Annotated in this window: 174 protein-coding genes and 2 pseudogenes; 71 read left to right on the top strand and 105 right to left on the bottom strand. The window is 68.7% G+C overall.

Annotation, left to right across the window (positions count from 1 at the left end):
* Positions 1-149 (top strand): annotated as a pseudogene (locus tag M8859_RS26845) (TetR/AcrR family transcriptional regulator); the annotation flags it as partial.
* 10 nt (positions 150-159) lie between these two features.
* On the opposite strand, the gene M8859_RS26840 reads toward M8859_RS26845, so the two are convergent.
* The 5 genes from M8859_RS26840 to M8859_RS26820 all read right to left on the bottom strand — a co-directional run bounded on the left by M8859_RS26840 (position 160) and on the right by M8859_RS26820 (position 3,751).
* Positions 160-570: a DUF5994 family protein gene (locus M8859_RS26840; protein WP_159925920.1), complete on the bottom strand. Its 411-nt coding sequence runs from the start codon at positions 568-570 to the stop codon at positions 160-162.
* The gene (locus M8859_RS26835) at positions 567-1,322 is read right to left on the bottom strand and encodes a TetR/AcrR family transcriptional regulator C-terminal domain-containing protein (protein ID WP_321209963.1); all 756 of its coding nucleotides are present in this window, start codon (positions 1,320-1,322) and stop codon (positions 567-569) included. Before M8859_RS26835 ends, M8859_RS26840 begins: the two co-directional genes overlap by 4 nt.
* Positions 1,323-1,672: 350 nt before the next feature.
* Positions 1,673-2,077: a hypothetical protein gene (locus tag M8859_RS26830; RefSeq protein ID WP_159925922.1), complete on the bottom strand. Its 405-nt coding sequence runs from the start codon at positions 2,075-2,077 to the stop codon at positions 1,673-1,675.
* A 454-nt stretch (positions 2,078-2,531) separates the two neighbouring features.
* On the bottom strand, positions 2,532-3,350 hold the full coding sequence (locus tag M8859_RS26825) for an RNA polymerase sigma factor SigF (protein ID WP_159925924.1): 819 nt from the start codon (positions 3,348-3,350) through the stop codon (positions 2,532-2,534).
* A gap of 197 nt (positions 3,351-3,547) precedes the next feature.
* A complete protein-coding gene (locus M8859_RS26820) occupies positions 3,548-3,751 on the bottom strand; it encodes a hypothetical protein (RefSeq protein ID WP_159926217.1) in 204 nt (67 codons plus the stop codon).
* 925 nt (positions 3,752-4,676) lie between these two features.
* Here M8859_RS26820 and M8859_RS26815 point away from each other — a divergent pair.
* Positions 4,677-5,015: an STAS domain-containing protein gene (locus M8859_RS26815; RefSeq protein WP_159926218.1), complete on the top strand. Its 339-nt coding sequence runs from the start codon at positions 4,677-4,679 to the stop codon at positions 5,013-5,015.
* 49 nt (positions 5,016-5,064) lie between these two features.
* On the opposite strand, the gene M8859_RS26810 is transcribed toward M8859_RS26815, so the two are convergent.
* On the bottom strand, positions 5,065-6,102 hold the full coding sequence (locus M8859_RS26810; protein WP_159925926.1) for an LLM class F420-dependent oxidoreductase: 1,038 nt from the start codon (positions 6,100-6,102) through the stop codon (positions 5,065-5,067).
* A 149-nt stretch (positions 6,103-6,251) separates the two neighbouring features.
* Here M8859_RS26810 and M8859_RS26805 point away from each other — a divergent pair, with 149 nt between their 5' ends.
* Positions 6,252-6,911: a cyclodeaminase/cyclohydrolase family protein gene (locus tag M8859_RS26805; RefSeq protein WP_159925928.1), complete on the top strand. Its 660-nt coding sequence runs from the start codon at positions 6,252-6,254 to the stop codon at positions 6,909-6,911.
* Between the two features lie 40 nt (positions 6,912-6,951).
* On the opposite strand, the gene M8859_RS26800 is transcribed toward M8859_RS26805, so the two are convergent.
* Positions 6,952-7,854, bottom strand: coding sequence for an NADP-dependent oxidoreductase (locus M8859_RS26800; protein ID WP_249644968.1), 903 nt, complete (start codon positions 7,852-7,854; stop codon positions 6,952-6,954).
* 65 nt (positions 7,855-7,919) lie between these two features.
* Here M8859_RS26800 and M8859_RS26795 point away from each other — a divergent pair, with 65 nt between their 5' ends.
* The 4 genes from M8859_RS26795 to M8859_RS26780 all read left to right on the top strand — a co-directional run bounded on the left by M8859_RS26795 (position 7,920) and on the right by M8859_RS26780 (position 11,035).
* Positions 7,920-8,351: a winged helix-turn-helix transcriptional regulator gene (locus M8859_RS26795; protein ID WP_159925932.1), complete on the top strand. Its 432-nt coding sequence runs from the start codon at positions 7,920-7,922 to the stop codon at positions 8,349-8,351.
* Between the two features lie 188 nt (positions 8,352-8,539).
* Entirely contained in the window at positions 8,540-9,292 is a 753-nt protein-coding gene (locus M8859_RS26790; RefSeq protein ID WP_159925934.1) for a L,D-transpeptidase, read from the top strand.
* A gap of 54 nt (positions 9,293-9,346) precedes the next feature.
* The gene (locus tag M8859_RS26785) at positions 9,347-9,994 is read left to right on the top strand and encodes a nucleotidyltransferase domain-containing protein (protein ID WP_249644967.1); all 648 of its coding nucleotides are present in this window, start codon (positions 9,347-9,349) and stop codon (positions 9,992-9,994) included.
* A gap of 300 nt (positions 9,995-10,294) precedes the next feature.
* Complete coding sequence (locus tag M8859_RS26780) at positions 10,295-11,035, top strand: DUF8176 domain-containing protein (protein WP_159925940.1); 741 nt, start codon at positions 10,295-10,297, stop codon at positions 11,033-11,035.
* A 66-nt stretch (positions 11,036-11,101) separates the two neighbouring features.
* Here M8859_RS26780 and M8859_RS26775 read toward each other — a convergent pair whose 3' ends face one another.
* A complete protein-coding gene (locus M8859_RS26775) occupies positions 11,102-11,947 on the bottom strand; it encodes a bifunctional 5,10-methylenetetrahydrofolate dehydrogenase/5,10-methenyltetrahydrofolate cyclohydrolase (RefSeq protein ID WP_195071372.1) in 846 nt (281 codons plus the stop codon).
* Positions 11,948-12,128: 181 nt separating this feature from the next.
* Here M8859_RS26775 and M8859_RS26770 point away from each other — a divergent pair, with 181 nt between their 5' ends.
* Both M8859_RS26770 and M8859_RS26765 read left to right on the top strand, forming a co-directional pair.
* A complete protein-coding gene (locus M8859_RS26770) occupies positions 12,129-12,998 on the top strand; it encodes a YdcF family protein (protein ID WP_159925944.1) in 870 nt (289 codons plus the stop codon).
* 96 nt (positions 12,999-13,094) lie between these two features.
* On the top strand, positions 13,095-13,898 hold the full coding sequence (locus M8859_RS26765) for a putative protein N(5)-glutamine methyltransferase (RefSeq protein WP_159925946.1): 804 nt from the start codon (positions 13,095-13,097) through the stop codon (positions 13,896-13,898).
* 6 nt (positions 13,899-13,904) lie between these two features.
* On the opposite strand, the gene M8859_RS26760 is transcribed toward M8859_RS26765, so the two are convergent.
* Both M8859_RS26760 and M8859_RS26755 read right to left on the bottom strand, forming a co-directional pair.
* Positions 13,905-14,735, bottom strand: a complete 831-nt coding sequence (locus tag M8859_RS26760; RefSeq protein ID WP_159925948.1) for an SDR family NAD(P)-dependent oxidoreductase — start codon at positions 14,733-14,735, stop codon at positions 13,905-13,907.
* Between the two features lie 33 nt (positions 14,736-14,768).
* A complete protein-coding gene (locus M8859_RS26755) occupies positions 14,769-16,340 on the bottom strand; it encodes a succinic semialdehyde dehydrogenase (RefSeq protein ID WP_159925950.1) in 1,572 nt (523 codons plus the stop codon).
* A 149-nt stretch (positions 16,341-16,489) separates the two neighbouring features.
* On the opposite strand from M8859_RS26755, the gene M8859_RS26750 reads away from it, so the two are divergent.
* Positions 16,490-17,173: a TetR/AcrR family transcriptional regulator gene (locus M8859_RS26750; protein WP_195140102.1), complete on the top strand. Its 684-nt coding sequence runs from the start codon at positions 16,490-16,492 to the stop codon at positions 17,171-17,173.
* Between the two features lie 15 nt (positions 17,174-17,188).
* Here M8859_RS26750 and M8859_RS26745 read toward each other — a convergent pair whose 3' ends face one another.
* The 4 genes from M8859_RS26745 to M8859_RS26730 are packed head-to-tail and all read right to left on the bottom strand — an operon-like array spanning position 17,189 to position 21,553.
* Positions 17,189-18,100, bottom strand: coding sequence for a short-chain dehydrogenase/reductase (locus M8859_RS26745; protein ID WP_223521966.1), 912 nt, complete (start codon positions 18,098-18,100; stop codon positions 17,189-17,191).
* A 5-nt stretch (positions 18,101-18,105) separates the two neighbouring features.
* Positions 18,106-19,572 carry a flavin-containing monooxygenase gene (locus tag M8859_RS26740; protein WP_249644966.1) on the bottom strand — a complete coding sequence of 489 codons (1,467 nt, stop codon included), beginning with the start codon at positions 19,570-19,572 and terminating at the stop codon, positions 18,106-18,108.
* 38 nt (positions 19,573-19,610) lie between these two features.
* Positions 19,611-20,681, bottom strand: a complete 1,071-nt coding sequence (locus M8859_RS26735; RefSeq protein WP_159925958.1) for a PDR/VanB family oxidoreductase — start codon at positions 20,679-20,681, stop codon at positions 19,611-19,613.
* Positions 20,678-21,553: a metal-dependent hydrolase gene (locus M8859_RS26730; protein ID WP_159925960.1), complete on the bottom strand. Its 876-nt coding sequence runs from the start codon at positions 21,551-21,553 to the stop codon at positions 20,678-20,680. Before M8859_RS26730 ends, M8859_RS26735 begins: the two co-directional genes overlap by 4 nt.
* 104 nt (positions 21,554-21,657) lie before the next feature.
* Between M8859_RS26730 and M8859_RS26725 the strand changes: the two genes are divergently transcribed.
* The 8 genes from M8859_RS26725 to M8859_RS26690 all read left to right on the top strand — a co-directional run bounded on the left by M8859_RS26725 (position 21,658) and on the right by M8859_RS26690 (position 31,224).
* Positions 21,658-22,320: a TetR/AcrR family transcriptional regulator gene (locus tag M8859_RS26725; RefSeq protein ID WP_195071368.1), complete on the top strand. Its 663-nt coding sequence runs from the start codon at positions 21,658-21,660 to the stop codon at positions 22,318-22,320.
* 565 nt (positions 22,321-22,885) lie between these two features.
* Entirely contained in the window at positions 22,886-23,962 is a 1,077-nt protein-coding gene (locus M8859_RS26720) for a 3-oxoacyl-ACP synthase III family protein (protein WP_195140113.1), read from the top strand.
* An 8-nt stretch (positions 23,963-23,970) separates the two neighbouring features.
* Positions 23,971-24,885 (top strand): beta-ketoacyl-[acyl-carrier-protein] synthase family protein, encoded by a 915-nt coding sequence (locus tag M8859_RS26715; protein ID WP_159925964.1) that lies wholly within the window; start codon positions 23,971-23,973, stop codon positions 24,883-24,885.
* On the top strand, positions 24,882-26,555 hold the full coding sequence (locus M8859_RS26710; RefSeq protein ID WP_159925966.1) for a fatty acid CoA ligase family protein: 1,674 nt from the start codon (positions 24,882-24,884) through the stop codon (positions 26,553-26,555). Before M8859_RS26715 ends, M8859_RS26710 begins: the two co-directional genes overlap by 4 nt.
* A complete protein-coding gene (locus M8859_RS26705; RefSeq protein ID WP_223513770.1) occupies positions 26,555-26,839 on the top strand; it encodes a hypothetical protein in 285 nt (94 codons plus the stop codon). The genes M8859_RS26710 and M8859_RS26705 overlap by 1 nt, the downstream gene beginning before the upstream one ends.
* Positions 26,836-27,882 (top strand): NAD-dependent epimerase/dehydratase family protein, encoded by a 1,047-nt coding sequence (locus tag M8859_RS26700; protein ID WP_195140098.1) that lies wholly within the window; start codon positions 26,836-26,838, stop codon positions 27,880-27,882. The genes M8859_RS26705 and M8859_RS26700 overlap by 4 nt, the downstream gene beginning before the upstream one ends.
* A 26-nt stretch (positions 27,883-27,908) precedes the next feature.
* On the top strand, positions 27,909-29,108 hold the full coding sequence (locus M8859_RS26695) for a peptide synthetase (RefSeq protein WP_195071365.1): 1,200 nt from the start codon (positions 27,909-27,911) through the stop codon (positions 29,106-29,108).
* Positions 29,109-29,175: 67 nt separating this feature from the next.
* On the top strand, positions 29,176-31,224 hold the full coding sequence (locus tag M8859_RS26690) for an MMPL family transporter (protein WP_249644973.1): 2,049 nt from the start codon (positions 29,176-29,178) through the stop codon (positions 31,222-31,224).
* A 142-nt stretch (positions 31,225-31,366) separates the two neighbouring features.
* On the opposite strand, the gene M8859_RS26685 is transcribed toward M8859_RS26690, so the two are convergent.
* From M8859_RS26685 to M8859_RS26675, 3 genes are read right to left on the bottom strand one after another with little or no spacing between them, the layout of a single operon-like run.
* Positions 31,367-32,050 carry a hypothetical protein gene (locus M8859_RS26685; protein ID WP_159925974.1) on the bottom strand — a complete coding sequence of 228 codons (684 nt, stop codon included), beginning with the start codon at positions 32,048-32,050 and terminating at the stop codon, positions 31,367-31,369.
* A 10-nt stretch (positions 32,051-32,060) separates the two neighbouring features.
* A complete protein-coding gene (locus M8859_RS26680; protein WP_159925976.1) occupies positions 32,061-33,458 on the bottom strand; it encodes a condensation domain-containing protein in 1,398 nt (465 codons plus the stop codon).
* Between the two features lie 31 nt (positions 33,459-33,489).
* The gene (locus M8859_RS26675; protein ID WP_249644965.1) at positions 33,490-39,906 is read right to left on the bottom strand and encodes a type I polyketide synthase; all 6,417 of its coding nucleotides are present in this window, start codon (positions 39,904-39,906) and stop codon (positions 33,490-33,492) included.
* Between the two features lie 268 nt (positions 39,907-40,174).
* Here M8859_RS26675 and M8859_RS26670 point away from each other — a divergent pair, with 268 nt between their 5' ends.
* Both M8859_RS26670 and M8859_RS26665 read left to right on the top strand, forming a co-directional pair.
* Entirely contained in the window at positions 40,175-42,373 is a 2,199-nt protein-coding gene (locus M8859_RS26670; protein WP_249644964.1) for an MMPL family transporter, read from the top strand.
* A gap of 175 nt (positions 42,374-42,548) precedes the next feature.
* Positions 42,549-43,070, top strand: a complete 522-nt coding sequence (locus M8859_RS26665) for a hypothetical protein (RefSeq protein WP_195071362.1) — start codon at positions 42,549-42,551, stop codon at positions 43,068-43,070.
* Between the two features lie 63 nt (positions 43,071-43,133).
* Here the strand turns inward: M8859_RS26665 and M8859_RS26660 are convergent, their stop codons facing one another.
* Together M8859_RS26660 and M8859_RS26655 are read right to left on the bottom strand one after the other, a co-directional pair.
* Positions 43,134-44,552: an MFS transporter gene (locus M8859_RS26660; RefSeq protein WP_159925984.1), complete on the bottom strand. Its 1,419-nt coding sequence runs from the start codon at positions 44,550-44,552 to the stop codon at positions 43,134-43,136.
* A gap of 357 nt (positions 44,553-44,909) precedes the next feature.
* Positions 44,910-47,522, bottom strand: coding sequence for an ATP-binding protein (locus tag M8859_RS26655; RefSeq protein ID WP_159925986.1), 2,613 nt, complete (start codon positions 47,520-47,522; stop codon positions 44,910-44,912).
* Between the two features lie 203 nt (positions 47,523-47,725).
* On the opposite strand from M8859_RS26655, the gene M8859_RS26650 reads away from it, so the two are divergent.
* Positions 47,726-48,262 carry a hypothetical protein gene (locus M8859_RS26650; RefSeq protein ID WP_195071360.1) on the top strand — a complete coding sequence of 179 codons (537 nt, stop codon included), beginning with the start codon at positions 47,726-47,728 and terminating at the stop codon, positions 48,260-48,262.
* Between the two features lie 332 nt (positions 48,263-48,594).
* Here M8859_RS26650 and M8859_RS26645 read toward each other — a convergent pair whose 3' ends face one another.
* From M8859_RS26645 to recC, 7 genes and pseudogenes are all read right to left on the bottom strand, one after another.
* Complete coding sequence (locus M8859_RS26645; RefSeq protein WP_159925990.1) at positions 48,595-49,368, bottom strand: hypothetical protein; 774 nt, start codon at positions 49,366-49,368, stop codon at positions 48,595-48,597.
* Positions 49,369-49,883: 515 nt separating this feature from the next.
* A pseudogene (locus M8859_RS26640) lies at positions 49,884-50,078 on the bottom strand (2OG-Fe(II) oxygenase); the annotation flags it as partial.
* A 100-nt stretch (positions 50,079-50,178) separates the two neighbouring features.
* Positions 50,179-50,796: a methylated-DNA--[protein]-cysteine S-methyltransferase gene (locus tag M8859_RS26635; RefSeq protein ID WP_159926223.1), complete on the bottom strand. Its 618-nt coding sequence runs from the start codon at positions 50,794-50,796 to the stop codon at positions 50,179-50,181.
* Positions 50,796-51,269: an RNA polymerase sigma factor gene (locus M8859_RS26630; protein WP_159926225.1), complete on the bottom strand. Its 474-nt coding sequence runs from the start codon at positions 51,267-51,269 to the stop codon at positions 50,796-50,798. Before M8859_RS26630 ends, M8859_RS26635 begins: the two co-directional genes overlap by 1 nt.
* Before the next feature lie 46 nt (positions 51,270-51,315).
* Complete coding sequence (gene recD / locus M8859_RS26625; RefSeq protein WP_249644963.1) at positions 51,316-53,214, bottom strand: exodeoxyribonuclease V subunit alpha; 1,899 nt, start codon at positions 53,212-53,214, stop codon at positions 51,316-51,318.
* Positions 53,211-56,609, bottom strand: coding sequence for a UvrD-helicase domain-containing protein (locus tag M8859_RS26620; RefSeq protein WP_372492943.1), 3,399 nt, complete (start codon positions 56,607-56,609; stop codon positions 53,211-53,213). The genes recD and M8859_RS26620 overlap by 4 nt, the downstream gene beginning before the upstream one ends.
* Before the next feature lie 226 nt (positions 56,610-56,835).
* Positions 56,836-60,204: an exodeoxyribonuclease V subunit gamma gene (gene recC, locus M8859_RS26615; RefSeq protein WP_249644962.1), complete on the bottom strand. Its 3,369-nt coding sequence runs from the start codon at positions 60,202-60,204 to the stop codon at positions 56,836-56,838.
* A 248-nt stretch (positions 60,205-60,452) separates the two neighbouring features.
* Here recC and M8859_RS26610 point away from each other — a divergent pair, with 248 nt between their 5' ends.
* Positions 60,453-60,659, top strand: a complete 207-nt coding sequence (locus M8859_RS26610; protein WP_159925998.1) for a hypothetical protein — start codon at positions 60,453-60,455, stop codon at positions 60,657-60,659.
* Positions 60,660-60,823: 164 nt separating this feature from the next.
* A complete protein-coding gene (locus M8859_RS26605) occupies positions 60,824-61,669 on the top strand; it encodes a serine hydrolase (RefSeq protein WP_159926227.1) in 846 nt (281 codons plus the stop codon).
* Between the two features lie 29 nt (positions 61,670-61,698).
* On the opposite strand, the gene M8859_RS26600 is transcribed toward M8859_RS26605, so the two are convergent.
* Positions 61,699-63,195 (bottom strand): cytochrome P450, encoded by a 1,497-nt coding sequence (locus M8859_RS26600; RefSeq protein WP_159926006.1) that lies wholly within the window; start codon positions 63,193-63,195, stop codon positions 61,699-61,701.
* A 231-nt stretch (positions 63,196-63,426) separates the two neighbouring features.
* Here M8859_RS26600 and M8859_RS26595 point away from each other — a divergent pair, with 231 nt between their 5' ends.
* Together M8859_RS26595 and M8859_RS26590 are read left to right on the top strand one after the other, a co-directional pair.
* Positions 63,427-64,860: an NAD(P)/FAD-dependent oxidoreductase gene (locus M8859_RS26595; protein ID WP_159926008.1), complete on the top strand. Its 1,434-nt coding sequence runs from the start codon at positions 63,427-63,429 to the stop codon at positions 64,858-64,860.
* Between the two features lie 91 nt (positions 64,861-64,951).
* A complete protein-coding gene (locus M8859_RS26590; protein WP_249644961.1) occupies positions 64,952-65,842 on the top strand; it encodes a hypothetical protein in 891 nt (296 codons plus the stop codon).
* Positions 65,843-66,020: 178 nt separating this feature from the next.
* Here M8859_RS26590 and M8859_RS26585 read toward each other — a convergent pair whose 3' ends face one another.
* Genes M8859_RS26585 through M8859_RS26565 form a run of 5 tightly spaced genes read right to left on the bottom strand, consistent with a single transcriptional unit; the run spans position 66,021 to position 69,205 of the window.
* Positions 66,021-66,677 (bottom strand): urease accessory protein UreD, encoded by a 657-nt coding sequence (locus M8859_RS26585; RefSeq protein WP_249644960.1) that lies wholly within the window; start codon positions 66,675-66,677, stop codon positions 66,021-66,023.
* Positions 66,678-66,685: 8 nt separating this feature from the next.
* Positions 66,686-67,405 (bottom strand): urease accessory protein UreG, encoded by a 720-nt coding sequence (gene ureG / locus M8859_RS26580; RefSeq protein WP_159926012.1) that lies wholly within the window; start codon positions 67,403-67,405, stop codon positions 66,686-66,688.
* A 22-nt stretch (positions 67,406-67,427) separates the two neighbouring features.
* Entirely contained in the window at positions 67,428-68,093 is a 666-nt protein-coding gene (locus M8859_RS26575; RefSeq protein ID WP_195071355.1) for an urease accessory protein UreF, read from the bottom strand.
* Positions 68,094-68,144: 51 nt separating this feature from the next.
* On the bottom strand, positions 68,145-69,014 hold the full coding sequence (locus M8859_RS26570) for an SDR family NAD(P)-dependent oxidoreductase (protein ID WP_321212598.1): 870 nt from the start codon (positions 69,012-69,014) through the stop codon (positions 68,145-68,147).
* Positions 69,015-69,055: 41 nt separating this feature from the next.
* The gene (locus M8859_RS26565) at positions 69,056-69,205 is read right to left on the bottom strand and encodes a hypothetical protein (RefSeq protein WP_159926016.1); all 150 of its coding nucleotides are present in this window, start codon (positions 69,203-69,205) and stop codon (positions 69,056-69,058) included.
* Between the two features lie 297 nt (positions 69,206-69,502).
* Here M8859_RS26565 and M8859_RS26560 point away from each other — a divergent pair, with 297 nt between their 5' ends.
* The gene (locus tag M8859_RS26560) at positions 69,503-70,231 is read left to right on the top strand and encodes a hypothetical protein (RefSeq protein ID WP_159926018.1); all 729 of its coding nucleotides are present in this window, start codon (positions 69,503-69,505) and stop codon (positions 70,229-70,231) included.
* 12 nt (positions 70,232-70,243) lie between these two features.
* On the opposite strand, the gene M8859_RS26555 is transcribed toward M8859_RS26560, so the two are convergent.
* Entirely contained in the window at positions 70,244-71,716 is a 1,473-nt protein-coding gene (locus M8859_RS26555; RefSeq protein ID WP_159926020.1) for an MFS transporter, read from the bottom strand.
* A 60-nt stretch (positions 71,717-71,776) separates the two neighbouring features.
* On the opposite strand from M8859_RS26555, the gene M8859_RS26550 reads away from it, so the two are divergent.
* Together M8859_RS26550 and M8859_RS26545 are read left to right on the top strand one after the other, a co-directional pair.
* The gene (locus M8859_RS26550; RefSeq protein WP_159926022.1) at positions 71,777-72,451 is read left to right on the top strand and encodes a TetR/AcrR family transcriptional regulator; all 675 of its coding nucleotides are present in this window, start codon (positions 71,777-71,779) and stop codon (positions 72,449-72,451) included.
* Between the two features lie 47 nt (positions 72,452-72,498).
* Complete coding sequence (locus M8859_RS26545) at positions 72,499-73,491, top strand: zinc-binding dehydrogenase (RefSeq protein WP_195071353.1); 993 nt, start codon at positions 72,499-72,501, stop codon at positions 73,489-73,491.
* 10 nt (positions 73,492-73,501) lie between these two features.
* On the opposite strand, the gene M8859_RS26540 is transcribed toward M8859_RS26545, so the two are convergent.
* Complete coding sequence (locus M8859_RS26540; protein ID WP_159926026.1) at positions 73,502-74,179, bottom strand: O-methyltransferase; 678 nt, start codon at positions 74,177-74,179, stop codon at positions 73,502-73,504.
* Between the two features lie 112 nt (positions 74,180-74,291).
* On the opposite strand from M8859_RS26540, the gene M8859_RS26535 reads away from it, so the two are divergent.
* Positions 74,292-75,134: an SGNH/GDSL hydrolase family protein gene (locus M8859_RS26535; protein WP_159926028.1), complete on the top strand. Its 843-nt coding sequence runs from the start codon at positions 74,292-74,294 to the stop codon at positions 75,132-75,134.
* 65 nt (positions 75,135-75,199) lie between these two features.
* On the opposite strand, the gene M8859_RS26530 is transcribed toward M8859_RS26535, so the two are convergent.
* Both M8859_RS26530 and M8859_RS26525 read right to left on the bottom strand, forming a co-directional pair.
* Complete coding sequence (locus M8859_RS26530) at positions 75,200-76,483, bottom strand: SPFH domain-containing protein (RefSeq protein WP_159926030.1); 1,284 nt, start codon at positions 76,481-76,483, stop codon at positions 75,200-75,202.
* Positions 76,483-76,914 carry an NfeD family protein gene (locus tag M8859_RS26525; RefSeq protein ID WP_249644959.1) on the bottom strand — a complete coding sequence of 144 codons (432 nt, stop codon included), beginning with the start codon at positions 76,912-76,914 and terminating at the stop codon, positions 76,483-76,485. Before M8859_RS26525 ends, M8859_RS26530 begins: the two co-directional genes overlap by 1 nt.
* Before the next feature lie 130 nt (positions 76,915-77,044).
* Between M8859_RS26525 and M8859_RS26520 the strand changes: the two genes are divergently transcribed.
* The 3 genes from M8859_RS26520 (at position 77,045) to M8859_RS26510 (ending at position 79,610) form a co-directional block, all read left to right on the top strand.
* Positions 77,045-77,869, top strand: a complete 825-nt coding sequence (locus M8859_RS26520; protein ID WP_249644958.1) for a DUF3097 domain-containing protein — start codon at positions 77,045-77,047, stop codon at positions 77,867-77,869.
* Positions 77,870-78,028: 159 nt separating this feature from the next.
* A complete protein-coding gene (locus M8859_RS26515; protein WP_249644957.1) occupies positions 78,029-78,844 on the top strand; it encodes an Rv1486c family protein in 816 nt (271 codons plus the stop codon).
* Between the two features lie 22 nt (positions 78,845-78,866).
* On the top strand, positions 78,867-79,610 hold the full coding sequence (locus M8859_RS26510; protein WP_223513704.1) for a S1 family peptidase: 744 nt from the start codon (positions 78,867-78,869) through the stop codon (positions 79,608-79,610).
* 19 nt (positions 79,611-79,629) lie between these two features.
* On the opposite strand, the gene M8859_RS26505 is transcribed toward M8859_RS26510, so the two are convergent.
* The 9 genes from M8859_RS26505 to M8859_RS26465 all read right to left on the bottom strand — a co-directional run bounded on the left by M8859_RS26505 (position 79,630) and on the right by M8859_RS26465 (position 88,805).
* The gene (locus M8859_RS26505; protein WP_195071351.1) at positions 79,630-80,079 is read right to left on the bottom strand and encodes a hypothetical protein; all 450 of its coding nucleotides are present in this window, start codon (positions 80,077-80,079) and stop codon (positions 79,630-79,632) included.
* 73 nt (positions 80,080-80,152) lie between these two features.
* Positions 80,153-81,214: a ferrochelatase gene (locus M8859_RS26500; protein ID WP_223513701.1), complete on the bottom strand. Its 1,062-nt coding sequence runs from the start codon at positions 81,212-81,214 to the stop codon at positions 80,153-80,155.
* Positions 81,215-81,236: 22 nt separating this feature from the next.
* Positions 81,237-82,073, bottom strand: coding sequence for an NADH-dependent enoyl-ACP reductase InhA (gene inhA / locus M8859_RS26495; RefSeq protein WP_159926042.1), 837 nt, complete (start codon positions 82,071-82,073; stop codon positions 81,237-81,239).
* Positions 82,074-82,153: 80 nt separating this feature from the next.
* Positions 82,154-82,870, bottom strand: a complete 717-nt coding sequence (fabG1, locus tag M8859_RS26490) for a 3-oxoacyl-ACP reductase FabG1 (protein WP_159926044.1) — start codon at positions 82,868-82,870, stop codon at positions 82,154-82,156.
* Between the two features lie 182 nt (positions 82,871-83,052).
* A complete protein-coding gene (locus M8859_RS26485) occupies positions 83,053-84,054 on the bottom strand; it encodes a VWA domain-containing protein (protein WP_159926046.1) in 1,002 nt (333 codons plus the stop codon).
* Positions 84,051-85,004, bottom strand: coding sequence for a DUF58 domain-containing protein (locus M8859_RS26480; RefSeq protein WP_195071349.1), 954 nt, complete (start codon positions 85,002-85,004; stop codon positions 84,051-84,053). The genes M8859_RS26485 and M8859_RS26480 overlap by 4 nt, the downstream gene beginning before the upstream one ends.
* A gap of 32 nt (positions 85,005-85,036) precedes the next feature.
* Complete coding sequence (gene moxR1, locus M8859_RS26475) at positions 85,037-86,224, bottom strand: chaperone MoxR1 (RefSeq protein WP_159926050.1); 1,188 nt, start codon at positions 86,222-86,224, stop codon at positions 85,037-85,039.
* Positions 86,225-86,360: 136 nt separating this feature from the next.
* Entirely contained in the window at positions 86,361-87,779 is a 1,419-nt protein-coding gene (locus M8859_RS26470) for an NlpC/P60 family protein (RefSeq protein WP_159926052.1), read from the bottom strand.
* A 450-nt stretch (positions 87,780-88,229) separates the two neighbouring features.
* On the bottom strand, positions 88,230-88,805 hold the full coding sequence (locus M8859_RS26465) for an Rv1476 family membrane protein (protein WP_195071347.1): 576 nt from the start codon (positions 88,803-88,805) through the stop codon (positions 88,230-88,232).
* Between the two features lie 286 nt (positions 88,806-89,091).
* On the opposite strand from M8859_RS26465, the gene M8859_RS26460 reads away from it, so the two are divergent.
* Together M8859_RS26460 and M8859_RS26455 are read left to right on the top strand one after the other, a co-directional pair.
* The gene (locus tag M8859_RS26460) at positions 89,092-91,911 is read left to right on the top strand and encodes an aconitate hydratase (protein ID WP_159926056.1); all 2,820 of its coding nucleotides are present in this window, start codon (positions 89,092-89,094) and stop codon (positions 91,909-91,911) included.
* Positions 91,912-92,082: 171 nt separating this feature from the next.
* The gene (locus M8859_RS26455) at positions 92,083-92,649 is read left to right on the top strand and encodes a TetR/AcrR family transcriptional regulator (protein WP_159926058.1); all 567 of its coding nucleotides are present in this window, start codon (positions 92,083-92,085) and stop codon (positions 92,647-92,649) included.
* Positions 92,650-92,691: 42 nt separating this feature from the next.
* Here M8859_RS26455 and M8859_RS26450 read toward each other — a convergent pair whose 3' ends face one another.
* Together M8859_RS26450 and M8859_RS26445 are read right to left on the bottom strand one after the other, a co-directional pair.
* Entirely contained in the window at positions 92,692-93,486 is a 795-nt protein-coding gene (locus M8859_RS26450) for a hypothetical protein (RefSeq protein ID WP_159926060.1), read from the bottom strand.
* Positions 93,487-93,646: 160 nt separating this feature from the next.
* Positions 93,647-94,153 (bottom strand): MarR family winged helix-turn-helix transcriptional regulator, encoded by a 507-nt coding sequence (locus M8859_RS26445; RefSeq protein WP_159926062.1) that lies wholly within the window; start codon positions 94,151-94,153, stop codon positions 93,647-93,649.
* A gap of 70 nt (positions 94,154-94,223) precedes the next feature.
* Between M8859_RS26445 and M8859_RS26440 the strand changes: the two genes are divergently transcribed.
* The 3 genes from M8859_RS26440 (at position 94,224) to M8859_RS26430 (ending at position 96,572) form a co-directional block, all read left to right on the top strand.
* A complete protein-coding gene (locus M8859_RS26440) occupies positions 94,224-94,727 on the top strand; it encodes a cupin domain-containing protein (RefSeq protein WP_159926064.1) in 504 nt (167 codons plus the stop codon).
* A 415-nt stretch (positions 94,728-95,142) separates the two neighbouring features.
* Complete coding sequence (locus M8859_RS26435; RefSeq protein WP_195071346.1) at positions 95,143-95,598, top strand: hypothetical protein; 456 nt, start codon at positions 95,143-95,145, stop codon at positions 95,596-95,598.
* A 44-nt stretch (positions 95,599-95,642) separates the two neighbouring features.
* Positions 95,643-96,572, top strand: a complete 930-nt coding sequence (locus tag M8859_RS26430; protein WP_236565518.1) for an MvdC/MvdD family ATP grasp protein — start codon at positions 95,643-95,645, stop codon at positions 96,570-96,572.
* On the opposite strand, the gene M8859_RS26425 is transcribed toward M8859_RS26430, so the two are convergent.
* From M8859_RS26425 to M8859_RS26415, 3 genes are all read right to left on the bottom strand, one after another.
* Positions 96,566-97,138: a dihydrofolate reductase family protein gene (locus M8859_RS26425; RefSeq protein ID WP_195071408.1), complete on the bottom strand. Its 573-nt coding sequence runs from the start codon at positions 97,136-97,138 to the stop codon at positions 96,566-96,568. The genes M8859_RS26430 and M8859_RS26425 overlap by 7 nt on opposite strands.
* An 83-nt stretch (positions 97,139-97,221) precedes the next feature.
* Positions 97,222-97,452: a helix-turn-helix domain-containing protein gene (locus tag M8859_RS26420; RefSeq protein WP_223513684.1), complete on the bottom strand. Its 231-nt coding sequence runs from the start codon at positions 97,450-97,452 to the stop codon at positions 97,222-97,224.
* A gap of 81 nt (positions 97,453-97,533) precedes the next feature.
* Positions 97,534-99,165, bottom strand: coding sequence for an ABC-F family ATP-binding cassette domain-containing protein (locus tag M8859_RS26415; RefSeq protein WP_249644956.1), 1,632 nt, complete (start codon positions 99,163-99,165; stop codon positions 97,534-97,536).
* 166 nt (positions 99,166-99,331) lie between these two features.
* Here M8859_RS26415 and M8859_RS26410 point away from each other — a divergent pair, with 166 nt between their 5' ends.
* Positions 99,332-100,096 (top strand): SDR family oxidoreductase, encoded by a 765-nt coding sequence (locus M8859_RS26410; protein WP_159926074.1) that lies wholly within the window; start codon positions 99,332-99,334, stop codon positions 100,094-100,096.
* Positions 100,097-100,126: 30 nt separating this feature from the next.
* On the opposite strand, the gene M8859_RS26405 is transcribed toward M8859_RS26410, so the two are convergent.
* Positions 100,127-100,924 (bottom strand): hypothetical protein, encoded by a 798-nt coding sequence (locus tag M8859_RS26405; RefSeq protein ID WP_159926076.1) that lies wholly within the window; start codon positions 100,922-100,924, stop codon positions 100,127-100,129.
* Positions 100,925-101,022: 98 nt separating this feature from the next.
* Positions 101,023-103,233, bottom strand: coding sequence for an MMPL family transporter (locus M8859_RS26400; RefSeq protein ID WP_159926078.1), 2,211 nt, complete (start codon positions 103,231-103,233; stop codon positions 101,023-101,025).
* A gap of 498 nt (positions 103,234-103,731) precedes the next feature.
* Between M8859_RS26400 and M8859_RS26395 the strand changes: the two genes are divergently transcribed.
* Together M8859_RS26395 and ku are read left to right on the top strand one after the other, a co-directional pair.
* On the top strand, positions 103,732-104,844 hold the full coding sequence (locus M8859_RS26395) for a lycopene cyclase family protein (RefSeq protein ID WP_236565519.1): 1,113 nt from the start codon (positions 103,732-103,734) through the stop codon (positions 104,842-104,844).
* A complete protein-coding gene (ku, locus tag M8859_RS26390; protein WP_249644955.1) occupies positions 104,841-105,842 on the top strand; it encodes a non-homologous end joining protein Ku in 1,002 nt (333 codons plus the stop codon). Before M8859_RS26395 ends, ku begins: the two co-directional genes overlap by 4 nt.
* Positions 105,843-105,924: 82 nt before the next feature.
* Here ku and M8859_RS26385 read toward each other — a convergent pair whose 3' ends face one another.
* From M8859_RS26385 to M8859_RS26315, 15 genes are all read right to left on the bottom strand, one after another.
* Positions 105,925-107,256, bottom strand: a complete 1,332-nt coding sequence (locus tag M8859_RS26385) for an NAD(P)/FAD-dependent oxidoreductase (RefSeq protein ID WP_249644954.1) — start codon at positions 107,254-107,256, stop codon at positions 105,925-105,927.
* Positions 107,257-107,419: 163 nt separating this feature from the next.
* The gene (locus tag M8859_RS26380) at positions 107,420-107,584 is read right to left on the bottom strand and encodes a hypothetical protein (RefSeq protein ID WP_249644953.1); all 165 of its coding nucleotides are present in this window, start codon (positions 107,582-107,584) and stop codon (positions 107,420-107,422) included.
* Positions 107,585-107,656: 72 nt separating this feature from the next.
* Positions 107,657-108,583: a beta-ketoacyl-[acyl-carrier-protein] synthase family protein gene (locus M8859_RS26375; protein ID WP_159926084.1), complete on the bottom strand. Its 927-nt coding sequence runs from the start codon at positions 108,581-108,583 to the stop codon at positions 107,657-107,659.
* A gap of 2 nt (positions 108,584-108,585) precedes the next feature.
* Entirely contained in the window at positions 108,586-109,635 is a 1,050-nt protein-coding gene (locus M8859_RS26370; protein WP_249644952.1) for a 3-oxoacyl-ACP synthase III family protein, read from the bottom strand.
* 86 nt (positions 109,636-109,721) lie between these two features.
* Positions 109,722-110,558 (bottom strand): SDR family oxidoreductase, encoded by an 837-nt coding sequence (locus tag M8859_RS26365; protein ID WP_249644951.1) that lies wholly within the window; start codon positions 110,556-110,558, stop codon positions 109,722-109,724.
* 307 nt (positions 110,559-110,865) lie between these two features.
* Positions 110,866-111,294 carry a DUF4189 domain-containing protein gene (locus M8859_RS26360; protein ID WP_159926090.1) on the bottom strand — a complete coding sequence of 143 codons (429 nt, stop codon included), beginning with the start codon at positions 111,292-111,294 and terminating at the stop codon, positions 110,866-110,868.
* A 385-nt stretch (positions 111,295-111,679) separates the two neighbouring features.
* The gene (locus tag M8859_RS26355; RefSeq protein WP_283780086.1) at positions 111,680-112,009 is read right to left on the bottom strand and encodes a metal-sulfur cluster assembly factor; all 330 of its coding nucleotides are present in this window, start codon (positions 112,007-112,009) and stop codon (positions 111,680-111,682) included.
* 140 nt (positions 112,010-112,149) lie between these two features.
* Positions 112,150-112,647 carry a Fe-S cluster assembly sulfur transfer protein SufU gene (sufU, locus tag M8859_RS26350; RefSeq protein ID WP_159926101.1) on the bottom strand — a complete coding sequence of 166 codons (498 nt, stop codon included), beginning with the start codon at positions 112,645-112,647 and terminating at the stop codon, positions 112,150-112,152.
* Between the two features lie 22 nt (positions 112,648-112,669).
* On the bottom strand, positions 112,670-113,941 hold the full coding sequence (locus M8859_RS26345) for a cysteine desulfurase (RefSeq protein ID WP_195071342.1): 1,272 nt from the start codon (positions 113,939-113,941) through the stop codon (positions 112,670-112,672).
* Position 113,942: 1 nt separating this feature from the next.
* Complete coding sequence (gene sufC / locus M8859_RS26340) at positions 113,943-114,719, bottom strand: Fe-S cluster assembly ATPase SufC (protein WP_159926105.1); 777 nt, start codon at positions 114,717-114,719, stop codon at positions 113,943-113,945.
* A gap of 37 nt (positions 114,720-114,756) precedes the next feature.
* Complete coding sequence (gene sufD / locus M8859_RS26335; RefSeq protein WP_249644950.1) at positions 114,757-115,935, bottom strand: Fe-S cluster assembly protein SufD; 1,179 nt, start codon at positions 115,933-115,935, stop codon at positions 114,757-114,759.
* Positions 115,935-117,371: a Fe-S cluster assembly protein SufB gene (gene sufB, locus M8859_RS26330; protein WP_159926109.1), complete on the bottom strand. Its 1,437-nt coding sequence runs from the start codon at positions 117,369-117,371 to the stop codon at positions 115,935-115,937. Before sufB ends, sufD begins: the two co-directional genes overlap by 1 nt.
* Positions 117,368-118,177, bottom strand: a complete 810-nt coding sequence (locus tag M8859_RS26325; protein ID WP_159926111.1) for a helix-turn-helix transcriptional regulator — start codon at positions 118,175-118,177, stop codon at positions 117,368-117,370. The genes sufB and M8859_RS26325 overlap by 4 nt, the downstream gene beginning before the upstream one ends.
* A gap of 310 nt (positions 118,178-118,487) precedes the next feature.
* Positions 118,488-119,507 carry a zinc-dependent alcohol dehydrogenase gene (locus M8859_RS26320; RefSeq protein ID WP_159926113.1) on the bottom strand — a complete coding sequence of 340 codons (1,020 nt, stop codon included), beginning with the start codon at positions 119,505-119,507 and terminating at the stop codon, positions 118,488-118,490.
* Positions 119,508-119,547: 40 nt separating this feature from the next.
* Positions 119,548-120,231: a TetR/AcrR family transcriptional regulator gene (locus M8859_RS26315; protein ID WP_249644949.1), complete on the bottom strand. Its 684-nt coding sequence runs from the start codon at positions 120,229-120,231 to the stop codon at positions 119,548-119,550.
* Positions 120,232-120,325: 94 nt separating this feature from the next.
* On the opposite strand from M8859_RS26315, the gene mptB reads away from it, so the two are divergent.
* The 5 genes from mptB (at position 120,326) to pip (ending at position 125,867) form a co-directional block, all read left to right on the top strand.
* Positions 120,326-122,008 carry a polyprenol phosphomannose-dependent alpha 1,6 mannosyltransferase MptB gene (gene mptB / locus M8859_RS26310; RefSeq protein WP_195071338.1) on the top strand — a complete coding sequence of 561 codons (1,683 nt, stop codon included), beginning with the start codon at positions 120,326-120,328 and terminating at the stop codon, positions 122,006-122,008.
* A 73-nt stretch (positions 122,009-122,081) separates the two neighbouring features.
* Positions 122,082-123,014 carry an ABC transporter ATP-binding protein gene (locus M8859_RS26305; RefSeq protein ID WP_159926119.1) on the top strand — a complete coding sequence of 311 codons (933 nt, stop codon included), beginning with the start codon at positions 122,082-122,084 and terminating at the stop codon, positions 123,012-123,014.
* On the top strand, positions 123,011-123,802 hold the full coding sequence (locus tag M8859_RS26300) for an ABC transporter permease (RefSeq protein WP_159926121.1): 792 nt from the start codon (positions 123,011-123,013) through the stop codon (positions 123,800-123,802). Before M8859_RS26305 ends, M8859_RS26300 begins: the two co-directional genes overlap by 4 nt.
* A gap of 66 nt (positions 123,803-123,868) precedes the next feature.
* Positions 123,869-124,843, top strand: coding sequence for a COX15/CtaA family protein (locus tag M8859_RS26295; RefSeq protein ID WP_159926123.1), 975 nt, complete (start codon positions 123,869-123,871; stop codon positions 124,841-124,843).
* A gap of 40 nt (positions 124,844-124,883) precedes the next feature.
* On the top strand, positions 124,884-125,867 hold the full coding sequence (pip, locus tag M8859_RS26290; protein WP_249644948.1) for a prolyl aminopeptidase: 984 nt from the start codon (positions 124,884-124,886) through the stop codon (positions 125,865-125,867).
* 19 nt (positions 125,868-125,886) lie between these two features.
* Here the strand turns inward: pip and M8859_RS26285 are convergent, their stop codons facing one another.
* The 3 genes from M8859_RS26285 to M8859_RS26275 all read right to left on the bottom strand — a co-directional run bounded on the left by M8859_RS26285 (position 125,887) and on the right by M8859_RS26275 (position 129,186).
* On the bottom strand, positions 125,887-128,121 hold the full coding sequence (locus tag M8859_RS26285) for a serine/threonine-protein kinase (RefSeq protein ID WP_249644947.1): 2,235 nt from the start codon (positions 128,119-128,121) through the stop codon (positions 125,887-125,889).
* Between the two features lie 385 nt (positions 128,122-128,506).
* The gene (locus M8859_RS26280; protein WP_159926129.1) at positions 128,507-128,731 is read right to left on the bottom strand and encodes a hypothetical protein; all 225 of its coding nucleotides are present in this window, start codon (positions 128,729-128,731) and stop codon (positions 128,507-128,509) included.
* Positions 128,728-129,186, bottom strand: coding sequence for a DNA-directed RNA polymerase subunit beta (locus tag M8859_RS26275; protein ID WP_249644946.1), 459 nt, complete (start codon positions 129,184-129,186; stop codon positions 128,728-128,730). The genes M8859_RS26280 and M8859_RS26275 overlap by 4 nt, the downstream gene beginning before the upstream one ends.
* Positions 129,187-129,609: 423 nt before the next feature.
* Here M8859_RS26275 and M8859_RS26270 point away from each other — a divergent pair, with 423 nt between their 5' ends.
* The 6 genes from M8859_RS26270 (at position 129,610) to M8859_RS26245 (ending at position 134,584) form a co-directional block, all read left to right on the top strand.
* Positions 129,610-130,845 (top strand): helix-turn-helix domain-containing protein, encoded by a 1,236-nt coding sequence (locus M8859_RS26270; RefSeq protein ID WP_159926131.1) that lies wholly within the window; start codon positions 129,610-129,612, stop codon positions 130,843-130,845.
* Between the two features lie 186 nt (positions 130,846-131,031).
* Positions 131,032-131,205 (top strand): hypothetical protein, encoded by a 174-nt coding sequence (locus M8859_RS26265; RefSeq protein ID WP_159926133.1) that lies wholly within the window; start codon positions 131,032-131,034, stop codon positions 131,203-131,205.
* Positions 131,172-131,657, top strand: coding sequence for a hypothetical protein (locus M8859_RS26260; protein ID WP_159926135.1), 486 nt, complete (start codon positions 131,172-131,174; stop codon positions 131,655-131,657). The genes M8859_RS26265 and M8859_RS26260 overlap by 34 nt, the downstream gene beginning before the upstream one ends.
* 104 nt (positions 131,658-131,761) lie before the next feature.
* Positions 131,762-132,997 (top strand): helix-turn-helix domain-containing protein, encoded by a 1,236-nt coding sequence (locus M8859_RS26255; RefSeq protein WP_249644945.1) that lies wholly within the window; start codon positions 131,762-131,764, stop codon positions 132,995-132,997.
* A gap of 265 nt (positions 132,998-133,262) precedes the next feature.
* The gene (locus M8859_RS26250; protein WP_249644944.1) at positions 133,263-133,793 is read left to right on the top strand and encodes a flavoprotein; all 531 of its coding nucleotides are present in this window, start codon (positions 133,263-133,265) and stop codon (positions 133,791-133,793) included.
* A 227-nt stretch (positions 133,794-134,020) separates the two neighbouring features.
* Positions 134,021-134,584: a putative immunity protein gene (locus M8859_RS26245; protein ID WP_159926141.1), complete on the top strand. Its 564-nt coding sequence runs from the start codon at positions 134,021-134,023 to the stop codon at positions 134,582-134,584.
* A gap of 422 nt (positions 134,585-135,006) precedes the next feature.
* On the opposite strand, the gene M8859_RS36965 is transcribed toward M8859_RS26245, so the two are convergent.
* From M8859_RS36965 to M8859_RS26220, 5 genes are all read right to left on the bottom strand, one after another.
* Positions 135,007-135,603, bottom strand: a complete 597-nt coding sequence (locus tag M8859_RS36965) for a DapH/DapD/GlmU-related protein (RefSeq protein ID WP_304654138.1) — start codon at positions 135,601-135,603, stop codon at positions 135,007-135,009.
* A gap of 611 nt (positions 135,604-136,214) precedes the next feature.
* Positions 136,215-136,979 (bottom strand): MerR family transcriptional regulator, encoded by a 765-nt coding sequence (locus M8859_RS26235; protein WP_249644943.1) that lies wholly within the window; start codon positions 136,977-136,979, stop codon positions 136,215-136,217.
* 551 nt (positions 136,980-137,530) lie between these two features.
* Positions 137,531-138,052, bottom strand: coding sequence for a DinB family protein (locus tag M8859_RS26230; RefSeq protein ID WP_159926237.1), 522 nt, complete (start codon positions 138,050-138,052; stop codon positions 137,531-137,533).
* Positions 138,053-138,187: 135 nt separating this feature from the next.
* On the bottom strand, positions 138,188-138,994 hold the full coding sequence (locus M8859_RS26225; RefSeq protein ID WP_195140078.1) for a transporter substrate-binding domain-containing protein: 807 nt from the start codon (positions 138,992-138,994) through the stop codon (positions 138,188-138,190).
* A 3-nt stretch (positions 138,995-138,997) separates the two neighbouring features.
* Positions 138,998-139,348, bottom strand: a complete 351-nt coding sequence (locus M8859_RS26220) for a hypothetical protein (protein WP_159926147.1) — start codon at positions 139,346-139,348, stop codon at positions 138,998-139,000.
* Positions 139,349-139,410: 62 nt separating this feature from the next.
* Here M8859_RS26220 and M8859_RS26215 point away from each other — a divergent pair, with 62 nt between their 5' ends.
* Positions 139,411-140,376, top strand: a complete 966-nt coding sequence (locus tag M8859_RS26215) for a quinone oxidoreductase family protein (RefSeq protein ID WP_249644942.1) — start codon at positions 139,411-139,413, stop codon at positions 140,374-140,376.
* Positions 140,377-140,414: 38 nt separating this feature from the next.
* Here the strand turns inward: M8859_RS26215 and M8859_RS26210 are convergent, their stop codons facing one another.
* Complete coding sequence (locus tag M8859_RS26210; protein ID WP_159926151.1) at positions 140,415-141,017, bottom strand: TetR/AcrR family transcriptional regulator; 603 nt, start codon at positions 141,015-141,017, stop codon at positions 140,415-140,417.
* A gap of 85 nt (positions 141,018-141,102) precedes the next feature.
* On the opposite strand from M8859_RS26210, the gene M8859_RS26205 reads away from it, so the two are divergent.
* Positions 141,103-142,602 carry an FAD-dependent monooxygenase gene (locus tag M8859_RS26205; RefSeq protein ID WP_159926153.1) on the top strand — a complete coding sequence of 500 codons (1,500 nt, stop codon included), beginning with the start codon at positions 141,103-141,105 and terminating at the stop codon, positions 142,600-142,602.
* Here the strand turns inward: M8859_RS26205 and M8859_RS26200 are convergent.
* Entirely contained in the window at positions 142,524-143,414 is an 891-nt protein-coding gene (locus M8859_RS26200) for a heme o synthase (protein WP_223521945.1), read from the bottom strand. The genes M8859_RS26205 and M8859_RS26200 overlap by 79 nt on opposite strands.
* 916 nt (positions 143,415-144,330) lie before the next feature.
* Between M8859_RS26200 and tkt the strand changes: the two genes are divergently transcribed.
* From tkt to M8859_RS26165, 7 genes are all read left to right on the top strand, one after another.
* A complete protein-coding gene (tkt, locus tag M8859_RS26195; protein ID WP_195071332.1) occupies positions 144,331-146,472 on the top strand; it encodes a transketolase in 2,142 nt (713 codons plus the stop codon).
* Between the two features lie 6 nt (positions 146,473-146,478).
* On the top strand, positions 146,479-147,615 hold the full coding sequence (gene tal, locus M8859_RS26190; RefSeq protein WP_159926157.1) for a transaldolase: 1,137 nt from the start codon (positions 146,479-146,481) through the stop codon (positions 147,613-147,615).
* A gap of 3 nt (positions 147,616-147,618) precedes the next feature.
* Positions 147,619-149,193, top strand: coding sequence for a glucose-6-phosphate dehydrogenase (gene zwf, locus M8859_RS26185; RefSeq protein WP_159926159.1), 1,575 nt, complete (start codon positions 147,619-147,621; stop codon positions 149,191-149,193).
* On the top strand, positions 149,190-150,098 hold the full coding sequence (opcA, locus tag M8859_RS26180; protein ID WP_249644970.1) for a glucose-6-phosphate dehydrogenase assembly protein OpcA: 909 nt from the start codon (positions 149,190-149,192) through the stop codon (positions 150,096-150,098). The genes zwf and opcA overlap by 4 nt, the downstream gene beginning before the upstream one ends.
* A complete protein-coding gene (gene pgl / locus M8859_RS26175; RefSeq protein WP_159926163.1) occupies positions 150,091-150,846 on the top strand; it encodes a 6-phosphogluconolactonase in 756 nt (251 codons plus the stop codon). The genes opcA and pgl overlap by 8 nt, the downstream gene beginning before the upstream one ends.
* 144 nt (positions 150,847-150,990) lie before the next feature.
* Entirely contained in the window at positions 150,991-153,312 is a 2,322-nt protein-coding gene (locus M8859_RS26170; protein ID WP_159926165.1) for a transketolase C-terminal domain-containing protein, read from the top strand.
* A 22-nt stretch (positions 153,313-153,334) separates the two neighbouring features.
* The gene (locus M8859_RS26165; protein ID WP_223513592.1) at positions 153,335-153,841 is read left to right on the top strand and encodes an SRPBCC family protein; all 507 of its coding nucleotides are present in this window, start codon (positions 153,335-153,337) and stop codon (positions 153,839-153,841) included.
* A 155-nt stretch (positions 153,842-153,996) separates the two neighbouring features.
* Here M8859_RS26165 and M8859_RS26160 read toward each other — a convergent pair whose 3' ends face one another.
* Both M8859_RS26160 and M8859_RS26155 read right to left on the bottom strand, forming a co-directional pair.
* Positions 153,997-154,599, bottom strand: a complete 603-nt coding sequence (locus M8859_RS26160) for a DUF7691 family protein (protein WP_159926167.1) — start codon at positions 154,597-154,599, stop codon at positions 153,997-153,999.
* Positions 154,600-154,660: 61 nt separating this feature from the next.
* Positions 154,661-155,629, bottom strand: coding sequence for an alpha/beta fold hydrolase (locus M8859_RS26155; RefSeq protein WP_321209948.1), 969 nt, complete (start codon positions 155,627-155,629; stop codon positions 154,661-154,663).
* Positions 155,630-155,704: 75 nt separating this feature from the next.
* Between M8859_RS26155 and M8859_RS26150 the strand changes: the two genes are divergently transcribed.
* Positions 155,705-156,553 carry an SDR family NAD(P)-dependent oxidoreductase gene (locus tag M8859_RS26150; protein ID WP_159926171.1) on the top strand — a complete coding sequence of 283 codons (849 nt, stop codon included), beginning with the start codon at positions 155,705-155,707 and terminating at the stop codon, positions 156,551-156,553.
* Positions 156,554-156,830: 277 nt separating this feature from the next.
* On the opposite strand, the gene secG is transcribed toward M8859_RS26150, so the two are convergent.
* The 3 genes from secG to M8859_RS26135 form a co-directional block, all read right to left on the bottom strand.
* Complete coding sequence (gene secG, locus M8859_RS26145) at positions 156,831-157,064, bottom strand: preprotein translocase subunit SecG (RefSeq protein WP_039798855.1); 234 nt, start codon at positions 157,062-157,064, stop codon at positions 156,831-156,833.
* A 72-nt stretch (positions 157,065-157,136) separates the two neighbouring features.
* Positions 157,137-158,735 carry an MFS transporter gene (locus tag M8859_RS26140; RefSeq protein WP_195071331.1) on the bottom strand — a complete coding sequence of 533 codons (1,599 nt, stop codon included), beginning with the start codon at positions 158,733-158,735 and terminating at the stop codon, positions 157,137-157,139.
* A gap of 10 nt (positions 158,736-158,745) precedes the next feature.
* Positions 158,746-159,690 carry a DMT family transporter gene (locus M8859_RS26135; protein ID WP_249644941.1) on the bottom strand — a complete coding sequence of 315 codons (945 nt, stop codon included), beginning with the start codon at positions 159,688-159,690 and terminating at the stop codon, positions 158,746-158,748.
* Between the two features lie 297 nt (positions 159,691-159,987).
* On the opposite strand from M8859_RS26135, the gene M8859_RS26130 reads away from it, so the two are divergent.
* Complete coding sequence (locus M8859_RS26130; protein ID WP_159926177.1) at positions 159,988-160,770, top strand: META domain-containing protein; 783 nt, start codon at positions 159,988-159,990, stop codon at positions 160,768-160,770.
* Between the two features lie 9 nt (positions 160,771-160,779).
* Here the strand turns inward: M8859_RS26130 and M8859_RS26125 are convergent, their stop codons facing one another.
* The 10 genes from M8859_RS26125 to M8859_RS26080 form a co-directional block, all read right to left on the bottom strand.
* Positions 160,780-161,433, bottom strand: coding sequence for a DUF1579 family protein (locus tag M8859_RS26125; RefSeq protein ID WP_195071329.1), 654 nt, complete (start codon positions 161,431-161,433; stop codon positions 160,780-160,782).
* Positions 161,434-161,575: 142 nt separating this feature from the next.
* Entirely contained in the window at positions 161,576-162,361 is a 786-nt protein-coding gene (gene tpiA, locus M8859_RS26120; protein WP_159926181.1) for a triose-phosphate isomerase, read from the bottom strand.
* A gap of 2 nt (positions 162,362-162,363) precedes the next feature.
* Positions 162,364-163,578, bottom strand: coding sequence for a phosphoglycerate kinase (locus M8859_RS26115; protein WP_249644940.1), 1,215 nt, complete (start codon positions 163,576-163,578; stop codon positions 162,364-162,366).
* A gap of 5 nt (positions 163,579-163,583) precedes the next feature.
* Entirely contained in the window at positions 163,584-164,603 is a 1,020-nt protein-coding gene (gap, locus tag M8859_RS26110; protein WP_195140069.1) for a type I glyceraldehyde-3-phosphate dehydrogenase, read from the bottom strand.
* Positions 164,604-164,814: 211 nt separating this feature from the next.
* Entirely contained in the window at positions 164,815-165,798 is a 984-nt protein-coding gene (gene whiA, locus M8859_RS26105) for a DNA-binding protein WhiA (RefSeq protein ID WP_159837678.1), read from the bottom strand.
* Complete coding sequence (locus M8859_RS26100; protein WP_159926187.1) at positions 165,789-166,835, bottom strand: gluconeogenesis factor YvcK family protein; 1,047 nt, start codon at positions 166,833-166,835, stop codon at positions 165,789-165,791. The genes whiA and M8859_RS26100 overlap by 10 nt, the downstream gene beginning before the upstream one ends.
* Positions 166,832-167,812, bottom strand: coding sequence for an RNase adapter RapZ (gene rapZ / locus M8859_RS26095; protein ID WP_159926189.1), 981 nt, complete (start codon positions 167,810-167,812; stop codon positions 166,832-166,834). The genes M8859_RS26100 and rapZ overlap by 4 nt, the downstream gene beginning before the upstream one ends.
* Positions 167,813-167,925: 113 nt before the next feature.
* On the bottom strand, positions 167,926-169,935 hold the full coding sequence (uvrC, locus tag M8859_RS26090) for an excinuclease ABC subunit UvrC (protein ID WP_195140067.1): 2,010 nt from the start codon (positions 169,933-169,935) through the stop codon (positions 167,926-167,928).
* A gap of 121 nt (positions 169,936-170,056) precedes the next feature.
* The gene (locus M8859_RS26085; RefSeq protein ID WP_159926193.1) at positions 170,057-170,482 is read right to left on the bottom strand and encodes a hypothetical protein; all 426 of its coding nucleotides are present in this window, start codon (positions 170,480-170,482) and stop codon (positions 170,057-170,059) included.
* Between the two features lie 155 nt (positions 170,483-170,637).
* Positions 170,638-171,327, bottom strand: coding sequence for an HAD family hydrolase (locus M8859_RS26080; RefSeq protein WP_159926195.1), 690 nt, complete (start codon positions 171,325-171,327; stop codon positions 170,638-170,640).
* A 151-nt stretch (positions 171,328-171,478) separates the two neighbouring features.
* Here M8859_RS26080 and M8859_RS26075 point away from each other — a divergent pair, with 151 nt between their 5' ends.
* Complete coding sequence (locus M8859_RS26075) at positions 171,479-173,431, top strand: gamma-glutamyltransferase family protein (RefSeq protein ID WP_372492942.1); 1,953 nt, start codon at positions 171,479-171,481, stop codon at positions 173,429-173,431.
* Positions 173,432-173,527: 96 nt separating this feature from the next.
* Here the strand turns inward: M8859_RS26075 and M8859_RS26070 are convergent, their stop codons facing one another.
* From M8859_RS26070 to M8859_RS26050, 5 genes are all read right to left on the bottom strand, one after another.
* Positions 173,528-174,067 carry a GNAT family N-acetyltransferase gene (locus tag M8859_RS26070; protein WP_159926199.1) on the bottom strand — a complete coding sequence of 180 codons (540 nt, stop codon included), beginning with the start codon at positions 174,065-174,067 and terminating at the stop codon, positions 173,528-173,530.
* Positions 174,068-174,135: 68 nt separating this feature from the next.
* The gene (locus M8859_RS26065; protein WP_159926200.1) at positions 174,136-174,636 is read right to left on the bottom strand and encodes a PH domain-containing protein; all 501 of its coding nucleotides are present in this window, start codon (positions 174,634-174,636) and stop codon (positions 174,136-174,138) included.
* A 2-nt stretch (positions 174,637-174,638) separates the two neighbouring features.
* On the bottom strand, positions 174,639-175,118 hold the full coding sequence (gene ribH / locus M8859_RS26060; protein WP_159926202.1) for a 6,7-dimethyl-8-ribityllumazine synthase: 480 nt from the start codon (positions 175,116-175,118) through the stop codon (positions 174,639-174,641).
* A gap of 30 nt (positions 175,119-175,148) precedes the next feature.
* The gene (locus M8859_RS26055) at positions 175,149-176,393 is read right to left on the bottom strand and encodes a bifunctional 3,4-dihydroxy-2-butanone-4-phosphate synthase/GTP cyclohydrolase II (protein ID WP_159926204.1); all 1,245 of its coding nucleotides are present in this window, start codon (positions 176,391-176,393) and stop codon (positions 175,149-175,151) included.
* 205 nt (positions 176,394-176,598) lie between these two features.
* Positions 176,599-177,222 (bottom strand): riboflavin synthase, encoded by a 624-nt coding sequence (locus M8859_RS26050; RefSeq protein WP_159926205.1) that lies wholly within the window; start codon positions 177,220-177,222, stop codon positions 176,599-176,601.
* Between the two features lie 573 nt (positions 177,223-177,795).
* On the opposite strand from M8859_RS26050, the gene M8859_RS26045 reads away from it, so the two are divergent.
* A complete protein-coding gene (locus tag M8859_RS26045) occupies positions 177,796-178,263 on the top strand; it encodes a hypothetical protein (RefSeq protein ID WP_159926206.1) in 468 nt (155 codons plus the stop codon).
* 9 nt (positions 178,264-178,272) lie between these two features.
* Here the strand turns inward: M8859_RS26045 and rpe are convergent, their stop codons facing one another.
* Entirely contained in the window at positions 178,273-178,929 is a 657-nt protein-coding gene (gene rpe / locus M8859_RS26040) for a ribulose-phosphate 3-epimerase (protein WP_159926243.1), read from the bottom strand.
* Between the two features lie 96 nt (positions 178,930-179,025).
* Here rpe and M8859_RS26035 point away from each other — a divergent pair, with 96 nt between their 5' ends.
* The gene (locus tag M8859_RS26035; protein WP_159926207.1) at positions 179,026-179,448 is read left to right on the top strand and encodes an ATP-binding protein; all 423 of its coding nucleotides are present in this window, start codon (positions 179,026-179,028) and stop codon (positions 179,446-179,448) included.
* An 89-nt stretch (positions 179,449-179,537) separates the two neighbouring features.
* Positions 179,538-180,311 (top strand): SigB/SigF/SigG family RNA polymerase sigma factor, encoded by a 774-nt coding sequence (locus M8859_RS26030; RefSeq protein WP_159926245.1) that lies wholly within the window; start codon positions 179,538-179,540, stop codon positions 180,309-180,311.
* A gap of 6 nt (positions 180,312-180,317) precedes the next feature.
* Here the strand turns inward: M8859_RS26030 and M8859_RS26025 are convergent, their stop codons facing one another.
* From M8859_RS26025 to M8859_RS26005, 5 genes are all read right to left on the bottom strand, one after another.
* Positions 180,318-180,668, bottom strand: a complete 351-nt coding sequence (locus tag M8859_RS26025) for an MmcQ/YjbR family DNA-binding protein (protein WP_159926208.1) — start codon at positions 180,666-180,668, stop codon at positions 180,318-180,320.
* A gap of 59 nt (positions 180,669-180,727) precedes the next feature.
* Complete coding sequence (locus M8859_RS26020; protein ID WP_159926209.1) at positions 180,728-182,398, bottom strand: RsmB/NOP family class I SAM-dependent RNA methyltransferase; 1,671 nt, start codon at positions 182,396-182,398, stop codon at positions 180,728-180,730.
* Positions 182,395-183,318, bottom strand: a complete 924-nt coding sequence (gene fmt, locus M8859_RS26015; RefSeq protein ID WP_249644939.1) for a methionyl-tRNA formyltransferase — start codon at positions 183,316-183,318, stop codon at positions 182,395-182,397. The genes M8859_RS26020 and fmt overlap by 4 nt, the downstream gene beginning before the upstream one ends.
* Positions 183,318-183,884 (bottom strand): peptide deformylase, encoded by a 567-nt coding sequence (gene def, locus M8859_RS26010; RefSeq protein ID WP_159926211.1) that lies wholly within the window; start codon positions 183,882-183,884, stop codon positions 183,318-183,320. Before def ends, fmt begins: the two co-directional genes overlap by 1 nt.
* A gap of 1,155 nt (positions 183,885-185,039) precedes the next feature.
* On the bottom strand, positions 185,040-186,203 hold the full coding sequence (locus tag M8859_RS26005; RefSeq protein WP_249644938.1) for an alpha/beta hydrolase: 1,164 nt from the start codon (positions 186,201-186,203) through the stop codon (positions 185,040-185,042).
* Between the two features lie 587 nt (positions 186,204-186,790).
* On the opposite strand from M8859_RS26005, the gene M8859_RS26000 reads away from it, so the two are divergent.
* Positions 186,791-187,033: a hypothetical protein gene (locus M8859_RS26000; RefSeq protein WP_159926213.1), complete on the top strand. Its 243-nt coding sequence runs from the start codon at positions 186,791-186,793 to the stop codon at positions 187,031-187,033.
* On the top strand, positions 187,000-187,257 hold the full coding sequence (locus tag M8859_RS25995; RefSeq protein WP_249644937.1) for a gas vesicle protein GvpG: 258 nt from the start codon (positions 187,000-187,002) through the stop codon (positions 187,255-187,257). The genes M8859_RS26000 and M8859_RS25995 overlap by 34 nt, the downstream gene beginning before the upstream one ends.
* A gap of 250 nt (positions 187,258-187,507) precedes the next feature.
* On the opposite strand, the gene M8859_RS25990 is transcribed toward M8859_RS25995, so the two are convergent.
* Both M8859_RS25990 and M8859_RS25985 read right to left on the bottom strand, forming a co-directional pair.
* On the bottom strand, positions 187,508-187,867 hold the full coding sequence (locus M8859_RS25990; protein WP_159926215.1) for a hypothetical protein: 360 nt from the start codon (positions 187,865-187,867) through the stop codon (positions 187,508-187,510).
* A gap of 351 nt (positions 187,868-188,218) precedes the next feature.
* On the bottom strand, positions 188,219-189,058 hold the full coding sequence (locus tag M8859_RS25985) for an alpha/beta fold hydrolase (protein WP_159930992.1): 840 nt from the start codon (positions 189,056-189,058) through the stop codon (positions 188,219-188,221).
* An 886-nt stretch (positions 189,059-189,944) separates the two neighbouring features.
* Between M8859_RS25985 and M8859_RS25980 the strand changes: the two genes are divergently transcribed.
* Genes M8859_RS25980 through M8859_RS25970 form a run of 3 tightly spaced genes read left to right on the top strand, consistent with a single transcriptional unit; the run spans position 189,945 to position 192,192 of the window.
* A complete protein-coding gene (locus tag M8859_RS25980; RefSeq protein ID WP_195071324.1) occupies positions 189,945-190,562 on the top strand; it encodes a dihydrofolate reductase family protein in 618 nt (205 codons plus the stop codon).
* Between the two features lie 53 nt (positions 190,563-190,615).
* Complete coding sequence (locus M8859_RS25975) at positions 190,616-190,957, top strand: YciI family protein (RefSeq protein WP_195071323.1); 342 nt, start codon at positions 190,616-190,618, stop codon at positions 190,955-190,957.
* The gene (locus M8859_RS25970; protein WP_249644936.1) at positions 190,954-192,192 is read left to right on the top strand and encodes an RNA polymerase sigma factor; all 1,239 of its coding nucleotides are present in this window, start codon (positions 190,954-190,956) and stop codon (positions 192,190-192,192) included. The genes M8859_RS25975 and M8859_RS25970 overlap by 4 nt, the downstream gene beginning before the upstream one ends.
* Positions 192,193-192,625: the final 433 nt, after the last annotated feature.

The raw sequence follows: 192,625 nt of genomic DNA, 5'->3' as shown, positions 1-192,625 counted from the left end.
TCGGCCTGCACCGCCTACCCATCGCGGAATTCCCCCTGCTGCGCGCACTCGCACCCGTCCTGGCCGCCTACGACGGCGAAGCCGAACTCGAACGCGGCCTCGACATCCTGCTCACCGGCCTCACCGCCGCCCTGCCCGAACCCGGGTGATGGCGTTGCCTCAGTCCGCGTCGACGGCTCCGCCTTCGGAATCCCAACATTGCTGCGCGGCAATCATTTCGATGTTGTCGGCGAACAGGGGACGCACTCGCAAAGTGAGTCTGTCACCGCTGACACCGAGGACATCGACGGTGTGCGCTGGCTTGTGCCGGTAGCCGTCGAGCCGGACCTGACGCCCGGCGTCGGCGAGAATGCGGGGTGGTGTGGTCCATTCGTCGAGGTGATAGAGCACTCGATGAATCGGGCCGAGACGAACCCCGAGTGCTGTGAGCAGGTCCGGGAGCTCGGTCACGAGGTCGGTGCCGCGCGGCCGCCACACTCCGCCGGTCCCCGCTGCGTCGAACTCGAGCCGGAGGCGATGGGTGGACGGCATGGGCCGACCCGGGGCGATTGTGATCAGTTGTCGCGTCATGGTCGACGCTCCTCTCTCGGCCGCGTGGCGGCTGGTCCCATGGTCGCGGTGAGACCGCTGATCAGGATGTCGAGGCCGCGTTCGAGTTCGGCTCCGCCCTCGTAGGCGGCCAGATCCGAGGCGAGGCCGCGAAGTAGGGGAAACTCTCCGATGGGTAGGCGATGCAGGCCGAGGCGTAGTAAGTCGGTGGTCTCTTCGGGGCGTTCGATGATTTCCTCGAGTTCGTTGAGCACGTGGCCATAGAGGAATCCGAACAGCGCGCGGTAGATGTGCAGGGCGTCGGCGCTGCTGAAGTCGGCTCGGGTGAGCAGTTCGAGGGTGCGCTCCAGTGGCCGCAGGATGCCGAGTGGCCGCAGTCCGAGCGGAGTGGACAACGGATGGGTGACCAGCAGGGGAACCACGTTCGGATGGGCTACGGCCAGTCGACGGAAGTCGCGGGCGATGATGCGCAGTTGACGACGCCAGTCCGGGTCGGTCGGGTCGACGGTCAGTTGTTCGAGCACGATCTCGGCGACTCCGTCGAGCAGTGCGGCTTTGTTGGCCGCGTGCCGGTAGAGCACCATCGGGTCACGGTCGAGCGCCTCGCCGAGGCGCCGCATCGACAGTTGCTCGACACTATCGCGATCGATGATCTCGAGCGCGGCCGACAGCATCGCGGATCGGGTCAGCGGACTGCCCGTGCGATTCTCACCGGCGACGCGGTCTGCTGGGACATCCGCAGAGTCGGTTGGTCCAGCCTTGGCACGGTTCACGAATCAACGCCTCCTCTCGGTCGGGACGCCCTCCTGTCAACATTGTTAGTCTACGCTGTAGACAGACATGTAGCCAGGCTTTGACCTGGGGGAACATCCCGTAGCACAGCAGCTGGCCGGAATTGCGAGAAGTGAACGGCTTCGGTCCCACTGAGCGCAGCCCTCGCCCATGGCCGCGACTTGTCGGTGAGCCGCTCCTACGCCGCTTCCGTCGAGCAGCCGTAGGGCAATCGCTCCCCTGCCCCTTCGAGGCCATCGCGGCGCGGCTGCCTAACGAGGTGTTCGATGCGCGGGGCTCGACTGTGTCGCTGACCCCTTCCGCCGGTGGCCTCGACCGACGCTCACGGCACTCAACCGGTTCGGGGTGGCGACGGACGTTCAGGATCAGCCCCAGGCTGCGTCTCACGTGACTTCGAGTCCGGATCGACCTTATCCGCTCGCTCCCACTCCTTGTCCAACTCGGTTCGCGAATTCGCCGCCTCACCGCGATGTGCGTGCGCCTGCTGGGCAAGTTGCTCGGCCTGCGCCGCCTTGGCCTCGGCTTCGGCCTTCGCCGCCCGGCTCTTGGCGGCGGTCTCCTTCGCCCGCGCCTCCCGCTGACCGACCTCGAGTTCCTGTTCCGCCGCGCGGGTACGGATGCCTTGGGCTTCGACCCGCTGGTGTTCGTGCCGTTTGCGGGTCAACGCCCATACGCCGGCCACAAGCAGAATGACGATCACCGCGACGACGATGATCACGATAACGGTGGTGCTCATCTTTCGACTCCTCGCACCCTCCCCCCTCTACCCTAACGCCAGTCGACCGCCTGCGAACTGGAAAAATGAGCGATCGGACGCGCCCAGGCCGATCCGACCCCGTATCTACCGGCGGCAGGCAAGGCGGGGGTACGCCGACAGCGCGGCAGCCACCCAACGAGCACCCATTGACACCCGAGGTCGACCCCGGCAGAGCTTCACTACCACTGATACGGAGAAGCGTCGTGCCTGACGCACGACTCGGTCCTTGACATCCTCTGGCGCATCGTCGTCGGCTCCCTGATGACGACTCGTCGCCCACGGCGAGCCGGGCGGCCCGATACCGCGTCTTCGAACGACTCGCCCACGCTGGACGAGCCGAGCTGCCGGTGGCACCCTCGAATGCACGCCCTTGGTGCCTGAGCGAGCCGAGTTATCGGGCGCTTCCCTGTTTTCGAGCGGGCATTCGGACTGCTCAGTCTCGTAATGCTGTCTCGTGCAACGATTTCAGGGTCTTGGCCAGGATGCGTGAGACGTGCATCTGGGAGACGCCGAGGTGCTCGGCGATCCGGGTTTGGGGTTGGGCTTCGAAGAACCGCATGTACAGCACTTCGCGTTCACGCTCGGGCAGCGCGGCGATCAAAGGTTTCACTGTCAGGCAGTCCTCGATGGTGCGGTAGTCCGGCTCCTCGACGCCGAGAACGTCCAGCAACGACAACGCCGCGTTGTCGTTGTCGTAGTCGGCGGTCGCGTCGATCGAGGAGGTCTGGTAGCTATTGTGGGCGATCATCGCCAGGGTGACATCGCCTACGCCGACGCCGAGCTGTTCAGCGATCTCGCCGGCTTTGGGCATGCGGCCCAGTCGTTGCAGGAGCATGTCGATCGCGGGCCCGAGGCTCTGCTGGATTTCCTTGAGTCGCCGCGGTACTCGCAGCGCCCAGGTGAAGTCACGGAAATGGCGGCGGATCTCGCCCATGATGGTCGGTACCGCGAAAGACAGGAATGTCGCCCCGTAATCGGGATCGAAGCGGTCGACGGCGGTCACCATTCCCAGCCGGGCTGTCTGCAGGAGATCGTCGAAGTTCTCGCCTCGGCCGGCGTACCTGCGAGCGATGTGTTCGGCCAGTGGCAGGCATCGCCCGATCAGCGCCTCCCGGAGGGTAACTCGGCGCGGGTCGTCCATGTCCAACTCGGCGAGCTGGGCGAACAGCGGTTCGAGGTCGTCGTAGCTGTCGGTGCCGCGGCGGGTGTGGGCCGTCCTCGCGGGGAAAGTCCGGGTCGGCTTATCGGTCATCGGTGCTGCCTCGGATCCAGCTGAATCGACGGTGGTGGGACACCCGGACAACCGCACTGGTGAACCGGATGGGGAGCGACGACCCGAGTTCGCTGAAAGTCGCCAGGTCGCGATGTGGTGCCAGGTCGAAATTGCCTCGGCCTGGCACGGGACGGGATGCCGGCCCAACAGGGCCGGACATCCGTCACGGTGTCGTGTTACGGGCTGGGTTGGGGCAGATCGCAGTCGTTCACTTTGGGATTGACGCCCGCATAGTTCAACGGTCCCGCGATGACGGTGACCGCTATGGTTGCCGCGCTGGCGCAGTTCTGGTCACGCTCGGTGAAGTATCCGCGTTGACCGGCGGCGATGACACCGATGATCAACCAGACGAGCAGAAGCAAGGACACTAAGCGAACCATCATGCACCTCCATCGCATTCCGGCGGAGCGGGCACAGTGATCACCTGACCGCAGCATCGAGTTCGTTTGCCGCGGATCGACGTCGTCTCGATGGTGTTGTGGATAGCGAAGTGTCGCATCGTGTTCTCCTTGCATCAGCTTGCCGCGTAAGCCGCATCGCCGCGCAGCCGTAATTCGGCCCGCGCTGCGCGAGGATCGGTCAGTAGTAGTGGCGTCGGCCGTCGGCCCAGGGGCATGTCCGCGGGACCTCGGCCGGCTCTCGGGTTGCTGCCCGGCGGCGTCGCCGGGTTGAACAAAGGCGCCTCGTGAGTCGAAGGACCGCTGCCCGCAGCCAGTCGAACCGGCCAGAACGTGAGGTCGTGGCCGTCGGCGACGAGTGGTGTCGCGCGTTGTGCCGCACGTCCAGCGGTGACGCTCGAGCCGGCTTGCAGACGCTCGACTCGGACGGCCTGACAGTGATGATCATGGCGATCCTCGAAGCCTTGGCTCGGATCGGTTGTTCTCTTAAGTAGACGCCGCCGGGACAGTTCTGTCAACAGCGTAGGTCTACACTTTGTGTCTACGGTGCTTTCCCAGAAGAAGACGTTCCACCCCCGGTCGGTCGAACGAACTCCGAACCCGAATCGACTCGAACCGCCCCACCCTGCTACCCCGAAGACCACTTCGAACGATCGGACGTGTCACCTACGGCCGCGCGTCGCCGGTCGAGCGGCGGAAGCGGACTGGCGTGCCCACCGGTGCGGCGCACCCGATCACGCAGACACATCAACTATCGCCGTCTGCACCGCTCCCACCTGCGCAGACCGATCGGCGAACGAGGTATCGTCAGCTCTATGAACGCTCAGATGTTGCGAATCCGCCGCGATTTGTGTGTTGTGATGGGGTGACCAACACTTCCGGAGACGCGTATCCCCTCGCGGACACGATGACCACCACGGTCGCCGCTCACGACGGCGCGACGGTGCTGACGGTGGCCGGCGAGGTCGATCTGGCGACAGCCCCCGCGCTGGAGAACGCGATCGATGCCATTCTCAGCGGCAAACCCGCGGCCCTGATCATCGACCTCACCTCGGTCAGCTTCCTCGCCTCGGCGGGCATGGCGACGCTGGTGGCAGCCCACCAGCGCGCGGGCGCGACCACCGCCATCGCGGTCGTCGCCGACGGCCCGGCGACCAGCCGCCAGCTGAAGATGACCAGCCTGGATCAGGTGTTCGCGCTGCATTCGACGCTGGAGGCCGCGCTGGCGGCGATCCGGCAGAGATGACCCGTGCCGCTGCCGCCGTCGCACCCGTCGACGGCGGCAGCGGCATGTCTCACACCAGTTCGCGCAGCTGTTCGATCAGCTTGACGCGCTCAGCGGCGGTGCCCGCCATCGGAACCACGTTCAAGACCGTGACGCCCGCCTCCTTGAAGGCCGCGACCCGCTCCTTGACGTACCCCGCCGAGCCGACCAGGGAGATGTCCCGGACGAGCTGGTCCGGGACCGCCTTGGCCGCGGCCTCCTTCTCCCCCGCCAGGTACAGATCCTGGATGCGGTCGGCCTCGGCGCCATAGCCGTACTTCGTGGCCAGGGTGTGGTAGAAGTTCTTGCCCTTGGCGCCCATGCCGCCGATGTAGAGCGCCAGATGCGGCTTGACGAACTCGAGCAGCGGCTCGACGTCGTCCCCGATGGCCAGCGCAGGGCCCGCGTACACGTCCAGGTCACCGAGGGCGGGCTCGCGCTTGGCGAGACCGGCGGTGAGCGAGTCGCCCCACACTTGCTGGGCCTTCTCCGGAAGGAAGAAGATCGGCTGCCAGCCCTCGGCGATCTCGGCGGCCAGTTCCACGTTCTTCGGGCCGAGCGCGGCCAGCAGCACCGGGATGCGTTCGCGCACCGGGTGGTTGATCAACTTGAGTGGCTTGCCGAGGCCGGTGCCCTGCCCGGCGGGCAGCGGGATCTGATAGTGCTTGCCCTGGTATTCCAGGCGTTCGCGACGCCAGACCTTCCGGCAGATCTCCACCAGTTCCCGGGTGCGGCCGATGGGGGCGTCGTAGGGCACGCCGTGGAAGCCCTCGATCACCTGGGGGCCCGACGCGCCCAGCCCGAGCACGTAGCGTCCGTCGGAGACGAAGTCCAGGCCCGCCGCGGTCATCGCGGTCAGGCTCGGGGTGCGCGTGTAGATCTGCAGGATGCCGGAGGCGAGCTGCAGCCGGGTGGTCTTGGCGGCCAGGTAGCCGAGCGCGCTCACCGCGTCGAACGAGTACGCCTCGGGCACGAACACCACGTCCAGGCCCGCCCGCTCGAGGTCGGCGACTTCGGCCGCCGCCTCTTTGAAGCCCCCCGAGTAGTTGATGCTCAATCCGATCCGCATGCACTCAACATAACGGCGGGTACGTACCGGCCGCGCACCGGCCACGTGCGGACGCCCGGTAAGGCGTGGTCACGACCGGAGGATGGACGCCACGGGGTAGCGTCTATGCGTAATTCCATCCTCGCCGTAGAACGAAAGGCAACCTTCTCGTGTCACAGCCCAGCACGTCGTCCACGGAAACTGCGCCGTCCTTCGGCGAGGCCACCCTCGCGCAGTACCTGAGCGATCTGGCCGCCAGGATTCCCGCACCGGGCGGCGGCGCCGTGGCCGCGTTGCACGCCGCGCAGGGCGCCGCGCTGGTGGCGATGGTCGCGCGCTACACCACGCGTGCCAAGGACGCCGAGAACCGCCCGGTGGTCGACCGGATCATCGAGGCGGCCGACGAGGCCCGCGCACGCGCGCTCGCGCTGGCCGACGCCGACGCCGCGGCGTTCACGGCCGTCGGCGCCGCCTACAAGCTGCCCAAGGATTCCCCGGAGGACCTCGCCGCCCGCAAGGCCGCGATCGAGGCCGCGCTGATCGAGGCCGCCCGCGTGCCCGCCGCAGTCGTGGACGAGGCCGACGAGGTGCTGTCGCTGGCCGCGGAACTGTTCCCGATCGGGAACCCGAACGTCGTCACCGACATCGGCGCGGCCGCAGGCGCCTGCCGCTCCGCTGCCGCCACTTCACAACTCAATATCGAGATCAACGTGGCTTCGCTGCCCGCCGCCGAGGGCGACCGGTTCGCTCCGGTACTCATGCGGATCGAAGAGATCACCGCGCGGGCGGACGCCCTGCACGCCGACGTCGTGCACGCCGTCCGCAAGTAACTCCACGATCGCTCCGGCGCCGAGGGTAACATCGGCGCGTTCAGGCGGGCGGATGCCGAGCGACCAGCACGATCTTGCCGCGCACCCGCCCCGCTTCGGCGAGCCTGTGCGCCTCCCCGGCTTCCTGAAGTGGCAGCACCTGGTCGATCGTCGCGCGTAGATGGCCGCGCTCGACCATCGTGGTGATCTCGCGCAGCGACACCCCGGACGGCTCGACATGGAAACGCTCGTAACGCGGGTCGGCTTCCGCGTCCGAACCCTGGGCGTCGATCAACCGGCCGTCGGGCCGCAGCGCCCGGAGCGATCGGGAACCGTACTCCCCGCCGACCAGATCGAACACGATATCCACATCGCGGACGGCGGAACCGAAGTCGACGGCGGTGTAGTCGATCACCTCTTCGGCACCGAGCTCGCGCAGGTACTCGTGATTGACCGCACGGGCGGTGCCGATGACGAACGCCCCGCGATGCTCGGCTATCTGCACCGCCAGATGGCCCACGCCGCCCGCGGCCGCGTGCACCAGCACCCGCTGCCCGGCGCCGAGGGCGGCCAGCGCCTGCCACGCGGTCAGCGCCGCCGTAGGCAGCGCCGCGGCGTGTACCGGATCGATGTTCCTCGGCTTCGGCGCCAGCATGTGCGCCTGCGCCACGACGTATTCCGCGTTGGCTCCGCCGAACACCATGCCGTACACCGCATCTCCCACCGCGAACCGGTCCACGCCGGGGCCGAGTTCGTCGACGGCACCGGCCACGTCGAATCCCAGCGTGAGCGGTGGATCGCCGAGTTCCCGGATCAACCCGGCACGCACTTTCCAGTCGGCCGCGTTGACGCTGGTGGCGGCGACCCGTACCAGGACCTCCCCCGGGCCGGGTCGCGGCCGATCGGCCTCGACCACTTCGAGTACTTCCGGGCCGCCGAACGCGTACTGCGTGATTGCGAGCATGCACCGATTCTGTCGGCCCTGGTATCTTTCGAGAAGAAGGCACCTTTCCGATACCGAGGTTCCCCATGGATACCACCCGTGACCGGCCCGTGACTCCCAGCCTGGTCCAGAGCTATCTGCACCACTGCCCCGCCCGGGAAGTGCTGGCCGTCCTCGCCGACAAGTGGGTGATGCTCGTCCTGGGCGTCCTGCGGGACAACGAGGGGCCGATCCGTTTCAACGAGTTACGCCGCCGCCTGGACGGCATCACCCAGAAGATGCTCACCCGCACCCTGCGCAACCTGGAACGGGAGGGTTTGGTGCGCCGCGCGGTCTATCCCACGGTGCCGCCGCGAGTGGAGTATTCGCTCACCGCACTCGGCGCGAGCATCGGTGCGATAAGTCACGCCATGGGCATCTGGGCCACCGAGCACCAGGACGAAATATTCGCCGCGCGAGCGGCATTCGACGCGCGCGCGGCGACCGAGCCCGAACCGCTCCCCATCGGCCGACCCTGAACGGATCACGGCGTCGCCCGACGGCAGAACTCCTCGCCCGTTTCAAACGAACCCGACCGGGTACGCGGTCTGTGGTGGGCTTGCCCCGATCCAAACCGGACCACGGACCACTTCCATCCGTGGCTGAGTTGATCATGCGGGCCTAGACTGTCCCTTGCCCACCACACCATCTCGAAGGGGTGGACGCCATGAGGAGCGCCATTCGGTACCTGTTCCTCGCGACCGTGATCGTGGCACTGGCCGCGTTCGGGTCGGGCGCGGCGGCAGCGACAATGATCGGAAAGCCATCGGCGCCTCCGGTCGCTGCGATCGGACCCTCGAACGGCCAAGTGGTGGGCGTGGCTCATCCGGTGACCATTCGTTTCGCCGCACCTGTGACGGATCGCGCACAGACGGAACAATCCATCGACATCGCAACGAGCCAGCCACTGCCGGGCACCTTCGCGTGGAACGACGATCGCGAAGTGGTGTGGACGCCGAGCGGGTTCCTGCCCGCCAACGCCCACATTCTCGTCTCGGTCGGCGGCGCACGGACGGAATTCCGTACCAACGCGGGCGTTTTCGGTGACGCGGACATGTCCGCGCATACGTTCACGGTCACCATCGGCGGCATCGTGGTCCGGACGATGCCCGCCTCGATGGGCAAACCGGGGTTCGAGACGCCCACCGGGACCTGGCCCGTCCTGGAGAAGTTCCGTTCGATCGTGTTCGACTCCCGGACCATCGGCATTCCGCTGAGTTCGCCGGAGGGCTACGTCATCAACGGCGAGTTCGCCGAACGCCTCACGTGGGGAGGGGTTTTCATCCACTCGGCCCCATGGTCGGTGGACCAGCAGGGTAATGCGAACGTCACCCACGGCTGCGTCAACCTCGCGCCCGCCGACGCCGAATGGGTCTACCGCACGATCGGTATCGGGGACCCGGTCGTCACGCACTGGTGAGCGGTGACCTCACCCGGGTAGCGTCGAGAGGCGTACCCGACGAAAGGCCATCGCGTGCGCGATTTCCCGGTCCCACCGCCGCGTAACACGGAAGAGGCCCAGTTCCGAGATCTTTGGGGCTCGTGGGCATTCGTCACGCCCCGCGATGCCTGCGAGATCCTCGGCGACGTCGAGGCCCCGTGGTGGGTCACGGGCGGCTGGGCCATCGACGCGTTCACCGGAACCCGCCGGAAACACAGCGATATCGACGTGGCGATGTTCCGATCCGACCTGCCCGCACTTCGCACGGCGGCGCGAGGCCGCCTGCATATCTGGTCGGCGGGGCCGGACGGCATCCGCCCCGTCGACGACCGTTTCCCACACGTGGCCGAGAGCGCCGACCAGGTCTGGCTGCGGGCGAACGCGCGGTCACCGTGGCTGATCGATCTCCAGCTCAACCCCGGGGAGGACGGGTCCTGGGTCAACCGGCGTGACCCGTCCCTGGTCACACCACTCGACGAGGTGACGTGGGTCGCCGAGGACGGCGTCAGATATCTGAATCCCGAATTCGTCCTGATCTTCAAAGTCAAACAGCGCAGACCCAAGGACCACGAGGATCTCGAGCGGACATGGCCGAAGCTGAACACCACACAGCGCGCGGCGGTGCGGACGTACGTGTCCGACCACTACCCGGAGCACGAATGGCTGGCTCTGCTGGAGTGATGCCCACATCTGGGCAGGTCGCGTCTACTCGGCGGGTCGGCACGAGCGGCGTGCCGTCTACCCCGGTCCCTGCGCGACAGCGAGAACAGGGCGGTGCAATAGCATTTCGTGAGCTGAGCTGAGCTGAGCGGAGCGGGCACTCGGCAATTGCCTGTGGGCGTGCTCGATCGAGGTACCGGGCAGTAGCCTACGGGGTCGGAACAGCTCAATTGTGAACGTGGCAGACGGTTCCCGCATCGTGGGGACGCTATTACGCTGACGGGGGACCTGATGAAGGGCGGGGCGATGGATCGACCGGAGATGAGCGCACGACCCGGCTACGACCGGGGGCATCAGTCCGGCACCGGGGGGCCGGGGCAGGCGCCGGCCGGGGAGGACTACCGGGGCGAGTGGTCCACTTGGGTGGATAACCTGCCCACCGGGGCGCAGGCGCCGGGACCGGTGCAGACGACGCCGCCCGATCCGGACCGGTACGAGGATCAGTTCGCAGGACTGATCGACCGCTCCCCCGCCCCGCGCGCGAGGCGGTGGGCCGTACCGATGCTCGGCACGCTCGGCGTCGCGACGCTGGGCTTCGCGGCCTACATGCAGTTCGGGACCGGCGGCTCCGACCGGCAGGCCGCCGCACCGGCCCCGTCCGCCCAGGCCTCCGCCCCTGCGGCGCCTGCCGCCCAGTGCCCCGCCGAGCGGGTCGGAAACAGGATCCAAGGTAATGGCGTTGGGGGTTTCGATTCCGGCCCCGCGGTGATCTTCGCCTTCCAGCACGCCTATTACGTGACCCGCTCCGGCGAACAGGTCCGCGCCACCACCACCGCTGACGCCGCCGTCCAAGCGGCCGACGCCATCCAGCGCGGAATCGACAGCATTCCCGCGGGCACCACCCACTGCTTGGCGATCAGCCCCGGAGCGTTCGCGGGCCAATACCTCGTCGTGGTCACCGAGCACCGCCCCGGGCAGCAGCCGGTCACCTACAACCCGCAGATCGTGACCACCACCAAGGACGGCGATCGCACCCTCATCAGCGCCATCAGCCGCGGGTGAAGACAGTTCTCACACCCCCCCATCGCTTCCTCTGTCGTCGCGGGTAAGCGGCCCGGGGTGACCCGGTCAGTCGGACTCGGCGGCGGCTACGACGTGGCGCATGAGCAGTGCCGTGGTGACCGGGCCGACACCGCCGGGGACGGGGCTGAGTCCGGCGGCCTTGCCGCGTACCGAGTCGGCGTCGACATCACCGACGATCTTGCCGTCGGCGGCCTCGTTGGTGCCGACGTCGATGACCACCGCGCCTTCGCGGACGTGCTTGCCGGAGATCAGGCCGATGCGGCCCGCCGCGGCGACGACGATGTCGGCGGTGGCGGTGACGGCGGCCAGGTCGGCGGTGCGGGAATGGCACACCGTGACGGTGGCGTCTTTCGCCAGCAGCAACTGGGCCAGCGGCTTGCCGACGACGTTCGAGCGGCCGACGACCGCGACGTGGCGACCGGCGAGCGGAATCCCGTGATGCTCGAGCAGTTCGACCACGGCCTCCGAGGTGGCGGGAACGAAGCCGTCCAGCCCCGCCGCCAGCAGGCCCAGCGACAGCGGGCTCACGCCGTCGACATCCTTGGACGCGACGATCGCGGAACTCACGTCGTCGAGCGTGACGCCCGCCGGAAGGGGGGTCTGCAACATGATCGCGTCGGTCGCGGAGTCCGCACCCCGCGCGGTCAGCTCCGCGCGGATCTCCGCCGCGCCGGCCTGCGCACCGAGATCCACTGTTTCGCAGACGATTCCGAGCCGTTCGGCCGCTTTGCGCAGCGAGTTCACGTACCAGGCGCTGGCCGGGTCGTCGTTCGCCACGATCAGGGCGAGGCGCGCGGCGGCCCCGCCGTCGGTGAGCGCGGCGGCGCGGGCCTTGGTGTCGGCGTTGATGGCGGCGGCGAGTTCCTTGCCGGACAGCGAAACGGTATCCACGTTGACACAGCCTAACGGGCACGGCCGGGCGGATTCTCGAAGCACCACCGACCCCAGCGAGAATCCGCCCGGCAATTGCGGGATAACGGCGAAATCGGGCCGTATCGTAATCCGTGCTTGCCCCCAGCTAACTGCTAGCACGTGCCAACCCGTTCTCGGCGGAAAGGTGACGACTGTAGTGATGATCTCGAGGCATTGGAAACTTCTGGTAGCGGCTTCGTTCGCCGCGTTCTCCCTCAGCGGCCTGGCCGGTGTCCCCGTGCACGCCGCGCCGGATACAGCCGCCCTGTACAACTCCGCCCAGCGCCACTTCGCCAACGGCGACGACGCCGCGGGGCGTGCCGACCTGCGCCACCTGATCGGCGCCGATCCCGCTGACGCCGAAGCGCTCGCCCTCCAGGCGATCTGGTCCGACTACGCCGGTGACCTGCCCGCGTTCTTGGACGCCATGGCCCGGCTGCACATGGTGGATCCGGCCTTGGCGCGAGGCACCGACAACGTGCTCGGCGCCATCCGCGCCGCGGTGGGCACCCTGCCGAATCCGCTGCCCGCGCTGGCGGGGCCGCAGACCGGCATCGTCGTTCTCGGCTACGGCCTGCTGCCGGACGGAGCGCTGCGCCCCGAATTGGTGAACCGGCTCACCGCGGCGTGGTTGCAGTCGATCGCCGCGCCGCTGTCGCCGATCGTCGTCACCGGAGGCAACCCACAGAACGGCGTCACCGAGGCCGAGGCCATGCGCCACTGGCTGGTCACCCACGGCGTACCGCCGACGCGCATCCACGTGGAGGGCCGCGCGAGCTCGACCGTGCAGAACGCCCTGTTCAGCACGAGGCTGCTGCGTGATGTCGGGGCGACGAGCGCGATCGTGGTCACCTCCCCCAACCACATCCGCCGGGCCGTCGCCGACTTCATCGTCGCGGGCACCCGCGTGGTCGGTGCGACCACCTCGCTCGAGCACTTGGTCTCGCAGCTACCGCCGCCCGGCAGACCGGCCCAACGCGGCATCTATCTCGACGCCACCCGCACTTTCCAGCTGAGCACGGCACGCTGATTGCCGGTCGATCGGGACCCGCCTCCACGGGCGCGGGTCCCGATCGCCGGGGAAAACCGTTGGCGGGATCTGACGCGCGCACGGCAGGATGGCCCGGTGACGTCAGCGGGAAGTGCCGATGTGGTGGCCCGGCTCCGGGCGGCGGGCTGCGTATTCGCCGAGGACGAGGCGCGGCTACTGATCGCCGCGGCCGCGGAGACGGGTGTGGCGCTCGAATCGCTCGTCCTCCAACGCGTCACCGGCAGTCCGCTGGAGTACTTGCTGGGCTGGGCGGATTTCCACGGGCTGCGGGTCGCGGTTTCCCCCGGCGTCTTCGTGCCGCGGCAGCGCACCGCGTTCCTCGTCGACCGGGCGGTCGAGCTGATCCAGGCCCGGTCCGGTCATCCTGTGGTGGTCGATCTGTGTTGCGGTTCCGGCGCACTGGGCTTGGCGGCGGCGACGACCGCGGCCGCCGAGGGGCGTCCGGTCACCCTGGCGGCCGCCGACATCGATCCGGTGGCGGTCGAGTGCGCCCGCCGCAACCTCACGCCGCTCGGCGCCCCGGTTTACCAAGGCGATCTCTTCGAACCGTTGCCGGAGGAATTGCGCGGCTGCATCGACATCTTGCTCTGCAACACCCCCTACGTGCCCACCGAGATGATCGCACGGATGCCGCCGGAGGCGCGCGACCACGAACCGCGCACCGCCCTCGACGGCGGCCCGGACGGACTGGACGTCTTGCGCCGGGTCGCGGCCGAGGCCGCCGACTGGCTGTCCCCTGGCGGGCATCTGCTCGTGGAGTCGAGCGAGAACCAGGCGCCGCTCACGCTCGCCGTCTTGGCCGAGCACGGACTCGCCGGACGCGTCGTGGCATCGGAAGAGCACTACGCGACGGTGGTCATCGGCACCCGCCCGCGCTGACGCGCGCTACTTCTTGCGACCGGTGAACTCGTCCATCGAGTGGTAGACGCCGACCGTGTCGAGGAACAGGTCGCGCAGTTTGATCGGCAGCAGTCCGGAGAGCGCCTTGTTCAAGCGCGAGGTCCACGGCAGCACGACCAGCGGGGTGCCGTTCTTCATCTCGCGCCACGAGGTGTCGACCACCTTCTGCTGGTCGAGGATCGGCGTGAACAGGAATCCCTTCGCGCCGTCGAACATTCCGGTGTTGATGTAGGTCGGGCAGACCGTGGTGACCTTCACGTGGTCGTGGCCCGCTTGCTCGAGCTCGATCCGCACCGAGTCCGACCAGCCCAGCGCGGCCCACTTGGACGCGGCGTACACGCTCATGCGCGGGTTGGAGACCAGGCCCGCCGACGAGGCGATGGTGAGCACCCGCCCCTCGGTGGAACCGGCGACCATGGCGGGCAGGAACTCGAGCGTGACGTACATCGGGCCGAGGGAGTTGATCGCCATCGTCTTGTCGATGTCGGCGCGGTTCTCGGTTTCCCAGAAGTAGTTGTTGCCGCGCACGATGCCGGCGTTGTTGACCAGGATGTCGACGCCGCCGACCTGCTCACGCACGCTCGCCGCCGCCTCGGCGATCGTCTCGGACGACGCGACGTCGACCACGTGGTGAACTATGGCGCTGCCACGGCCGGCGAGTTCGGCGGCGGTGTCCTTCAGCGCGGCCTCGTCGATGTCCCACAGCACCACCGTCGCGGCGCCTTCGCGCACCGCACGCTGGGCGAACAGCTTCCCCAGGCCCATCGCGGCGCCCGTGACCAGGACCCTCTTGCCCGCAACCGTGTCCAATTTCATCCGTACCGATTCCTGATCCGTGAGTCGTGAGAGTTACTTCTGCCGAAGCGCTTTCATGACGCCGAAGTACAGCGTCATCGTCTTCGCCCAGACCGCTTCGGACATACCGGGCAGCGGCGCGATCGGCAGCACCCGCTGCACCGCGATGGTCTGGGTGTCGATGTACTTGAGCAGGCCTTCGGGACCGTGCCTGCGTCCGGTGCCGGAGATACCGAGTCCGCCCGAAGGCGCGTCGGCACTGCCCCACGCGGCGATGAAGCCCTCGTTGACGTTCACCGAGCCCGCGTCGATCCGCGCCGCCACCGCGCGGCCGCGGACGGTGTCCTTGGTCCAGACGCTGGCGTTGAGGCCGTAGGCGGTGTCGTTGGCCTGCTCGACGGCTTCGTCGTCACTGCTCACGCGATAGACCGAGACCACAGGCCCGAAGGTCTCCTCGCGGTAGACCGTCATGCCCGGCCGCACACCGGCCAGCACGGTCGGCTCGTAGAAGTACGGACCGAGGTCCGGGCGCGCGCGACCGCCCGTCAGCACCGTGGCGCCCTTGGCCACCGCGTCGTTCACGTGCGCGACGACCGTGTCGAGCTGGCGCTGGAACGTCAGCGACCCCATGTCGGCGGCGTAGTCCAGACCGCCGCCGAGGCGGATCGCCTCGACATGGCCGACGAATTCGGCGACGAAGCGGTCGTAGACGCTGTCGTGCACGTAGATCCGCTCCATCGACTCGCACAGCTGCCCGGCCGAGGCGAAGCAGGCCCGGATGGCGATCTTGGCCGCGCGCGAGACGTCCGCGTCGGCGAGCACCAACAGCGGGTTCTTGCCACCGAGTTCGAGCGAGTAACCGATCAGCCGCTCGCCCGCCTGCTGGGCGATGGTCCGTCCGGTCGCGCTGGAGCCGGTGTAATCGACGTAGTCGGCGCGGGCGATCACCTCACCGCCGATCACCGAACCGCGTCCGAGCACCGCCTGCCAGAGCCCGCGCGGCAACCCGGCGCGCACGGCGGCGTCGATCGCCCACAGCGCGGTGAGCGCGGTCTGGTTGTCCGGTCGCGCCACCACCGCGTTGCCCGCGACGAGGGCGGGCAGCGCATCAGAGGCGGCCAGAGCCAGCGGATAGTTCCACGGCGAGATGACCGCGACCACGCCCTTGGGCCGGTGCCGAACGTCGACCTGGGTGAGCACGGGGAGCACGCCGCGCGGTTTGCGCGTGGCCAGCAGCCGAGCGGCGACCGAGGCGTAATACCTGGCGTTCACCGCCACGTCGCCGACCTCGTCGAAGGCGTGCGCTCGTGACTTGCCGGTCTCGGTCTGCACGATGTCGAGGATGGTGTCCTGCTCGGCCAGCACGATGTCGTGGAACCGGCGCAGCACCGCGACGCGTTCCCGGACCGGGCGGCGCGCCCACTGGCGCTGCGCTTCGCGGGCGGTGGCGAACGCGGTCTCGATGTCCTCGGAGGAGGACTGCGGCAGGTCGATGATCTTCACGCCGGTCGCGGGGGCGAACACCTCGACCGCGGGGGCGCCGCCCGCGACGGCGTGCGCGAGCAACGGCTGCGACAGCGACGAGGGCAGCGCGTCGGCGGTGGCCGGTTGGGAGGCGGTCGTCATGGTCGGCCCTCTCGAGAACGGTGGGCCGCGCCGCATGCGCGCCCCTTTAATTGAACAGCAGTGTTAGATTAATATCTATGTCACACCTCGTGTCAAGCTGTTCGTCGTGGCGCACAGGTATCCAAGGGGCCGCGTTGTGAGGCGGCACGATGACGGGTGAGCCCACCACCGCGCGGCGCGGGCGACCGCCGCAAACACAAGAACAGGCCGAGGAGGTCCGCGCCCGGATCGTGCTCGCGACCGCGGAAGTGTTCACCCGCACCGGTTCTCGCGGGCTGAGCGTCGCGCAGATCATCGAGCAGGCGGGGCTGGCCAGGCCGACGTTCTACCGCTATTTCGGCAACGCCAACGAACCGCTGCTCGCGGTGCTCGACAGTTCCAACGACGGTCTGGTCGGCGGTATCCGCACGGCGCTGACCGGCACCGACGAGCCGGTCGAGTTGGGCATCCGGCTGATCGACGCGTACCTGGACTGGGCACGCGGGCACGGCCCCATGCTGCGGCCGCTGTTCGCCGAGCTGCACGACCCGGGCTCGCCGGTGTCGGCATACCGGGAGCGTGCGCTGGACGACATCCGCGGCTTGGTGCGCGAGACGTTCGCCGGGCTCGGCCGCCCGGTGCCGAGCCCGCTGGATCTGGACGCCGCGCTGCACCTGTGCGAGTACGTGGTCTACCGGATCTCCGCGGGCACCGCGCCCGGCGCCGAACCGGACACGGAAACCGTGTCGGCGGCGCGCCTGACGATGATCCGGGTCCTGCTCACCACTCTGGGCACCCGGGCCGATCTGGAATACGCGCTGACGCTGCCCGCGATCTTTCCCGCCGAGTCATAGACCGGCTCGCGCGCGTCAGCGCGGTACCGGGGTGACCGCGCGGCTGTCGATGACGCGCTGTTCGACACGGTGGATCAGGTCGTGCACCCGGGAGTCGCGCGCCAGCCTGCTGTCGAGCACCACGTTGATCACGCCCCGCAGCAGCGCGTACGGCTCCCACTGCGGCGGCGCGATGGTGCGCGCCGCCCGGCGGGCGATGCCATCGGCGACGGACTGCGCCGCGTCGTGCACTGTGATGCGCAGGTTCAGCGGCCACGGCAGTAGTGCGCCCAGGTCCGCGCCCAACTCGTCCTCGTCGAGGGTGCCGTGTGTCATCGCGGTGTCGACGATGCCGAAGTACGCCACGCCCGCAGTCGCCCCGACCGCGGCCAGCTCGACACGCAGCGCACGCCCGAACTGCTCGACCGCGGCCTTGCTCACCATGTAGGGCGAGCCGCCCATGCCGGGCGCAAACGCCGCGGCGGAGGAGACGACCACGACGTGGCCTTTCGCGGCGACGATGTCCTCCAGCGCCGGGTGCACGGTATTGAACACCCCGGTCACGTTGATGCCGATGACCCGATCGAAATCGCCGGGATTCATCGTCCGGATCGTCGCGGGCTCGGGCACCACTCCCGCGTTGGCCACCACGACATCGATCCGGCCGAACCGCTCGCGGACCCGGGAGATGGCTTCGCGCATGCCGATCCGATCGGAGACGTCCGCGCGCACCACCAGCGCACGCTCCCCCATCGAACGCCCGACGGCTGCCGCGGCGGCCTCGTCGATGTCGATCAACGCCACCGAAGCGCCCGAGGCATAGAGTTTTTCGGCCAGAGCCCGGCCGATTCCCGTGCCCGCGCCGGTGATCACCACCACCCGATCACGGACGTCGAGCCGGTTCTCGGCGGGCTGGGACAGCAGCTGACGCAGCAGGTCGGTTACCACGGCGCTCACCCGACCAGCAGCCGGTAGGACTCCGGATCGAAACGACTTGTGCGCCGCCGGTATTCGAAGCTCCAGTTCGGGTACAGGCCCGCGTTGCCGCCGTCGGCGGTCTGGTAGTAGCTGCGGCATCCGCCGGTCAGCCAGGCGGTGTCACGACTGCGCTCGGTCACCTCGTCGAGGAAGGCTCGCTGCACCTCCTCGCGCACATCGATCCGCCGGATTCCCCGCGCACGCATGGTGGTCACGGCATCGACGATATAGCGTGCCTGCGCCTCGATCATATAGATCGCCGACTGATTGCCCGCCGCCCCGAACGGACCGAGCGTGCAGAAGAAATTCGGGAAGCCCGCCATCGTGGCGCCGAGGTAACTACTCGGCCGCTCCCGGTAGCGGTCTCCGATCGACTCGCCGTCGATTCCGTGCACGCGGTCGAAAATGGCAGGAGGGACACCGAATCCGGTGCCCCAGATGATCGTGTCCACCGGATGCCGCGCGCCGTCGGCGGTGACGATCGACCGGGCGCGGATTTCCTGGATGCCCTCGGTGACGACCTCGACGTTCGGCTCGGTCAGGGCCGGATAGTAGGCGTCGGAGAAGATTGCCCGCTTGCACCCGATCACGTAGTCGGGCGTCAGCTTGCGGCGCAGAGCCGGATCCCGGACCTGGCGCAGCAACTGAAGCCTGCCGAGCGCCTCGTAGGGGTGCCGGAACCGCTTGTCCACGAAACCGACCAGGCCGAACCCTTCGATTCCGGTGTAGTACAGACCGCGGATCGCTTTGCCGAGCGCGGGTACCCGGCGCAGCAGCGCGCGTTCGACGGGCAGGGTGCGGCGATCCAGCCGCGACACGATCCACGGCGCGGAACGCTGGAACACGGTCAGCTTCCCGACCTGCGGCTGGATCTCGGGAATGAACTGTACGGCCGACGCCCCCGTGCCGATCACCGCCACTCGCTCTGCGGTGAGATCGTGCTCGTGATCCCAATGCAGCGAATGGAACTGCGTCCCTTCGAACGTTTCCGCGCCCGGCAGCCGAGGGATCCGCGCCTCGCTGAACGGCCCGACGGCGGATACCAGCACATCCGCCGTCAGGTCGCCGCGACTGGTGCGCAACCGCCACAGCGTGGCCGCATCGTCCCAGCGAGCCTCGCGCAACTCGACGTCGAACCGCATGTGGCGCACCACGTCGTGGCGCGTCGCGACCGACCGGAGGTAGGCGAGGATCTCCTGCTGTGTGCCGTAGGTGCGCGACCAGTTCGGATTGGGCGCGAAGGAGTACGAATACAGGTGTGAGGGCACGTCGCACGCGCAGCCTGGGTAGGTGTTCGCCCGCCAGGTGCCGCCGAGGTCACCGGCGCGCTCGAGCAGCACGAAATCATCGATGCCCGCTTCGCGCAGCGAGACGGCCAGCCCGATCCCGGCTATCCCGGCGCCGATCACCGCGATCGGGACATGTTCCGTGGCCACTGTCATGTCTTCCTCCCACCCGCGCGCACCGTTGCCCGCTGAGCTCACAGATCCAGTTCGAGTTCGCCGCCGCGCGCCCGGGAGACGCAGGTCAGCATCGCCCACGTGCGCTCGGACTCGAGCAGCGACCGGTCGCGGTGGTCCACCGCGCCGGCGAGCACCCGGGTCTTGCAGGTGCCGCAGAATCCCTGCTGACAGGAGTAGGCCAGACCGGGCAGCACCCGGCGGATGGCGCTGAGCGCGGACTCGTCGGCGGCGACCTCCACGTCGAAACCACTGCGGTGCAGCCTGATCCGGAACGACTCCCCGTCCCGCACGGGCAGCGGCGAGAACCGCTCGGTGTGCAGCGAGGCCGTGGGATCGTGCAGTGCGAGAACCGCCCGGGCGGCCTCGGCAAGCGGCGGCGGCCCGCAGACGTAGACCGCGGCGCCGGGCGGGGTCTGCTCGAAGATCATCCGCGCGTCGGGCGGGCCGAATTCGTCGTCCGGACGCACCACCACGTCGCCGCCGGTGTAGCGGGCCAAGTCGTACAGGAACGGCATGCGCGACCTGGTCCGACCCAGGTACATCAGCCGCCACGGCACTGCGGCGCGCTCGGCCGCTGCGACCATGGGCAGGATCGGCGTGATGCCGATGCCGCCTGCCACGAACAGATAGCACGGGGCCTCGACGAACGGGAACGCGTTGCGCGGACCGCGCACGCACAACCGGTCGCCCACTCGCAGATCCCGGTGGATCTCCACCGACCCACCCTCGCCGTCGGCGATGAGGCGCACCGCGATGCGGTAGAACCCGCGGTCGGCCGGATCGTTGGTGAGCGAATACTGCCGCTGGCGACCCGACGGCAGGAAGACGTCCAGATGCGCGCCCGGCGTCCAAGCGGGCAGCGGACCACCGTCGGGGTGGCGCAGCCACAAGCTCACCACGCCGTCGGCCTCCTGCCCGATCCGGTCGACGACCACCTCGAATTCGTACCCGGTGCGACGGACCGGACTGGGACGCGAAAGCAACGGCGCGGCATCGCCCGCGACGAACAGTCGTTTGTAGGCGTCGGCCGCCGAGCCGATCAGCCGCAACGCGGCCCCGGGCTGGAACCGCTCGCCGACCGCGGTCACGCGCCCGCCGCCCGTGCCGCGGGCGACTGCGCCAGGTAACGCAGCGCGTTGTCCATCGGTCCGAGCTGGGAGGGATGGAATCCCGGCCGCAGATAGCGCGGGATCTCGGTGAAGAAGGTGGTGAAGCTCGGCACCACACCGCGGACCGACGCGCTCGCCAGTTGCAGCGGCCAGAATCGGCCCTTGCGTTCGGACGGATCCTTATGGAACAGATAGCCGCCGGAGACGACGAACAAGGTGAGCAATCCCGCGCTGGCCAGCACCGCCTGCCGGGCCTTGCGAGCGTATCCGCCGTCGAGGTGCATGTACGCGTCGTAGACCACGCTGCGGTGCTCGACTTCCTCGGCGCCGTGCCAGCGGATCAGGTCGAGCATCGCCGGGTGCATGCCCTTGGCTTCCAGCTTGTCGTTGGTCAGCAGCCACTCCCCGATCACCGCGGTGTAGTGCTCCATGCCCGCGAAAAGCGCGAGCCGCTCGCACAGCCACTCTCGTCTGGCCCGTCCGGTCAGCCCGTGGTCGCCGAGCACCCGGTCGACCAGCCAGGTCACGCGCTCGACCATCGGGCCGACTTCCAAGCCGAGCCGCTCCAACTGCTCGCGCGCCTTCTCGTGCGAGCTGGCGTGCATGGATTCCTGTCCGATGAACCCGCGGACTTCCTCGCGTAACCGCTCGTCCTCGATCAGGGGTAGCGCCTCGGCCAGCGCCTGCGCCATCGCGCGCTCCCCTTCGGGGAGCACCAGGTGCATGACGTTGATGATGTGGGTGGCCATCGGCTCGCCGGGGATGTAGTGCATCGGCACCGTGGCGAAGTCGAATTCCACCGCCCGCGCGTTGATGGCGTGTGCCTGGTCGGTATATACGGCAGAGCCCATCTCGCACCCCTCGTCCTCGATCGGTGTCTTCGCAATCTATTGATGACATCACATGCTGTCAACATCACATGATGTCTGTTCGGTTGCTATGAGAGGATGGCGCCATGGTCGAAGGCGACGGATCGATACCGGGCATGCGCCGCTGGCGCGGACTCTCCCCCGCCGATCGCGTCGCCACGCGCCGGGAACAGTTGATCGAGGCGTGCACGGAACTGATGGCGACCGTCGGCGCCGCCGAGGCGTCCATGCGCGGCGTCTGCCGGCAGGCCGGGCTGACCGAGCGCTATTTCTACGAGAGCTTCCCGAACCTGGACGCGCTGCTGATGACCGTGCTGGACACCGTGGTCCTCGGCGCGCGTGACCGGTTGCTCGAGGAACTGCCCAACGCACCCCTCGAACGCGACTCGATGTTCCGCCACATGGTCGGCATCTTCACCGACTATCTGCTGGAGGACCGCCGCCGCGGCCGGATCATGTTCATCGAATCGCAAGCCACTCCGGTGCTCATGCCGCGCGCCAACGAATTGATCGGCCTGTTCACCGCGCCGATCGCGCTCGTCATCACCGCGGGCGACTACTCCGAGCCGATTCCCGACGAGCACGACCACGCGCTCAACGCCAGCGCCATCTTCGGCGCGCTCGCCTATCTGTACCGCCCCTGGCTCGACGGTGAAATCCCTGTCTCGCGGGAACGTTTCGACGCGCACGCCGCCGACGTCATCGAACGGATCGCCACGGCCCGCTCCTCGCTGAGCACAGAGGCTTAGACACGCCTCGAGCCGCGCCCAGCGACGGTTCGGATCGGTAGCCGCCCAGCTCCTTCGGAGCAGTTCGGTCCACCGCGATGCCCGGGTCGAACGGCCGGCGCGAGTACGGATCAACCGAATCTCGCGAGTTCGCTTCCACCACAACACTGTTCGGTCAGTCCGCATGAGAGGCACACGCCGACGCGATACCGACCGGTCAGCCCTGCATGATTCGCAGTGAGGTCACTCACATCCATCGAGGGGCCCAACCCACCGCCACCTCACGAATTGCCACCATTCGGCAATAGCCGATCAGTTGCCATTCCGAAAGCGATGCATCGACCCACCCGAGGCGGCCGGCCGCGCTTCGGACCCGAAAACCCGCGACAAACCGAAACGGCCACTCACATCGCAATACTGCGAACGCCATAGCCAGGGTGTCACCGGTTAGTGATACCTCACGAAACAGATACCCGCGCGAGTGATTCCCGTCTCAGAGACATGGCTGGCGCGGGATATAGCCATTTGTTGTTACTGTCGGGTAGTGTTCAATGCACCGACGATCAGAGTCGATCCGGAACCGTATATGTCAACGATTTCAGGAGCGCTCGTGTCTCCCCATTCTCGCTTCGAATCCATCGGCGCCTATCTGCCCTCGACTGTCGTTACCACCGAGGAGCTGCTGTCCCGGATGAAGGAACCCCCTTCGTTCGATCTGGAGAAAATCACCGGCGTTCGTGAACGCCGGGTGCGCGATACTCGACCGCAAAGTTACGAAGACTCCTTCACTCTGGCGATGAAGGCTGTCGAGGACTGTCTGTCCAGGTCACAGTACGGTCCAGAGGACATCGACGTGATCATCTCCACCTCGATCTCGCGAGGCAAGCATGCCACCCGCATGTATATGGAGCCCTCGTTCGCCATGTCGATCAGCCGTCTTATCGGCGCTAAGAACGCCATTGTGTTCGACATTTCCAATGCCTGCGCCGGAATGCTCACCGGTACTTACATCCTGGACCGGATGATCCGATCCGGCGCCGTCCGGAACGGACTCGTTGTCAGCGGCGAGGCGATTACCGAAATTGCCGACACCGCGGTCCGCGAGATTTCCGAGAAATACGATCCGCAGTTTGCGGCGTTGACCGTCGGCGACTCCGGATGCGCGATCGTTTTGGACGAGGCCGTCGATGAAAACGACGTTATCCATTACATCGAGATGATGACCGCCGCGGAGTACGCGCACCTGTGCCTCGGCATGCCGAGCGACAAATCCCAGGGCGTCGCGATGTACACCGACAACCGCCGGATGCACAATGAGGACCGCTTCCTGCTCGGCACCAATACTCAGCGTAAATTCCTCGAGGCGCGGGGCAAGACCTTCGCCGACGAGAAGTTCGACTACGTCATCCACCACCAGTTCGGCGCCGCCGCCATTCCGTGGATGAACGCCATCGCCGAACGGGAGTTCGGTAGCCCGATGCCGCCGGATCTGCGGGTCATCGAGAAGTACGGAAACACTTCCACCACTTCGCATTTCATCGTCCTGCACGATCAGCTCAGCCAGCAGAACCTCCCCGCGGGATCGAAGTTGCTGCTGGTGCCCGCGGCCTCCGGCATCGTCACCGGGTTCGTGTCCACCACCATCTCGTCGCTGAAGGTCTGAGGTCAGTCATGAGCGTGCGCATCAAGTCCACCGGCATCAGCCGATCCGACGACACCTACAGCATCGTCGAGCACACCACCCGCGCTGCCAGGCAGAGTCTGGAGCGCGCCGGAATTCGTTCCGATCAGGTCGGCCTACTGATCAACGCGGGCATCTTCCGCGATTCGAATACCGTCGAACCCGCGGTGTCGGCGCTGATCCAGAAGGCGGCCGGGATCGGCCTGGAATACGCCAAAGACGACCCGAGGACCTTCTCGTTCGATCTGATGAACGGGGCGATCGGTGTCGTCAACGCGATCCAGGTCGCCACCTCGGTCCTGGAGACCGGTAGCGCCGAGCACGTGCTGATCGTGTCCGGCGACACCCATCCGTCGATGACCCGCTCGGTCGCCGACGACGAGTTCCCGTACTCCACCTGCGGCGCGGCGCTGCTGCTGGAGCGCACCGACGAACCGGACGGCTTCGGCACGGTGCACACCGTGAAGGGTGAGGGCACGCCGGCGGTCGAGGGCTATCTCGACATTTCGACGATGGGCGACCGCGGCCGCAGCCTGATCACCGTGGAGCGGGAGCCCGGCTTCGAGGACCGCCTACTCGAGGTGGCTCTCGGCGCCGCGCGCCGAGCGCTCGCCGAATCGGACCACGCCTCGCTGAGCGAGATCGCGCTGATCGCGTCGACGCCGAGCCCGGAGTTCCCGAAGAAGCTGGCCGCCGCCCTCGGCATCGACCAGCGATCGGTCCGCCTACCGGATCTGCGTGACGGCGACCCGCACACGGCCGCGCTCACCGCGGCCTACGACTCGGCGATCGTGGACGACGGGCTCGCCGAGTACCGCCAAGTGCTGTTCGTCGCGGCGGGCGCGGGTCCGGCGGCGGCGGCGGTGCTCTACCGGTTGCCCGTCTTCGCCGGGGCGCCTGCGTGACAACGGGAACCTACTGGCAGGCCATCGATCGGTTTCGTGCGGTCGTCCGCACCGACCCCACCCGTGTGGCCGTGCGCTACGCGGATGGGATCGACCTCGATGGCCTGCCGGCCTACCGGCACCTGACCTATGGCGAGCTGGACGCGTGGTCGGACACCATCGCCCAGCGGCTCGCCGCGTCGGGTGTCGGCACCGGGACCCGCACCATCGTGCTGGTGCTGCCGAGCCCGGAGCTGTACGCGATCATGTTCGGCCTGCTCAAACTCGGAGCGGTGGCGGTCGTGATCGACCCGGGCATGGGCGTGCGGAAGATGCTGCGCTGCCTGCGCGCCGTGGACGCCGAGGCGTTCATCGGCATCCCGCAGGCGCACGCGCTGCGCGTGCTGTTCCGGCACGGCTTCCGCACCGTCCGCACCACGGTCACGGTCGGCAGGCGCTGGTTCTGGCGCGGCGAGTCGCTGCGGGACTGGGGCCGCACCCCCACCGGCGCGGTCACCGGGGTACGCCCGGCCGCCGAGGACGACCTGCTGCTCATCGCGTTCACCACCGGCAGCACCGGCCCGGCCAAGGCCGTGCGGCTGACGCACGGCAACCTGGCCGCGATGGTGGAGCAGGTGCACCTGGCGCGGGCGGAGGTCGCGCCGGAGGCCTCGCTGATCACCCTTCCGCTGGTCGGCGTGCTGGATCTGCTGCTCGGCTCGCGATGCGTGCTGCCGCCGCTGATCCCGAGCAAGGTGGGCGCGACCGATCCCGCGCACGTCGTCGACGCGATCGAGAGGTTCGGGGTGCGAACCATGTTCGCCTCCCCCGCCGTGCTGATCCCGTTGCTGGAGTATCTGCGCGCCCACCCGGCCGCACTGCAGTCGCTGGACAGCGTCTACTCCGGCGGTGCGCCGGTGCCGGACTGGTGCATCGCCGGACTGCGTGCGGTACTCCATGAGGACGCGAAGATCGTCGCGGGGTACGGATCCACCGAGGCGCTGCCGATGTCCACCATCGAGTCCCGGGAACTGCTGAACGGATTGGTGGAACGGGCACACCGCGGCGCGGGAACATGCATCGGCAGGCCCTCCCACCAGGTGCGGGCGCGCATCGTCGCCATCACCGACGACGCCATACCGACGTGGGCGCGGGCCGAGGAACTCGCCGGCGAGCTGGAGAACACCGGCGGGATCGGCGAACTCGTGGTCGCCGGGCCGAACGTCAGCACCAGCTACCACTGGCCGGAGCAGGCGAACACCCTGGGCAAGATCGTCGACGGCGACCGGATCTGGCACCGCACCGGCGATCTCGCGTGGATCGATGACCAAGGGCGGATCTGGTTCTGCGGACGCAAGAGCCAGCGCGTGGTGACGGCGCACGGACCCATGTTCACCGTCCAGGTGGAGCAGATCTTCAACACCGTCGCGGGCGTGGCCCGCACGGCGCTGGTCGGGATCGGGGCGCGTGGAGCGCAGCGACCGGTGCTCTGCGTCGAACCGAAGCCCGGCGCGGACACCGACCTCGTCGAAGTCGCGCTGCGGGCCCACGGGGCGCGGTTCGACCTCACCAGGACGATCGCCGACTTCTTGGTCCACCCGTCCTTCCCCGTCGACATCCGGCACAACGCCAAGATCGGGCGCGAGCAGCTCACGGTGTGGGCGGCCCGGCAGCTCGGAACGGACGACTGATGACGAAAACGACAGTAATACGAGCGATTCCCGTACTCGGGTGGCTGTATCTGGCCGGGGGCGTGCTCGCCGCGGCGACCGACCGTATCCCGGACAACCGGATCCTGCGCACCGTCTGGTGGATCGACGCTTTCCTCAGCGTCGTCGTGCACGCGGCGCAGATTCCGGTGGCCCTTCGCGCCGCCGAGGGCTCCGGCCGCAGCCGGTTCGCGACGGCGGTCCTGACACAGATCTTCGGCCTGACCTGGTGGCGAACCCAACCCGGCAAGGAGGAGGGGCAATGAGCAAAGTCCTGGTGACCGGCGCGTCCGGATTTCTGGGCGGCGCACTCGTGCGCAGGCTGGTGCGCGACGGTGAGCACGACGTCTCGATCCTGGTGCGCCGCACCAGCAACCTGAACGACCTCGGCGCCGACGTCGACAAGGTCCAGCTCGTCTACGGCGACCTGACCGATCCCGCTTCGCTCGAGCAAGCGACCCGCGGGGTCGACATCGTGTTCCACAGCGCGGCCCGCGTGGACGAGCGCGGCACCCGGCAACAGTTCTGGAACGAGAACGTCCGGGCCACCGAGCGACTGCTCGAGGCGGCCCGGCGCGGCGGGACGGCGCGATTCGTGTTCATCTCCAGCCCGAGCGCGATGATGGACTACTACGGCGGCGACCAGCTCGACGTCGACGAATCGGTGCCGTACCCGCGGCGCTACCTGAACCTGTATGCCGAGACCAAAGCCGCGGCGGAGCGCGCGGTACTGGCCGCCGACACCGAAGGGTTCCGCACCTGCGCCCTGCGCCCGCGCGCGATCTGGGGCGCGGGCGACCGGACCGGTCCCATCGTGCGGCTGCTCGGCCGGACCGGAGCGGGGACGCTGCCGGATCTGTCCTTCGGTCGCACCGTGTACGCCTCGCTGTGCCACGTGGACAACGTCGTCGACGCCTGTGTGAAGGCGGCCGCTTCGGACGCGGTCGGCGGCAAAGCGTACTTCGTCGCCGACGCCGAGAAGACCGACGTCTGGGGATTCCTCGGCGAGGTGGCCACCCGGCTGGGATACCAGCCGCCGACCAGGAGACCCCACCCGCGGGTGATCAACGCGGCGGTGCGCGTCATCGAGACGATCTGGCGTATTCCGGCCATCGCGACCCGCTGGTCACCACCGCTGTCGCGCTACACGGTCGCCCTCTTGACCCGCAGCGCCACATATGACACCACCGCCGCCGCGCGCGATTTCGGCTATCGGCCGGTCGTGGACCGCGACAGCGGACTGACCGCCTTCCTCGCCTGGCTGGAAACCCAGGGCGGGGCGGTCGAACTCACCCGGAATGTGCGCTGAACACCACATCGGCCCCGGAGATCAGCATGAGCAACGCCTCTGTCTTCCGTCGGAAGATCACTCCCACCGAACACCTCTATTTCTCCACGCGGAGGGTGACCCCACCGTTCGTCATGCACCTCGCCGTCCACGGCGACGGCAGCCTGGACCCGGCCGCGCTGCAGCGGGCCGTCGACGTGGCCTCGGCGGCCACACCCGGCGCCCGCCTGGTCCGCGACGGCGGCGACTGGGTGGACAGCGGTCTGGGCGCGAGCGTGCGCGTCGTGCCGGGATGGTCGCTGAACTACGACGCCTTGGAGCACGACGCGGTGCTCGACAGCCCGATCGGTCCCACGCCGGAGCGGACCACCGAGGTGCTGCTGCTCACCGGCGCGCAGACCACCGTCCTGTTCCGCGCCTTCCACGGCGTGATGGACGGCATGGGTTTGCGGATGTGGGTGGACGACGTATTCCGCGCCTTGCGCGGGCATCCGCCCCTCGGCGCGGCCGACCCGATCGCCGACGCCGAGTTGGTGGCCCGGATCGGCGCGCCGGGCAAACCGACTTTGGTCCTGCCGAGGTTCCCGGCGCCGACCGGCCGCGGCCGCCAGAATCCGGCGGGCCCGCGCTGGCTGCTGCGCCACCGCACCATCGAGGCTTCCGGGAAGGGCATCGTCGCACGCGTCGCGGCGGTCCTGGCCGCCGAATCCGGCGCGAGATCGCGCTTCATGATCCCGGTCGATCTGCGCAGGCACGATCCCGCGCTGCGCTCCACCGCGAACCTGGCGCTGCCGCTGTTCCTCGACGTCTCCCCCGGCGAGAGCTGGGAGACGATCAGCGCGCGGATGCGTACCGGGCTGCGGGAGAAACGGGAACTGAACGAGTTGGACAACGGCAAGCTGTCGATGTTCCCGGCCGCTGTGATCCGCGGGATACTGCGCGGCAGCAACTGGCTCGGGGCACGGCTGAACCGGAACATGGTGTCGGCCACCGTCTCCCACATGGGCGCGGTCGATCTCGACGAGATGGCCGTCCCCGGCTGGACGCCGACCACCATGCGGGCGCTGCCGCAGCACAGCGGCGCGATGCCGCTGCTGTTCGCCATGGTCCAGGCGCGCGGGAAACTGGAGCTGACCGTCTCCTGCCGCAACGGCGCGGGCATCGAGCCGCGGCTGGAGGCGCTGCTGGACAAGATCACCGCGCGGCTGGAAGCCGACCTCGCGCCGCACGATACGGCCGTGCGATGAACGCGCTCGCCCGGATCGTCCTCGCGCGGCCGAAAGCGGTGCTGGCCATCGTGACCGGACCGGCGTGATGCTGCTGTCCGGCCTGCTGGGGATCGGAGCGTCCGAGAAGGTCACGGCGGCCGGGTTCATCGATCCCGGCAGCGAGTCCGCGCACGTGGATCGGCTCGTGAGCGACCACTTCGGACCGCAGAATCCCGACGTGGTCGTGCGATACACCGCGCCGGAGGGCCAGACCCTCGACGACATCGGGCCTCGTGTGCGGGAATCGCTCGCACGGATCGACGCGGCGATGCTGCAACGGCCGATCGAAACCTATTGGAACGCCGGAATCGCCCGCAAGCAATTCCTGCGTTCGGCGGACAACCGGCACGCACTCGCCGTGGTGTACCTCGCCGGTGACGCCAACCGGCGAGTCAGCGCGTACCCGGCGATCGAGCCGCAGCTCCGGGTGCCGGGTGTGCCGACCGACCTGTCCGGCTACAGCGCCATCTCCACCGAGATCAACGCGCAGTCCCAGCACGATCTCCTGCGGGCGGAATCGGTCTCCCTGCCGCTGACGCTGCTCATTCTGGTGCTGGTCTTCGGCGGGCTCATCGCCGCGTCCTTCCCGGTGGTGGTCGGCGGCTTGACGGTGCTCGGCGCGATGGGCGCCATCCGGGTGCTCGCGGAGCTCACCGAAGTGAGCACGTTCGCGATGAACATCGCCTCACTGCTCGGCCTCGGAATGGCCATCGACTACGGGCTGTTCCTGGTGACCCGGTTCCGTGAGGAAGTCGCCGACGGGCACGAGGTGCGGTCCGCGATCGCACGCACCTACGCGACCGCCGGCCGTACCGTCGCGTTCTCGGCGCTGCTGCTGGTCTGCGCGTTCGCCGGGACGTTCGTCTTCCCGCAGGCGGTGTTGCGGTCGCTCGGCATCGGCGCGATCACCGCGGTGGCGCTGGCCGCCGGGATCTCGCTCACCGTGCTGCCCGCATTGCTGGCCCTGTTCGGCGCGCGTATCGGCACCGCGCGGGCGATCGAACGCAGCGACCGGTTCTGGGGCGGCCTGGTCGATCGGGTGCTGCGGCGGCCGGGTCTGGTGACCGTGGTGGTCGGCGCCGTCCTGCTGGTCTTCGCGGCGCCGCTGGCCGGTCTGCGGCTGGGCGACATAGACCATCGGGCGTTGCCCCCGGGCAACCCCATGCGCGTCACCGTCGAAGAACTCACCGCGCAGTTCCCCGCGGCAGGTAGCGGCGTAACCGCCGTGCTGCACGGCACAGACGGGCCGCCGCAGTCGGCCGCCGTCGACGCGGCCGCGGCGGCGCTCGGCGAGGTCGACGGGGTGCGGCAGGTCGTTCAAGTGGGTCGCGCCGAGGACTTCGTCGTCTTCCACGCGTTCCTGCGCTACACCGACCGCACCGAAGCTGCCACTGCCACGGTGCGCGGCATGCGCGGCCTGACTCCACCGGACGGCACCGTCTTGTGGATCGGCGGCGACACCGCGGCCACCGTGGACAGCGTGCGCTCCATCGTCGCGGCCATGCCCTGGATGATCCTCGTCATGGTCACCGCGACGGTGGTGCTGCTGTCCGTCGCGTTCCGCTCGATCGTACTGCCGCTCAAGGCCGTGGTTCTCGCGTTCCTGAGCCTCGCCGCCACGTTCGGCGTGCTCACCTGGATCTTCTGCGGCGGGCATCTGTCGGGCCTGCTCGGCGTGAGCACCGGCCCGATCACCGCGGGCATGCTGGTACTGATCATCGCGGTCGTCTTCGGGCTCTCCACCGACTACGAGGTGTTCCTGCTCTCACGCATGGTCGAAGCGCACGAGGCGGGCGCCGACACCGCGGCGGCGGTACGCGCGGGCACGGTCAAGACCGCGCGAGTGATCACCGCGGCGGCCACTCTCCTGGTGATCGTCACCGGCGCGTTCACCCTGTCGCCGCTCACCCCCATGCGTTTCCTCGGCCTCGGCATGATCATCGCGCTCGTCGTGGACGCCACTCTGGTCCGGATGCTCCTGGTACCGGCCCTGGTGCAGCTGATGGGCCCGGCCAACTGGTGGTCCCCGCGCCGCCGCCGCGTCGTTGCGGCCACCGTCGACCGGATCCGAGAACGCGCGTCGGCCACGCGCTGACCGGCTCTGCCGACCGGCGTGGCCCTGTGTGTCCACCTACCCTCCGGGTCAGGGAACGGGGCTTCGCCGGTGTGCTACCGGCGGTACTCGGGCCCGGGACCACGACGGCGTGGGACCGCACGGGGCCGCTGAGCCGACCGGCCTAAGCGACCAGTTCCATCACTCCACGCGGATCCCACGGCATCGGCCCGGTCGGGAAGCCGAGCCGGACCAGCCGGTGCGGCGCAGCCGTCTCGAAGTGCGCCACCGCGGGCGGCAGGAACCCGCCGACCACCTTCTCCACCATGGTGTTCAGTCCGGACAACCGCGGCCGCAGCCGGACCTGCCAGCTGCTGACGCGCCCGGCCGGAACCTCGACGACGGTGCGCTGCTCCACCTTGGCCCCGAGCGGAACGTGCACCGAGAAGGCCAGCCACAGATCCACGCACTCCTCGGCGCCCTCGGTGAAGTCCAGGCCACGCAGCAGCGTCAGGCCAGCGGCCAGCGGCATCACGTTGGCGGGAAAGGGTGCGATCCCGCCGCCGAATCGAAGGTGGACGGTATCGAGGAAGTTGGCCTCCTCACGTGAGACCACCGTTGTGCCCGAGCGAGTCTCGGCGCGGTAGTGCTCGGCCTGCAGCCGATCGCCGGAGCGCTGGAACCGCTGCTCGATGGTCATCGCGAAAATCCCGTGTCCCAGGCCCGCCTCGAGCGTCGAGCGGTAACCGTCGCCGTCATGGGCGACCACGCTGACCACGTCGAGCTTCGACGGCCGATCGGCGATGGTGACGGTGTAGACGGACTTCTCTCCGTCCGGGATTCCCGGGTCACGAAAAGCGTTGTCCATCAATCCTCCTCTAGTGGGTGTCCGCGGCCGCCGCCGTGAACACCGCTCGCAGCGTGGCCACATAGCGTTCGACGGAGCCGTGCGCCACCGGTGTGTCCGGATAGATGACGCTCAGCGTGGTTTCCGACGCCAGCCGGTTGATCCAGATCAGCACCTGCTCGGAGGCGGCGCGATTGGCGTACAGCCCGCACGACGCGAGGTCGAACAACTCGTTGCCGAGCAGCTCCCTGGCGTCCACGTACGAGATCATCGGCGTGGACCAGCCCGGTTTCAGGTCGAGATCGGAGTCCGCGGGCAGCAGTTCCACCACGCGCTGGAACGAGGTGGGGGCCAGCCGTAGTCCGTTCTCGTAGGCGTGCTGCGCGATGGTCGCGGCGCGCGCGAAGGTGGTGGTGGCGCCGATCGGAAAGGTCACCGGCAGCAGCGTCACGTACCAGCCGACCGACGCGCGTTCCGCGGCGGTGCTGCGGGTGCTGACGGGCGTCATGCCGAAGTAGTAGTCGGCACCGATGAGCTCACGCTCGGCCAGCGCCGCCGCGGCGAAGATGCCACCGACGAATTCCGCGCCGTTGTCGCGGCAGACCCGCTCGAATCGCAGCGCGGTGTGCTCGTCGAACAGGGTGACCGTGCGGTGGGCGCTGCGGTTGTACACATCGGTGCGCCTGCCCAGATCCAAGGGGAACGAGGGTAGTTCGCCGTCGTTGCCGCGGATGAGCTCCAGCCACTTGCGCACGCCTGGCGAGGCGAGCGTCATCCGGCCCGTGTACTCCCGCTCGGCGATGCAGTAGTCGAGATAGCTGGCCGCGGGGGCCAGCAGGCCGACGTCTTCCCACACCTCCCGCAGATACAGCAGTGCGAGGTCGAATCCGGACAGATACTGGCCGAATCCGTCGGTGTGCAGATGATCGACCGCCAGGTAGACCGTGGTCGAATCCTCGCGCTCGATCGCCCCGAAGGTGAAGCAGTCCCAGTCGAAGGGCCCTGGCGTCGTCTTCTGGACATGATCGCGGATGGCCCGCGCCTCGTCGACGCGGCCGTAATCGACCGGCACGAACTCGACGTCCTCCGCGGGTACGAGATGACGCTCGATCGCACCCGCGGAGTCAACCCGGAACCAGGTCCGGAAGGTGTCGTGGCGCAACAGGAACGCGTTGACCGCCCGCGTCATCGCGTCCAAGTCGAGATCGCCGGTCGGGATCTCCGCGGTCACCAGGCACAGGCCCGAGTACCGGAAATCCGCCTCCGCGTGCCGGTCGGCGAGCCGGAGATACTGCTCCTGCTGGTGCGAGGGCGGGGCCGGGTGAACCGGCGCCCGCCGGGCGCGCGCCACCGACTCCGGTGACGCCGCCCAGCTGACCAGCCGGCCGGGCCCCGGCTCCCATTCATCGATCAGCCCGAAACCGACCACGGGGATACCTCGATTCGACGACGGTGGGTGGTCACGGCCTGGCCTCGGCCGATGCCATCGCCAGAACCGGTTCGGCCGCGAGACCGTTCGAAGCCGTCGGCTCGGACATCGGCGTGGCCGGGTCCGGCGCCGACTGCGCCTGACCGGTATCCGCGGCCAGGATCAGCTCCGCCACCTTCGGGCCGGCCTGCTCCAGGCTGAACGACCGGCCCATCTGCAGCGACATCAGGTCGATACCGAGGGTCTTGGTGACCCGCGCCCCGAGCTCCACCGCCATCAGCGAATCCAGCCCGAGTTCGGGCACCGGAACGGTCATGTCGATGGACTCGACGGGCACACCCATGACGACGGCCAGTTCCTCGGCCATCTTGCGGGCGACGAAGGCCCCGCGCTTGCTGTCCTCGATCGCGGCCACCTCGGCTCGCAGCCGGGCCAGTTCGGAGGTGTCCTTGGCGGAGGCCTGCGCGAGCGCGCTCGTGCGGCCGGTGCGGGTCAGCTGCGGGAAGGTGCCGGTCAGCTTGGCCCAGTCGGTCGGAATGATCGCCGCCCGGGCCACCCCCAGGCGCAGGGTCTGCTCCAGGTACGCGGTGGCGTCGGCCATGTCGATCGGATCGAAGCCAACCAGATCGAGATACTTGAGGGCCGTCTCGTCGGCGGCCATACCACCGGTCGCGCCCGACAGATGACCCCAGCCGACGCACAGCGCCCGCTCGCCCGCCCGGGACCATTCCTCGGCCAGCGACTCCACCGCCACGTTGGCCGCGCAGTAGTTGTACTGGCCGTAGATGCCGTACATCGAACCGCCCGAGGAGCACAGCACGAACATGTCCAGCCGGATCCCCGCCTCGGCCACGGCCTGGTGCAGTACCCGAGCGCCGTGCACCTTCGGTCGGTAGACCGTGGCCAGCTCCTCGAACGACATTGCCGCCAAGCGGTTGTCGGCCACCGAGCCCGCCGCGTGGAACACCCCGCGCAGCGGGTGCTCCGAACTGTGGGACCGCGCCACGATCGCGGCGACGGCCTCCGGGTCGGTCACATCGGCACGCTCCTCGACCACGTCGACACCGATGGTCCGCCACGCCTCGAGCTGCCTGCGCGCCTCCGCTGTGCTCGCGCCGCCGCGGCCGAGCAGCACCACCCGCCGCGCCCCGCGCAGCACCAGCCAGCGCCCGATGGCCATCCCGAACCCACCGAACCCGCCGGTCACGAGATAGCTCGCGGCGCTGTCTATCTCGATCTCCGGCAGGTACGGCCGCACCGCGGCCGTGGACGAATCCATACGCAGCGCGATTCGCGCCAGCCCGGTCGAGCGGATGGTCTCCTCGAAGGCCCTGCCCACCTCGTCGGTCTCGAACAGCCGGTAGGGCAGCGGCTGGTAGGTGCCCGCGAGCACCTTCTCGTAGACCCGCTGCAGCAGCTTGGCCAGCCGCTGCGCGTCGACGGCGACCAGGCGGTCCAAATCCATGGAGAAGTACGCCAGGTTCTTGTCGAAGTTGGCCAGCTCGAGCAGGCCACCGGTGTAGATGTCGGCCTTGCCCACCTCGACGATGCGGCCGAATTCCGCTACCGCGTTGAAGTTCTGGCGCAAGATCTCTCCCGGCGCGCTGCTGAGCACGACCTCCACACCTTTGCCGCCGGTCAGCTCCATTACGTCGTCGACGAAGTTGAGCGAACGCGAGTCGATCGCGTGATCGGCGCCGAGAGCGAGCACGTGGGCGCGGCGCTCGTCCGTACTCGCGGTGCCGATGATGCGCGCCCCGCGATCCTTGGCCACCTGGATCGCGGCCGTGCCGACGCCGCCCGCGGCCCCGTGGATCAGCACCGTCTCGCCCGGTTCCAGCCGGGCCAGATCCAGCAGCGCGTACTCGGCCGTGCCGAAGGCGATGGTGCTGGTGCAGTAGGCGGGATCGGCGTCGGCGGGCAGCGGGATCGTCAGCTGCCGGTCGACGACGACGTAGCGCTGCATCATGCCTTTGGCGGCGACCGCGACCAGATCGCCCGCCGCGAGGTCGGTGATCCCATCGCCCACGCGCACCACCTCACCGACGCCCTCCATCCCCGGCACAGTGCCGAAATAGGTGGGCGCGAGCTCACGCTCGCCGAGCAGGCCGATGACTTTGAGCGGATCCTTGTAGTTGAGGCCGATGATCTTCATCCGCACCTCGACCTGGCCCGGTCCGGGTTCGGGGCGCGGGCATCGCCGCCACGCCAACGCCGACAGCAGGCGTGTCCGGGGCAGCTCCAGCGTGAAGTTGGCTTCCGGGTCGGTGAGCGGTTCGGCGGTGTCGAGGGCGTCGAGGCGCTCTTGCAGCGGTTTGATCACCAGCGGGACCCAGCGCTTGCCCGCGCGCAGCACGACCTCGTCGAGATTGTCGTTCCAGAACGCGCCCGGCACGGCCAGTTCCGCGATCAGATCGGCGATCTGGGTGTCGGGTTCCGCGTCGATCAGCCGCCAGCGCAGCGCCGACTGCTCGTTGAGCAGCACCCGGCGCGCACCGGCCAGCGCGGCATGACTCGAGTCCGGCGGGACCGGACTGTCCGGCAACGCGAACGCCCGCTCGGTCACCAAGGTGGCATGGCACCACCCCTCACCGAAGACGCTCTCGGGCCCCTGTTCGGTGGTGTCGGGGTGGACGAACTCGTCGAGGGCGACCGCGATCCGCTCCAGGGCCCACAGGTCGGCGACATCGTCCTCGACGGTTCCCGCGACCACGCAGACGTGCAGCCGGTCGGCGCCCTCCGCCTTGGCGGCCGCCAGTGTCGCGGCCAGATCGGAGGCGAGTGCACGGCCCGCCACCGCGGCCACGTACAGCCGAGAGCCCGGCAGCGCGGCGGCCAGTTGCCCCGCACGGCGGCAGTTACCGCCCAGCGCGACGATCACGGTGGTCACCGAATCCTGCGGCAGGGTCGCGGGATCGATGGGATCGCGCTGTTCCAACGTCTCGGCGTAGTAGAAGTCGACCATCCGGTGCAGCGGATCCTGGCCCGGCGCGAGCGCACCGATCTGCAGGCCGCTCAACCGCATCACGAGGTTGTGTTCGCCGTCGAGCAGATCCACATCGGCGCGCAGCCGGGCGCGGGGATCACGACGCGCGACGACGGTGATCCGCTCGGGCAGCGGTGCGACCAGCCGTACCGCCGCGACACCGACCGGCACCAGCGTGCCCACATCGATCCGGGCGTCGGCGAACAGCAGGGCCGCCGACTGCATCGCGGCGTCGACCACCGCGGGATGGGCGAGGTGTCCGGCGTCCGCGGCGATGGTGCCGTCGACGGTGGCCACCACCGCCTCCGCGCCCACGCGCACGGAGGTGACGCGGCGGAAGGCCGGACCGTACTGCAGCCCCGCCGCGGCCAGGCCGCTGTAGAACATCTGCGGGTCGATGTCGAGACCGACGTCCAGGGTGGGCACCGTGACCTTCGTAGGCTTGTAACTGCCGGTCAGCGTGCGGCCGAACGCGTGCACCGTCCACGCCGTCCCCGTCGCCGATCGCGATCGGATCATGAAGCGGCCGCTGGCCTCCTCGATGGTCAGCGCCACCAGCGGCACGTCCGGCGCGGCCATGATCAGCGGGGCCACGAACCGAACCTGTTCCAGCGCAACGCGTTCGACACCCAAGCGGGTGGCCGTGGCGCTCAGCGCGGCATCCAGGTAGGCCGCGCCCGGCATGATCTTGACGCCGTTGACGACATGGTCGGCCAGCCACGGCAGCAGCTCGGTGCCGACCTGTAGCAGCCAGTCCGGCCTGCCCTCGACGTCGGGATCGCCGAGCATGGTGTAGGCGCCGGGGGTACCCAACCGCGCTTGCTCGAACAGCGGCAGCGCCGAGTGAAGCCGCGTGCGCTGCCACGGATAGCGCGGCAGCGGCACGTGCGGGGTGGCGGAATGCGCCGGGAACAGCTCGTCGAGATCGAGCACGCCCGCGCCGTAGAGCCCGATGAGGGTGCGGCGGATGCTCACCGAATCCGGTTGCTTACGATCCAGTGTCGCCACCGTCGTGCCGTTGACGTCCGCGCCCAGCAGCGTCTCCCGGATGTTGCCCGACAGCACCGGGTGCGGGCCGACCTCCAGGAAGACGCGGCTGTCCGCGCCGATCAGTTTCGTGACCGCGTCGGCGAACCGGACGGGCTGTCGCACGTTCGCGCACCAGTACTCGGCGTCCCAGTCGGGGCCCGCAACCGGCTCGCCGGTGACCGAGGAGTACAGCGGCACGGTCGGCGTCATCGGCTTCAGCTCGGCCAGCGCCTCGCGCAGCTCGTCGAGGATGGGGTCCATCAACCGGCTGTGATATGGCACCTCGACGCGTAGCCGGCGTGCAAAAATGCCGTCCTCGGTGAGCTTTTCGGCGAATTCGTCCAGGCGGTCGACGTCGCCGGACAAGGTCAGCGAGCTCGCGCTGTTGATGGCGGCGACGTCCACCCGCGGGTCGTCGCCGACGAGTTCACGGGCCTGTTCGGGCGACATCCCGACCGCGAGCATGCCACCCGATCCGGCGGTCGTCGCCTGCAAACGGGCCCGGTGATAAGCCACCAGCACCGCGTCGTGCAGCGACAACACGCCGCTCACGTAGGCCGCCGACACCTCACCGACGCTGTGCCCGACCACTGCCGCGGGCCGGATGCCGTACTCGGCCAGCTCACGCGCCAACGCCACCTGCACGAGGAAATTGGCCGGCTGCGCCACCTCGGTGCTGGTGACCCGGGACTCTTCCTCGGGCCGCAGCAGCTCCTCGATGATCGACCAGCCCGCGATCGAACGGAACTCCGCGTCGACCGTCTCGGCCACGTCGGCGAATACGCCTTCGCCGCCGAGTAGTTCGCGCGCCATTCCCCACCACTGCGGGCCCATGCCGGAAAACACGAACACCGGTTCGGCCGTCCGCGCCACGATCGTCCGCGCGGCGTCGCGGCCCTCTCCCGCCGCGAACCGGCGCAGGTCCCCGACCAGCTCGGCGGTGTCGCCGACGAGCATGCCCGTGCGGTACTGATGGTGCGCCATGCGCGTCCAGGCGGCCTCGGCCAGCCGGTCCGGGTCGGCGCCCGCGGTGATCAGGTCGCCGAACCGGTCGGCGAGCGCGCGTGCCGCGCCGCCGCTGCGTGCCGAGATCGGCAGGATGCCGAAATGCCGGGGCGGCGTGGCCGGTTGGGTGGGAACCTGCCGGAACTCCCGGAGGATGGTGTGGGCGTTGGTGCCGCCGTAGCCGAAGCCGTTGACCGCGATCGTCATCGGCTCGGCGTCGTCGGGCAGCGTCTCCGCCTCGAGTTGGACGTGCAATCCCAACTCGTCGAACGGAATGTCGGGATTGGGTTTGTCGAGCCAGCCCTGCGGCGGAATGGTGCGATGGTGGATCGCCAGCGCCGACTTGATCACGCTGGCGATACCGGCCGCGGCCTCGGTGTGCCCGAGTGTCGACTTCACCGAGCCGACGCCCAGCGAGCGCGTGCGCCCCGCCGGCGCGCCGAACACACGGCCCAGTGCGCGCAACTCCACGGGATCACCGACCAGCGTGCCGGTGCCGTGCGCCTCGACATAGGTGATCGTGTCCGGCGCGAGCCCCGCGCGCTCGCATACCGAACGGGCGAGGGTTTCCTGTGATTCGGCGTTGGGCACGGTGATCGCCGTGGTGCGGCCGTCCTGGTTGGAGCCGGTCGCCTTGACCACCGCGTAGATCCGGTCGCCGTCGCGTACGGCGTCGTCGAGTCTCTTCAGCGCCACCATGCCCGCGCCCTCGCCACGGCCGTAACCGTCGGCCGATGCGTCGAAGGACTTGCAGCGGCCATCCGCGGCCAGGAAGCCGCCCTTGCACATCAGGACGAAGGTCTCCGGCTGCAGCATCACGTTCACGCCGCCGGCGAGCGCCACCTCGCAGTCGTCGTTCTCGAGCGCCTGACAGGCGAGATGAAAGGCGACCAGCGACGACGAGCACGCGGTGTCGACCGTGAGAGCGGGGCCGACCAGGTTGAGCGCGTAAGCGATCCGGTTGGACAGCATGGTGTAGGACGCGCTGGCCGGGGTGTGCATGTCGGTGTGGAACAGGGCCGGGCCGACCACGCCGATCACCGACTGGTCCACCACGAACCCGCCGACGTAGACGCCGATCGACCCACCCGCCGCGTGGCGCGCGATCCCGGCGTCGTCGAGCGCCTCCCAGGTCACCTCGAGCATCAAGCGCTGCTGCGGATCCAGCACGGTCGCCTCGCGGGCGGAGATGCCGAAGAAATCCGGGTCGAACTCCCACGGGTCGGTCGTCATGAATGCCGCGTGCTTGGTGTAGCTGCGCCCCGGCGTGCGCGGTTCCGGATCGTAGTAACGGCGATAGTCCCAGCGATCGGCGGGCATCTCGATCACGCCGTCGCGTTTGTCCAGGACGAATTCCCAAAAGGTATCGGGCGAATCGATTCCGCCCGCAAATCTACAGCCGATGCCGACAATTGCAATATCCGACATGCACATCCTCCGGGTCGGATCTAGTTGAACGCCATTCTGCTACGGCGATTCACGAATGCGGTGTGCACAGTGCACAGTTGCGATCGCCTCAGCGTAACGGCCACCCCACCGGCCGTCGCGAGCTCAGGGAGACTTCACAATCCCGCGAAGACCGATTTGTGTCATCTCGAAATCCTGACGCCTTCGTCGATGAAATCTGTTGAGATTGCTACGTTTTCACTGTTTGCGAGCCTCGTCGAATTATGAGGTCATCGATTAGGAGGCGGCATTGTTCGCCGAGTTCACGCGCTGGACCGATACGCTCGTCCGGCGGCCATTCACCGTCATCGGGGTCGTCGTCGCCGGACTGCTCGCGCTCGGCGTATACGGCCTCGGGCTGGGCGATCACCTCAGCGTCAGCGGGTGGGACGATCCGACTTCGGAATCGGCGCGCGCGGCTCGGCTCCGAGACGAAGCGTTCGGCCACGATCACATCGCCGATGTGATCTTGTTGTTTCACGCGCCCGCGGGCAAGACGATCGATGATCCGGCCTTCGCCGCCACGATCGTCGGCCACTTGAACAGCCTGCCGCAACGTTTTCCGGGCCAGATCACCAAGATCAACGGCACCTACTGGCCGACCGACACGGGGCTCGATCTACCGGATATCTTCGGCTCCGAGGACCGCGACTACGCCTTCGCCTCCATCGCCATTCGCGGCGACGACGACACGGAGGTGATGCGCAACTACCGAACGGTCGCCGACCGGTTCCGCATACCGGGCATCGAGATGGAGGTCGCGGGCGGGCAGCCGGTAGCGGCCGCACTCAACGACACCATGGCCCACGACCAGCGACGTATGGAGCTGTTCGCCGTTCCCGCCGTGGCGGTGCTGTTGTTCTTCTTGTTCGGCGGCGTTGTGGCGGCCGCGCTCCCGCTCATCGTCGGCGGGCTGACCGTGCTGGGTGCGTGGGGGATCATTCGCGCCCTGACCACCGTCATGGAAGTGAACTCCTTCGTCTCGCCGGTGGTCTCGATGATCGGCCTCGGCTTGGCCATCGACTACGGTCTGTTCATCGTGAGTCGGTTCCGCGAGGAGCTGGCCGACGGCCGCGAGGTGCCCGAGGCGGTACGGCGCGCGGTCGCGACCGCCGGACGGACCGTCGTGTTCTCCGCGACCATCGTGGTCGTAGCCGCGGGCGCCATTCTGCTGTTCCCACAGAGATTTTTGCGCTCGTTCGCCTGCGGCGCGATGGTGACGGTCTCGCTGGCGGCGCTGATCTCGATCACGCTGCTACCCGCCATGCTGGCCGTGCTCGGCCGGCGCGTGGACCGGCTGGGTTTCAACCGCTTCCACGCCCGTCGGGCGAGCGACCGCGAGCCGGACAATCCGTGGGGCCGCGTCGCCGGGTGGGTCATGCGAAGGCCGCTGGCTGTTGCGATTCCGGTGGTGGCCGTCCTGGTGGTGCTGATCGCCCCGGTGCGCGACGTGGCCTTCGGCGGGATCTCCGAGCGCTTCCTGCCCCCGCAGCATCCGGCGCGCACGGCGCAGCAGCACTTCGATCAAATCTTCCCCCTGCGTCAGATCAATCCCGTCGACCTGGTGCTGATCACTCACAACACCGCCGATATCGACGCGGTGGTCGCGCAGGCCGGCCGGGCCCCCGGACTCATCGCGCCGTTTCCGCGTGCGGTGCAGGGACCGGCGCATCCGAATGTCTTCACCACCTCGACCGTGATGCGTGATGCGCACGACGCGAACGCGACCATCGACTATCTGCGCTCCATGCCCATGCCGAAGGGCACGACCGTGCTGGTCGGCGGGCAGCCCGCCATTCAGCGCGACAGCGTCGAGGCGCTGCTGAGCCGGATGCCGCTGATGATCGTGCTCGTCTTTCTCGTCACCACCGTGCTGATGGTGCTGGCCTTCGGCTCACTGGTGCTGCCGCTCAAGGCCGCGGTGCTGAATCTGCTCGGGCTCGGTTCCACGCTCGGCATCCTCACCTGGATCTTCGTCGAAGGCCACGGCGCGGGGCCGCTGGAGTTCACCCCGCAGCCGATCATGGCGTTGGTGCTGGTACTGATCGTCGCCGTGATCTACGGCTTGTCGACCGATTACGAGATATTCCTGCTCGCCCGCATCGTGGAGGCGCGGGCGGCGGGCGCGACGACCACCGAGGCGGTCCGCGTCGGCATCGCCCGCACGGGCTGGATCATCACCGCCGCAGCCCTGATCCTGTTGGTGGTGACCGGAGCCTTCGCGTGGTCGGATCTGGTCATGATGCAGTACATCGCCTTCGGCATGGTCGCGGCGCTGTTCATCGACGCGACGGTCCTGCGCATGCTGCTGGTCCCCGCGAGCATGCGCCTACTCGGCGACGCCAGTTGGTGGGCCCCGTCCTGGCTACGGCGTGACGGGCGTCGCCGCACCGCCGCCGCACCCGAGGAGCCCCCCGCCGAGGCGGTCCAGGTCTTCGAACGTCCTTAGTGCCGACCGGCAGGGTGCCTGCTACTGGCGCACCGGGAACGGGACTCGTCCACGACCACATCCCTGCCCCTGCCTGGCAGAGCATCGGCGGACCGGTGATATCTCGGCAAGTCCGAGGCGAGAGAATCGCGGTGCGCAGCGTTGTGCCCGGCCGATAGCCTGTGCAGGAGCGGACATGGTGAAAGGTCTGGTGATGGCGCATATCTGGGTGACGGTGTGTCTGTCGCCGGAGGCGGTAGACGAACCCATGGGCGCACTCGCTCGGGCGCTCGCGCCCTTCGAGATGTACCACGTCCCTCCGAATCGAGGGGTATGGGACGCGTGGCGGACTCGCGGTGGCGGGGAAGGTCGCGGATTCTACGTGCGACCGGGGTTCGAGAACGATCCACGTCTCATACACGACTCGCCCCGGGACGACGGCTTCGTGCTCCCCACCGAGTTCGGGCAGTGCGCAGGCGGCCCGAAAGAGTTGCTGGAGGTCGCCGTGCACACGGTCCGATCAGCAGACGTGCTGACTCTCGACGGCTGGTGGATCGAAGGCATCAAGGACGGCTTCGCCTTCTACGCGGGCTGCGACCACGACGATGATCCGTGCGAGCACACCGCCGCACGCGCGATCCCGCCTGGCGGCAACGAAGCCTACTTGGAGGCGCTGCCCGACAGCACGGTGCTCGCCCGGGTCTACTGCCACGGTTAGTGATCCACGGGGCGAGGAACAAGACGGCGTCCGGAGCCGATGCCGCTGCGGGCGCTGCGTGGGTCAATTCGCGGCCGACCAATTCCACGGACTCGTGATCGCCCGCGCGCGGGCCGGCAGAGCGAGCGTGAGTGCGGCCAGGCCGAAGGCCGCGGCGGCGATGGCCGAGAGCATGATCATGCTGCCCGACAGCGTGTGCGCGCGGAAGAACAGCGCGCTGAGCACCGCCAGTCCGACCGAATTGCCGATCTGTTCGATGGTGGGCAGCAAGCCCGACGCCTCGCCCATGGCTCGATCGTCCAGCTCCGCCAGCATCAGCGGCTGCAGCGGAACCCCGAACACGCCGACCCCGAAGCCCGCGAGGAACACCGGCCCGGCCACCAGCGGCAGGTTCACCGCGCCCGATTCCACGTACAGGTATCCCACCCCCACCACGACGCAACCGCCGAAGACGGCGATACCGGCGGACAGCGCCCGAATCCCCCAGCGACCCACCAATATCGGCGACAGCACCGCACCCGCACCCGCGCCGAGGGCGAACGGTGTCATGGCGACACCGGTCCGCAACGCCGAGAACCGCAGCACGTCCTGCAGCAGGATCGAGACAGTGAACACGAACGCGGTGAACAGACCGAAGAAGATCGTCACCAGCGCCGATCCGACCGCGAACCCCCGATCGGAGAACAGGTCCAGCCGCACCAGCGCGCGGCCGCCACGGCGGCGCGTCGCACGTTCGTGGGCCACGAAGCCCGCGCTCAGCACCGCCGCGGCCGCGATGTACACCCCGTGCGGCGGACGCCAGCCCGCCTGTTGGCTGTCCGACAGCGCGAACAGCAGCAGGAACAGCGCGGCGGTGGCGACCACGACCCCGCGCAGATCCAGCGGGTCCCGATCCGTCGCCGGGCCCGACCGCAGGTACGCCGCGGCCAGCGCGATGGCCACCACGCCCAGCGGTAGGTTCATCAGGAAGATCGCGTGCCAGCCGAGCCCGAACGGATTCAGGGTGATCAGCCCGCCGCCCAGGATCGGCCCGAGCATTCCGGCGAAACCGGCTGTCGCTCCGTACACGGCGAAGACGTACTGATGGTGCTCGCGCCGAAAGCTCGCGGTGATGATGGCGATGGTCTGTGCCGCCATTCCCGCCCCTGTCACGCCTTGGACGATCCGGGCGATCACCAGTTCCGTCGCGGTGTCGGACAATCCACACCAGACCGAGGCGGCGGTGAAAGCCGCCGCCGACCACAGGAACATCCGACGCCGGCCGACGATCGCGCCGACGCGGGCCGCGGTGAGCAGCGCGCAGGCGAACGCGAGCGAGTAGCCGGCCACCACCCACAGCTGCGCGGACCGCGACGCCCGCAGCTGCGCGGTGACGACGGGCAGCGCGGTGTTGACGATCGTCACATCGATCATCTGCATGAAGACCGAGATCAGGCACGCCCCCAACGATCCGAGCGCCACCGTCGCCTCTTTGCGGGTCATCGAATCGCCACCTCGATCATCGGCCCCAGAATTGTGCGTATCCTGTTGCCCGTAGCTTCAGGAGAGGGCGTCGTTCGGCCGGAAATGGAAGCCGCCGCGACATCCACGAATTCGCAGTCAATAACATCGCGTGGACAGCCCGCCAGTTTTCCGAGCGATCCTGTGCTTCGTACCAATTCTTCTCGGCGACCTTTGCCGCGATTACCAAACCGGGCAGCGATCATTGCAGATCCGCTGCGCGTATTTCAGGCCTCACGCAACGGTGCAGAACGGCGCGCGATCGCTCCGAAGCCCAGACCTGTGGGCACTACGGCACCGGGCAAAGCGCGTTTCCGTTTTCATGGTGCGGATCTTCCCTCAGCCTTTGCCTCGCTGCGGCCTGCGGGTCGCTTCGACGCGGACTTCGTCGATGACGCTGCGGGGAACCGTTTCGATGATGTCCTCGCGGGTGGCGAGAGCGAGTTTCTGCAGGATGGCGGCGACCTGCGCGTCGATGGTTCGGACCGAACTTCCCCGGCGTGCGGCGATCGCGGTGTTGGTCCACCCGGCCGCCGCCAGCACAGCGACCTGCTGCTCGGCGGTGGTCAGTTGCCGCCAGCGTGACGTGGCGCCCGCGCCGCGGGTGTCTTCTCTCGGCGTTTCCTCGATGGTGAGTGTGCCCAGAGCGACGCGCTGCACCTCGTCGTGTTCGGGACGTAGCCGCGATCCTCGGGCTTGAGCCGCGGCGAATGCGTCGGGCCCGAGTACCTGACGAGCGACGGCGATGGCCTTGGCGGATTCGTCTGCGAAGGGACCCATTCTGTCGATGTCAACGCCCAGCTTGGTGCGAAGGGTCCTGACTCCCCCGGCCAGGTGAGCTATTTCGGTGGCCGGCGCGACCAGCTCGGCACGGTCGATCTCGTCGCCGGTGGTGAGCAAGTCGGTGATGAGGCGCGCCAACGACCAGGTCCGGCACTCCACGCCCCACATGGTGGCCCACTGATCGCCGCCCGCGAGTTTCTGGCACAGCAGTGAGGACCGTCCGATCGCCAGCGCTTCGGTGGGATCGCCGTGTTTGGCCAAGGCGATTTCGCGGGCGTGTTCGGCCCAGGCTCTCACCCGCGTCGTCGAAGCAGCCGCCGCCTCGAGAAAACGCTGGGTGATCTCGTGGGCCTGCTGCCCGGTTCCCAGCAGGCCCGCGGACATGGCCGCGTACAGCTCGCTCAGCGACGCGGTGCCGTGGTGGCCTAGATCGTTCAGTTTGGCTTCGGCGCGGGTGAACACGGCAACGGCACGGGCGTCGCGGCGCACGAACAGCAGTTCCATCCCCCACGTGAATTCGACGGCGGCGGGCAAGCCGATATCCTTCTCGCAGGTGTCGCGCCAATTCGCTCTGTCCCGCGCGTCCGGAAGGCAAGCGGCGACACACTCCTCCAGCACACGCTCGGCGTTGTCGTGATCCCCCTGGGTCAGGGCAAGCCATGCGATGGCGGCCATGGCGTCGATCTGAAGACCGGTGACATCCGAGGCCGACGTGCGCGTGGCGTCGAGGCATCGTTGTGTCCATTGGCGCATTCCGCGCAGCGAGCCTCTGATGAAAGGCATGCGCAAGTTGATCAGCCCGAGACAGATCTCCAGACCGATACCGGCCTGGCCCGTGGTCAGGCTGTTCTCGATCGCGGTCAACACGTTGGCCCAAGCCGACCGTGCCCAGGTCACCAGCTTCTGCTCACCGTCGGAACGAAACCAGTTCGCGGCCGCGTAGGCGATTTTGTCCCGGTAATAGCGAAGGTGACGGTCGGCCGACTGGGCGGGCTCGTCGATCTCGCGGCTCGAACGTTCGCGCAGTCGCTGCTGTGCGTACACGCGAAGGCTTTCCACCAGGGAATACCGCACCGTTGTCGGCGTGATGTGCGCCGTCACCAGCGAGTGGTCGACAAGCGACTCGAGCAAGTCCCCGATCTCCTCGGCCGTCAACCTCATATCGCTGCCGCCGGGCCGAGCGGGTTCGCCGGGGCCCAGGGCGGGGTCGTCACTGCACACAGCCTCGATGGCTTCCAGCTCTACACCCACATCGATCGAAAGGTTGCTGCCGTTGTCGTCGGGATTCGTGTCCCAGCCCGCAGCGAACACCGACATCCGGTCGAAGAGCAGGCGTTCTTTCTCGGTGCACAGCTCATACGACCAGGCGATGACGTCGCTGACCCCGCGATGTCGCGAGTCGGCACCGAAACGGGGACCGTGGGACCACCGCAACCGTGCGTCGTCGGCGCGGCCGGTGAGCCCGCGCAGAATCACCGACAGCGGTTGATGACGCAGTCGCGCTGCCGCCAATTGGATGTAGAGGGGATGGTTGTCGACGCGGCGGCAGATCTCGGCTGCCGTCGTGTTCTGCTCGCTTCCGGCGATGGGATGCCCGGTGAGGTCGGCCTGCTGCCGGAACAAGGTCACCGCGTGCTGAAGGGCCAGGGAGGGAACGGTGATCAAGTATTCGTCGACCCAGCCGATCGGTTCACGGCTGGTCGCCACGATGGTCAGCTCGGGCACGGCATCGAGCAATTTCGCTACCACGGCGGCGGCGCCTGCGAGTACATGCTCGCAGTTATCCAGTACCAACGCGATTCGCCGCCTGCGTCCGGCAGCGGCGGCGCGGGCGAAGGTATCGATGAGCAACTCCCAGGCCGATCGCCCGGAGAAATCGGCCTCGACCACCGACCGCGCGATCTCCTCTTCGACGGCCGCCGTATCGCAGTCTCTGGCCAACCGCGCCAATCGCACCCAATACACCGGCGTGCCTTTGGCTTTGGTCAATCGGCGCACAGCCTCGGCAGCCAATCGGGTCTTGCCGATACCACCCGGCCCGGTCAAGGTGACCAACCGGGCAGGCTCCAACAGTAGGAGGCTGATCTTCTCCAGTTCACGGTCACGACCGACAAAGTTCGCGCCGGCTGCTGGCAAGCCACCGGCGCGATCCCGACTTCTGATCGTCACGCGACGTAATCGTAGTCTTCACACATCGGCGCTGCCGGTCCACGATCATTCAGGCAAACTCCCCGTGACCCGTGCCGGTCACCGGCGGGCCGTGACAAGCCTCGGCCTCCGAGTTCGTAGGTAGTCGGGGGCAGCCCACTTAAAGCCTACCGATGTGCGACATCACCTTAGAGCCCCAGGCTGGATGGCCGAGGAGGTGAGCGATGTATGCCAACGTATGTATATCAACGGTCGACCAGGCGGACGGCCTGTCGCCGTCGACCGTGACGGCGCCCCTGTTGGAGCCCGAGCAGCTGTTCCTCGCAATCTCCGGCCACCTCACCGGCCGGTTCTCCCTCGTTGCGTGGGCACGCGAGCTCGGCGACCTCCATGCCGAGCTCATACCCTTCCAGCAAGTCGGGGCCGCACGGCGACAAGGCTTCGACTGCGAGCAAGTGCGCGCGGGAATCGATCGAGTCGTCGTCGCGGTGGACGCCTGGGCCGTCCGCAATCTGCGGTGTTCCAGTGGCGCGCGTATGCACACCCACTCGCTCGGCGAGGTGATGAGCCACATCGCCGAGGCGTATGCCGAGGCATGGTGGATGGTCCTGCATTCCAAGGATGTCGAGGCACGGCACCGGGCGTGGTTCCACTTGGGCGAGGTGCGCCAAGGTTACGCGGGAATGGTGGACGAGGTACGGCACCGGCGTCTCAGATTTCCCTCGGCAGCGGGTTCGGTGCGCAGACATGCGCTCGGATGACGTCGCGACGCCGTACTGCACAGAACAGTCGCCGATTGTGCCGATAAAAACGTGAATTCACCGATGAATGGTTGAAGCGTGATCGAGATCAATTGCTCACGATGCGGACGATTACTGTTGTCGGGTGCCGATCAACGTCGCCGCATGCACATCACCTGTACCGGCTCGACCGAAAAGGTGACACTCCGCATGACAGCGGATGATTGGAGAGCGGTAGCCGGCTGGCTCGATCCGAGCGGAAGTCACCTGCCAGGACAGATGGGACCGGAATAGTTTCGAGTGCGCTTGCCGAAGATCTACCGGCAAGCGCATTCCGTTTCACCGTGCCGCGTTCACGGAGTCCTACTCGACCTTTCTGGCAGCGATTTGCGGGACTTCGCTCCGAGCGCACCCGAAGCATTCACCCCGATGCTGCGCAGCCCGGTGCCCGCACCCGAAGCCCGGAGCGCACGTGCGAAGACTACCGAAGTCGACCTGCGGTGATCCGGGTTTCGAGTGTCGACGAGCGCGGGATTGAAAACTTCGTGCACGAGCACACTCTGGTGCGTCGAGAACTCGATTTCGTACACGCGCGCCGCGGCAGCTGCGGGGAAGAGCCCGAATGGATGGCACGTCACGCCGGTGACGAAAATGCGTCTTCGTTCGAATACGCCGAGCCGACGGATATGGATGCCGAATGGAACACCGTCCGGGGGGATCAACGTCGGCTCGTCCGCTTCCCGGTAAGTGATCAGATTTTCGCTGATCACGTTCCCTGCCGAATCTTGCAATCTGGTGTGCCGTACCCTGAGCGTACCGATGGCGGGATCACGGAAAACTTCGCGGAAAATCCGGAGCTCCCCGGCCTCGATGGTACGGGAGGGCAATACGTCGGCTACGATATTCGACCCGGCGATCTGCTGGAGAAGCAACGTGGTGGCGCCATCGCCGTACAGCAGCATTCGCGTGACCAATGGCAGATGAATCTGCGGCGCGAGCTCAGGGTAGACGGTTGATGCGGCCGGTGGAAACGCTGCCGCCTCGGCCGTCCGTCCGGGAGAAGAAGTGTGGGTGAAAGGCGAGAAGTGGTTGCCGAGCCGAGCTGCGGTTCGAATGATGCTGACCATCGGTGTGTCTCTCTCAACGGCGCTACGTCTCGGCAAGGCTAAGAGTTGTAGGTAGATCCGCCACATCGGTACCTGTACGTAAACCTGGGTCTCATGTCGCTTTTCTGCCTACGGAGGGCCGTGCGCACGGCCCTCGCGCGATCCCGGCGCAGGAACAGTACCCGATCTCGGACGCGCCGATAGACCGGTCGAGGCAACCCGTCGCCGACGGTCCGAACCTCGCGTTCGCCGCGCCGGTGCGCGCCGCATAGGTAGAACTCGTACCGCTATCTTTTGGTTACCGATGCGGAAGGCCACCCCTATCCATGCATGCTTGTCGCCGCGAGGGACGGGGTTCGGGTGGCGAGGGGTCACCCGGCCCCTCCCCGCCTCCGACGACGAAGTCGGCCGGTCGACAGCGAGGTCGATCCGATGGCGGGAACCCCGCACCCGATGTCGACACCACCTTCGAGAGGAGGCACCGAGGCGGTACACGATCCGCTTGCGCGGCCTGTCGGCGACAGTGCAACGTGCGGTTACTCCGCGTCGTGCAGCACGAGGCCCAACGTGTGCCGCAGCCCGCCGCGCACGCGGCTGACGCCATGGCGAACCGGGGCGCGGGACCAGCCTCGACTCGACGGCGTCGGCCGGGCTCGGGTCGGCCCCGTCGCCGCGCAGCCGTGGGCGTCGACTTTCTCGAGCAGCGCCCGCCAGGGCTGAGCGGCGGCACGGTCGGCCAGGGAAGCACCGGTTTGCGCTCGGTCGGATGTCCGCGCGGCGGGATCCGCGTCCCCACGACGCTGCGTCCGGTGACTGTCGTCCTTCGTTCGCTCATGCCGCCGCCTCCAGATCGAGCAACGTGTGCTTCGCGCTGACGCCGCCGACGTACTGTCCGATGGACCCGTCGCCGCGAACCACCCGATGGCACGGAATCACTACCGGCAGCGGGTTGTGCGCGCAGGCAGAGCCGACCGCGCGAACGGCACGCGGATTGCCGACGGCGGCGGCCACCGCGCCGTAGCTGGCGCGCTGCCCGTAGCCGATGGCGGGCAGATGCTCGATCACCTGGCGGCGGAAGCCAGCGGTCAGCCGCAGGTCCAGCGGCAGGTCGAAATGCGTCCGGCGGCCGGTGAAGTACTCCTCGATCTCCCGCGCGGCCGAGTCCAGCCGGGCGGGGGCGGCGAGGATTCGGGGGCTGATCCGGGCTGCCAGCGTGGCGAGCACCGCCTCGTGGTCCTCGGCGGGGTAGGCGACACGGACCAGCCCGGCGGGCGTCGCGGCCAGCAACAGTGACCCCACCGGGGTGTCGAGGAGCCGGTAGGCGACATCGAGCAGTCCGGCGGACTCGGCCTCGGCGGCCAGTCGCGCGTGCAGGGTGGCCAGCAGGTCGGTGTCGGGGCTCAGTGCGCGCGACAACCCGTTCAGGTCGCCGCGATCGAGGGTGGCCATCATGCTTCATCCTTCGGGTAGAGCTTGCGCAGGGTCTTCAGGCCGTCCGCGGCGGCGCGGCGGGCGGCGTCGGGAGAATTGCCGAGCAAGGTGGCGATCTCCGCGTGGGGAAGCCCGGCCAGGTAGTGGTAGGCGACCGCCTGGCGCTGCTTGGTCGGCAGCGCCCGCAGGGCGGCCCAGAGGTCGGGGTCGTAATCGGCGGGGCCGGGAGCGGGAGCGGGACGTTCCGGCAGCGTCTCGGCAGGTACGGGTGCGCGCGTCAGCGCCCGGCCGACGTCGATCGCGCGGCGATGCGCGATGGTCACCAGCCATGCCTCGATGTTCGTGTCCGGACAGAGCCCGGGAAACGCGCGCAGCGCCGAGAGAAACGTTTCCGACCAGGCGTCGGCCGCGTCGGACGGACCGAGCACCGCCCGGCAGACGCGCAACACCATCGGGCCGTACTCGGCCACTATTTCCTCGAACGGGGGCAGGCTCACACCGGGTAGACGCCGCGGGCGTCGCGAACGTGAGATTCGGTCACCCGATTCCCGGTTCCTCTTCCCGGCGCGACAGGCCACTGGCGCGCAGCACCCGGCGTGCGATACCCGCGCGGATGGACTCGTCGGTTCCGATGATCCGGACGTGGCGGCGTGCCCTGGTGATCGCGGTGTACAGCAATTCCCTGGTCAGCAGGGTCGATTCGGGCTCGGGCAAGACGACGGAAACGGTGTCGTACTGACTGCCCTGGCTGCGATGAATGGTCATGGCGAAGACGGTGACCACCGCGGGGAACTGCGTGGGGTGCACCAGGTACGGTTCGCTGCCGCGTTGCAGCGCCGCGCGCAGCGAGCCGTCGGGCATACGCACGACGACCCCGGTGTCGCCGTTGTAGATGCGCGCCTCGTGATCGTTCGCGGTGACCAGCAGCGGTTGGCCGGGGTACCACGGCGCCTGGTAGGAGTCGGGGCCCGCTCCTCCGGCGGCGGCCCACTCCGCGGCCATTCGGTCCCAGCGCTCGACGCCGAACGGCCCCTGCCGGTGCGCGCACAGCAGACGATGCGATTCCAGGGCGGTCAGCGCGCCCGCCGCGTCGCCGTCGAGCGCTGCGGCGGTGACCGCGCTCGCGGCTGCGACCACGTCGGCGCGCACCGCGGTCAGCTCCTCGGGCGCGCTCAGTGACAATTCGTCGCCGCCCGCGCGCAACAGTTCGAGCGCGGCGTCCGCGTTCCCCGCCCGCACCGCCACGGCCAGGTCGGCGATGCGGCCGCCGAATCTGCGGCCCCGGGTCAGCCGCACGATGCCGCCGCGCAAGCGCGTGCGCTCCAGCGCGGTCAGCGCCTCCGCGTGATCGGCGGTCGTTTCCGGGCCGAGGATGTCGTCCAGGACGGGGTTCGGGGTAGCGGCGACCGGTCCGGCGACCAGGTCGGCGAGCACCGCGCCCGCGTCGACCGAGGCGAGCTGGTCCGGGTCGCCGACCAGGACCAGGCGGGTGTCCGGCCGCAGCGCGGCCAGCAGCCTGCTCATCATGGTCAAGGAGACCATCGAGGTCTCGTCGACCACGATCACGTCATAGGGCAGCCGGTTGAACTCGTGATGCTTGAACCGGGTGCTGCGACCACGCTGCCAGCCGAGCAACCGGTGCAGGGTGGCGGCGGTGAGTTCGGGCAGTCCGAGCGAAACGGCTTGTTCGCGCACGGCTTCCTGCAATCGCGCGGCCGCCTTCCCGGTGGGAGCGGCCAGCGCGATGCGCAGCGCGGGCAGCTTCGGCTCGGCCTCCCGATGCGCGGACAGCAAGGCGATGATCCGCGCGATCGTGTGGGTCTTGCCGGTGCCCGGCCCGCCCGCGACCACCGTGGTCCAGTGCGTCGCGGCGAGCGCGGCGGCCAGCCGCTGGCGATCCGGCGCCGTGCCGACCGGCGCGTCGAACAGCCGGTTCAGTTCGCGCCGCACGATGCGCGGGTCGACCACCGGGTGGTGGGCGGAGCGCTCGGTGAGCACGCGCCGGATCGTCTGCTCCTGCCGGTAGTACCGGTCGAGGTAGAGCAGCGGGCCGGAATCGTCCGGTCCTCGGGACTCGACCAGGCGAAGCGGCCGCAACGGCCCCGCCGGTCCGCCGCGCACCAGCGGGCTCGCCCGCAGCGCGGCGACCACCGCCGGGATGTCCGGCCACGGCAGCGTCGCCGGATCGATGCCCGCGTCCCAGGTTTCGTCGGCGTCGACACCGATTTCCCGCATCCGGTGCAGTTCCAGGCACACCGAGCCGGAACGCACCGCTCGCACGGCCAGCGCCGCGGCGAACAGCACCGGCTCCGACGATTCCCGGCCCAGCCGGCCCAGCCGCAGCGCCACGTGCACGTCGGCCGCCGACAGCACACCGGCCTCGTTGAACGTGCGCAGCAGACCGGTCCCCCGCTGCGCCACCTGGATCGAGGTCACTGCGGCGCCTCCCCCGCCAGCAGCGCCGACAGCGCGACGACCAGATCGGCAGGCGGGTACCAGTCGAAGACGCCGCAGCCGTCGGGTGTCCGCGGTCCGATCATGCCGCGCACGAACAGGTACCGAACACCGCCGAGGTGCCGGACGGGGTCGTAGCCGGGCAGCCGCCAGCGCAGGTAGCGGTGCAGGGCAACCGAATACAGCAGGGCCTGCAGCGGATAGTGGGAGCGCAGCATCTCGGCGGCCATGCGATCGCGGGTGTAATGCGCGACGGTGAGGTCACCGGCGCCCAACCGGTTGGTCTTGTAGTCGACGACGACGAACCGCGGGGCCGCGCCGTCGGACACGCGCAGCACGGCGTCGATGCTGCCGGTGAGGTAGCCGCGCAGCGGGATGTCCTCCAGCGCCGCCAAATGGTCGGCGTACGTGCTCAGGTCGTCGTCGGCCGGAAGGTGGTCGCGCAGCAGATCGGCGATGCGCCGCAGCGTCGCCGTGGTGGCGCCGACCCGGTCCCCGCCCGCCAACGGCAATTCGAACTCGAGCTCGGTGAGGCGGTCCCGAGGGGCGACGTCGGCCAGGCAGGCGCCGTCGAGTGGGGTACGCAGCACCGCGAGCAACGCGGTGGCCAGCAGTTCCGGGTCAATCTCGGCCATGAGCTCGCCCACCGCCTCGCGGCACCGGTCGTGCACCTCGGCTGCCAGATCCGCGCAGCCGGTGTCTATCCGCTCCAGGACGCCGTGCACCAGCGTGCCGAACTCAGCGCCGTAGGGCAGCGTGTTCATCAGCGAGGCCGCGCCGGTCAGCTCCGGCTCCCCCGCGCCCACCAGGGAGGTGCCGGCGGGCTCGTCGCCCGGTCCCCGGGGGTCCTCCGGTTCGCTGTCGGACGCCGGCACCACCGGACCGTGGGCGGAGGCGGTCAGCGCCGAGTACGACGTGCGCCGCCACTGCTGGTCCAGCACCCGGTGAAAGCGTGCGGCGGCCAGTTCGCCCTGCGCGGGCTCGGTGCGGGCCCACCGGATCGCGACGTCGTCGCTTCCGGCCACCGCGGTTACGGAGATGGCGACGGCCGCGTCCTGTGCCCATGCCGAAAGAGACTGCGCGGCAACGGCATCAACGGGCACTGGGGCGCGGTTGGCGATGACGGCGCCGCGATCGGCGCGGCCGAAGACCATTCGGTGCAGCGGCGAGGCCGCGGTGGTGATCGCGGGCGCCCACCAGGCGACGATCTGGCACATGGCCCGGGTCAGCGCGACGTAGAGCAGCCGCAGCTCCTCCCCCGCCTCCTCGGCTTCGCTGCGCGCCTTGCGTTCGGCGTATCCCGGAGCATCCGGACCGCCGACGTCCAGCACGCGCGCACCGTCGTCGGCGTGGAACAGCAATGTCGCCGGATAGGGGTTCTTCGCGCTGTCCCACGCGAAGGGCAAGTAGACCACCGGGAATTCGAGTCCCTTGCTGGCGTGCACGGTAGCGATCTGCACGGCGGCGGCGTCGCGGTCCAGCCTGCGACTGCGGTCGGCGACGGCGCCGGAGGCGGGATCGCGCACCCGGTCGGCCAGCCACCGGGTCAGCGCGGTCAGCCCCAGGCCCTCGGTGAGCGCGACCTGGTCGAGCAACTGCGCGATGTGCCGCAGGTCGGTGAGCTGCCGCTCCCCGTTCTCCACGGCGAGCAGTCGCTGCGCCAGGCGCGCTTCGGCAGCGATCTTCTCGAAGACGGCCGCGAATCCCGCGCGGGCGAACAGACGCGCCGCCTCCCGCAATTGGGCGCTGACCCGCCCGACCAGATCCGCGCCCCCGCTGTCGATCTCGGCGGCGGTGACGCCGAGCAACGGTGTGCACGCGGCCAGCCGCACCCGGTCGGCCCGGTGCGGCTGTTCCAGCGCGCGCAGCACCCACAGCCAGTCGGTGGCGCTGGCGGTCGCGAAGACGCTGACCCCGCCGGCGAGCACGGAGGCGACGCCGACGCGATCCAGCGCGGCGCGCACGACGTCGATCTGCGAGCGGGTGCGCACCAGCACCGCGATGTCACCGGGCCCGACCGGCCTGCGTGCCGCCTCCACGGCCCGGTCCGAGACCGAATCCGCTTCGGCGAGAGCGGGTTCGGCCTTCGCGTCCAGCAGCACGCCGGATTCCAGCAGGCGGACGATGTCGGCGGCGAGATCGTCGGCGACCTTGGCCCGCATGCGGCCGACCGCCGGGAAACCGGACTTGTTCAGCGGCCCCGCGCCGGTGCGCGGCAGGCACCGCAACCGCATCGGCGTGGTGAGCTCGGCCGGTCCGGACAGCCGCGACCACGGCCTGGTCGGGGCGACCGGATAGACGCGGATCTCCTCGTGCCCCAGCGCCGCGCCCCCGTGCAGGTGGTCCAGCGCGGCCAGGAGTCCCGCGTCGCTGCGCCAGTTCGTGGTGAGCTCTTTCCGGGTGTCGGCGTGCGCGACCGCGTCCAGATAGCTGAGCACTTCCGCGCCGCGGAAGGCGTAGATCGCCTGTTTGGGATCGCCGACCAGCACCAAGGTGGTGTGTCCGTGGAACGACCTGCGCAGGATGTCCCATTGCAGCGGGTCGGTGTCCTGGAACTCGTCGACCAGGGCGACCCGGTAGCGCGCGCGGATACGGCGGCACGCGAGCGGGCCGTGCTCGGGATCTGCGAGCACGTCGTGCAGCAGCACCAGCAGGTCGTCGAAGTCGCGCAACCCGGCCAGCCGTTTGCGGCGCTCGGTCTCCGCGCGCACTGCCTGCGCGAACGCCACCCGCTCGCCCGCGCCGGATTCGCCGTCGGGCACGAGGGCCGCGTGCCGGTCCCGCACCGCGGCCAGCGCCAGCGTGCGAGCCTCTTTCAGCGCGCACGGCGGTTCGGCGCGGGCGTAGCGGTTCAGGTACAGGTCATCGACAACCGTGCCGACCAGGTCGTCGACGGTCTCCACCAGTCGGGTGCCGGGGTCGTGTTCGCCCGCGAGCCCGAGCTCGTCCAGCATGCGCTGACAGAAGCTGTGTGTGGTGGCGATGGTGCCCGCGTCGAAATCCGACAGTGCGGTCAGCAACCGCCGCTGCCGCAGCCGGACCTCGGCTTCGCCTGCCTGCGCGAGATACCGGACCAGTTCGTCGGCGTGTGCTCGCGCCGCGGCCGGATCGGCCAACCCGGCGGCGACGGCGACGAATCGGTCGCGGGTGCGTTCCCGCAGTTCCTGGGTCGCGGCCCGGCTGAACGTCACCAGTAGCAGCTGGGACACATCGATCCCGGCCTCGGCGACGTAGCGGACGGCCAGACCGACGATGGCGTGGGTCTTGCCGGTGCCCGCGCTGGCCTCCAGCACGGTCGTGCCGGTGGGTAACGGGCCGTACGGCTCGAACGCGGCCGCGTCGAACGCGGCGTCGAAGGAGGTCTGCTGCACAGTCACGCGGATCTCCCTCCTGCGCGGCCTGCGCTCACGCGATCTGCGGACGTCGCGAGCGCCCGAGCCACCGGCCCCTCGGCACGGTCCCGGTGCCGATCCGACTGTCCGCGCTGACATTCTGCCGCGCTCCCGGCCGCCCACCGGCCACCGACACGCGCCGTGGCGGTGTGAGCCGGCTTTCCGCGCCGGATCGCGCGGCACCGTAGTCTGCGATCGGTCTCGTGATCGGTCACGGCTGGCCCTGGCTTTCCGCGGCCAGCAGCGGAACCCACACGCGCCGGGCCAGCGCGCCGAAGCGGGTGCTCTCCCCGGGCTCGCCCGCCGGGGCCCGCGCGGCCATGAGGTCGTCGAGCCGGGGCGCCGGGCCCCACACATAGCGCAGATGACGGTCGGTGTGGTCGCCGAACGGCCCCGGACCGTTGGGGCCGCCGTTGAATTCGCGCTCGGCCGCGGCGATCGCGTCGTCGACTCCGGCGCCGCGGAAACGACGCTCGGCGTAGACAGCGGTGGCGGTGGGCGCGACCGGCAGCGGCTCGGTCAGGCCCGCGTCGCGCAGCGCGACGAGTTCGCGCAGGATCTCCCTGGCCGCGGGCACATCGGGCGCGGTGAGCTCGCAACGCCAGGTGGGACGACCGAATTGGCCGCGCCCGGTGCTCACGGCGCGCCAGGACCGGTCCTCGGTGACGGTCAGCGCCAGCAGCGAGACCCACGCTGCGATGCGGTGTTTGGGAGCCAATCGGGAGAAGGTGGTGCGGACCAGTGTTTCGCCGCGCACCTGCGGGATGGTGCCGGTGAGCCTGCGTCCGTTGCCCAGATCGATCGCGATGTCCACCGCCCGCGCCGCGCCCGCGTAGTCCGCCTGCGCGGCGCGCACCAAACGGTCCACGGTGTACTCGACCTCGTCGAGCACGGCGGCGCCGAAACCGAAGGGCGGCAACGTGCCGCGGCGCCACTCCGCCGCCCGCAATCCGGCCGGGTCCGCGCCGGTCAGGCGGGCCGCGAGCAGGCGTTCGCCCAGCTCCCATTTGGCCAGGCCGTCGAGTTCGATGGGCAGCCGCTCGTCGATGTCCTCGTCGTGCTCGGGGACCCGCAGGCCCAGACGCTGCCACAAGAAGGCGCGCACCGGGTGCTCCGCGAACGAGATCAGGTCGGCCAGCGCGACATCCGCGGCTTCCGCGGCGGGCAACGGCGCGGAAAGAAACTCGGGGCGCGGTTGCGCCGGACCGTCGGCGGCGTACGCGCCGGCCAGCGCCACGGTATCGAAGCTGAACGGCCGCTCGGCCCGGAAGTTCCGGCGATCGAAGGACTGCAGCGGATGCCGGGTCACCACCGTGCGCATCGCCGCGGCGCCGACATGTGCGCGCAGCGCGTCCAGCAGCTCGGCGACCGGGATGGCGGGCGGCCGGTGCGCGCCGCTGACCGGATCGGCGCCGGTGTGCAGCACCAGCAGCGTGTCCCGGGCCGCGAGGATCGCGTCCAGCAGCAGTTGCCGGTCCTCGCTGCGCGGGTCCCGTTCGCCCAGCAGCGGTTCTCTGGCCAGCACGTCGTCACCGTCGGCCGCGCTCGCACGCGGGAACACCTCGTCGTCGAGCCCGAGCAGCACCACCACCCGGTGCGGCACCGACCGCATCGGCACCATCGTGCACACGGTCAGCTCGCCAGTGCGGAAGTTGGCCCTGGTGGGGCGCGCCGCCAGCCGTGAACGCAGCAGCACGCCCACGTCGGCCAGCCGCAAGGACACCTCCCCCGCGTGCTCGGTGGCGGCGGCGAGCTCCTGTCTGGCCTCGATGCGCACCCAGGCCTGCGCGTCCGGTACATCGGTCAGCAGATCCAGCGCACGGCCGAGCACCGTCGCCCATTCGTGCGCGGGCCGGGGACCGCGCAGGTCGCGCAGGCACACCGCGAGCCGGTCGACGAACTCGGCGAAGCGCCCGGCCAGGTCGACGTCGTTGCTGTCCACATCGTCCAACGGCAGCGCGAGATCCAGCCAGTCCTCGGCGGTCTCGCCCGCGGTGACGCCGAGCAGGATCCGGTCCACCGCGCTGTTGAGTGTGTTCTGCGCGAAATCCGCGAGCCCGAACGCCTGACGCTGACGCTGACCGATGCCCCACCGCGCGCCGGATTCGGCCGCCCACTCGCGCAGCCGCTCGATATCGTCGTCGTCGAATCCGCAACGGCGCCGGACGGTTTCGGCGGCCGCGAGGTCGAGCACCTGGGTCACCGTCACCCGGCCGTCGGCCAGCTCGAGCAGCGCTCCGATCACCGCCAGCAGCGGGTTGGTCACGCCGCGCCCCCGGTCGGCCAGACGCACCCGCAGCCGGTGCGCCGGATGCTCCGAATCGATCTGCGGCTCGGGCGATCCCGTGGCGCGCTGTCCGAACGCCGCCCGCACCAGCGGCGCGTACGCCTCCACCTCCGGGCACATGATCAGCACGTCGCGCGGCTCCAGCGTCTCGTCGGCCGCGAACAGCCCGAGCAGGCATTCCCGCAGTACTTCGACCTGCCGCGCGGGGCCGTGACACGCGTGTACCTGCACGGTGCCGTCGGCGCCGACCTCCCCCGGCGCCGGTGGCCACCGGTCGTCCCGAATACCCGCCTGCAGCGCGCGCAACAATGTCGTGGGCGAACCATTCTCTGGCACAACGTCTTCGGATGAAATCGCGGTAATCGGATGATATGTGTCGGAGCCGGCGGCCGCGGCCAGCCGTTGCTGGAGTTCTCGGATGTCGCGGGCCAGTCCCGCCAGCAGTGGGTGCGCCACCGCCGCGGCACTGCGATCTTCGGCGCGCGTGCGGGCCGGCGGCAGCTCACCCAAGGCCGACCAGAGGATCGGGCTGGGATGGACCAGCCACAGGTGGACGTCACGGGAATCGGCGAGCGCCGACAGTACGGCGAGCTGATCGCTGGGCAACCGGGTCACGCCGAACAGCGACAGCCGCGGTGGCAGTGCCACCAGATCCGGCCGGGCGCGCAGTTGCGCGCAAGCGGCGTCGAGCCGTTCGGCCGGGCTGGGCGATCCGATCTCGGCGCGCAGCCTGCGCCAGAGCATCGGCTGCCAGAGCAGGTCGTCGGGTATCGCCCCGCCCGCGCCGTCGGTGTCCGAACCCGCCGCCCACTCGGTGATGAGCGCGGGACGCTGGGCGGCGTAGCTGTCGAACAGCGCGGCGACCTGGGCCGCGGTCGCGTAGCGCCGTCCTACCCGGTGCTCGCCGCCCACGGTGTTGCGCGCCCCTAGGTGCCTGGACAGCACGGCGCACCACGGCTCGGACAGCGACGCGTCGATCACCCGCAGCAGCGACCACACCAGCCGCTCCTGCGCCCACGGATCCTGGGCGGAGGCCACCCCGCTCGCCGCGGCCAGCGCCTCGGCGACCAGCGCGGCAGGCGAGGGGAAGGCGATGTTCGCGCACACGCCGTCGGCCACGCCCTCCGCCCCGAGGACGGCCGAGAGCGTCTGCGTCAGCCAGCGCTCCACGCCTTTCGCGGGCACCGCGACCACCTCGGCCGCGAACGGATCCTCCTGCGGCGACGCCAGCACTCGTGCCAGCGCCAGGGCCAGGACGTCGGCGCGCTCGGCACGGTGGATGTGCAGCGGCATCTGCGCCCTCTCGATCGATGGTGTCCTGCGCCGGCCTCGGACGTCGTGCACGTTTATACGCCCAGCGACCGACGCGCAACTGCACCGGCCCCTGCCGGGCGGCAGTGAAATAAACCACACGAGAACGGATTACTTCGCCGTGTCACGCGGGGAGCGCCGCGGCGGTGTGCGACAGTGCTGCACCGGGGAGGTAAGAGTTTGCACCGGGGCGGAACGAGAGAGCTGCACCGAAAGGCTGGTTCGCGTTCATGGATGCGATGGTGATTCCGCTGGTCCCGAAAGGCGGATTCACGGTCCGCCGGGTGGGTGACCGATGGGAGCTCGTCAATTCGCGCCACTACGGTCGCACCGTCGTCCTGCATACCTGGCCCCGGGATCGGCACACCGAAGCGTTCGAGCACTGCTACCGGCTCAACGGACGCACCGTCGAAGAACTGCGCGCCGCTTTCCGCTGACCTGCTCTGGCCGGCGGCGATCAGCGAACTTCCCTGCGGCGTCAGCACGCGTCCGCGGATTAGCACACCCCGGACCCGAGCTCAAGACGTGCGTCCGGACCCGCGATGTGCGATCGTGGTCCCTCGTGCGTTACCCGTCCCCCGCCACCCGGACCGTTCCCCGCGTGGCCGCCTCCGCCTGTGTCCTCGCCGCCGCGGCGATCATCGCCCCGAGCCTGCCCGCCGCGCTTCCGTCCGCCGCCGCGGCGCCGCTCGCGCACACCCAGGGCTGCCTGCCCGGCTTCGACTGCGATATGAGCAGCCGCATCGCCAAGGTCGACGCCTACCTCGCCAACCGCCCCGGTGTCACCGGCTACGTCTTACGTGACCGGGTCTCGGGCGGGATCTACGCCAACGCCAATGCCGAGAACGCGGTCTGGACCGCGTCCACGATCAAGCTCGCGATCGCCGCCGACCTGCTCAACCGGGCGCGGGTCGGCGCCATCGCGCTGTCGCCGGAGGACCGCGGACTGCTGGAGGGGATGCTCGCGACCTCGAACGACGGCGCCGCCGACCTGCTGTGGACCAAGTACGCGGGGATCGACCGGATGGCGTTCAACAACGCGTTCCGCGCCAATGGGATGACTTCGCTGGTTCCGCAGCCCACCAACACCGCGCTGTTCCCGGACTGGTCGTTCCAGAAGTGCACCGCCGCCGACCTCGACCGGCTGATGGACCACATCCTCAACCACATGCACCCCGACGACCGCAACTACCTGGTCGACCGGATGCGCGCGGTGGACTCCAACCAGCACTGGGGCGTGTGGGGCGCGGGCGCGAGCATGCGTCCCGGGCTGAAGAACGGCTGGTCGGCCGAGCAGGGCGGCTGGGTGGTCAACTCGGTCGGTTTCGCGGGACCGGGCGAGCGCTACACCCTGGCCATCATGACCTCGTTGGGCGACGCGGGCGGCTACACCGAGGGCGCCCACACCGACACCAAGGTCGCGGAGATCCTGCTCGCCGGGCGCTGACGCGCACACGGGGAGCGCAGCGGGCAGCCTCAGGCGGTCGCACGCCTGCGCAACGTCATCGGCGCACCGTCCCTGGGGAAAGGAATCGTGGTGAATCCCCAGGGCATCCGGTATTTCTCCGGGATCCGCCACTCGTATTCGCGTACGAGGGCGGCGGTCACCGTCTTCACCTCGAACGTGCCGAAGTGCATCCCGATGCACTTGTGCGCGCCCGCCCCGAACGGCATCCAGGCCAGCCGGTGCGACTTGTCCTCGCGCCGCTGTTCGCCGAACCGCTCCGGGTCGAAACGCTCGGGATGGGTCCACAGTTCGGGGAGCAGGTGATTGACCTGGTAGGCGAGGTCGACCGGAGCGCCCGCGGGAACGTAGTGACCCGCTATTTCGGTGTCGCGCACGGCGCGACGCGCCAGGCCGGGAACCGGCGGCATGAGCCGCAGGCTCTCCCGGACCACCAGATCCAGGTCACCTAACGCCTCGAGGTCCGCGATGGCCGGTGTCCCGTCGCCGAGCCGTGCGTCCATGTCGAGCACTTCGGCGCGCACCCGCTCCTGCCAGTCCGGGTGTTTGCCCAAGTAGTAGGCGACGGCGGTGGCGGTCGTCGTGGTGGTGTCGTGCGCGGCCATGATCAGGAAGATCATGTGGTTGACCACGTCGGCGTCACCGAAGACGCCGCCGTCTTCGCTGCGGGCGTGGCACAGCCCCGAGAAGAAGTCCGGCGATTCGGCGCGGCGCTTGTCCGGCAGCATGGCGGTGAAGTAGTCCTCGAGCACTCTGCGGCCGCGCAACCCGGCTCGCCAGTTGCCGCCCGGCACCGAGTGCCGGATGATCGCCAGTCCCGCGTGCGTGCAGTCGACGAATGCGTCGATCAACTGCCTGCGCTGCGGGCCGACGTCCGCGGCCATGAAGGTCTCGCCCGCGATGTCGAGGGTCAGCTCTTTGATCGTGGGATACAGCCGCACCGTGCGTTCGGCGTCGCGCTCGGGCGGCACCCATCCCGCGATGCTCGCCCGCACGGCCGGTGTCAGCGCGGCGAGGTGTGCTTCCAGCCGGTCCCTGGTGAACGCCTGCTGCATGATCTTGCGGTGGAATTTGTGCTCGTCGAATTCCAGCAGCAGCAGGCCGCGCCGGAAGAACGGGCCGATGAAATAGTCCCAGCCCTGGCCGAAGTCGCGTCGCCGGTGACCGAGCACTTCGTCGAGCGCGTCCGGTCCCGCGACCAGCACACGGTCGACACCGAGCGAAGTGTTCAAGGAGACGGGTCCGTAGCGGCGGTAGCGCTCCATCATCTCGGCCGGACCCCAGCGCATGTAGTGCAATGCACGGCCGAGATAGGGCAGTCCGGCGTCACCGCGGACCGGGACCGTGTCGCTGCCGCGTGGCGGGGTGGCCAGCACTTGGCGCCGTTCCGGCAGCAGCCCCAGCGCCCGGTCGATCAGATGGCCGTGCGGCACCTCGATCAGCGCGATGTTCTCCGAATCGGCCTGCACGCTGGGCTTTCGGCCGACCGCACGGTCACCGGCGACCATGGCAATCCTCCCTGAGCGACAGGTCCCATCGTAGGCTCTCGGCCGCACCCGTTCAGCCGGTTCGCCGGGTGACGATCCTCCCCGCCGCGGACCGGCGGCGGTGAGACTTCGCACCGCAACACGCCAGGAACGGGGATCTCGTCGTGACGCTGCCCGGCTCGACGGCTACGGTTTAGCGTGTCAGGAATCGCCGCCGGGGACGAGCCCCAAGGTCCATCGAGGAGCAGGACGATGAGCACTCAGACTGTCGAGAACGGCCGACACCGGGTGGTGGTGATCGGCTCGGGCTTCGGCGGCCTGTTCGGCACCAAACACCTCAAGCGCGCCGACGTCGACATCACGCTGATCTCGAAGACCTCGACCCACTTGTTCCAGCCGCTGCTCTACCAGGTCGCGACCGGCATCCTGTCGGTCGGCGAGATCGCGCCCGCCACCCGGCTGGTGCTGCGCAAGCAGAAGAACGCGCAGGTGCTGATGGGCGAGGTCACCGACATCGACCTGGCAGCAAGGACGGTGACCTCGCGCCTGCTCGACAAGGACACGGTCACCCCGTTCGACAGCCTGATCGTCGCGACCGGCGCGCAGCAGTCCTACTTCGGCAACGACCGGTTCGCCACCTACGCACCGGGCATGAAGACCATCGATGACGCGCTCGAGTTGCGCGGCCGGATCCTCGGCGCGTTCGAGCAGGCGGAGTTGGCGACTACCCAGGAAGAGCGCGACCGGCTGCTGACCTTCGTCGTCGTCGGCGCGGGACCGACCGGCGTCGAGCTGGCCGGGCAGATCGCCGAGCTGTCCGACCGCACCCTGGAGGGCACCTTCCACAACATCGATCCGCGCGACGCGCGGGTGGTCCTGATCGAGGGCGCGGGCGCGGTGCTCGGGCCAATGGGGCCGAACCTCGGCGGTAAGGCCGAGCGGCGCCTCGAGAAGATGGGCGTGGAGATCCAGCTCAATGCCATGGTGATCGATGTCGACGCGTTCGGCGTCACGGTGAAGGACTCCGACGGCACGATCCGTCGCATCGAGTCGGCATGCAAGGTGTGGTCGGCGGGCGTGCAGGCCAGTCCGCTGGGCAAGATGATCGCCGACCAGTCCGACGGCACCGAGGTCGACCGCGCGGGCCGGGTCGTCGTCGAACCGGATCTGACCGTCAAGGGCCACCCGAACGTCTTCGTGGTCGGTGACCTCATGTCGGTGCCGAACGTGCCCGGCCAGGCGCAGGGCGCCATCCAGGGCGCGACCTACGCCGCCAAGCAGATCAAGGCCGGATTGAAAGGCCAGACGCCGCAACAGCGCAAGCCGTTCAAGTACTTCAACAAGGGCAGCATGGCCACCATCTCGCGGTTCAGCGCCGTGTGCCAGGTGGGCAAGCTGGAATTCGGCGGCTTCATCGCGTGGCTGGCCTGGTTGGCGCTGCATCTGTACTACCTGGTCGGCTATCGGAGCCGGATCGTCACCGTCATCCAGTGGTTCGTCACCTTCCTCGGGCGCAGCCGGGGGCAGATGGCGGCCACCGAACAGTGGGTGTTCGCCCGACTAGCCCTGGAGGCCATCAGCACCGGCGACGACGAGGACGCCGAAGAACTGGCGGCCGCTCTCGGCGCCTCCACCAACAGCCGAGTGGCCGTGGACAAGGCGCACACCGATGCCAAAGCAGGCTGACGCGCGATCGTTATAGCGCGCTGGACCAATCCAGGTCGCCAGCAGATCCGAATGTGAGGCGTCGACGTCTCCCTCGGATGAAAGGTGATCTATGGGCACAGGCAAGCACCGCGAACCCACACCGCGGCGACCGAAGCTGGGCTCCATCGTCGCGGCGGGGACGATTCCCCTCGTTCTGGCGCTGGTGGGCACCGGCACCGCAAACGCCGAGCCCGATCCGTCCGTCCCTTCGATCAGAACGGACGTCACCGATCGGACGCACCCGTCGGCCCAGTGGCCGGGGGCCGAGGCGCCGAACGTGCGGCCGTACGAGGGTCTGCGGATTCCGGACGACATCCTCAGCTCGTTGCAATGGGCTCGTCCACTGCCGGACAGCAACTACCTCGCTCCGCTGGTAGGGCTGCACGCGCCGGTTCCGGTCGCCCCCGTGCCGCCGATCGCACCGCCTCCCGGCAAGTTGCGCTTCGGTGATGTCCAGATCGACGCGCCGGAGTGGCTGTACCGGGAGCAGGCGATCCAGATCAACGACGGCGCGGCGATGGCCGAGGCCAATATGGCGACCTTCTTCGACTCGATCGGGATGGAGCGCACCAGGTCCGACCGCGTCGCAGGCCAGACCATGGGCGCCGCCGCGATCGGCGCTGCGGCGGGCTTCGCGTTCGCGAGCCCGTTCGCCCTGGTCGGGGCCGCGTTCGGCGGTGGCCTCGGCTTCGCCATCGGTCTGCCGTTCGCGCCGATCGGCCTCGCGGCGGGCCCGATCGGGGCCGCCTACGGCGCGGCGCTGATGGCCGTCCCCTTCACTGCCATCGGTGCGGGCATCGGAGCGGGGCTCGGAGCGTTGCACGCCCTCAGCGCGCCTCCGCAGGCGTTGAGCGCGCCGGAGTCGGCCGATCCGGCTCCGGGAGTCGCCGACTCCGCTCAGCAGTCGAACCAGACAGCTCCGGAGGCCGACCACACGGCCTCGGAGGGAGCCGACGGCTGATCGGATGGCGTTCACCAGGCACCGGCCGAAAAGGTGGGAACCCGACGACGCTGTCGGGTTCCCACCCTTTCTATCTCCACGTCTCGACCGGTTCACACCTGTAAGAGACGAACTCCGCAGCGACTCGCGACCGAGGACGACCACGGCGTTGCACGCGCCGCACTATCGCCCCGGGTGCTCATCCCGAGGCGCTCAACAGCGACCCGGTACGGGTGAACAAACTGCCGCCCGCTGCCAGCGGTAGCCGGGTCTGCGTCAACCCTGTCGTCCCCGTGACGCATGCGTCCGGATAGACGAGCTCGCTCTCCATGGCCCGTGGCGCGGCCAGCGCGTCATCGGCCGGTGTGTCCGCGCCCAGCGTCAACCGGTGACGCAGCAGAGGTGTGTCCTCGACGTCGGCGATCAGATCCCCCCGCCACTGGCCGCCATCCTCGCCGGCGCGGCCGATCTGGACACGTTCGCGCAAACGTACCCGAGCGCCGGACGCCAGCCGGATCGTGGTGACCGTGTGGTGTCGCGCCCCGCCCGCTACGATCATCGGCTCGGGATCGAAATCCAGGGCTCCCCCGCTACCGACCTCGAGGCGCCAGCGCCCGAGCGACAGCGGCGACGCCGAGCCCGGTAGCGCGAGCGTCGCCGCGACCGAGCGCACCACCAGTTCGGCGCCCGGGGCGACCACGATCACTACGTCGAGTTCGTCACCTCCCAGTGGCGTCGCCGCGGTGCCGATCAGATGCACCACGCGCGGTCCGGTACGGCGGGCCGACAACCCGCCGGTCGCGTGGATCTCCGGAAGCGCGGTGCGGCCTGCGACTATTCGTAATTCCGTGCGCAACGGCGAACTCAGTGCGCCGCGGCGGATTCGCCCGCGCCCGCCCGGTCCTGCTCGGCTACCGCGCGCAGTTGCGCGCGCACCCAGGCCAGCACCGGCGTGGCGGCGGGATCCTCGGTGAGCGAGACGAGCACCGTCGGCCGGTCGCCCCGTACCCGTGCCGCGTCCCGCTCCATCACACCGAGGTCCGCGCCGACCAGCGGCGCCAGATCGGTCTTGTTGACCACCAGCAGATCCGAGAATGTCACACCGGGACCGCCTTTGCGCGGCACCTTGTCGCCGCCCGCCACGTCGACCACGAAGATCTGCACGTCGATCAGACCGGAGGAGAAGGTCGCGGTGAGATTGTCGCCGCCGGATTCGACCAGGATCAGATCCAGCGGCGGGTTGGCCGCGACCAGATCGTCGATGGCGTCGAGGTTGGCGGTGATGTCGTCGCGGATGGCGGTGTGCGGGCAGCCGCCGGTCTGCACGGCGGTGATCCGCTCGTCCGGCAGCACCGCGTGCCTGCGCAGGAAGTCGGCGTCCTCGGTGGTGTAGATGTCGTTGGTCAGCACCGCCAGCGACAGCTCGTCACGCAACTGCCTGCACAGCGCGGCCACCAGAGCGGTCTTGCCGGAGCCCACCGGGCCGCCGATGCCTACGCGCAGCGCTTCCCCGGGCGTGCGGGTCCGTTTCGGACGATCGTGCCCGTGGTCGTGCGGCTCACCGTCGATCAGGTGCGGGGGCATGGCGTCTCCTTCTTCCGGGGCTTCAGCTCGCGAACAGGGGCATGTCACGGTGCCGGTGACGCTCGGCGAGCACGTCCTGCAGCGGATCGGACATCGCGGCGAGACCGGTCACGGCCTCGGCGGCGACGCGGTCGCACAACTCGGCCAGCCGGATCGTGCACGCGGCGATCGCGGCGGGGTCGAGGGCCAGCAAACGCTGCGCGGCAGTGGCCGCGCCGGTCAGCGTGGTGTAGACCACCACACCCGCGGTCTCCCGGGGTTGCACCTCTGCGGCCGCGCCGACCATTCCGAACACCGTGGACAGATGCGGTGTCGTGCCCAGCGCGGACCAGTCGTGCCGGGGCCACAACTGCTTCGCCAACCGCAACAGTCCTCGGCCTTGCGCGCGGGACGAGGCCCGCGCCGCGGGCGCGGGCGTCCGGGCGTCCGCTTCCGTCTCCGCGCGCGCCGGATCCAGTTCCCCCGCGCACACCGCCGCGGCGAGCGACGCGGCCACCAGTCCCGAGGTCCGGATGCGGCGGCGCAGATACAGCTCCACCGTCGCGACGTCGCGGACCAAACCGGACGCGACAGCTTCTTCCACACCTCCGGAGTGCACGTGCCCGCCGATCGGCAGCCGCGAGTCGGCGAGCGCGAGCACCGTCGTGAGACCGGACGCAGCCAGGCCGGTCGCGGCGGATTCACGCATCCGTCGATCCTATGTCCCGGCGTGTCGTCCGGATGTCCCGGCCGTACCGGGTCAGCGGCGGAACGCCCGTTCCATGAACCGCTGGGCGTGGATACGGGTCAGATCGGTCCACGCCTGTACCGGAGCCGCCCACCACGGGGCGATTTCGCGCGGCTTGGCGGTCACCGCGTGACAGACAAGGTCCGCGGCCTCGTTCACGGTGAGCCCGGGGACACGGCTGAAGTCGGTGGGCGCGCTCATTCTGGTGTGCACGAGCGGCAGGTAGATCGAAGTGGTCGTGACGCCGTCGTGGGCGACTTCGGCCGCGACGCTGCGCAGCCAGACGTCGAAGGCGGACTTGGACGCGCCGTAGGCCGCCCAGCGCGGCGCGGGCGGCATGCGCACACCCCAGGTGGACACATTGACGATGTGGCCTCGTCCGCGAGCGCGCATGGCGGGCAGCAACGTGAGCAGCAGCCGCACCGGACCGAGGTAGTTCACATCGATGGTGCGGGTGAAATCGTGGAACCGGTCATAGGACTCGTCGATCGGGCGGCGAATCGATTTGCCCGCGTTGTTGATCACCACGTCGAGATGGCCGTGCTCGTCGAGGAGGCCGCGGCCGAGACGTTCGACGGCGTCCATGTCGGTGAGATCCGTGGGGTAGCTGTGCGCGACGCCGCCCGCGGCGGCGATCTCCGCGGCCAGTTGCTCGAGTTCGGCACCGGAACGGGCGACGAGCAGGACCGTCGCGCCCGCCGCCGCCAGTGCGCGCGCACTGGCCTTGCCTATGCCGTGCGACGAACCGGTGACCAGCACGATCTTCCCGTCGACCGCGGCGCGCAGCGCCTGCGCGCGCGGACGCGATGTGGGATACAGCAGCCGCGTCGCCACCCGCTCGGCGATGGGCCGACCGTTGTTCGAGGCCCGGGTGTGATGCACGAATTCGACTGTAGGCGCAGACCGGTGCACCCACCCGGCGTTCACGTGATCACGCGGCCCGGGATGTGGTCGCACGCGAGCTGCGGCGAATCCTGCCGCGTGAGGTAGGCGGTGATGCCGAGGGCGCCGTAGGTGCGCCGACTCAGGAGCTCGCTGTCGGAATCGAGGGTGAACGCGTTGCCGAGGGACACAGGCGCGGCACGTGCGCCGAGGTGAGCCGGCGGTGTCGGCCGAACTCGATAGTGGATTGCACAGCTTGGTGCGCAACGCGGCGAGTCCGCGGTGTCCGCCGAGCTCGACGGTGGATCGCACAACTTCGTGCGCAACGCGGCGAGTCCGCAGGCCATCGTTCGAGAGACAGCGCGCCCGTGCGCGACTCGAGCATTTCTACTCACGCGCCCGGCCACGGCCGTGTGCTCGAATGTAGGCGACGCACAAACTCTTTCGCCAGGGGCATTTCCCCCGTGCGCCAGCCGAGGGGGAACGCCATGTCCACGCCGGACACCCACGTCTCGATCGCCCAATGGATCGCGCGCGGGATCGCGATCGTGGTGCTCGTTCCGATCCGGCTGCTGTGGGAGGGAATCGTCCTGCTGGGCCGCGTCACCGGCGCCGCGCTGGTGTTCGTTGCGCGGCGCCTGCTGGTTCCGGCGGCGGAGCTGATCTGGCACCGGGTGCTGCGGCCCGCCTGGATCCTCGCGAAAGACTTCCTGTGGGGCTGGGTGGTGCAGCACTTGCTGTGGGGTCTGATCCTCACCCCGCTCGTCAGCATCCTGCTGGAGTACCTGCTGCGACCACTCCGGCACGCAGTCGAGATCTTTCTCTGGCGCAGACTGATTCGCCCGGCTGGAGCCTGGCTGCTGCGCTGGGTCGTGTTCCCGATCGCCCATGCCATCGCGTGGATATGCCATAGCACGGTGAAGTGGCTGATCGTCTGGCCGCTGTCGCAGTTGTGGCGCTGGGTGCTGCGCCCGCTGTGGCGAGTGGTGCGCGCGAGCGCCCGTTACGGGTGGTGGGTGGCCACCGTTATCGTGGGCGTCCTCTTGGTGGCGCCGTGCCGGGCGGTGTACCGCTACGTGCTGCGTCCGGTATTCGCCGCCGTGGCGGTCGTCTGGCACGCGATCGTGGTGCGGCCGCTGCGCTGGGTGCACGGCGCGGTCATCCGGCCGATGAACCGCTGGGCCGCCGAGATCGTGACGGCGGTGTTCGGCCGCTGACCCCGGGTCGACTCAGCGTGGGCCCGGGGAGGCGAACCGCGCGATCAGCGCCATCGCCGCGAGGGCGGTCGCGCCGACAGCCACCGCGATGTGCATCCCGTCGACGAAGGATCGGCGCGCCGACTCGATCAGCACGGCGTTGCCGCCGGATTGCTGGATGGTCTCGCCGAGCGTCGAGGCGTAGTCGCCGCCGGACCGGAAGATCAGCGCAGCGAGCGAACCGAGCAACGCCAGGCCCAGCGCATTGCCCAGTTCGAAGCTGGTCTCCGAGATACCCACCGCCGAGCCGGCCCGCTCCGGCGGCACCGAGGACACCGCGACTTCGGACACCAACGTGAAGGCCAGACCGTAGCCCACTCCGGCGATCGTGGAGCCCGCCAGGTACCACCAGAGCCCCTCGTGCGGGCCGACACCGAGCAGCATCAAGTTGCCCGCCGCGGAGGCGAGCAAGGCGAACACGAAGGTGGCGCGGGCGCCGAACCGATGTCCGACCCGTGCGCCACCCATCGAGAAGACGAACACCGCGATCGCCATCGGGATGCCCAGCAGCGCCGCCGCCAGCGGCGTGCGCCCGGTCACCGACTGCAGGTAGATGCTGGTCAGATAGCTCAGTCCGGCCAGCGACATCATGCCTACCAGGCTGGAGCCGATGGCCACGGAGAATTGGGGCCGGGTGAACAATCGCAGGTCGAGCAGGGGTTCGTCGAGCTGTCGCTGCCTGCGGACGAACGCGGTGAGAATCACCGCGCCGATCAGCGCGATGACGATCGCCTGCGCGTCGATCCCTTCGGTCGCGGCGTGCTTGATGCCATACACCACCGGAAGGATGCCCCCGATCGATAGGACGACGCTCGGCAGGTCCAGTGGCCCCAGCGCGCCCGCGCGGTGTTCGGGCAGGACGAACGGGCCGAACACGAGCAGGATCAGCAGCACCGGGAGGTTGATGAGAAACACCGAGCCCCACCAGAAGTGGTGCAGCAGCACGCCGCCGATGATCGGTCCGACGGCCGAGCCGCCCGCGAAGAACGCCGTCCACACGCCGATCGCGGCGGCTCGCTCCCGGACGTCCGGGAACAGGCTCGAGATCAGCGCCAGGCTCGACGGCAGCAGGGTCGCGCCGCCGATGCCCATCAGCGCCCGCGCCGCGATCAGCACGCCCGCGCTGGGCGCGAAGGCGGCTATCACCGACGCGACGCCGAAGACCGCCGCGCCCGCCAGCAGGATGTTGCGCCGCCCGATCCGGTCGCCGACATTGCCCATGGTGATCAGCAGGCCCGCGATCAGGAACCCGTAGATGTCCAGGATCCACAACTGCTGGTCCGCCGAGGGATCCAGATCGAGGGTCAGCGTCGGCAGCGCGAGGAACAGCACCGAGATGTCCATCGACACCAGCAGCACCGGCAGCAGCAGGACCGCGAGGCCCAGCCACGCCCGGCGCGAGCCCGCCGTGGACGGCGCGGGCCGCGCCGACCGCACGTCTGTCATGTCCGAACATCCTTCCGCTGGCGCGTACGTCGTACGCATGACTCCGGGTACAGTGTACGCATGCTGCACCGCACCGCAATCGTCGACACCGCGATCGAGCTCGCCGACGCCGAGGGCTTGGACGCGCTGTCCATGCGGCGCATCGCCGACCGGCTGGGTGTCGGCGCCATGTCGCTGTATCGCCACGTCGCGAACAAAGACGAACTGCTCGCGTTGATGACCGACGAAGTGGCCCGGCGCAACCCGTACCCCGATCCGGAGGGACACAGGTGGACCTGGCGCGACCGCGTCCGCATCGCCGCCGAGATCGACTGGGCCCTGTACCGGCAACATCCGTGGGTGCTGCTCACCTTCGCCACCCCGCGCTACAGCTTCGGACCGCAGAGCCTGGCCTGTCTGGCCTGGTTGGTGGAGGGATTCCTGGAACTGGGCGTGTCCACCCGGGAGGCGACCAGCATGTCCTTCACGGTATGGAACCACATCTCCGGCGCCACGCTGCCGGAGATCAGCGCGGAACTGATGGCCCGCAAGGGGATCGACCCCGGCGGCGACAACGCGCTGCGGACCCTGTTGAACGGCACGCCGCACGGTCCGGTCCCACCCGCCCTGGCCGACCTCGCCGGTAGCGGGGCGAGTGACCTGACCCAGCGGGAACTGCTCTACGACGGGCTCGACGCCCTCTGCGACGGATTCGAGGCCAGGGCCGCGCGACGGGACCGGTTGACCTCGACATGAGTTGAGGTTGCAGGCTGGCGGCGACCCTCTCACGAACAGGAGCCATCGTGCACGCCATTCGCCTCCACGCCTTCGGGCCGACCGAGAACTTGCGGTACGAGACCGTCCCCGATCCTGTCCCCGGCCCCGGCCAAGTCCGCATCGCGGTGGCGGCGGCGGGGGTGCACCTGGTCGACACCGCGCTGCGCGAGGGCGAGCCCGGGCCGTTCCCCTTGCCGGAGCTGCCGACCGTTCCCGGACGCGAAGTCGCGGGCACCGTCGACCGCGTCGGCGACGACGTGGCCGCGAGCCTGCTCGGTGCGCGGGTGGTGGTCCATCTGGGCGCGGTGCCCGGCGGTTACGCCGAGCTGGCGGTGACGGACGCCGCCCGGCTGCACGAGATTCCGGCGAACCTGGACGCGGCCGAGGCGGTGGCCATGATCGGCACCGGGCGAACGACCATGGGGATACTCCAGTTCACCGATGTGGGGCCCGGCAGCGTCGTCCTGGTGACCGCCGCGGCGGGCGGCATCGGCACCCTGTTGGTGCAATACGCCAAGAACGCCGGAGCGACGGTGATCGGCTTGGCCGGTGGCGCGGCGAAAGTGGAGCAGGTGCGGCGCAACGGCGCCGACCTGGCGGTGGACTACCTGTTGCCGGACTGGCCCGACCAGGTGCGGACCCACGTCGGCACCCGCGGGGCGAACGTGCTGTTCGACTCGGTGGGCGGAGGCGTCGGCCGGGCGGGCGTGGACCTGCTCGCACCGGGCGGGCAGCATCTGGTCTACGGCTGGTCCGGCAAGTCGAACGGCGACGGACCGGTGCGGCTGTCGGCCGACGAGCTCGCCGAACGCGGCATCACCTCCGAGATGGTGGTCGGCCCGCCGATGCTGGCGCGCGTCGGCGGCGACTTGCGTGTGCTCGAAGACCTCGCCATGGCCGAGGCGGCCGCAGGCCGGCTGCGCCCCGCGGTACACCGCTTCGCGCTCGCCGACGCGGCCGCCGCGCACCGCGCGCTGGAGACGCGCGCGACGATGGGCAAGGTGGTACTGGAGCCTTAGCCCAGGCGGTTCACTCGAAGCTGTCGCCGTTCACCACGGCATACGCGAAGCCGTCCCAGCCCTTGCTGCCGACAGTCTGGACCACGGTCGCGTCCAGGCTCGGCTCGGCGGTGAGCAACTCGACCAGCTCGCGGCTGGCCTGGACATTCGGGTCCTCGGAGTGCTCCTCGGCGATCGCTCCGCCGCGGACCACGTTGTCGACGATGATCACCGAGCCCGGCCGGGTCAGCCTCAGCGCCCACAGCACGTAGTTCGAGTTGTTCACCTTGTCCGCGTCGATGAATACCAAATCGAACGGGTCCGGGTCCTCTTCCGCGAGCACGGGCAGACTGTCCAGCGCGGCGCCGACCCGGATCTCGACCCGGTCGCCGACGCCCGCCCGCTCCAGGTTCGCGCGCGCCATCTCGGCGTGCTGGGCGGCGAACTCGAGCGTGACCACCCGGCCCTCGGCCCCTACGGCGCGGGCGAGCCAGATCGTGCTGTATCCGCCGAGCGTGCCGATCTCCAGCACCCGCTGCGCTCCGACCGTCCTGGCCAGCAGGTGGAGGAACTTCCCCTGGGGCGCGGACACGTCGATCGCGGGCAGGCCGGCTGCCTTGTTCGCCTCCAGCGCGCCATCCGTATCGGGATCCGCCACCAACGTCTCCACGAGATAGCGGTCCACGTCGGCCCATCCAGGTGTCGTCATACCTGGAAGTCTGCCACCCGATTCCGCCCGCGGGCCCGGCTTGCCGGGTAGCGTTCGGCACAGACGTGCATGTCCCGTGATCGCGCCCAGGACCGGACGGACAGGACCCGGCATGACGAATCTTCCGCGCGCCGTACTGGTCGCCGCCTGCCTGATCGCCGCGGGTGCCGCCGTCCCGGCCGACGCGGCGTCCACCGGCGGTGCCGAGTATGTCGCGTTGGGTGATTCCGGAGCGGCCACCACGGGGGTGCGTAACTTCGACCTGTCGGCGCCGCCGAGATGCCTCCGCTCGACCGCGAACACGCCGAAGCTGATCGCCCGGGAGCTGGGCCTGCGGCTCGACGACCGCACCTGCAATTCCGCGCGCATCCCCGACCTCACCGCCGCGCAGGGGCCGGGCATCCCGCCCCAATTCGATGCCCTCGGCCCCGGCACCAGGCTGGTCACGGTGCACATCGGCGCCAATGACGCCTTGATGGCCGAGCATGTCGTCGCCTGCCACGTCTATGGACTCTTCGGCGCCGGAACCTGCGCGGGCCCGGATTGGGATGCCGACATCGACGCGATCGCGGGGTCGTATGCCACCGCGTTACAACAGATCTCGATCCGCTCCCCGAAGGCGCGAATCGTCGTCGACGGCTGGCCGCGCTATGTCCGCGACGGGGGCTGCCCCGACCTGGTCGGCCTGCGCCCGTCCGATGCCGCACACGTGCAAGCCGCCTTCGACCGCCTCAACACCGTGGTAGCCCGCGCCGCCGCGGCCCACGGGGCGACCTACGTCGACACCCGCGTCGCGTCGGAGGGCCGCGACGCGTGCGCGCCCGCCGGTGTCCGCTGGATCGACCCGGTCATCGCGACCGAAACACTCATCCCGTATCACCTCACCCCGCAAGGCATGCGTGGCGTCGCCGACGTCATCCTTCCCGCGATCCGCGCCGCCGGACTGCCCGGCTGAGCGATTCCGGCCGCGCCGACACGACCGCCCCGGACTCGGGCGGAGTCCGGGGCGGGGTGCGGGCGCTACTTCGACAAGTTCTCCGGCGGCTGCCACGGACGGCCCTGCGGGTCGTCCGGGCGCTGGGCCGGGGGTTGCTGCGGTGGCTGCTGTTGTTGTGGCGACTGCTGCGGACCCGGGAAAGCCTCTTGCGGAGGGATGACCGGCTGGTGCGGCGAAGGTTCGAAGCTCTGCGGGGGCGGTGTCGGCATCAGCCCCTCGACCGGAGTCCGCGCCGTCGCCTCGGCGGCACGCACGGCACGCTCGATGGTCGGATCGGGCGCGGTATCGAACCAGTCCGCGACATCGGAGTCGTCCTCCGGCTTGACTTCCGCGCCGTCGGAAGCGGGCGGTTCGTACCGGAACACGCCGTCCTCGCCTTGCGTGCCGAAGTTTCTGGCGAACCCTTCCAGTGCTTTGCCGAAATCGCTCGGCACCAACCACACCTTGTTCGCGTCGCCGCGCGCGACCATGGGCAGCGTCTGCATGTACTGGTAGGCAAGCAATTCCGGCGTCGGCTTACCGGATTTGATGGCGGCGAAGACCTTCTCGATGGCCTTGGCCTGGCCTTGCGCCTGCAAGTAGGAGGCGGCGCGCTCACCCTGTGCCCGCAGGATGCGGCTCTGCCGTTCACCTTCGGCAGCCAGGATCGCCGACTGCTTGGCGCCCTCGGCGGACAGGATCTGCGCCTGTTTCGAGCCCTCGGCCGTCTTGATCGCCGATTCGCGCTGGCCCTCCGCGGTGAGGATCATGGCGCGCTTCTCGCGGTCGGCCTTCATCTGCTTCTCCATCGACTCCTGGATCGACGGCGGCGGATCGATGCTCTTCAGCTCGACCCGCGCGACGCGCAAGCCCCAGCGCCCGGTCGCCTCGTCCAGCACGCCGCGCAACTGGCCGTTGATCGCGTCGCGGGAGGTGAGCGTCTGCTCGAGCGTCATGCCGCCGACCACGTTGCGCAACGTGGTGACGGTCAACTGCTCGACGGCGGCGATGTAGTTGCTGATCTCGTACACCGCCGCCTGCGGGCTGGTCACCTGGAAATAGACCACGGTGTCGATGTGCAGGGTGAGGTTGTCCTCGGTGATCACCGGCTGCGGCGGGAACGACACCACCCGCTCCCGCAGATCCACTTTGGCGCGGATCCGGTCGGCGAACGGCACGAGGAAGGTGAGCTGGCCGGACACGGTGCGCGAATACCGGCCCAGTCGCTCGATCACCGCCGCCTCGGCCTGCGGCACCAGTGCGATCGATTTGAAGACCACCACCACGACCAGCAAGATCAGGACGGCGGCAACGATCAGTACAGCCATCAAGGCCCCTTCCAGACGACGGCGGTCGCGCCGTCGATCTTCATGACATACACGGTCGTACCCGGTTCATAGACTTCGGTCGTGTCCATCGGCCGCGCTGTCCACACCTCCCCGCCCAATTTCACCTGGCCGGAGTGCGCCGCGACCTGTTCGAGCACCAGAGCGGTCTTGCCCGGCAAGGCGTCCACGTTCGTCGGCGTCGGCGGCGGAGTTCCGAAGCGCCGCCGGATGATCGGGCGGACGCCGAGGAACAGCACCGCCGAGATCACCGCGAAAACGATGGCGTCCACCACGGGCGAGCTGGCGGTCGACGCGCTGACGCCCGCCGTGCCGAGCGCGGCGATACCCAGCATCAGCAGCGTGAAGTCGCCGGTGAGCATCTCCGCCGACGCGAGCAGGATACCCGCGACCAGCCAAAAAATTGCGGCCACACGACCACTGTAGTGCGCTGGTCTTGATCTGGGGCGCGACCTTCACGAGTACTCAGGGTGAATTCCGCGCGCGGACGCGCGGCGCCCCGGATGAAGCGAAAGCCGCAGCGGCGGTGCTAGCTTCAAGCAGGTGAGCGGGCGTGACAGGTATGGCGACATCTTCACCGGGCATCCTCGATCGAAGAAACGGACGGTACCGACCGTCATCGCGGAACGCGATCTGGTCGTCGAGGACGCCGCCACCGGATTCTGCGGCGCGGTCGTCGGATTCGATCGCAGCTACGACGGCGAGTTCGTGAAACTGGAGGACGCCCGCGGCGCGGTGCGCCTGTTCGCCCTGCGCGAGGCCGCGTTCCTCATCGATGGTGAGCCCGTGACGCTGGTGCGGCCGTCGGCGGCCGCGCCGAAGACGCCGAACCGTTCCGCCTCCGGCTCCACCCGGGTGGAGGGCCTGCGTGCCAGGGTGGCCCGCGGCAGCCGCATATGGGTCGAAGGTGTGCACGACGCCGCGCTGGTCGAGCGGGTGTGGGGCCACGACCTGCGCGTCGAGGGGGTGGTCGTGGAGCAGCTCGAGGGGCTGGACAATCTCGCGGAACGCCTCACGGAATTCGAGCCGGGCCCGGGCAGAAGAGTCGGCGTGCTGGTCGATCATCTGGTGACCGGATCGAAGGAGACGCAGCTGACCACCGGGCTCGGGCCGCACGTCCTGGTGACCGGGCACCCGTTCGTCGACGTGTGGCAGGCGGTGCGACCGGCGACCGTCGGGATACAGCGGTGGCCGCAGGTCCCACGCGACGAGGACTGGAAGACCGGTGTGTGTACGCGTCTGCGCTGGGGCACGCCGCAGGAAGGCTGGCGGCGAGTGTACGGCGCGGTGACCTCCTTCCGTGACCTGGAGCCACCGCTGATCGGGGCGGTGGAGCGGCTCATCGACTTCGTCACCGAACCGGACTAGACTGCCGGCGGCTCGTGCGCGCGGCGGACCGATGCCGGACGGTGTCCGCACCGACCCGGTCGTGGTCGGCGGCGCCGCGCCCATGGTTTCCGTGCTGCTCACCAACGCCCTCGCGCATGGATGCCCACCGGTAGCGCCCACCCTTTATGCTCGATAATTATGTGCTCTCCAAGTGCGACGCTGACGGTGTGGGCGAGCTCCTGGCTGGCCGGCCGCAGCGCGCCCGACGACGTTTTGGCCGCCTTGCACGCGTGGGCGCCGAAGCACACGATCGCGGCGGGCGACCCGCTCACCGGCGGCCGTACCGACCTACCCTGGTCCGCGCGCGGCAACCTGCCGGGAAGCGGAGTCATGGCGCTGCTCAAAGTGATCCGGGAGACGATGGCCCAGCCCGGGGCGCAGCTGCGATTGGTGCTCCCCGTCCCCGGTGACGTGCGCGGACTCCCCTCGGGCACGGCGTTCGCCGCCGACGCGATCGAGTCCGAGGAGGGCATCCTGATCGGTGTGCCGGGTGCCGACGGCACCGGACTCATCCCGCAGTGGGCCGACGACGACACCCTGCAGTGGACCGTCTACAGCACGCCCATCCCCGTAGCGCCCGGCTCGGACATGTCGCTCGGCGAGGCGGAATACGCGATGCGTGAAGCCGTCCGTGACGCCGCCGACGCGCTGATGAAACTGCACACCACGTCGCTCGCGGCGGCCGACTGCGATCCGCGCGAACTCATCGAAGCCGAACTCGCCGACTACTCGCGCCACGATTACCCCGAGTCGATTCCATTGCGTGCCAGGCGGATTCTCGACACCGCCGATCATGTCGCGGCGATCCTCACGGTGGCGCAACGGGAACCCGCGTCCGCGCCCACGTCCGCCAGCGCGATCGGCGCGCAGGAATCGTTGCTGCGCCCGCTGTGGGACGCGATCCGCGCCGCCCGTCTGGTCGCCGTGCACGCCTCGGCCCGCGGAAGCCGCTGACGTCAGGTCCGGATGGTGTGACATGCGCATTTCTCGCCGAAGCCGCACAGCAGCCCTCACCGTACTGATCGGTCTCGGTTTGCACGCCCCTGCTTCGGCGATCGTGGGCGGCGCCGACGCGACCACAGCGGAGTATCCGTGGCTGGCGGCCATCGGCACGCCGTTGTTCCTCACCCGTCCGTCCGGCCAGTTCTGCGGCGGCGCGCTGATCGCACCGGACCAGGTGATCACCGCAGCGCACTGCGTGGCGCCGGCACAGCCGCTCACCCAGACGCTCACCGTCACCTTCGGCCGCGACGACCTACACGGGCGGGACGGAAACACAGTGCAGGTCAGGGACGTTCGCATCCATCCCGACTTCCGGACGACCGGGCCCGAGACCACCACCGTCTATCACGACGACGTGGCGATCCTGACCCTCGACCACCCCCAGCCCGGTCCGACGATCCCCATCGCCGCGCCGACTTCGGGCGCCGGAACCGTTCTGGGCTGGGGTGCGACCTCCGAGACCGACGAAAACAACACTCGGCTGCGCGCGGCGAGCGTTCCTCTGGTCACCGACGCCGAGTGCGCCGCCGCCTATGGTCCCGCCTTCGATCCGCACACCATGCTCTGCGCGGGCACAGCCGCCGACGCCGCCCGATACGACGATGGCGGACCACTGCTCGTGGATGGACGTCTCGCCGGTGTCGCGTCCTGGGGCGAGGGCACGGCCCGCCCCGGTTTCCCCGGTGTCTACACCCGCCTGACCGCCACGAACTTCTGAACGCGCAGCGGTCGGATGCTCACCGCTGCGGAGGATGCGGCGGCTGGTACTGCTGCTGCGGAGGATACTGCTGCTGCTGGGGGTACTGCTGATACTGCGGTTGCGCCTGCGGCGGCGTATACGGCTGCTGGTACTGCGGCGGCGCCGGATACTGCGGCTGCCCCGGCAAACCTTGCTGCGGAGGATACGGCTGGGGGTACTGCTGCCCCTGGGGATACTGCTGTTGCGGGTACTGCTGCGGCTGGTTCGAGGAGTTGCCCCGCTTGCGCAGCCAGACCACGAGTCCGATCACCACTGCCACGACACCGATGCACAGCAGCAGACCACCGACCGAGAAACCGCCGCGGCCACTGCTACGGCCGCGCCGCCTGGCCTCGGTGGAGTCCAGAGCCACGGTCCACACGTTCGCATCGGACCAGGCGTGCGGATCGAGCAGCGCGGCATTGGTCAGCACATCGGCATAGGTCATCGAGAGATACCCCCCCAGAAATTCGAAGGTGAATGGTCACAGGCGCAGTTGATGCTATCGCGCCGGATCCATGTCAGTTCCCAATAGTGGGACGGCGCGGCACCGCGCAACAGCCCACAGCACAGGGCGTGCCGTTGCTCGTGCAGCCATGGCCCATGACCGCACCCAGCCGACGAGGTTCGGCGCCGCGCAGCTGCTCGGAGATCAGTTCGACGACCAGCTGCGCGAAGCGCGGATCGGCTCCCGGCGTAGCGGTCCGGGCGAATCCCATACCGAGTTCGGCGGCCCGCTGCGCGGCCTCGTTGTCCAGGTCCCAGATGACTTCGAGATGGTCGGAGACGAAGCCGACAGGACAGACGATCACGGCGCCGACCCCCCTGGCGGCGAGGTCGTCCAGATGGTCGACGATGTCCGGCTCCAGCCACGGCACCTGCGGTGGACCGGAACGAGACTGCCAGACCACGTCGTAATCGGCGAAACCGCTTGCCGCGGCGCACAATCGGGCGGCTTCGGCCACCTGACGGCTGTAGAGCCGCCCGCCGTCGGCGGGCGGTCCCGCAGCGGCGTCGGCCGACACCGGAATGGAGTGAGCGGTGAACACCAGGCGCGCCTCGGCGCGGTGCTCGGCCGCGAGCCGATCGCGGGCCGCACGGATGGCGTCGGCGAAGGTCTCGATCAGCAGCGGGTGGTCGAAGTACTGGCGCAGCTTCAGCAGGTCGGGCGCGCCCGCGCCGAAAGCCGCACGCGCCCTGGCGATGTCCTCGTGGTACTGCAGACAGCCGGAGTAGCCGCCCCAGGCCGATGTCGGGAAGACCAGTGCGGACCGGATACCGTCGGCGGCCATGCGCGCGACGGTGTCCTCCACCATGGGATGCCAGTTCCGGTTACCGAAGTAGACCGGCAGATCCAAGCCGGCGGCGGCCGATTCGACCTCGACCGCCGCGATGATGTCGCGATTGAGCGCGTTGATCGGCGAGACGCCGCCGAAGTGCAGATAGTGTTCGGCGACCGTTTCCAGACGCTCGCGCGGCACTCCCCTGCCCCGCGTGACGTTCTCCAGGAACGGCATCACGTCCTCCGGACGCTCCGGACCGCCGAAGGACAGCAGCAGCAGCGCGTCGGCGGTCCGAACCACAGTGTCTCCCATCCGATCCGGCTCAGTTGATCGCCATGTCCTCCGGGAACCAGGTGTTGTGGCTGGCCCCGCCGTCGACGTAGATGATCGAGCCGGTGGTGCCCGGCAGCCAGTCCGACAGCAGCGCCACGATCGACTTCGCCACCACCGTGGGGTCGTCGACGTCCCAGCCGATCGGCGACGCGCCGTCCCAGTAGGTGTTGAGCTGGTTGAGCTTGGCCGCGTCGTCGGTCGCGGTGCCCGCGATCGCCTTGGCTGCCAGCGTCTTGATCGGACCGGCGGCGATGAGGTTGGAGCGAATCTTCTTGGCCGTGCCCACCTCTCGTGCGACGTACCGGTTCACCGACTCCAGCGCGGCCTTCGCCACGCCCATCCAGTTGTAGTACGGCATCGCGGTGCGTGGATCGAAGTCCATGCCGACGATCGAGCCGCCCTCGTTCATCACCGGCAGCACCGCGCGCGACAGCGAAGCGTAGCTCCACGCCGAGATCTCGAACGCCTTGGCGGCATCCGGTCCCGGACCATCCAGGAACGGCCGGGCCTCCGGCCCCATCAGGGTTCGGGGCGCGAACGCGATCGAGTGCAGCACTCCGTCGATCCCCTGCGGAGCCAGTTCCCGCAGCTTGTCCGCCAAGCCTGCGAGATCGTCTTCGCTGGTGACGTCGAGCCCGATGGCCGGCGGGACCTCCTGGGGCAGGCGCTTGGCGATCCGGTCGATCAGCCGCAGCCGCTCCGGGATGCCGGTGATGATCACCTTCGCGCCCTGCTCCTGCGCGACGGCCGCCGCGTGGAACGCGATCGACGAATCGGTGATGATGCCCGTGACCAGGATGGTCTTGCCTTCGAGCAGTCCGCCCATGAGTTCTCGGTTCTCCTGAAGATCGAAGTGGGGGTTGGCCGCGGGCGGCCGGGACCGGCCGCGCTACGCGTTCGGTGTGGTCAGTGGCCCATGCCCATGCCGCCGTCGACGGGGATCACGGCGCCGGAGACGTAGCCGGAGTCCTCGGACGCCAGGAAGCTGATGACGGCCGCGACATCCTCCGGCTGACCGAGGCGCTGCAGCGGGATGAACTCTTTCGCCATGTCGTGGAACTTTTCGTCCAGTGCCGCGGTCATGTCCGTTTCGATGAACCCGGGCGCGACGACGTTGGCGGTGATGGAACGCGAGCCGAGCTCACGGGTGATCGAGCGCGCCATACCGATCAGACCGGCCTTGGACGCGGCGTAGTTGATCTGGCCGGGTCCGCCGCCCATGCCGACCACCGAGCCGAGGAAGATGATCCGGCCCCAGCGCGCCCGCAGCATCGCGCGGTTGGCGCGCTTGGCGACGCGGAACGCTCCGGTCAGGTTCGCGTCGATGACTCGGGTGAACTGCTCCTCGCTCATCCGCATCAGCAGGGTGTCGTCGGTGATACCCGCGTTGGCCACGAGCACCTCGACCGGGCCCTGGTGCGCCTCCACCTCGGCGAACGCGCCGTCCACCGACTCGCTGTCGGTCACATCGCATTTCACACCGAACAGGCCGTCCGGGACCCCCGACCCACGATGCGTGACGGCCACCTTGTGACCGTCGGCAAGCAGACGCTGCGCGACCGCGAGACCGATGCCGCGGTTACCGCCGGTCACCAGGACCGACCGGGATGTGATGTTCGACATGGGGTTCAACCTACCTGGTCGTTTCGGTCGGTCACGACCGGGCTGCCCCGTCTGTCGAACCGACACTCGGATGGGAATGTGATGGTGATTCCGCACAACGAAACGCATCCGGCTCGCTCGGAACACGGCGCGGCCGCATGAAGCTCCCCCTGTCGCGGCCCGGCACGGGCCCGCGACCGGTGCTACGGCAAACGCTGGCGATAGAGCAGACCGATGACGATGCCCGCGGCGATGACCAGCAACCCGAGCAGCAACCACGGGCGGCTGGCGTCGCCTCTGGTCAGCTCGTAGCCGATCTGCTGCTCCAAGGTGTCGTAGACCTTGGTCAGTTCCTGGAGCGACGACGCGGTGTAGAACTCGCCGCCGGACAGCCGCGCGAGCTCACGCATGGCCTCGTCGTCCACCGCCACGCGGACTTGTTCGCGACTGCCGTCCTCCCGGGGGATTTCTACCACGCCCCAGCTGGTGCCGAACGAGATCGTCGAGATCGGGACGTTCCTGCTCTTGGCCAGCCGGGCCGCGACGAATTCGTGCCGTGGATTGTCGACGTCCTCGAAAGCGGGGACGGTCTGTTTCCCGTCCGACATCAGGACGATTCGGGCCGGTGGCGGCTCTTGCGCTCCGCCGAGCACCGTGGCCAGCGTCTCGATCGCCTGCAGTGCGGTGAGGATGCCTTCGCCGGTCGCCGTTCGCTCGGCGAGCCGGACGTTGTCGATGGCCGCTTTGACGCCTTCGTGGTTCGTCGTGGGCGACACCATCACCGACGCGGTGCCCGCGAAGGTGACGAAGCCGATGTTCACGCCCTCGGGCAACCCGTCGACGAAGTCCTTGCCCGCCTGCTTGGCGACCTGGATGCGGCTCGGCGCCACGTCGGTGGCCTCCATCGACAGCGACACGTCCATCACCAGCATCACGGTCGCGCGGTTGCGCGGCACCTTCTTGACCGCGGTGGGTCCCGCGGCGGCGACGGTGAGGAATACCAGGCCGACCAGCAGCAGGGCGACGGCCACGTGGCGGAACGGGCTCGGCCGCGAGGGAGCGACCTTCTCCAGCAGCTCCATGTTGGTGAAGTTCAACATGTGCTTGCGCCGGTTGCGCTGCACCAGGACGTAGCCGAGCGCGATCAGCGCGATGACGGCGAGGAATCCGAGCCAGATCTGTGCGGTGAAATGCGAAATACTCACTGACGTGGCACCCGCCCGGTCGGGGCGCCGAAGCTGTGGCGCCGGGTGGACACGAACCGGACCACGTCGGCGATCCAGTCCCGATCGGTACGCAGGGTGAGCACCGGAGCGCCACAGCTGCGCAGGGCCTGTTCGACCTGCTCGCGGTGGCGCTGCGCGGCGGCCGCGAAATCGGCGCGCAAGGTGGAGGTCACGCTGAACTCGCGGGTGCGCCCGGTCTCCGGGTCGTGCAGTACGACATCGCCCATGTCGGGCAGCGACAGGTCGCGCGGGTCCAGCACCTCGACCGCGAGCAGATCGTGCCTGGCCGATATCGCGCGCAGCGAGCGCTGCCAGTCGATGTCACCCAGGAAATCGCTGATGATCACCGCGAGTCCGCGTTTGCGCTGCGGGCGGCGCAGCGATTCGATGCCGCCGCGCAGGTCGCCGCGCACACCGTCGCGCGCGTGCGGGGTGGTCGCGATGCTGCGCAGCAGCGACTGGGCGTGCACCCGCCCGCCGCGCGCGGGGATGCGGGTCAACCGTTCGCCGGTGGCGACCACCGCGCCGATCCGGTTGCCGCCGCCACTGGTGAGGTGGGTGATGGCGGCCGCGGCGGCGATGGCGAGATCGCGTTTCTGGCAGGCGGCGGTGCCGAAGTCGAGGCTGGCCGACAGGTCGACCACCATCCAGGTCTCCAGCTCCCGGTCGGCGATCATCTGCCGCACGTGCGGGTGGGTGGTGCGGGCGGTGACCGACCAATCCATCTGGCGGACGTCGTCACCGGGCTGGTACGCGCGCGCCTCACCCGGCTCGGAGCCGGGCCCGGGAATGAGACCGAGGTGATCGCCGTGCAGCACGCCGTCGAGCCTGCGGCGCACGGTGAGTTCGAGGGTCTTCAGCGCGACCGTGAGCCGGGGGTCGGTGAGTTCCCCCGCGTGGAAGGACGGCGGTGCGTGGGACGACGACATCGGCACTGGCTCAGCCGGATCCGATGCGGAGGTCACTTCGGCGGAATGGTGCCCGCGGGCTGCGACTGCTGCCCGTTAGGCGGCTGGGGAACGGCCTGCTGCTGCGGCGAGGCCTGCTGGGGAATCTGCGGCTGCGGTGCGCCCTGCGCGGGCGCGGCAGGCGCGCCCGAGGCCACCGCCTGCGGCGCGACCTGCGGCAGGCCGACCGTCTGCAGAACGCGCTTGATCACGTCTTCCGGGCTGACCTCGTCGGCGAGCGCGTCGTAGGACAGCACCAGGCGATGGCGCAGCACGTCCGGAATCACCTCGACGACGTCCTGCGGCACGACGTAGTCGCGGCCGCGGATCAGGGCGACGGCACGGGCCGCGGCGATGATGCCGAGGCTGGCGCGCGGCGACGCACCGTAGGCGATCCAGCTGGCCACGTCCTGCATACCGAATTCGGCCGGCTTGCGGGTCGCGGCGATCACCCGGACCACGTAGTCGACCAGGGCGTGGTGCACGAAAGTGTTGGCCGCGACCTTCTGCAGGCGGATCAGGTCCTCCGGCTCCAGGATCCGACCGGCCTCCGGCGGGGTGACGCCCATCCGGTAGATGATCTCGCGCTCCTCCTCCACCGAGGGGTAGTCGACGACGACCTTGAACAGGAAGCGGTCGCGCTGCGCCTCGGGCAGCGGGTACACGCCCTCGCTCTCGATCGGGTTCTGGGTCGCCATGACCAGGAACGGGTCCGGCATCGGATAGGTCTTGCCGCCGATCGACACGTGCCGCTCGGCCATCACCTCGAGCAGCGCCGACTGCACCTTGGCGGGCGCGCGGTTGATCTCGTCGGCGAGCACGAAGTTCGCGACGACCGGACCGAGTTCGGTGTCGAACTCCTCGCGGCCCTGCCGGTAGATCCGGGTACCGATGAGATCGGTGGGCACCAGGTCGGGCGTGAACTGGACGCGGGAGAACGAGCCGCCGACCACCTTGGCGAAGGTCTCCACGGCGAGGGTCTTCGCGATGCCGGGAACGCCTTCGAGCAGGACGTGACCACGTGCGAGCACGCCGACGAGCAGCCGTTCGACCAGGCGATCCTGGCCCACGATCACCCGCTTGACCTCGTAGATCGTCTTCTCCAGGGTCTGGACGTCACGCTCGAGGGTGCTGGGCGTGGAGACCGGCGCATCCTTTGCCGAGTTCGCTCCGCTCACACCGTCCGTCGAAGTCACCAACATCCCCGCTTTCGCCTTGGTCCTGTGCGTGCAGCCACAACTATTCCAGGTAATCACCGCCTGTGCCGCAACCGGACCCGACAGAATGGGAATTTCGGCGGTCCCGCGGTCCGATCGATACCCGGAATGTCCGAATATCTCAGGAGACTACGCGTACCGCGTACGGCATGATGCCGCCCTCGCGGACCGGGGAAACCTTGACCACGTCGCCGGATTGCGGCGCCTCGACCATCTTCCCGTCGCCGAGATACAGCGCCACGTGCTGGCTGCCGTTGGGCCCCCAGAACAGCATGTCGCCGCGTTCGCGGTCATCGACCGGCACCCGGGTGCCCGCGTTGTATTGGTAGCCGCTGTAGTGCGGCAGCGAGACCCCGATGCCCGCGAACGCGTAGACCATCAGCCCCGAGCAGTCGAAGCCCACCTTGTGGTAGTCGCCGTGACTGTCGGCGACGCCGCCGTCGCGGATGCCGAGGGTCGGCCCGTCCTCGTCGCCACCGCCCCAGGCATAGGTGACGCCCAGCTGGGACATGGCGCGATCGACCACTATCTCGATCGCGGAGGAGCCACCGACCGAAGGCGCGTTCGGCCGGGGCGCACTCCGCCGCGGCGGTGGCGCGTCCTCCAGCTGGGTGTGGGGGCGCTTTCCGGTGCCCAGTTCGGCGGCGCGGTCGCGGGTGGCCTGGTCGGCGGCCGCGCGAGCGGCGGCCGCCGCGGCGGCGGCACGCACCGCCGCCTCCTCCGCCTTGCGCATGGCGTCCCAGGCCAGGTACGCGTCGCGCTGGCCCTGCAGACCCGCCACGTCGTGTCGCGCCTGATCCAGCCGGCCCTGCGCGTCCTGACGCCGTCGCAGCAGATCGTCGCGCTGCGCGTGCTGCCGGTCGAGCTCGGCCTTGGCCGCGGCGACCGCGTTCTCGGCGTCGGTCTTGCGCGCGGCGGCGATGGCGGCGGCCGCGTCGGCGTCCGCCTTCGCCTGCCGGGCGCTGGAGTTCTTGTTGCCGTGGTCGATCTGTGCGCGCCGCAGACCGTCGAGCACCTGCCTGCGGTTCTTGGAGACCAGCTCCAGCAGCTGTGCCCGGTCCAGCGCGGCCGCCGGGGTGGCCGCGGCGAGATAGGTGACCATCGCGTCGGAGGCGGGCCGGGTATAGACCTGGGTGGCGAACTGGTCGAAGTTGTGCCGCGCCCGGCCGACCGCGACCGCGGCATCGGCCAGGGCGAGCTGGCTGTCGACCACCACGACAGCGGCCGCGTCGGCGGCGTCGCGGGCGTTCTGCAGGTCGACCAGCGCCTTGTTGACGTCTTCCCGGCGCTGCGCGACCGCGTCGTCGAGCTGCCGCAATTGGTGATCGACCACGGCGACCTGGTTGATCAGCGTGCCGACCTCGGCCACACGCGCGTCGACCTGCGCGCCGGCCTGGGCGATCTGGCCGTCGCTGGGATTTGGCGGGGGAGGTGGAACAGCGGCGACCGGTCCGGTCGTGACCACTACAGCGACCGAGATCAGCAATCCTATAGCTATCGGTAATCGGCGTCGGTAGGTCAGCCCGCCGTTGTTGCGCATCACACCTCCAAGGACCGGATTCCGGTAATCCTCTAGGGCATCAGCCGAACCATGACGCACTGTGGTCACAGATGGCCTCTGAAAACACATATTCCCCATCAGGGACCATTCGAACCGTATGACACTTGCGCCACCGAGTGAACCGCATCTACCGCGCTGGATGTTCGCCATTTCTTCTTTGCTAGAAGTTTGCTAGACCCGGCGAAACCGTTTTCGGTCCACTACAGACCAACCGTCCGGAAAAGTAGCTATAGAGATACTGCGATTCCCGTTAGTCCCCTAGTTCGGCGGCACCGCTACTTCGCACGCAGCGAAGATCTCGCACCCGGACGCGCGGGAACCGCGACAGCGATTCCAGGCGGCGATGTCGGGTAGCCGCGGCCGGCGGGGATGGAACCCCTGTGGAGGACGTCTGCCGAAGCCGACCGCGCAGGAGGAAGGGGCGAAAGTTCAGTTGGTGCGCGCGTCGGGTGACTCGTCCCGTGCCACGCGGGGATCGCTCACGCCGTCCGCCGAACGCCGCGACTTGATCCAGTACAGCCCGGCGATGGCCGCCGCCGTCCCGAGCAACAGCGTGCCGGTGATCGCGGTCCAGGACACCGACTCGGGCGTCTCCAGACGGGCCACGAAGGTGCTCGCGGCCTCCCCGCTCTTACCCTGCTTGTACTTCGCCGCGTCCTCGGCCCATTCCAGCTGCACACGGCTGATCGAGTCGCTGTAGGTGCCGATCCAGTCGTCGCTGAAGACGACGACCGTGCCGTGCTGCGTCTTGCCGATCTCGGTGGCCAGGTCCCGCAGGCTCGAGTCGTGTCCTGGATTGCCGGGGACGACCACGATGCTCAGCGGGATTCCTTGCGATCGCGCCTCCGCGGCGATGACGACCAACTCCGCCTCGTCCTTGCCGGTCAGCGTCGCGACATGATCGTCGGCCAGATCGGCGTTGAGCGAGCGCACGGTGTCGGCGGTGACATTCGGCGGCAATTCGGCGGCCATGGGCGTGAAAACCGAGTTGTGCGGGGCGGTCATCTTCCATCCGGTCTGTCGAGCCGCATCGGCAACCGAAGCGACGGGCATTCAACACTGCAGGGTCGAGCGAGGTCCCCCTTGCTGGCTCGGAAGCACAGTACGCGACGGAGTGTCGCATCATCGGTCCACGGCACGCGCAACCGCCCCCTGGTGTTTCACAGGACAAGCGTACTGTTAAGGTCGTAACGCGAGGAACCGGCGCCCGAGCGGCACCGGAGCACCTCCGAAGACTCGGCCGCCGGCACAGCCCCGCCGGCGACCGCCCTCACAGACGAGTGGAGCTGACGTGACGACAAGTATCGATACTTTCGGCGCCAAGGGCACCCTCGAGGTCGGAAGCAACTCCTATGAGATTTTCCGCCTCTCCGCCGTGCCCGGCACCGAGAAACTCCCCTACGCACTGAAGGTCCTCGCGGAGAATCTCCTCCGCACCGAGGACGGCGTCAACATCACCGCCGATCACATTCGCGCCATCGCGAAGTGGGATCCGACGGCGCAGCCGAACACCGAGATCCAGTTCACGCCCGCCCGCGTCATCATGCAGGACTTCACCGGCGTGCCGTGCATCGTCGACCTGGCCACGATGCGCGAGGCGGTGGCCACCCTGGGCGGCGACCCGAACAAGGTGAACCCGCTCGCTCCCGCCGAGATGGTCATCGACCACTCCGTCATCATCGACGTCTTCGGCCGCGCGGACGCCTTCGAGCGCAACGTCGACATCGAGTACCAGCGCAACGGCGAGCGCTACCAGTTCCTGCGCTGGGGCCAGACCGCGTTCGACGACTTCAAGGTCGTCCCGCCCAGTACCGGCATCGTGCACCAGGTCAACATCGAGCACCTGGCCCGCGTCGTCATGGTCCGCAACGGCCAGGCCTACCCCGACACCTGTGTCGGCACCGACTCGCACACCACCATGGTCAACGGCCTCGGCGTCCTGGGGTGGGGCGTCGGCGGCATCGAGGCCGAGGCGGCCATGCTCGGCCAGCCCGTGTCGATGCTGATTCCGCGCGTGGTCGGCTTCAAGCTGACCGGCGAGATCAAGCCGGGCGTGACCGCGACCGACGTGGTGCTCACCGTCACCGACATGCTGCGCAAGCACGGTGTGGTCGGCAAGTTCGTCGAGTTCTACGGCAAGGGCGTGGCCGAGGTACCGCTGGCCAACCGCGCCACCCTGGGCAACATGAGCCCCGAATTCGGTTCCACCGCCGCGATCTTCCCGATCGATGACGTGACCGTCGAATACCTGCGCCTGACCGGACGTTCCGACGAGCAGGTCGCACTGGTCGAGGCGTACGCGAAGGAGCAGGGTCTCTGGCACGACGCCGACTCCGAGCCCGCTTACTCCGAGTACCTCGAGCTGGACCTGAGCACCGTTGTCCCGTCCATCGCGGGCCCGAAGCGGCCGCAGGACCGGATCCTCCTGTCGGAGTCCAAGATCGCGTTCCGCAAGGACATCCACAACTACACCAGCGACGCGGAGAGCGGCCCCGCCGCCGACACCCCGCACAGCAAGCTGGACGAGGCCGTCGAGGAATCCTTCCCGGCCAGTGACCCGGCCGTGCTGTCCTTCGCCGACGACGGCTCCGACTTCACGCCGTCCGCCGCGAACGGCGCGGAGGGCCGCCCGAGCAAGCCGGTCAAGGTCTCCACCGAGGAGTACGGCGACTTCGTGCTGGACCACGGCGCGGTCGTGGTCGCCTCGATCACCTCCTGCACCAACACCTCCAACCCGTCGGTCATGATCGGCGCGGCCCTGCTGGCCCGCAACGCGGTGGACAAGGGCTTGGCCCGCAAGCCGTGGGTGAAGACCTCCATGGCGCCGGGCTCGCAGGTCGTCAACGGTTACTACGAGAAGGCCGGCCTGTGGCCGTACCTGGACAAGCTGGGCTTCAACCTGGTCGCGTTCGGTTGCGCCACCTGCATCGGCAACACCGGCCCGCTGCCGGAGGAGATCTCCAAGGCGGTCAACGACAACGACCTCACCGTCACCGCGGTGCTGTCGGGCAACCGCAACTTCGAAGGACGGATCTCCCCCGACGTCAAGATGAACTACCTGGCCTCCCCGCCGCTGGTCATCGCCTACGCGCTCGCGGGAACCATGGACTTCGACTTCGAGAACGACCCGCTCGGCAAGGACAACGAGGGCAACGACGTCTTCCTGAAGGACATCTGGCCCTCGCCGCAGGAGATCCAGGACACCATCGACCGGGTCATCAGCCGCGACATGTTCCTCGAGGACTACAAGGACGTCTTCCGGGGCGACGAGCGCTGGCGCGGCCTGCCCACGCCGGAGGGCAAGACCTTCGAGTGGGATCCGCAGTCCACCTACGTGCGCAAGCCCCCGTACTTCGAGGGCATGCCGCAGACGCCGGAACCGGTCACCGACATCAAGGGCGCCCGGGTGCTCGCTCTGCTCGGCGACTCGGTCACCACCGACCACATCTCTCCGGCGGGCAACATCAAGCCGGGCACCCCGGCCGCCCAGTACCTGGAGGCCAACGGCGTCGAGCGCAAGGACTACAACTCCTACGGCTCGCGTCGTGGTAACCACGAGGTGATGATCCGCGGCACCTTCGCCAACATCCGGCTGCGCAACCAGCTGCTCGACGACGTCTCGGGTGGTTACACCCGCGACTTCACCCAGCCCGGCGGGCCGCAGGCGTTCATCTACGACGCGTCGCAGAACTACCAGGCCGCGGACATCCCGCTGGTCGTGCTCGGCGGCAAGGAGTACGGTTCGGGCTCCTCGCGTGACTGGGCCGCCAAGGGCACCCGCCTGTTGGGCGTGCGGGCCGTCATCACCGAGTCGTTCGAGCGCATCCACCGCTCCAACCTCATCGGCATGGGCGTCATCCCGCTGCAGTTCCCGGCGGGCGAGTCGGCCGCGTCGCTGAAACTGGACGGCACCGAGACCTTCGACATCGAGGGCATCACCCAGCTGAACGAGGGTGTCACCCCGAAGACCCTGAAGGTCACCGCCACCAAGGAGAACGGTGACAAGATCACCTTCGACGCGGTGGTGCGGATCGACACTCCCGGTGAGGCGGACTACTACCGCAACGGCGGCATCCTGCAGTACGTGCTGCGCAACATGATCCGTGCCTGATCGCGCCGCCTCGGGCGGCGCGTGTTCGCGCCGCTGAGGTCTCGTGTTCGCGCGTCCCGGACTCCCGCCCTCGGCGCCCGCGAACACGGGACGCGCGCTCGTACTGTGTGAACCCCCGCGTCGGTGTAGCGCCGACGCGGGGGGTCCGTGTATCCCCGTTGGAGGATCCTGATGCCCAAGGTCAGTGACGATCACCTCGCCGCCCGGCGCGGCCAGATTCTCGACGGAGCACGCCGCTGCTTCGCCGAGTACGGCTACGACGGCGCCACCGTGCGCCGCCTCGAGGAAGAGATCGGGCTATCCCGGGGCGCCATTTTCCACCACTTCCGCGACAAGGACGCGCTGTTTCTCGCCCTCGCCCAGGAGGACGCCGAACGCATGGCCGACGTGGCGGCCAACCAGGGCATCGTGCAGGTGATGCGCGACATGCTCGCCCACCCCGAGCAGTTCAACTGGCTCGGAACCCGTCTGGAGATCGCGCGGCGGCTGCGCACCGATCCCGAATTCCGCGCGGGCTGGACCCAGCGTTCGGCCGAGCTCACCGCCGCCACCCTGGCCCGCCTGGAACGCCGCAAGGCCGCGGGCGCGCTGCGCGACGACGTGCCCACCGACGTCCTGCTCGGCTACCTCGACCTCGTCCTCGACGGCTTGATCGCGCGGATCGCCTCCGGGCACACCAACGAGAACCTCTCGGCGGTATTGGATCTCGTCGAGGCGTCGGTCCGGCGCAAGCAGTGATTTCTCCGTGCGAGAGCGTCGAGCGCGCGCGGCGCGGAGTACTCAGTACGTCGTATTGATGTACTCCGCGGCGTGCGTGGTCCACGGGACGTTCGTCCCCGGCATGTGCTGGTGGTTGTAGAGGACGTGCTGGCCGTAGGGCCAGGGGGTGAGGTAGCCGACGACACCGCGGACCGCCGCGGTGTAGCGGTCGAGGTTGCCGATCGGGTCGCGCAGCAGGATTTCCAGCAGTTCGGCGAAGATCAGCGGCGCGACGTCACCGATGCGGGCGCCCTCGACGAAGGAGAACGGGGAGACGCCGACCCCGATGATGCGCAACGGCGAATTCTTCGGTGACGCGGTGATGATGTCGCCCGGGTTGGCGTACTCGCGGACCGCGACCGCGGCGGGCCAGGTTCCGCGTTGCCCGTGCAGGCCGAACGTACTCACCGGGCAGAGGTTTCCGACCGACTGCCCGGCGCGGCGCAACGGATTGGCGATGTTCACCACGAACGCGATCTCCAGCGGCGTGCCGTCGGTGTTCTTGTACTTCCCCGCTTGGACGCCCTCCAGGATCCGGCTGGCGCAGATTCCGCCGAGCGAATAGCTCAGCAGCCCGCAGACATTCGGCGAGTCCTGGATCGCCTTCACCCCCGCAGCGATGCCGAGCCGCACCGACGTCTCCAAGGAAGGACCCCAGACCTCTGGCACGGGGCCCACCGAAGCGGGCCAATCCGGTTCGAAGCAGCTGAACTTGCCGGTGTCGAGTAGTTTCGTCACGTCGTGCAGCATGCCCGCGGGCGTTCCGTCGGAGTTCCGCGGCTCGCCGGTTCCGCGGAGAGTGATGATGTCGATCATCGTGGCCTCCTTGCACAACCGCACCGAAACTTTCGGCACGCGATTCCACGGTAAACCCGGGCCACCACGCTGACACGAGTATCGAGCTACCTCATCGCGGCACGAGTTCTCCCATGTAGAACGCGATTCGGCGGATCACCGGCTGTGTGAGCTACCTCGGCTACCCGTCCGGCTCCATGCTGCCCAGCAGAATTCGCGCGAGCCGGTCCAGTTCCCGCCGCTCGGCGGCGGTGAGCACGGACAGCAATCGGGTCTCGTTCGCGGTGTGCTCGGTGACCACGATGTCGACCAGCTTGCGCCCCGCACCGGTGAGTGCGACGCGAACCGCCCTGCGGTCGTGCACGTCCGCGACGCGCCGCACCAGCCCCGCCGACTCCAGCCGGTCCAGCCGTCCGGTCATGCCCGCACGGGAGAGCATCAGCGTGTCGGCCAGCACCGACGGATTGAGCTCGAACGGCTCGCCCGAACGGCGCAGTGCGGCAAGCACGTCGAATTCGCCGCGCTGCAGGCCGTGCTTGCCGAATACCGCCTCGACCTCGCGCTGCGCCACCAGGAACAGCCGCCCCAGCCGTCCGACCACGGCCATCGCCTCCAGATCGAGGTCCGGTCGTTCGCGCTCCCACTGCGCCACGATCGCGTCCACGGCGTCGGTCTTCCGCTCGGTCATGGACCGGATTCTATTCGGTGGTATATAGTTCGGTGACGAATTATCAATCAGCGAACAACTGGAGCTCGAGATGCCCATTCCCGCCCCGCGCAAAGACGTCGCGATCCGGCAGCCGCAGGACGCGGAGGTCCTGCACACCCGGTCGGTCACCGTGCGCCTGCTGATCGATGCCGAAGAGGCCGGCGGCGGGCTGAGCACGCTCGAGGTCGGCATGGAACGCGGCGCCGACGGTGCGGCGCCGCACTATCACACACGTTCCGACGAGCTGTTCTACGTCGCCGAAGGAGAACTGCAACTGCTTGCCGGTGACCGCATCGTCACCGTCGGCGCGGGTGGTTCGATCGTGGTCCCGAAATTCATGCCGCACGCGTTCGGCGCCGCACCGGACAGCACGGCCCGCATTCTGATCGCGCTCACACCCGGGGTACAGCGTTTCGAGTACTTCCGGCTGCTGGAACGGATCGCCGAGGGCTCATCCACGATGGCCGAACTCGCCGCTGCCCAGGACGAGTTCGACAACCACTTCGTTGACGCCCCTGCCTGGTGGGCACAGCGTGAAGGCAACCGGAACTGAAGCCTGTCGGGCACCTCCGAAACGGAGAAGGCGCAGTCGGATTCGAGCGAGTTGGTCACAAGGCGCCACGTACCGGAGCAGGGGAATACGATGTGGTGCGCAAGCAGCCGCATCCCCGGTCCCCACCTCCGCCGAGTGCGAAAGTACGGCCGAGGTGCGCGAAAGTACAGATGCACAGCCGCCAATATCGGGCTATGGACTCCGTCCGCGCATCGCGGGCGATAGCTCGATCGTTGCGCCCGACGTGCTTCCAGGCTACCGGAAATCTTTCGGTACTTGGCGCTTATGGGTCGGAATTCGGTTTGCCGCGGGCCGGGAAATCTCGCGATCCGAGCCGATAGAGGCCACTACCGCGATATGATCGCTCACACGCTCGGGGGTCGTGGCAAATTGTGAGCAGATCGGAGAAACGGCTATGACCGACGCAATCCGCCTTTCCGGAACGACACCGAAGGGTGACCGCGCCGCCCCCCTCCAGGGTCTGCTGGTCGCGGAATCGGACCGGGAGATCAGCGTGCGCGTCGCGGAGGGAACGTGGACGTTCTGCCGGTCCGATGTCCTGCGCGTCATCGATTCCGCAGTGCCGCACGCCGATCCGGACGGCCGTCCGGTGCTGGTGGACATCCGCGCCGGCGCCACCGCCGATTTCACCCGCAGGCTACGGATCGATCTGGTCGATCGGCCGATGACCATTCCGGAGTCACCGTCGGAGGCGCTCGGCGACGACCAGCTGCGTCAGCTCACCGAAAGCTGGGCCGATCGGCTACAACTCGTCGACTACCCCGGCACGAGCGGGGCGACGTTCACCTACTGCCAGACCAAATCGATCAACGGCAGCGACGACGGCATCAACTGCGACAGCCTCGACTGAGCGGCAGGCGGATGGCGGCACGCCAGCGTGGTTCGGTCCTGATCGTGTCCGAGTCCGATGATCTACACGCCACGGCGATGGCGGCGACGCTTCGAGAACACCACGGGCTCGCCCCGATCCAGCTCGACCTGCGTGATTTCCCCCGCGAGTCCGGCAGCTTCCGGCTGGACCGGCTCGGCACCACACGCTCGCTGTCGCACCTGATCGGTCTCGACGACGTCCGGTCGGTGTGGTGGCGGCGCCCACACCCCGCGCGGGTGCCCGCGGGTGTCCGCGCCTCGGACAACGATTTCCGTCAGGCCGAGTGCGACGGATTCATCCAGGGGCTGCTGTGGTCCATCCCCGCCTACTGGGTCAACGACCCGGGGGCCGATCGCACCGCGGGACGCAAGATCGTGCAACTCGAGACGGCGCTGCGGGCCGGGTTCACGGTGCCGGAGACCCTGATCACCAACGACCCGGACGAGGCGCGCAGCTTCGTCGAATCCCGTCCGGGCCCGGTCGTTTACAAACGCACCGGCACCAGCCGGGCGGAGTTCGCCGAGACCAGGATCATCTCCAGCAACGATTTCGGCAGGCTGGCCGCGATCCGTTCGGCGCCGACCACCTTCCAGGACTACATCGACGCCACTTGCGACCTGCGCGTGGTGTGGGTGGACGGAGTCGAGTGGACGGTGCGCATCGACTCGCAGGCCGGTGTCGGCAAGGTCGACTCCCGCCTGGACACCTCCGTCGACTTCGTGCCCGATCATCTGCCCGCCGCGGTGAGCAAGTCGCTGGCCACCCTGATGGGCGCGCTCGGATTGTCCTTCGGCGTGCTCGACATTCGGCTCGGCCGCGACGGTGAGTACTACTTCCTCGAGGTCAACCCGCAAGGCCAGTTCGCCTACCTGGAGATCAAGACCGGGCTGCCGATCTTTCGCAGCCTGGCCAACTTGCTGGTGGACGGCGACGGCACAGTGGCGGGCTACTGAGCCCGGCGATAGGTCTGCAGCACCACGCCGGAGGCCCGGAACGCCACGGCGTCCACCAGTCGTAGCAGCCGGGGTGCGACCTCGCCGAACACCGGCAGGCCTGCGCCGAGCAGCACCGGAAACACCAGCAGCCGAAGTTCGTCCACCGCGTCGAGACGCAGGAACTCCTGCGCCGTGCGGACACCGGCGAACACCACCAGCGGCTTGCCGGGACTGTTCTTCAGCTCCGCGATCTCGGCGGGCAGGTCCGCGCCGATCCGGCGGGCGGGCTGCCAGGGCAGTTCCAGGTCCGTCCGGTGCGACAGCACGAGCTTGGGCAGCGCGTTGACCAGCGGGGCCAGCATCGCGTCCCCCGGCGTCGCCGGATCGCGTTGCGCGTCGGGCCAATACCCGGCCAGCAGCTCGTAAGACGTGCGCCCGAAGATCTGGGCATCGACGCCGCCGAGCAACTCGGCGAGGTAGGCGTCCAGTTCTGGGTCGTCGACTTCGATCCAGTCGAGCGCTCCGTCCGGGCCGGCCGCATAGCCGTCCAGCGTCACCATGATCTGCAGCAGCAAGTCCCGCACCACGAGGTTCCTTCCGTCGACAACGTGTCCCCACAGTGCGGACGGTGCTCGCGGCGCGGATTCATCGCGCCGGTACGGCGGCGCTATTGGCTCTTGCGGCGATTGGCTCCGCCCCGGCTGCGGAGTTGCACATCCGACTCCACCAGCACGTTATGGATGAAGCCGTAGGAGCGGCCGGTGGACCGCGCCAGTGACCGGATGCTCGCACCCGCCTCGTACTGTTTCTTCAGCTGGGTTTGTAGGCGATCGCGTGACTTCCCGGTGACGCGTGTGCCCTTACCCAATGGGGCCTTGCTTTGTGGCCTGTCGCTCATGGCTTCCTCCGAGTCGCCGAGCAGCGTCTTTCCAGGCTAAGCACTCAGCAGGCCGTGATCAACGGGTTCCTGTGATGAAACTCACGCAAGCTGAATAAGTTCCAGATATTCGGCCGACCAATGGTCTTCTGTCCCGTCCGGGAGCAGGATCACGCGTTCCGGAGACAGCGCCTCCGCTGCGCCCGGGTCGTGGGTGACCAGCACCACGGCGCCCGCGTAGGTGCGCAGGGCGTCCAGCACCTGCTCTCGCGAGACGGGGTCGAGGTTGTTCGTGGGCTCGTCCAGCAGCAGCACGTTCGCTGCGGAGGAGACCAGTCCGGCCAGCGCGAGACGGGTCTTCTCACCGCCTGAGAGGGTGCCCGCGGGCTGCTCGAGCTGCGGACCGGAGAACATGAACGCGCCGAGTAGGCCGCGCAGATCCTGCTCGCCCGCGTCCGGCGCCGCGTGACGGATGTTCTCCCACACGGTGGCGTTATCGTCCAGGGTGTCGTGCTCTTGGGCGAAGTACCCGACCTTCAGGCCGTGTCCCGGCACCAAGCCGCCCGCTGTCGGCTGTTCCACTCCGGCCAGCAGGCGCAGCAACGTCGTCTTACCCGCGCCGTTGAGCCCCAGCACCACCACCCGGCTGCCGCGGTCGATCGCGAGATCGACACCGGTGAAGATCTCCAGCGAGCCGTAGACCTTGGTCAGGTTCTCGGCCATCAGCGGCGTCTTGCCGCAGGCCGCGGGCTCGGGGAACTTGATCCGGGCGACCTTGTCGGCGACGCGCACGTCGTCGAGTTCGGCCAGCAGGCGATCGGCGCGCTTGGCCATGTTCTGCGCCGCAGTGGCTTTCGTGGCCTTGGCGCCGAGCTTGGCCGCCTGGGCGCGCAACGCACTCGCCTTCTTCTCGGCATTCGCGCGTTCCCGGCGCCTGCGCTGCTCATCGGTGGCGCGCGCGTCCAGATACTTCTTCCAGCCCATGTTGTAGACGTCGGCCTCGCCGCGCACCGCGTCCAGGAACCACACCTTGTTCACCACGTCGGCGAGCAGTTCCACGTCGTGACTGATCACGATCAGGCCGCCGTCGTGATTCTGCAGGAATCCCCGCAACCAGGTGATCGAGTCGGCGTCGAGGTGGTTGGTCGGCTCGTCCAGCAGCAAGATGGTGTCCGAACGCCCGCCGCTGCCGTCGGAGGCCGCGAACAGGATGCGGGCCAATTCGATTCGCCGCCGCTGACCACCGGACAGGGTGCGCAGCGACTGCCCGAGCACCCGGTCGGGCAGACCGAGGCTGTGGCAGATGCGCGCCGCCTCGCTCTCGGCGACGTAACCGCCGAGGGCCGAGAAACGCTCTTCGAGCCTGCCGTACTTGCGGACCGCCTTCTCGCGCTCTTTGTCGTCGGCGACCTCCGCCATCAGCGCCTGCTGCTTCTCCATCTCCCGGATCAGCGTGTCCAGGCCGCGCGCCGACAGCACCCGGTCCCGGGCCAGCACGTCCAGGTTGCCCTCGCGCGGATCCTGGGGCAGGTAGCCGATGTCGCTGGAGCGGAGGATCTTTCCGGCGTACGGCTCCCCCTCTCCGGCCAGGATGCGCAGCGTGGTGGTCTTTCCCGCGCCGTTGCGCCCGACCAGCCCGATCCGGTCGCCCGCCTGCACCCGCAGCGCCGCTCCCGGTGCGGACAGCAGGGTGCGGACTCCGGCCCGGACCTCCAGGTCGGTCGCGGTGATCACAAACTTCTCCTCGTGGATCGTGGTGCTGGACGCGTGCTCGATTGTGCGACCCGACGCGCACAAGAACCACCGATTTTACCCGGCGCGAAGGGACCTTCCCCTTGTCGGCACCCCGCATGTGACGGCGGTAACGGCCCGCGCGAACAGCTGCGCTACCGTGCGAGCCATGAGTACCGATCTATTGGGCAAGAGCGCACTGGTCACGGGGGCCAGCCGGGGCATCGGCAAGGCGGTCGCGGCGGAGTTGCTCGCACGCGGCGCGAACGTGCTGATCACCGCGCGGAAGAAGGACCCGCTGGAGGAGGCCGCCGCCGAGCTGCGCGGGCTGGGACACCAGGGCCAGGTCGTCGCCCTGCCGGGAAACTCGGGCGTCGCCGAGGATCGGGCGGCCGCGGTCGAGCGCGCGGTCACGGAGTTCGGTTCGCTGGATGTCCTGATCAACAACACCGGCATCAACCCGGTCTTCGGTTCCCTGATGGACGCCGACCTGGACGCCGTGCGCAAGATCTTCGACGTGAACGTGGTCGCGGCCCTCGGCTACATCCAGGAGGCCTACCGGGCGTGGATGCGCGACCACGGCGGCGCCGTGGTCAACGTGGCCAGCGTGGCGGGCATCCGCTCGACCGGCGTGATCGCCGCCTACGGCGCGTCCAAGTCCGCGCTGATCCATCTCACCGGTGAACTCGCCTGGCAGCTGGGGCCGAAGATCCGGGTGAACGCGGTCGCGCCGGGCGTGATCAAGACGAAGTTCGCCGACGCGCTGTATTCGTCCGATGAGGAGCGCGCCGCGAGCGTGTACCCGATGAAGCGGCTAGGCACTCCGGAGGACGTGGCGCGCCTGATCGGCTTCCTGGTCTCCGACGAGGCGGCGTGGATCACCGGCGAGACGGTGCGCGTGGACGGCGGGCTGCTGTCCACCGGCGGGATCTGACCCCGCACAAGACCCTCGGGGTGCGGTGCGCTACCGGAACGCCAGTGCGCCGAGCATGTCGGCGTGCCGGTAGCGCAGGTACTTCTCGACGGTCGGCGCGTCGACCGCGTCGGTGGCGGTCGCCAGCGTCACCACCACGAACTCCTTCTGGCTGCCGTCCTTCCACTTGCCGGTCGCATAGCCCTTGATGTAGGTGCCGGGGCGCAGCGTGAGGTCGGCGTCGGTGAACCGGTCCTTCGCCGCGGCGGCCCGGCCTTGATCGGTCATGCCGAGCACGAACTGGGTGAGCATGAGCGCGCCGCCCTCGGTCCGGTACACCAGTTCCGCCGCGTAGGCGCAACCGAGGCCGGTGAGCTTGCCCGCCGCCTCGATGGGGCCGCAATCGGCGTGATCACGACCGTCCACCCAGTCGGCGTGCAGTTCCACGCGATCGAACCGGAAGTCCCAGTCCCCCGCGTATTCGGTGTAGCTCAGCCTGCCCGAAGCGGGGCGCGCCGGGCGCGTGCTGGTGGCGGCGCCCGTGCGTGTGGTCGCAGCGGCCGACGTCGCTTCGGCGGAGGTCGCCGCGGCTTGCGCGTGCCCTCGCTCGCGCGGATACCGCGCCACGCCGACACCGACCGCCACCAGCACGACCACGAGGCCGACCACCAGAGCGACGATGACACCCTTTCCGGACCTCGGCGGCGGTGGAAGCGGAGGCTCCTCCCATGCCGCCACCGGGTACGCGCTCGGCGGCGACATCCGCCCCCAGTCCGATGGGTACGTCTCGTCCCCTGTGCCGTAACCCTCTGAGCCGGCCCCGAATTCGGAGCCGGATGGATAGGTCATCGCGAGCGCCCTCCACATCTCCCGACAGCCGTCCCACCCCGTGTGGACTCCCCCCGGCTGCCCGCAAGACCCTACCCGATCCGCCCAGGCTGCCGCGGTCAGAGCCGGGCGGGCTGACGCCAATCCTCGCGACCTGCGACCGCCGGGGCGGCAGACTGCTCTTCGATGCCGAATCGCCGGTGCAGTTTGCGCAGCGGTCCGGGCGCGTACCAGTTCCAATCGCCGAGCAGTTCCATGGCCGCGGGCAGCAGGAAGCCGCGCACCAGGGTCGCGTCCACCAGGACGGCGAGCGGTAGCCCGATGCCGAACGCCTTCATGAAGGTGATGTCGGAGGCGAGGAAACCGAGGAACACCAGCGAGATCAGGACCGCCGCCGCGGTGACGATCCGGCCGATCCGCTCCAGCCCGGAGGTGACGGCCAAGGCGTTGGATCTGGTGCGCTGGTACTCCTCCCGGATACGCGCCAACAAGAACACCTGGTAGTCCATGGCGAGACCGAACGCCACGCCGAACAGCATGACCGGAACCGTCGGGGGCAGGTCGCCGGTGACGGTGAAGCCGAGCAGCCCGGAGAGGTGACCGTCCTGGAAGATCCACACCAGCGCACCGAACGTCGCGGTGAGGCTCAGGAAGCTGAGCACGACCGCCAGCAGCGGCAGCACGACGCTGCCGGTGAGCAGGAACAGGACCACCATCATGATCAGCACGACGAAGACCAGCGCGTACGGCAGCGCCGAGACCACCGCGTCGATCGCGTCCGCGTTGGCCGCCGCCACGCCGCCGACCAGCACCGGTGAAGCGGCGGGCGTCGCGCGCACGTCCGCGGCGATCCGGTCCAGCACACCGGGATCGGTGGTGTCCGGGACCACCGTGAGGTAGGCGGCGTTCTCGGCGCGGAAGCGGTCGTTGGCCTCCGTGGGCGGGGCGAGCAGACCGCCGTGGCTGTAACTGCCGGTGGCGGTGTCGACCCTGCGGACGTCCTCGATCTCCGACAGTTCCCGGGCGTAGGCGTCCAAACCAGCCGCGCTGTAGGCGCTTTCGGGCAGCACGGCGAACAGCCCGTGATGCTCGGTTGCGGCGAAGTCACGCTGGATGGTCTCGGTGACCTGGCGATTGTTCATCGTCTCCGGGAGCGAACGCTCGTCGGGAAAGCCGAGTTTCACACCGAGGAAAGGCGCGCCCAGCACGAGCAACAGGGCGGTCACCGATAGGCCGATGGGCACCGGGCGCATCATCACGAACCTCGCCAGGCGATGCCAGGCGCCCTCGCCGGGCGCGGGGCGGGCGGCGCGCAGGAACCACCACAACTGCCCGCTGTCGATCTTGGTTCCGAGCAGGAACAGGATGGCGGGCAGCACGGTCAGCGACACCGTCGCCGCGATCGCCGCGACCGCCAGACCCGCGTACCCCATCGACCGCACGGCCAGCAGCGGGAAGAACAGCAGACCCGAGAGGGCCACGGCGACTGTGACGGCCGAGAACGCGACGGTCCGCCCCGCCGAGCGCATGGTCGCGGCCACGGCTGCCGCGGGCTGCTGTCCGGCGACCAGTTCGTCGCGGTAGCGGCTGATGATCAGCAGGCTGTAATCGATCGCCAGGCCGAGCCCGAGCAGGGTGGCGACATTGGTAGCGGTCGCAGCGAGATCGGTGACGCTCGCGATCAGCCACAGCGCCCCCATCGTGATCATCACCGTGATCATGGCGACGACCAGCGGCAGGCTGGCCGCGACCAGGCCGCCGAACACCAGCAGCAATGCGATCAGCGTGATCGGAAAAGCGATGGATTCACCGAGCACGACGTCTTTCTCGCTCTGCTGCACGGTCTCGTGCAACAGCATCGCGTAGCCGCCCACCCGCACCTCGAGCGGGCCGTGCGTGCCCGCGAACCGGTCGGCGAGATCACCCACCCGCTTGTCGACCTCGGCCTCCTCACCGAGGATGCTGGCCACGATCAGCCCCTTGGTGCCGTCGGTGCTGCGCAGCGCGGGCGATTTGTCGGTCCAGTACGAGGTGACACCTGTCACCCCGGAGGCCGCCTTCAGATCGGTGACCAGATTCGTCGCCGCGGTGGCCGCGGCGTCGTCGTCCACCGACCGGCGCGTCTGCACCAGCAGCACGAGATTCGGGGGCGCCTGGCCGAAGGCGTCCCGCAGTGCCGCGGTCGCCCGGCTCGATTCGCTGTCGGGGTCGATGTACCCGCCGCCCTGCACCTTGTCGAACAGCGTCGCGCTCAGCGTGCCCATCGCCAGTGCGAGCACCGCGAACACGGCCAGGATCCATCGGCTGCGCCGCCTGGTCAGTTCGAACACTTGCGTCTACCCCTAACTCGTTCCGGTCGCACCGCTTTCGTCCTCGGACTCCCGCGGCCGCCGGTCGGCAACCTGCCCGGCGCGCCATCCGCGGCGCACCGGTACGCCGACACCTGACACTCGGCACCGGAGCCGGATGCGTGCGCCAGCGCCCCGGCATCCTAGCAACGTGCGACAAACTCCGGTGAGCGCGAACACATTCCGTCCACTGCGCCGAGTCCCGGCCCCGGACCGGCATGCTGCCGCGTTGTCCGGCCGAGGAAGGCAGCCGCTCCAGGACGGCCCATGGGGCCTTGCGCGTCCGCGGTGTTCCGCACGCGGTGAGGCGGCCACGATCGTCGCGACAGGATTCGCGAAGAGTTCACCCGCGGGACCCGGGTCCGCGTGCGGACACTCGCACCGGACGCGTTCGACCCGGCCGGCCTCTCGTCGAGCCGGCGGATGAGAGGCTCGGTCCATGCATCGATACGGATTTCTGCGGATCCACACGGGCCCGGCGTGAAGCCCGACCTCGTCGTCTGTGGCCTCGGCCCGGCCGGTCGCGCCCTCGCCCACCGCGGCGCGGCGCGCGGGCTCACGGTCACCGTGGTGGATCCCGCACCGGGGCGCAGGTGGACGGCCACCTACGCGGCGTGGGCCGACGAACTGCCCGATTGGCTGACGCCGGAGGCCGTCGCGGCGACGGTACCGCGCCCGACGGCCTGGGGCACGCGCGCCCACCGAGTGGACCGCCCTTACGTCGTGCTGGATACCGGGCGGCTGCAGACCGCGCTGGACCTGTCCGGTGCGCACGTCGTCTCGGATCGTGCGGTCGATATTGCTCCCGAGCGTGTGACCTTGGCGTCCGGCGCGACGATCACCGGAGGCCGGGTCGTCGACGCACGCGGGCTCAGCCGTTCCCCCGCACGGGCCGAGCAGACCGCCTACGGCGTGATCGTGGACGCGCAACGATGCGGAGGATTGGATCCGTTGTTCATGGATTGGCGTCCCGACAACGGCGCCGCAGCCCACGCACCGCGCTCGTTCCTCTACGCGGTCCCGCTGGACGACGAGCGGATGCTGTTGGAGGAGACCTGCCTGGCCGGTCGCCCCGCCCTGACCGGCGCCCAACTGCGCACCCGCCTGCACCACCGGCTCCGTGCCAGGGGCATCCGGCTCACCGGCGCCGAACCCGTGGAGCACGTCCGGTTCCCCGTGCAAGGAGGACGTCCGGGGCCGCACAGGTTCGGCGCGGCGGGCGGATTCCTGCATCCGGCCACCGGCTACAGCGTCGGCGCCGTGCTGGCCTGCGCGGATGCGGTGGCGGCGGGTGCGGACGTGTGGCCGCCCGGCGCACGCGTCGTCTACCAGCTGCGCACCGCCGGGCTGCGGGCACTGCTGGCTTTACCGCCCGGTGACATCCCGCTGTTCTTCGACACGTTCTTCACGCTGCCCCCGGCCACGCAGCGCGCCTATCTGTCGGGCCGCACCGACCTCGGCGGCACGGTCGCGGCGATGAGTTCCCTGTTCCGGGCGCTGCCGGGGCCGCTGCGCCTGCGTGTCGCGGCCGCGACACTCGGGATGCCGGTTGGGTCGCGAGGTCGATGGGCTTCGGCCATGATGGATGCATGAGATCGATCTGGAAGGGCTCGATCGCATTCGGGCTGGTGAACGTCCCGGTGAAGGTGTACACCGCCACCGAGGACCACGACATCCGGTTCCATCAGGTGCACGCCAAGGATGGAGGCCGGATCAAATACGAGCGTGTCTGCACCGTGTGCGGTCAATCCGTCCAGTACACCGACATCGATAAGGCCTACGAGTCCCCGGACGGGGACAAGGTCGTCCTGAGCGACGAGGACTTCGCGAAACTGCCCGTCGCGGAGAAACACGAGATCCCGGTTCTGCAGTTCGTGCCGTCCGAGCAGATCGACCCCGTCCTGTTCGAGAAGAGCTACTACCTGGAACCGGATTCCAGCACGCCGAAGGCATACGTCCTGCTCGCTCGGACGCTGGAGGAGATCGAGCGCACCGCCCTGGTGTATTTCACACTGCGCCAGAAGACCAGGCTGGCCGCGCTGCGCGTGCGCGACGGCATCCTGGTGCTGCAGACACTGTTGTGGCCGGACGAGGTCCGCTCCGTCGAATTCGAGTCCCTGGACGGTGTCGCCGAGCCCCGGCCGCAGGAGATCAAGATGGCCGAGACGCTGGTCGAGGCGATGTCCGACGACTTCGATCCGGACCAGTTCACCGACGAGTACCAGATCGAGCTCAAACGCCTGCTCGACGAGGCGATCGCCAGCGGGACCGGCAAGGTGCCCGAGCAACCGGAGCTCGTCCCGAGCGGGATGGACGCCGAGGTGGTCGACCTGGTCGCCGCGCTGCAACGCAGTCTGGAAGCCAGTGGTCGCCGGACGGCGGGCGGTGACGGCGGCGAGGAGCCGAAGAAGGCGGCGAAGAAGGCCACGGCCAAGAGCGGCGCGGGCAAGAGCGCAGCGTCGAAGAGCACCGCATCCAAGAGCACCGCGACGAAGGGCACGGCGTCCAAGAGCACCGCCGCCAAGAGTGCGGGAAAGAAGGCGCCCGCCAAGAAAGCCGCCAAGAAGGCTCCGGCCCGCAAGGGAGCCTGAGCGCTCGTCGGCGCGGGCGACCTACGGCGGCCGCCAGTTCTCGGTCAGCCCTCTGCCGCACGGTCGCGGCCGGGTGATCTGCTCACCCCGGCCCGGCGGGAATTCCCTCGCTGGCGCCGAAGCTCGCTTCCTCGTGGCTGACGAGTCCGAGCAGGGCCAGCGGCCGGGGCGTCACCGCGATGGTCAGGTAGGAAACCGTTATCGCCCAACGGTTGACGGCTCTGGGCACCGCGAACGTGTGATAGGCGCGAGTCACCGCTTTGGCGGGGAGACCGGAGAGGTGGACGCCCATCGGGTTCGCGACCGCGAATCCAGGCCCCAGGTCCACGACCAGGCCCAGGTCGCGGTGCTTGTACCGAGTGGCCGTGCCTATGCCCAGGCTGGCGGCGATGTTCCTGGCGAGTGTCTTGCCCTGCCGCGTGGCGTGCTGGGCGGTGGGCGGGGTGATCCGGCCCTGCTTGGTGAGGTCGGGCACGGCTGCCGCGTCGCCGCCCGCGAAGACGTCGGGATGGCCGGGGACGCCCAGCGTCGCGTCGACCACCAGGCGCCCCTTCTCGAGTGGCAGGCCGAGCGTGCTCAGCATCGGCGCACCGGTCACGCCCGTCACCCAGGCGACCGTGTGGGCCGGGACGACCGTGCCGTCGGTGAGCGCGACCGAGTCCGCGCCGAGTTCGCTCAGTGAGGTCTCCAGCCGGATCTCGATGCCGCGTTGCCGCAGCACCTTCAGCACCTTGTCGCTGAGGCGCTCGCCGACCTCGGGCATCACCCTCGCAGCGGTGTCGAGCAGGAGGAAGCGCACCTCGGAGGGGTCGAACCCGCGGCGCGCGGCGTAGGCGTCGGCGAGTGCGCGCAACTGCGCGACGAGTTCGGTGCCAGCGTAGGAGGCCCCCACGACGACCACGGTGCGCCGAGCACGCCGTACCTCGGCGTCGTCTTCCTGGTCGGCCAGTTCGAGTTGGCGCAGCAGTTGCTCGCGCAGGTACAGCGCCTCGGCGACGGTCTTGAGCCCGCGGGCGTGCTGCGCCAAGCCCGGTATGTCGAACAGGCGGGTGACCGACCCGGGGGTGAGTACCAGCCGATCCCACGACAACTGCCGTGGGGGGTGATGCTCGCTGGTCACCGTGATCGTCTTGTTCCGCAGATCGACCGACTCGGCGGTGGCCACCACCAACCGGACTCGCGGCAGCGAATCGGCCAGCGAAATGGCGACGAACCGAGGGTCGATCAGTCCGCCCGCCACATCGGGCAGCAGCGGGGTATAGAGCATGTAGTCGTTGGGCGTGACGAGTACGACCTCGACGTCCCGGTTCGCCCGGGCCACGATCCGGCAAAGCTTCTGGGCGCAGGTGAATCCGGCGAATCCGCTCCCGACGATCACGACCCGCTGCGGGCCGGTAGTGTCCCCATCCGGCACGAAAACCTCCTCGGCGTCAGCTCTCCGACGCCATTCCCGCCCTGGCGCATTCGAAACCGCTCTCCCGGCCTCCTCGGCTCGATGGCGCTGCCGCGGTGGGCCGCCACACCGAATCGGGTTCTCGCGCAAGCGCGACCGATTCGGGATTGCGGCACGAAGGCGTTCACTCCTCGCGCGGCTCGTCCGGATCGGTCAGCTCCGGGGCGATCTCCCTGGTCGCCATCCCGCCTTCGCGGCCCCGATCCTTCGGTCCCGGCCTGCCACCCTTCGGCTCGCCGGCGTCGTTCTCGTCGGTGTCGTGCTTGTCGGTGTCGTTCTCCCGTGCCATCGCGTGCCCCTTTCGTCGTCGATTCGGCCTACCCGAGCCAGGCCATCTCAATCCGGGCACGAATCACATACTTCACCCGAACGCGGGCGCTTTCTGTCGCGCGGGCGACGCCAGCCGGGGCCGGTAGGCGAGACAGGCGGCCGATGCTCCGTCCGCTGCCAGGAAGATGACGGTGCGCGCGGTGTCGAGCAGGCCCGTGTCCAGTGCGTTCAGGTAGGCGTGCACCGGGGCCGCGGTGTAGGGAGCTTCGAGCGAGGGGTCGAAGCCGACGACCGACTGCGGCGGTATGGCCAGGGCGTCCGCCAAGCCGGCCCGGAAGCGGGCATCCGGGATCGGAGCCAGCAGCACCGCCTGCCCCTCGGCGAAGTCGCCGCCGTCGAGTCCTTCCTCGTCCAGGCAGGAGCGCGCGGTCGCGGTCGCCAGATCCACCGGGTCATCCGCACCGGCACGAACACATATGGCGCTACGGCCGTCGGCGCCGGCATCGCCCAAGGCCACCCAGGCGATCGGGTCGACGGGACCGGTGGTCTCGCAGGTGTGCAGCCGGCCGAATCCGCCCGCGGCATCCGAACTCCCGAGCAGCAGCGCGGCGCCACCAGCGCTGTAGGGGAAACCGGCGACCTCACGCCGGGTCGAGGGGTGGGTATCGCCCGCGACGAGCAACGCATACCTCACGGTCCCAGTGGCGAGGAACGCTTCGGCGGTCACGATGGCATGCAGCAGACCGGTAGCGCCATGCATGAGGTCGAAGGAGAAAGCGGGGACACGCCCCGTCTCGTAGGCCAGTCCCAGGCCGATCCGCTTCTGGATGAGCGCCGACACCGCGGGCTCGGAGATGTTGCTGTCCCGGAAGACACCCGCGTTGACCAGCATGCCGATCTCGTCGAGGCCGACATCCGAGCGCTCCACGCAGGCGAGTGCCGCGCGGGCGGCCAATTCGAAGTAGCTGCCGGTGTCGAGGTCGCGGTTCGTCGCGGCCGAGACGATCGTCGTCGCCATGCTCATGCCTCCAGACGCGAGATGGTCGCGGCCAGATACCCGGAGACGATTCCCGACGCCGCCGGGATCATGAGGATTTTCGACCCTTTGGGGATCCTGCGTTGCGCGAGATATTCGTGCAAGACCAGGAAATGCGAGGTCGAGGCCGTATTGCCGTAATCCTGCAACACATTGAGAGCCTGCGGCATCGGCGTGCCGAAATGCCGTTCGGTCAGGTCCGCGATGTATTCGATGGCAGGGGCGCTGAACTGGTGGTGGATCCAGTAGTCGTACTTCTCGCTCTCCCACCTGCGACCGGTTTCGGCGAAGAAGTCGGCTATGCGGTTGATCGCCTGCTGGTACCGGGCCTCGTTCTGCATGGCGCGGTTGTCGGTGTACATCGCGATCCCGCCGGTGCGGTCACTGGGCATGCCGAGGCAGTGCTCGGCGCCGTCGGCTGTGGTCATGAGTTCGACGTAGTGGATTTCGTCGTTGTCGTCACCGCGCCCGTCGAGCACGACCGCGACCGCCGCGTCCCCGACGGTCAACGCCGCGAATTGCGGGTCGTAGGGCTGGCTGATCTCGCGCACCGCCGTCTCGGCGATCGGGGTGATCTGCTCCCCGCTGACCACCAGGCCATTGCGCACCACCCCGGCCTTGATCATGCGGTCGAGCACCATCACTCCGGTGAGCATTCCGGCGCAGGCGTTGGAGACGTCGAAGTGCCGTGCCGCGTCCGCGCCGATCGCCCGGCCCAGCATCGATGCGAAAGACGGTGCGTAGCAGAAGATTCCCGCGCCACGGGTGCGAGTGATGGAGGCCGAGATGACGACGTCCAGCTCGTCGGCCCGGTAGTCGGAGTACAGCAGACAGTCCTCGATCGCGTGCAACGCCAGCTCGAAGGACGATTCGTACCCGTCCGGATCGGAGTTGTAGACACGCCGATTCCTGATGCCGGTGATGCGCTCCAGATCCAACGACCTCGGCACAGCCAGCTCGGCGATCAGATCCTCGGTAGAGCGGACGGTCGTGGGTGTGTACGAGCCGATCGACTCGAAACGAGTACGAAGCATAACCCCTGCTTTCTGCTTCAGTCGGCGACAAAGGTCCGGTGATGCTCTGGCGACAACGTTGCCGGGAGTCGCTGGTCCCGCCACGTCTACTCGGTCAGTCCCACCAAGGCCGCGCTGATATCGCACAGCTGCTGAGCGACCGCGTCGTCCTGGGCCAGACGCGACGGAGCCTTGACGCGGTTCTTCTGGAAGTAGCAGCCGCTGACCGCGGCGACTTCGGGATCGGTGGCCAGGTACGTGAGGGCTCGTCCGCCCTCCGCGGCGGACACCATGAACAGTCGCTTGGCGAGCGCGACCAACGGTTGGCCGAACCACGGCATCGAATCCCAGATCCCGGTCGCCACCGCACCGGGGTGAAAGGCGTTGACCGTCACTCCGGTCCCTTCGAGACGCCGCGCCAGTGCCCGTGTGTAGAGGACGTTCGCCAGCTTGGAGCGGCTGTACGCCTTCTCCCCCGAGTATCCGTGCCGGAAGCCCAGATCCGTGAAATCCATGGTGGCGCCGAACTGCATGACCGAGGAGGTGAACACGATGCGTGACGGGGCGCTGCTCACCATCAGCTCGGTGAGCAGTTCGGTGAGCAGGAAACCACCGAGGAAGTTGACCGCGAACGTGGCCTCGACGCCGTCCCCGGTTTCGATCCGAGTGTTGTGGTAGGCGCCCGCGTTGTTGGCCAGCACATCCAAGTGGTCGTATGCGGCCAGAACCTCCTTGGCCAGCTGCCGGACAGATGACTGGGAGGCGAAATCGCACTCCAGCGTCTCGACGCCCGCCGCCCCCGCGGACCGCACCAGCTCCGCCGCGGCGGAAAGCTTCTGCGGATTCCGCCCGACCAAGACGAGCCGATTCCCCTCAGCTGCCAGCTGCTGGGCCGATTCGAGACCGATACCCGATGTCGCCCCCGTGATCAGGATTGTCTGCACAGCGGAACACCCTGCCACAGAAGTTTCCTCGAAGATTGCTGACACGAGCCACCCGCACCGATATTTTCATCGATCAGGCATGAATCGCGGTCCAGTCAGCATGAACCGCGGCGATCCCGAGTCAGGGCTCGAGCATCGATTGAGGTGAATCGCCCCTGACAGCGACGACGGTTTCGACCATGGTGCGCGAAATTCCCGCGCCTACTCTACGAGTGTCTATTTGCCGAGGATGCGCGGCTCGGAAATCATTGCGGCGCCGCGCTGTCCGGCGCGGCACGGTCGGCGGCCAGCTGTGACCGCGCCTCGATCAGGCGGTCGCCGTGCAGGCGGTCAGGCGGATGGTCGCGGCGCGCGGTATGGCGCTGCCGAGATCCGGGAAGGCGGGAGCGCTGAGACCGAGGGTGCCGATGGCCTTCTGCTCGGCTTCGGCGCGCGTGGGCGCCCACGCCCATCCGTGCTTGCCGTCCGCGCCGCGGGCCACCGACCCGCAGGCGTTCCAGAACTGCACGACGGCCCGGCAGTCGGTGACGCCGCACTCGGCACGGGCCGCGGTCTCGGCTGCGGCGGCGCTTGCGAAATTGACCGCCGACGCGACGGCGCCGGTACTGGACGAAAGCGCAAGCGCGCCATAGTAGACCCCGGCCGCACGCGCTTCACTCGCGGAATTGCCGACCACGGCGCAGGTGGCGGCGGACACCACCGCCAGACCGAGAACAGCCTTGCGCGGCACCGCCATGTCATCCTCCACGTCTGGCGAACGAGTTCAGGACTCGGATCATCGTGCAGCGCAGCCGTGTTGTCCAACGAGTGCCTTCCCAGCCGGTGCGGCAGCGAGTAGGCGGGTCGCGCCAGTACTCCCGGTCCGGGGTGGGGACCCGTGGTTTCCTCGGCGATGACCTGCGGGCCGCAGGCAAGCGAGCAGCGCCAAACCAGACACCAGCGCGGGCCTCACCCGTGACTTCGGTGACTTCGCAAGACGCCGACCTCGCGGCCTGTATCACCGGCCCCGGACGAAGCTCGGGGATCCCACCGCACTGCACTGGTCACCCGGCGTTGTCGTGCGGGGGACGAGCGGTCGCCATGCAGGCGGTCAGTCGGGTCGGCGGCGGTACCCCAGCCGGTTACACCGTGAACCCGAGGGCGCGCAGCTGCTCGCGGCCGTCCTCGGTGATCTTGTCCGGACCCCACGGCGGCATCCAGACCCAGTTGATCTTCAGATCCTCCACCAGGCCGCTGCGCACCAGCGCGTTGCGGGACTGGTCTTCGATGACGTCGGTCAGCGGGCAGGCCGCGGAGGTCAGGGTCATGTCGAGGATCGCGATGTTGTCCTCCTCGACGCGCAGCCCGTAGACCAGGCCGAGGTCGACGACGTTGATGCCCAGTTCCGGGTCGACGACGTCGCGCATCGCCTCTTCGATGTCCTCAAGCAGTTTGATGTCCTCCGAAGACAATCCAGCCAACTCAGCCGACTCGGAGGATTCAGCCGACTCGGACGATTCAGCCGACTCGGACGTCTGCGACACCTCCGACAGCTCGGCGGCAGGCGCGGCCTGCTCCGTCTGCTCGGTCGTGTCGACGGCCGGTGTGTCACTCATGACGCTTTCCCGTTTCCCTCGGAGTGTGCAGTTCCTTCGGCGGCCCCGGTGGGCTGATCAGGGCTGATTCGCAGGACGGCGTCCTTGAACGCCATCCACCCGAGCAGCGCGCACTTCACCCGCGCGGGGTACTTCGACACGCCCGCGAGGGCGATGCCGTCGCCGATCACGTCCTCGTCGCCCTCGATGGTGCCCCGGCTGGAGATCATCTCACTGTAGGAGTCGACCACCTTCAGCGCCTGCTGCACCGGCAGCCCGATGACCTGATCGGTGAGGATCGAGGTCGCGGCCTGGCTGATCGAGCAGCCCTGACCGTCGTAGGAGACGTCGGCGATGTCGCCGTTCGCGTCCAGCTGCACGCGCAGGGTCACCTCGTCGCCGCAGGTCGGGTTCACGTGGTGCACCTCGGCCCCGAACGGCTCGCGCAGCCCGCGGTGATGCGGGTGCTTGTAATGGTCCAGGATCACTTCCTGGTACATCTGCTCCATGCGCATGTCTTGTGCAACCCCACTGTGTCTAATCGTCGGCGTTCGCTGCGCTCACACCGAAGAACGCTTGAGCCTTCCGCACCGCGGCGACCAGCGCGTCGACCTCGGCGAGGGTGTTGTAGACCGCGAACGAGGCGCGAGCGGTGGCGGCGACGCCGAAACGGCGGTGCAGCGGCCACGCGCAGTGGTGGCCCACCCGGATGGCCACGCCCTCGTCGTCCAGGATCTGACCGACGTCGTGGGCGTGGATGCCGTCGACCACGAACGACACAGCGCCGCCGCGGTCGAGGTTCTCGATGGGGCCGATGACGCGCACGCCATCGATCCCGGCCAGCCCTTCCAGCGTCGCGCCGACCAGCGCGTGCTCGTGCGCCGCGACCGCGTCCATGCCGATTTCTTCGAGATACCGCACGGCCGCGCCCAATCCGACCACCTGCGAGGTCATCGGCACACCGGCCTCGAACCGCTGCGGCGGCGGCGCGTAGGTGCTGTGGTCCATGAAGACCGTCTCGATCATGGACCCGCCCGTGATGAACGGCGGGATCTCCTCCAGCAGCGCTCGGCGGCCGTAGAGCACGCCGACGCCGGAGGGACCGAGCATCTTGTGGCCGGAGAACGCGGCGAAATCCACGCCGAGGTCACGGAAGTCCACCGGCATGTGCGGTACCGACTGGCAGGCGTCGAGCACTACCAGCGCGCCCACCGCCTTCGCCCGGCGCACCAATTCGGCGACCGGGGCGACGGCGCCGGTGACATTGGACTGATGGGAGAACGCGACCACCTTGGTGGCGGGCGACAGTTCCAGCGAGTCCAGGTCGATCCGGCCGTCCTCGGTCACGCCGTACCACTTCAGGACGGCGCCGGTGCGGCGGGCCAGTTCCTGCCAAGGCACCAGGTTGGCGTGGTGTTCCAGCTCGGTGATGACGATCTCGTCGCCCGGACCCACGTGGTAGGGGAACCTGTCGTCGGCGAACGCGTAGGTCACCAGGTTCAGTGACTCGGTGGCGTTCTTGGTGAACACGATCTCGCCCGCGTCGACGCCGACGAACCGCGCGATGTCGGCCCGCGCGCCCTCGTAGGCGTCGGTCGCCTCCTCGGCCAGCTGGTGCGCACCGCGGTGCACCGCCGAGTTGCTGGTGATCAAGAAGTCACGTTCGGCCTCGAGCACCGTGATCGGCCGCTGCGCGGTCGCGCCGGAGTCCAGATACACCAACGGTTTCCCGTCCCGGACCGTGCGGTTCAGGATCGGGAAGTCGGCCCGGATACGGGCGACGTCGAGGGTGCGGACCGTAGCGGTCATGTCAGGCTCCAGCAGTGGCGTTAGCGGTGAAGCGGACGTAGCCGTTGGCGTCGAGTTCCTCGGCGAGTTCGGCGCCGCCCTCGGCGACGATGCGGCCGCCGACGAAGACGTGCACGAACTCCGGCTGGATGTACCGCAGGATGCGGGTGTAGTGCGTGATCAGCAGAACGCCGCCGTTCTCGCGCTCCTTGTAGCGGTTGACGCCCTCGGAGACGATCCGCAGCGCGTCGACGTCCAGGCCGGAGTCGGTCTCGTCCAGGATGGCGATCTTCGGCTTGAGCAGGCCCAGCTGGAGGATCTCGTGGCGCTTCTTCTCACCGCCGGAGAATCCCTCGTTCACGCTGCGCTCGGCGAAGGCGGCGTCGATCTCCAGTTCGCTCATCGACTCCTTCACCTCCTTGACCCAGTGCCGCAGCTTCGGGGCCTCGCCGCGCACGGCGGTGGCGGCGGTGCGCAGGAAGTTCGACATCGAGACGCCGGGAACCTCGACCGGGTACTGCATGGCGAGGAACAGGCCGGCACGCGCGCGCTCGTCCACCGACATCGCCAGCACGTCCTCGCCGTCGAGGGTGATCGAGCCGGAGGTCACCGTGTACTTCGGATGGCCCGCGATCGCGTAGGACAGCGTGGACTTGCCGGAGCCGTTGGGGCCCATGATGGCGTGCGTCTCACCGGATCTCACCGTGAGGTTCACGCCCTTGAGGATCTTGATGGGCTCGCCGGACTCGTCGGGGTTGGCGACCTCGACGTGCAGGTCCTTGATTTCCAGGGTGGTCATCGAATTCGAATTCCTTTGCCAGGTATGGGGTCGTTGATCAGGCGCCGATGGCGGCGAGTTCGGCCTCGATGGCCGCCTCCAGCCGCTCCCGGAACTCGGGCACCGCGATCTTCTGGATGATCTCGTGGAAGAACCCGCGCACCACCAGGCGGCGGGCGGCGTCCTCCGGGATGCCGCCGGCGCGCAGATAGAACAGCTGCTCGTCGTCGAACCTGCCGGTCGCGGACGCGTGTCCGGCGCCGACGATCTCGCCGGTCTCGATCTCCAGGTTCGGCACCGAGTCCGCGCGGGCGCCGTCGGTGAGTACCAGGTTGCGGTTGACCTCGAAGGTGTCGGTGCCCTCGGCGGCGGCGCGGATGAGCACGTCGCCGACCCACACGGTGCGGGCGTCGCCCTTCGGCGAGTGCGGATCCCCTTGCAGCGCACCCTTGTACAACACGTTCGACTTGCAGTTCGGGACGGCGTGATCGACCAGCAGGCGCTGCTCGAAATGCTGGCCCGCGTCGGCGAAGTAGAGGCCGAGCAGTTCGGCGTCGCCGCCGGGGCCTTCGTAGCGGACGTTGCCGGTCAGGCGCACCAGGTCGCCGCCGAGGGTGACCGAGATGTGCCGCAGCGTGGCGTCGCGACCGAGCTTGGCGTGGTGGGCGGTGGCGTGGACGGCGTCATCGGCCCAGTCCTGCACGGCGACGACGGTCAGCTTGGAGGAATCGCCGAGCACGAATTCCACGTTCTCCGCGTAGGTTCCGCTGCCGCGCTGGTCGATGACCACGGTCACCTTGGCGAAGCGGTCCAGCCGGATCTGGAGGTGGCCGTAGGCGGTCTTGCCTTCGCCGGGCCCGGTGATGGTGATGGTGACCGGCTCGGAGACCTCGACCTCCTGGCCGACCGACACGACGGTGGCCTGCTCGAAGCCGGAGTAGGCCTGCGCCGCGACGCGATCGGACGGCACGCCGCCCGCGCCGAGCCTGCTGTCGGCACGGTCGACGGTCTCGACCGTCACGCCCTCGGCCGCGGCGACCTCGACGACCGCGTGGCCGTCCCGGACCGCGGTGCCGTCGTGCAGGCCGCGCAGGCGGCGCAGCGGTGTGAACCGCCACGCCTCGTCCTTCCCCGACGGCACCTCGAAGGCGTCGACGTCGAAGGAGGTGAACACCTCACCCTTGTTGACCGCGGGGGTACGGGCCTCGGCCGCTTCGGCAACGTTCTCCACTGCCATCAGCCGACGGCTCCTTCCATCTGCAGTTCGATCAGGCGGTTCAGCTCGAGCGCGTATTCCATCGGCAGTTCCTTGGCGATCGGCTCGACGAAGCCGCGCACCACCATCGCCATCGCCTCGTCCTCGGTGAGGCCGCGGCTCATCAGGTAGAACAGCTGGTCCTCGGAGACCTTCGAGACGGTCGCCTCGTGACCCATGGTCACGTCGTCCTCGCGGATGTCGACGTAGGGGTAGGTGTCGGAGCGGCTGATCGTGTCGACCAGCAGCGCGTCGCACTTCACCGTCGACTTCGAGCCGTGCGCGCCCTTGTTCACCTGCACCAGGCCGCGGTAGGAGGCCCGGCCGCCGCCGCGCGCCACCGACTTCGACACGATGGTCGAGGACGTGTGCGGCGCCAGGTGCAGCATCTTCGCACCGGTGTCCTGGTGCTGGCCCTCGCCGGCGAAGGCCACCGAGAGCACCTCGCCCTTGGCGTACTCGCCGGTCATCCAGACCGCCGGGTACTTCATGGTGACCTTGGAACCGATGTTGCCGTCGATCCACTCCATGGTCGCGCCCGCCTCGGCCTTGGCCCGCTTGGTGACCAGGTTGTAGACGTTGTTCGACCAGTTCTGGATGGTGGTGTAGCGGCAGCGGCCGCCCTTCTTCACGATGATCTCCACCACCGCGGAGTGCAGCGAGTCCGACTTGTAGATCGGCGCGGTGCAGCCCTCGACGTAGTGCACGTACGCGCCCTCGTCCACGATGATCAGCGTGCGCTCGAACTGGCCCATGTTCTCGGTGTTGATCCGGAAGTAGGCCTGCAGCGGGATGTCGACGTGCACGCCCGGCGGCACGTAGATGAACGAGCCACCCGACCACACGGAGGTGTTCAGCGCGGAGAACTTGTTGTCACCAGCGGGGATGACCGTGCCGAAGTACTGCCGGAAGATCTCCGGGTGCTCCTTCAACGCCGTATCGGTGTCGAGGAAGATGACGCCCTGCTGCTCCAGATCCTCACGGATCTGGTGGTAGACGACCTCGGACTCGTACTGCGCGGCGACACCGGAGACCAGCCGCTGCTTCTCCGCCTCGGGGATGCCCAGCTTGTCGTAGGTGTTCTTGATGTCCTCGGGCAGCTCGTCCCAGGACGCGGCCTGCTTCTCGGTCGAGCGCACGAAGTACTTGATGTTGTCGAAGTCGATGCCGTCGAGATTGGAGCCCCACAGCGGCATCGGCTTGCGGTCGAAGATGCGCAGGGCCTTGAGCCGCTGTTCGAGCATCCATTCCGGCTCGCTCTTCTTCGCCGAGATGTCGCGGACAACCGCCTCGGACAGACCTCGTTGCGCACTGGCGCCGGCCACATCCGAATCGGCCCAGCCGTAACCGTATTTGCCCAGCGAAGCAATGGCCTCTTCCTGGGTGAGCGGTTGCACCTGGTCGGTGGTCGTCGTCATTCGGCACTCCTTCCGGAGTCGTTCGTTCGTACCGCTGCGGGCTGTGCAGCGGTTGGTGCTGACGTTTCGGTCCGGTCGGCCGACAGGACGAGCAGCGGCACGTGCGTGGTGCACGCGCAGTCGCCGTTGGCGATCGTGGCCAGCCGCTGCACGTGCGTGCCGAGCAGTTCCCGGAACGCCTCGAGTTCGGCCGCGCACAGTTGCGGGAACTCTTCGGCGACGTGCGCCACCGGGCAGTGATGCTGGCAGATCTGCACGCCCGCGCCCACCTTGCGGGTGGTGGCGGCGAATCCGGCGTCGGTGAACGCCTCGGCGATCTCCTCGGCTTTGGCCTCGGTCTGATCCGGGGTGTGCTGAGCGACCGGTTCGATCCCGGCCACGATAGTGCGTGCCCGTTTGCGAGCGAACTCGGTGAGGGCCTGTTCGCCGCCGATCTCCCCCAGCTGCCGCATGGCGGCTCCGGCCAGATCGTCGTACGCGTGGCCGAGCTGGCCTCGCCCGGCAGCGGTGAGCTGGTACTGCTTCGCCGGGCGGCCGCGGCCTTTCTGCTGCCAGGGCGCCGATCGGCCCGCGCGCGCCTGACCGGAGTCGATCAGGGCGTCCAAATGCCTGCGCACGCCCGCCGGGGCCAAGCCCAGCTTGTTCCCGATGGCGGTAGCGGTGATCGGCCCTTCTTCCAGCAGCAACTGCACGATGGCCGCTCGGGTATGCCCTTCACCGCCGACCGTCGCGGGCGCAGCAACCGACCCGGCGCCGGCCTTGCGACCAGCTCCTGCGTCGTCCCTCCGCAAACCCACGGTTTTCACAACATCAGTGTGGCGGAATTCGTTCCTAAAATCTAATAAGGGTGCCCTGAGTCAGCGGGCTGTTCGGCCGGCGGGCGATCCGGCGTGCCGGAGCTGACCGGTTCCACTCTTCGGACAGGTGTCCACCCTCGCATGCCGGTAATCGGAGCGGAACTTTTCCGGCTGACCTGCGCAGAAGGAACGGGGGCCAGCACCGGTCGGCGCACGTGAGCGAGACGCGGAGCGTTTGCGGCGCCTCGCATCCGGCGCGATCGCCGGGACTCCCACCTGCCGCGGCGATTCCGCGAAGTGCCGTTCGTCACAGCCCTGCTCATCGCACGGCGACGAGCTTCATCGGCGTCTCCAGCAGCGCGTCCACCGCCTCGTCCCAGGCGACTGTGGCCGTGGTGACCAGCGACGGATCGAAACGACCGGCCGCGACGAGATCGAGGATCTCGGGAATGACCGGACGGACGTGCGCGCGGCCGGTGTGAAAGGTGCAGCACCGGGAGTACATGTCGAAGATCGGCAGGGCGACGTCCCGCAACTGGACGCTGACGCTCGTGCACCAGCCGTCGTATGCGGTCGCGCCGATCGCCGCGCGCAGCGCCTTCGCCCCGCCCGCCGCCTCCACGGTGACGGGGAACCGGCCGATCCGCGCGTCCTGCGGCCCTTCGATCGCCTCCGCACCGAGCGACTTCGCGATCTCCAACCGCTCGGCGGCGTCGTCGAGATACACCACGCGAGCGGATCCGAGGGCGACCGCGAGTCCGGCCGCGTAGAGGCCGATCGAGGGCGCGGCCGGGCCGCCGATCACCAGCACTTCCGCGCCGGGATCGTCGGCCAGTCGCGGCCCCACGGCACGGTAGGCGTCCGGGATGTTGTCGCTCGCGCTGGCCACCGCGACCGGGTCGACGCCGGACGGCAGCCGGACGAGCATGGCGTCGGCGTGCGGCACGAGTGCCAGATCGGCCCACAGGCCGCCCCAGTCCAGCCCACCCAGGGTGCCGAGCCCGAAGGTGGACAGCGGCGGATGGCTCGCGCAGTTGCCGGTCCTGCCCCGCGCGCAGGGTCGGCAGGCGCCGCACGAGATCTGGAACGGCACCACGACCAGATCGCCCACGGCGACGCCGCGGACCTGCGGGCCGATCGCGACCACCTCCGCGACGCCCTCGTGCCCGAACGGGTACGGCCCCGGCAGCGGGAACGCACCGCGCAGCACGGCCGGGTCGATGTCGCAGGTAGCCAGCGCGACCGGCCGTACCAGCGCCTGGCCGGGGTCGCTCAGGACGGGTTCGGGGTGTTCTTCCCAGCGCATCGCACCGGGACCGGAGAGCATCAGACGCTTCATCGTCCGAGTGTCGCTAGAACGTTCTTTCTAGTCAAGGCCTTCACCCGGAACCGCCCTGCTCGGCAGGTAGTTCCGGTGGTTTTCCGGCCGCGGCCGCTGCACCGGGCTCGGCCGTCGGCGCCGATCCGCCCGGCCCGGACGGCGCGCCTCCGATCCCCGCCGCCGCGAAGGTCGACCGGATGAGCCGCTCCATCGACTTGGCCACCGTGCGCAGCGGCGCGTCCGTCTGCCGGATCCGTGCCAGGATCGTGGCGCCCTCGTAGGCGGCGACCACGGTGGTGGCCAGCTCGGCCGCGTCCGCTCCGCCGAGGCCGAGCTCGGCGAGCAGCCCCGCGAACGCCTGCTCCATCGTGTCGAATGCGTGCACGCAGGCCGAGCGCACCGCCTCGACGTCACTGCCGCCGTCCAGCGCGGGCGTCCCGATCGGGCACCCGTCGGTCCAGTCCGAGTCCCCGAGCTTGGCGACCATGAACTCGAACAGCGTGCCCATGGTGGCGAACACGTCGGTCGGCGCCTGCCGGATCATCCGGCCGGTCAGCACTCCGGTCCCGGTGATCGCCGCGACCGCGATCTCCTCCTTGCCGCCGGGGAAGTGGTGGTAGATCGAGCCGTACGGCAGTTCGGCCGCCTCGCTCAACGCCTTCAGACCGAACCCGTGATACCCGTGCCGCGCGAGCAGCCCGCACGCGGCGACCTCGATCCGCCGCCTGGACTCCGAAACCATCCGTCGATTGTGCCCCGCGGGCGGGGCGGGTCCGGCCGGAACGAGCGGGGTCCGTGCGCGGTGCGGCGCCGCCGCTGGAACTAGGCTTCGTTGCGTGGCGGTACTGGAGGGCGCGCGGCGCAGGACACTGGCGTTCGGGCGCCGGGCACTCGGACTCGACGTGCCCGCGGCCGATCACACGATCGCGGTGCTGCACCGGGACGAGTCGGAGGTGCCCGGTCTCGACCGCAAGGAACTCGCGCAGCTCGACCGGATCCGCCTGATGGGCGCGACCGGCACGGTGCTGATGGCGATCAGCGCGCTCGGCATCGGCGCGCAGCCGGTGCACCAGAATCCGACCTCGGGTGTCCGCGTGCTCGGCATCTTCGCCCGCGCCCACACCGGCTCGCTGGCCATGTGCATGACCGGCACCGTCGTCGTCGTGCTGGCCTGGCTGCTGCTGGGCCGGTTCGCGGTCGGCGGCATCGGCGGCTCCCCCATCCACCGGCTGACTCGCTCGCAGCTGGACCGCACGCTGCTGCTGTGGCTCATCCCGCTCAGTGTGGCGCCGCCGCTGTTCAGCAACGACGTCTATTCCTATCTGGCGCAGAGCGAGATCGCCGCGCGCGGCATCGATCCCTACGAGGAAGGCCCGGTCGCGGGACTCGGGATCGACAACGTTCTCACCAACAACGTTCCGACCATCTGGCGCGACACCCCCGCGCCCTACGGTCCGCTGTTCCTCTGGGTCGGCCGCGGTATCGCCGAACTCACCGGCGACAACATCATCGCGGGGGTCTGGGTGCACCGTCTGCTCGCGCTCGGCGGCGTCGCGCTGATCGTGTGGGCGCTGCCGCGGCTCTCGGTGCGCTGCGGCGTCGCGCCGGTGAGCGCGCTGTGGCTCGGCGCGGCCAACCCGCTGGTGCTGTTCCATCTGGTCGGCGGCGTGCACAACGACGCGCTGATGCTCGGCCTGATGCTGGCCGGCCTGGAGTTCTGCCTGCGTGCCATCGAGGACACCCACCCGTTCGACGGCCGCGCCTACGCGTGGCTGATCAGCGGGGCGATCATCATCACCCTGTCGTCGACGATCAAGTTCACCTCGATCATCGTGCTCGGGTTCGTCGGCATGGCCCTGGCTCGGCGCTGGGGCGCCTCGCTCCGCACGGTCGCCGTCGCGGCCGCCATGCTCGGCGCCATCGCCATCGGTACAACGCTTTTCATCAGTTCGGTGAGCGGTCTCGGCTTCGGGTGGATCTACACGCTGAACACCGCGAGCGTCGTCCGCAGCTGGATGTCACTGCCGACAGTGCTCGGCATCATCACCGGGTTCGGCGGTGTGCTGCTCGGGCTCGGCGATCACACCACCGCGCTGCTGAGCATCACCCGGCCGATCGCCGCGGTGGTCGCGGGGTTCTTCACCGTGCGCATGCTGGTCGCCACCGGCACCGGGCGACTGCACCCGGTCGGCGCGCTCGGCGTGGCGCTCGGCGCGATCGTGCTGCTGTTCCCCGTGGTTCAGCCCTGGTATCTGCTGTGGGCGATCGTGCCGATGGCGGCGTGGGCGACCCGGCCGGTGTTCCGCGTTCCGGCGGTGGCGTTCTCGGCGATCGTGAGCGTCATCCTGATGCCGCGCGGCGCCGACCTGGAGGTGTTCCAGATCGTGGGCGCCGCGATCGCCACCGTGATCGTCGGAGTGCTGTTCATCGCGCTCACCCGCAACTCGCTGCCGTGGCGGGGGCAGACGGGGGTGTCGGCTCCGTCACAGGTGCCCACCTCTTACGGTGTGACATCGTGACCGAGCGTGGCGAGGGAGCCATCTACACAGCACCACCGGGTGCGACGCAGCCGAGCGCGGACGAGGCGGAGTCGTGACCACAGCTTCCGGACCGGCGGTCAGCGTGGACGGCGTCGTCAAGCGGTACGGCTCCACCACAGCCGTCGACGGCCTGACGTTCGAGGTCGAATCGGCGCAGGTGCTGGCGCTGCTCGGCCCGAACGGCGCGGGCAAGACCACGACCGTGGAGATGTGCGAAGGCTTCGCCACCCCGGATGCGGGCACGGTGCGCGTACTCGGCCTGGACCCCATCTCCGATTCCGAACGGCTGCGTCCCCGCATCGGGGTCATGCTCCAGGGCGGCGGCGCGTATCCCGGTGCGCGAGCGGGTGAAATGCTCGACTTGGTGGCCGCCTACGCGGCGGATCCACTCGACCCCGACTGGCTGCTGCGCACCCTCGGCCTCCAAGACAACCGCCGTACGCCCTACCGCCGCCTCTCCGGCGGGCAGCAGCAGCGGCTCGCCCTCGCCTGCGCGCTGGTGGGCAGGCCGGAGATCGTGTTCCTGGACGAACCCACCGCGGGCTTGGACGCCCAGGCCCGGCTGATCGTCTGGGAACTGATCGATGCCCTGCGCCGCGACGGGGTGACCGTCGTGCTGACCACGCACATGATGGACGAGGCCGAGCAGCTGGCCGACCAGCTGGTGATCATCGACCACGGTCGCATCGTCGCCTCGGGCACGCCGGCCGAGGTCACCGCGCACGGGGCGGCCGGGCAGCTGCGGTTCTGCGCGCCGCCCAAACTGGACCTGGAGCTGCTGGCGAACGCCCTGCCGGAAGGGTTCGCGCCCCGGGAGACCGCCCCGGGCACCTACCTGGTGGAGGGTGAGATCAATCCGCAGGTGCTCGCGACCGTCACCGCGTGGTGCGCGCGAATGAACGTGCTGGCCACCGACATCCGGATCGACCAGCGCCGGCTGGAAGACGTCTTCTTGGAACTGACCGGACGGGACCTGCGCGGATGAGCGAGCACGACCGGAACGCCAACCGTTTCGCGCCGGGCACCTTCGCCCCCGGGCCGCGCCCGAGCAGCCGCGCGGCGATGCTGTTCGCGCAGACCCGGCTCGAGCTGATCCTGTTGCTGCGCAACGGCGAACAACTCCTGCTGACCATGTTCATCCCGATCACCCTGCTGGTGGGACTGAGCCTGCTGCCGTTCGGCGACCTCGGCTCGCACCGGGTGGACAAGATCGTGCCCGCGGTGATGATGGTGGCCGTCATGTCCACCGCGTTCACCGGTCAGGCCATCGCGGTCGGCTTCGACCGGCGCTACGGCGCGCTCAAGCGGCTGGGCGCGACGGCGCTGCCGCGGTGGGGCGTCATCGCGGGCAAGAGCGCGGCCGTGCTCATCGTGGTCGTGCTGCAAGCGGTGTTGCTCGGCGTGATCGGCTTCGCGCTCGGCTGGCGGCCCGAACCCGCCGGGCTACTGCTGGGAGCGGCGGTGATCGCGCTCGGCACCGCGACCTTCGCGGCGATGGGCCTGCTGCTGGGCGGCACCCTCAAGGCCGAGGTGGTGCTCGCGCTGGCGAACATCCTGTGGTTCGTCATGCTCGGCGTCGCCAGCATCGTGTTCGCGGCCGACGACCTGCCCGCCGTGGCGAGCGTGCTCGCCCGGCTGGTGCCTTCGGGCGCGCTGGCCGAAGCCCTGGAGAACGCGATGCACACCGGCGTCGACTGGCTGGGGCTGGCTGTGCTGGCGGTGTGGGGCCTCGTGGCGGGCGTGGCGGCCACCCGGCTGTTCCGCTTCCACTGAGGCTCAACGACAAAAGGTAGTAGACCGGGTGCCGCCCCCGGATCCGGCGGGGCTACCATGTGCGACGTGCTGTATCGCGCGTTCCTGCGACTCGTCGACAAGCTGCCGCTGCCCTCGTTGCGGGCGCAGCTCCTGACCGCACTGGCGGTCATCCTGACGCAGGCGGGTATCTCGGTCACCGGCGCCGTCGTGCGGGTCACGGCGTCCGGTCTGGGCTGCCCGACCTGGCCGCAATGCTTCCCGGGCAGCTTCACGCCGGTCGCGGTGTCGGAGGTCCCGGCCATCCATCAGGCGGTCGAGTTCTCCAACCGGCTGCTGACCTTCGTGGTGTCGCTGTTCGCCGGGCTGATCGTCCTCGCGGTCACCCGGGCGCGCCGCCGCCGTGAGGTGCTGGTGTACGCGTGGCTGATGCCCGGCGGCACGGTCGTGCAGGCGATCATCGGCGGCATCACGGTGCGCACCGGACTGCTGTGGTGGACCGTCGCGACCCACCTGCTCGCGTCCATGGTCATGGTGTGGCTCGCGGTGGTGCTGTACGCGAAGATCGGCGAACCCGACGACGGCGTCGACACCGTGCGGGCGCCCGCGCCGCTGCGCTGGCTCACCGTGCTCGCCGGGGTCGCGCTCGCCGCGGTGCTGATCGCGGGAACTCTGGTGACCGCGGCCGGTCCGCACGCGGGCGACAAGAGCATCGAGCGACAGGTGGAGCGCTTGCAGGTCGAGATTGTCACCTTGGTGCATCTGCACTCCCAACTGCTGGTCGGGTATCTCGCGCTGCTGGTCGGGCTCGCCTTCGGCCTGTTCGCGGTGGGCATCACGCCCGCCGTGCGCACCCGCCTGTTCGTGCTGCTCAGCGTGGTCTGCTCGCAGGCGCTGGTCGGAGTCGTGCAGTACTTCACCGACGTCCCCGCGGCGCTGGTCGTGGTGCACGTGGGCGGGGCCGCGGCGTGCACCGCCGCCACCGCCGCACTGTGGGCTTCGTTGCACACCCGGGAGCGGGTGGCCGTCCCGAAGGCGGACGCCGCGACGCAGGCCGCCTGAGCGAGCGCTACCGCCGCACTCGGCGGTAGCGTTGTCGATCGTGTCCAGGCCTGACCCGCATTCCGATGCACCGCAGCCTTTTCCCGAGATAGAGCCGTATGCCCGCGGACTGCTGGACGTCGGGAACGGCCAGCGGATCTACTGGGAGACCAGCGGTAACCCGGACGGCAAACCGGCGTTGGTGGTGCACGGCGGTCCCGGCGGCGGCGGAGGGCGCGGATCGCGCAAGACGTTCGACCCGGCGTTATACCGAATCGTCCTGTTCGATCAACGTGGCTGTGGGGAGAGCCTGCCGCACGCCTCCGACCCCGCGGTCGATCTGACACACAACACCACCCAGCACCTGATCGCCGACATGGAACGGCTGCGTGAACACCTCGGTATCGAACGCTGGCTGCTCTACGGCGGCTCCTGGGGCGCGACGCTGATCCTCGCCTACGCGCAGCGCCACCCCTTGCGGGTCAGCGAGATCGTACTGGTCAGGGTCACCATGACCCGGCAGGAGGAAATCGACTGGCTCTACCGCGACCTCGCCCGGCTGCTGCCCGAACAGTGGGAGACCTTCCGCACGGGCGTTCCGCTCGCCGACCGTCACGGCGACCTCGTCGACGCCTATCGCCGACTGATGGAAAGCCCCGACGCCCCGACCCGCGAGGCGGCCGCGCTGCGGTGGTGCGCCTGGGAGGACGCGGTGATCGCGCACGAGAATCTGGGCAGCCCAGGCCAGTACAGCGCCAAGCCGGACGCCGCGCGACTGGCGTTCGTCCGGATCTGCACGCATTACTTCGCCAACGCGGCCTGGCTGGAGGACGGGCAATTGCTGGGCGACGTGCACCGGCTGACGGGCATTCCGGGCGTGCTGATCCACGGCAGGCTCGACCTGAGCGCCCCGCTGTACACCGCCTGGCAGCTGGCCCGAGCATGGCCCGAATCCGAACTGCAGGTCATCGATGATTCGGGGCACACCGGCAGCTCGGCCATGGGTGCCGCCGTCCTGCGCGCGATCGCCCGGTTCGCCACATAGGCTCCACCGGCGCGGCCGATCAGCGCACGCCCGCCACCGGTCCCCTGACCACCCGCTGCAACGCGCGCAGATCCGCGTCGAGCGTCCGGTAGAGCCAATAGACGGCGACGAAAGCGAGTCCGCCGACCGCGCACAGGCCCAGGACCGAATCGCGCACCAGCGGAAGCTCCTGCTCGGGTTCGAGCAGGCTGAATCCGGCCAGCACTCCGACCACCGGAACGGACGCGGTGACCGCGAGATAGATCGTGGTTCTTCGACGCAGTGCGCGAATACGGCCGGAGTCGTGCGCCGTGGGGCGGCTGTAGCGCAAATAGACCGGATAGACGGAGCGGACGATGTAGAAGGTCGACAGGAAGAACGTGTAGGCGACCGAGATGACGGCTGCCATGAAAACCGTCATCGCCGCGTGGATCACCAGCCGCGCCGGAAGGTCGGTGAGCCAGAGGCACAGGAACACCCCCGTCACGGTGGCCGTCAGCCCGGTCTGGAAGGTGTTCAGCGCACACATATCGCCCCAGAACAGTGTTCGCGCCCGCACCCGCGCGAGCAGAGCGTCGTCATAGCGTCTGCCCTCGCGCAAGCCGCGAAGAACCGCGAGCTGATCACGGGACATGAATACGTAGATGACGATGGACAGCGGGCCTGCGATGAGAACGAAAATGTAGACACCCATGTTGAGCTGCCAATTGGTGGCATCCGACAGACGCTCTCTGAGCAGTTCTTGCACGTGCGCGGCCATATAGATCGTGGCCAGGCCGACGCCGACCAGCGACGACAACCACAGGACGGGGGTGGGCCAGCGGGAAAGTCGTAGCCGCCAGCTGTTCGGCGGCGGATAGACGAGATCGCGGGCCCTCTCCTCGAGGCACAGGTCGAACTGCTGGGCCAGTTCCGCACCGGACGAGTAGCGGTCCGCACAGTCGGGTGACAGACATTTCAACAGCACGCGGCGCAGCGCGACCGGGCAATCCGGCGGAAGCTCCGAGAGGAACTTCGGCTCGACGGGTCTGCGCCGCAGTTCGATCATGCGGGCCAGCGATGTCTCCGACTCGCCTGCGGAGGTTTCGTCCACGAAGGGGCGGCGTCCGGTGAGCAACTCCCACAGCATGACCGCCAGCGCGAAGATGTCGCTTCGAGTATCGAGGTCGGCGGCGGTGCCGGGCAGGTCAGGATGACAGGCTGCCAACTGCTCGGGCGACATATACGCCAGTGATCCGCCGAAGTACGCCAAGGGGCTCGTGCCCTTGACCCGTTCGCTGAAACTGACGTTGAAGTCTGCCAGCTTCGGAATTCCCTCGGCGCTCAACAGCACGTTCGCGGGTTTGATGTCCCGGTGCAGCACCCCGCGTTCGGACGCGTGCTGCAGCGCGTCCGCGAGTCGGCGGCCGAGCCAGGCGACGGTCTCCGGCCAGGTCAGTGCGGCGATCCGGGTGCGAACGGCTGATTCCGTCGGCCGTACCTCGCCTTTGTCGGCGAGTACCTTGTCGACGGCGTCGAGCAGCAGTTGCCCACCACGCCGGTCCCGAGGCGTCGCGCGCGACAAGCGCAGCACGTCGAGCAGTGTTCCGCCGGGCAGGTACTGCATGTAGAGCAGCTTCAGTTCGCCGTCGGCGATGAGTCGCTGGTCGAAGATGCGCACGATGTAGTCGTGGTCCAGCTGCGCGAGCGTCTGCGGCTCGTTGCCGTGGTTGTGCGAGATCTTGACCGCGACCAGTCGCTGCATCGATTGCTGGCGAGCGAGATACACCTGCGCGAACGCACCGACCCCGATCCTCATCAGGAGGTCGAAATCGTCGACCTGGTCGCCGACGTCGATGGCGTCGAGCGCGATTTGCGCACCCGGGCGGGCGATCATCGTGCTGCGGTAGTCGCTGGTGAGCCGGTCGAGTTCACCAGCGGCCGCCGTGGCGGTGGCGGTCAGGTCGGCGGCATCGCTTCCACGATCGCCGCGGCGCATGGCGTGGTATTCCTCGTAGACCAGGTCGGCCGGAAACGGCCCGTTTCGCAGCTCGGGGAATTCCGCGCGGTAGTCGATCAGCCGCTTTGGGAAGTCGTAGCGAATCCAGCGATATTCGAGGTCGACCTTGATCAATTCGATCAGGATCGTGCGCCGCTCGGCTCGGTCCCGAGGTAGGTAGGCCGACAGGTCGGGTGGAGATCCGGACGCCCAAGCCTCTGCGAACTGCGCCACGACGGCGGCGAGCGCCCCACGGGTTCGTTCCGCCGCATCGGCCAGATCGATCGGCTCACGCATCGGTAGCTCAGAATCAGCCGTGGTCGATCAAACGGCGGCTTCGCACGATGCGTCCTTGCCTTGTAGGTGTTTCACATCCGCTCCTCGACGTTGAATTCCCCTGTTCCAGGGTATCGCTCCGCGTGGGGCAGGCGCTGCATCTGCGCGAGACCTACAGATTGATTACGTTGCACATAATTCGCTGACTCGCTCACTCACAGCACAGCCTCGCCGGCGGCAGCACCCGCATTGCCGTCTTCGACGATTGAACCGGCCAACGCGCCGCCTGCGCCGCGACCCACGTTCCGGAACCGATCAACCGTCCAGACACCGATCGCAGCGCGACTTCCCGCCGAGTCCACCTCGGCGCTCGGAAGCCGCAGCCGCGTGCACCTCCCGCTCACCCTCACGGGTCGAGGAACAGCCTCTCGTTGGGCAGGCGAGGTAGACCGGTCGGATCATCCGGCAGCACCGTCACCGCATCCTCGTAGTGACGGGAACGCCATTCCTTGACGAACAACGCGGCGGCGGTCGCGCAGGCCGCGAAATCCAAACGCACATCATGGAATTGGACCGACAGGTGGACATCGTTCTCCTCCGGCCGTGGCGACGGCTGGTCCGGCGCGGTCACCACCGGCGCCCTGTGCGCTGACGAATCGCCGCGACCACGACCGAGCCCGATGGCCGGAACGTGTCGCGCGGCGGTTCGATCCACACCCGGAAGCACGGTGACCGGTCGGCGGGCGAAGGCAGCGCGATCTGCGCACCGCAGCGGGCGACCGACACGTCCAGGCGGAACAGTTCGGCGAACAAGCCGACCTCGTCGGGCAGGTCCGGCCGCACCAGATAGGTCCAGCGTTTCGAGCGCGGATGCGAGATGATCGGCCCCAGCGCCGCCCGCCGGACCTGCATCAGCGCCTTCACCTCCTGACCGAGACGAGCGGGCATGGTGATCGCACCCACCCGGCCCGCGGGCACGATGATGCGCCCGAGCTCCAGTTGCACGGCCGCCGCGAGTCCGCACTGCCGGTAGAAGCGGCACCGGCTGACCGGGGTGTCGGCCGCCGGATCGGTGGGTTCGCTCACCGCGCGCTCACCGCGCGCTCTCCGCCGCGGCCGACGCGCCGCAACTCAGTAGCCATAGCGCCGAACCCGGCTCGAGCTCCAAACCGGCTGCGCAGCTCGCGCCGACCTCATGCCGGCACCGGTCGGCGACCGGCCGCACCACGATGTCGTCAGCGTCCGGTTCCACGGACATGTCGTACCGCGCGCACGCGAAAACCTTTCCCCGCATCACTTTGCCTTCCCCTGCTCGTTCGTTGTGAGCACCCACCGGGCGAGCGCAACCGATGTGCGGCGCGCCGACGCGCCGCGCGCATGGTCGGCCCGTGTCAGGGCGAGTGCTCGAGAAAGCTTGGCGGGCAGCGAAACTCGCGCTGTCCCGGTGCGGGACACCTGGCAACGCGTCTAGCATGGGGTTTTCGATCAGCACCCGGCGAGGGAGAGCCGATGAGCGAAGATCTGGGGAAGGACGACGAAGGCCGGTACATCGGCCGTCGAGTGCGCACCATTCGCGCACGGCGGGGGATCTCGCAGCAAGTCTTGGCCGACCGCGTCGGCGTCAGCCGGGGAGCCATCGCCAAGTACGAGAACGGCGAGCGTCCCATCGACTCCCGGCGCACTCTGCACGCACTCGCCCAGGCGCTCGGCGTGGCGGTCGGTGACCTGACCGGCGACCAGCAGGATCGGCTGGATCCGATCTCCGCCGGGTTCCACTCCGCGGTATCCGACATCGAAACCGTGCTCTGGACGCACGGGAACATCACGACCGCCGCCCCGTCGCGAAGTCTGGACGAACTCACCGCTGCGACGCAATACGCTGCTGAACTGCGGCGTGCATGTGACTACGCCACGCTTGGTCCAATGCTCGCCCCTCTGCTGATCGACTGCTATCGCCATACTCGCGAGGCGACCGGCGCAGGCCGGGACCGAGCCTGGGACGCGCTGGCCACGGTCGCCTATCTCACGGCCCAGTCGGCATCGCGCCGGGGGTATCCCGCGCTGGCGTGGACAGCGGCGCAGGAAATCGAACGCGCGGCCGAAAAAATCGGCGGCACATCGGGTCCGGCGACAGCCGCTTACACTCGAAGCCAGATACTCCTCGCCCGTCCCGGGACTCTGCCTGCCGCCCTCCATGACGCCTCGGCCACAGCCGAGCGGCTGGCACCGGATGTGCGATCGCTGGGGGAAATCGAAACCTACGGCATGCTGCACCTGCAAGCCGCACTCGTCACCGCCGCACTCGGCGGCGACCCGGCCGACCACTTGCACGAGGCGGACGAGCAAGTCGCCCGGCGCGAGCGGTCGACCCCGGACCCCGCCCTCCTGCGCAACCCGACCTTCAACGCGACGAACGTGACCTTGTGGCGGATGTCTGCGGCGATGGAACGCCGCGAACCAGGACAGGTACTCGAACTCGCCCCCACCCTCGACCCCCAGACAATCCCCGCCGAAGGCCGCCGAGCCCAATACTTCGTCGAAATCGGCCGCGCCCACGCCCTCCGGCGCGACTACCGCAACTCCCTGCACGCCCTGCTGCGCGCCGAACACATCGCCCCCCAACAAATCCGCGGCATGACCCACGTCCGCGAACTCGTCGGCCACATGATGCGCACCGCCCGCCGCGACCTCACCACCGGCGACCTGGGCCGCCTCGCCAAACGCATCGGCGCCGTCCCCACCTGACAACTCCCCCGAATCCGACGAAACACACTAGATCGACAAACCCGCGCCTGCTCATCCGAGATCAAATCCTTCGCAGTACACAAGATTTTGAGCGATCCTTGCAATCGACCGGGTACGACGGGACAGGAGACGGAAACGATGCAAAGCGGAACTGTATGGCGCTGGAAGCCGGGGAACGGTACCGGCGTGATCAAGCTCGATGACGCCGACAGCACGCTCGTATGGTTCCACCTGTCGGACGCCTGCGGTGATTTGAACATCACCACAATCGCCGAAGGTCTGCCGGTCGACGTCGATATCGAGCAGATTCCACAGGGGGAATTCACATGCCGCGCCAAATCGGTCCATCGAAGAAACTGACCCTCGTGATCGCCTCGGCTTCAGCGATGGGCGTCCTCGTCGCTGCCGCGGCTCCGGCGAACGCCGTCCCCGGCTATGCCGACTTCACGCCCCATGCAACGAGTTACCGATACGAGGGAAAACACGGCACCTTCACCGGGGACGCCGTCTATTCGTTCCAGCAACCTGATGGCGGTAATCGCTTGATCTGGTCCTTGACGCTGTCGCCCTATGTACAGGGGTTGATCGTGGGCGACATGGCGTGCGGCGCCTACGTCGAGGGTGTAGCGAACTACACCGATCACCACAGTGCCATCCCGAAGGACTACCGATGGCATTCGGTGGTCAAGAACCTGCAGCTCGACAAGCGGTACAAGCTGATCATGGACTGCGCGTTCCAAGCCACCAACGGACACGTCGTCTCCCCTGGTCACGCTGACTTTCAGATGGTCTTCACACTGAAATCCAGCTGAATCGAGGTACCCGATGCACCGGTAGTCATACCGCTTTGCGGGGTGGGGTGCAGCAGCCTACCTCTAGCATGGGGTTTCGATCAGCACCCGGCGAGGGAGAGCCGATGAGCGAAGATCTGGGGAAGGACGACGAAGGCCGGTACATCGGCCGTCGAGTGCGCACCATTCGCCTACGGCGGGGGATCTCGCAGCAAGTCTTGGCCGACCGCGTCGGCGTCAGCCGGGGAGCCATCGCCAAGTACGAGAACGGCGAGCGTCCCATCGACTCCCGGCGCACTCTGCACGCACTCGCCCAGGCGCTCGGCGTGGCGGTCGGTGACCTGACCGGCGACCAGGACGACCGGTTCGACCCGTCGTCGGCCGGATTCCATGCCGCAGTGCCCGCTATCGAAACCGCCCTCTGGACCCGGGGCGACAGCACCCCGATTGCGCCGCCCCGCAGCCTCGAGGACCTCGCCGCAACAGCACGTCATGCCGCCCATCTGCGCCGTGCGTGCGACTACGCGGCGCTCGGACCGTTGTTGCCTCCTTTGCTGACCGACTGCTATCGACGCACCCGTGATTCGACCGGAGCCGATCGTGATGTCGCGTGGGACGTACTCGCGGCGGCGGCATATACGACAGCCGCGTCGTTGAAGGCGCGGGGATATCCGGCGTTGGCTTGGACGGCGTCGCAGGAGATCGAGTACGCAACCGCGAACATCGGTGGCACATCAGGTCCAGCGACCGCCGCCTTCACCCGAAGCCAAATCCTTTTGTCGCGCCCAGGCTCACTGAAAGCCGCTCTCGACGGCGCGGCCGATGTTGCCGAGCGCCTTGGTTCGGATGTGCGAAGCCGCGGCGAGATCGAGACATTCGGCATGCTGCATCTACAAGCCGCCCTCGTCACCGCCGCACTTGGCGGCGACCCCGCCGATCACTTGGACGAAGCGCGCCAGCAAGTGACCCGCCTTGCTCAAGTTCCCCCGGAAACCGCGACTCTGCGCAACCCGACGTTCGACGCCGCGAACGTCACTCTGTGGCGGATGTCGGCAGCCATGGAACGCCGCGAACCAGGACAGGTACTCGAACTCGCCCCCACCCTCGACCCCCAGACAATCCCCGCCGAAGGCCGCCGAGCCCAATACTTCGTCGAAATCGGCCGCGCCCACGCCCTCCGGCGCGACTACCGCAACTCCCTGCACGCCCTGCTGCGCGCCGAACACATCGCCCCCCAACAAATCCGCGGCATGACCCACGTCCGCGAACTCGTCGGCCACATGATGCGCACCGCCCGCCGCGACCTCACCACCGGCGACCTGGGCCGCCTCGCCAAACGCATCGGCGCCGTCCCCACCTGACACACCCTCTCTCAGCTCCGGCGGAACAGTTGCGATCCGCGGGAAACTCACGGGGACTACCCGTTTCGGGCGTCTGGCCCGGAGCTCGACGTGATCATCAGCGAGGAAGCCCGCCTCGCCGCCTCCGCCGGTGGCCCGCGGCGGCATGCGCCGGTCGGATGAGCACGGCAGGGTGGAGCGGGGCTGTGGTCGAGCTGGGCGCGCGACGCGGGCGTCACACCATGATCCCGTGGACGCCAATGGAAATCCCGTGCTGTACGCCCTGGTGACCGGCTCGCCCGCCGCACGTGATGTCGGCAAGTTGATCACCCTGGCTCGAGCAGATGGCTGGGTCACATGCGTCATCGCCTCGCCATCCGGCACGCGGTTCATCGACGCCGACGCGATCGCGGCGCAAACCGGCTATCGCGTGCGCAGTGAGTACAAGGAACCCGGCACGCCGGATGTGCTGCCGCCCGCCGACGGCATCATCGCCGCTCCGCTCACCGGCAACTCGATCGCGAAATGGGCTGCGGGCATATCCGATACGCTTCTGCTCGGCCTGCTGGTCGAAGGGCTCGGCAAGGGTTTGCCGATCGTGGGCGTGCCTTACTCGAATCGCGCGCAGATCAGCTTTCCCGCCATTCAGGAGGGGTTGCGCAAGCTGTCCGATTGGGGCGTAACCATCGTGATCGGTGAGGGTGAACCGCACGAGCGAGGCACCGGGGAAGCGCGTCTGCCCCACTTCCCATGGCAGGCGGCCTGGAAAGCGCTCCTCGGGCATCCACGCCGAACCAGCGCCGACCATCCGAACTGACTCGCACCGCCGCTGGACACCACGCCGCTCGGTTGTGCCGACAAAGCGTGCGCGTTCCCGACACTGTGCGGTACGAGACCGGCAGTGGCGGCGAAGTCACCAGGCCGGTCTCCGACATGGGGCCGGTCGACAGCTGAGCCTCCTCTCGTTTTGAAGGTTTTACCGCACTGTCCTGCCATTGTTGCCGGAAAGTCCCAACAGGCGGTTCAACGATACTGTCGAATGTCATGAGTGCGGCTGACGAGCATCTGAACATCGAACTCAGCATGGCCGAATTACGCGAGGTCACGACCTTCGCGCTGGCATGCGCGGAGCCTGTGCTGGTGATCTTCGAGCGCGACTGTCCCGATGACCCGCGCCCCCGGGCCGTGCTCGACGAGGCGCGTAGGTTCGCGGCCGGAGCCAAGCGGACGAAGGCGCTTCGAGTGACCGCACTGGACGCGCACCGGGCCGCAAAAGCAGCTCGAGAGGAAGGACATTCCGCCGCGTTCGACGCGGCGAGCGCCGCCGGTCACGCGGGAGCGGCCGCGTACCTGCACCCGCTGGCGAAGGCGACCCAGGGCGGGCACATCCTCATGTCGGCCGCCCACGCGGCTCGAGCGCTCGAACTCGAGGCAGGCGACGACCGTGACGTCGGCGTCGACTACATCCGGAAAGTGACCGATCTGGCCGGGCCCATCGTGGTGAACGTCCTGATGCGTTACCCACACGCCCCGAGTGGCCGCGGCCGCGTGGGAGAGCTATGGCGGGAACTGGACGCCTCGCTGCGGCGGCTGGCGACCGATCGTTGACCGGCGGTAACCCTGAACAGCTCGAGCGTGTGCATCATGAACGCCCTTTCTGCCCCGACGAGGGCGGGACGCGGCAAAGCGGCGCTGTCGAGACGGGGCTACCTTTGGCTCGCGCCCGCAGTCACGTCAGGGCGACGAGCAGGGCGAGAACCGCGAGCGCGACCGAGACCGGCGTCGTGACCTAGCGCTCGCCCATTCCTCGCCCACTCCACCCGCACCCTGATCGAAGCCACAAAGCCCTGACCGAGCAACCCCTGTCAAGTCCAGTCGAATCGTGCTTTAACGTACGAGACAACGTCCTCATCCCGGCAATAGCGCGGGTTTGCCGGACGTACCCAGGCGCCCGCCGTGCCCGCTCGCCGATGACGTCAGACTTCACCGATGGCCGCTCGTGGTACGAGGTCCGGATGTTGCCGAGCTGACTAAGCGATCTGCCGGAGTACAGTCGCCGGCACGCCGGCCACCAAAGTTCCCGCAGGCACGTCGCGGGTGACCACGGCTCCGGCAGCGACAACCGCGTTCTCACCGACGGTCACGCCCTGCATGATCATCGCGGAGGCCCCGATCCAGACGTTGCGCTCGATCCGGATCGGCGCCGCGGTTATCCCCGTACGGCGCTGTGCCGGCTCGACCGGGTGACCCGAAGTGATCAGGCTGACGCTGGGCCCGATCATCACGTCGTCGCCGATCTCTATCCCACCGACGTCATTGAATCGACAGCCCTGGTTGACGAAGACGTTGCGGCCGATCCGGATGTTGACTCCGTGATCGGAGTAGACCGGCGGGATGAGATGGAAAGTCTCTTCGACAGCCTGGCCGGTGAGCTCGCTCCAGCATTCCTGGATCGCCTTCTGATCGGCGTACCGAAGCATGTTCAGCTCCTCGGTCAGCCGGATCGCACGCTGGACTTTTTCCACGAATTTCAATTTCGCCCTCTCGTCGAACAACCTTCTTGCCGAAGACAAGAGGAAATCAGCAACAGGCAGCCCTGGGCAAACAACCACAACGGCGTGAGCCACAACCTGCCGTTGTCCTGGCCGGTGACCTGCTCATCGGCCAACTCTGAACGCTCACGCCGAATTCGTCAGACCGATCAGCGACCCCGCCGCACCGGGCAACCACGGGCTCGGTCGCTCTCAGGTGGGGTGGAATCCCCTGAACCCCGGCGTCCGGCCGGAAGCCGGGCAGATGCCGTTCGCGCCGCTGATCGGGCCGTATCGGATCGAGAGGTCAACGTCCGATGTCGATTGATTGCACTGAATTTCGCGTCGTCTGAACAGGTAAGCCTCAGCGATTCCGGCCGCACCGCCTTCGTCCGGCGACGGCCGTGGTGTTGGGTACAGCCCCACACCACACCGGGAGACGACGCGGAAAGCATGGCTGTGCTGGTGAATTCCGACGCCGTCCATCGGCGAATACGGGCGTCGGTCAGTGTGCCCCCGAACGATTGGTATCGGTAAAGCGACGTCGTGGACGTGCATTTCGTCGGACTGAGGGAGCCTGCCGACCACATCCTCATGCCGGAATCCAGAGCACGGCGCCTGGTGCGCAAGAAACTCTCCCGCACACCAGGCGCCGTGCGTAACCTCAGCTGCTCCCGTCTCAATCGATACGCCGGCTGCCGAAGCCGCTATCGGCGTGCCGCGTTCGCGGCCGTGATGAACTCGATCTGAGCGGGTGACGGTCCGCAGAACTCGCTCTCGATCCGGTCGGCCTCGCCGGCCTGCATCCGGTACAGGCTGTCACGCAGACCCGCGTCACCACCGTGGAACCCTTCCAACAGCTCCATCCACTGCGCCGCCAATTTCTGCGCCTCGGGTGAGGCCGGGTCCACTCCCGCTGCGATCGCCGCGTCGACCTTGGGGATGAGCACACCCCATTCCGCTTCGACTTGCTGAATGCGCTGTTCACCGAGCTTTTCCCGACGCTGCGCGAGCTGCGTCAGCTGTTCCTCGGTGAAATACTCCTTGAAGGTGTCGTCTACCATGACGGTCCTCCTGATCAATTCGAGGAAGCGATCCGCGGATGCGTCGGGCCTGCTCTCCGCCGTGGCGGCCAGCGCCGCGACCAAGGCGTGTAGGTCCTGGGTCGCGGCCAGTTGCGCGGCCAGAAAGTCGCGATGAGCAGACAGCACCTGCGACACCGCCACGGCGCCCTCGAGCAGGTCCCCGATCTGGTCCAGTCCCAAACCCAACTGACGCAGGGCCAGCACCTGGTACAGACGCTCGACATCGCCCGCGGTGTAGAGCCGGTGGCCGGTGCTGGTCCGCTCCGCTGGATGTACCAACCCGATACGGTCGTAATGATGCAGCGTCCGCACCGTCAGTCCGGCCTCGGCCGCGAGTTCACCGACCTTCCATACACGTTCGGTTCCGGGCTGGTCCATCCGTTTCATCTCACTTCCACCGACGCACCTTGCGCCGGTGTCGCCGACGTTAGAACCTGACCCTACGTCAGATGCAAGGCGAAACACGTTGCCGAATACAGCAGTCACGCCGTGCCGACACGCCCTCAACTGCCACATGCCGCACTGCCGAACCGGCCTTGCACCACGGGATCGTGTCCTGCTACCTGACCCTGCCCGGCATCCAGCACCGATTTGCGGAAAGGTCTTCTGGCAGGGCGTCCGCCGAATCGACGCTGTTCAATGCTCTCCCGTGTCCGTCATGCTGACCATCGTGACGGCCGCCGATCCATTCACCCGCCGGATTGCAAACGGGTCCCCGAGGCGTGTCTGAGAAATCTTGGTCGGGGCGATGTCACGCTCCTCTCGAGCCATGTCGGCCGGTCCCGAGTGTCGGCCGGCCGCAAAACTTACAACAGCCACGAAAGCGGGAAAACAACGGCGGAGCGAACCGATCGACCACAAGATCGTCACACTGGATAAAACGGCTCTGCCTCACGTCGGCCGGACAGACCCGGGTGTTGGTGGGCGCCGGAATGAAGTCACCGTCGCATGCCAGCGCGATACAGGTCACGCAACAGTGCGATCTCTGCTCCGTGGTGTAGCAGCTCTCGCTGTGTGTGCAGAACGATTCCCGCGGTCGACCAGTCGGCCAGCATGCTGTTCGGAGGCCCCGCGGGTTCAGCCAGCCCGTCGACGCCCAGACCGCTGACGCCGTCGATCCACGCCTGGTACGCGTCATCGAGTTGACTCAGCGCCTCCTCCGCAGTCCCGGCATAACGGAACGATCGGAAGTCGATGGGTGGGTGGCCGAATCGATGCAGGCCTGCCTCCAGCAAGAACACCACGTGACCCAGCCGCCAAGCGATGGTGGTAACTGGCGCAGGCTCGGGCGGAGGGACCGCGAAGTCGCTGACGAACCGACCGTCGACGGGGCGCACGGTCCACATACCAGGCACCGGCTCCCAGAAGTACTCCTCGTCAGTCAGCCCCTCGAGCCGAGGGCGCAGCTGCCTCGTCCAATGCGTCTGGAGTTGAGCACGTATCTCGGCGTTCCAGTCTATGTTCACGGCGTAGACCTTGTTCGCTGGGACCAGCTATGACAACCGATTTTCTCAATGGCGTACGTGCGGGATCGGTTCGCAATGGGGTTTGAGAACGCGCCCGCGAAGCATCCCGGGAGGTCCGCTGAGGGAAGATCAGGGGGCGGAAGCGCCGGGTCCGATCCACTGGTCGAACAGCCGGTCCACCGCGCCGGTCGCGAGCTGGGTCGCCAGATACGCGTCCAGGGCGGTCGCCAGGACCGGATCGTCCTTGCGTACCAGCCACACCTTCCCGAATGAGTCGAACGGCGCTTCGGGGTGCAGCACTTGCAGGTCCGGGTGCTCGCGCACGCGGTAGCGGCCCTCGACGGAGTCGGTGACGAACACCTCGGCGCGGCCCTGTTCGATCTCGCCGAAAATCGTCAGGTTGTCCGGCCACAAGGTCAACTGCGCGTCGGGGAAGTTCTTGCGCGCGAACTCCTCGTTCGTTCCACCGCGATTGGCGATCACGCGAACACCGGGACGATTGATCTCCGCGATGGTCGCGTAGGCGGCGCCGTTCGCACGGTGGGTGATCGGCGCTTTTCCGTCGGTGCCGTAGGTGATCGAGAAGTCCGCGAACGCGCGTCGTGACGGCAGGTCGGAGATTCCCCCGGCCGCGAGGTCGCAGTTCCGCTCGGCGAAGTCCGTCCGCAGCGTCGCCCACGTCACGGGCACGAACTCGATCGGGCGGCCGAGCAGTGTGGCGAACCCCCGCGCGAGATCGACGTCCACGCCGCGATAGCCGCCCTCGTCGTCCCTGATCGAGTACGGCGGATAGTCGCCGGGCGTGCAGGCGCGCAGCACCGTCGAGATCTCCGCCGGTCGCGCGGCCGCCGGAACCGCGGCGCCGGCAAGGACCGCGCAAACGGCGGCCAGAACCGCGCCGACGCGGCCGGTCGGCGTCATCACTCGGTTACGCACCGATCACTTCTCGTTGCGCGCCTTGGGGAAACGGGCCTGCTTGGCGACCCAGCCCGCCATCTTGGCCCAGTGGCCCTGGCGGGGAGTGACGATCGAGGTGAGTTCACGATCCCATTCATCGGCCTCGGTGAGACCGTCGATCGTGTCGACCAGCGCCTTGGCGGTCGCCAGGTCGGAGACGACCCGGTCGCCGAGGACGCCGTCGGAACCGACCAGCGTGACGCGGACGCCCGCGCGACCGATCGGCTGGAGCACGGCCGTGGCGGATTTGCCGTGGTCCGCGACGAATCCCTTGACGGACTCCACGAGGGCGCCCGACAGCTTCACCGGCGTCGTGGCGGTTTCAGTACTCATGGCAGGCAGTTTACCGGCCGGTAGAAAGCGGGCCCCGCCGCTCGGGTGTAGAACTGAAACTCATGCGCGCCATTCAGGTTTCCGAACACGGTGGTCCCGAGGTCCTGAAGTACATGGAGGCGCCTGATCCGCAGGTCGGGCCGGACCAGTTGCTGGTCGATACCCAGGCGATCGGCGTCAACTTCATCGACACCTACATCCGCACCGGGCGCTACCCCCAGGATGTCCCTTACATCCCGGGCGCGGAGGGCACCGGCGTGGTCGCCGAAGTCGGCGCGAACGTCAGCGACTTCGCGGTCGGCGACCGGGTCGCCTGGGCCGCCGGGCCGGGCAGCTACGCCCAGAAGGTCGCGATCGCGGCCGCCGTCGCCATCGCGGTGCCGGACGGCGTCGAGCCGCCAGTGGCCGCCTCGGCGCTGTTGCAGGGTATGACCGCGCACTATCTCATCGAGTCGATCTATCGGCCCGAGCCGGGGGAAACGGTGCTCGTGCACGCCGGCGCGGGCGGCGTCGGGCTGATCCTCACCCAACTGCTCGCCGCGCGCGGCGTGCGGGTGATCACCACCGTGTCGTCCGTCGAGAAGGAGACGCTGTCCAGCGCGGCAGGAGCGGCCGAGGTGCTGCGCTATGGCGACGACCTCGCCGACCAGGTGCGCGCACTCACCGACGGCGTCGGCGCGGCGGCGGTCTATGACGGCGTCGGCGCCGCGACCTTCGAGGCGAGCCTGGCGGCGCTGCGCGTGCGCGGCACGCTCGCCCTGTTCGGTGGCGCGAGCGGTCCGGTGCCGCCGTTCGACCTGCAACGACTCAGCACGGCCGGTTCGCTTTTCGTCACCCGCCCCACGCTGGCGCATTACACCCGCGACCGCGCCGAGCTCACCTGGCGCGCGGGCGACATCCTCGATGCCATCGCCAAGGGCACGCTGAACATCCGGATCGGCGCGACCTACCCGCTCGCCGACGCCGAACAGGCCCACCGCGACCTGGAAGGCCGCAAGACCACCGGTTCCATCGTCCTGCTCCCGTGACCGGCGGCGGGCGATCCGACGGGTCGTCCGCCGCCCGGTCAGTAGTCGCGGCCGGTGAGACCGCGATAGATGAAGCGGGTCAGCCCGTCCACGGCCTGCTCGTCGGTCAGTTCGACATTGCCTTCCTCTACCGCGGCCAGCAGGCTCTGCGCGAGCAGGAACATCATCGCGAGGCTGGCATCGACCGTGCTCGGCAGCCGCAATCCCTGGTCGGCGAAACCCGCCACGTGATCGGCGAGGTCCGCGCGCTGCTGCACGCCGAACTGCGCGACCATGCGCGCGAACTCGTCGTTGACCAGAGCCGCCTGGTTCACCGCGCGTAGCACGGACGCGTGCTCCCGCGCGAAAGTCCAATACCCGGCGACGTGGTAGCGGACCGCCTCCGGGTCGCCGAAGTCCGGGTTGTGGCCGGGCCCCTGCGCCCGCTCGTCCCCTGCCGCGGCCAGATCGCTCAGCAATGCCTGGAGCAATTCTTCCTTGCTCGCGAAGTGGTTGTAGAACGACCCGGCCGCCCGGCCCGCCGCCGCCGTGATATCGGTGATCTTGGTGTTCAGATAGCCGCGCTCGGCGAACAACCGCCGCGCCGCGGCCTTCAACGCTTGCTCGGTTTCGGCCGACTTCTCCTTGCGACTCAACGACACCAGCTCACCTCCTTGACAACGAAAGGTATCAAGAGCGATGCTGAATCAGCATTCAGTGAATCAAAATTCATATGAGGAGTTACTGGTGTCACAGCTCGTTCTCGTCGCAGGCGCCGGACCCACCGGCCTCACCCTCGCCCTCGATCTCGCCCGCCGGGACATTCCCGTTCGGATCATCGACAAGGCGGACACGTTCTTCGCGGGCTCCCGCGGCGACGGCATCCAGCCGCGCACCTTGGAAGTCTTCGACGACCTGGGAGTTCTGGACGCGGTGCACACTGCGGGGATGCCGGCGCCAGTGATGCGCGTGCACCTCGACGGCACGTTCGTCGCCGAGCGCAGGATGAGCGAGCCGGTCGAGCCCTCCCCTGCCGTCCCCTACCCCAACGGGTGGGTCCTCGGCCAATCCCGCACCGAGGCCATCCTGCGCGAACGGCTCGCCGAATTCGGCGTACCCGTGGAGCTGGGAACAGCCCTGGTTACATTCGGCCAGGACGACAGCGGCGTCACGGCGACGCTGGAGCGCGACGGCGCCCGCGAGACCGTCCGCGCCGCGTACCTGGTCGGCGCCGATGGCGGCAGGAGCACCGTGCGCAAGACGCTGGGCATCGCGTTCGAGGGCGAGACCGACGAGTCGATCCGGATGCTGCTCGGCGATGTGCGCGCCGACGCGCTCGACCACGACTTCGGCTACTGGTTCGCCGCCGCCGACCAGCCGATGCGGGGCATCGCGCTGTCTCCGCTGCCAGGCGGACGTCACTTCCAGTTCGCCGCGCCACTGAGCGCGGACGCGCCACCGAGTCTCGAACTGCTGCAGTCCTACGCCGATCGCTACTGCGGACGCCACGTCGTCACGCTCAGCGACCTGACCTGGGTGACGGTATGGCGGCCCAATGTCCGCTTGGCGCGCAGGTTCCGCGACGGCCGGGTCTTCCTCGCCGGGGACGCCGCGCACGCGCATCCGCCCACCGGCGGCCAGGGTATGAACACCGGCATCCAGGACGCCTACAACCTCGGATGGAAGCTGGCCGCCGCCCTCGCCGGTGACGACACGCTCCTGGACAGCTACGAGACCGAGCGCAGGACGGTCGCCGCCAGGGTGCTCGGCCTGAGTTCCGAACTGCTGGACAAACTCGTCGACGGCGACGAGGACGCGATGCGGCGCGGACCGGAGACTCAGCAGTTGGACATCAGCTACCGCGATCCGGCCGTGCGCGAGCCGCTGGCCGCGGGCGACCGGGCTCCGGACGCGCCGGTGAAAGACGAGGGAGGTCGGCACGTCCGGTTGTTCGACCTGTTTCGCGGCCCGCACGCGACGGTGCTGTCGTTCGGCGCGCCCGCGGAGGCGGACCCACACGCGTATGCGGTGGTACACCCCGGAACGCGGGTGTCAGGGCAGCACGTGGTGGATGTCGACGGACACGCCCACGCGGCCTATGCCGCGGTCGAGGGCACCCGGGTGGTCGTGCGGCCCGACGGCTACGTCGGTGCGATCAGTCGGCGCGATCAACTGAAGAAGCTGCCGACGGTGTCCCAGCCGAGCACCGAGTCCACCGCGAGACCGCAGAACACCACGGCCAGATAGTTGTTCGACTGCAGGAACAGCCGCAGGGGCTTCACCGATTCGCCGCGCCGCACGCCCGCGTACAGCTGGTGGGCCATGAGCAGGAACCACGCTCCGGCCACCAGCGCCACGGCCGCGTAGATGACGCCGGTCGCGGGCGCCAGGGCGAGGGTGGTGAGCACTGTCAGCCAGGTGTAGACGACGATCTGCTTGGTGACGGTCCGCTCGGTGGCGACCACCGGGAGCATCGGCACGCCCGCCGCGCGGTAGTCCTCCTTGTAGCGCATGGCCAGTGCCCAGGTGTGCGGCGGCGTCCAGAAGAAGATGACGCCGAACAGCGCGAGGGCGGGCCAGCCGATGCCGCCGGTCACGGCCGACCAGCCGACCAGCGCGGGCATGCAGCCCGCCGCGCCGCCCCACACCACGTTCTGCGACGTGCGGCGCTTGAGGCCCAAGGTGTAGACGAAGACGTAGAACAGGATCGTCGCGACGACGAGCAGGCCGCTGAGCAGGTTGGCCTGCCACCAGAGCCAGGCGAACGAGCCGACGCCCAGCACCACACCGAAGACGAAGGCGTTGCGGGTCGGCACCGCCTCGCGGGCCAGCGGGCGCTTGGCAGTGCGCTTCATGACCTTGTCGATATCGGCGTCCGCGACGCAGTTGAGCGTGTTCGCGCTGGCCGCGCCCATCCAACCGCCGAAAAGGGTCGCGAGGATCAGCCGGATGTCGACGACGCCGCGGTCGGCCAGCAGCATGGTCGGGATCGTCGCGACGAGCAGCAGCTCGATCACCCTGGGCTTGGTCAGCGCGATGTAGGCCAGTGTCCGTCGCATCAGCCGGGACGGTAGGCCGGGACCCGTGAACCGGTCGGCCAGCGCCGTCGCGGAGGAGCCGTGCGCACCATCGCCACCCGGCTGTTGCCCAATCCGCACTGTCTCTCCTCGCACGCTGTGCATCGCATCCGGCATCGACCAGCAGTGCGCTGGTTCCGGTGCTACGGATGTGTCCGTGCCGGACTGCCGTCCGCCCCGGCGCCCGATCCGACCGGTACGGCGCGACTACTACTACAGAGGATGGTAGACCCCCGCCGCCCCCGCCCCTCCCCTCGCCCCCGCGCAACGGGACCCGTATGTGACGCGCCCGACTGCCCGTCTCGCGTCGGGGACACGGCCTTCGCCAGGGACGTTCGACCCGCCGGTGCCCCCCTTGTCGGGGGCCCCAGGGCACGGTCCGCTTCGCGGTGCCCGACTGCCGAACTCGCCCGCGACACGCAGCGCATTCCGGAGCGCGAAGTTTCTTTTCGGACGCTCGGGAGGCCGGCGAATACTCGGCGCACCGAACGGTCCTGCACCGGCAACTCTTCGCGACCATTTCGCAAGGGCTCCGAAGCAAACGCTTGACCAGCACCTTTGCCCATCGACCGCGACTCGTTCGAGCACGTGCGCGGCGCGCCTCGCGTTCGAGAGGAGCGAAGCGCGTGCGACCGAACCGCGAATCCGGCCCCGCTGGAACCTCGGCCGTGCAAGGCCGCGAACACGCCGCCGACCCTCGGGCCACCGACGGAACGCCACCTGCGAACACGCAGCGCAACCGGCCCCGCGAAACCAACACAGGGTTAATGGTGTGCCGGTCATCGGGCACATCTAGGGTAGTTGGGTATATCCGGTACGCACGCCGTAGCTGCCGCGCGATCATCGCCGTCAGAAACCCACCCGCCGTCGACGAACCAATGTCAGGAGAACCTCGGTCGTGTCGATCACAGACGACATCCGCGCCCTCACTCAGCCGAACCACCCGGACGACTGGACGGATCTGGACACCAAGGCCGTCGACACCATCCGGGTCCTGGCCGCCGAGGCGGTGCAGAACGCAGGCAACGGCCATCCCGGTACCGCGATGAGCCTGGCGCCGCTGGCATACACGCTCTACCAGCGCACCATGCGCATCGACCCCAGCGATCCGAGCTGGGTCGGCCGGGACCGGTTCGTGCTGTCGGCCGGGCACTCCAGCCTCACCCAGTACATCCAGCTGTACCTGGCGGGCTTCGGCCTGGAACTCGACGACCTGAAGAATCTGCGCAAGTGGGGCTCGCTCACCCCGGGCCACCCCGAGTTCCGGCACACCGACGGCGTCGAGATCACCACCGGCCCGCTCGGCCAGGGTCTGGCCGCGTCGGTCGGCATGGCGATGGCGGCGCGGCGCGAGCGCGGCCTGTTCGATCCCGACGCCGCACCCGGCACCAGCCCGTTCGACCACTTCATCTACGTCATCGCCTCCGACGGTGACCTGGAGGAGGGCGTCACCTCCGAGGCGTCCTCGCTGGCGGGCACCCAGGAGCTGGGCAACCTCGTCGTGATCTACGACGACAACAAGATCTCCATCGAGGACGACACCACCATCGCCTTCACCGAGGACGTCGCCAAACGTTACGAGGCCTACGGCTGGCACGTGCAGATCGTGGAAGGCGGCGAGGACGTCGTCGCGATCGAAAACGCGCTGGCCGCCGCCAAGGCCGAGACCGGCAAGCCCTCGATCATCGTGCTGCGCACCATCATCGGCTACCCGGCCCCCAGCAAGATGAACACCGGTTCCGCCCACGGCGCGGCGCTGGGCGGCGACGAGGTGGCCGCCACCAAGAAGATCCTGGGCTTCGATCCGGACAAGAGCTTCGACGTGGATCCCGCCGTCATCGAGCACACCCGCAAGGCCGTCGAGCGCGGCAAGCAGGCCCATGCGCAATGGCAGCAGTCCTTCGACACGTGGGCCGAGGCCAACCCGGAGAACAAGGCCCTGTTCGACCGCCTCTTCGCGCGACGGCTGCCGGAGAACTGGACCTCGAATCTGCCCAGCTACGAACCCGATCCGAAGGGCATGGCCACCCGCAAGGCGTCCGGCAAGGTGCTCGCGGCGCTGGCGCCGGTGCTGCCCGAGCTGTGGGGCGGTTCGGCCGACCTGGCCGAATCCAACAACACCACCATGCCCGACCAGCCCAGCTTCGGGCCGGAGTCGATCTCCACCGGCATGTGGAAGGCCAACCCGTACGGCCGCACCCTGCACTTCGGCGTCCGCGAACACGCCATGGGCGCGATCCTCAACGGCATCGCGCTGCACGGTCCGACCCGTCCGTACGGCGGCACCTTCCTGGTGTTCAGCGACTACATGCGTCCCGCCGTCCGACTGGCCGCGCTGATGCGGGTGCCCGCGGTCTACGTGTGGACCCACGACTCCATCGGCCTCGGTGAGGACGGTCCGACGCACCAGCCGATCGAGCACCTCGCCGCGCTGCGCGCCATCCCCGGCCTGAACGTGGTCCGCCCGGGTGACGCCAACGAGACGACCTACGCCTGGCGCACCATTCTGGAGCGCGACAGCGCCGAGCACAGCTCGCACTTCTCGGTTTCCGAGCCGCCGCACCAGGACGGCCCGTCCGCGCTGGCGCTGACCCGCCAGGATCTGCCGATCGTGGAAGGCACCAGCTACGAGGGCGTGTCGAAGGGCGGCTACATCCTGGCCGAGGCGTCCACCGGCACCCCGCAGGTGATCCTGATCGCCACCGGGTCGGAGCTCCAGCTGGCGGTCGCCGCCCGCACTACGCTGGAAGAGCAGGGCATCGCCACCCGCGTGGTGTCGATGCCGTGTGTGGAGTGGTTCGACGCACAGGACAAGGCTTACCGGGACGAAGTGCTCCCGCCCGCGGTCGCCGCGCGCGTCGTCGTCGAAGCCGGTATCGCGATGCCGTGGCACCGGTTCGCCGGTGACGCGGGCGAGATCGTGTCGATCGAGCACTTCGGCGCCTCCGCCGACTACAAGACCCTGTTCCGCGAATTCGGCTTCACTCCGGAAGCCGTCGTTGCCGCCGCGCAGCGCACGCTCGAGAACGTGAAGGGATAAGCGCTCATGGCTCAGAACGAGAACCTCGCCGCCTTGTCGGCGGCGGGAGTGTCCGCCTGGCTCGACGATCTGTCCAGGGACCGGATCCGGTCCGGCAACCTGGCCGAGCTGATCGAGACCCGGTCCGTCGTCGGGGTCACCACCAACCCGACAATCTTCCAGGGTGCGCTCAGCCAGGGCCACGCCTACGACGGCCAGCTGAAAGAGCTTGCCGCGCAAGGCGCCGACGCCGACGCCGCGATCCGCACCATCACCACCGACGACGTCCGCGCGGCCTGCGACGTGTTCGCTCCGGTCTTCGAGGCCACCAATGGCGTGGACGGCCGGGTGTCCATCGAGGTCGACCCGCGCCTGGCGTTCGACACCGACCGGACCGTCGCCCAGGCGGTCGAACTGTGGAAGATCGTCGACCGGCCCAACCTGTTCATCAAGATCCCCGCCACCGAAGAGGGCCTGCCCGCCATCACCGCAGTGATCGCGGAGGGCATCAGCGTGAACGTCACGCTGATCTTCTCGGTGCAGCGCTACCGCGCGGTGATGGGCGCCTACCTCGAGGGCGTGAAGAAGGCCAAGGTCGCGGGCCACGACCCGGCCAAGATCCATTCCGTCGCTTCGTTCTTCGTCTCCCGCGTCGACACCGAGATCGACAAGCGGCTCGAGGCGCTCGGCACCGAGGAGGCGCTAGCGCTGCGCGGCAAGGCGGGCATCGCCAACGCCCACCTCGCCTACGCCGAGTACCAGGACGTGTTCGACGGCGGCAAGCACACCTCCACCTACCAGACCCTGGCCGCGTCCGGCGCGAATCGGCAGCGGCCGCTGTGGGCCTCGACCGGCGTGAAGAACCCGGACTACGCCGACACGATGTACGTCACCGAACTGGTCGCGCCGAACACGGTGAACACGCTGCCGGAGAAGACACTCGAGGCGGTCGCCGATCACGGCGTGATCCGTGGCGACGCCGTCAGCGGCAAGGCAGCCGAAGCCAAGGAGGTCTTCGACCGGCTCGCCGCGGTCGGCATCGACCTCGACGACGTGTTCGCGGTGCTCGAGCGCGAGGGCGTGGACAAGTTCGAGAAGTCCTGGGAGGAGCTGCTTGCCGCCACGACCGACGAGCTGAAGTCGGCGTCGACCGGGAACGGCTGATCGATGGCCGGGGCAGCGCCCGCGGATCGGCCCGACACCGTCGAATGGCAGAATCCGCTGCGCGAGAAACGGGACAAACGGCTCCCCCGCATCGCCGGACCGTGCAGCATGGTCATCTTCGGCGTCACGGGTGACCTGTCCCGGAAGAAGCTGATGCCGGCCATCTACGACCTGGCGAACCGGGGGCTGCTGCCCCCGGCGTTCGGTTTGGTCGGCTTCGCGCGCCGCGACTACGCCGACGAGGACTTCGCCGCGGTCGTCCTGGAGGCGGTGAAAGCGCACGCGCGCACCCCGTTCCGCCAGGAGGTCTGGGATCAGCTCTCGGAGGGCATCCGGTTCGTCCAGGGCACCTTCGACGACCACGCGGCGTTCGACCGGCTCGCCGACACCCTGACCACCCTGGACAAGGAACGCGGCACCGGCGGCAATCACGCCTTTTATTTGTCGATCCCGCCGAACATGTTCCCGGTCGTGCTCGATCAGCTCTGCGCGCGCGGCTTGGCGCAGACGACCGGGCCGGACGGGGCCCGCAAACCCTGGCGCCGGGTGGTGATCGAGAAGCCGTTCGGGCACGACCTGCACAGCGCGCAGGAGCTCAACGCACTGGTCAACGGGGTGTTCCCCGAGGAGCAGGTCTTCCGCATCGACCACTACCTCGGCAAGGAGACGGTGCAGAACCTGCTGGCGTTGCGTTTCGCCAACCAGCTCTACGAGCCGATCTGGAACGCCAACTTCGTCGACCACGTGCAGATCACGATGGCCGAGGACATCGGCCTGGGCGGTCGGGCGGGTTACTACGACGGCATCGGCGCCGCGCGGGACGTGATCCAGAACCACTTGCTGCAACTGCTGGCGCTCACCGCCATGGAGGAGCCGATCAGCTTCGAGCCCAAGCAGTTGCAGGCCGAGAAGATCAAGGTGCTCTCGGCGACCAAGCTCATCGCACCGCTGGACGAGACCACCGCGCGCGGACAGTACACCGAGGGCTGGCAGGGCAGCGAGCATGTGGCAGGCCTGCTGCAGGAGGAGGGTTTCGACCCGAACTCGAGAACCGAGACCTACGCCGCGATCAGCCTGGAGATCGACACCCGCCGCTGGGCGGGCGTGCCGTTCTTCCTGCGCACCGGAAAACGGCTCGGCCGCAGGGTGACCGAGATCGCGGTGGTCTTCAAACGAGCGCCGCACCTGCCGTTCGACCAGACCATGACCGAGGAACTGGGCCAGAACGCGCTGGTCATCCGCGTGCAGCCGGACGAGGGCATCACCACCCGGTTCGGCTCCAAGGTGCCGGGCTCCGGCATGGAAGTGCGCGACGTCAACATGGACTTCACCTACGGCGAGGCGTTCACCGAGTCCTCCCCCGAGGCTTACGAACGCCTGATCCTCGACGTGCTGCTCGGGGTGCCGTCGCTGTTCCCGGTGAACGCGGAGGTCGAATTGTCGTGGCGCATCCTGGATCCGGTGCTCGAACACTGGGCCGCCGACGGCAGGCCGGAACCGTACGAGGCGGGCACCTGGGGTCCGGCCTCGGCCGACGAGATGATCGCCCGCACCGGGCGGGAATGGCGGCGCCCGTGATCGTCGACATGCCCGAGACCAAGACCAGCGAGGTCACCAAGCGCCTCGTGCAGCTGCGCGAGAGCAACGGCGTGATCACCGTGGGTCGCGTTCTCACGCTGGTGGTGTGCACGCTGGACAGCTCCGAGGCCGAGCAGGCGATCGACGCGGCGAACGAAGCCAGCCGCGAGCACCCCTGTCGCGTGGTGGTGCTGGCGCGTGGCGACCGGGAGGCTGCCACTCGGCTGGACGCCCAGATCCGGGTGGGCGGCGACGCGGGGGCCGCCGAGGTGATCGTGCTGAGGCTGCAAGGCGAACTGGTCAGCCACGAGAGCAGCGTCGTCACCCCGTTCCTCTTGCCGGATACTCCGGTGGTGGCGTGGTGGCCGCGCGGAGCCCCGGAGTTCCCGTCCAAGGATTCGGTGGGGCGCTTGGCGGGCCGCCGCATCACCGATGCCACGTTCGCGCCCGATCCCCAGGCGGCGATCAAGAAGCGGCTGCATTCCTACGCCAGCGGTGACACCGATCTGGCCTGGAGCCGGATCACGTACTGGCGTGCGTTGCTCGCGGCGGCCATGGACGAGCCGCCCTTCGAGGCGGTGGATGCCGTCACGGTCTCCGGGCTGCGCGACGAGCCCGCCCTGGACATCCTGGCCGGCTGGCTGGCCGCCCGGCTCCACTGTCCCGTTCGCCGCCGCACCGGCCCGCTGCGGGTGGAACTGCACCGCCCCACCGTCTCCATCGCGATCGAACGACCGCAGACCGGCCGCACCGCCACGTTGACCCGCACCGGCGAGCCGGTGCAACGGATCGCGCTGGCGCGCAGGGAGACCCGTGACTGCCTCGCCGAAGACCTACGCAGGCTGGACGCCGACGAGATCTACGCGGAGGCGCTGGCCGGGATCGAGAAGGTGATCTATGAGTGAGCACACCGATTCGCCGTTCCCCAGCGACACCGTCGAGGTGCATCTGGACACCGAATCGCTGGTCGCCGCCGCGGCGGCCCGCTTCGTCTCGGTCGTCGTCGCGGCCCAGGCCGAGCGCGGTTCCGCGTCGGTGGTGCTGACCGGCGGCGGAACCGGCATCGCCCTGCTCGAGCAGGTACGCAAGTCGCCCGGCGACATCGACTGGTCCCGGCTCGACGTGTTCTGGGGCGACGAGCGTTTCGTGCCCGCGCACGACGCGGAGCGCAACCACCTGCAAGCAAGACAGGCGCTGCTCGACCACGTGCCGGTCGACCCGGCACGGGTGCATCCGGTGGCCGCCTCCGACGGCGAGTACCCCGACCCGGTGGAAGCCGCCGCCGAGTACTCCGCGACGGTGCACGCCTACCTCACCGACCACGGTGCCTTCGATCTGCACCTGCTCGGCATGGGCGGCGAGGGCCACGTCAACTCGCTGTTCCCGCACACCGACGCGGTGCGCGAAGAGCACGAGCTCGTCGTGGCCGTCACGAACTCGCCGAAGCCGCCGCCGGTGCGGGTGACCCTCACCCTGCCCGCCGTCCGCCGCACCCGGCACGTCGTGCTGGTGGTCGGCGGCGCGGCCAAAGCCGAGGCGGTCGCCGCGGCCATCGGCGGCGCGGACCCGGTGGACGTGCCCGCCGCCGGTGCGACGGGTATCGACTCCACCACCTGGCTGCTGGATCAGGAGGCCGCGTCCGCGGTGCGCTGAGCGTTCCGGTGACGCCGATCGGGATCGGCTCGTACGTGAGTCGGTCCCGATTCCTCGTAAATATGCTTGCTTCTCTCTGCCGCTACCGGAAAAACACCGAGAGATAATGCCACCTGGTGGCGGAATCTACGAGATGATCGGTCGGTGACCGAGCAGGCAGTGGATCTGGACGAGCGGTTCCGCACCGCCGTCGCCGCACTCGTCCCGCGACCGGGCCATCCGGCGGATCAGCCGATCGCTCCCGGGTGCGCGGTCACCGGCACGGCGTGCCTGCGACTGTTCGAAGCACAGGCGACGAGCAGGCACCTCGATCTCGCGGCGCGCCGCCTCGGCAGCGCCCGGCGCGGTTACTACAGCATCGGATCGTCCGGTCACGAGGGCAATGCCGCGCTGGCGGCGGCCTCGCGGACCACCGATCCCGCTCTGCTGCACTACCGGTCGGGCGCGTTCTTCGTGCACCGCGCCCGGCGCGTTCCCGGGCTCGACCCGATCCGGGATGTCCTGCTCGGCGTGGTCGCCGCGGCGGCGGACCCGATCTCGGGTGGACGGCACAAGGTGCTCGGCAGTGCTGCCGCGAACATCATCCCGCAGACGTCGACCATCGCCTCCCACCTTCCGCGCGCGGTCGGGTTGGCGTTCGCGATCGATCGCGCGGCACGGCTCGGCGTCGCGAGCCCATGGCCCTGCGATGCCGTGGTGATATGCAGTTTCGGTGACGCGTCGGCCAACCATTCCACCGCGGCCGGGGCCATCAATGCCGCGATTCACACCGCCCACCAGGGGATCGCGGTGCCGGTCCTGTTCGTCTGCGAGGACAACGGCATCGGCATCAGTGTTCCCACGCCGCCGGACTGGATCGAGCAGGCCTACGGCCACCGGCCGGGCCTGGCGTACTTCGATGCGGACGGCTGCGCTGCCCTCGATGCGCTGACCAGCGCGAATGCCGCCGTGCGGTGGGTAAGGGACAACCGCGCGCCCGCGTTCCTGCACCTGCGGACCGTGCGACTGCTCGCGCACGCGGGATCCGACGTCGAAACCGCCTACCGCCGCCCGGCCGATATCGCCGCCGACCTCGCCCGCGATCCGGTCCTGGCGACCGCACGGTTGCTGGTCGAGTCCGGTGTCGCCACACCCGCCGACGTGCTCCATCTTTACACCGAGTCGGGCCGCCGCGTCGCCACGACAGCCGAACTCGTCGCCGCGGAACCGAAACTCGCTTCCGCGGCGGCGGTGATCGCACCGATCGCTGCATCCCGTCCCGCCCTCGTGCGCGCCGACGCGCTCAGAACCGGCCCGCTTCCGATCGACGAGACCAAACGCGCGGACACGGGTCATCCGGGCCCGGCGGCCATTCGTCCTGTGAGCGCGAACGGCGCTGTCACACAAGGCGGTCCGATGACCTTCGCCCAAGCGGTCAACGACACCCTCGCCGGTCTGCTCGCGCGTGATCGCGACGTGCTCGTCTTCGGGGAGGACGTCGGCCGCAAAGGGGGTGTGTACGGCGTGACGAAGGGGTTGCAGAAGACCTTCGGCGCGCGCCGCGTGTTCGACACCCTGCTGGACGAGCAGAGCGTCCTCGGCACCGCGCTGGGCGCGGCGCTGGCCGGATTCGTGCCGATCCCGGAGATCCAGTACCTCGCCTATCTGCACAACGCGGCGGATCAGATCCGCGGCGAAGCGGCCACGCTGTCGTTCTTCTCCGACGGCCGCTATCGGAACCCGATGGTGGTGCGGATCGCCGGATACGCCTACCAGAAGGGCTTCGGCGGTCATTTCCACAACGACAACTCGGTGGCCGCGCTGCGCGACATCCCCGGTATCGTGCTCGCCTCACCCGCTCGCGCCGACGACGCCGCGGCGATGCTGCGCACCTGTGTGTCGGCTGCCCGAGTGGATGGCAGGGTGTGTCTGTTCCTCGAGCCCATCGCGCTCTATCACACCCGCGACCTGCACCATCCAGGAGACGACGGCTGGCTGGCGCACCCGTCGACGTCCGATCACGTCGAGATCGGCCGCGCGCGCGTCTACGGCGACGGGACCGACGTGACCCTGGTCACCTTCGCCAACGGTGTGCCGATGAGCCTGCGGGCGGCGCGCCGCCTGGCCCGGCACGGCGTCCACGCGCGTGTGCTCGATCTGCGCTGGCTGACTCCGCTACCGGTGAGTGATCTGCTGCGGCACGCGCGCGCGACCGGCCGGGTCCTCGTCGTGGACGAGACCCGTCGCAGTGGTGGCGTGTCGGAGGCTGTGTGCGCGGCCGTGATCGACGCCGGTTTCACCGGGCTTCTCGCGCGCGTCACCAGCGAGGACAGTTTCGTGCCGCTGGGTCCGGCCGCCGCGACGGTGCTGCTCGACGAGGACCGGATCGAGGCCGCGGCCCTGCGGCTGCTGAGCGGAGCGACCGTCGCGCAACCGCGCCGCGCCGAGGCCCGGCCTTCGCGGGAATTCGATTCGGCCGGGGAATAGTGGACATACAGTCAGGGTGACGGTGACCAGCAGCGGAAAGGACATGGCGATGACCACGATGTCCATGCTCGGCGAGGTGCGACCGGAGCACGAGCACACGGCCGACGGGGACCTGGTGCTCTTGCATTACCTGCGTTCCTTCCACAAGCCTGTGCTCGACGTTTGGTCGGCGGCCACCGAACGCGGCCAGCTCGCGCGCTGGCTCGGCGCCGTCTCCGGCGGCAACGGGAACCTCACCATCGACTTGTTCGACGGTCCTGTTCCCGGCCCGGTCGCGGTGCGGGTCGACCACTGTCAAGCGCCGCACGAACTGGTCGTGCACATCGACGGCTGTCTGCTCGAAGTCCGGATGAGCCAGGTCGGCGTGGTCACCACCGTCGAACTGACCCGCCGCCACGTCTGCCCCGCCGATGCCGGGGCGATCGGCCCCCGCTGGCAGTACCTGCTCGACCGTCTCACCGCCTATCTCGACTTCGAGCCGCTGCCGCGGTGGTCGGACTACCCGAAGCTGGCCGAGGAATACCGCTAGGCCTCGCGCCTTCCGCGGGACTGCACCCGATCGCGAGCCGAGCGGCCTCCCGGAGTGCGCTCGACGCCGCTGGACGAACTCGATCCGCCAGGCAGTTCCCCCGGCATGCGCAACGCATGAGTTGAAGCCATGGCGGCATGCGCTGACCCGGCGGCTCAGTAGAAGAACCCGGCGATCCCCCAGCCGGGGCGCGCCTGCGCCTCCCGGATCCACTCGATGCAGGACTCGATGGCGGCGAGGACCTCGTGATCGACCTCTTCGCGTTGCGGTGGCGTGGTCGATTCCCACTGCACGAGCGCCTCCGCGCACTGCTCGGGCGTCCATTCGCCGTAGCCGGGCAGTTCGTCCGGTTGCGGCAGCGAAGGCGGCAGCGAGTGGTACATGAACGCGCGGACGCTGACCGCTTTGATGCCGAGCGTGGCGAGCCCGTCGTCGATGTGGTCGAGCCAGCGACCACGGAACGCCGAGAAATAGCGGTTGTCGGCGAAGCGGCCGTAGAACTGGCAGATCGTCTGGTAGGCGTAGCCGTACTGGAAACCGTAGGCCGGGTCGAACGGGCCGCCGTCGATGACGGCGCGCACGGCCTCGTAGCGGGTGGGCGCGCCGCCGGCGATCTCGTCGGCGAACCAGTCGTCGTCGTGGGTCAGCTGGGCTTTGAACCGGCCGCCGATCATGCGCCGGAGCTTCTCGTCCCCGGACCCGATGGCGCCCTTGACCCTGTCCAGTTCGACGACGTAGATGCTCAGGCTATAACTCATTCACCGAACATTAGCGGTGCCCACCGACAACGAACGCCACTGGGACCGAAGGCGATTCGCTTCAGGCCGGGAGCTCGGCGGGATGCGCGGCAAGGTGGCCGAGATGAGCGGTGAGCAGCGCGTTCACCTGCTCGGTTCGCTCCAGCTGGACGAGGTGGCCCGCTCCGGCGATCTCGGTCACCGCGCGCAGATCGACGACGTGCTCGCGCAGGGTGGCCAGCGGGTCACGTCCGCTGAAGCCTTCCATGTCCGGGTCGCGGTCGCCGTACAGGAAATACGCGGGCACAGTGACTTTCGCGTCCGCGTACTCGGCGGTGAGCTCCCAGTTGCGGTCCAGGCTGCGATACCAGTTCAATCCGCCGGTGAACCCGGTGCGCTCGAAATCCGCTGCCAGTACGTCCAACTCGTTCGTGCCGAGCCACTGCCAGGGCAGTGCGGGCGCCTCCGGCAGCACGTCGAGGTAGCCGGTGCCCTCGGCCGGGAAACGCCAGGTGTCCAGGTAGTGATAGTCGGCGCTGAGCGCGTAGTACACGCGGGCCAGGAAATCCCGGGGCCGCGCGCCGAGTTCCGCGTCGGCTACGCCCGGAGTTTGGAAGTAGTGCAGGTGCAAGAAGTGCCGCGCCGCGGCCTTCGCCCACAGCTGTGACGGAGCACGCGGCGGACGTGGCGCGAACGGATTGTTCAGGACGATGACGCCGCGCACCCGCTCCGGCGCGCGCAACGCCAGTTCCCACACCAGCGCCGCGCCGAAATCCAGGCCGACGAACACCGCCCGTTCGGCGCCGATGTCATCGAGCAGCGCGAGCAGGTCGCCGCACACCGCGCGATTGGTGTAGGCCTCGAGGTCGGCAGGGACGTCGGTCCGCCCGTAGCCGCGCAGGTCCGGCGCCAGGGCGCGGTAGCCGGCCGCGGCGATCGCGGGAAGCTGCCGGTGCCAGATGTACCAGGTGTGCGGAAACCCGTGACAGAAGACCACCGGCTGCCCTTCGCCCTGCTCGGCGACGTGCATACGGATACCGTCGGTCGTCACGAACCGATGAGTCAGCTCCACTCGGACCTCCAAAACCTAGAACACGTTATCGCTTCACGGTAATGTTCCGATTCCGTGAACGGAATACCGGAAAGGCTCGAAGGCAAGGTCGCGGTGGTCACCGGCGCCAGCCGCGGCATCGGCAAGGGGATCGCGCTGGAACTGGGTGCGGCGGGCGCCACGGTGCTCGTCACCGGACGCTCGGCGACACAGGGACGGCTACCCGGCACCGTACACGCCACCGCCTCGGAAATCGATGCCGCGGGCGGAGTCGGCATCCCGTTCGTGTGCGATCACCGCGACGACGACGCGGTGCAGCGGCTGTTCGAGCTGATCCGTGACGAGCACGGTAGGTTGGACGTCCTGGTGAACAACGTCTACAACTCGCCCGCCGCCGCCCGCTGGCTGGGCAAGCCGTTCTGGGAGGTGCCGCCGGCGGCATGGGACGAGTCGTTCGACGTGGGGGTCCGATCGCATTACGTGGCGAGCGTTTTCGCGGCGCCGCTGTTGATCGAGTCGGGCGGGTTGATCGTCAACATCTCCTCGCCAGGGGCACGCCGATACATGCACAACGCGGTGTACGGCGTCGCGAAATCCGCTCTGGACCGGCTCACCGCCGACATGGCGCACAACCTCGCGGGCACCGAAGTGACCGTGGTCTCGCTCTGGCCCGGCATCGTCGACACCGAACTGCTGCAATTGGTTCCGGCCGACGCCACCGGCAGGCGTCTGGTCACGTTGCCCGGTGAGGGCACCTTCGACCTCGGTGACGCGCAGACGCCGCGCTTCACCGGCCGCGCCGTCGTCGCGCTCGCCACCGACGCGGGCCGTCGCTCCCGCACGGGATTGCCCTGGCCGGTAGCGGATCTCGCCGAGTATTACGGGTTCACCGACGTCGACGGTCGCGTTCCGCGCGTCGACTGATTCCGGTGGAGGCGCGCTCGGGTTCCGAGGCGCGCCTCGATGTGCGGCCACCGCTTGCGCCACCCGGTACGGCGCGAGCGGTACGCGCGCGCGTCGGCCGACCCTGCCCCGAGGGCAACACGCGCAAGACGAAGCGAACCTTCCGCGCGCGGCAGCCGACCCACCATTCGCCAGGGGGTGAGGGCGCGGCGCTATGCGCCGGCTCGGTCGAGTTGTCCCGCCGTCGTCCTGGCCGAACTCGCGCTCGGCGTGGCGGTGCTGACGGCGGCCGCCGGAATCAGGCGAACTTGATCTCCAGGCCGATGCCGAGGATGGCGATCAGCCAGATGACGCCGGTGAAGATGGTGACGCGGTCGAGGTTCTTCTCCACGACGGTGGACCCGGACAGGCTGGACTGCACACCGCCGCCGAACAGGCTGGACAGACCTCCACCCTTGGCGCGGTGCAGCAGCACCAGCAGCACCAGCAGCACGCTGGTGATGATCAGGAGGATATCCAGGAACATCCGCATGCCGGACAGTCTATGCGGTCGGTGCGATCGCACCGAATCAGGCACTCGGGGCCCGCGCCGCCGGGTGCCGACCTAGCGCCGGTCGACCGCGACGAGGTGGGTGACCTGCTCCCCCTCTGCGGTGCCGAACTTCGCGACGGCCTCTTCTCGCACCTGGTCCTGGGCGGTGAGCCGGACCTGGTGCTGGTGCATGTGCTCGGCCCAGGACCGCACCACGAACGCCTCCACGTAGCGGTCGATCACCCCGACATCGCGATAGAGACGCCACTCCATCGCACCGGTGCGCTGCCGGGACCGGCCGACGAAGGCCATGGCGGCGAGGAATTCCTCCACGCTCTCCGGCGGCACGTCGTAGCTGCGCAGGACCAGTACGGGACCGTCGTCGGGATCGGGCTCGACCGCCAGCTGAGGTTCCGGCCAGAACGCCGAGGGAGTCAAGTCGAGCATCTCGGGGTCGTTCCGGATGGGCAGCCACACGGTGCTGACCGCGCAGAGCGCCAGCAGCGACGCGGCCCACAACAGCGCCTGCACCGAGCCGATCGAGTCGGCGACCAGACCCCAGACCAGCGAGCCGATCGCCTGGCCGCCCATGAACACCAGCAGATAGACCGACAGCCCGCGCGCCCGCACCCAGGCGGGCAGCAGCAGCTGCATGGTCGCGTTCATCGTGGACATCGCCAGCAGCCAGGCCAATCCCGCGAACACCAGCAGCACCAGCACCACCGGAACGACGCGCAGCAGTGCCGTACCCGCCGTCGCCACCCCGAACAGGGTCGCGGCGATGGTGAGCCGCTGTGTCGGGGTCAGCCACGCCCGCAACCGGGACAGCGCCGCGGCGCCGAGCACCGCGCCGACGCCCAGGGCGCCGAGCATCAGGCCGTACCCGGACGACGACAACCCCAGCCGGTCGCGAGCGATCACCGGCAGCAGCGCCCACACCGCGCTGGCGGGCGCGATGAACAGGATCGAGCGCAGCAGCACCCGGCGGATCGCGGGCGCCGCCCGGATGAATCGGGTACCCGCCTGCAATGCCGCCATCGGACGTTCCGTGGGCAAGCGCCGGTCGGCCGACGGCCTGCGCCAGACCGTCAGTACCGCGACGATCCCGGCGAACGACATCGCGTTCAGCGCGAACACCAGCGTCGGCCCGGACAGCGAGACCAGCGCACCGGCCAGCGCGGGCCCCACCGCCCTTCCGAGGTTGATGTTCATGCTGCCCAGCGCGGACGCCGCCGGGATCTGCTCGCGCGAAACCAGTTCCGGCTGGATCGCCTGCCAGGCCGGCGCGGTCAGCGCCTGACCGCAGCCGAGCAGGAACAACAAGGTCAGCAGCACGGCGGGGGTGGTGTGCCCGGTCGCCGTGGACACAGCGAGGACCGTGGCGAGCAGCGCCATCGTGGTTTGCGCCCCGAGCAGCAGCCTGCGCCGGTCCACCAGATCGGCGATCACGCCGGACGGGATGGCCAGCAGCATCACCGGAAGCGTGATGGCGGTCTGCACGAACGACACCAGCGCCGCCGCGTTGGGCAGGTCGACCATCATCCACTGCGCGCCGACGGTCTGCATCCAGGTACCGAGATTCGACACCAATTGCGCCACCCACAGCGCCCGGTACACCGGCGAACGCAGCGGCGCCCAGGTGGAACCCGGGCTCGTCGCGGCAGTGGTCACGCGCCGAAGCTTAGTCGCGGGCGTGGCGCCGCTCCGCCGCCGAGTCCGGCCCCTGGACCGCCGGACGCGCGGGTGTGGCGGCAAGCAGCAGTGCCACGATGAGCAACGCCGCCCCCGCCACCCCGGGCGCGGTGAGACGTTCTCCCAGGACGACTGCCGCAAGCGTCGCTCCCGTAAGCGGTTCGAGCAGAGCCAGCACCGCGGCAATCCCCGGGCCGGAATCCGACAGTCCGCGGAAGTACAACGTGTAGGCGACCGCGGTCGGCGCCAGGCCCAGCAGAACAACCAGCGCGACGCTGCCCGGCGTCGGGTCGAATCCCAGCCCGCTCGTTGCCGCGAGGGGTGCGAGCAGCAACGCTCCACCGGTGAATCCGAGGGCGATGGTGGTCGTCGCGTCGAGCCCGGGAACCGGCATGGCGTTGATCACGGTGACGGTCGCGAACGCCGTCGCGGCCACCGCAGCGAGGGCCGCGCCGACCAGCAACCCGGCCGTCCCTGTGTTTCCGGTCGGCACCCCGACCAGCAATGCCAGCCCGCACAGGGCGATGCCGATCGTCGCCGCACGGCGGCGGTCCACCGCCCGCCTTCCGGTGACGTGCTCCACCACCGCGACGACCACCGGCGACGTACCGATGGTGATCAGCGTGGCGAGGCTGACCGACGAGGCCGCGACGGCGCCGAAATAGGCGGCCTGGAAGGTCGCCGCGAGCACGGCGACGGCGCCGATCCGCCGCCACGCCGTCGCATTTCGCGGCCATGGCCGCCGTGTGCCCGCGAGCAGGATCATCAGCAGCAGCCCGCCGACGGCGAGCCGGCAGGTGGCCACGGAGACGGGCGCCAAACCGGTGGCCCGGTGCAACAACGTGCCGAGCAGACCGCCGGTGCCCCAGAGAATTCCGGCGCCGACGAGGTAGACCAGCCCGGAACGGGCGGGCGTGGAGACAGATGAGGACATGAAAGATCGCGCTCCTGCGACGAAAAGGGATAGAGGTCGCGGACGCGAGGTGCACAGCGATGCCGAAAGAGCGCGCTCACCGCACGGTGGCGCGCTGGATATCTACACCTCGCTCAGGAGGCGGGCGGCGGGGTGATGGGGAAGCATCGGTGCACGCACAGATACTAATACGACACCGGACGAGTCATCCCATGAGTTTCGGTTTCCCGCCGCGAAGATCCTTCTCGGGGCTCCTCGCCAGGCCGTCGCGACCGGCGTAATCCAGGTCAGCGGACGAATCGCCGGTAGCATCGCCGCATGGCGGCACACTTCGTGCGACTGGGACCGGTCGTCCTGCTCGCTCTCTGCGCGATCGCGGGCTGCTCGGGCCAGGAACCCGACCGCGGCGCCGACGAGCCGACTCCGGTGGGCCGCACCTTCCTCTCGACCAACGTCGAAGGCGCCCCGATTCCCGGCGGCGGGCCGCTGACGATCAGCTTCACCGAGGGGCGGCTGGCGGCCGACGCGGGATGCAACAAGTTCACCGGCGCGGTAACTCTCGACGATCACGTTCTGCACGTCTCCGGCCTGGCCACCACGCTGATGGCCTGCGAGGACGACCGGCGAGGCGCCGACGAGTGGCTCAGCGGCCTGCTGAACTCTCAGCCCAGCTGGCGGCTCGACGACTCGCGCCTGACCCTGCACAGTGCCGACCGCACGGTGACCTTGCTCGACAAGAAGGTCGCTCAGCCGGACAAGCCCGTCAAGGGCACGTCCTGGCGGGTCACCTCGCTCATCACCGACAACAGCCAGGTCCGCTCGCGCGCCCTCGACGAAGCGCGGCCGACGCTCACCATCGCCGAGGACGGCAGCGTCTCCGGCGCCGCCGGGTGCAACCAGATGACCGGCAGCGCCGAGGTGTCGGGTGCGCAGATCACTTTCCGGATCGCCACCACGAAGATGATGTGCTCCCCGGAGGTGATGGAGGTCGAGCAAGCCGTCCTGAACGCTCTGGACGGCGGGACGAACGCCACGGTGGACGCCGGCACGCTGACCCTGCGCAACGACAACGGCGCGGGCCTGGTCCTGCACGCGCAGTGAGCGCGCGGACTACTTCCGCCGGGTGAGCACGACGCGATCGGCGACTCGCTCGGCTTCTCCGGGCGGCGTGAAGGAGATTTCCATGACCACCCGGTCGGCCGACTCCAGCCGAATCACGGTTCGCATCGCGATCGTCTTGCCGATGAACTGCTCGCCGAGGACGCCGGGATCGGTGAATTCACCGGCCATGACGATTTCGGCGTCGCCGCCGCTTCCCTTGGCGCCCTTGTAGCTCATCGTCATCGGCGTGATGCTGTCGACGGTCGACCACTCGTAGCGGTTGTCGGTCGGCGAGAATCCGAGCAGTCCGAGCCGGTAGTAGGCGGCGCTTCCCTGGATGTCCTCGGCTTCCTCGCGCAGGAAGTTGTTGCCGGTCTCGGCGATCCACTCCCAGCGCGAGACGATCTCCCGCTTGATCGGGTTGTCCGCCGTGCCGCCCGCGACGAAGGTCGACTTCTCGCCCTTCCACTCCCCCACCAGCTGATTGAGCCTGCGGTGTCCCGCGTCCTGCTGCTCCGTTCGCACCGCCGCGGCGGCGGTGGTGGATGTCACGCCGGGATGGGCGTGATCGTGATCGTGCGACGAATCGTCGGAACAGCCGACGAGGGTGGCCAGCGCGACCAGCGCGACCGGAAGTGCGGTGTACAGCTTGCGAAGAGTCACGAAAGTCCTTGTCGAGCCACGGAATCGAGCTCGGCCATCATCGCACGAGCACCGGCCGCCGAGCACCCGTGATCACTGTCGGCGAAACGACACAGCCCGGTATCGCGGGAAGCGATACCGGGCTGTTGCGCTGATGCCCAGGTCAGGGCAGCGGGCCGCCCGCGGCGATCGCGGAGAGGGTGGCGAATTCGTCACCCTTGAGCGAAGCGCCGCCGACCAATGCGCCGTCGATATCGGTCTGGGCGACCAGTTCTCCGACGTTCTTGGCGTTCACCGACCCGCCGTAGAGCACGCGGACCCCCGAAGCCACCTCCGGCGAGGCGAGCTTCTCCAGCTCCCCGCGGATCGCGCCACAGACCTCTTGCGCGTCGGCGGGGGTGGCCACCTTGCCGGTGCCGATCGCCCACACCGGCTCGTAGGCGATGACGATCTTCGAGATCTGCTCCGCCGTAAGGCCTTTCAGCGATCCGCGCAGCTGCTCGAGGTTGTACTCGACATGCGTTCGGGCATCGCGGATGTTCAGGCCCTCACCGATGCAGACGATCGGCGTGATGCCGTGCTTCAACGCCTGCTTGGCCTTGGCCAGCACGGTGGCGTCGTCCTCGTTGTGGTACTGCCGCCGTTCGGAGTGCCCCACCACGACGAAGGTGCAGCCCAGCTTGGCGAGCATGCTCGCGCTGATCTCACCGGTGTAGGCGCCCGCCTCGTGCACGGAGACGTCCTGACCGCCGTAGGTGAGCAGGAGCTTGTCCCCTTCGACCAGCGTCTGCACGCTGCGCAGGTCGGTGAACGGCGGGATCACCGCCACGTCGACCTTGTCGAAGTATTTCTCCGGCAGCGCGAACGCGATCTTCTGCACCAGGGCGATGGCCTCGAGGTGATTGAGGTTCATCTTCCAGTTGCCCGCGATGAGCGGTTTGCGTGCCATGCTCAGCCCTCCAACACCGCGATGCCGGGGAGTTCCTTGCCCTCCAGGTATTCCAGCGACGCGCCGCCGCCGGTGGAGATGTGCGAGAAACCGTCCTCCGGCAGCCCGAGCGCGCGCACGGCCGCGGCCGAATCACCGCCGCCGACCACGGTGAACGCGCCCTTACCGGTCGCGGTCACGATCGCCTCGGCCACCCCGCGGGTGCCCGCGGCGAACTTCTCGAACTCGAACACACCCATCGGCCCGTTCCAGAAGACGGTGCGCGCCTCGGTCAGCAGTACCGCGAAGCGGTCCACCGAGTCCGGGCCCACGTCCAGACCCAGCCAGCCGTCCGGGATCTCATGTGCAGCAACAACTTTCGACTCCGCGTCCGCGGCGAACGCGTCGGCCACCACGATGTCGCGCGGCAGGTGGATGACGTCGGCGTACTGCTCGAGCAGACGCTTGCAGGTGTCCACCATCTCCTCCTGCAGCAATGAGGAGCCCACCGAGAGGCCCTGTGCCGCAAGGAAGGTGAAGCACATGCCGCCTCCGATCACCAGCGTGTCGACCTTCGGCGCGAGCGCCTCGATGACCGCCAGCTTGTCGGAGACCTTGGAACCGCCGAGCACGACCGCGTACGGCCGGTCGGGGTTCTCGGTCAGCTTGGCCAGCACCTCGACCTCGGCCGCGACCAGCGTGCCCGCGTAGTGCGGCAACTGCTGGGCGACGTCGTACACCGACGCCTGCTTACGGTGCACCACACCGAAACCGTCGGAAACGAACGCGCCGTCGTCGCCGACGAGCTCGACCAGCGCGGCGGCCAGCTTGGCCCGCTGCGCGTCGTCCCTGCTGGTCTCACGCGGGTCGAACCGGATGTTCTCCAGCAGCAGCACGTCGCCGTCGGTGAGGCCCTCGGACCGCGCGAGCGCGTCCTGACCCACCACGTCACCGGCCAGCTGCACATTGCGGCCCAGTTCCTCGGCGAGCCGGGCGGCCACCGGCGCCAGCGAGAGCTTCGCGTCCGGCTCGCCCTTCGGGCGGCCGAGGTGCGCGGTCACGACGACCTTCGCGCCCGCTTCGGCGAGCGCCTTGATGGTCGGCGCCGAGGCGATGATGCGGCCGGGATCGGTGATCTGTCCTTTGTCGTCGAGGGGCACGTTCAGGTCGGAGCGCACCAGCACGCCCCGACCCTCGACACCCTCGCCGAGCAGATCCGCGAGTGTCTTGACAGCCATGCGCGTCAGAGCGACTTGCCGACGAGGCCGATGAGATCGGCGAGACGGTTGGAGTAGCCCCACTCGTTGTCGTACCAGGACACGACCTTCACCTGGTCGTCGATCACCTTGGTCAGCGGCGCGTCGTAGATCGACGAGGCCGGGTCGGTGACGATGTCGGAGGAGACGATCGGGTCGGTGTTGTACTTGAGGATGCCCTTCAGCGGGCCCTCGGCGGCGGCCTTGTAGGCGGCGTTGATCTCCTCGAGCGTGGCCGACTTGCGCAGGGTGGCGGTCAGGTCGGTGACCGAGCCCGTCGGGACCGGCACGCGCAGCGCGTAGCCGTCCAGCTTGCCCTGCAACTCGGGCAGCACCAGGCCGATGGCCTTCGCGGCGCCGGTGCCGGTGGGCACGATGTTCAGCGCGGCGGCGCGCGCGCGACGCAGGTCGCTGTGCGGGCCGTCCTGCAGGTTCTGGTCCTGGGTGTAGGCATGGATGGTGGTCATCAGGCCACGCTCGATGCCGAACTCGTCGTTGAGCACCTTGGCCAGCGGGCCGAGGCAGTTGGTGGTGCACGAGGCGTTCGAGATGATGTTCTGGCTGCCGTCGTACTTCTCGTCGTTGACGCCCATGACGATGGTGATGTCCTCGCCCTTGGCCGGAGCGGAGATGATCACCTTCTTCGCGCCCGCGGCGAGGTGGCCCTTGGCCTTGGTGGCATCGGTGAAGATGCCGGTGGACTCGACGACCACGTCGACGCCCAGATCGCCCCACGGCAGCGCCGCCGGGCCCTCCTTGATGGCCAGCGCCTTGATCCGCTGGTCGCCCACCACGATGGTGTCGTCGCCGTCGAGCGAGACATCCTGGGGCAACCGGCCCAGGATCGAGTCGTACTTGAGCAGGGTCGCGAGGGTCGCGTTGTCGGTGAGGTCGTTGACCGCGACGATCTCGATGTCGGTGGTGCCGAGCGCCTTCTGCGCCTCCACCGCCCGGAAGAAGTTACGTCCGATACGACCGAAGCCGTTGATGCCTACCCGGACAGTCACGTTATCGCTCCTCAACTTTCCAGCGGATCGTTCCGATGCCCACCCACACTAACGCCCTGCCGTGCCTCCGCCGACACGCACCTGGCTTTCGTCGAGACGGGTTGCCTGGTCAGACGCCCGACCAACCCAAAGTCGGCAGCCGGGGAACGCCACGATCCCCGCGACGGGCAGCGTCGCGGGGATCGTCGCGGAAATCACCGAAAGCCCGAGGTCAGGCTTCGTCGAGCAGTTCGGCCGTGACGGCCGACTCGGTGTCCGGGACGCCCAGTTCCTTGGCGCGCCGGTCGGCCATCGACAGCAGCCGCCGAATGCGGCCCGCGACAGCGTCTTTCGTCATCGGAGGGTCGGCGAGCTGGCCGAGTTCCTCCAGCGACGCCTGCCGGTGCTGCACACGCAGCTTGCCCGCGGCGGCGAGATGGTCGGGCACGTCGTCGCTGAGGATCTCCAGCGCGCGTTCCACCCGAGCCGCCGCGGCGACCGCCGCCCGCGCCGACCGGCGCAGGTTGGCGTCGTCGAAATTGGCCAGCCGATTCGCGGTCGCGCGCACCTCCCGGCGCAGCCTGCGTTCCTCCCAGACCATCCGGGTGCCGTGCGCGCCCATCCTGGTCAGCAGCGCGCCGATCGCCTCACCGTCGCGCACCACCACGCGGTCGGTGCCGCGCACTTCCCGCGCCTTGGCGGTGATGCCGAGCCGCCGAGCCGCGCCGACCAGCGCCAGCGCCGCCTCGGGGCCGGGGCAGCTGACCTCGAGCGCCGAGGACCGTCCGGGTTCGGTCAGCGAGCCGTGGGCGAGAAACGCGCCGCGCCACGCGGCTTCGGCGTCGGCGATGCTGCCGCCGACCACCTGCGCGGGCAGGCCGCGCACCGGACGACCGCGAACGTCGAGCAGTCCGGTCTGCCGGGCCAGCGCCTCGCCCTCCTTGGAGACGCGCACCACGTAGCGGGAGGTCTTGCGCAGTCCGCCCGCGCCGAGCACGTGCACATCGGAGCCGTAGCCGTAGAGCTCGAAGATCTCCCGGCGCAGCCTGCGCGCGATGGACCCCATGTCCACCTCGGCCTCGACGATCACCCGGCCGCCGACGATGTGCAGGCCGCCCGCGAAACGCAGCAGTGCGGACAGTTCCGCCTTGCGGGAACTCACCTGCGACACTGTGAGCCTGCTCAGCTCGTCTTTCACATCGGCTGTCATCGCCACGGGACGCGCTCCTTTCCACCCAACCCGGAACGCACATCCTGACCCATGTGCCGTCCCTCGACTCGAAGCCCTGCCATTTGCGGCCGAGGTTGCCGGATCAGTTGATCCAGTGCGGCGGCAAGCTTTCCGGGGTGATGCCGGTCGGTTCCCGCTTCGGCGACATCGGAGAAGGTTACTCGTGCCCGCAACTGTTCGGCAGCCCTGGCCACATGTTCCCGCTCACGGCCTTCCGGGACCGAGCCGGAGTCGACCAGCACCTCGTCGACGACGAATTCCGGCGCGTGCTGGGACAGCACATGCAAATGCCGCTCCGCGGAGAACCCCGCGGTCTCCCCCGGTTCCGCGGCGAGGTTGAGCACGAGCACTTTCCGTGCCCTGGTGTATACCAGGGCTTCCCGTAGTTCCGGGACGAGGACGTGCGGAATCACGCTGGTGAACCACGATCCCGGGCCGAGGACCACGACATCCGCGTGTTCGATCGCCGAGGTCGCCTCCGGACTGGCCGGTGGATCGGACGGAATCAGCCGCACTCGCCGCACCTTACCCGGCGTCGTCGCGATGGCAACTTGACCGCGAATGCAACGGCTCACCCGTGGATCCGCCTCCAGCCCAGAGACATCCGCCTCGATATCGAGCGCGATCGGCGACATGGGGAGCACCCGTCCGGTGATGCGCAACATGCGGGCGACTTCGTCGAGCGCGGCGACCGGATCGCCGAGCACCTCGGTGAGCCCGGCCAGGATCAGGTTGCCCACGGAGTGCCCGGCCAGAGCGCCGGTCCCGCCGAAACGATGCTGGACCGTCCGGGTCCAGACGCCGTCGGCGTCCGCGGCCAAGGCGGCCAGCGCCATCCGGAGATCTCCCGGGGGCAGCACCCCCAGCTCCGCGCGTAGCCGGCCCGAGGAGCCGCCGTCATCGGCGACGGTGACCACCGCGCAGATCTTCCTGGTCAGCCGCCGCACTGCGGTCAGTGTCGCGTACAGGCCGTGTCCACCACCCAGCGCGACGATGCTGGGATTCGATTCCCAGCCGGTCATTCGCGCCCCAGGTCTCGATGGACCACCCGGACCACGTCGGCGGATTCCTCCGGCCCGCCGGTGACCTCGCTCATCAACTCGCCGAGCGCCTCGGCAATCGCGACGCTTCGGTGCTTGCCTCCGGTGCAGCCCACTGCGACCGTCATGTATCGCTTCCCCTCTTGGCGGTAACCGTTCGTGGTCAGCTCGACCAGGTGGTGGCAGGTACGCAGGTAGTCGTCCGCGCCGGGGCGCGACAACACGTACTCGCTGACCACGGTCTCCTGACCGGTGTGTTCCCGCAACTCCGGTATCCAATGCGGATTGGGTAGAAAACGCACATCCAACACCATGTCGGCGTCCAGCGGAACCCCGTACTTGAAGCCGAAGGACTGCACGGTGAGCTGCAACGCGCTCGGCGCGCCGCCGCCATAGGCCTCTTCCATCTTGCGGTGCAACTGATGGATGGACAGCTCGGTGGTGTCGATCACCACATCGGCGGCGGCCTTCACGGCGGACAGCCGCACCCGTTCGGCGGCGATACCCGCCGACAACGTGCCGTCCTTGCTCTCGCTCTGCAACGGATGCCTGCGCCGCGCGAAGCCGAAGCGGCGGATCAGCACGTCGTCGGAGGCCTCGAGGAACAGGACCCTGGTGCGCACGCCGAGAGTTCGCAACTGGTCGGTGACCCCCGACAGATCGCCGGTGAAGAACCGGCTGCGCACGTCCATGACCAGCGCGAGGCGGCGGATCGGCGGCTTCGCGGAAGCACCGAGTTCGACCATCCGCCCGAACAGCTCGGGCGGCAGGTTGTCGGCCACGTACCAGCCGAGGTCCTCGAGCACTCGGGCCGCGGTGCCGCGGCCCGCGCCCGAGAGCCCGGTGACGATCACGACCTCGACCTGCGAGTTCGCTCCGCCGACGGCGCCGGACGAGGCCACTCGTCCCGCACTCGTCGGCGGACTGCCCGCACTGCTGTTCGATTCGACGCGTGTCATGTCCTACCGGATCCGTCTCTGGGGTGCCTTCCGATCATCGCGCACCGGTTTCGGTATCGGCCGCAGACACACAACGTACGCGAAACCGAATCTTCCGGTGCACTGTCGACTGACTATTCGGACTCGAGGGCCGCAAGGACCGCTTTCGCGGTCGCCAACCCGATGCCGGGCACCTCGGTGATCTCTTCGACCGTCGCCTGCTTCAGCTTGGCGACCGACCCGAAATGGGTAACCAGCGCGGTCCGGCGCGCCGTGCCGAGACCCGGCACCGAGTCCAACGCCGAGGCGGTCATCCGGCGCGAGCGTTTGCTGCGATGGAAGGTGATGGCGAAACGGTGCGCCTCGTCGCGGACCCGTTGCAGCAGATACAGCGCCTCGCTGTTGCGCGGCAGGATCACCGGGTCGCTCTCGCCGGGCACCCATACTTCCTCGAGCCGTTTGGCCAGACCGATCACCGCGACGTCGGTGATGCCCAACTCGTCGAGCACCTCCGCGGCGGCGGCGACCTGGGGCGCGCCGCCGTCGACGACGTAGAGGTTGGGCGGATAGGAGAACTTGCGCGGGCGTCCGGTGCGGGGGTCGATACCCGGCCGGGAGATCAGCTCGAGCGCGTCGTCGTCGCTTCCGGTCGCGGCGAGGTCTTCCTGCTCCATCGCGTCGCGCTCGCGGCGCAATTTGAAGAACCGGCGGCGAGTCACCTCGGCGATGCTGCCGACGTCGTCGGAGCGGCCGTCGCCTGCCGCTTCCCGGATCGTGTAGTGGCGGTAATCGGACTTGCGGGCCAGACCGTCTTCGAAGACCACGAGCGAGGCGACCACGTCCGTGCCCTGCACATGGCTGACGTCCACGCACTCGATGCGCAGCGGCGCGGAGTCGAGTTCCAGCGCGTCCTGGATCTCTTGCAGCGCTTGGGATCTGGACGTCAGATCCCCCGCCCGCTTGAGCTTGTGCTGGGCCAGCGCCTCCATCGCGTTGCGCTGCACGGTCTCGGCGAGCGCCTTCTTGTCCCCACGCTGGGGCACGCGCACCTTCACCGCCGCGCCGCGCAACCCCGACAGCCACTGCTGGACCTCCTCGACGTCGGCGGGCAGCTCGGGCACGAGCACTTCGCGGGGCACCACGGCGGCGGGTTGCTCGTCGGCGGCCTGCTCGGCCACCGTCACCTGCTCGCCGTAGAACTGGGTGAGGAACTGCTCGACCAGCGCGGCGAGCTCGCCGCCCGCCTCCGGGACGTCGACCGCGTCACCCGATTTGTCGACCACCCACCCGCGCTGCCCGCGCACCCGGCCGTCGCGCACGTGGAAGACCTGCACCGCCACCTCCAGCTCGTCGGTGGCGAAAGCGATCACGTCGGCGTCGGTGCCCGTGCCGAGCACCACCGCCTGCTTCTCCAGCGCGCGCCGCAGCGCCTGCACGTCGTCGCGCAGCCGGGCGGCGGATTCGAAGTCCAGGTCTTCGGCGGCCTCGTGCATGCGGCGCTCCAGCTCCCGGACCAAGCGGTCGGTGCGGCCGGCGAGGAAGTCGCAGAAGTCCTCGACGATCGCGCGGTGCTCCTCGGCGCTCACCCGCCCGACGCACGGCGCGGAGCACTTGTCGATGTAGCCGAGCAGGCAGGGACGCCCGATCTGGTGGTGCCGCCGGAAGACTCCGTTGGAGCAGGTGCGCGCCGGGAACACCCGCAGCAGCAGATCGAGCGTCTCGCGGATGGCCCAGGCGTGCGCGAACGGGCCGAAGTAGCGGACGCCTTTGCGCCGCGCGCCGCGGTAGACGAACAACCGCGGGTACTCCTCGTTCAGAGTGACCGCGAGCACCGGGTAGGACTTGTCGTCGCGGTAGCGGACGTTGAACCGCGGATCGAACTCCTTGATCCAGTTGTATTCCAGCTGCAGCGCCTCCACCTCGGTGGAGACGACCGTCCACTCGACGCTCGCGGCCGTGGTGACCATCTGCCTGGTACGCGGGTGCAGACCGGCGACGTCGGCGAAGTACGAGTTCAGCCTGCTGCGCAGGCTCTTGGCCTTGCCGACGTAGATGACCTGCCGATGGGCGTCCCGGAACTTGTAGACACCGGGTTCGACGGGAATCGTGCCCGGCGCGGGCCGGTACGTCGCTGGATCTGCCACCCATCCAGCCTATCGACGCGGTCGGACACAGTTCGTCCACCGCCCATCCGGCCCGAGCGAGGTTCGACAGATCCCGGAGACCGCCGACTACCACCCGCCCACGGCAGCGCTGCCGGACGGCTCACGGTACGCGGACGCCGAACCAGGCCTTGGCATCCGGGCGGCACAGCAGGCGCACGACGGCTACGGAGGTGGCGAGCGAGTACCCGGCGGCGACGAGGCCGACGGCGGGCGGTACGGTCTCGAGGTCCCTGATCGCCCAGCACCCGACGACGGCCTGCAGGATCGCGAGCGTGATCGTCAGGCGGCGCACGGGGTGCGCTCCCTCGGCGAACCCGAGCACGAGCAGACCGAGAGCCCAGGCCACGCAGAACTGGACGGACGCCGTGGCGGCCGCGTCGTCGCCGCGCGTCAGATTCATGAGCACCGGATAGGCCAGGCCGAATCCCGCCATACCCGCGACGGCTTCCCGCACGTCCCGAACCGCCTCCGGCATGGTGGTTTCCACACCGATGGACGGCTCCTCACCCGAAAACGCCAAGCTCACAGCCGTACCCCCGTTGGTACCGAACGTTCCGGCGCGCTGGACGAACACGCCGGAATCGCACGGTAACACGGTGACATCCCGGACAACTCGTACTTCGACGAACTCGGACTTCGACGAAAGAACCGACGGGGCGCGCGCATCGTCCGGACGAGGAGCTACTCCACCAGACCGTGCCGCCGCAGGGCCGCCAGCAACGCATCCGGACGCTCGGCGGTGGGCAGGGCCTCCACCAGGGCGAATCGGCTGCCCAGGGCTTCGGCGCCGCCGTCCGCCTCGGCGCTGTCGCCGATCATCAGAGCCGCCTCGGCGGGCACGCCCAGTTCGCCCAAGGCGGCATGGAAGATCTCCGGATCGGGTTTCATGGCGCCGACCTCATAGGAGAGGGTGAACGCCCCGACCAGCCGGTCCCAGCCGCGCGCAGCGAACGACGGACGGATGTCGAACGGGATGTTGCTCACCACCGCCACCGGAACCTCCTGTGCCGCCAGGAGATCGAGAACGGCCTCGCTGTCCGGATACGGCATCCACTCCAGCGGATCGAGCAGCCGTGCGTAGAGTCGTTCGGCGTCCTCGTCGGTGGGCACACCCGACTGGCGCAGCACCGTCATCATCACCTTGCGGTGCAGCGCCGGATCCAGGTCCCGGTTGTCCCACGCGTACTGCGCCTCGGCGTCGAATTCGGCGATGTGGTCGACCGGCGCCGTCATCCGCCGCATGATCTCGGCCTTCTCGTCCACGTCGAAGGCCCGCCCGTCCGGCCGGGTCAGATCCGAGTACCACGACTCGTCGGCTTCCAGCCGGAACAAGGTGCCGGAGAAGTCGAACAGCACCGCCTCGATCGCCATCCGGCCAGCCTACCGACGGTTCGCCCCGGATCGCCGGTCCACGTGACATGATCCCGGCGGGCTCGATCGCGACACACACTGCGGCCAGGAGGATTTCGCCCGTGGGAAGGAAACCGGCGCGGCTGTCGGTGCTGGACGTTAGAGTCCGGGCATGGGCCGCAAGCGAGGAACTCGGGTCGCCGCCGCGGCGGCGTTCGCACTCACCATCGGAATGGCTACCGCCTGTTCGACCGAGGAGAGCCAGGCGGGCGGTGTCTGCGCGACGGTTCCCAACGGCACACCGGTCACGTCCACCGCGACGGGCCCGGCGGGCAGCGGCACCAAGGATCTGAGCACCAACCCGGAAATAGCGACCGGCTATCGCTCGAACATGACGCCGGTGCGCACGCACACCTTCGCGGTGTCGACGGCCAACCCCGTATCCACCAAGGCCGCGTGCGAGGTCCTGCGCGACGGCGGCACCGCGGCCGACGCCCTGATCGCGGCCCAAACGGTGCTGGGCCTCGTCGAACCGCAGGCCTCCGGTATCGGCGGCGGCGCGTTCCTGCTCTACTACGACGCGAACACCAAGACCGTGGACGCCTACGACGGCCGAGAGGTGGCCCCGGCGGCGGCGACCGAGAACTACCTGCGCTGGATCAGCGATACCGACCGCACCGAGCCGAAGCCGAACACGCGGGCCAGCGGCCGCTCCATCGGCGTGCCCGGTGTGCTGCGCATGCTCGAGCTCGCGCACCGCGATCATGGCAAGACCGCGTGGCGCGAGCTGTTCGACCCCGCCATCGGACTGGCCGATCAGGGCTTCCCGATCAGCCCTCGCCTCGCGGGGCAGATCGCGGAGTCGGCGAAGGACCTCGCGGCGGACGAGGACGCCAAGGCTTATTTCCTCAACCCGGACGGCAGCCCGAAGGCCGCAGAGACCGTGCTCACCAACCCGGCCATGGCGAAGACGCTCGGCGCCGTCGCCACGGAGGGAGCGCAGGCCTTCTATACCGGCGCCATCGCCCGGGACATCGTCGCGGCCGCGAACCGAGCCTCCGGCGGGCGCACCCCTGGCCAGCTGACGGTCGAGGACTTGTCCGGCTATCAGGCGAAGAAGCGCACCGCACTGTGCACGGGCTACCGCGGGCACGAGATCTGCGGCATGCCCAGCCCCTCCTCGGGTGGCATCACCGTCGCCTCGATTCTGGGCATCCTGGAGAACTTCGACCTGGCCACCATGCGGCCGGACGACATCGACCGCAACGGCGGCAAGCCCGACCCGCAGGCCGTGCACCTGATCTCGGAGGCCGAACGCCTCGCCTACGCCGACCGCAACAAGTACGTCGCCGACACCGATTTCATCCCGCTGCCGGGCAATTCGGCACAAACCCTGCTGAACCGCGATTACCTGCGGCAGCGCGCCGGGCTGATCGATCCGAACCGCAGCATGGGCACCGCGCAGCCGGGTGACTTCGGCCCCGTGCCGCTGGGCGTCGGCCCGCAGCCGCCCGAGCACGGCACCAGCCACATCTCGGTGGTCGACCGGTACGGCAACGCCGCGGCGATGACCACCACCGTCGAGTCGGCGTTCGGTTCGTTCCACGTAGTCGACGGATTCGTGCTGAACAATCAGCTCACCGACTTCAACGCCGATCCGCTGGGCGCCGACGGCGTGCCGGTGGCCAACCGGATCCAGCCCGGTAAACGCCCGCGTAGTTCGATGAGCCCGACGCTGGTCTTCGGCAAGGCCCCCGACGGCTCGCGCGGCGAGCTCACCCATGTCGCGGGCTCGCCCGGCGGTTCGGTGATCATCCAGTTCGTGGTGAAAACGCTGGTCAACATGTTCGACTGGGGTCTGGACCCGCAGCAGGCGGTCTCCGCGGTCGCGTTCGGCGCCGGGAACAGCCCGTCCACCGGCATCGGTGGTGAGCACCCCGCGATCGACGCCGCCGACAACGGTGACCACGACCCGCTCGTGCGCCGACTACGTGAGCTGGGTCATCAGGTCTCCGTCGCACCACAGGTCAGCGGCCTCAGCGCTCTCAAACGCAACGGCGCGGACGGCTGGATCGGAGGCGCGGACCCCCGCCGAGAGGGGGCCGTCCTCGGCGACTCCCAGTGATCGGTTACCACAGCGGGACAGGTCGCGGTATCCGTTGACCAGCACCATCCGAGGCTTGACATGTCGAGAATCGGCATGCCGGCCGCGACGGCGAGGTCACTTCGAACGCACCATCGGATACACCACCGGACCGGAGCCGATCCTCAGCTCCCCCTGCCGCTCGAACCCGAATCGCTCGTAGAAGGGCACGGTGCCGCTGGTGTTCGAGATCAGGAAACAGTCGTGCTCTGCTTCCGACAGCCGCCGCTCGAGCAACGCGGTCGCCATACCGTACCCCTGCGCGCCGGGCAGCGTCCCGATCGCGGCCAGGTACAGGTGCGGCGTGGCCGGTCGCGCGTGCTCCATCTGCCGCCCGGCGGCAAGCGCACGCGCCGTGCTCGCGCCCAACGCTCGTAGCAGGGTCACCGGCTTCACTGTCGGCGCCACCAGGTGCGCGGGCTCCCATAGCGCCACGCAGGCGAGGGTGCCTTCCTGGTCGTGCGCGAAGTCGACCAGTCCCTTCTTCCTGCGCGACGCGATGCGCGACTCCCAGAACAGCGGCAACGCTTTTCGGCGGCGCGGCGAACCCGGCCAGAAGTAGGTCATCAGCGGATCGTCCGCGAAAGCCGCCGCGAGAACGAACGCGCCTGGTTCCATACCGACGAGGCTAAACCAGCATTCCGGCCCTGGCGAAGCGGTCGGGGCGGGGCGGGTACCTCACCAGTTCACTTGCTTCCGGAATACTTCTCGCCGAGTTCACGCAGCCGAGCCATCGCCCGCGCCGCGTGCTCCTTGTCGTTCGAGCGGATCGCCAGCATCGGCACGTAGTCGTCGTCGACCAGCTCGAGGCGGGCCCACGACTTTCGATCCGGGAACGAGACGCCTCTAATGTAGTCCCACGGAAAGTCGTTGTCGCCCAGAACGTTCCGCACCGACACACCCCGCGCCCCGACCCGTACCCGCGGCCTGGTCAGCAGCAGCACCGCGGCGGCGCCGAGTACGCCGATCCCGATCATCGCGATCTGATCGGCGACCCGGAAGTTGACACCGGTGGACCCGGTACGCAGCAAGAGACCGCCCGCCGTGAACGCGGCCGCGATCAGCACCGCCACGACCCAGGCCGTCCGCACCGCGCGCCGGGGACGCACCTCGAACTCCCACTCGGGCGCATCGCCGGCCACCGCGGCCGAGCCTGCGTTCCTCCGGAAGATACGGACGACCGGCATGGCTACGCGGACTGCCGCAGGGCGCGCAGCGTCAGCGCGGCGTCCAACGCCGCGGCCGCCGCCTGCTCCCCCTTGTTCTCGGGCGATTCCGGCAGCCCGGCCCGATCCAGGGCCTGCTGCTCGTTGTTGGTGGTCAGCACCCCGTTCGCGACCGGCGTGCCCTCGTCCAGCGAGACACGGGTGAGTCCCGCGGTCACCGCGTCGCAGACGTACTCGAAATGCGGCGTGTCACCCCGGATCACCACTCCGAGCGCCACCACCGCGTCGTGCGACTTGGCCAGCTCCTGGGCCACCACCGGCAGCTCCATGGCGCCGGCGCAGCGCACCACCGTGATCTGCTGGACGCCCGCGTCCTTGGCCACTCGCTCGGCGTTCGCGACCAGGGTGTCGCAGATCTGGGTGTGCCAGCGCGAGGCGACGATGCCCAAGGTGAGGTCCTTGGCGTCGGCCAGCGCGAAGGTCGGTACCCCGGTACCGCTCATCGTTGTCCGCCTTTCCGGTCCGCTCGCAATTCAGTGCGCCGTCTCGCCGAGATCGAGCTCGTCGAGGCCGATCAGGTCGTGCCCCATCCGGTCCCGCTTGGTGCGCAAGTAGCGCAGGTTCTCCGCATTGGCGCGCAGCGGCATCGGCACCCGCTCGGTGATCCGCAAACCATAGCCGTCCAAACCGACCCGCTTGGCCGGGTTGTTGGTGAGCAGCCGCATCGAGCGAATACCCAGATCCACCAGGATCTGCGCGCCCGTGCCATAGTCGCGGGCATCCGCGGGCAGCCCCAGCTCCAGATTCGCGTCGACCGTGTCGTGGCCGGAATCCTGCAGCTGGTATGCCTGCAACTTGTGCATCAGACCGATGCCGCGCCCCTCGTGACCACGCATGTACAGCACCACACCGCGGCCCTCGGCCGCGACCATCTCCAACGCCGCGTCCAGCTGCGGACCGCAATCGCAGCGCAGCGACCCGAACACGTCACCGGTCAGGCACTCCGAGTGCACCCGCACCAAGACGTCCTCGCCGTCGCTGATGTCACCGCGCACCAGCGCGACGTGCTCGACCTCGTCGTAGATGCTCTGATAGCCCACGGCCATGAACTCGCCGTGCGCGGTGGGGATACGTGCCTCGGCGACGCGCACCACGTGCTTCTCGTGCTTGCGCCGCCACGCGATCATGTCGGCGATCGAGATCATCGCCAGCTCGTGCTCGTCGGCGAAGACGCGCAGCTCCTCGGTGCGGGCCATGTGGCCCTCGTCCTTCTGGCTGACGATCTCGCAGATCACGCCCGCCGGACGCAGGCCTGCCATCCGGGAAAGATCCACGGCCGCCTCGGTGTGGCCGGGCCTGCGCAGCACACCGCCATCCTTGGCGCGCAGCGGCACCACGTGCCCCGGCCGGGTGAAATCGTCGGCCTTGGCGTCGGCGTCGGCAAGCAGCCGCATGGTGGTGGCGCGATCGGCGCCGGAGATGCCGGTCGTGATGCCTTCGCGCGCGTCCACCGAGACGGTGTAGGCGGTGCCGTGCTTGTCCTGGTTCATCGCGTACATCGGAGGCAAGCCGAGCCGATCGCAATCGTCGCCCGTGAGCGGCACACAGATGTAACCGGAGGTGTAGCGGATCATGAAGGCGACCAGTTCCGGAGTGGCCTTCTCCGCCGCGAAGATGAGGTCGCCCTCGTTCTCACGGTCCTCGTCGTCGACGACGACGACCGCCTTACCGGCGGCGATGTCGGCGACTGCGCGCTCGATGCTGTCGAACCTGGTCACGTCTGCTGTGCTCCATCTCGAAATAGGTGCCTCACCACAGTACTGGGTTGGTTTTGCGGCGCCCGCGGCGCTGCGTGTGTCCGGCGACCTCCCATGCTCACCATCGCGTCGCAGACGCCGGCACGCTCCGCCATCCCGGAGCTCCCCGGAACCGGAAGGGGCTATCGCGCTCGCCGCCGCGCACTCGGCGAGCGGGCGGTCCCGGCTAGCCGCGCTGTTGGAGGCGTTCGACGTATTTGGCGATCACGTCGACTTCCAGGTTGACGGTGGTGCCGACGGTGGCGAAGCCGAGATTGGTCAGCGAGAGGGTGGTGGGGATCAGGGAGACCTCGAACCAGTCCCGACTGCCGGTCTCGGCGGGCTCGTCGGAGACACCGAGTCCCGAGACGGTGAGCGAGATGCCGTCGACGGTGATCGAACCCTTCTCCACGACGTAGCGGGCCAGGTTCTCCGGCAGCGAGATCCGGACCACGTCCCAGTTCTCCGACGGGGTGCGCGAGAGCACGGTGCCGGTGCCGTCGACATGTCCCTGGACCAGGTGGCCGCCCAGCCTGCTGTTCAACGCGGCGGCGCGCTCGAGATTCACTTTCGAACCGACGTCCAGCTTGCCGATTCCGGACCGGTTGAGCGTCTCCGCCATGACATCGACGGTGAACGAGTCGCCGCCGAGCACCTCCACGACGGTCAGGCACACCCCGTTCACGGCGATCGAATCACCGTGTCCGGCATCGGAGGTCACCAGCTTGCCCTTGATCGTCAGCCGCGCGGCGTCGGTCAGCTGCTCGCTGGCGACGATTTCGCCGAGTTCCTCGACGATGCCTGTGAACATGTGCTCTGACTCCCTGTCGCGTCGTTGTCTTCCGGTTGCGGAACAGCGCGGGGCCCGGCTGCTATTCCCTGGTCTCCTCACCCTAATGACGCGCGGTCGCAGGAGACAGCGGCGTCCCGGACCGGTCACGCGACGCGATGACACTCCGGCGTGCTCGGCGAAAAGCAGACCGCAGGCCACGCCGGGGATGCTGGAACCGGTCGGTCCCATCGAGAATGGAACGAAATATGTCCACACCGGCCGCGCTCGGCGGGCGGCACAGGTTCAAGTAATCATTCGAGGGAATTCGCTGTACTGTGCGAATTAATTCACCCCGAAGGGGGTTGCCGATTTATAGTCGATACCCTAACGAAACACTGCTATAACGGAGATTCCGCGCGTCGAAGACGTGGGAAGCGATATCGTTATGCGGCTGACTTCTCACGTTCAACTTTCCGCACGAGCAGTTCGATCGGACGCTGTACCAGGGCACACGGCCTACGGACCGCGCAGCCCGCCGCATGATGTCCACTCCTCGAGAAAGCCGGAGAACACAGTGGGACAATTCGGGCCGGACACAGTTGGGGGCGCGGTGTGACCACATTTCTCGATTCGACGCCGGAACTTCGCTGCCAACGCTACCGCCGCGAATTCCAGCTGCCGGTATCGATGGATCCCGGTTCGCATCGCATTCTCCTGCACATCGGCATCGACTACGGCGCCGTCACCATGCCCGCCGAACTCGGCGAACAGGTGTTGCGGCGACTCGTCCAGGTCGGCATCGCCGGCCCGGTCGTCGAGCACCCCCGCGCGAGGCACTGGACCTTCCTCACCGGCCCCGCCGGGCCCGACGCGTTCAGGCCGCCGATCTCGGCCGAATTGTTCCGCCTGTACGCGGCGGTGGCCTGCGCGGGCAGCCAGGTGGTACTGCCCTCGCCGGACGACGAGCGCACCGGATACCGCGTGTGGATCCGCTCGCCCGAGGCAGGAGCCCGCCGTCCGCCGCTCAGCGTTGTGATCGAGACGATCCGCGCGGTCGCCCCGCGCAAAACCAGGGCCTGACAGACCTTTTCAGCGCGCCCACGCCGAGGCCGCCTGCCCGCGCAATTTCTGCACGGTCGCGGCGGGATCGGCGGTGCTGTAGACCGCGGACCCGGCGACGAAGCAGTCCACGCCCGCCTCCGCGGCCGCCTCGATGGTGTCGGCGTTGATGCCGCCGTCGATCTCGACCAGCAGCCGCAGCTCACCGGCATCCACCAGGTTCCGCACGATGCGCGCCTTCTGCAACACCTCCGGGATGAACGACTGGCCGCCGAAACCGGGTTCGACGCTCATCACCAGCAGCGTGTCGAATTCGCGCAGGATCTCCAGGTACGGCTCGATCGGCGTGCCGGGCTTCACCGAGAGCCCCGCCTTGCCGCCCGCGGCGCGGATGTCGCGCGCGACCGCGATCGGGTCGTCGGTCGCCTCCGCGTGGAAGGTCACATTGTGCGCGCCCGCCTCCGCGTACGGCGGCGCCCAGCGGGCCGGATCCTCGATCATCAGATGGCAGTCCAACGGGATGTCGGTCGCCTTCAGCAGGCTCTCCACCACGGGGAGGCCGAGGGTGAGATTGGGCACGAAGTGCGCGTCCATCACGTCCACGTGCAGCCAGTCGGCGCCTGCGACGGCCTCCGCTTCGTCCGCGAGGTGCGCGAAGTCGGCGGACAGGATGGAGGGGGCGATCATGGGAGCGGCCGGACGCGGGTAAGTCGGGTTGGACACAACGCCGGAGTCTAACGGTACCCAGGGTTGTCCAGCGCGGGAGTGGGTAGCCTGCATAGGGTGATCAACATTTCGGCGGAACAGGGGCTTTACAGCACCCCGGTGGAGATTCGGGTGGCGGCATCGGTGACACAACTGCCCATCGTGCGTGGGCTCGCCGAAACCCTCGTCCTACTCAGCGAATTCACGCTGGACGAGGTGGCCGACATCCGGCTGGCCGTCGACGAGGTCTGCTCGACCCTGATCGCTGTCGCCGCCCCGGAAACGAGCCTGAACTGCCGGTTCACCGTCGGTGACACCGAGTTGCTCGTCCGGGTCGAGGGCATCGCGGAGAAGCCGGGGCTGCCCGACCAGCGCAGCTTCGGCTGGCACGTGCTGCGCACCCTCACCGACGCGGCGGAGGCCACACAGGATACGTTCGACCCGACGATTTCCGGATATCCGACGACGGTCGAGTTCCGTCGGGTCCGGGGGAAGGCGTAGTGGCGGACGAAGACACCGTGCTCGACGCACAGCGCGACGACGACTCCGACACGCTGACCACGGAGGACGCCGTCGAGGAGAGCGAAACCCTGGAAGCGGCGAGCGCGGTTCCAGGCTACGACGACGTCGGCCTGCTCTTCGAGCAGCTCGCCACCAGCGAACCCGGAACAGCGCGGCACACCGCGCTGCGCGCGGAGCTGATCAGCCGATGCATTCCACTCGCCGACCACATCGCCCGCAAGTTCAGCGGACGCGGTGAGCCGTTCGACGACCTGACCCAGGTGGCGCGGGTCGGCTTGGTGCACGCGGTGGATCGTTTCGACGTGGAGCGCGGTTCGAATTTCCTGTCCTTCGCGGTGCCGACCATCATGGGCGAGGTCCGCCGATACTTCCGCGACAACACGTGGGCGATGCGAGTGCCGCGGCGGGTCAAGGAGACTCACCTACGCATCGGCGCCGCGATCGACAGCCTCTCCCAAACCCTCGGCCGCTCGCCGACGGCGAAGGAGATCGCCGCGGAGCTGGACGTCGATCCGGACGAGGTGACCCAGGCGGTCATCGCGGGAAACGCCTACCAGCCGAGTTCGATCGACGCGGCAACGCTCGGCCGCGACACCGACGCCTCACTGCTGGACACCCTCGGCGAAGAGGAGTCCCAGTTCGATCGGGTCGAGGAATACGTCGCGATCCGGCCGCTGCTCGCCGGTCTGCCCGAGCGGGAACGGCGCATCCTCACCATGCGATTCTTCGAATCGATGACTCAGACCCAGATCGCGCAGCAGATGGGTATCTCCCAGATGCACGTGTCCCGCATCCTCGCGAAAACGCTTGCCCGCTTGCGAGAGCAATCCAGCCGGGAATGACCGGGCTCAGCGGGTTTCGCGTTCCCGCTGCTTGCGCAGCTTCGCCGCAGCGGTGAGCCACCAGGCCGCGTCGAGCAGTTCCCGCAGGTGGTCGGGCGCGACGCGATCGAGGTCGACCAATATGTAGGCGTAGCCGTCGTAGTGCGGTGTGGTGTAGAAGGCCGGGTCGCCGGAGGCCAGCAGCGCCTCCTTCTCGGTGAGATCGCAGGCCAGCGCGAGGCCGCCTTCGGCCTCGCTGCGCAACCGGGCGAACCCTTTACCGCCGACCTTCAATGCCGGGCTGCGCCACCAGGTGGATTCCTCCACCTCCGGGAGTTCGGTCGCCATCGTCACCACGTCCTGCCACGTCATCGTCATGCTCCGAGTGTGCGGCGTCACCGCGTGCCACGACTTGGACGAATGGAATGCCCGCCCGCTCAGCGGGGCTTACGCAGCGCGGCCAGGAACATGGCGTCGGTGCCGTGGCGGTGCGGCCACAGCTGCGCGCCCGGCCCCTCCCCGACATCGGTGACTCCCGGTAGCAGCTCGCGAGTGTCGAGTTGCTCGGCGCCGAGGCGCCGAACGGCGTCGGCGACGATCGACACGGTCTCCGGCAGATGCGGCGAACAGGTCGAGTACACCACGACACCACCGGGGCGCAGCAGATCCCAAGCGGCGGTGAGTAATTCACGCTGCAAGACGACGAGTTCACGGACGTCGGACGGGGTCCGCCGCCAGCGCGCCTCGGGTCTGCGACGCAGCGCCCCGAGGCCGGTGCACGGCGCGTCCACGAGGATGCGGTCGTAACCGGGAGTCAGTCCGCTGGCGCGGCCGTCAACGACGTGGATGTCGACCGGCAGGCCGTGCACGGCTTTGCGCACCAGTTCGGCGCGGTGCGCGGCGGGCTCGACCGCGTCCACCCGGAAGCCGTCGATCGAGGCGATGGCGCCGAGCAGCGCGGCCTTGCCGCCCGGTCCGGCGCAGAGATCGAGCCAGCGTCCGTTGTCCGGTCCGTCGATCGCGGCTCTGGTCAGCGCCAGCGCCACCAGCTGGCTGCCTTCGTCCTGCACGGCCGCCATGCCTTCGCGTACCGGCTCGAGCTTGCCCGGATCGCCGCCCTCCAGGTAGACCGCGTACGGCGACCAGCGACCTTCCTCCCCGCCGGTGACCAGCGCGAGTTCCTCCGCGGTGATGTCACCCGGGCGAGCCACCAGATGTACCAGCGGGCGGGCGTCGTCAGCAGCGAGCACCTCGCGAAGTTCCGCCGCTCGCGCTCCCAGCGCGTCGGCGAACGCCTGCGCGATCCACACCGGATGCGCGTATTCGAAGGCCAACCGGCCGATCGGGTCGGCGGGCGCTAGCGCCTCGACCCACTGCTCCGGGGACTTCTCCCCCGCCCGCCGGAGCACGGCGTTGACGAAACCGGCCTTGCCCGCACCGAATTCGGCGCGCGCCAACGCCACCGAGGTGTCCACCGCGGCGTGCGCGCCGATCCTGGTGCGCAGCAACTGGTAGACGCCCAGCCGGAGCACGTCCAGCAGGGGTCCGTCGATCTTTTCGATCGACCGGCCCGCGCCTTCGGCGATCACCGCGTCGAGCAGGCCCAGCGACCGGCACGCGCCGTAGGCGAGTTCGGTCGCCAATGCGGCGTCGCGCCCCGACAATCCCCGTTCCCGCAGCAGGCCGGGCAGGACGAGGTTGGCGTAGGCGTCGCGCTCCCGGACCGCGCGCAGCACATCCCTGGCGACCGACCGCGGCGGATCGGCGGCTTCTTTGCGATGCGGTCGTCCGGTAGGGCGAGCGGGCTCTTTGGATCCCGCGGCCGGACGCCGCGAGGTGGCACGCTCGGGTCGCCCTGCCGAGCGTTGCCCCGAGGGAGTGCGCCGTTCGTCGCGATCACGCCCGGCGGCCTCGGCTCGGCCGCTTCCGGAACGCTGGTCGGCCGCCCGTGGACGGCCCGCGCCGTTGCGATCGCGTCGCGTGCCGCTCGACGGGACGCCCTGCGCTCGAGCCCGGCCGGGCTCGCCGGACCGCTTCGGCGCGGTGTCTCGTTCGTCGCGCCGCCGGTTGGGTGCGTCGTCGCCGGGCCGGTCGCCGCGCGGCGTCACTCGACCACCGCGCCGGGCTGCAGGCGGGCGCCGCGCGCCCAGTCGAGGGCTGACATCATGCGCTTGCCTTGCGGCTGCACTTGGTCCAATCGCACGGCGGTGGTGGCGGTGCCGACGAACACACCGGACTTGCGGACCTCGATCACACGCTCCGGCAACTCCTCCTCGACCAGTTCGACCGGTCCCAGCTTCAACCGGGTGCCGCCGACCTCGGTCCATGCCCCCGGAGCGGGGGTGACCGCGCGAATCCGCCTGCTGATGGCCAGAGCTGGTTGGTCCCATCGGACGTGCCCGGCCTCGACACCGACCTTGGGCGCGTACGAGACGCCGTCCGTCGACTGTGCCACCGCCTGCAAGGTCCCGTCCTCCACCCCGTCGAGCGTCGCTTCCAGCAGGCGGGAGCCGCTGTCGGCCAACCGCTGCAGCAGAGTGCCCGCCGTGTCGGTGACGGTGATCTTCTCGGTCACCATGCCGAACACCGGACCGGTGTCCAACCCGGCCTCGATCTGGAACGTGGAGGCGCCGGTGATCTCGTCACCCGCGTCCATCGCCGCCTGTACCGGCGCCGCGCCTCGCCACGCGGGCAGCAGCGAGAAGTGCAGGTTGATCCAGCCGAAGCGCGGGATGTCGAGAATCTGCTGGGGCAGCAGCGCGCCGTAGGCGACGACGGGACAGCAGTCCGGCGCCAGTTCCGTGAGCTGCGCGACGAATTCCGGTTCCGAAGGCCGCCCCGGCGTGAGCACCGGTATGCCGTGCTCGTCGGCCAGCTTGCCGACCGGCGACCTCGTCACTTTCCGGCCACGCCCTGCCACCGCGTCCGGCCGCGTCACCACGGCGATCACCTCGTGCCGCGCCGATGCCAGCAAACGACGCAGTGAAGGAACCGCCGGTTCCGGGGTCCCCGCGAAGACGACGCGCATCAGCGGCCCACCCCGAACGGGTTGGGCCGGCCCGCGCCACTCATCGACCGTGCCGGGCGCACGGTCGTTCCGGCCGCGAACCAGTCGGATTCGCGGATCACCCGCATCGCCTCCTTGCGCTGGGCCGGATCGAGACGGTCGATGAACAGCACCCCGTCGAGGTGATCGGTCTCGTGCTGCACGCACCGCGCCAGCAGCCCCTCCGCCTCGAACGCGACCGGCGCGCCGTCGAGGTCCACACCGGAGGCGCGCACCCGCAGCGCCCGGCGCGTGTCGTAACGCACACCGGGAATCGACAGGCAACCTTCCGGCCCGACCTGCTCTTCGTCGCCGACGACCTCCCACCGCGGGTTCACCAGATGCCCGGCGGCATCGCCGGTGTCGTAGACGAACACGCGCAGTCCGACCCCGATCTGCGGGGCCGCCATCCCGACCCCGCCGTCGTCGTGCATGGTCTCGGTCAGGTCGGTCACCAGCTGCCGCAGATCGCGGTCGAACGCGGTGACCTCCGCGGCGCGGGCACGCAGGATGGGATCGCCGAACAGGCGAACGGGCTGGATGGTCACGGCTGGCTCCCGGAAGCGGACGAGTACGGTCGCCTCATTCTAGTGAGGCGACCGGAAATCCCCGATTCACCAGGCAGAAGCTGGTAGAACTCCTATGCGGTCCGGGCGGGGTGTCGATCCCTCCGCCCGGCCGCCCGGAAAAGCCCTGGTCAGCGGCTTGCCAGTGCACCTGACCTGCTTCTCACCTGCAGGTTCACAACATGTCGCTGCATTTCAGTACCGAACGCAAGGGATTGTGGTGACGGCGTCAACACCGCAGGTCAGAGCTGTTTCGGGCGTTGCAGTGGTGACGCCGTCACCACCCCGCCCACCGGCACCACTGCATCACCGACGCCGCATCACTTGCTGTCGATGGATAGCTCGCGCGCTTCGACCGTGGACCCGGTCCGATTCTCAGCCGCGGTGGTCGCTGACGGCGCGTTGGCTGTCGAGGTCATCGTTGAGCAAGCCGAGGTGTTCTTTCTCCGCGACGTCCCCGTCTCGATGAGGGCATTGTCACAGCCGATCCGGCCGCAGCCGCGCTCGGCATCTGGCGACCGGGTACCACGTCGGCTCTGGGGGTGAAGTCGAAGCCAGCGCCCCAGAGAACTCGTGTATCACTTTGCTCTCCGAGGGCGGGTCGAGGAGTTGTCTTCGGGGCTGTGGGGTTACACCTGATCACATGACCACGATCGAAAACGGCCAAGCCTCAACCCCCTTTCGTTCCTGGGCCGTTGTCCGGGCATGCAGTTGCCCGTCACGGCCGCGGTGAGTCGTCGACGCTTCCTTCCGTCCTCCGCGCCCCGTCACCGTATCCCGCGATCGGTGGCGTCCACGCTGTCGTCCGAGAAGGTGAGCGCGACCAGCTCTATCGCGTCCTGCTGTGGGACGGCGAAGGCAACGCCCTGATCGCCAACCCCCTCAGCTGGCTGGAAATCGCTGCCGACCGCCCCGGATTCCTCCGCCTGGAAGGACGACCACCGTCAGCGGCCGAATAAGTCCGTGATCCCACGTGCAACCGCCGGTCCACCAGCATTTCTCCATGCACACTCGATGGAAAGTGTGTCTAAAGCTTTGTTGCACAACATTACTCGTGATTAAATGGATTCGTCGTGCCCGGTCCTCACAACACCGGGGGTGCGGCACCCGCAGGTAGACAACGACCCCGGCCCCTCATCAACCGACAGCGAGGCAAGCCGGGGTCGTTTTCGGCTGTGCTGTGCTGTGGTGTCGAGGTGTTCGACGGGTGCCGGTGATCGCCTGTTCTGACGCGGGGCGGGTGTGCTTTGTCGTGTTGGTCGTGGCTGTTGGTGGGTGGGATGGCTGGCGGGGTGTGTCGGTGATGATGTGGCGGTGGAATGCCGCGAGGTGGTCGATGGCGTCGCGGGCGTCACCGAGCAGGTCGGCGGCTGCGTGGTGGACGTGTGGGGCGTGGTCCCAGATCTGCAGTCGTGCCGGGACGTGTGCCTGGGCGCAGCGGCGGGCCAGGGCTTCGGCGTCCGGGCGCAGGTATTCGGTCGAGCCGACCTGGATCAGGACCGGCGGCAGTCCGGTGAAGTCGTGGTTGACCGGTGACCATGCCGGGTCGAGCCGTCCATCGACGGCGAAGCCGTGGCGGGTGATGATGTCCATGCCCCGGGCGGGTAGGTAGGCGTCGCGGTGGCGGTTGGGGTGGTTGTCGCGTTGGGTGGAGTCGAAATCGGCCCATGGTGCGATCGCCGAGATCGCGGCGGGCATGGGTAGTCCGCGTTCGCGGGTGGCCAGCGCGAGGCCGAAGGCCAGGCCGCCGCCGGCGGAATCGCCGGACACGATGATCCTCTCGGCCCCGAAGCCGTGCTCGAGCAGGTATCGATACGCGGCGACCGCGTCGTCGAGGGTGTCGGTGATGTGAGCGTGCGGCAATTGGCGATAGTCCACGTTGAATGCAGGTATACCGCTCGCGTGCGCGATCTTGGCGACCAGACGACGATGGGTGTTCAGACCGCCGCAGATGTATCCGCCGCCGTGGAAATACAGCAGTGCTGCGTGCTGTGTGTGCCGCGGGTCGGGCAGGTCGCCATGCCATAACCATTCAGCGCGCCAGTTGTCTGCCTGCACCTTCGCGCGTCGGGTGCCGTGCGGCGCCACCAGCAGCGCGGCCGGGAAATCCAGCAGGCGACCGAACCGGCACAGCTGCTCGAGGGGGTGGCGGCCACCTGTGTGGGTCAAGGCGGCCAACCCCAACCCGATCGTGGCTTGCAGCAGCGGGTGGGCGACTCGCGTGGCGATACTTGCCCGGTTCGGCCGCTCCACGATCAGCGACGACACCCCCGGGCGGGACCGCGAGAGCGGGGCGGTCATCGCCGTGTCCCCAGCGGGCCGGTCCACGGCGCGGCAATGAAGTCTTGGTCGGAGTCAGGCCACGTCCAGGTCGTTCCCGTGCTGCAGGCCGGCCACGATCGCGGGCCCGGATGGCGCGGGTCGGTCATGACAGCTGCCGGGCCGCCGCTGGGCAGCCGATGCGGTAGGTCGCACCTGTTCGGGCAAGTTCGTAAGCGTCGCACCCTTGGAACCTTCCGGCTCTGAGAATCGCTCAAATGACATCAGCAATATTCAGGCGATCGGAATGTGTGGCACATCAGCACATGACGGGGCACTACCTACGACACCCCCTAGCAACCCCCGTCGGACGGTTCATGGCAGGCCAGCGACGCGAGCGCGCAGTTCGGGGGCCTGGCCAGTGGTGAGGGCCGGTTTGCGGCCGGTGCTGGACCGGCCGACAAGGGGCTCGTTCCCGCAAACGGCGGTAGATCCCTCCCTGTGATAACTGCCGCGTAGCGGGTAGCCGTGGGCTGTCGGATTCAACACCGCCGATGGCGGGCGTTACCGGCTATCCGAATGCCGCAATCGCAACCTCAGCCGATCGGAGCATCGGCCCGGAGACACCCATGGTCACCCCCGTCGCAGCACGAAACCGGTTCACCGAGACCGATCCCCTCACCAATGGTGGTTCCCCGCACCGCCCGCCCGGCGGCATGCACGCCCGGCCACCGTCGGCGTCCGAACCAGACACGCGACTGATACCGGCGCCAGTGCTGCTCGGTGCCGTGTTACTCGCCCTCGGCGTGGTCGCGCTGGTTGCGCTGCGTTCGGGCGCATGCATTCTCGACAAGGCCCGGCAGTGGGGGTGATCAGCGCGGTCGCCACCTCCACGGTGAAGGTGGTCACCGGGATGATCCGGGTTGCTCGAGCCGTCCGGGACCAGGCCGAGCAGAAGACACGCCCAGACCCCGCGCTCATCCGCAAGCGACTCGAGCAGATCGCCGAAGCCGCCGCCGCGGGCGAGCTGTCGCAGGCGGAAAAACTCGCCGCCCAGCAACAAGTGTTTCGCCGGATGCAGCGCTACCCCCTCTGAGGGGTGCCGTCAACGATCGTCATCCTGTACCAGACCCGGTCAAGGAAGGTCGGCGTTTTCGCGCGTGATGCAGACGCCGAACACACCACCGACGACAACCAGCCCATCCGGCCCACTCCTGCCCGGATCCGCCGCAAGGGCGACCCGATGACACCCGAGGAAACCGACCTCCGTCGAGCGCGCGCTCGGGTGCACCTGCGTGAGGGTCATGTGCGGCGACGTCGACGACCGGATTTGTGGAGGCTGAGCCTCAGACCCACTCTTGGGGATAAGCGAGATCGTAAACGCGGGAAACTTTTTTCGGGACGACCATGCGCCAAGCATCGACGACGAGTTCACGGGCCTCGGTCGGGTCCAGGGCCGCGAGGTTGGACTCGATCCAGTTGAAGCGCATGTCCGATGCCGATGGCATCTGAAACTTGTGCGGCTCGCTGGCTACGATCGCCGCTCGCTCCTCCCTGGGGAACGCGAAACCCATCACGGTCTCGTCGAGTGAGAACGCCACGTAGACGATTTGCTTGACGCGGAACTTCAGCCTGCCACGCACATAGACTTGGTACGAGCGTTCCAACTCGGCCCCCAGTGGGCTGACGTCTTCGATCACCGCCATGGTCGGACTCCTTCGGTTCCGCGTGAATGCGACCTCGGGAACTGGGCCCGCCACCGCCGCTGCGGCGCACGCGCTTTCGCCACGTCGGCAGTCAGCCATGTCTGGACTCCTGTCTTTCGGTCTATCCAGAAGCTTCGACGAGGGAGCCACCCGGGATTCATCGGTGCAGTCGAGGTCGTGTACACGCTCCTGCGGAGGCCCTGTACTCGGCATGATGGTGCGATCGGCCAGCGTCGGACGCGCACTACTGCTCGTTGATCTTCCGAGGTGTCGCGCCGGGCCGGTTCGGTCAGCGTGATCAGCGGCATTATGGTGCGTGCCGCCTGTTCAGGATGCCTCCCAGCCGGGCGGTTACAGGGTGAGTATGGCGGCAGCGACCTGGTCGGCGGCGGTGTGGCGCAGAGCGGTACCCATGTCGTCGAGGACGAGCAGTCGCGCCGCGGGGATCTCGGCGGCGAGAACCTCGCCGTTGCCGACCGGGAAGAACGGGTCGGCGCGACCGTGCACCACGAGTGTGGGCACGTCGAGTTCACCGAGCCGCTCCCGCCAGCGCGGGGCGCAGTCGATGCGGGAGAACACCATCCCGAGCTGGTTGGCCTGGTGCACCGCGGGATCACTCGATGGCGTCCGGTCCCAGATTCGGGCCGCCTTCGCCCGCGCTTCCCGCGGATCGTCACCCTTCGACTCGGCCGCCGCGGCGGCGAACGCCGCGACGGCATCCCGGTCGGTCCAGTCCGGCATCGGGTGGGAGAACAGGGCAACCATGAACGCGGGGTCGTGGTCGGGCAGGTCCTCATCGACCGGGCCCGGCGCTACCGGCCGGGTGCCGACGAGAGTCAGTGCGGAGAACACCTCCGGGTGATCCAGCGCGGCGACCTGAGCGACCATCCCCCCGACACCGACCCCACCGAGGTGGGCGGTCCCGGCGCCGAGCGCCCCGACCAACGCGGCCGCGTCGGCGACGAGATCCCGCAGGTCGTACGACGGATTCTCCGGGTCGAGGGTCGTCGACGCGCCGGAGTCACGCAGGTCGTAGCGGACCACGCGCCGCCCACCCGACGCGAGCCGCTCGCACAGCGCGTCGGGCCAGGACAACATCGTCGTGCCGCCGACCAGCAGGACCAGCGGATCCTCCTCGCGGCCGAAGCTTTCGATGCCGAGATCCACACCGTTCGCCCGTACGGTGGTCATGTCGAATCGGAACGGTCTCGTCATGCCTGGACTCCTATCTGTCGGTATCTCCAGAGGTGTCGACGACAGGCTCAGCCCAAAGTCATCGGTGCAGCCCAGATCGCGTCCACACTCCCGCAATCGCCACAAACCCGACAACAGCGGTTGTCCCGGCTGAATGCTCGCGGTATGCCATGTCGCCATAACTGGCCGCTCACGGGGAGTCGCAACTGGCCGTACTTGGGAACTCCCGGTGGCCGCTGACACCCCCTTCCAGCTTCCGGTTCGGGCTGCGAGGTGTCGTAGGGTATCGATCACTCCGCGCGCGTCCGCAGCGAATACGACAAGCGGATCCGCACGCTGCCCACCGGCGGACTAACCGAACCCTGGCCTGGTCCCACGTGATCAACGCTTGGCTTAGCTGGACGCCGAGGTTGACCAGGGGCGTCGTTGAGGATCGCCTCAGCAGCGGCGAACGACATCGGCGCCCGCCTCAGCGCGTGGACTCCGGCGCCGACGAACACGACGAAGGCCTCACTCCGCCCTGACACCGACCCAACCGGAGCGTCTGCCGCCGGTAGCCACATTCCTTCCGACACCGTGACCTGGTCGATCAGCCTTCGTTTGCCGCTCCTGACGAGTCCCCCAACGACACCGCTCGGGGGCGCACGGCTGGTGGACGGGAAACCCACATCTGAGGTGGGGTCCACGAGCTTGTCGGGATTGGGGCGCGCGAGGAAGTGGAGCGCGGTCGCCGCGACATGGTCGTGGTGTCGGATCGCTGACGACATGCGTCCCGGAAAGTTTGCGAGAAATCAGGGGGAGGCGGTGTCGGATCGGGGTGGTGGTGTTCGTTGCAGGGGTAAGGCTGCCCACCAGGGGCGGCGCCAAGGCAAAGGAACCGATCATGAAGCTGACGACCATGACCCAGGTCACCATCGATGGAGTCATGCAGGGAAACGGCGCCACGTCGGACGACCGCAGGAACGGATTCGAGCGCGGCGGATGGGCCCGGGGGTGGGGCGACAACGCGACCGTGACGTACCTCAACGAGACCTTTCAGCGTGCCGACGCGTTCCTGTTCGGCCGGCGGACCTATGAGCTGTTCGCCCGCGCGTGGGGGTCCCTGACGGTCCAGGATGTTCCTGGCTGGGAGCCCGTCTGGCGGGCGTTGGACACACGGCCCAAGTACGTGGTGTCGACCACACTCACCGATCCGGCGTGGTCGGGCACCACTGTCCTGTCTGGCGATCCTGCGGCCGCCATCGCGGACCTGAAGGCCCAGCCGGGGGGTGAGCTGCAGGTGCATGGCAGTGGCGCCCTGATCCGGTGGCTGCTGGAGAACGATCTGGTCGACGAGATGACTCTGGTTGTCGTTCCTGTGGTTCTCGGCCAGGGCGCGCGGTTGTTTCCGGATGACGGCCCGGATCTTGCACTCGACGTGGTCGAATCGCGAGTCGACTCGAAAGGCGTGACGATTCAGGTCTACCGGCCGGCCGGGCGCCCGCGGTACAAAACCGCCTGAAGCACTAACCGGTACACCCACACTGTCTTGACACCGAAGGAGATGATCTTCAGATGCAGTACCTGATTTCCGTGATCGATGACGAGACCAACTCGGCCACTCCGGACGAAACCGAGGAACAGGACCGCCACGCGGCGATCGACGCGTTCAACGACCGGCTCCAGGCCGGGGGCCACTGGGTCTTCGGCGGCGGCCTCGCCTCGCCCGACTCGGCCACCGTCATCGACAACCGGAGTGAGCGAGCGTTGTTCACCGACGGGCCCTTTCTGGAGTCCAAGGAGTATCTGGCCGGCTTTTGGGTCATCGAGGCCCCCGACCTCGACGTTGCGCTCGAGCTCGCCGCCGACGGGTCGAGGCAGTGCAATCGCAGGGTCGAGGTGCGGCCGTTCGGGTGAGCGGGGTCGAGGTTCGCAAGGCGGTCATCCGTGCCCACCACGAGGAGTGGGCGCGGGTGGTGGCTGCCCTGACCAGGCGTTTCGGTGATCTCGACCTCGCCGAGGAGGCAGCGGCGGAGGCGTTTGCGACCGCCGTCGAGCGGTGGCCGGCCGATGGCGTTCCCCCGAGCCCCGGCGCCTGGCTGACCACCACCGCCAACCGCAAGGCCATCGACCGGATCCGGCGCGAGAACAAGCGAGACGACAAACACAAGCAGGCTCGGATGGTGCACGACGACCCGCCCGAGGCTTTGGGCGCGATCGATGACGACCGGCTCCGGCTGATCTTCACCTGCTGTCACCCGGCGCTGGCGATGCAAGCCCGCGTGGCGTTGACACTGCGCATGCTCGGCGGGCTGACCGTGCCCGAGATCGCCCGTGCCTTCCTGGTGCGGGAGTCGACCTTGGAGCGGCGGATCACCCGCGCGAAAGCCAAGATAAAGGCGGCTCGCATCCCTTATCGGATGCCTGCCGCCGAGGATCTCCCGGCTCGGGTCTCCGGCGTACTCGCCGTCCTGTTTCTCGTGTTCAACGAGGGCTACCTGGCGACCGGCCCCGACACCGACCCGATACGTCACGACCTGACCGCCGAGGCGATCCGGCTCACCCGTCTGATCCGTGCTCTCCTGCCGGACGACGGCGAGGTGGCCGGGCTGCTGGCGCTGATGCTGCTCATCGAAGCCCGCCGCCCCGCCCGAATTTCGGCCAGCGGCGAACTGGTCGCTCTGGCCGAGCAGGACCGTGGGGCCTGGGACGCGGCGCTGATCGCCGAGGGCCATCGGCTGGTGCGCGAGCGCCTCGCCGCTGCCGCCGCCGGGGTGGCTGCGGGTCGCTACCAGATTCTCGCGGCGATCAACGCCGTGCACACCTCCGCTCGCGACATCCGCGACACCGACTGGTCACAGGTTCTCGCACTCTACGACCAGCTCGCCCGCCTGGACCCCTCGCCGATAATCACCCTCAACCGAGCCATCGCGGTTGCCGAAGTCGACGGCCCACAGGTGGCACTGGCCGCCGTCGACCGTCTCGAAGCCACGTTGGCCGGCTATCACGCCTACCATGTGACCCGCGCCGACCTGCTGCGCCGGATGGGCCGCAGCCAAGAGTCGCGCGCGGCCTACGACACTGCCATCGAGCTGGCGGGCAACACCGCCGAGACCACCTACCTGATCCGCCGTCGCGATCAGCTGCGATAGCGCCCAGGGATCGATCTTGCAAGGACGACTTTGTGGTTGAGAGGGTCGCCGTAGTATCGGCCGAATTTCGGGCCCATTGTCGTTGTTTCCGCGCGCTTACTACTGGAACCCCTGGTGGGCGAGCAGATTTCGGTTTCCGCCAATTACTACCGGCACCCCGAGTTGTTCGGCCGAGGCTTGTACCCAAGGTTCAGGAAACGTCGTGTGTCATCTCGATGCTCGGTGGCGCGGCTTCGAACCGCGAAGGCTTCGTCTCGCCCGTGGGGCGGAATCCATTGCGCAGGTAGAGGTTATTGGCAGACTAGTTGTTGTGGGGCATGACGTTGGTGACGTGGTGGCAGAGGTGGTGAGCTGAGGGGCGGTTCTTTCGGCGGCAGGATGTGAAGCGCCAACTACCACGTCCGCCGTAAGCCGAAAGAACCGCCGTGATTCA

The organism is Nocardia sputi (genome assembly GCF_023501985.1).
The sequence above is the reverse complement of the archived record's forward strand: the minus strand, read 5'-3'. Positions and strand labels throughout refer to the sequence as shown.

Bases quoted from the DNA above. Each gene is read 5' to 3' on its own strand.
- M8859_RS26840 (WP_159925920.1), bottom strand. From the start codon at position 570: ATGACGCGACAACTGATCACAATCGCCCCGGGTCGGCCCATGCCGTCC.
- M8859_RS26830 (WP_159925922.1), bottom strand. From the start codon at position 2,077: ATGAGCACCACCGTTATCGTGATCATCGTCGTCGCGGTGATCGTCATT.
- M8859_RS26825 (WP_159925924.1), bottom strand. From the start codon at position 3,350: ATGACCGATAAGCCGACCCGGACTTTCCCCGCGAGGACGGCCCACACC.
- M8859_RS26820 (WP_159926217.1), bottom strand. From the start codon at position 3,751: ATGGTTCGCTTAGTGTCCTTGCTTCTGCTCGTCTGGTTGATCATCGGT.
- M8859_RS26815 (WP_159926218.1), top strand. From the start codon at position 4,677: ATGACCACCACGGTCGCCGCTCACGACGGCGCGACGGTGCTGACGGTG.
- M8859_RS26810 (WP_159925926.1), bottom strand. From the start codon at position 6,102: ATGCGGATCGGATTGAGCATCAACTACTCGGGGGGCTTCAAAGAGGCG.
- M8859_RS26800 (WP_249644968.1), bottom strand. From the start codon at position 7,854: ATGCTCGCAATCACGCAGTACGCGTTCGGCGGCCCGGAAGTACTCGAA.
- M8859_RS26795 (WP_159925932.1), top strand. From the start codon at position 7,920: ATGGATACCACCCGTGACCGGCCCGTGACTCCCAGCCTGGTCCAGAGC.
- M8859_RS26790 (WP_159925934.1), top strand. From the start codon at position 8,540: ATGAGGAGCGCCATTCGGTACCTGTTCCTCGCGACCGTGATCGTGGCA.
- M8859_RS26780 (WP_159925940.1), top strand. From the start codon at position 10,295: ATGAGCGCACGACCCGGCTACGACCGGGGGCATCAGTCCGGCACCGGG.
- M8859_RS26770 (WP_159925944.1), top strand. From the start codon at position 12,129: ATGATCTCGAGGCATTGGAAACTTCTGGTAGCGGCTTCGTTCGCCGCG.
- M8859_RS26760 (WP_159925948.1), bottom strand. From the start codon at position 14,735: ATGAAATTGGACACGGTTGCGGGCAAGAGGGTCCTGGTCACGGGCGCC.
- M8859_RS26755 (WP_159925950.1), bottom strand. From the start codon at position 16,340: ATGACGACCGCCTCCCAACCGGCCACCGCCGACGCGCTGCCCTCGTCG.
- M8859_RS26750 (WP_195140102.1), top strand. From the start codon at position 16,490: ATGACGGGTGAGCCCACCACCGCGCGGCGCGGGCGACCGCCGCAAACA.
- M8859_RS26740 (WP_249644966.1), bottom strand. From the start codon at position 19,572: ATGACAGTGGCCACGGAACATGTCCCGATCGCGGTGATCGGCGCCGGG.
- M8859_RS26730 (WP_159925960.1), bottom strand. From the start codon at position 21,553: ATGGGCTCTGCCGTATATACCGACCAGGCACACGCCATCAACGCGCGG.
- M8859_RS26725 (WP_195071368.1), top strand. From the start codon at position 21,658: ATGGTCGAAGGCGACGGATCGATACCGGGCATGCGCCGCTGGCGCGGA.
- M8859_RS26720 (WP_195140113.1), top strand. From the start codon at position 22,886: ATGTCAACGATTTCAGGAGCGCTCGTGTCTCCCCATTCTCGCTTCGAA.
- M8859_RS26715 (WP_159925964.1), top strand. From the start codon at position 23,971: ATGAGCGTGCGCATCAAGTCCACCGGCATCAGCCGATCCGACGACACC.
- M8859_RS26705 (WP_223513770.1), top strand. From the start codon at position 26,555: ATGACGAAAACGACAGTAATACGAGCGATTCCCGTACTCGGGTGGCTG.
- M8859_RS26700 (WP_195140098.1), top strand. From the start codon at position 26,836: ATGAGCAAAGTCCTGGTGACCGGCGCGTCCGGATTTCTGGGCGGCGCA.
- M8859_RS26695 (WP_195071365.1), top strand. From the start codon at position 27,909: ATGAGCAACGCCTCTGTCTTCCGTCGGAAGATCACTCCCACCGAACAC.
- M8859_RS26690 (WP_249644973.1), top strand. From the start codon at position 29,176: ATGCTGCTGTCCGGCCTGCTGGGGATCGGAGCGTCCGAGAAGGTCACG.
- M8859_RS26685 (WP_159925974.1), bottom strand. From the start codon at position 32,050: ATGGACAACGCTTTTCGTGACCCGGGAATCCCGGACGGAGAGAAGTCC.
- M8859_RS26675 (WP_249644965.1), bottom strand. From the start codon at position 39,906: ATGTCGGATATTGCAATTGTCGGCATCGGCTGTAGATTTGCGGGCGGA.
- M8859_RS26665 (WP_195071362.1), top strand. From the start codon at position 42,549: ATGGTGAAAGGTCTGGTGATGGCGCATATCTGGGTGACGGTGTGTCTG.
- M8859_RS26660 (WP_159925984.1), bottom strand. From the start codon at position 44,552: ATGACCCGCAAAGAGGCGACGGTGGCGCTCGGATCGTTGGGGGCGTGC.
- M8859_RS26650 (WP_195071360.1), top strand. From the start codon at position 47,726: ATGTATGCCAACGTATGTATATCAACGGTCGACCAGGCGGACGGCCTG.
- M8859_RS26645 (WP_159925990.1), bottom strand. From the start codon at position 49,368: ATGGTCAGCATCATTCGAACCGCAGCTCGGCTCGGCAACCACTTCTCG.
- M8859_RS26635 (WP_159926223.1), bottom strand. From the start codon at position 50,796: ATGGCCACCCTCGATCGCGGCGACCTGAACGGGTTGTCGCGCGCACTG.
- recC (WP_249644962.1), bottom strand. From the start codon at position 60,204: ATGCCGCTGCACATCCACCGTGCCGAGCGCGCCGACGTCCTGGCCCTG.
- M8859_RS26610 (WP_159925998.1), top strand. From the start codon at position 60,453: ATGGATGCGATGGTGATTCCGCTGGTCCCGAAAGGCGGATTCACGGTC.
- M8859_RS26600 (WP_159926006.1), bottom strand. From the start codon at position 63,195: ATGGTCGCCGGTGACCGTGCGGTCGGCCGAAAGCCCAGCGTGCAGGCC.
- M8859_RS26595 (WP_159926008.1), top strand. From the start codon at position 63,427: ATGAGCACTCAGACTGTCGAGAACGGCCGACACCGGGTGGTGGTGATC.
- M8859_RS26590 (WP_249644961.1), top strand. From the start codon at position 64,952: ATGGGCACAGGCAAGCACCGCGAACCCACACCGCGGCGACCGAAGCTG.
- ureG (WP_159926012.1), bottom strand. From the start codon at position 67,405: ATGCCCCCGCACCTGATCGACGGTGAGCCGCACGACCACGGGCACGAT.
- M8859_RS26575 (WP_195071355.1), bottom strand. From the start codon at position 68,093: ATGCGTGAATCCGCCGCGACCGGCCTGGCTGCGTCCGGTCTCACGACG.
- M8859_RS26560 (WP_159926018.1), top strand. From the start codon at position 69,503: ATGTCCACGCCGGACACCCACGTCTCGATCGCCCAATGGATCGCGCGC.
- M8859_RS26555 (WP_159926020.1), bottom strand. From the start codon at position 71,716: ATGACAGACGTGCGGTCGGCGCGGCCCGCGCCGTCCACGGCGGGCTCG.
- M8859_RS26550 (WP_159926022.1), top strand. From the start codon at position 71,777: ATGCTGCACCGCACCGCAATCGTCGACACCGCGATCGAGCTCGCCGAC.
- M8859_RS26540 (WP_159926026.1), bottom strand. From the start codon at position 74,179: ATGACGACACCTGGATGGGCCGACGTGGACCGCTATCTCGTGGAGACG.
- M8859_RS26535 (WP_159926028.1), top strand. From the start codon at position 74,292: ATGACGAATCTTCCGCGCGCCGTACTGGTCGCCGCCTGCCTGATCGCC.
- M8859_RS26530 (WP_159926030.1), bottom strand. From the start codon at position 76,483: ATGGCTGTACTGATCGTTGCCGCCGTCCTGATCTTGCTGGTCGTGGTG.
- M8859_RS26515 (WP_249644957.1), top strand. From the start codon at position 78,029: ATGTGCTCTCCAAGTGCGACGCTGACGGTGTGGGCGAGCTCCTGGCTG.
- M8859_RS26510 (WP_223513704.1), top strand. From the start codon at position 78,867: ATGCGCATTTCTCGCCGAAGCCGCACAGCAGCCCTCACCGTACTGATC.
- M8859_RS26505 (WP_195071351.1), bottom strand. From the start codon at position 80,079: ATGACCTATGCCGATGTGCTGACCAATGCCGCGCTGCTCGATCCGCAC.
- inhA (WP_159926042.1), bottom strand. From the start codon at position 82,073: ATGGGCGGACTGCTCGAAGGCAAGACCATCCTGGTCACGGGCATCATC.
- fabG1 (WP_159926044.1), bottom strand. From the start codon at position 82,870: ATGTCGAACATCACATCCCGGTCGGTCCTGGTGACCGGCGGTAACCGC.
- M8859_RS26480 (WP_195071349.1), bottom strand. From the start codon at position 85,004: ATGTCGTCGTCCCACGCACCGCCGTCCTTCCACGCGGGGGAACTCACC.
- moxR1 (WP_159926050.1), bottom strand. From the start codon at position 86,224: ATGTTGGTGACTTCGACGGACGGTGTGAGCGGAGCGAACTCGGCAAAG.
- M8859_RS26470 (WP_159926052.1), bottom strand. From the start codon at position 87,779: ATGCGCAACAACGGCGGGCTGACCTACCGACGCCGATTACCGATAGCT.
- M8859_RS26465 (WP_195071347.1), bottom strand. From the start codon at position 88,805: ATGACCGCCCCGCACAACTCGGTTTTCACGCCCATGGCCGCCGAATTG.
- M8859_RS26455 (WP_159926058.1), top strand. From the start codon at position 92,083: ATGCCCAAGGTCAGTGACGATCACCTCGCCGCCCGGCGCGGCCAGATT.
- M8859_RS26450 (WP_159926060.1), bottom strand. From the start codon at position 93,486: ATGATCGACATCATCACTCTCCGCGGAACCGGCGAGCCGCGGAACTCC.
- M8859_RS26445 (WP_159926062.1), bottom strand. From the start codon at position 94,153: ATGACCGAGCGGAAGACCGACGCCGTGGACGCGATCGTGGCGCAGTGG.
- M8859_RS26440 (WP_159926064.1), top strand. From the start codon at position 94,224: ATGCCCATTCCCGCCCCGCGCAAAGACGTCGCGATCCGGCAGCCGCAG.
- M8859_RS26435 (WP_195071346.1), top strand. From the start codon at position 95,143: ATGACCGACGCAATCCGCCTTTCCGGAACGACACCGAAGGGTGACCGC.
- M8859_RS26420 (WP_223513684.1), bottom strand. From the start codon at position 97,452: ATGAGCGACAGGCCACAAAGCAAGGCCCCATTGGGTAAGGGCACACGC.
- M8859_RS26410 (WP_159926074.1), top strand. From the start codon at position 99,332: ATGAGTACCGATCTATTGGGCAAGAGCGCACTGGTCACGGGGGCCAGC.
- M8859_RS26405 (WP_159926076.1), bottom strand. From the start codon at position 100,924: ATGACCTATCCATCCGGCTCCGAATTCGGGGCCGGCTCAGAGGGTTAC.
- ku (WP_249644955.1), top strand. From the start codon at position 104,841: ATGAGATCGATCTGGAAGGGCTCGATCGCATTCGGGCTGGTGAACGTC.
- M8859_RS26380 (WP_249644953.1), bottom strand. From the start codon at position 107,584: ATGGCACGGGAGAACGACACCGACAAGCACGACACCGACGAGAACGAC.
- M8859_RS26375 (WP_159926084.1), bottom strand. From the start codon at position 108,583: ATGGCGACGACGATCGTCTCGGCCGCGACGAACCGCGACCTCGACACC.
- M8859_RS26370 (WP_249644952.1), bottom strand. From the start codon at position 109,635: ATGCTTCGTACTCGTTTCGAGTCGATCGGCTCGTACACACCCACGACC.
- M8859_RS26360 (WP_159926090.1), bottom strand. From the start codon at position 111,294: ATGGCGGTGCCGCGCAAGGCTGTTCTCGGTCTGGCGGTGGTGTCCGCC.
- sufU (WP_159926101.1), bottom strand. From the start codon at position 112,647: ATGCGCATGGAGCAGATGTACCAGGAAGTGATCCTGGACCATTACAAG.
- M8859_RS26345 (WP_195071342.1), bottom strand. From the start codon at position 113,941: ATGACCGCTACGGTCCGCACCCTCGACGTCGCCCGTATCCGGGCCGAC.
- sufC (WP_159926105.1), bottom strand. From the start codon at position 114,719: ATGACCACCCTGGAAATCAAGGACCTGCACGTCGAGGTCGCCAACCCC.
- sufD (WP_249644950.1), bottom strand. From the start codon at position 115,935: ATGGCAGTGGAGAACGTTGCCGAAGCGGCCGAGGCCCGTACCCCCGCG.
- sufB (WP_159926109.1), bottom strand. From the start codon at position 117,371: ATGACGACGACCACCGACCAGGTGCAACCGCTCACCCAGGAAGAGGCC.
- M8859_RS26320 (WP_159926113.1), bottom strand. From the start codon at position 119,507: ATGAAGCGTCTGATGCTCTCCGGTCCCGGTGCGATGCGCTGGGAAGAA.
- M8859_RS26315 (WP_249644949.1), bottom strand. From the start codon at position 120,231: ATGGTTTCGGAGTCCAGGCGGCGGATCGAGGTCGCCGCGTGCGGGCTG.
- M8859_RS26300 (WP_159926121.1), top strand. From the start codon at position 123,011: ATGAGCGAGCACGACCGGAACGCCAACCGTTTCGCGCCGGGCACCTTC.
- M8859_RS26285 (WP_249644947.1), bottom strand. From the start codon at position 128,121: ATGCGTGAGCCGATCGATCTGGCCGATGCGGCGGAACGAACCCGTGGG.
- M8859_RS26270 (WP_159926131.1), top strand. From the start codon at position 129,610: ATGAGCGAAGATCTGGGGAAGGACGACGAAGGCCGGTACATCGGCCGT.
- M8859_RS26260 (WP_159926135.1), top strand. From the start codon at position 131,172: ATGCCGCGCCAAATCGGTCCATCGAAGAAACTGACCCTCGTGATCGCC.
- M8859_RS26255 (WP_249644945.1), top strand. From the start codon at position 131,762: ATGAGCGAAGATCTGGGGAAGGACGACGAAGGCCGGTACATCGGCCGT.
- M8859_RS26245 (WP_159926141.1), top strand. From the start codon at position 134,021: ATGAGTGCGGCTGACGAGCATCTGAACATCGAACTCAGCATGGCCGAA.
- M8859_RS26235 (WP_249644943.1), bottom strand. From the start codon at position 136,979: ATGAAACGGATGGACCAGCCCGGAACCGAACGTGTATGGAAGGTCGGT.
- M8859_RS26220 (WP_159926147.1), bottom strand. From the start codon at position 139,348: ATGAGTACTGAAACCGCCACGACGCCGGTGAAGCTGTCGGGCGCCCTC.
- M8859_RS26215 (WP_249644942.1), top strand. From the start codon at position 139,411: ATGCGCGCCATTCAGGTTTCCGAACACGGTGGTCCCGAGGTCCTGAAG.
- M8859_RS26200 (WP_223521945.1), bottom strand. From the start codon at position 143,414: ATGCGACGGACACTGGCCTACATCGCGCTGACCAAGCCCAGGGTGATC.
- tal (WP_159926157.1), top strand. From the start codon at position 146,479: ATGGCTCAGAACGAGAACCTCGCCGCCTTGTCGGCGGCGGGAGTGTCC.
- zwf (WP_159926159.1), top strand. From the start codon at position 147,619: ATGGCCGGGGCAGCGCCCGCGGATCGGCCCGACACCGTCGAATGGCAG.
- pgl (WP_159926163.1), top strand. From the start codon at position 150,091: ATGAGTGAGCACACCGATTCGCCGTTCCCCAGCGACACCGTCGAGGTG.
- M8859_RS26160 (WP_159926167.1), bottom strand. From the start codon at position 154,599: ATGAGTTATAGCCTGAGCATCTACGTCGTCGAACTGGACAGGGTCAAG.
- secG (WP_039798855.1), bottom strand. From the start codon at position 157,064: ATGCGGATGTTCCTGGATATCCTCCTGATCATCACCAGCGTGCTGCTG.
- M8859_RS26135 (WP_249644941.1), bottom strand. From the start codon at position 159,690: ATGTCCTCATCTGTCTCCACGCCCGCCCGTTCCGGGCTGGTCTACCTC.
- M8859_RS26130 (WP_159926177.1), top strand. From the start codon at position 159,988: ATGGCGGCACACTTCGTGCGACTGGGACCGGTCGTCCTGCTCGCTCTC.
- tpiA (WP_159926181.1), bottom strand. From the start codon at position 162,361: ATGGCACGCAAACCGCTCATCGCGGGCAACTGGAAGATGAACCTCAAT.
- M8859_RS26115 (WP_249644940.1), bottom strand. From the start codon at position 163,578: ATGGCTGTCAAGACACTCGCGGATCTGCTCGGCGAGGGTGTCGAGGGT.
- M8859_RS26100 (WP_159926187.1), bottom strand. From the start codon at position 166,835: ATGACCGGCTGGGAATCGAATCCCAGCATCGTCGCGCTGGGTGGTGGA.
- rapZ (WP_159926189.1), bottom strand. From the start codon at position 167,812: ATGACACGCGTCGAATCGAACAGCAGTGCGGGCAGTCCGCCGACGAGT.
- M8859_RS26080 (WP_159926195.1), bottom strand. From the start codon at position 171,327: ATGGCGATCGAGGCGGTGCTGTTCGACTTCTCCGGCACCTTGTTCCGG.
- M8859_RS26075 (WP_372492942.1), top strand. From the start codon at position 171,479: ATGGGCCGCAAGCGAGGAACTCGGGTCGCCGCCGCGGCGGCGTTCGCA.
- M8859_RS26070 (WP_159926199.1), bottom strand. From the start codon at position 174,067: ATGGAACCAGGCGCGTTCGTTCTCGCGGCGGCTTTCGCGGACGATCCG.
- M8859_RS26065 (WP_159926200.1), bottom strand. From the start codon at position 174,636: ATGCCGGTCGTCCGTATCTTCCGGAGGAACGCAGGCTCGGCCGCGGTG.
- ribH (WP_159926202.1), bottom strand. From the start codon at position 175,118: ATGAGCGGTACCGGGGTACCGACCTTCGCGCTGGCCGACGCCAAGGAC.
- M8859_RS26050 (WP_159926205.1), bottom strand. From the start codon at position 177,222: ATGTTCACAGGCATCGTCGAGGAACTCGGCGAAATCGTCGCCAGCGAG.
- rpe (WP_159926243.1), bottom strand. From the start codon at position 178,929: ATGATCGCCCCCTCCATCCTGTCCGCCGACTTCGCGCACCTCGCGGAC.
- M8859_RS26025 (WP_159926208.1), bottom strand. From the start codon at position 180,668: ATGACGATGACGTGGCAGGACGTGGTGACGATGGCGACCGAACTCCCG.
- fmt (WP_249644939.1), bottom strand. From the start codon at position 183,318: ATGCGCGTCGTCTTCGCGGGGACCCCGGAACCGGCGGTTCCTTCACTG.
- M8859_RS26005 (WP_249644938.1), bottom strand. From the start codon at position 186,203: ATGACCGCCCCGCTCTCGCGGTCCCGCCCGGGGGTGTCGTCGCTGATC.
- M8859_RS26000 (WP_159926213.1), top strand. From the start codon at position 186,791: ATGGTCACCCCCGTCGCAGCACGAAACCGGTTCACCGAGACCGATCCC.
- M8859_RS25995 (WP_249644937.1), top strand. From the start codon at position 187,000: ATGCATTCTCGACAAGGCCCGGCAGTGGGGGTGATCAGCGCGGTCGCC.
- M8859_RS25990 (WP_159926215.1), bottom strand. From the start codon at position 187,867: ATGGCGGTGATCGAAGACGTCAGCCCACTGGGGGCCGAGTTGGAACGC.
- M8859_RS25985 (WP_159930992.1), bottom strand. From the start codon at position 189,058: ATGACCACCGTACGGGCGAACGGTGTGGATCTCGGCATCGAAAGCTTC.
- M8859_RS25980 (WP_195071324.1), top strand. From the start codon at position 189,945: ATGAAGCTGACGACCATGACCCAGGTCACCATCGATGGAGTCATGCAG.
- M8859_RS25975 (WP_195071323.1), top strand. From the start codon at position 190,616: ATGCAGTACCTGATTTCCGTGATCGATGACGAGACCAACTCGGCCACT.